Genomic DNA, 229522 nt, shown 5'->3' with positions numbered 1-229522 from the left:
GACGAGGTCGGCGGCGCCGTCATCGCCATCGCGCTGGTGCTCGCGGCGGTGTTCATCCCCACCGCCTTCATCCCGGGCATCTCGGGCCAGTTCTACAAGCAGTTCGCGCTCACCATCGCGGCCTCGACGCTGATCTCGGCCTTCAACTCGCTCACCCTCTCGCCCGCGCTGTGCAAGCTGCTGCTGAAGCCGCACCACGCGCACACCAAGCCGAAATTCTTCCTGTTCCGCTTCGTCTCCTGGCTCGCGGACCTGTTCAACCGCGGCTTCGACTGGCTCTCGAACGCCTACGCGGCCACGATCCACAGGCTCACCGACTACACGATCGGCCTGATCGTGATGCTGCTCGTCTACGCGGCGGTGATCGCGGGCACGCTCCACCTCGTGAAGACGACGCCCACGGGCTTCATCCCGGATCAGGACCAGGGCTACCTGATCGGCGTGGTGCAGCTGCCGTCGGGCGCCTCGCTCGACCGCACCACCGAGGTGGTGAACCGGGCCGCAGCCGAGGCCCGCAAGATCGACGGCGTCACCAACACCGTCATCATCGCGGGCTTCGACGGCGCGACCTTCACCAACACCACCAACTCGGGCGTGATGTTCATCACGCTGTCGGGTGCCAAGGAGCGGGCCCAGCACGGCCGCAGCGCCGCCGTGATCACCAACGACGTGATCAAGGCGACGGCCAACATCCAGGAGGCCCGGGTCATCGTGATCCCGCCCCCGCCGGTGCGCGGCCTCGGCCAGGGCGGCGGCTTCAAGATGCAGATCGAGAGCCGGCAATCCTCGGCGATCGGCCCGCTGCTCGCCAATGTCGGCGAGATGCTGGGAACGGCCAACCAGAGCAACGACGTGCAGCGGGTGTTCACCACCTTCGGCAACGACACGCCCCAGCTCTACCTCGACATCGACCGCACCGTGGCGCGGATGCTGAACGTGCCGCTCGGCAACGTGTTCTCGACGGTGCAGGCGGCGCTCGGCGGCGCCTACGTCAACGACTTCAACACGCTGGGCCGCATCTACCAGGTCCGCGTGCAGGGCGACGCGCGCTTCCGCGTCTCCAAGCAGGACATCGAGCAGCTCAAGGTCCGTTCCTCGACGGGCGCGCTGGTGCCGATGGGCACGCTGGCCACGATCCGCGAGATCTCGGGCCCGCAGATCGTGCAGCGCTTCAACCTGTACTACTCGGTCCCGGTCCAGGGCACGGCCAAGCCCGGCATCTCCACCGGCCAAGCCCTCGACGCCATGGAGGCGATCGCCAAGAAGAGCCTGCCGGACGGCTTCGCCTACGACTGGACCGAGATCGCCTTCCAGCAGAAGGCGGCGGGCAACACGGCGATCTACGTCTTCGCGCTCGGCGTGCTGCTCGTCTTCCTGGTGCTCGCGGCGCAGTACGAATCCTGGGCGCTGCCGCTGGCGATCCTGCTCGTGGTGCCGACCGGCGTGCTGGCCGCGCTGTTCGGGGTTCAGCTCAGGGGACAGGACAACAACATCCTGACCCAGATCGGCCTGATCGTGCTGATCGGCCTGGCGGCCAAGAACGCCATCCTGATCGTCGAGTTCGCGCACGACATCGAGAACAACGAGCGCAAGGGGCCGGTGGAGGCCGCGGTCCAGGCCTGCCGCCTGCGCCTGCGCCCGATCCTGATGACGGCCTTCGCCTTCATCCTCGGCACCCTGCCGCTGGTGGTCGCCACCGGCCCGGGCGCCGAGATGCGCCAGGCGCTCGGCACCGCGGTGTTCTTCGGCATGATCGGCGCGACCTTCTTCGGCCTGTTCCTGACGCCGGTCTTCTACGTGGTGATCCGCAAGATCGTGCTCTGGATCGAGCGCAAGCGCGGCAAGCGGCCCCACGGCGACGCCGCCGATCCCGGGGGCCATGGCCAGCCGACCCCGGCTCATTGACGCGCGCGCCGGGACGTCTCGGGGCCCGCCGGTCTTCGGATCGGCGGGCCTCGTCGTTGAGGCACCCGCGACGGCGGCACGGGCTGCGTCCGCGTGGACGGGCTGCATCCGCGCGCGCGGCCTGATAGGAAGCGGCCCCGTCCCCGAACCGCGAGCGTCCCTCAGTGCCCGGCTACCTGCCCTTCGCGGGCGCCCTGAAGCTCCCCGCCTATACCTGCGACAATTGCGGGTTCTGGCAGCGCCACTTCGAGGCGCCCGCCGCCTGCCCGATGTGCCTCGACGCGCGCCACGTGGTGCCGCAGGACGGCTGGCGCTTCCGGAGCGAGCGGGAGGCGCAGGATGCGTTCCCGTGCCACTGGGAGGAGCTCGAGCCGGGAATCTGGCGCTTCTGGAACGAACCGGTCTCCGGGATAGGGCCGTCCGCCTACCTGATCCGGACGGAGGCGGGGAATATGGGCTTCGAGGGCTGCCCGGTCTTCAGCGAGGCCGCCCTCGACCAGATCGCCAGCCTCGGCGGCATGCAGGTGCTCTCGGCCTCGCACCCCCATGCCTACGGCGCCCTGGTGCAGCTGCAGGACCGATTCGACCCGGAGCTGTGCCTGCCGGCCGCCGACTTCACCTGGAGCGCGGCGCTCCAAGTCTCCTGGCCCTACGACGATTTCCTCGAGCCGCTGCCGGGCCTCGAGCTGCACCGCACCGCCGGCCATTTCGACGGGCACGCGGTGCTGCTCGACCGGCGCCGCCGGATCTGCTTCTGCGGCGACGCCCTGAAGTTCGAGCTGGATCCCCAGAATGTCCGCCGGGCGCTCACGATCTCGGCCCACAAGGCCTTCGTGCGCGGGGTGCCGCTGACGGTGGGCGAGCTGCGCCGCTACCGCGACGTGTTCGAGCGGCTCGATTTCACCCAGACCTGGACGCCGTTCGAGCCGGCGGCCAATTGCGGGCGGGCCGAGGTGCTGGCCCTGATCGACACGATGCTCGCCTCGCGCCCGCACGCGGCGCCGGTGAAGCTGGGCGAGTTGCAACAGTAGCGCGCCCTCCCTCCCCCCCTCTGCGGGGGAGGGTGGCCCGCGAAGCGGGTCGGGTGAGGGGTGCGACGCTTCCGGGAACGGACTCAGCGTCGATGCCGTGCACTTACCTGAACCGTTGCTCCCTCTCCCGCCTCGCATCCGCGAGGCACCCTCCCCCGCAAAGGGGGGAGGGTTGGCGATCAGCGCTTCGTATTCGCGGCGTTCTGGCCGAACATCACCTTCTTGGCCTCCTCGCTCATGGTCTTGCCGTGGTCGGGATTGACCTCCGGCGCCCGGGCGTAGGCCGCCTGCGTGCCGGGGCGCTCGCGGATCGCCTCGAACCAGCGCTTCAGGTTCGGGTGGTCGTCGAGATTCTGGCCCTGCTTCTCCCACGGCACGATCCACGGATAGGCCGCCATGTCGGCGATGGTGTAGTCGGCGCCCGCCACGAAGGCCCGATCCGCCAGCCGCCGGTCGAGCACGCCGTAGAGGCGGTTGGTCTCGTTGACGTAGCGGCTGATCGCGTAGGGGATCTTCTCGGGAGCGTATTGGGAGAAATGGTGGTTCTGGCCGAGCATCGGCCCGAGGCCGCCCATCTGCCAGAACAGCCATTGCAGGGTCTCGGCCCGGCCGCGCAGGTCGGCGGGGAGGAACCGGCCGGTCTTCTCGGCGAGGTAGAGCAGGATCGCGCCCGATTCGAAGAGCGAGACCGGCGCGCCGCCGCCCTGCGGCTCGTCGTCGACGATGGCCGGCATGCGGTTGTTCGGGGCGATCTTCAGGAAATCGGGCTTGAACTGCTCGCCCGCGCCGATGTTGACGCCGTGGATCCGGTAGGGGAGGCCCGCCTCCTCCAGGAACATCGTCACCTTGTGGCCGTTCGGGGTCGGCCAATAATAGAGCTCGATCATCGCGTCCTTCCGGGTTCGCCCCTCATGCGCCGAGGTGGGTCGCGCGGCCGGACCGGTCAAGCGAATGCGGCGCGCGAATAAGGAATGGAGACGCCGCGACCCGGACGCGCCTTGCCGCTCAGGTCCGGACCTCCTAGAACCGTGGGCGTGTCGGGGTGTAGCGCAGTCTGGTAGCGCACCTGGTTTGGGACCAGGGGGTCGTAGGTTCGAATCCTATCGCCCCGACCATCGTTCGAGCCCGCGTTCCGGAGCCCTCTGAGACCACCATGTCGAGCGCCCGCATCTACCAGCCCACCAAGGACGCCTCGCAGTCGGGTCTCGCCCGCACCAAGACCTGGATGCTGGAATTCGACGCGACCAGCCCGCGCGAGACCGACCCGCTGATGGGCTGGGTCGGCTCCTCCGACATGCTCCAGCAGGTCCGCCTCGAGTTCGACACGCGCGAGGAGGCCGTGGCCTACGCCGAGCGCGCCGGGATCAGCTACCGGGTCGAGGAGCCGCAGAAGCCGGTGCTGCGCAAGGGCTTGTCCTACTCGGACAATTTCAAGTTCAACCGCACGGCGCCCTGGACCCATTGAGGCCGGGCGCGCACCGCACTCAGCCGCGCTTGCGCGCCGCCCAGGCGGCGTAGGGGCTCTCGCCCGCCGGCCGCATCTGCCGGAGCCGCATCGGCTGCTCGGCGAGCGGGCGGCACAATTCGGCGTAGAGGCCGGCATTGGCCGCCCCGTGCTCGGCCGCCTCCTCTGCGGTGTAGGCGAAATAGCCCTCCTGAACGCCCGAGAGCCGCATCGCCGCGTGGCACATCGGGCAGGGCTGGCCGCTGGCGTAGACGATGCAGTCGGAGAGGTCGCGGCGCCCCAGCGCCCGGCTCGCCGCGCGCAGAGCCACCATCTCCGCATGGTCGGTCGGGTCGTTCGTCGCGTGGACGGTGTTGGCGGCTCTCGCCACCACCGTTCCGTCCCGGACGATCACCGCGCCGTAGGCCGTGCCGCCGGCCTCCACGTTCTCGCGGGCGATCGCCACCGCCTCGCCCAGATAGGTCTCGTGATCGGCCACCCGCATCCTCCCGTTCCGGTCCCGGCGCCAACGCGGCGGGAGCGAGCCGGTTCAGCGAGGCCCGTGCCAGACAGGCATCAGAACGCGTACCGCACGGTGCAATCCGGCAGGGTCTCGGCGAGCAAACCCTTGAAGCGGGCAAGCCAGCGGCCCTTCCAGCCCGCGCGGTAGCGCACGTTCGCGCCGCCGCCCTCCGAGACCTTGGCCTCCTGGATATCGGGGCGCCAGAGCAGGTCCTCGGCCTTGGGGTGCCAGCCGAGATTGACCGCGTGCAGCCCCGCATTGTGGGTCAGCATGATGATCTCGCACTTGAGCTGCGCCCGGGCGCGGGGCGACAGCGTGTCGGCGATCTCCTCGAACAGGGCGCGCCAATCCGCCTCCCACCCCTCGTAGAGGATGACGGGCGAGAAATTGGCGTGGACCTCGTAGCCGGCGGCCACGAAGTCGTCGATCGCGGCGATCCGCTCTGGGATCGGGGCGGTGCGCACGTCGACGATCCGGGCGATCCGCGCCGGCATCAGCGAGAAGCGGATGCGCGTGCGCCCCTGCGGCTCGTAGCCGAGTAGGTCGCGGTTGACCGCCTTGGTGGCGAAGGAGGCCTTGGCATTCGGCAAGTCGCGGAACAGCGCGACGAGGTCCCGCACGGTCTCGCTGACGGCCGCGTCGACCGAGAGGTCGCCGTTCTCGCCGATGTCGTAGACCCAGGCGGCCGGATCGATCTGGTCGGGCTCGGGCAGCGGGCCCTGCCGCTCGGCGTGGCGCCGGATCGCCGTGCAGGCGGCCTCGACGTTCACGAAGAGCGAGATCGGGTTGGAGAAGCCCTTGCGGCGCGGCACGTAGCAATAGGCGCAGGCCATGGCGCAGCCGTTCGAGGTCGAGGGCGCGATGAAATGGGCGCTGCGCCCGTTCGGCCGCATGGTCAGGCCCTTCTTGACGCCGAGCACGAGGGTCGAGCGCTTGATCCGCACCCAATCCTCCACTGAGCCGGCATTGCCGTGCAGGTCCGGGATGTTCCAGTGCGAGGGGACGAGGATGCGCTCGGCGTCCGGGAAACGGTCGAGGATCTCGCGCCCCCGCGTGAAATCCGGCACCGCGGCCTCGTGATAGATCCGGGTGATGTCGAGGAGGTCTCGGGTGAGCGCCATGCGGTGTCCCGCGACCCGATCGCGGCCGCAGGTCCGATATGGCGCTTCCCCTCAGAGGCGGGAGAGCAACTCGGCCTTCTTGGCTGTGAATTCCTGCTCGGTCAGAACGCCGCGGGCACGGAGGTCGGCGAGGCGCTCGATCGTGCCCAGGATGTCGCCCGCGGGCCGTGACGGCGGTGTGCCGGATCCGGCCGGCTCCGACGCGGACGGCATCTGCGGGACTTCGGGTCTCTCGGGCGGCTCGGGATGGCGCATCGCGGCCTCGGCCTCGGCGCCGACCCGCCGCAGCCGGTCGAGGGCGATCGTCCCCTGCGCGCCGGAGAAGACCAGCGTCCCGTTCGATTGCGAGACGCCGGAGATGTGGTGGTCGCCGGTGTCGTAGAGGGTCGTGCCGGAACCCGAATCGATCGCGAGACGCCGCGTCTCCGGGAAATAGGCGTAGCGCAGGCCGTTCTGCGAGCCGACGCTCGACGGCGCGCCGAGGCCCGAGGGCCACCACGTTCCGCCGCCGGAATCCTGCCGCCCCTCAGCCCCGGACCAGCCGCCCGCGGGCCGCGTCGCGACGAGTTCGTTGAACAGGCCGGCGACCCGGGCCCGCAACTCGTCGTCGAACATCCGCCCGACCATGATCATGCCGCCCGCCGACCACTGGCCCATGCCGCCGAGATCGGGGTGATCGAACTGGGCCATGTTGCCCTGTCCGCGCTCCAGCGCGCCGAGGAGGTGGCGCACCGCGTCGAGGCCGACGCCGTAGCGGTCGGCGATCGCCTGCAGGCCTGGGGTGGAATCGCTTCCCTGGTCGCTCATCGGTGTCTCGCTCGGCTGCCCGTCGCGGGGACGCGGCGGATCGGTCCCGGGCCGGCCTCAATCCCGGTTCGGGAAGCCGCCCGCGAAGGTGAAGTCGGTGATCGGGCGGCGGCCGTTCGGGGCCTCGCGCGGGCGCTGCTCCTCGCTCAGCGCCTCCGGGGCGATGGCGCGGCCGACCGCGTAGGCCGCCTCGATGCGGTGGTCGGCGGGTACGTTGAGCACCGTCGGCGCGCGCTCGTGGTCGAACCCGGTCATGCCGTGGGCGTGCCAGCCCTGCCGGATCGCCTGCAACTGGAAGGCGAGCGAGGCCGCGCCCGCGTCGAGGGAGTGGCTCCACGACGGCTTCAGCGCGTCGCCGGCCTTCATCAGGCTGTTCGAGACCAGGAACAGGATCGCGCCGGTGTCCTTCACCCATTTCTGGTTGCCGGGCACGATCAGGCCGAAGAACGTCTCCCAGTACGCGTCGCCGCGCAGCGCGTAGAGGAAGCGCCAGGGCTGCGAATTGTAGGCCGAGGGCGCCCAGCGCGCCGCTTCGATCATCCGCATCAGCTCGGATTCGGGCACCGCCTCGCCGGTGAAGGCGCGCGGCGAGCGGCGGGCGAGGAAAAGCGGGTCGATCTCATGATCGGGCCGGCGCGCGGTATCGGTCAAGGCGTCACGTCTCCAGGATGGGCGGGGCTGTACGCATGCGCCGGGCCAGTCGGCGAGCCGGGCCGCGGCCGTCGCGGGCCTCCGGTCAGGGGGCCTTCAGCACGGCCCGGCAGGCGGCGGGCAGCGCGGCCATCGTCATCGGGGGCCGGGGCTTCGGCTTCACCTTCGGTGGCTTCGGGTTCAGGATCGCGTCGCTGAACCAATAGGCCAGTTCGTCGCCGCAGCCGTCGCCGGGCGGCGGCGGGGCTTGGTCGTCGCAGGCCCCCTGCCCGTCCGGGCAGGAGAGCCGGATATGGAAATGGTAATTGTGCCCGTACATCGGGCGCACCTTGGTCAACCAGGAGCGGTTGCCCCCGGCCTCGCGGCAGAGCGCCTTCTTGATCGCCGGGTTCACGAAGATGCGGGCGACCTCGGGCTGCTCGGCGGCGAGACGGATGATGCGCAGGTGCTCGGGCCGCCAGACCTGCGGGTCGATGTCGAGCCGGTCGTCGCGCACGACATTGGTGGCCGAGGTCTCCTCGCGCTCCAGGCGCGAGAAGCGCCGGTCCGGCATCGGGGTGAGCCAGACGTCGGCGTCGAGGCCGAGCTGGTGCGAGGCGTGCCCCGTCAGCATCGGGCCGCCGCGGGGCTGGGACATGTCGCCGACGAGGAGCCCCGGCCAGCCGACGCGGGGGGCCTGACTCGACAGGCGCTCGAGGAAATCGACGAGATGGGGCGTGCCCCACATCCGGTTGCGCGAGAGCCGCATCACCTGCCACGTCGCCCCGTCGACCGGCAGCGCCTCGCCGCCCGCGAAGCAGCCCTTGGCGTAGGAGCCGTAGGCGCGGGCGGGCCCCGACGCTGGCCCGGCGACCCGGCCGAACAGGGCCTTGGCCGGCGTCGATGGGGCGTCCGGATTCTCCAGCGGCGGCAGCGGCTTCGGAGTCAGCGTGCCGCGGTCCTGCGCCTGGGCGGCTCCGAGGAGGCACCCCGCGCCGAGAAGCGTCGCGAGGGCGGTGAGGAGGGCGTGGCGCGGAGCGATCATGCGCAGCCTGTCTAGCCGGTCCGGCGGGCTCGCGTCGAGGGCAGAACCACGCGACGGGCGCCCGCGGAATCCCGTCGCGGGCCGAACCACGCGACGCGCGCCAGCCGCGCCCCGGCCGGACGCCGGGTGCCCCGGGCGAGCCCTCAGCCCCGCACCGGACCGCACCAGCCCGGCAGGTAACCGGCTTCCTCGGATTTCGCGAGGCTCAGAGCCTCCTCCAGCGCCGCGTCGAAATCGTTCTCCACGCGCTTGGCCTTGAGGTTGCGCCGCAGGAAATCGGCCCAGAGGAACTCGCTGAACGGGGTGGTGTCCTTGGCGAACCCGCCCGCGCGGCGCAGCTCGCCCGCGAGGCTGCGGAAGGGATCGTCGGCGAGGTCCACGATCGCCTTCGGGATGTCCTTGAACCCGGCACGGACGCCCTCGGCATCGTAGGGATGGGCCCAGGACTTGTGGTCGCACACCGTCCAGAAGGCGTCCTTGTCGAGCTTGTGCAGATCGGCGACGACGGTGACCAGGACCTTCTCGACGCCCTCCTCGTGCAGGGCACGGGACAGGTGGTGGTGATCGATGACGTAGTGGCGCTTCTTCGGCCCGAGCAGGGTCGGGATCATGTGCGAGCCCAGGAATTCCTGCTTCTTCTCCGGGTCGTGCGCGCGCCAGCGGCGGCGCTTCTCCGCGACCTCGCGATAGCCCACCGTCATCTGCGTCGGGCGCAGCTCCGCAATGGGGACGAGCGTGAGGATGGGTTCGCGCGGTGCCATGATGAGGGGCTTCCTGTCCGGTTCGTCGCACCCAGGCCTGTCACGCTTGGGCAAGCGGGGAAAGCGGGGGCCGTTCACATCCTGCGGAGCACTGGGATCGTTGCGGCGGCGAAGGATTCGGATCCCGAACGGCGAGCCGGCTCAGTACCGGGTGGTCAGGGCGGTGAGCCAGTCGGGCGCGGCGGCGACGGCCCAGCTCTCGGCCCGCTTGTCGAGCCCGCCGAGGACGAGGAGGCCGAGGACGACCAGCACCGCCCCCATGGCAATCTTGGCGCGCTGCCCGACCGCCGCGAGGCCGCCGCGCCAGCGCATCAGCGCCTCGCGGGAGAGAAGGCCGAGCAGCAGCAGCGGCAGCGCCGCGCCGATCCCGAAGGCCAGCATGGTCAGCGCCACGCCGCCGAGGTGCTGCCCTCGCGCGGCGAGCAGCGAGGCGGCGCCGAGCGTCGGCCCGACGCAGGGGCTCCAGGCCGCTCCGAGGAGGAGCCCGACGCCGAACTGGCCGCCGAGCCCGCTGCCCGAGACCCGGCCGAGGCGCTGACCCGCCCAGGCGCCGGCCGGCCCCGCCGCGGTGGCGACCCGCGCCTGCAGCCCCGGCAGCATCAGCACGAGGCCCAGAGCGACCATCAGAACCGCGCCGGCCGTGCGGAAGACGTCGCCGTCGAGGCCGATGGCGAAGCCGATCGTGGCCACGAACAGGCCGATCCCCGTGAAGGCCAGCGCCAGACCGGCCGCGAGCGCCGCCGGTCCGAGCCGGTGCTCCGAGGCCGCGGCGGCGAGCACGATCGGGATCAGCGGCAGCACGCAGGGGGAGAGTGTCGAGAGCAGGCCGGCGAGGAGGGCAAAGCCGATGGTGCCGAGCATGTGGAGATCCGTGACGGGAGGCGGCGCCCCTGGTTCGCTGGCCGCGCGGCGGCGGTCACCGCCGGGCGGAGGTGCACCCTCCGCCGGCCGATCGCAACCGCGGGAACGCTCGGCCGGAGACGGCCAGGGTTGAACCGGGCGGCCATCCGGGGCACCCGGCGGGGATGAGCCAGATTCCCAGACCGAATCGCCCCCTCTCCGCGATCCGCACGGCGCTGACCAGCGAGGCGGGCGGCGGCCTCGTCCTGATGGCGGCCGCCGCGCTCGCCCTCGTCGTCGCGAATTCGGGCCTCGGCGCGGCCTATGCCCACGCGCTCCACGTCCCCCTCGGGCCCCTGAGCGTGCAGCACTGGGTCAATGACGGCCTGATGGTGGTGTTCTTCCTGCTCGTCGGGCTGGAGATCAAGCGCGAGGCCCTCGACGGGCGGCTGCGCACCTGGCCGGACCGGGCGCTGCCGGGGATCGCCGCGCTCGGCGGCATGGCGGTGCCCGCCCTCGCCTACCTCGCCCTCAACGCCGGCACCGGGACGGCACGGGGCTGGGCGATCCCGGCGGCGACCGACATCGCCTTCGCGCTCGGCGTGCTGGCGCTGCTGGGCTCGCGCGTGCCGGTCTCCCTCAAGGTGTTCCTGAGCGCGGTGGCGATCGTCGACGACCTCGGCGCGGTGATCATCATCGCGCTGTTCTACACGAGCGGCCTCGACCCGCTGATGCTGGGCGGCGCCGCGGTCGCCCTGGCGCTGCTCGTCGGGCTGAACCGCCTCGGGGTGATGCGGCTCTGGCCCTACCTCGCGATCGGGCTGGTTCTCTGGGTGCTGGTGCTGCGCTCCGGCATCCACGCCACGGTGGCGGGGGTGCTCCTCGCCCTGACGATCCCGATCCGCCCAAGCCCCGGACGGACGGAGGACCCGACCTCGCCCCTGCACCGGCTGGAGCACGCGCTGACGCCCGTCGTCACCTTCGCGATCGTGCCGATCTTCGGCTTCGCCAATGCGGGGGTGGACCTGCGGGGCCTGAGCGGCGAGGCGCTGCTGCATCCCCTCACCCTCGGCATCGTGCTCGGCCTGTTCCTCGGCAAGCAGGTCGGCGTGTTCGCCTGCGTGCGCCTCGCCACCGCGCTCGGCCTCGCCCAGCGGCCGGCGGGGGCGACCTGGACCCAGGTCTACGGCGTCGCGGTGCTCTGCGGCATCGGCTTCACCATGAGCCTGTTCATCGGCGGGCTCGCCTTCACGGATGCCGGCCACGAGACCGAGACCAAGCTCGGCGTGCTCGGCGGATCGCTGCTCTCGGGCCTCGTCGGGGCTCTCGTGCTGGCCCTCGCCCCGGCGCGGACGCGCGTTGCGGCCCGCGCCGGGGCGGACTAACCCGGGGCCCATGCGCTACTATCTCGGTCTCGCCACCACCTTCCACGACCCCGCCCTCGCCCTCGTCGGCCCGGACGGGAGCGTCCTGTTCGCCGAAGGGGCGGAGCGCTACCTGCAGTACAAGCGGGCGCCCAATTGCGAGCCGGATCCGGCCGGCCGCATGATCGGCCTGCTCGAGCGGCACGTGCCGCGCGGCTCCGAGATCGTGGTGGCGTCGAGCTGGGGCGAGCCGTTCACCGAGTTCCTACGGGGGCAGGCCGGCAGCGGCGCCTTCGACCTGATGGCGCTGGCGCGCCACCCCACAACGCTCAACCGCTCCTTCGTGCCGGAGCGGGCCGAGCGCATCTTCATCGCCGATCTCGCCCAGGCCCAGGCGCGGGCCGGCTACGGCACCCTGCTCGCCCTCAACCAGGAGACCCGCGGCACCGGCGCCCCCCCGCGCGCCGAGATCGTGGCGCAGCACCGCTTCCCCCACCATCTCGCGCACGCCGCCTACGCGCTCTGGGGCAGCCCGTTCCGGGACGCCACGGCGGTGGTCGTCGACGGGATGGGCGAGACCGGCGCCGCGGCGATCTACAGCCTGCGCGCGGGCCGGATCGCGGAGGTCCGGCGCCAGCGCGGGCGCGGCTCGGTGGGCTTCCTCTACGGCCTCGTCACGGATCTCGCGGGCTTCGACCAGATCAAGGGCGAGGAATGGAAGATCATGGGGCTCGCGCCCTACGGCCGGCCCGACCCGGAGCTGATGGGGCAGCTGCGCCGGCTCTACAGCGTGGAGGGCGGGCGCCTCAAATTCTCGGACGCCGCCACGGTGCAGGCGGTCGCCGCCGAGATCCTGGCCAGCCGGCCGGTCGACACCGCGGAGACCGGCTGGGCCGACCTCGCGCGCAGCGGGCAGGAGATCTTCTGCGAGCTGATGGACGTGCTGGTGGCCGAGGCCTGGGCGCTGGCGCCCCACGAGAACCTCGTCATCGCGGGGGGCTGCGGCCTCAACTCCTCCTATAACGGCCGCGTGCTCGGGCGCTCGTCCTTCGCGCGCCTGCACGTGCCCTCGGCGCCGGGCGACGACGGCAACGCGGTCGGCGCGGCCTGGCTCGCCTTTGCGGCCGATCACCCGGACTGGACCGGGCCGGCACCGGACTCACGGCCGCTCACCCCCTATCTCGGCTCGCGCGTCTCGACCGAGCCGATGGAGCGGCTGGCCGAGCAGGAGCCTCGCGCCCGGCGCGTCGGCCGCGCGGCGGCGACGCGGGAGGCCGCACGCATCCTTAGCGCGGGAGGGCTCGTCGGCTGGGTGCAGGGCCGCGCCGAGTTCGGGCCGCGGGCGCTCGGCAACCGCTCGATCCTGGCCGATCCGCGGCCCGAGGGCGCCAAGGACGCGATCAACGCCAAGGTGAAGTACCGCGAGGCCTTCCGCCCCTTCGCGCCCTCGATCCTGGCCGAGGCCGGCCCGGACTGGTTCGAGGATTACGCCGACAGCCCCTACATGGAGCGGACCCTGGTCTGGCGCGAGGCGGTGCGGGCGCGGGTGCCGGCGGTCGTCCACGCGGACGGCACCGGGCGGCTGCAGAGCGTGACGGCCGCGCGCAATCCGGACTACGCCGCGCTGATCGCGGAATTCGCCGCGCTCACCGGCGTGCCGATCCTGCTCAACACCAGCTTCAACGTGATGGGCAAACCGATCCTGCACAGCGCGGAGGACGCCATCCTGATGTTCTACACCACGGGCCTCGACGCCCTCGTGGTGGAGGATTGGCTGGTGGTGAAGTGAGGTCGGCTCAGCCGACATCGACCCGGCTCCGCTCCACGCCCTGAGAGAACCTCGAGGGGACTCACGCTCCGTCGGCGGCGCGCCTCTCCTCACCCGTGTCGGGGTCGCACGTCGCGGATGAGACCCGCGTGGCTCCCGCTTCCCTCTGCGGGAGAAGGTGGCCCGGGACGCGGCGGGTCGCCAGGGGCGGCCTGCGCGGGAGAGGACGATGCGCGACCATCGAGGCGCATCGACCGGGAGGCGGCCACCGGACGGCTCGTCCCGTGGAAGGGGCTCGGGCCGCTTACTCGCAGACCTCGACGCGCTTGTAGGTGAAGTCCTCGTCGCTCAGCCAGACCTTGCGGCGCTCGTAGTGGCAGACCGGGCCGCGGCGAGGGCGCACGACGACCTCCTCGGGCTCCTCCACCACCACGCGGCGGGGGCGGTATTCCGGTGGCGGCGGCGGCTCGGCGCCGTTGAGAAGGGCGCCCGCCGCGACGCCGCCGACCACGCCCGCGGCGAGGCCGCCGAGCAGGGCGGCGTTCCGGCCGTCGCGGGCGGAACCCGGCGCCACGGCCGCGAGCAGAAGGGCCCCGGCCAGGGCGGCACGCGCCCCCTGACGGATCGGCCCGGAAAACGAAATGGCACGCACGCTGACGATCTCCCGCTGATGCTGGAGAACTGAACGGTCGGACGCTTAACAATCCGCCAACAGGCTGCGCGCAATCGAGACGTGCGCGTCAGGGTTTCGTTCCGGATCGGAACAGCCCGTCGAGCCCCGACATCACCGCGGCCGGCGGCAGATCGGCGTACTCGTCCGGCAGACCCTTGCGGTTGATCCAGGCGCAGCGCAGGCCGAAGGCAGCGGCCCCCGCGACGTCCCAGCGGTTCGAGGAGCAGAACAGGACCGCGTCCTTGGCGGTGCCCATCTGCTCCAGGGCCCTCGCGTAGGAGCGGGGATCCGTCTTGAAGGTCCTTGCCGCCTCGACCGAGAGCACCGCGTCGAGGCGGGCTTCCAGCCGGGCCGAGGCGACGGCGCGGGCGAGCATCGCGGGGTCTCCGTTGGAGAAGATCCCGGTCCGAAGGCCCCGCGCCCGCAGGGCATCGAGCGCGCCCGGGACATCCGGATAGGCATCGAGATCCCGGTAGGCGTCGAGAAGTTGTCCGCGGAGCGCCCGGTCAACACCCGGATGCTGCGCGAGGGCGTAGTCGAGGGCCTCCTCGGTGAGCGACCAGAAGCTGCGGTAGCGCCCCGCCAGCCCGCGGATCCAGCTGTATTCGAGCTGCTTGTTGCGCCAGACCTCGGAGAGCCGGGCCGCGTCGGGCCCGACCGCGTCGGCGTGGCGCTGCACGGCGGAGTGCACGTCGAACAGGGTGCCGTAGGCGTCGAACAGGACGGCCTCGACATCGGCGAGGAGAGGCTGGGACATCGGCGGGTTCCGGGCGTCGCGGACAGCGGATCTGGGGCGGAGGCTCGGCGCCGTCCAGGCGGTCAGCGCCGCCGCAGGCGCAGGCCGAACAGGTGCAGCAGCCCGAGGAGCAGCCCACCGTAGACCGCGGCGCCCGCCAGCCCGAGCACGGCGAGCACGGCGATCTCGCGCCCGCGCGGCAGGGCCGGGACGATCCGGTCGGCGAGCGGCAGGCCGTAGAGCGCCACCAGGGCGAGGCCCGCGCAAGCGACGGCGACGCCGAGCACCGTCAGGCCGAGCGTGCGGCCGGGCGCCATCCAGCCGCGGCGGCGGGCGAGGACGATGAGGAGCGCGAGATTCACCCACTGGCTCACGGCGGTGGCGAGCGCCAGCCCGGTGACGCCGTAGGGCCCGGTAAGGACGAGCTTCAGGGCGACGTTGACCAGGATCGCGCTGAGCGAGGCCCAGAGCGGCGTCTTCGTGTCCTGCCGCGCGTAGAAGCTCGCCACCGCGCTGCGCACCAGCACCACGGCAGGCAAAGCGAGCCCGTAGGCCGCGAGCACGGAGGCGGCGCGCGCCGCGTCCTCCGCCGAGAAGGCGCCGCGCTGGAACAGCGCCGCCATGACGAGCCCCGGCAGCGTCAGGAAGGCCACGGTGAAGGGTGCCGACAGGGCGAGCGAGAAGCCCGCCGCCCGGTTCTGCGCCGCGTGGGCCCCGGCGGCGTCGCCGGCTGCGATCCGCCGACTCATCTCGGGCAGCAGCACCGTGCCGGCCGCGATCGCGATGACCCCGAAGGGCAGCTGGTAGAGGCGGTCGGCGTAGTAGAGCGCCGAGACGGCCCCGGTCGGCAGCAGGCTCGCGATGATGGTGTCGGCGAAGGCCGCGATCTGGAAGCCGGCCGAGCCGATCACCGCGGGGCCGAGCACGGCGAAGAAGCGGCGCATCGCCGGATCGGCGAAGGTCGGGCGGGCGAGGCGCGGGGCGACGCCCGCCCGGCGCGCGTCCCACCAGACCAGCCCGAATTGCAGCACGCCCGAGACGGCGACGCCCCAGGCGGCGGCGTAGGCCGCGTTCGGGAACAGGAAGGCCAGGGCGAGGGCCGCCAGCATCGCGAGGTTGAGCAGCACCGGCGCACCGGCGGCGGCGGCGAAGCGCCTGTGCGCGTTGAGGACGCCCGAGAGCAGCGTCACCAGCGTCATGAACAGCAGGTACGGGAAGGTGATGCGGGTGAGCGAGACCGCGAGGGTGAAGCGCTCCGGATCCTCGGAGAAGCCCGGCGCCAGGGCCCGGACGACCAGGGGCATCGTCGGAAGCGCGACGGCGAGCAGCGCCACTTGCACCGCCAGCATCAGGCTGAAGGCCCGGTCGGCGAAGGCGCGGGCCGCACCCGGCGTTCCGGCCTCCGCGAGCCCCGCATAGGCCGGCACGAAGGCGGTGTTGAAGGCGCCCTCGCCGAAGATCGCCCGGAAGTGGTTCGGCAGCCGAAAGGCCACCACGAAGGCGTCGGCCACCGGCCCCGCGCCCATCACGGCCGCCATCACCACGTCGCGGGCGAAGCCCGTGACCCGCGAGACCAGCGTCCAGCCGCCGACGGAGAGGATGGATCGGATCATCGCGCGCCGCCCCGTGGGCCGCGCGCCGGGCGATGGCTCGGAGCGGTCATGCCCGAGCCCTAGCAGATTGCCGGGCGTGGCGGTGGCTGCGCCCGGCCACACTCGACCGAATGTGCAGGCGCCGGACGGCGTCTCGGCCGCCCGAAGCGGCGTCCGTTCAGGCGGTCGGCTGCTCGGCGCGCTCCATGCCGAGGGCGTCGGCGAGCCAGGAGCGGGCGCGGCTGACCCGGCTCTTCACGGTGCCGATCTGGCAACCGATCACCTCGGCGGCGGCTTCGTAGGTCAGGCCGTGCGCCCCGACGAGGAGCAAGGCCTCGCGCTGGGAGGCCGGCAGCTTCGCCATCGTCGACCAGACGTTCTGCAGGGCGATGCGCTCGACCTGATCGGGCAGGCTGATCAGCGTCGAGGCGGCGGCGCCGTCGACGTCCTCCACCTCGCGGCGATGCTTGCGGATCTCGCTGTAGAACTGGTTGCGCAGGATGGTGAACAGCCACGCGGTGAAGTTCGTGCCGGGCCGGAACTTCTCGCGGTTGGCCCAGGCCTTGAGCAGGGTCTCCTGCACGAGGTCGTCGGCCCGGGCCGGGCTGACGGCGAGGGAGAGTGCGAAGGCGCGAAGTCCGGGCAGCGCCCCGATCAGATCCTGGCCGAAGGCCTTCTCGGCGGCGGCGTCCTGGCCGTCGAGCTGCCCGGTCAGCCGCTCGATCAGCGTGACGAACGCGTCCGGCGCTTCCGTCAGCAGCAGGGCGTAGGTCTCGCGCAGCTGGGCACCGAGATGGTCGCGGATCCCCGGCGGCAGCGTCGCCGCCCGCTCGACGCTTCGGGCGTCGGAAGGCCGCGCTTCGGCGGGCGTATCGTGGCAATCGGCCATGGTCCGGCCCTCTCTGGCATCACGGTCCAGCCCGGCTGGCGGGCTGTCTCAGAAGGATTCCAGGGAGCTTCTGGCAATTGAATTATGAACACGGGGTGACGGCTACACGGCCAAGTTGTGAAACCCCGGCTGCAAAAACGAGGACGGGGCCGTCCCCGTTGGCGGAGACGGCCCCTCGGCGGTGACCGGCGCACCCCGGGCTCCCGCGACGGGGGAGCCCGGAGATCACGATCCGATGAGCGCTGCCCGCCCGATCAGGCGGTGGCCTCGCCGTACATCTTCTCCACGTGCTCCCAGTTCACGAGGTTCTCGATGAAGGCCTTGAGGTAGTCGGGACGGCGGTTGCGGTAATCGATGTAGTAGGAATGCTCCCAGACATCGACGCCGAGGATCGGCTTGGCACCGTGCACCAGCGGGTTCTCGCCGTTCGGGGTCTTCATGATGGCGAGCTTGCCGTCCTTGACCGCGAGCCAGGCCCAGCCGGAGCCGAACTGGCCCACGCCCGCCTGGATGAAATCGGCCTTGAACTTCTCGAGGCCGCCGAGATCCTCGTCGATCTTCTTGGCGAGCGCGCCCGGGACGGCGCCGCCGCCGTTGGGCTTCATCCAGTTCCAGAAGTGGATGTGGTTGTAGTGCTGACCCGCATTGTTGAAGAGCGCCTGATTGGTGTTGTAGGCGGCCTTCACGACCTCCTCGACGCTCTTGCCCTGGAGATCGGTGCCTTCGAGCAGCTTGTTGCCCGTATCGACATAGGCCTTGTGGTGCTTGTCGTGGTGGAACTCGAGCGTCTCCTTGGACATGTACGGGGCCAGCGCATCGTAGGCGTAGGGCAGTTCCGGCAGGGTGAAGGTCATGCGTCCGTCTCCGTTCTCGGGGCTCGTCGGCTGGGCATCGTGGGCGGCCCGGGGAAAACGCGCCGGCCCGTTCCGGGCACGTTCATCCAAGACCTGTTCCAAGGCCTCTCCCAAGGCCTGTCCGGCGACGATGGCCCGGTAGGTAAGTCGCAGGGTCGGCCGCGGCAACGCCGGGGCGGGCCTTTATCCCCGTATGGCTCAGCTTGCCGTTTTGCAAAACCAGTCCAGGGGCTTACTGTGGAGTGCGCCCGACGTCCGGGCGCGAGCCGAGCTGTTTTTCAGAGAGTCGCATGATCGTTGCGCTGTTCGCGCTCGCCGCAATCATGGTGATCGGCGGAAGCGCCGCCGTGGTTCAGGGCTTTCCCTTCGTCCGTCTCGAGAGCGGCCTCGCCATGGTGATCGCCGGCGCGGGGACGGCCTCGGCCGGCGCGGTGCTGTTCGGGCTCGCCGTCGTGGCGACTTGGCTCCGCCGCGTGGAAGGGGCGCTCGCCGCGCGGCCGGCGGTCGGCCCGGCGGCCGAGGCGGCCTTCGCGCCGCTCGTCCCGGCCCGGACCGAGCCGGCCGCGGCCGGCCTGCGTCCGACCCTGCCCGGATCCCCTCCGCCGGCGGGCCCCTCCCCGTTGCCGGGCGTGCTCGGCGGGGCGGCGGCCGGCGCGCTCGGGGCGGGCCTCGCCGGGTCCTTCGGTGGCCGGCGCCAGGCCGAGCCGACCTTCGAGGACACCCTGTTCGAGCCGCAGCCGCCGGACGCGGCCCCGGAGCCCGAGCTGCCGATGCCGGGGCTGACGCCGCCCCTCCCCGCCGAGTCCGAGATCCGGGTGGACGCCGGACCGGAGCCCGAGCCGGTCCCCGATTCGCTCCCGGAGCCCGACCACGGCATCTCCACCGACGACGACCTGTTCGCCGCGACGGAGGCTGAGGCGGAGCCGCCGCTGCTTCGACCGAGCCTGGAGGAGGCCCACGCGGCAAGCACGCCGGAGCCGGTGGCCGCCACCGATCCGGCGCTCGAGCTGCCGTCCCAAGATCTGCCGTCCGAGGACCTGCCGTCCGGGGGCCTGCAGTCCGAGAATTTGCCGGCTCAGCACCCGCCGGCCCCTGAGGCGGCCGCCGATGCCGTCCCGGTCGAGGAAGCGCCGCGCAAGGAGATCGTCGGCAAGCACGCCTCGGGCGGCAACACCTACGTGATGTTCGCGGACGGCTCGATCGAGGCGGAGACCCCGCAGGGCCGCTACACCTTCGCCTCCCTCGACGAGTTGAAGGCCTTCGTGGACGCGGGCGGCGAGACGGGTGCCCGCGGCGCGGCCTGACCGGCGCCGGCGGCACGGTCCCGGACCGGCGATCAGCCGGCGGCGAGCGGATTGAGCGCCGCGTTCCGATGCGGCATCGGGGCCAGCATGGTGAGCGAGAAGCCGTCCGGCGCGTAATCGGTCGTCACCTCGGCCTGGACCTGCGTGGTGAGCACCCGCTGCAGCAGGCGCGAGCCGAAGCCCTGGCGCCGGGGCGGCTGCACCACCGGCCCGCCGCTCTCCCGCCACGCGAAGCGCAGGATCCCGGCCGAGCCTCCGGGGATGAGGTCCCAGCGCACCGCGACCCGGCCGCGCCGGTTCGAGAGGGCGCCGTACTTCGCCGCGTTGGTGGTGAGCTCGTGGATCGCCATGCCGATCGGCACCGCCATCTCGCTGGGCAGGTCGATCGCGGGTCCGTCGAGGGCGATGCGCCCGTCCGCGCCGCCGTCGGCGCCCGGCTCGGCATAGGGTTTCAGCTCGTTGACCAAGAGGTTGCGCAGGTCGGCCGTCTGCCAGGTATCCTCGGTCAGCACCGAGTGGGTATGGGCGAGCGATTTGATGCGCCCGACGAAGGCCTCGTAGAAGTTCTCGATGCTCGAGGCGGTGCGGGCCGTCGAGCCGACGATGGCCTGCACGGTGGCGAGCGTGTTCTTCACCCGGTGATGGAGTTCCCGGATCAGCAGGATCTGGCGCTCCTCGGCGAGCCGCCGGTCGGTGACGTCGGCGACGACGCCGATCAACCGGCGCGGCAGCCGGTTCGGCGCGTCGCGCTCGAAACGCCCGGCCATGTCGATGGTCCGCCAAGCCCCGTCGCTCTTGCGCCGGATCCGGCCGCTGACGTGCAGGATCTCGTCCTCCCGCAGCGCGCGCGAGATGGCGTTGCGCACCGCCTCGCGGTCGTCGGGATGAAGGATGCCGGCCAGGAACTCGGGCTTTCCGATGGTGCCGTCCTCGGGCGTGCGCCCGAAGATCTCGAACATCCGCTCGTTCTCCCAGATCGCGTGGTCGTCGAGCATGTGCCACTCGAAGATGCCGAGCCGGGCGAGCGAGGTCGCGACCCGCAGCCGCTGGTCGCGCGCGATCAGGTCGTCGCGCGCCCGGACGCGGGTGGTAATGTCCTGCAGCACGCCGGCCATGCCGGACACCGCGCCGTCCGGTCCGCGGATCGGCTGGCCGCGGCTGGCGATCACCACGGTCTCGCCGTCCCGGGCCCGCACGAGACGGCCCTCGAAGGCGTAGGGCCGGCCCTCGGCCAGCGCCTCGCGCACGGTCGCGACGAGGCGCTCGGCCTCCGGCTCGGCGAGGGAGGCGCGCAGGTCCGGCCAGCTCAGCGCCGCACCGGCCGAATGCCCGACGATCTGGGCCGCCCGCCGCGAGAGGATGACGCGGCCGCTCGCCCGGTCCCAGCGCCACTCGCCGAGGCCGGCGGTCACCAGGGCCTCGCGATTCTCCTCGGAGCGGGCGGCCTCGTCGGCATCGACGGCCTCGACCACGCGGACGCGCCCCTCGCCGCGCACCCGCACGTCGAGATCGCCGCCATCGGCCCGGCGCCAGCGCCGGATTCCGGGATCCGCGGTCTCGGATCCCGCGAGGACCAGACCGATCGGCCGGTTCCGCAACGCTCCCGGCGGATGGCCGAGCAGGCGACAGAGGGCCGGGTTCGCGTCGCCGATCGTCAGGCCGTCCGCCGAGAGCACGGCAAGGCCGACGGCGGCCTCCGCAAAGGCAGCCCGGTACAGGTCGCCGGCCCCCGGAGCCGGATTCTCCTCAACCCCGTCGCTCAATTCGCTTCCCCGAACGTGCGGCGCCCCCGCCCCCGATCCAGGCCGCGCCGAGCTCCCAGCGCCGCGCCAAGATGGCTGCCCAGCGATCCTGCGACAAGGCCGCGCTGGCGGCGGCGGATCGTAGCAACAGCTAAGTTCGCGCCCGCCGCGCGAATTCGAGGTAGGTGGGCCGCCGCCCGGCGGCGAGCGCCTTGGCCTCGTAGCGGGTGCCGGGCCAGCCCGGGAAGGGAGTGCGCCAATCGTCGGCGCGGGCCGCCGTCCAGCGCAGGTCGGGGCAGCGGGCGGCGCGGGCGAGCGTCCAGCCGGCATAATCGTCGATATCGCTGGCGAAGCGGAACAGGCCGCCATCGGCGAGCACGCGGGCGATCTCGGCGAGCGCGGCGTCGGAGACGAAGCGGCGCTTGCGCTGGCGGCGCTTGGGCCAGGGATCGGGATAGAGCAGGTAGACCCGCTCGAGGCAGGCGTCGGGCAGCCGGGCGATCAGCGCGGTGACGTCCTCGTCGCGGATGCGGACGTTGCGCAGGCCGCGCTCGTCCACCGCGCGCAGCAGCTTGACCACGCCGTTGACGAAGGGCTCGGCCCCGACGATCCCGACATCCGGGTGGGCCTCGGCCTGGGCGGCGAGGTGCTCGCCGCCGCCGAAGCCGATCTCCAGCCAGACCGCCCGCGGCGCGAGGCCCGGGAACAGGGTCCGCGGGTCGAGGCGCTCGTGGCCGGGCGGCAGGGCGACGCGCAGGCGTGGCAACAGCTCGGAGAGCCGATGCTCCTGGCCGCCCCGCAGGCGCTTGCCCTTGCGCCGGCCGAAGAAGGCGCGCTCGGGCGCCTCCTCGGGGCCGGCCCCGCCCTCCGCGGCGGGAGGGATCTGCTCCCTCCCGCTCACGAGAGGCTCAGGCGAGGGCCGACTTGAGACGGTCGGCGAGGTCGGTGCGCTCCCACGAGAAGCCGCCATCGGCCTCCGGCGCGCGGCCGAAATGGCCGTAGGCGGAGGTGCGGGCGTAGATCGGCTTGTTGAGGCCGAGCGCGGTGCGGATGCCCCGGGGCGAGAGGTCGAGGGCGTCCATCAGGACGGCTTCGAGCCGGGCCTCGTCCACCGTGCCGGTGCCGTGCAGGTCGACGTAGATCGAGAGCGGCTTCGACACGCCGATCGCGTAGGCGAGCTGGATCGTGGCGCGGCTCGCCAGGCCGGCGGCGACGACGTTCTTGGCGAGGTAGCGCGCCGCGTAGGCCGCCGAGCGGTCGACCTTCGTCGGGTCCTTGCCCGAGAAGGCGCCGCCGCCATGCGGGGCCGCGCCGCCGTAGGTGTCCACGATGATCTTGCGGCCCGTGAGGCCGCAATCGCCGTCGGGGCCGCCGATCACGAACTTGCCGGTCGGGTTGACGTGCCAGGCGGTGCTCTCGTTCACCCAGCCCTCCGGCAGGGCCTTGCGGATGTAGGGCTCGACGATGGCGCGCACGTCGGCCGAATCGAGCGATTCGTCGAGATGCTGGGTCGAGAGCACGATCTGCGTCACCTCGACCGGGCGGCCGTTGGCGTAGCGGACGGTGACTTGGCTCTTGGCGTCGGGGCCGAGCTTGGCGGCGTCGCCCTGCTTCGCCTTGCGGGCGTCGGCGAGGTCCTTGAGGATCTTGTGGGCGTAGTAGAGCGGGGCCGGCATCAGCTCGGGCGTCTCGTCGGCGGCGTAACCGAACATGATGCCCTGGTCGCCCGCGCCCTCGTCCTTGTTGCCGGCGGCGTCGACGCCCTGCGCGATGTCGGCCGACTGGGCGTGCAGGTGGATCGCGACGTCGTTGTGCTTCCAGTGGAAGCCGTCCTGCTCGTAGCCGATATCCTTCACGGCTTCGCGGGTCAGGGCCTCGAGGTCCTTGAAGGTGACCGAATCGGGGCCGCGCACCTCGCCCGCGATGACGATGCGATTCGTGGTGGCGAGCGTCTCGACGCCCAGGCGGGCCTCGGGCATCGCCGTCAGGTAGGCGTCGACCACCGTGTCGGAGATCCGGTCGCACACCTTGTCGGGGTGGCCCTCGGACACGGATTCGCTGGTGAACAGGTAGTCGGAACGCGGCATCGTGGAGCACCCCAGAGCTAGCGGGCGCGTCCTCGTCGCGAGACGTCTGGCCCGAGTGAGGTGCGTATGTCGCATCCGTCACACCGGACGGTCAACCCGAAATAGCGAACGCTTCCGCTATTCCATACGCAGCGGCCGGACGATCAGTCGCTGAGCTTGCGGCTGAGGGTCTGGGCGGCGGCGGCGATGTTGCGGCGCACGGTGTCCGGAAAGTTCTCGCTCACGTGCTTGGCCACCACCTCGGCCAGACCCTGGAGATCGCCGTCGGCGCGGTAGGGTTGCTGGCGGGCCTCGCCGAAGCCGCTCGCCGGGACGTCGTCGAGCCGGGGAGCGCCCTGGAAGAAGTATTCCAGCGGGACGCCGGTCATCCGGGAGAAGATGTCGAGATGCACGGCGCTGATGCGGTTGGTGCCCTTCTCGTACTTCTGCAACTGGGCGGCCGACATGCCGAAGCTCTCGGCCACGCGCCGCTGCGTCAGCGACGCCTTGCGGCGCTGCTCCGCGATGCGCTGACCGACATAGACGTCGCGCTGATCGGTTTTCTGGCCTGCCATAGATGCCCTCGCACTGCCCCCGACTGCGATACGAGCGCGCCCGACCGGAGCCACGGCCAAGCTTACGGCCTCCGGAGCGGTTTGTCACTGCGCAAGCACCGCCACCCTCTCGGGTACGGCTACAATACCAGGTTGTTCGTACCAGACACCACGGAAATTATGGCGTCCCCGGCAGGGCTCGAACCTGCGACCCCAGGTTTCGTACCACCTCGGCTTTCGCCGCCGCCCCGGAGGCCGGGGCGTTCGTGGTCTGGACTATCCCTTCGCCCTGGGCCCGGCTCGAAGCCCGGCCTTTAGGCGCCGCCCGTCTAGTCTCTACACCTTCCCGGACAGGTCGTCCGGGCTTGGCTCGGGATCGGCAGGGCGCGGCGCGCCGTGAGCTTTCCCCGACTTTGAGCGGATCCGCCGCGCGGTTTCCCGGCGCGGCGCCCAATTGCTACGATTTAGGAAACCTGTGCTCTGTCCAGCTGAGCTACGGAGACGTACGCAGGGCTTTTAGCATCGATGGCCGCTGCGGCCAACCGAGCGGCCTCGCTTCTCTTGGTTCGGCGTCGGGATCCGGCGCGGACGCGCGCGGGACGGGACACGGGATGAGCGCAGGACGACGCCGGCGGATTTCCGCCCTCGCGCTGCTCGCCTGCGGTGCGCCGATCCTCGGGCCGGTCCGTCCGGCGGGGGCTGCAGGCCCCTGCGAGGCGGCGCCCGCCCGCGAGGACAGGATCGCGGAGGTCGGACCGCGCGGCGAGATTCGGTTCGCGTCGGGTGCCGACGCCCGGCTCGGCTCCCTGCGCTGGCCCGACGAGCCGGAGGCGGAACGGGCGGCGCGCGACTGGATCGCCGCGTGGCGCGGGCGCCCCCTGCTCGTGATCGCCCGCGGCGAGCCCGACCGCTGGGGCCGGCTGCGGGTCGATGCGAGTCTCGACGAGACCGACCTCGCGGGTGGCCTCGTCGCCGCCGGCCTCGCCGCCGTCGATGCGGGCGAGGGCGACGGCCTGTGCCGCCCGGCCCTCCTCCGGATCGAGGCCGGCGCCCGGGCGCGCGGCCTGGGGCTCTGGGCTCGACCCGTCCTCGACGGCGCGGACGGCGCAGCCCTGCGGGCGCGGGCCGGCCGGTTCGCCATGGTCGAGGGTGTCGTGCGCCATGTCGGCGTGCGCGCGGCGCGCACCTATCTCGATTTCGTCGGCCGGGGGGAGGACGGCCTCACGGTTACCGTGTCGAAACGCACTTGGCGCAGGATGCTCGAACATGGTTTGAGTGCCACCGGGCTCACGGGCAAGCGCGTGCGGGTGCGCGGCGTGATCGAGGTCCGGCGCGGACCGGAGATGGAGATCGCGGCGCCCGAGCTGGTCGAACCGGCCGACGACGCGCCCGCCTCCGTCCGGGCGGCCGAGCCGGACGGGGAACGCGCGCCGCGGCGCTGATTCGACAGGGACGGGCTGTGGGCAGGGCTGTGGATAGGGCTGTGGACAGGAGAGCCGGGCGCGGCGCCGCGCCCCGCCGCGGCCTGCCGATCCTGCGTCGGGCCGCCCTGCTCGCGGCGCTCGCGGGCGCGCTCGCCGGCTGCGCGGGCGAGCAGACCGGCACGGTGCTGGCCCCGGCCGCCGTGAGCGTGCCGCCGGAGGCGCCGCGCACCACCGGCCGCCAGCGCCCGGCCGACGGCGATCACCTCAAGCTCGTCGCGTCCTTCGGCGGCGAGTACCGGGCGCCCGCGGCCCAGCAGCTCCTCACCGAGATCACCGACCGCCTCGTGCGCGCGAGCGAGCGGCCGGACCAGACCTACGTCGTCACCCTCCTCGATTCCTCGGTGATCAACGCCTTCGCCCTGCCCACGGGACGGCTCTACGTCACCCGCGGCCTGCTGGCGCTCGCCTCCGATACCTCCGAGATCGCGGCGGTGCTCGCCCACGAGATCGCGCATGTCACCCTCAGCCACGCCACCGCCCGCACCGAGCTGGAGCTGCGCTCGCAGCTGGTGAGCCGGGTGGTCGCGGACGTGCTGAACGACCCGACCACGGGCGCGCAGCTGCAGAGCCAGTCGCGCTTCGCGCTGGCCCGGTTCTCGCGCGAGCAGGAGCTCGAAGCCGACGCCGTCGGCGTCCGGACGCTGGCGCGGGCCGGCTACGATCCCTACGGCGCGAGCCGCTTCCTCGGCAGCCTCAACCGCACCCTGGCGCTCAAGACCGGGGCCGGCGCGCCGGGCGAGCCCGACATGCTGGCGACCCACCCGGGCACGGCCGAGCGCATCACCCTCGTCACCCGCGCCGCCCGACGGACCGGCGCGCCCGGCATCGGCATCGACGACCGTGCCCGCTACCTCGCGGCGATCGACGGCATCGCCTACGGGGACAATCCGGGCGAGGGCGTGGTGCGGGCCCACCGCTTCATCCATCCGAGCCTCGGCATCGCCTTCGACGTGCCGGAGGGCTTCTCCATCGAGAACACCCGCAACGCGGTGCTCGGCACCACCGGCGAGGGCAGCCGGCGCCTGCTGTTCGATCAGGTCGAGGCCGAGCCCGACCAGAGCCTCGAGGCGGTGCTGAAGGCGACCTGGAACGAGCCGATCGAGCCGAACTCCCTGGAGACCCGCGCCATCGGCGCGAACCCGGCCGCCACCGCGCTGTCGCGGGGCAAGGACTGGACCTTCCGGCTCGCGGCGATCCGTGTGGGCGACACCACCTACCGCATGATCATGGCGGCCAAGGGCGCGACCGATCCGGAGCCGGCCTTCCGGCGCTGGACCGCCAGCCTGCAGCCCGTCTCCCCGGCCGAGACGCAATCCCTGAAGCCGCTGCGCCTGCAGGTGGTGAGCGCCGCCACGGGCGACCCGGAGGACCTCGCCCGCCGCATGGCGGTGCCGGACCGCGCGCTCGACCGGTTCCTCGTGCTGAACGGGCTGGAGCGCGGCGCGGTGCTGAAGCCCGGCCAGGGCTACAAGGTGGTGACGGAGTAACGGGCCGCGCGCCGCGGCCGAACATGCCGGGCCGAGACGTCCGGACGGGAGGACCGATGATCCGTTTCTACTACAATCTCTCGCCGAATCCGATGAAGGTCGCCCTCTGCCTGGAGGAGACGGGCCTGCCCTACGAGCCGGTGCCGGTCGATACCCGCCGGGGCGAGCAATTCGCCGACGACTACCTCGCGGTCAACCCGAACGGGAAGGTGCCGGCGATCGTCGACGGGGCGGTGACGGTGTTCGACTCGAACGCCATCCTGCTGCACCTCGCCGAGAAAACGAGCTGCTTCCTGCCCCAGGGCGAGGCCGAGCGCGGCACCATGCTGTCCTGGCTGATGTTCGTCGCCACCGGCATCGGCCCGTTCTCCGGGCAATGCGTGCATTTCCGCCACTTCGCGCCCCCGGGCCAGGACTACGCGGTGGAGCGCTACAGCTTCGAGGCGCGCCGGCACTGGGGCATCCTCGACGCGCATCTGGCCGACCGGCCCTACATGCTCGGCGCGGAGTACGGGATCGTCGACATGGCCGTGTGGGGCTGGGCCCGGATGGTGCCCTTCGTGCTGGGCGAGGGCGCGTTCTCCGACCTGCCGAACGTGAAGCGCCACCTCGACGCGATCAACGCGCGGCCGGCCGCGCAGCGCGCCGAGGCCCTGAAGGGCCGCCACGCCTTCAAGGCGGAGATGGACGCCGAGGCCCGCGGCCACATGTTTCGGGCGATCAAGGCGGCGCGCTGAGCGCGGCGATCCGGAAGCCGTCGAGCGGGAGGCGGGAATGGCGGGCGGGATCTCCCAGACCGAGTACTGGAACGGCGCGGTCGGCGAGCGCTGGGCCCGCCATCAGGCGGTGCTGGACGCGCTGTTCGCGCCGCTGACGGCGGCGCTGCTGGAGGCCGCGGCCCCGGCGCCCGGCGCCCGCCTCCTCGACATCGGCTGCGGGGCGGGCGAGACCACCCTGCGCGCCGCCCGCGTCATCGGTCCGGCGGGCCAGGCCGTGGGCGTCGACGTGTCGGAGCCGCTCCTCGCCGTCGCCCGCGCCCGGCCCGTGCCGGACGGCGCAGCACCCGTGAGCTGGCTTCTCGGCGACGCCCAGAGCCACGGGTTCGAGCCCGGCTTCTTCGACGCGGCGCTCTCGCGCTTCGGCGTGATGTTCTTCGCCGACAGCCGGGCGGCCTTCGAAAACCTCCGGGCGGCCCTGGTGCCGGGCGGGCGGCTGACCTTCCTCTGCTGGCAGGGCTTGGCCGAGAATCCCTGGGTCTCCGTCCCGCGCGAGGCCGTGCTGGCGCTGGTGCCCGATCCGGGACCGCCGCCCGCCCCCGACACTCCTGGCCCCTTCCGGTTCGCCGATCCGCAATTCGTCCGGGATCTCCTGGCCGGGGCGGGGTTCGGTACGGTCGCCTGCACGCCGGTGCGGCGGCGCGTCCCGCTCGGGCGATCGGAGGACGGGTCCGCCGCGGGCGCGGCGCGGGCGGCGGCCCGGACCGCCTGCGAGCTCGGGCCGGTCTCGCACCTGCTGCGCGAGGCCGAGCCGGAGCTGCGCGAGGCCGCGCTCGCGGCCGTCGCGGAGCGGCTCATCCCGTATGCCGAGGGCGGCACACTGCATCTCGACGCGGCCTGCTGGCTCGTCTCGGCGGCCTGAGCACGCGGCTTTCGTGTGGCGACAGGGACCGCGCGCCTCGCCACGCGGGGCGAACGGCGCTACCATCGCGCCGGACGCGGCCCTGACGAATCGGGACCGCCGGACGCCGGCACGCCCTGGCCAAAAGTCCATCTTGCTTCGACCGCCCAAGTGCCGTTGGCTGGGATGCGCGCCGAACAGAAGCTGACGAGCCCAACGGGCCAGCGAGCCCGAGGCCGCACGGAGGAGACGCCAGACCATGAACAAGCCCGAATTCCTGGCCGAGGCCAAGACCAAGGCGCCGTTCTCGGCGCGCTACGACAATTTCATCGGCGGGCAATGGGTCGCCCCGACGGCCGGCCGCTACTTCGAGAACACCTCGCCGATCACCGGCCGCGTGGTGTGCGAGATCGCCCGCTCGGATGCGCAGGACGTTGAGAAGGCGCTGGACGCCGCCCACGCCGCCAAGGAGGCCTGGGGCCGCACCGCGCCGGCCGAGCGCGCCCGCATCCTCAACAAGATCGCCGACCGGATGGAGGAGAACCTCGATCTGATCGCGCTGGCCGAGACCTGGGACAACGGTAAGCCGATCCGCGAGACCATGAACGCGGACATCCCCCTCGCCATCGACCATTTCCGCTACTTCGCCGGCTGCGTGCGGGCGCAGGAGGGCGCGATCTCCGAGATCGACCACGACACGGTCGCCTACCACTTCCACGAGCCGCTCGGCGTCGTCGGGCAGATCATCCCGTGGAACTTCCCCATCCTGATGGCGGTGTGGAAGGTCGCCCCGGCGCTCGCCGCCGGCAATTGCGTGGTGCTCAAGCCCGCCGAGCAGACCCCGGCCTCGATCCTCGTGCTGATGGAGCTGATCGGCGACCTGTTGCCGCCCGGCACCCTCAACGTGATCAACGGCTTCGGCCTCGAGTGCGGCAAGCCGCTGGCCTCCTCCCCCCGCATCGCCAAGATCGCCTTCACGGGCGAGACGACGACGGGCCGGCTGATCATGCAGTACGCCTCCCAGAACCTGATCCCGGTGACGCTGGAGCTCGGCGGCAAGTCGCCGAACATCTTCTTCGCCGACGTCGCCAACGAGGACGACGACTTCCTCGACAAGGCGCTCGAGGGCTTCACCATGTTCGCCCTCAACCAGGGTGAGGTCTGCACCTGCCCCAGCCGCGCGCTGGTGCACGAGTCGATCTACGACCGCTTCATGGAGCGCGCCGTCAAGCGCGTGGAGGCGATCACGCAAGGGTCGCCGCTCGACCCGGCGACCATGATCGGCGCGCAGGCCTCCTCGGAGCAGATGGAGAAGATCCTCTCCTACATCGACATCGGCCGGCAGGAGGGCGCCGAGCTGCTCACCGGCGGCGAGCGCAACGTGAAGGACGGCGAGCTGGCCGGCGGCTTCTACGTGAAGCCGACCGTGTTCAAGGGCCACAACCGGATGCGGATCTTCCAGGAGGAGATCTTCGGGCCGGTGCTCTCGGTCACGACCTTCAAGGACGACGCCGACGCGCTCTCGATCGCCAACGATACCTTGTACGGCCTCGGCGCCGGCGTCTGGACCCGCGACGGGACCCGCGCCTACCGCTTCGGCCGGGCGATCCAGGCCGGCCGGGTCTGGACGAACTGCTACCACGCCTACCCGGCTCACGCGGCCTTCGGCGGCTACAAGCAGTCCGGCATCGGCCGCGAGACGCACAAGATGATGCTCGACCATTACCAGCAGACCAAGAACATGCTGGTCAGCTACTCCGCGAAGAAGCTCGGCTTCTTCTGAGAGCCACGCTCCCGAGAGACCTTGCCCCGGCCCTGTGCCGGGGCTTTTTCGTCTCGGGAGGCCGCACGGACCGGGCGCGGCCGGATCAGGGACGGCTCGGCCCGCCGGCCGGAAGCCCGGTCTGGGCCGGAGGCGCGCCGGCCGGCGGCAGGCCGGCGCCGCCCGTGATGTTGGCCGGCCCGCCCGGAGGCCCGTCGAAGCCGACGACGCCGGAGGGCGTCCCGGGCGCCGGGCCGGCACCCACGCGCGCGTCGGCCCCGCTCGTCACGGCGCCCGTGCCGGCCCCCGAGGTCGCGCCGGGGATCGGCTCGGCCGAGGCCGGCAGGGCAAGGCCGATCAGCAGGGCTGCGGCCGGGATGCGGGCGCGGGACGGGCTGCGCCGGCGCGGGACGGGATGGGGCATGATTTCTCGCAGGTGCTGACGGGATACGGCGGCCCAACGCCCGGCGGCCCGGAAGGATCGCGCCGGATCGCGCCCGCGAGCGCCATCCACCTTCCGGGAGGCGGCACGCGACCCAGATAAGGCCCCACAGACGCAGAGGAGACGACGCGATGACCCAGGCATCCATCGAGGCCACCACCGCCGAGCAGGCCGACGATGCCGGCACGCCCCTGCGCGTCACCGCCACCCCGGCGGCCCTGGCGCTCATCGACGAATTGCGGGCCGAGTACGGGCCGGTGATGTTCCACCAGTCGGGCGGCTGCTGCGACGGCTCTTCGCCGATGTGCTACCCGCTCGGCGACTTCATCACGGGCGACAGCGACGTGCATCTCGGGCAGGTCGGCGGCGCGGACTTCTACATCAGCCGCACGCAATTCGCGGTCTGGAAGCACACCCACATCATCCTCGACGTGGTGCCGGGCCGCGGGGGCATGTTCTCCCTGGAGAACGGCCGCGAGAAGCGCTTCCACATCCGCTCGCGCCTGTTCAGCGAGGCGGAGAACCGGGCGCTGGAAGGCGCCTGCAAGTTGTAGGCCGGGCACCCGGCCCGAAATACGCGCCGGGCGCTCGACGCGGTCCGGCCGCACGACCCTCTCGCCCGGCGCAGCACGGCGGACGTCTCGCGCGGGCGGCCCGAAGCCGCCGACCGTGCCCCGACCGACGGCGCGTGCCGGATCAGCGCGCCTCGGCGCGCTCGCTGGCCTGACGCTCGGCCCGGGTCTTCTCGTCGGCCGTGAGGCCGGCGAGGGTCTGGTCGAGCCACGCGTCGCTCAGGCCCTGGGACGCGGCCATCAGGTTCCAGGTGGCGGCCTCGATCGGGTTCTTCGGCAGGCCGCGGCCGACCGCGTAGATCCGGGCGATGCGGTTCTGGGCGATGGCGTTGCCGCGCTGGGCCGCGTGCAGGAAATAGCGGGCGGCGCGCGCCTCGTCCTTCGGCACGCCGGTGCCGTTGAACAGCAGGATCGCGAACTCGACCTCGCCCGCGAGATCGCCGTTGTCGGCCGCGCGACGGAACCACTCGGCGGCCTGGGCCGGATCCTTGGGCACCCCGCGCCCCTGGAGGTAGAGCACGCCGAGATCGTGCTGGGCCGGGCCGACCTCGCTCTCGGCGGCCTTGCGGAACAGGGTGGCGGCACGGGCCTCGTCCGGCGCCGTGCCGGTGCCGATCAGCAGCAGCGCGAGGTTGTAGGCGGCCGTCGGCGAGCCGCGCTCGGCGGCAAGTTCCAGCCAGTGCCGGCCGGCCTTGGGATCCTTGGGCACGCCGCGCCCGTCCATCGCCATCAGGCCGAGGGAGGACATCGCGGCCGGGTCGTTCTGCGCGGCGGCGAGCTTGTACCACTCGGCGGCCTTGACGGGATCCTGCCGGACGCCGAGGCCCTGGTTGTAGAGCTCGCCGAGCAGCGTCATCGCGGCGGCATCCTTGCGGTCGGCCTCGATCCGCTTCGTCGCCTCGCGGAAGGCGGTGACGTACTGCCCGCGCTGATAGGCGCCGTAGGCGAAATCCGGCTTCTGCCCCGGCACCGCCGCGGGCAGCGCCCCGCCCACGTAGTTCGCCGTGTAGGGCGTCGGCAGGTCGCGCATCCCCGGCTTCTTCTGCCCGTCGGGCGCGGGCTTGCCCGCGGCGGGCGCGCCGATCTCCGCGGGCGGGCGGGCGGCGTTCTGCGCGGCATGGGCGCCGTGGACGGAGGCGGCGAGGCCCGCGGCCAGCAGCCTCGTCAGGAGCCGCGGCCTCATCGCGCCGTCCCGGCCGCGAGCGCGGCCTGGGCGCGGGCCACGGACTCGGGGCCGGGCAGCCACAACCCGCTCTCGAGGCCGAGGAACTCGGCGCCGGTCGCGACGAGCGCCGGGATCTGCGCCTCCTCGGTCGCCACCGCGATGCAGGGCGTCTCGAAGATCTCCGCCCACCACCCGGCCCGCGCCAGCACGGCGTCCGCCTCGGGCGCCGCGCCGTCGGGGTAGAGGCCGCCGAACATCAGGTAGTCGGCGCCCGCCTCCCCGGCATCCATCGCGGCGTGGCGCGTCTCGAAGCCGCCGGTGCCGAGAATGCGCCCATCGCGCAGGCGCCCGCGCAGATCCGGCAGGTCGTCCGGGCGGTCGACATGCACCCCGTCCGCGCCGCCGCGGGCCGCGAGGCTGACGAGATCGCCCGCATAGCCCGGGCAGGCGACGACCAGGGCTGCCTCCCGCTCCTGGACGACGGGCGCGAGCTGCTTGACGAGGCCGATCAGGCCGCGCTCGTCTCCGGGCGCCAGCCGCAGGATCACGGCGGCGACGTCACCCGCCGCGAAGGCGGCCTCGAGGGCCCCGACCAGGGCTTCGAGGTCGCCGGCCTGGACCCCGTGCGGGGTGAGCAGGGCGAGCCGTGTCGCGGGAGCCGCCATGCCGGTTCTCGTGTCCGTCCTCGTCTCGCGCCGCGTCAGTGTGCGGCCTCGATCTTCGGGTCGAGGGAGCCGCTGGCGTAGCGCTTGGCCATCTCGGCCACGGAGATCGGGCGGATCTTCGAGCCCTGGCCCGCGGTGCCGAACTCCTCGAAGCGCTGGCGGCAGAGCTTCGTCATCGCCTCCATCGCGGGCTTCAGGTACTTGCGCGGATCGAACTCGGAGGGGCTCTCGGTCAGCACCTTCCGGATCTGGCCGGTCATCGCCATCCGGTTGTCAGTGTCGATGTTGATCTTGCGCACCCCGTGCTTGATCCCGCGCTGGATCTCGGCGACCGGCACGCCCCAGGTCGGCTTCATCTGGCCGCCGTACTGGTTGATGATGTCCTGCAGATCCTGCGGCACCGAGGAGGAGCCGTGCATCACGAGATGGGTCGTGGGCAGGCGGCGGTGGATCTCCTCGATCACGTTCATCGCGAGCACATCGCCGTCGGGCTGGCGCGTGAACTTGTAGGCGCCGTGGCTGGTGCCCATGGCGACCGCGAGCGCGTCGACCTTGGTGGCGGCCACGAACTTCACCGCCTCGTCCGGATCGGTGAGGAGCTGGTCGTGCGAGAGCGTGCCCTCGGCGCCGTGGCCGTCCTCGGCCTCGCCCTGCCCGCTTTCCAGCGAGCCCAGCACGCCGAGCTCGCCCTCGACCGAGACGCCGGCCCAATGGGCCATCTTGGAGACGTTGCGGGTGATCTCGACGTTGTAGGCGTAATCGGCGGGCGTCTTGCCGTCGGCCTTGAGCGAGCCGTCCATCATCACCGAGGTGAAGCCGTACTGGATCGCGGTGGCGCAGGTGGCCTCGTCGCTGCCGTGGTCGAGATGCATGCAGACCGGGATGTGGGGGTAGATCTCCACGAGGCCGTCGATCAGCTTGGCCAGCACGATGTCGTTGGCGTAGGCGCGCGCGCCCTTGCTGGCCTGGAGGATCACCGGGGAATCGGTGGCCGCCGCCGCCGCCATGATCGCGAGCCCCTGCTCCATGTTGTTCAGGTTGAACGCGGGCACGCCGTACTCGTGCTCGGCCGCATGGTCGAGAAGCTGTCTCAAGGTAATCCGCGCCATCGTCCCAGCTCCGTCAGAAAATGCTTGTCGCGTACAGGTACAGGCAAGATAGGGGCGCCGCCGCGGCGGCGAACCCCCGAAGGGATCAGGCGCGCGCCCGCAGCGCCTCGACGCCAGGCAGTTCCTTGCCCTCAAGCCATTCGAGGAAGGCGCCGCCCGCGGTGGAGACGTACGAGAAGGTCTCGCCCACGCCCGCGTGGTTGAGCGCCGCCACCGTGTCGCCGCCGCCCGCCACCGAGACGAGCCGGCCCGCGCTCGTGCGCTCCGCCGCGTGCCGGGCCGCCGCCACCGTCGCGGCGTCGAAGGGGGTCAGCTCGAAGGCGCCGAGGGGACCGTTCCAGACCAGCGTCGCCGCCTCGTCGATCGCCGCGTCGATCTCCGCGACCGAGGCCGGGCCCGCGTCGAGGATCATGCCGGACTCGGGCACCGCGTCCACCGGCACGGTCTCGTGCTGGGCGTTCGCCTTGAACTCCGCGGCCACCACGGCGTCCACCGGCAGGATGACCCGGCACTTGGCGGCCTCGGCGGCCTTGAGGATGCGCTGCGCGGTCTCCGCGAGGTCCTTCTCGCAGAGCGATTTGCCGACCGGCAGCCCCTGCGCGTGCAGGAAGGTGTTGGCCATGCCGCCGCCGATCACCAGCATGTCGACCTTGGCGACGAGGTTCTGCAGCAGGTCGATCTTCGAGGAGACCTTGGCGCCGCCGACGATCGCGATCACCGGGCGGCTCGGCGCCTCCAGGCCCTTGGTCAGGGCGTCGAGCTCGGCCTGCATCAGCCGGCCCGCATAGGCCGGCAGGCGGTGGGCGAGGCCCTCCGTCGAGGCGTGGGCCCGGTGGGCGGCCGAGAAGGCCTCGTTGACGTAGACGTCGCCGTTCCGGGCGAGCGCGTCGATGAAGGCCGGGTCGTTCTTCTCCTCGCCCGCGTGGTAGCGGGTGTTCTCGAGGAGCAGCACGTCGCCGTCCTTGAGGGCCGCCACAGCGGCCGCGGCGGCCTCGCCCACGCAATCCTCCGCGAAGGCGACGGGGCGGCCGAGCGCCTGCGCGAGCGCGCCCACCACGGGACGCAGGGAATCCTTCGGCTCGCGCTTGCCCTTCGGCCGGCCGAAATGGGCGAGCAGCACGACCTTGCCGCCCTGGTCGGCGATCTCCCGGATGGTCGGCACCACCCGCTCGATCCGGGTCGCGTCGGTGACGCGCTCTCCCTCCATCGGCACGTTGAGATCGACGCGCAGGAGCACGCGCTTGCCGGCGAGGGACCCGGCGTCGTCGAGGGTGCGGAAGGCGGTCATGCGGGCTCAGCGTCCGGTCAGGAGGTCAGCGCGGGGCGGCGGCCGGATTGGCGCGCGGCGGCAGCAGGGAATCGAGGTTGAGGCGCTGCACCGCGACGGTCAGCACCACGGTGAGCACCGCGGTGATGATGGCGGTGAGCACCAGGGCGCCGGTGCCCGGCAGGCGCCGGGTGCGGTCGGTGAGGCCCCGAACCTCGTTGCGCAGGGCGGCAAGGTCGGATTGCCGGGCGGCCTCGTTCATGCGCGTCGAGGCGTTCTCGACCTTGTCCTCGACGCGGGAGAGCAGCGCCTCGGAGCGGGCGTACTTGTCCTCGATGCGCGAGCACTTGTCCTCGATCCGGGCGAGCTGGTCGAGGAACGGGGTCGAAAGGGTTCCGGCCTGCGGCGCGGCGGGCCCGGGCGCCGCGACAAGAGGAGCGGCCTGCGGGGCGGCAGAAATCGCCGGCGACGCCGGCGGGGCCGCGGTCGGCGGGATGAATCCCGGTTCGGACGGCTTGCTCGGCGCGGCATCGATCATCGGGACATCCTCGTTCGGGCTGGATCCGGCTCGCGACGGGGCTGCGTCGGGCCGGCGGCACCGGGCCTCACGGTATTCGGGCGGGACAGGCACGCCACGGAGCGCGCCCGCGGCCTGATGCGTCCTCGGGATGGCGGCTCCCCGACGCCTGGCGTCCGGCGAGCCGCCCGGGGGCGGTCGGGGCGTAGCGCCGCGACCCGTCCGGAGGCCGCCCGCACCGGCGGACGGCCCGTCGTCCGGCCGATCAGATCAGCTTGGCCATCGCCACGGCCGTGTCGGCCATGCGGTTCGAGAAGCCCCACTCGTTGTCGTACCACGACAGGATGCGCACGAAGGTGCCGTCCATGACCTTGGTCTGGTCGAGGTGGAAGGTCGAGGAATGGGGATCGTGGTTGAAGTCGATCGAGACGTTCGGCCGGTCGGTGACGCCGAGCACGCCCTTGAGCGGGCCTTCCGCCGCAGCCTTGATCGCGTCGTTGATCTCCTGAACGGAGGTCTGGCGCTTGGCCGTGAATACGAGGTCGACCGCCGAGACGTTCGGGGTGGGCACCCGGATCGCGGTGCCGTCGAGCTTGCCCTTCAGCTCCGGAAGCACGAGGCCCACGGCCTTGGCCGCGCCCGTCGAGGTCGGGATCATCGAGAGGGCGGCGGCGCGGCCCCGGTAGAGATCCTTGTGCATCTGGTCGAGGGAGGGCTGGTCGTTCGTGTAGGAGTGGATCGTGGTCATGAAGCCGCGCTCGATGCCCACGGCCGCGTTGAGCACCTGGGCGACCGGCGCGAGGCAGTTCGTGGTGCAGGAGGCGTTCGAGACCACGAGATGGTCGGCCGTCAGCTTGTCGTGGTTGACGCCGTAGACCACCGTGAGGTCGGCCCCGTCGGCCGGGGCCGAGACGAGGACGCGCTTGGCGCCCGCGTCGAGATGGGCCTTGGCCTTGTCGCGGGCGGTGAAGATGCCGGTGCACTCGAGGGCGATGTCGACGCCCAGATCCCGGTGCGGCAGCTCGGCCGGGTTGCGCACGGCGGTGACCTTGATCCGCCGGCCGTCGACGATGATGAAATCGCCCTCGACGGCAACCTCGCCCGGGTAGCGCCCGTGCACGGAATCGTAGCGCAGCAGGTGCGCGTTGGTCTCGACCGGGCCGAGATCGTTGATGGCGACCACCTCGATGTCCTGGCGGCCGGCCTCGTGGATGGCGCGCAGGACGTTGCGGCCGATCCGCCCGAACCCGTTGATGGCTACCTTCACGGTCACGGCGTGACTCCTTCCTGATGAGGGGCGCCACGCAGCGGGCGTCCGGAACGAAAAGCGGCGGGACCGGCCGGGAGACAGGCAGGGCGCGGTCCAGCCGGGGACCGGACCGCTCTGTGCCGGTGCGGGCTGAACTGGCGATGAACCGGGGCCGACGCTGCGTGCCCCGGTCCCGGCCGCCCGCGCCGGACCGTCCGGTCCGCGGGCGTGGCGCGCGAGAACGGCGCGCGCAGGGGCCAAGGTGTTGTCACGGGTCGGTTTCCGGCTGCTCCCGCAGGCCCGGCGGGGCCGCGGCGGCTGTCTAACATGGGTCCCCCACCTGTCAAACGACAGGCCGTGACAATCGGGATCGATCGGCGTGTCGGTCGAACGCGAAGTCGAGCGCTGTGGGTCCGGCTGTAGACCCGATGGTCCGCGCGGTCCGCGAGCCTAATCCCCAAGATGAGGCTGGCGTTCGATCGAGCGGGCCTGCGGGGATTTCGCGGACGGCGCCGCGCGCCTGGCGATTTCGGCTGGCGTTCCGGTGCCGATTGGGGAACACCGGTGGCTTGCGCCGACGGGGCCGGGCCGCAGGCCCCCTTCCGCTGCGGATTTCCCCTCCCATGACGACGGTCGACGAAGCCCTGGTCCGCCTCGACGCCGCCCTGACCCGGCTGGAGGCACGGGTCGCGCGGCGCGTCGAGGCGGACGCCGCCCCGGACGACCGCGACACCGAACTCGCGCTCCTGGAGGCCGATCGGGCGCGGCTCGCCGCGGCCCTGGACGAGGCCGGCGCCCGGCTCGCCGCCGTCGAATCCACCGCGAGCGATGTCGGGCAGCGGCTCGACCGGGCGATCGCCGCGGTCGAGGACGTGCTGGCCCACGGCTCAGACGTCCCGTCGCCGGACTCCTGAGCGCGCGCCTCCCGCTCCCGCTTGACGCCGCCGCCCGCCGCGCGGCAGCCTGCCGCCCCTTCCGGTTCCCGAGGCCGATGCCCCAGATCCAGGTCACCATCGACGGCAAGAGCTACCGCATGGCCTGCGGCGAGGGCGAGGAGGCGCATCTGGCCGCGCTCGCCGCCGGGTTCGGCACGCGGATCGGCGAGATGCGCAAGGCCTTCGGCGAGATCGGCGACATGCGCCTCCACGTGATGGCGGCGCTGACCCTCTCGGACGAGCTGGCGGAAGCGCGCCGCCGCATGGCCGCCGCGGAGGCGGAAGCCGCCTCCCTGCGCGAGGCGGCGGGACGCGCCGCCGAGGCGCGCGCGGCCGAGGAGGCGGACCTCGTCCGGGGCCTCCTCGGCGCCGCCGCCCGGATCGACCGGATGGCGAGCGCGCTGGGCGCCGCGGAGCCGCGCGAGGGCTGACCGGACGGGGCGGCCCCGGCGCGATGAAGCTTGGCCGCCCTCCGCTGCGTTGAGAGGCCGACATTCCTCGACGCGAGCCTCCCATGACAATCCCGACGATCCGCGCCCGCCGCGCATCCCGTCCGATGGCCCTTCTGGCCGGCGGCCTTCTGACCACGACGATGCCGGCCGGCCCCGGCCAGGCCCAGGAGGCCGGACCGAAGCCGGGCGGAGCCGAGCTCACCCAGGTCGCGCGCTTCGAGCATCAGGTGACCGGCGTCACCGTGGCGAAGGATGGCCGCATCTTCGTGAATTTCCCGCGCTGGACCGAGGACAGCCCGGTCTCGGTGGCCGAGTTGAAGGACGGCAAGCCCGTGCCCTTCCCGGATTCGGAGTGGAACGCGTGGCGCAACGCCCGCAAGGACGCGGTCTCGGCCAAGGATCACTGGGTCTGCGTGCAGAGCGTGGTCGCCGGTCCGAACGGCAACCTCTGGGTGCTCGATCCGGCGGCGCCCGCCATGGCGCAGGTGGTGAAGGACGGGCCCAAGCTCGTGGAGATCGATCTCGCCACGAACAAGCCGGCCCGGACCATCGCCTTCGACGAGAGCGTGGCGCCCCAGGGCTCCTACCTCAACGACGTGCGCTTCTCCCCGGACGGCAAGACCGCCTACCTCACGGATTCGGGCGCGCGGGGCGCACTGGTGGTGGTCGATCTCGACAGCGGCCGGGCCCGGCGCGTCCTCGACGGCGATCCCTCGACGCAGCCCGACACGAGCGTGACGGTCACCTACGACGGCAAGCCCCTGCGCCGGCCCGACGGGCGCGGCGTCGAATTCGCGGCCGACGGCATCGCCCTCTCGCCGGACGGCAAGACGCTCTACTGGCAGGCGATCAAGGGCAAGACACTTTACAAGATCGGCACCGACGCGCTCACCGGCTGGCTCACCTCCGCGATCGTGCCGAGCACGCTCACGGACAAGAGCCTGTCGGGCAAGGTCGAGACGGTGGGCGAGAACGGCCCGGCCGACGGGCTGATCATCCGGCGCCACGACGGGCGGATGTACGTGACGGCGCCCGAGGAGAACGCCGTGAAGGTGCGCGATCTCGGGCAGGCCGGCGGAACGCCGACGATCGTGGTCCAAGACCCGCGCCTGCGCTGGCCCGACACCTTCGCGGAGGGGCCGGACGGCACGCTCTACGTCACCACCTCGCATATCCAGGACTCGGCCTTCTACAAGCCCGACGCACCGGCGGCCCTGCCGACGGAGCTGTGGAGCTTCAAGCCCGCCGCCGCTGAGGCGACCGGCTCGACGCGCTGACGCGCCTCACCGGATCCTGATCGGGCCGAGCCGGATCCGCGAGGCGGATGCCGGCTTGACCTGCGGAACCGCGACCCGGGCCCCCGATCCTCCACCCGTGGGGCTCGCCCCCTCCCGACAGGACACCACGATGACCGAGATCTCGCGCCGGAGCCTGATCGCCGCGGCGGGCGCGCTGGCGGCCGGCCCGGCAGGGGCCGCAGCCGAGGGCCGCGAGCCGATCCGGGGCGGCGCGGGCGCCGACATCCTGGGGCCGCGCAATTCCGCCCGGCAGGCGCAGGAGCCCTTCACCACGGCGCCGCCCGCGACCGACCACGGCACCATGCCGAACCTGAAATGGTCGTTCAGCGACAGCCACATGCGCCTCGAGGAGGGCGGCTGGGCCCGGCAGACCACGATCCGCGAGCTGCCCGTCTCCAAGGCGATGGCCGGCGTCAACATGCGGCTCAAGGCGGGCGTCGCCCGCGAGATGCATTGGCACAAGGAAGCCGAGTGGTCCTACATGCTGAAGGGCCGCGCCCGCATCACCGCCGTCGATGCGGGCGGCCGCACCTTCGTGGACGATGTCGGCGAGGGCGACCTCTGGTACTTCCCCTCCGGCATTCCCCACTCGATCCAGGGTCTGCAGAGCGACGTCGACGGTTGCGAGTTCCTGCTCGTCTTCGACGACGGCGGCTTCTCGGAGGATTCGACCTTCTTGGTCACCGACTGGCTGGCGCACACGCCCCGGGACATCCTGGCCAAGAACCTCGGCGTCTCCGAGGACGCGCTCGCCAAGCTGCCGACGAAGGAGCGCTACATCTTCCCGGCGCCGATGCCCGGCCCGATCGCCGCGGACCGGATGGGCGGGGCCGGCCCCGTGCCGGAGAGCTTCAGCTACCGCATGCTGGCCCAGGAGCCGGTGCGCACCCGCGGCGGCACCGTGCGGATCACCGATTCCACCGTGTTCCCGGCCTCCAAGACCATCGCGGCGGCCCTCGTCGAGGTCGAGCCGGGCGCGCTGCGCGAGTTGCACTGGCACCCGAACGGCGACGAGTGGCAGTACTACATCGACGGCAGCGCGCGGATGACGGTGTTCGGCTCGGAATCGAAGGCGCGCACTTTCGATTACCAGGCGGGCGACGTGGGCTACGTGCCCTTCGCCATGGGCCACTACATCGAGAATACCGGGACGACGACGCTGCGCTTCCTAGAGCTGTTCCGGGCGCCGAGCTACGCCGACGTCTCGCTCAACCAGTGGATGGCGCTGACGCCGCACCCGCTGGTGCAGGCCCATCTCGATCTCGGCGCGGAGGTGCTGGCCGGCTTGCCGACGCGCAAGACGCCGGTGCTGCCGGGCTGATCAGGGCCGGCCGGTCTGCCGCAGGCGCTCCATCACGGCCTCGGGCGAGGCGTAGGCCTCCTGCCGCGTGGCGCTCCAGTAGCGCAGGGCGTCGAGGAGGATCGCCTCCCCGGTCACCGCGCAGCGCACGTAGCTGCCGGGCTTGACCACCCGCATGGTGCCGTCGCCGTACTCGACGACCGCCTCGCCGCTCGCGCCCCGCTCGTACCGACCCAGCATGCCCGGTATCCCCGCCCGTTCTCCGCCCGCGTCCGAGCCGTCTTAGCACCGGCGCCGGGGGAAGCCCACTCGCCTCGCCCGGCTCAGCCGAGCATCGAGGCTGTGCCGTCCGCCGCGAGCGCCGCCCGCGCCTCGGCGGCGTCGATATCCATGCGGGCGATCAGAGCCTCGGCGCTGGCGAAGCGCTCCTCGCCGCGCAGGTAGGCCGCGAGTTCCACGGCGAGGCTCTGGCCGTAGAGATCCCCCGCGAAATCGAACAGGTTGACCTCGAGCAGCGGCGCGCCGTCGTCGAAGGTCGGCCGGCGTCCGTAGCTCGCCACGCCGTCGCGCAGCGACCCGTCCGGCAGGCGCGCCCGCACCGCGTAGATCCCGTGCGCGAGGTCGCAATCGGCGAGTGCGAGGTTGGCGGTGGGGTAGCCGAGGATCCGGCCGCGCTTGTCCCCGTGACGGACCTCGCCCAGCACGAACCAGCGGTAGCCGAGGAGCGCGTTGGCCCGCGCGAGATCGCCCGCGGCCAGAGCCCGGCGGATCGCGCTCGAGGAGATCGGTTCGTCCTCCCCCTCCAGCACCACCGGCGGCACGATGCGGCAGCCGAGCCCCATCTCGCGGCAGAGTTCGGCCAGCACCGGCGGCGTGCCCTCGCGGCGGCGCCCGAAATGGAAATCGTGGCCGACGACGACGCCCGCGAGCCCGAGTTCGGCCTTCAGCAGGTCGGCCACGAAGGCGCGGGCGCCGGTGGCCGCGAGGCTCGCATCGAAGCGGCGCAGGATCAGCCCGTCGAGCCCGAGGCGGGCGAAGACGATCTCCTTGGCCTCCGGACCGGTCAGGCGGAACATCGGCGCATCGGGGGCGAAGAACGCCCGCGGGTGCGGCTCGAAGGTGAGGACGACGGCGGGACGGCCAGCCGCCTCCCGCAGCACCGCCTCCACCAGCACCCGGTGCCCCCGATGCACGCCGTCGAAATTGCCGATCGCCGCGATCGCGCCGGCGAGGCCAGGCGGGACCGGCTCGTCCGGGCGGCAGATCGTGAAGGGCCGTGCGGCCGTCTCGTCGCCTGACGCCATCGGGTTCTGCGGGATTCGCTCGGAGGGTCCGGAAACGGGGCGGACCCTGTCGAAAAGCGGTCCTGGGGTCAAGCGATGCGGGTTAACCGCTTCGCAATCCGAACGCGTCTATTTTCCCTGGCACGAGGCGTCCAGAGATTGCGCTTCACCCCGATGAGACTTGCGGGAGCTTCGGCCGCTCCCCTCGGAACACTACGGAGTCCCCGTCCATGGCCCTCGACCTCAGCATGCCGATCCTCGTCGTCGACGATTACCAGACGATGGTCCGCATCATCCGCAACCTCCTGAAGCAGCTCGGCTTCGAGGAGGTCGACGACGCCTCCGACGGCACCGCCGCCCTGGCGCGTCTGAAGAACCGCAAGTACGGCCTCGTGATCTCCGACTGGAACATGGAGCCGATGACGGGCTACGAGCTGCTGCGCCACGTCCGCGCCGACGAGGCCCTGCGCACCACGCCGTTCATCATGGTCACGGCCGAGTCCAAGACCGAGAACGTCATCGCGGCCAAGAAGGCCGGCGTGAACAACTACATCGTCAAGCCCTTCAACGCCGCCACCTTGAAGTCGAAGATCGAGGCCGTCTGCGGCGCCTGAGCGCCGCCCGCCCCGATCCATCCGCCCGGTTCGGGCGCGCATGATCACGCCACGGCCACGCGACCGGTCGGGATCACGAGTTCGAGGACAGACGATGGGTTACGCAGCTAAATCGGCCCCGGGCAAAGCCCCGGGGCGCAATCCCCACTCGATGGTCAGCGAACTCATCGAGATCGCCGACTACATCAGTCACGTGCGCGGCGAGATCGCGGCCCTGCGGGCCAACGAGATCACGCGCGACCGCATCCCGATGGCGCATGAGGAGCTCGGGAACGTGCTTGCGGCGACGGCGGGCGCCACCAACTCCATCATGGAGGCGGCCGAGACGGTGCTCTCCCTGCCCGACGATGCCGGGTACCGCGACGCCGTCGAGGTCCAGATCAACACGATCTTCGAGGCCTGCGCCTTCCAGGACATCACCGGCCAGCGCATCTCCAAGGTGGTCGAGGCCCTGCGCCACCTCGAATTGCGGCTGGCCCGCTTCGCCAGCGCGGTCCGGGCCCGCGACGAGGCCGGCGTCGACGCCGCCGAGGCCGAGCGCCGGGCGCGGGCCGAGCGCCTCCTGCTCAACGGTCCCCAGAAGGACGGCCCGGAGACCGACCAGGATTCGATCGACGCCCTCTTCGCCTGAGGCCTCGCCGCCGCCGACGTGGTAGGCTCCCCCGGCCGCCGAGCCGCGGCGGGGAGCCTGACCTGAGACGATGCCGCTGCGCGCCTGGGCCGACCTGACGACCGCCGAGATCGGCGCCCGCGACATGGGCCGGACGATCGCGATCTTGCCGGTGGCGGCCACCGAGCAGCACGGCCCGCACCTGCCGCTCGCCACCGACACGATCATCGCCGAGGGCTATCTCGGCCGGCTCGGGCCCCTCGTGCCGCCCGAGATCGACGCCCTCGTCCTGCCGGTCCAGACCATCGGCAAGTCGGACGAGCACGACGCCTTCCCGGGCACCCTCACGCTCACCGCCGAGACGGCGTTGCGCGCCTGGACCGAGATCGGTGCGGGGATCCATCGGGCCGGGTGCCGCAAGATCGTGCTCGTCACCTCGCACGGCGGCAACAGCGCCCTGATCGACCTCGTCGCGGGCGCCCTGCGCGATCGCGGATTGGTGGCGGTGACGACCGCCTGGGCCCGGTTCGGATACCCCGACGGCGTGTTTCCCGAGGACGAGGTCCGGCACGGCATTCACGCGGGCGGCATCGAGACCGCCCTGATGCTGGCCTTGCGCCCGGACCTCGTGCGGACCGACCGGATCGCCGATTTCCCGTCGCGGACCCTGCGGATGCGCGGGGATTTCACCCATCTGAGCGCCGGCCGGCCCGCCGCCTTCGCCTGGAAGGCGGGCGACCTCAACCCGGCGGGCGCCATCGGCGATGCCCGTCTCGGCACCGCTGCGGCGGGCATCGCCGCGCTGGAGCACGGCGCCCGGGCCTTCGCGGCGCTGCTCCGCGACATCGACCGGTTCCGGCTCGAGGGCTGACAGGCCATTCGGTCGATCGGGGCGGGAGCCGCGGCCGTCGATCCCATCGGTCCGACGGGATCAGGGGGACCCGGTGTGACGCGGGCGCGGGCCGGGACCCTGAACGCAGGAAGCCCCGGCCTCGCGGCCGGGGCTTCCCCATCTTTCATCGCCGCGGGCGCCGGATCAGGCGCGGCCGGCCTGCTGGGCGACCTCGGTGGCGAAGTCCGGGCCCTCTTCCTTCTCGATGCCCTCGCCGAGCGCGTAGCGCACGAAGGCGGTGAGGGCGACGGGGGCGCCGACCTTGCCGGCGGCCTCCTTCAGCACCTGGCTGACCGTCTTCGAGCCGTCGTGCACGAAGGGCTGCTCCAGGAGGGTGACCTCCTTGTAGTAGGTCTTCAGCCCGCTCTCGACGATCTTCTGCAGGACATGGTCCGGCTTGCCGGCGTTCTTCTCGCGCAGGATGTTCGACTCGCGCTCCAGCGTCGCGGCATCGACGCCCGAGGCGTCCAGGGCCACCGGATTGGTCGCGGCGACGTGCATGGCGATCTGGCGGCCGAGGGTCGAGAGCGCATCGACATCGCCCTCGGATTCGAGCGCGACGAGCACGCCGATCTTGCCGAGGCCCTCGGTGATCTGGTTGTGCACGTAGCTCGCGATCACGCCCTTGGTCACGTCGAGCTTGGCGACGCGGCGCAGCGTCATGTTCTCGCCGATGGTGGCGATGAGGCTCTGCAGCTTGTCGGCGACCGTCTCGGCATCACCCGGGAAATGGGCGGCCTGGAGACCCTCCAGCGTGCCGTCGGTGTCGAGGGCGGTCTTGGCGGCCTCGCGCACGAAGGCCTGGAAGGCGTCGTTGCGGGCGACGAAGTCCGTCTCGGAATTCACCTCGACGATGGCGGCGTGGTGGCCCGACGATTCGACGGCGACGAGACCCTCGGCGGCGACGCGGCCGGCCTTCTTCGCGGCCTTGGCGAGGCCCTTCTTGCGCAGCCAGTCCACGGCGGCCTCAAGGTCGCCCTGCGTCTCGTTGAGGGCGCCCTTGCAATCCATCATGCCCGCGCCGGTCTTCTCGCGGAGTTCCTTCACCATCGCGGCGGTGATGTTGGCCATGGCCGGTCCTTTCGTCATCGAAGGCAGTCCGGCGCGCAGTCGGTGGGGATTCGCGCGACGGGAATGCGACAGCGGAAAATCGGTTGGCCCCGCGCAGCCGCGCCGCGTCCGGGACCGATCGAGATAAGAGGGCCCGGCGCTCTGGGAGCGCCGGGCCCGCGATCGTTCAGGATCCGCGCCGTCCGAACGGGACGGCGCGAGACGCCGGAAGCGGTCAGGCGGCGGCGGCCGCCTCGACGAAGCCGCGGGCCTGATCGACCCAGCCGTCGCGGGCGATGCGGCCGTTGAGCTTCAGGTCGCCATCGACCTTGGCGACGTCGTCGGCGCCCATCGCGGCGATCTGCCAGTAATGGTAGATGCCCGCGTCGTTGAGCTTCTGCACGATCTGCGGGCCGGCGCCGTTGAGCTTGGTCAGGTCGTCGGGCGCGCCGCGCGGGGCGGCGAGCAGCTCGAAATGCTCGGTCGATTCGGCGAGCATCGCCACGTCGGCCGGATCGAGGGCGCCCGACTCGACGGAGACCGCCGCATCGTCGTTGGCCGGCAGCTCCTCGGCCGCCGGCTCCTCGGAGGCGCCGAGATCGACGCCCGACGAGCCCTGGGCCCGGGAGATGCCGTCGATCGCCGCGCGGGCGACGAGGTCGCAGTAGAGCGAGATGGCGCGGCCCGCGTCATCGTTGGCCGGCACGATGTGGGTGATGCCGTCCGGGTTGCAATTGGTGTCGACGATGGCGGCGACCGGGATCCCGAGGCGGTTGGCCTCCTTGATCGCGAGCTGCTCCTTGTTGGTGTCGATCACGAACAGCAGGTCGGGCACGCCGCCCATGTCCTTGATGCCGCCGAGCGCCTTCTCGAGCTTGTCCTTCTCGCGGGACAGCATCAGGCGCTCCTTCTTGGTGAGGCCGGGGCCGCCGGTCTCGAGCGTCTCGGTGACCTTGCGCAGGCGCGAGATCGAGCCCGAGATGGTCTTCCAGTTGGTCAGCATGCCGCCGAGCCAGCGGGAGTTGACGTAGTACTGGGCCGAGCGCTTGGCGGCCTCCGCGATGGTGTCGGCGGCTTGGCGCTTGGTGCCCACGAACAGCACGCGACCGCCCTTGGCGACGGTGTCGCTCACGGCCTGGAGCGCCTGGTGCATCGCCGGCACGGTCTGGGCGAGGTCGATGATGTGGATGTTGTTGCGGGTGCCGAAGATGTAGGGCTGCATCTTCGGGTTCCAGCGGTGGGACTGGTGACCGAAATGGGCGCCCGCCTCGAGGAGCTGACGCATAGAGAAATCGACGGCCATGACTTGTGTGCTCTCCGGTTGATACCGCCGCGGAGGAGCGACCGGCCCGTAAAGGCCAGCCACCGGAAACGCCTCATTCAGGCATGAGGCCGGCTCCGCGTGTGGGATGGCGGGCGCCATAGCAGAGCGGCGCCGGCGAGGCAAGCCGATGCGGCGCCGCCGCGGTCGCCGGCGGGATCCACAGGCCGCCCCCCCGGGACGACGGATCGGTCTTGCACGGCGAAAGACTTTGGCGTTAATCTCAAGTTAACAGTCTCGGCCAGATTCGGCCCGCGAAGCCTGACTTGCCGCGTGGTCGCCCAGTCGAGACGGTTGGCGAAGACAGACATAACCCGTCGCGCGCCGCATTCGGGAGGGGGCTTCCATGCGCATCGTGTCCGCGTGCCTTCTGGCATGCCTGCTCTCGGCCTGCGACTCGCCGAGCGCGAAGGTCACCCAGCTCCAGTTCGGCGGCGCGACGACGCTCGCGACGACGGGCAACCTGCGCCTCGTCACGGAGCGCTTGCGCCCCGGAGCGGACGGCTCGCTCCTGCCCATCGTCTGCACGGAGCCGAGCCCCGACTACGCCATCGCCTTCGGGCAGAAGAACAGCGGGACCGTGAAGGTCACGCTGCCTCAGGGCTCGGGCGAGGGGGGTTTCACCGCCGACAGGACCGAAGCCGTCACGCCGCTGGAAGGCCGCAGTGAGGGCGTGCTCGCCCTGCGCGACGGGCTCTACGCCGCCTGCCAAGCCTACGCCAACGGCGTCATCGGCCACGACGCCTACGCGATGATCCTGAGCCAGTACGGCACGCTGCTGGTGGCGCTGGTCGGCGGGAAGGAGGCGTCCGCGGCGACCGCGGCAGCCGATCCCGGCAAGCGCGCCGCCCTGTCGACCATGCTCGTCGCCTGTATCAGCCAGCACGACCATACGCGGATTCCGCAGGGTGGGAATGCCCTGCTGAGCCAACCCTTCTGCCGCCGGGTGCTGGCCGAGAGCCTGCGCTTCGCGCTGCGGCGCGGCTGAGAGAGGCGATGATGAGCGAAGTCCCCCCATCGCCGCGCACGTCGGAAACGATCGTCGATTGGACGACGGCTTGTGCAGAAGAACGGGCGGTCCTCTCCCTCGCACCGGACGAGCAGCCCACGGCGCTCTGCCTCTCGGGCGGCGGTGTCCGCAGCGCAGCGCTCTGCCTCGGGGTCATTCGCGCGCTGGCGGATCAGCGTCACTCGCTTCTCGGCCAGTTCCATTATCTCTCCACCGTCTCGGGAGGCGGCTACACCGGAGCTTGGCTGACCCGCGTCATCGCAGATCAGACCCCCGGGTCCGACGGTCGCTCGATCGCTGACGTCGAGAAGGTCGTAGGGGCGCGTGCCTCGCAGGGCGAGGCGGAGCCGCTGCGGCGCCTGCGCGGCTACGCTAATTTCCTCACCCCGCAGGCCGGCCTGCTGTCGCTGGACACGGTCGCGGGCCTTCTGCTCTGGGCGCGCAACACGCTGGTCAACTGGTTCATCTTCCTTCCGGTCTTCGGCGCGATCGCCGCGGCACCGCTGCTCCATTTCGCGGGCATCGCCGCCCTTCTCGAAGCGCCACCGCCGTGGCCTGTCGAGGCCGCGATCGTTATCGCGGCGTGTCTCTGCCTCCTAGTCGGCGTCTACGCCGTGATCATCAACCTACCGACCCATACACATCAGGACGGCGAGGATGCGGGCAAGCCGGCGGCCTGCTCAGGGAAGACCTCGCAGCAACTCTGCGCCGTCACGGTGCTGCCGGTCCTGGCGTGGTGCGTGCTCGTACCGGCAGCGGCCGTGAAGTACACCGTATCGCCGGCCCAGATCCGACATGCCCACGCCGTCTTTTACCCGGCAGCGCTGTCGCCCTGTCACCCCGCGGCCACGCCGACCTGTCCGGTCACGGCGTCCTGCATCGCACCGTGCTGCGCGGCTCCAGAGCCGCCCGTCACCGCGCGCTGCGTCCAGCCTCCGCGCCCTGGATATCCGAGCGCCTTCGACACGCGCCTCCTGCTCCTGCCAACCCTCAGCTTCGCGGTCTGCCTGCTCGCCTACGGTCTGGCTTGGCGAAACATCGGGCAGCGCCTGCAGGCGTCCGATGCCCGGAAAGATCATCTCATCATCTTCCGCGCAGGGCTCTACCCGTGGCTCACGAGCGCCCTCGTCTCAAGCCTCCTGCTGTGGTGGGGGCTCTGCCTCGCACGCGATGCCGGCTTGTACTGGGTCGCGATCGCCGGTCCGCTCTGGGTCGCCCTCGCAGAGTCCCTGCGAACGACGGTCTACGTCGCATTGCGGCACAAGAGCCTGCGCGGCGACCTCGATCGCGAATGGTTGGCGCGGTTGAACGGGATCAAGCTCGTCGTCGTGCTGGCCGGCGCAGCCGGCGGTGCTGTCATCGTGGTCGGCGGCTCGATCCTGGCAACTCTGGGCCCGGGCGCCCTCAAGGCGGCCGCCGGCGGCGGCCTCGCCTCGGGGGGGCTCGTGGCCTGGATAGGACGGAGCGCGCGGACGGCTTTTGCCGCGCGCGACACGGCCTCCAAACTCACGGACGGCGCCCTCGCGATCCTGACCAATGTCGGCATCGTCGCGTTCGCCGCAGCCCTGTTCGCGCTGATCGGCCAGGGTGTCGCGCAGGGCATCGGCTGGATCACGGCCACCCTGATCGGATCCGGTCTCTGGCGCGTCTTCGCCGTCTGCCTCCTTTCTGCGGCCGGGCTCGTCGCCCTGGCGCTCACGCTCGGGGCGCTGATCAACCTCAACCGGTTCTCGATGCATGCCGTCTACCGGAACCGGTTGATGCGCGCGTTTCTCGGCTCCGCCCGCAATCCCTCAAGCCGCAGGCCGGATTGCTTCACGGGCTTCGATCCGCAGGACAACATCCGAATGGCCGACGCCTTCACCGACCGGTCGCCGGCACGTCTCTTCCCGGTCATCAACACCGCGCTGAACCGAACGAGCGGCATCGGCACCGCCAGCGCCGAACGCAAGGCGGATTCTTTCACCATCACGCCCCTGCGCTGCGGCTCGGCCTCGCTCGGCCGGGTGCCGCTGTCCGGCAGCCGGCCTCCGGGCGCCTACGCCCTGACCAGCGCCTACGCCGGCAGCGAGCGGGAGACAGGCCGGGAGGACAAGCGAAAGGGCATCAGCCTGGGGACAGCCGTCGCGATCTCCGGCGCTGCTGCGAGCCCGAACATGGGCTACCACTCCTCACCACTGACAGCCTTCGTGATGACGCTTCTCAACGTCCGCCTCGGTGCGTGGCTTCCCAATCCCGGCATGGACTTCGTTCAGACGGTGAAGCGTCCGAAGGACTGGCGTGGGTGGCTCTCGGCGCAGCTGTCATCCGTCGTCGGAAAATCCCAGATGACGGCGAAGGAGTTGCGCCGTTCGGGACCGCGCAACGCCGTCCGCGCTCTCCTATCGGATCTCACGGGCCGTTCCGACGACCGGCAGGATTACATCTACCTCTCGGATGGCGGGCATTTCGACAATCTGGGCCTGTACGAGATGCTGCGTCGCGACTGCGGACTCATGCTCGTCGTGGATGCCGGCCAAGACCAGACCTACGCCTATGACGATCTCGCCCGAGCCCTGAACTACGCGCGCATCGATTGCGGCGCGGAAGTGACGTTCCTGCAGCCGATCCGCGTCGGCGACAGAATGCTCAATGTGCAGGGTGCGTTCGCAACCGTCACCTACAGATCCAAGAAGACCGGACGGATCGCCTACCTGAAATCATGGCTTCCGGACGCCGCACCGGTCGAGTTGCTGGCCATGCGAGCCAGACGAAAAAATTTTCCCCATGAGCCAACCCTCAATCAGTTCTTCACGGAGAGCGATTTCGAAGCTTATCGGAGGCTGGGCGACTATCTGATGGACGCGGTGATTACCGCGAAATCCAAAGCTGACGATAAAACAATCGATCCAATTCAGGGCAACACCCCGCTCCACGAGCTATTCAACCGTCTCGAAGGTATCGCTCGCCGCGAAACTTGAGCCCTCGGCGGAATCACGAAGCACCGAAGATTCGGGCCACGTCCTCCGCGCCCATCACCCGGTAGGCCCCCGGCGCCAGATCCGCCGGCAGGTCGAGGCCGCCGATCTGGTCGCGGTGGAGCGCAGTGACGTGGTTGCCGAGCGCGGCGAACATGCGGCGGACCTGGTGGTAGCGGCCCTCCGTCAGCGTCACGGCGCAGGCGGTGGCGGCGTGGGCCTCGAAGGCGACCGGCAGGAGGGGCGTGTCCTCGCCCTCCAGCATCAGGGTTCCGGCGGCGAGCGCGGCGCCCTCGTCGCCCCGGAGCGGCCGGTCGAGGCCGACCTGGTAGCGCTTGGCGACGTTGGCCTTCGGGGCGATGATCCGGTGCAGCAGCGCGCCGTCGTCGGTCAGGAGCAGCAGACCCGAGGTGTCCTTGTCGAGCCGCCCCACCGTCGAGAGCGGCGGGTCGCGGCGGCGCCAGCGCTCGGGCAGCAGCCCGTACACGAGGGGGCCCGCCTCCTTGTGCGAGCAGGTGACGCCCAGCGGCTTGTGCAGCATCAGGCAGAGGCCCGGCAGCGGATCGAGCGCCCCGCCGTCGACCGTGAGGCGGTCGGGCAGGTCCGGAGCGAGGGGGATGCGCGCCGCCGCGTCCCGCAGGGCCGCGCCGTCGAGCCGGATCGCGCCGGCACGGGCGAGGCCCTGGATCTCGCGCCGCGAGCCGTAGCCGAGATTGGCCAGAAGCTTGTCGAGGCGCGTCGCCTTCACCGCCGGGCCTCGTAGACCTTGTAGCCGTTGGCCGAGGCCTTCAGCGTCACGCTGGCGAAGAGGTCGGCGAGGCCGCGCTCGTAGGGCAGATGGGCGTTGGCCGTGAGCCAGAGCGTCCCGCCCGCCCGCAGCGCCTCGGCGGCGCGGGCGATGAAGCCCTGACCGAGCGCCCGATCCTCGGCGCCGCCGTCGTGGAAGGGCGGGTTCATCACCACGAAGTCGAGCTTCGCCAGGGCCGGATCCCGCGCCCGGATGTCGGCCCAGACGATCTCGGCCCGGGAATCCGAGACGTTGCGTCGGGCCATCTCGACGGCGCGCCGATCGATATCGACGAGGCGCAACGCCGTCACCGCCTCCGAATCGAGGACGGCGCGGGCCAGCACGCCGAGGCCGCAGCCGAGATCGGCGCCGCGCCCGCGCAGCGTGGGGAGCGTCGCGAGCAGCAGCGCGCTGCCGGGATCGAGCCGATCCCAGGAGAAGATGCCGGGCTGCGTGCAGAGCGCGAGGTTGTCGATGTGGCGCGGGGCGCCCTCCCGGATCGCCGCCTCGATGCCGGCGGGCGCCTCGGGCCGGGCCAGGGTGCAGATGCGGTGATGGCGCCGCGCCTCCTCCGCGACGGTACAGCCGAGGGCGCCGAGTTCCTTGGCGAGGCGCGCGCCGCCGCGCTCCTTCGGCGCCATCGCCGTCAAGGCGCCCCCCGGGCGCAGGGCGGCGAGCGCCAGGGCCAGCACGTAGCGGCGCTCCAGCGTGCCGGGCGGCGTCAGCACGATCGCCCGCTCCAGGCTGCCCGGCGCGCAATCCTCGAGCCGGGCGGAGCCCGGGATCAGCGGCGAGACCTGAAGGGCATCGTGGGGCACGTCGACCAGTTCGGCCGGGGGAAGGCCGTAGACGACACCGGTGGGAGAAATCGGCATGCGGGAGGAGTCGGAGGTCCGGGAGCGGGATGGCGGGAGGCGGAGCAGGTGCCGGCGCAGGACGGCGGCCGGCTCCGGACGCGCTATAGCACGGGCTCCGGCAAGTTCAGCCGCCCGGCTCCGGTGTCGGTCGAACCGCGCCATGCGCTCTCCTCAAGCCGCGCCCGGCGCGACGGCGCCGATGCGCCCGGACCGGGCGGTCGGCCACGCCGATCGCCCTGCCCCCGCGGCCCGGGACGGCCAGCCCTCGGCCGCGGCGAGCGCCGCCCGGACCCTGCCGGTCCCGAGCAGGCCCGGAGGCCGGGCCTGGACGGCGAGGAGCGAGATGAGCATGGCCGGGATGCCGGGCGGGGGTCGCCCGGGACAACCGCCCGCGTCGATTCGGTATCCCGCCAAGATGGATCCGGACGGTCGCGATAGCCGCGCCCCGCCGGATCCCGCTCAGCTGCGCGGCAGGCGGCCCTCGATCGGGTAGGCCGGGTCGTTGTAGCCCGGCGTCGAGGGATGACCGACGGCGACGAGCCCGTCCACGAGGGCCTCGTCCTCCGGCGTGAAGCGGTAATCGAGGGCGCCGAGGTAATCGGCCCATTGCGCCTCCGTCCGCGGGCCGGCGATCACCGCGGTGATCAGGCGGTTGTTCAGCACCCAGGCGCTGGCGAACTGGCCGGGCGTGATGCCGCGGGCCTCGGCATGCTCCTTGAGCGTGCGGGCGATGCGCAGGGATTCGGGCCGCCACTCGGTCTGCATCATGCGGCTGTCCTGGCGCCCGGCGCGCGTGTCGGCCGGCGGCGGCGCGTCGGGATCGTACTTGGCGGTGAGCACGCCGCGGGCGAGGGGCGAGTAGGGCACCACGCCGAGGCCGTAATGGGCGCAGGCCGGCAGGTGCTCGGTCTCGGGCATCCGGTTCAGGGCGTTGTAGTAGGGCTGGCTCACCACCGGCCGGTCGATGCCGAATTCGTCGCAGAGGCGGCAGATCTCGGCGACGCGCCAGGCCCGGTGGTTCGAGACACCGAAATGCCGGATCTTGCCCTGGCGCACCAGGTCACCCATGGCCCGCACGGTCTCGGCGAGGGGCGTGTCGTGGTCCTCCTTGTGCAGGTAGTAGATGTCGATCCACTCGGTGCCGAGGCGGCGCAGGCTCGCCTCGACGGCGCGCATCACGTGGACCCGCGACAGGCCGCGGTCGTTCGGGCCCGGGCCCATCGGGTTGGCGACCTTGGTGGCGAGCACCCAGGCGGGGCGATCCGTGGCGATCGCCCGCCCGACCACCTCCTCGGAGCGGCCCTCGTTGTAGACGTCGGCCGTGTCGAGGAAGTTGATGCCGGCGTCCCGCGCGCTGCCGATGATCCGGTCCGCGGTCGGCCCGTCGGTGGCGCCGCCGAACATCATCGTGCCGAGGCAGATCGGCGAGACCTTCAGGCCGGAGCGGCCGAGGGGGCGGTACTGCATCGCGTGTCTCCCGGAATGGACCGGCGGCGTATGCGGACCGCCGCCACCGCGGTCAAGCCGGGATGCAGCCTGCGGTTGCCGAACGGCGCAGAGCGCGGCGTAACCCGCGGCCTCCGCGCGGCGAAGCGTCCCGGACCGCAGCGATCCCGCGGTTCGGCCGTTCCACCTCGCCGGCCCGCGCCGGCAGCCGATCGTCGCCGGACGCTTCCGGCGGCGATCCTGCAGTCCTCCCACCTCGATCGCGATCCGTCCCCGCATGCCCGCTGCCTCGATGCCCGCCCGCCGAACCCTGCCGCTGCCCTGGCTCGACCGCGCCGGGCGCCTGTCCCTGCTGAAGCTCTGCGCCTTCCTGCTGGTGTTGGCGCCGGGCCTCGACATGCTCTGGGCCTACGCGCATGACGGGCTCGGGCCGAAGCCGATCACCAGCCTGATCCACGCCACCGGCGAGTGGTCGATCCGCCTGCTGCTGGCCTCGCTCGCGGTCACGCCTCTGCGGCGGGTGGCGAATTGGCCGAAGCTGATCAACCTGCGGCGGATGCTCGGGCTCGCGGCCCTGTCCTACGCGGCGGCGCATCTCGCGCTGTACGTGGTCGATCAGAACTTCGTGCTCACGAAGGTCGTCTCCGAGATCGCGCTGCGCTTCTACCTGACGATCGGCTTCGTGGCCCTGCTCGGTCTCGCCGTGCTCGGCGCCACCTCGACGGACGGCGCGATCCGCCGGATGGGGCAGGCCTGGAACCGCCTGCACCGGATCGTCTACGCCATCACGGCGCTCGCCCTGCTGCACTACTTCCTGCAGGCCAAGATCGACGTGACCGACCCGGTGTTCTGGAGCGGGCTGTTCCTGGTGTTGATGGGCTGGCGCCTGATGCAGCGGGTGCGCGCGCCGATGCGGCCGTGGTCCCTGCTGCTGCTCGCGGCGGGCGCCGCCCTCTCGACCGCGCTCCTCGAGGCGGCGTGGTACGGGATCAAGAGCGGCGTGCCGGCCGACCTCGTGCTCGGGGCGAACCTCGATTTCTCCGGCGTGATCCGGCCGGCCTGGTGGGTGCTCGGCGTCGGGCTGCTGCTGCCGGCCGTCAACCTCGTGCGCGGCTCGCCCGAGACGCGCGGAGCGCCCGCGCGTCGGCCCGCGCCCGGCCTTGTTCCCGCCCGGCCGATGCCGCAGAAGCCCTGACCGCGGACCCTACCGGTCCGCGTCAAGGAGCGCCCATGCGTCACCCGGTTCTGTGGCCGACGGTCCTGGCCCTCGCCCTCCTCGCGGCCGGCCCCGCGGCCGCTGCAGGCCCGGCTGCAGCGCCCGGCCCGACGCCCGCACCGCCCCCGGCCCCGGCCGCGAAAGTCTGCGCCGCCCCCGCTCCGCCTCCGGCGGCGGAGCGGCCGGAGAAGCCCGCGCTGCCCCAGAAGCCGGGCTGCCTCGATGCCAAGGGCGGCTGCCCCGGCTGGGAGGCCTACACCTACAGCGACCAGATCAAGGCCTACAACGGGCAGCTCCAGGCCTTCCGGCCGCTCGCCGAGGCGTATCTGAAGAAGCTCAACGCTTACGTGAAGGCGAGTTCGGATTACGCGCAGTGCGAGGTGGGGGCGATGCAGTGACACGGAGCCCGGCGGACGGCCTCCTCTAACCCTCGAACCGCCCGGGCCGGGCGTTCCGGCCCCGGCGCTCCGAGGACCTCTGAGTCGCGTCCGCGGCGCGGCAGCCCCCTCCGTGCCTTGACCCCCGCGGAGACCGGTGCGAGAGCCCGGCGACACCGAACCAGGATTGCTGGATGACCGCTCCCCTCGACCTCCTCGTGATCGGCAACGCCATCGTCGATCTGATCGCGCGCACCGACGACGGATTCCTGGCCGCGCAGGACGTCACCAAGGGGGCGATGCAGCTCATCGACGAGCCGCGCGCCGAATCATTGTTCTCCGCGATGGGGCCGGTGACCGTGGTCTCGGGCGGCTCGGGCGCCAACACGGCGGTGGGCGCGGCGATGCTGGGCGCCCGGACCGGTTTCGTCGGCAAGGTCCGGGACGACGAGCTCGGCGGCCTCTACGCGCACGAGCTGAAGGCCGCGGGCGTCACCTTCCCGGTGGCCGCGGCGACCGAGGGACCCGCCACCGCCCGCTGCTTCGTGCTGGTGACGCCGGACGGCGAGCGCACGATGAACACGTATCTCGGCGCCTGCCAGGGGCTCTCGCCCGCCGACGTCGACCCGGCGGTGGTCGAGAGCGCCCGCGTCACCTACCTCGAGGGCTATCTCTGGGATCCGCCGGCCGCCAAGGAGGCCTTCCGCAAGGCGGTGCAGATCGCCCACGGCGCCGGCAAGGCCGTGGCCCTGACGCTGTCGGACGCGTTCTGCGTCGGCCGCTACCGCGACGAGTTCCTGGGCCTGATCCGCGACGGCAGCATCGACATCCTGTTCGCCAATATCGGCGAGCTGAAGAGCCTGTACGAGACCGAGGACGCCGACGCCGCGGTCAAGGCGCTGAGCGCCGAGCGCAACGGCCGCGGTCTGCACCTCCTGGGCCTCGTCACCCGCTCCGAGGAGGGCGCGCTCGTGGTCAAGGGCGGCGAGGTCCGGTCCGTGCCGGCGGTGCCGGTCGCCTCGGTGGTGGACACGACGGGCGCGGGCGACCTCTTCGCCGCCGGCTTCCTGGCCGGCCACGCCCGCGGCCTCGACAACGTGGCCGCCGCCCGGCTCGGCACGCTGGCGGCGGGCCAGGTGATCCAGCACATCGGTGCCCGCCCGCAGGTCGATCTGGTGGCCCTCGCCAAGGAGAAGGGGCTGCTCTGATCGGAGCCGGCGACAAGCCCGGCTCATCATCGTCCTAGTTCCCGCGCCTGCGGGCCGGCAGACGCCCGACCGATGGGTCGATCGGGCGACCATCGGTCGGAATACGACGCCGCGCGACAGGATCTTGGTCAGGGCCGCAGCAGCACCTTTCCGACCGCCTCGCGCCGCGTGAGGAGCCCCAGAGCCGCCTCGTAATCGGCGAGCGGGTAGGTTCCGTGCACCTTGGCGGTGAGCCGGCCCTCGGCCACCCAGGCGAGGAGCTGGCGCTGGTTCTCCTGGTGGGCGGCGGGCTCGCGGTCCAGGAAGGCGCCCCAATGGACGCCCTGGACGTCGAGTTCCTTGAGCAGCATCAGGTTGAGCGGCAGCCGCGGGATCTCGCCCGCGGCGAATCCCACCACGAGGTAGCGCCCGCGCCAGCCGAGCGCCCGCAGGGCCGGCTCCGCGAAAGCGTCGCCCACCGCGTCGTAGACCACGTCGATCCCGCCGCCGCCGGCCTCGCGCAGGGCGTCCTTCAGAGTCGCCGGGTCGTACACGATCCCGACCTCGGCCCCGTGGGCGCGAGCCGCCGCGAGCTTGTCCTCCGAGGAGGCGCAGGCGATCACCCGGGCCCCGAGCAGGGCCCCGAGTTCCACCGCCGCCAGCCCGACGCCGCCGGACGCGCCGAGCACCGCGAGCCACTCGCCCGGCTGGATCCGGGCGCGGTTGCGCAGGGCGTGCAGCGAGGTACCGTAGGTGATGGTGAGCCCTGCCGCCTGCTCGTCCGAGACGCCGTCCGGCACCCGCGTCATCTGCTCGGGGCGCACCAGGATCCGCTCGCGGCAGGTGCCGTACTTGGCATGCACCACCACGCGGTCGCCGACCCCGAACCCCTCCGTGTCCGCGCCCAGCGCCTCGACCACGCCGCAGGCCTCGCCGCCGGGCGAGAACGGCAGGGTCGGCTTCACCTGGTAGCGGCCTGCGATGATCAGCGTGTCGAAGAAATTGAGCGCCGCCACGCTCACCCGCACCAGGGCCTCGCCGGGGCCGGGCTCGGGATCGGGCAGCGTCGCGATCCCGAGATCCTCCGGCTTGCCCAGCCGCGTGCAGAGAAGCGCCCGCATCGATGTCCTCCCGTCCTGATAGCCCGTCCGGCGCATGCCCCGCTCCGGGCCGTGCCGCAAGGGGCTCGCCCCGGACGGCTTCAGGCGGGGGCGGTCAGGTGCGCGCGTAGGTGCCGATCAGGAGCCCCTTGGCGAGCACGTGGCCCCGCAACGCGTCGAGAAGCGCGGTCCGGCCCGGCACCTCGGTGAAGACGGCCGCGGCATCGAGGGCGTAGATCTGGAACGCGTAACGGTGCCGGCCGTGGCCGGTCGGCGGATCCGGCGGCAGCCAAGCCTGTTTCAGGAAACTGTTGCGGCCGAGATCCTGTCCGGCCAGCGCCCCCTCGGCAATCCCGCCGGATGCGGGGTCGAGGTCCGGGGCGATCAGATGGACCAGGGGCAGCGGCGTCGGGCTGTCGGCATCCTCGACGAGGAGCGCGAGCCGTATCGTGCCTGCCGGAACAGCCTCCCAGGCCAGCGGCGGCGCCGTGCCGTCCCCGTCGGCGCTGAAACGGGCCGGCATCGGCGCCCCGTCCGCGAAGGCGGGACTCGTCAGGCGGATGCCCTCCGGCACGTCGGCGAAATCGTAATAGGCGGTCTTCTCAAGGCCGGCGCGCAGACCCGATAGGGCCGCGCCCACGGCATGCGGCAGCTTTTCCAGCACGGTCCTCTCCCTGGCTCCCATGCGCCGCCTCGCGGCCCGGAGCCCGAGCGGCGGCACCCGGTCTCTCGACGACCCGGGCGTGAATCAACGGCAGTCGCCCGCCACGGTTCAATCACTCCGTGCATCAAGCACGCACAAGTTGCCAGAGCCCCGCGCGGCGGATACGCGTCCGATCCGCCGGCTCAGCCCTGTCGCTCGGCGGCCACCATGTAGTTCACTCCCGTATCCCGGCTCCGGCGCCAGCCGCCGTCGAGCGGGTTGTAGACCACGCCCGCGGTGTCGGTCGGCTGGAGGCCGCCGGCCCGGATCATCCGCTTCAGTTCGTCCGGCGTCAGGAACCTGTCCCAGTCGTGCGTGCCCTTCGGCAGCCAGCCGAGCACGTACTCGGCTCCCACGATGGCGAGCGCGAAGGACCGCAGCGTCCGGTTGATGGTGGCGGCGAACAGCAGGCCGCCGGGTCGCACCGCCGCGCAGGCCGCGCGTAGGAAGGCCGCCGGATCGGGCACATGCTCGATCACCTCCATGGCGAGCACCACGTCGAAGCGCTCGCCCGCCGCCGCCACGGCCTCGATCGTCTCCGCGCGGTATGTCACCGGCACGCCCTCCGCCTCCGCGTGCGCGCGGGCGGCGGCGAGGTTCCGGGTCGCGGGGTCGAGCCCCGTCACGCTGGCGCCGAGGCGCGCCAGGGGCTCCGACAGGATGCCGCCGCCGCAGCCGATATCGATCACGGAGAGGCCCTCGAGCGGGAAGGGCCGCTCCGGGTCGCGCCCGAAATGCCGGCAGGCGGCGTCGCGGATATAGGCGAGTCGCACCGGATTGAAGCGGTGCAGCACCCGCATCGGCCCGGTCTCGTCCCACCACGTCGCCGCGAGCGCGTCGAAGCGCGCCACCTCGGCGGGATCGACCCGGCCGGTCCCCGTATCCGTCTGCGCCTCGATGCCCGCCATGCTCGCCTTCGTGATCTGAACCGCCGGCCCGCGGCGCCCCGGTATCTAGGCCGCGCCGGCCGGTCTGTCCCGGGTGTCGGACCGGGCGCGCCGGAGGGGCCGGGGTTCGGTTGACAGCCCCTGCCCCCGCTTGTACCCGCCGGGACCCGACCCGGTACAGCCGGCGGCCCGAGCGACAGCGCGGCCGTCACCGCCGCGGGATGTTCTGAAAAGACGCGGACGCGACATGCCCCGTTTGGTGATGAAGTTCGGCGGCACGTCGGTCGCCACCATGGACCGGATCCGCAACGTGGCCGCGCACGTGGCGCGCGAGGTCGCGGCCGGCTACGCGGTCGCCGTGGTGGTCTCGGCCATGTCGGGCAAGACCAACGAACTCGTCGGTTGGGTCAAGGACGCCGACCCCCTCTACGACGCGGCCGAGTACGACGCCGTCGTGGCCTCTGGCGAGCAGGTCACCTCGGGCCTGCTGGCGATCAGCCTGCGCAAGATGGGCATCCCGGCCCGCTCCTGGCAGGGCTGGCAGATCCCGATCCTCACCTCGGACGCGCACGGCTCGGCCCGCATCGCGGAGATCGACGGCGCGCGGCTCGATGCGGGCTTCGGGCGGGGCGAGGTCGCGGTGATCGCGGGCTTCCAGGGCATCCATGCCGAGACGGGGCGGCTCACCACCCTCGGGCGCGGCGGCTCGGACACCAGCGCGGTGGCGGTGGCCGCGGCGATCGGGGCCGAGCGCTGCGACATCTACACGGACGTGGACGGCGTCTACACCACCGACCCGCGCGTGGTGCCCAAGGCCCGGCGCATGGAGCGCGTCACCTTCGAGGAGATGCTGGAGATGGCCTCCCTCGGGGCCAAGGTGCTGCAGGTCCGCTCCGTCGAGCTCGCCATGGTGCACCGGGTGCCGACCACCGTGCGCTCCTCCTTCGATCCGCCGGACGCGGCCCGTCCCGGCACTCTCATCTGCGACGAGGACGACATCGTGGAACAGCAGATCATCACCGGGATCGCCTTCTCGCGGGACGAGGCGCAGATCACTCTGCGGCGGGTCAAGGACAGCCCCGGCGTCGCCGCGGCGATCTTCGGGCCGCTGGCGGACGCCAACATCAACGTCGACATGATCATCCAGACGGTCTCGACCGACCAGTCGACCACGGACATGACCTTCACGGTCCCGGCCGCCGACTACCAGCGCGCCCGCACCGTGCTCGACCAGCAGGCCGAGACCATCGGCTTCGCCCAGATCGAGGGCGCCACCGACGTGGTGAAGGTCTCGGCCATCGGCGTCGGCATGCGCTCCCACGCGGGCGTCGCCGCCAAGGCGTTCCGGGCGCTGGCCGGCAAGGGCATCAACATCCGGGCGATCACGACGTCGGAGATCAAGTTCTCCGTCCTGATCGACGCGGCCTATACGGAGCTTGCCGTTCGCACGCTCCACTCGCTATACGGCCTCGATCAGGCCTGACCGAGGGAGGGCGCCGGGCGGGCAGACCGCTTGGCGTCAAGGTTGCAGGGCTGAGACCGCCGAACCGGCCCCTGACGCTGGAATGACGAGACCATGCCCGCTGCGCCCGGAGGCCCGCGCCTGCTGCTGCGCCGCCTCCGCGAAGCGATGGCGGAGCCGGTCAGCGCCCAGGCGCGCCTCGACCGCATCGTCGTCCTGATCGCCGCCAACGTCGTGGCCGAGGTCTGCTCGGTCTACGTGCTGCGCGACGACAACACCCTCGAGCTGTTCGCCACCGAAGGCCTCAACCGCGAGGCCGTTCACCTCACCCGGATGCGCGCCGACGAGGGCCTCGTCGGTCTGATCGCGCAGACGGCCGAGCCGCTCTCGCTCTCGGACGCGCAGCAGCATCCGGCCTTCTCCTACCGGCCGGAGACCGGCGAGGAAGCCTACCACGCCTTCCTGGGCGTGCCGCTGCTCCGGGCCGGCAACACGCTGGGCGTGCTCACCGTCCAGAACAAGACCTACCGGGTCTATTCCGAGGAGGAGATCGAGGCGCTCCAGACCACCGCGATGGTGCTCTCGGAGATGATCGCCTCGGGCGAGTTGCAGGGACTCGCCCCCGATGCCGGCACCGCCGCGCGGCGCGCCGTCAGCGTGCGCGGCGTGGTCCTCGCCGAGGGGATCGGCCTCGGCCACGTGGTGCTGCACGAGCCGCGCATCGTGGTGAAGACCCTGATCGCCGAGAACAGCGAGCGCGAGGTCTCCCGCCTGGAGGCGGCGATCGAGAACGTGCGCTCGGCCATCGACGCCCTCGTGGAGCGCGGCGACAAGATCGGCACCGTCGAGTCGCGCGAGGTGCTGGAGACGGTGCGCATGTTCGCCCACGACAAGGGCTGGCTGCGCCGGATGCGCGAGGCCGTCGCCTCGGGCCTCACCGCCGAGGCCGCGGTGGAGCGGGTGCAATCCGACAACCGCGCCCGGATGCTGCGCCAGAGCGACCCCTACCTGCGCGACCGCCTGCACGATCTCGACGACCTCGCCAATCGCCTGCTGCGCGAATTGATCGGCCACCAGGCGGGCCTCGCCGGGTCGCTGCCCGAGAACGCGATCCTGGTCGCCCGCTCGATGGGCCCGGCCGCGCTCCTCGACTACGAGCCGGCGCGGCTGCGCGGCCTCGTGCTGGAGGAGGGCGGGCCGACGAGCCACATCGCGATCGTCGCCCGGGCGCTCGGCATCCCGGCCGTCGGCGAGGTCGAGAACGCGGCCGCGCTCTGTGATTCGGGCGACGCCATCATCGTCGACGCGGTGGCAGGCGAGATCCACGTCCGGCCCGGCCCGGAGATCGAGGCGGCCTATGCCGAGATGGTGCGCCTGCGCGCGCGCCGGCAGGAGCAGTACCGGGCGCTGCGCGACGTGCCGGCGATCACCCGCGACGGGGTGCGGGTCGGGCTCCATCTCAATGCCGGGCTCCTCGTCGACCTCACCCACCTCAGCGAGACCGGGGCCGAGGGCGTCGGCCTGTTCCGCACCGAGCTGCAGTTCATGGTGGCCCAGCGCATGCCCTCGGCGGCCGAGCAGCAGACGCTCTACCGCGCTGTGCTGGCGGCCTCGGGCGACAAGCCGGTCACCATCCGCACGCTGGACATCGGCGGCGACAAGATCCTCCCCTACATGCCCAAGCTCGAGGAGGAGAACCCGGCGCTCGGCTGGCGCGCGATCCGGATCGGCCTCGACAGGCCGGCCCTGCTGCGGGTGCAGCTACGCGCGCTCCTCAAGGCGTCCGACGGGCACCCGCTCAAGATCATGTTCCCGATGGTGGCCACCGTCGACGAGTTCGTGCGCGCCCGCGCCATCGTCGAGCGCGAGAAGGCGCATCTGCGCCGCCACGGCTACACCTTGCCGCGCGAGTGCCAGCTCGGCGCGATGGTCGAGGTCCCCTCGCTGCTGTTCCAGATCGACGAGATCGCCCGGGAGGCCGACTTCCTCTCGGTGGGCTCGAACGACCTGATGCAGTTCCTGTTCGCGGTGGACCGCGAGAACCGGCGCGTCGCCAACCGCTTCGATCCGCTCTCGGCCGCCGCGGTGCGGGCCTTCCGGCTGATCGCCGAGCGCGCCGCCGCCGCCGATTGCCCGGTCACGGTCTGCGGCGAGATCGGCGGGCGCCCCCTCGAGGCGATGGCGCTGATCGGGTTGGGGTTCCGCAACTTCTCGATGTCGCCCGCCGCGATCGGCCCGGTGAAGGCGATGGTGCTGAGCCTGAACGCCGGTGCCGTCGCCGCCGTGATCGACGAGGAGATGGCCCGCAAGAGCGACGGCGAGAGCCTGCGCCCGGCGCTCGCCGCCTTCGCGAAGGCGCACGGCGTGCCCATCTAGAGGGCGAGGCACGCCCGCAGGCGGCACATCCTGTCCGGCCGGTGACGCCTGCCGCTCCCGATCGGCCGACCACCCCGCCGGCGCACGGAACGCGCGTGGCGGAATTCGCCCCCTCCTCCCCTCGCCCCACGGTTTCTGAAGTACGATCCGGTCAATGATCCCCTTTCCTCCCGAACGCCTCGACGCGATCCTGACGCGCCACGACATCGTCACGGGGACGCTCGCCGCCGGCACGCTGGAGGCCGAGGCCGTGGTCCAGCTCTCCCGGGAGCTGTCGGAGCTCGATCCGGTCGTCGCAGGCATCCACGCCTACCGGGCGGCGGCGGCCAACCTCGCGGGCATCGAGGCGATGATCGACGAGCCCGGCAGCGACGCCGAGATGCGCGCGCTCGCCGCCGACGAGAAGCCGGAGGCCGAGGCGGCGCTCGCCCGGGCCCACCGCGACCTGCAATTGATGCTGCTGCCCAAGGACGCGGCGGACGAGAAGAGCGCGATCCTCGAGGTCCGCGCCGGCACCGGCGGCGACGAGGCGGCCTTGTTCGCGGGCGACCTGTTCCGGATGTACGCCAAGTACGCCGAGTCGAAGGGCTGGCGCGTCGAGGTGATCTCGGAGAGCGAGGGCACGATGGGCGGCTACCGCGAGGTGGTGGCCGAGGTGAAGGGCCGCGGCGTCTTCGCCCGGCTCAAGTTCGAGAGCGGCGCGCACCGGGTCCAGCGCGTGCCCGAGACCGAGACGCAGGGGCGGATCCACACCTCGGCGGCCACCGTCGCGGTGCTGCCCGAAGCCGAGGACGTCGATATCGTCGTCAACGAGGCCGATCTGAAGATCGACACCATGCGGGCCCAGGGCGCGGGCGGCCAGCACGTCAACAAGACGGAATCGGCCATCCGCATCACCCACCTGCCGAGCGGGATCGTGGTCTTCGTCCAGGAAGAGCGCTCGCAGCACAAGAACCGCGCCCGCGCCATGTCGCTCCTGAAGGCCAAGCTCTACGACGCCGAGCGCACCGCCAAGGATTCGGCCCGCGCCGCCGACCGCCGCGCCCAGGTCGGCTCCGGCGACCGCTCGGAGCGGATCCGCACCTACAACTTTCCGCAAGGCCGCGTGACCGACCACCGCATCAACCTGACCCTGTACCGGCTGGAGGAGGTGCTGGCCGGCCCCGCCCTCGACGACCTCGTGGACGCCCTCGTCACCGAGCATCAGGCGGAGTTGCTCGCGGCCGAGGGCATGGCCTGAGCCCCGCGATGGCGAGCCCGTCCGCGCTCGATCCCGCCCTCTCCCGCCGCGCCGCCCTCGCCCGGCTGACGGAGAGCCTGCGGGCCGGCGGCGTGGAGAACCCGGCCGGCGACGCGCGCTTCCTCGTCCTCGACCTCCTGGGCCTCGCCCCCGTCGATCTCGCGCTCGCAGGCAAGACCGCGATCGGCGAATCCGGCGCGGCCCGCCTCGCCGACGCCCTGGCGCGGCGCCTCGCCGGCGAGCCGGTGGCCCGCATCCTCGGGGCCTGGGAATTCTGGGGTCTGCCCTTCCGGCTCTCGCCCGAAACGCTGGTGCCGCGCCCCGATACCGAGACGGTGGTGGAGGCGGCCCTGAGCCTGCGGCCGGAGCGGGCCGCCCCCTTGCGCATCCTCGACCTCGGCACCGGCACGGGCTGCCTCCTCGTCGCCCTCCTGAGCGAGCGGCCGAACGCCCGCGGCATCGGCGTCGACCAGAGCCCGGGGGCCCTCGCCACGGCGCGGCGCAACGCGGAGGCGAACGGGGTCGGCGCGCGCAGCGCCTTCCTGGCGGCCGACTGGTGCGCGGCGCTCGCGAGCACCCCTTTCGATCTCGTGGTGTCGAACCCACCTTACATCGCGAGCGCGGTCATTCCCGGGCTCGCCCGCGAGGTACGGGCCCACGACCCGGCGCTCGCCCTCGACGGTGGCGCCGACGGGCTCGCGGCCTACCGGACCATCCTGGCGGGCCTGCACGGCCGCCTCGCCCCGGGCGCGCCGGTCGTCCTCGAGATCGGCTACGACCAGGCCGACGCGCTCCGGAACCTGGCGCGGGCGGCGGGCTACGGAGTGCGGCAGGTGGTGCGCGATCTCGGCGGACGCGACCGCGTCGCGGTCCTGGAGCGGGCGGCGGACGGGCCGTACTGAGACCCGGAGGACCAGATTGGAAAAAATGCTTGTTGCATCGCGCTTTCGCCAGTAGAGTCGGCTTGCAGATCGCGAACGTTTCGTTAAGACGGACAGCCGTAGGGTCGGCGACGATCATATCCGCCGAATTGTTCGCCGATCTCCTCACCACCGGACATGCACGCTCCCGTACCGATGCGGCGGCCCGGTGCCATTCGAACCTGACAATCGAGAGGCGTCACGGACGCCGGCAGGAGCCCGATTTCTCGGGACAAGCGGCCGACAGGCCGGTGGATTGCCGAGTGCATCGCGGCGCGACGGCCGCGGACGAGCCGCCGCGGGCGCCCGACCAGGGATCCGCGAGGTCCTTCCGGGCAAGCGCCACTCACCAGACGCCTTTCGCGTGAACGAGGGTCATCTGAGACCGATGAGACCAAACCAGAACCGACGGATGCGCGGCCGCAATCGGCCCAAGGGACCCAACCCCCTGACCCGTTCCTACGAATCCAACGGTCCCGACGTCAAAATCCGCGGCACGGCCCAGCACATCGCCGACAAGTACGCCCAGCTCGCGCGCGACGCGCAGGCGGCGGGCGATCCGGTGGCGGCCGAGAACTACTTCCAGCACGGCGAGCACTACTTCCGCATCATTTCCGGCGCGCAGGAGAACACCCGCGTCCAGCAGGGTGCCGGCTACGCCCGCCAGTCCTTCGACGACGACCTCGACGACGGCGAGGAGGACGGCCAGGGCGCCAACGGCCAGGGCTACGCCGCCTATTCGGACGATTACGCCGACCCGGCCCAGCAGCCGCAGCCCTACGAGAACCGGCCCGACGCCTACAACGACGGGCGCCAGAACCGCCCCCGCGACGACCGGCCCCAGCGCTTCCAGAACCGGGAGCGACCGCAGCGCTTCGACAACCAGGGGCGGCAGGACAACCGCCAGGACGGCCGGCAGGAGAACCGGCAAGAGAACCGCCAGGATTACCAGCCGCGCCAGGATTACGGCCGGCCGGAGAACCGCTCACAGGATGGCCGCCAAGAAGGCCGCCAAGAAGGCCGCCAGGACGGGCGTCAGGATGCCCGCGGCGAGAACCGCTACGAGAACGGGCGCGGCGACTATCAGCGTCCCGAGCGTCAGGACCGTCCCGAGCGCCAAGATCGTCAGGAGCGTCCCGAGCGCCAGGATCGCGGCGAGCGCCAGGAGCAGCCGCGTTCGGAGTACCGGTCCGAGCGCCAGCCCGACCGCGCCGAGCGCCAGCCGGAGCGGAGCGAGCCCCGAACGGAGCAGCCTGCCGCCCGCGAGCCCGGGTTCCGCCGGGAGCGCCGCCGCGAGGAGCCCCGCGCCGTGGAGGAGGCCGCCCCCGGGCTGCCCGCCTTCCTGATGACGCCGCCGCGCCCGGTCGCCCCGCCGCCCGAGGCTCCGGCCGCCGAGCCGACGCCCGCCGCGAGCGCGGCCGAGGACGCTCCCGCGCCGAAGGCGCGCCGCCGCCGCCGGCCCCGCTTCGAGGGAACCGAGGGCGAGGGCCCGGAGCCCAAGGCCACGGCCGACAGCACCTCGTCGGCCGAGTAGGCTCCGACGACTGGCTGGATCCGAAAGCCGCCCCCCCGCCGGGGCGGCTTTTTTCGTGTCCGGATGCGATCCGACTCTCGATCGCCGCTCGAGACGACCGGAGGACATCCATCCCGTCCGCTCACGCCCCCTGCGGTCCATGCCGGCGCTCAGGAGCCGGGCAGGCCTGTCGGGTGCCGCGCCGCCGCCCAGTCGGGGTAGGCGTGGACGCGATGGATCAGGCGGCGATGGCGCTCGGCCTCGCCGAAGGGCGCGAGTTCCCAGTCCCAGGCCCGGGCTGGCGGAGGCAGGCCCACGTCGTGCAGGAGATCGAGCCGGCCGGTGATCCGGCCCGCCCGGTCCTCCTCCCGCTGCAGCGTGTCGGTGACGAGGCAGACCCGGCCGGGCAGGCGGTCGAGGGCCTCCAGATGATCGGAGACGATCCCCGCGCCAAGGCGCTCCGGCGGATCCTGCCCGCGGGCCTCGAAGCGGTCGAAGGGCACGATCGGCAGCTGCGACAGGAGGTTGGCCGAGACCGTGAGGTCGGCCCCCGCGCAGAGATCGGCCAGAGCCGTGGCGCCGACGAGATCGGCGGTGACGCAGCGGACGTTGCGGTGGCGCCGCGCCGCGAACCGGGCCGGCCAGGGATGCACGGCGTCGACCAGGATCACCCGCTCGAAGGCCTCGGCGAGGCGGGCGAGCGGCACGTCGGCCAGGGGGCCCGACCCCAGCACGACCGCCTCGCGCCGGGCCGGGAGATCCGCGAAGGCGTCTTCCATGACGGCGCGCGCGGCGGCGCAATGCGGCGCCCAGGCCCGGCGGCAGCGGCGGGCGCGGCCGGCCAGCAGCACGCTCTCGCGGACGTAGCCGAGGCGGCGATGGCGCGGGGGCGCAGGCGTGACGAGGGAGAGGGCACGGTCGAGGAGCACCGCCTCAGTCCGCGTCGGACTCCGCGTCGGCATCGGCGTCGACGGCCGCCCGGCTCGGCGCTCCGCGATAGCCGGTGGCCAGCACGTAGAGCTCGCTCGAATCGGACCGGCTCGCGGCGGGCTTGGCGTGGCGCACGCTGGCGAAGTCCCGCTTGAGATCGGCGAGCAGCGCCCCCTCGGTGCCGCCCTGCAGCACCTTGGCGAGATAGGCGCCGCCGGGCGCCAGGATCTCGCGGGCGAACTCCGCCGCGGTCTCGGCGAGCCCGATGATGCGCAGGTGATCGGTCTTCTTGTGACCGGTGGCGTTGGCGGCCATGTCCGACATCACCAGGTCGGCGGGGCCGCCCAGCAGCTCGGTGAGCCGGCCCGGCGCCTCGGGATCGAGGAAGTCGAGGGTGATGAAGGTGACGTCGGCCATCGGCTCGATCTCCAGGAGATCGATGCCGACGACGCGGCCGGTGGGGCCCGCGGTGCGGGCCGCCACCTGGGACCAGCCGCCGGGCGCGGCGCCGAGATCGACCACGCGCTGGCCCGGCCGCAGGATCTTGAAGCGCTCGTCGATCTCGATGAGCTTGTAGGCGGCGCGCGAGCGGTAGCCCTCGCGCTTGGCCCGGGCCACGTAGGGATCGTTGAGCTGGCGCTCGAGCCAGCGCTTCTGTGACAGGGTCCGGCCGCGGCCGGTCTTCACCCGCTGCTTCAGGTCCCCCCGCACCCCGCCGGTGGAGCCCGTGCCGCCGCGCCGGTCGCTCATCGCTCGTATCCGCGGCGCCAGACGCCGTCCTCGCGCATCATGTTCATCAGGAGGCCCTCGCGCAGGCCGCGGTCGGCGATGCGCAGTCGGTCCGCGGGGAAGGCGCGCCGGATCGCCTCCAGGATGGCGCAACCGGCGAGCACGAGGTCGGCACGGTCGCGCCCGATGCAGGGATTGTCGGCCCGCTGCTCCAGCCGGGTGTCGAGCAGGTCGTCGATCGCCCCGCTCACCTCGTCGTCGCGCATCCAGAGGCCGTCGACGCGCCGCCGCTCGTAGCGGGCGAGGCGCAGGTGCATGGCGGCGATGGTCGTCACCGTGCCGGAGGTGCCGAGCAGATGGAAATACGGGGCGGTGGCGGCCGAGGCGGCGCGGAGCGCGAAGGCGGCCAGAAGGTCGACCACCTCCTCCACCATGCCCTCGAACATCAGGCGCGTCACCTCGGAGCCGCCGTGGCGCTCGGCGAGCGTCACCACGCCGACGGGCAGCGAATCCCAGGCGCGGATGCGCAGGGTCGGGTCGGTGGAGGGGTTGGCCGCCGCCCCGTCGAGCCAGGCGATCTCGGTGGAGCCGCCGCCGATATCGAAGATCACGACCGATTCGGCGCGCGGGTCGGCCAGAGCCGCGCAGCCCGTCACCGCGAGGTAGGCCTCGGTCTGGCGGTCGACGATCTCGAGGTCGAGCCCGACCTCGCGGCGCACGCGATCCACGAAGGCCGCCCCGTTCACCGCGAGGCGGCAGGCCTCGGTGGCGATCACCTTGGCGCGGCGCACGCCGCGGGCCTGCATCTTGGCGCGGCAGATCCGCAGCGCCTCGACGGTGCGCTCGATCGCCGCCTCGCTCAGCCGATCGGAGCTGCCGAGTCCCTCGCCGAGCCGCACGATCCGCGAGAACGCGTCGATCACCCGGAAGCCGCTGGAAGCGGGCTCGGCGATCAGCAGGCGGCAATTGTTGGTGCCGAGATCGAGCGCCGCGTAGGCGTTGCGCCGTCCCGCCGCCCGGTCACGCAGGGGCTCCGCACCGGCTAAGGGGCGGGCCGGCGCGGCTGCGGCGCTCTCGTCCCTCATCGGCGATGCCAGACTCTCTCGTACGCACGGCCGGCGAACGGCCGGCTCTCATCCGGCATCGACCCTACAGGCTTGCCCGGGAACTGCAATCTCCCGTTCCGGCCGGCGCGGCCGAACCGGCGCCCGCCCCGCGCATGCCGGATCCGGGCGATCGCGTCGCGGATCCGGCCGTCGCTCGAGCCCGGCGCGGGCCCGATGCGCGCCGAGCGGTCCCGATGCCCCCCAGGCGGCCCGGATGATTGCCGGGCGGCCCCTCACCCGGCCTTGGCGAGGCTCGCGGCGCGGGGCGTCGGGCGCAGCAGGCTCTTGACCTGGCCGTAGGGCCTCGGCCGGTTGATCACCTCGTCGAGGCGCGACCACAGGGTCTTGGGCGAGAACGGCTTGGCGATGATCTCGTTGACGCCGAGCGAGATCGCCCGGTCCACCACGTTGCGGCGGGGCTGGGCGAGCATCAGGATGATCGGGATCGTCGGGCAGGGCGAGGTGGTGGGCGTGCGCGCCAGCCGGATGAACTCCTCGCCGGACAGGATGGCGAGGTCCCAGTCGATGATGCTGATGTCGGGCTTGCTCTCGGCCAGCACGCCCAGTGCCTCGGCCCCGTCCGGCGCCTCCAGAACCCGCTTGATGCCGACGCGCATCAGCATGTCGCGCACGATCCGGCGGATATAGAGGCTTTCGTCGACCACGAGGGCCGAGAAATCCGGGAAGGTCGGGGTCGCGATCATCGGCCCTGGCGGCGGTCCGTATGCAGAGTTCGTCCAGCCTAGGGCCTCGGCCTTTGTAGTTTGCTAACATCCGGGCCGGCCGGGCGGATCGCTGGCGGCGCCCCGCGAGATGCGGTTGCAGTGGTGATGAAAATTTAAACTTGCCGTGCCTGCCGCACCACAAGGTCCTTGCAGTCAAGGCCCGATTGCGTCAGGACTGAGGCGTTATTCTTGGTTACCACGACCGGGAGTGATGATCGTGCGGGGTGTGGGCTATCAGGGCTGGCACACACGCGGTAATTGAGACGTGGGCGGCGGACGGTTTTTGCGAGCTTTCGATGGGACGTGGTCGTGATTTCAGGGGGCCGCAGAAGCGCGGCTTCGATGACGGTGCCGAGCCGAGATGGCCGGATCAGGCACCCCCGAGCGGCGGTTACGGTGGCGGTGGCTACGGTAGCGGCGGCGGCGGATACGGCGGTGGCGGCGGTGGGTTCGACCGTGGCCCGGCACGCGCGGCGGCAGCCCCGACGGGCCCGGAGCGCGACGCCACGGTGAAGTGGTTCAACAAGGAGAAGGGCTTCGGCTTCGTCGAGCTCGGCGACGGCTCGGGCGACGCCTTCCTCCACATCCGCGCCGTCGAGGCCGCGGGCCACACCGACCTCATGCCGGGCACCCGGCTCACGGTCCAGACCGCGCAGGGCCAGAAGGGCCCGCAGGTCACCAACGTCACCAGCGTCGACACCTCCACGGCCGAGGCCCCCGCCCCGCGCCGCGAGATGCGCCCGCCCCGCACCGGCGGCTTCGGTGATCGTGGCGGCTTCGGCGATCGCGGCGGCTTCGGCGGCGGCGGCGGTGGCGGCTACGGCGGCGACCGCTTCGGCGGCGGCGGTGGTGGCGGCGGCCGTTTCGCGTCCGGCCCGTCCACCGAGATGACCGGCACCGTGAAGTGGTACGACCCTGCCAAGGGCTTCGGCTTCGTCTCCGTCAACGACGGCGGCAAGGACGTGTTCGTGCACCGCTCCGCCCTGTCCCGCGCGGGCCTCGACTCCCTGGCCGAGGGCCAGCAGGTCACCCTCGGCGTGGTCGAGGGCCAGAAGGGCCGCGAGGCCCAGAGCATCACCGTCGAGGATTGAGCGACGGCGCCCGGAGACCGGGGCGGCGCCCGCGCCGCGCCGGACCACGGGCACCCCACACGGATCGCGGCCTCGTTTCCGCCGCGATCCTGATCCGACATCCCGCGGCGGTCCGGCTTTCCGGGCCGCCGTTTTCGTTGTGGCCCGCGAGTCCCGCATGCGCCTGCCGTCCGCGCTCCTCCTGCTCGCCCTCTCGACGGCTCCCGCCGCCGCGGAGGATTTCACCGGCTTCTACGCCGGCGTGAACGCTGGCTACGCCACCGGGCGGGACCGCAGCGCGACCGCGGCGAGCCCGGGCCCCGCCGTCACCGGTCCGGCGGCCGATTCGGGATTGCCGCCGAGCGCCGCCGACGCCGCCCGCCAGATGCAGGCCAGCCAGCGCGCCGGGGCCGCCAGACCCGCGCGCTAGAGCCGCGTGTCGGACGGGCATTCACGCGCCGAGCCGGCATCCGCTGCAGCGGACAACACGCCAGCCGGGATGCGGCGCCGAATCCAGACCGGGTGTCGCGCGCGGGCCTCACCGCCGCCGCATTGCCAGCCGAGACTCCTGACCCGTGCCCGCCCGACGCCGCGCCGGCACCGCGACCGCCGTCGCGGCCGACCCCCTTCGGGCCCCGCATGCCTCACGCCTCCCGTCCGACGCCGCCCGCCGCCGCCCTGGCAGCGCTGCTCGTCTGCGCCGCGCCGGCCTGGATCGCGCCGGCCCGGGCGCAGAACGCCAAGGCCGAGGCGCCGATACCGCCGGCCACCCTGGCCCTGATGGCGGCCAAGGGCGCGACCGCGGCGAGCCCGGTCCTGTTCCGGGCCTATAAGAAGGAATCCGAGATCGAGGTCTGGAAGAAGGGCGCCGGCGGCCGCTTCGTCCATATCAAGACCTTCCCGATCTGCCGCTGGTCCGGCCAGCTCGGCCCCAAGCGCAAGACCGGCGACCGCCAGACGCCGGAGGGGTTCTACACGGTGCCCAAGCGCCAGATGAACCCGAACTCCCACTATTACCTGTCCTTCGACGTGGGCTACCCCAACGCCTACGACCGTGCGCATGGCGGCACCGGCTCGGCGGTGATGGTGCACGGCATCTGCTCGTCGATGGGCTGCTTCGCCATGACGGACCGGATGGTCGGCGAGATCTACGCCATCGCCCGCGACGCCCTGAACGGCGGGCAGGCGGCCTTCCAGTTCCAGTCCTACCCGTTCCGGATGACGCCCGAGAACCTCGCCCGCCACAGGACGGACCCGAACTACGCCTTCTGGCGCGAGCTGAAGGAGGGATCGGACCGCTTCGAGGCCACCGGCGACGAGCTGCAGGTCGGCGTCGCGGGCGGGCGCTACGTGTTCGCGCCGACGAAGGATCCGGCCAAGGAGGCGGCCGTGGCCGCGCGCCGGGCCGCCGAGGACGCCCGCATCGCCGCCCTCGTCGAGGAGGGCGCGCCGGCGATCCGCACCACCTACGCGGATGGCGGCCAGAACGCCTTCTGGGCCGCCCTGATCGGCAAGGGCGTCCCGGTCGGCGACGTCAGCCGGCCCGAGGCGCTGGCCTATGCCGGCCAGGAGGTGATTCTCATCCCGGGCCGGCGCCGGCCGGCGCCGATCCCCGAGGCGGTCTGGGCCGCCTGGATCGGGTTCGGCAGCCCGCTGGCCGACCGGCGCGGCGCCGGCTTCGTGCCCGCCTACGCCCGGGCGCCGGACCGGTTCGAGGCGCCGCGCCGCTACGCCGACGGCCTGCCGCGCCTCGTCGCCGCCGCGCTGTCCGGCCAGGAGCACGGCCCGGCCAGCGCTGCCGGCCTCCCCGATCCGGTCGCCGGGCGGGCGCCCGGCCCCCTCGCGGTGGCCGCGGATCTCTGAGATGGGCTTCTCCGCCCCCGACCGATCGTCCCGCCGGGACGCCCTGCTGCCTCGCTCCGCCCTCCGCCGTCGGCCCGGACATGTGCGTGCGCGCACATCGCGCGCGGTGCATCACCCCCACGTTACGGATCGTCTCAGAGCGATACGGCACGCATGTTCGCTCGTCGCCGGGCGGGCGTGCGTTGACGTTCGCCCGACGAAGGCGTCCTGATCGAGGAACGACCGGGATCCATGCCTGAACACCGACCCGTGATGATCATGTCGAACAGTCCTAGCCCGGACGGCGGCCTCACGCTGCGCTTCTGGGGCGTCCGTGGCTCAACGCCGGTCTCCGGCCCCGACTACGCCGAGTTCGGCGGCAGCACGCCCTGCCTCGAGGTCCGGTGCGGGGAGCGGCTGTTCCTGATCGATGCCGGGTCCGGCCTGTTCAATTGCGGCCAGCACCACCGGTGCGATCTCCCCAAGGAGATCGACCTGCTGTTCAGCCATCTCCATCTCGACCACACCGGGGGCCTGCCCTTCTTCAAGCCGGCGGTGTTCGATGCGGAGCGGGTGATCAACACCTATTGCGGCAATCTCGACGGCGCCTCGGCGGAGGAGAGCCTCGGCCGGATCTTCAGCCCGCCGCTCTTCCCGGTGACCCTCGACATCCTGCCCTGCCAGATGCGCCATCACGGCTTCCGGGCGGGCGAGACCCTGACCTTCGCGGATGGCAGCCGGGTCGATACCCTGCTCCTCAACCACCCGCAGGGCTCGGTCGGCTACCGGTTCGACCATGCGGGCAAGCGGCTCTGCGTGATCAGCGACATCGAGCACACCGATCCGTGGCCGAGCCCGGAGCTGAAGGACTTCGTCGCGGGCGCCGACCTCCTCGTCTATGACGGGATGTTCACCGATTGCGAGTACCCGACCTGCCGCGGCTGGGGCCACTCGACCTGGCAGAAGGGCGTCGCGCTGGCCGAGGCTGCCGGCGTCAAGGCGCTCGCGGTGATCCACCTGCACCCGGCCCATACCGACGCCATGCTCCGCAAGGTCGAGGCCGAGATGCAGGCCGAGATGCCTACCGCCTTCATCGCCCGCGAGCGCAGCCTCGTCGAAGTCGGCGCCCTCAGTCTGCCGCGACCGCGCGTGGTGGCGCGGACCGCCTGACCCCTTCTGGGGACGCGGCGGTCCGGCCCGGTCTCAGGACCCGACGCTGCGGCCCGCCTCCTCGCGCCCGATCCGGCTGTGCCGGCGGCTCCAACCGAAGTAGATCGCCATGCCGATGGCGAGCCAGATCACGAGGCGCAGCCAGGTCTCGCCGTCGAGCGACACCATCATGGCCATGCAGGTGAGAATGCCGAGGATCGGCACCAGGGGCACCAGCGGCGCGCGGTAGGCCCGCGGCGCATCGGGCTGGGTCCGGCGCAGGATGATCACCCCGAGGCAGACCAGCACGAAGGCCAGCAGCGTGCCGATGCTCGTCATGTGGCCGAGCTGGGTGATCGGCAGGAAGCCGCCGAGCGCACCGGTGAACACCATGAAGAACAGGTTCGAGCGGTAGGGCGTCTTCCATGTCGGATGCACTCGCGAGAACAGGCCCGGCAAGAGCCGGTCCTGGGACATGGTGTAGAACACCCGGCTCTGGCCGAGCAGCAGCACCAGGATCACGGTCGAGAAGCCCGCGATCACGCCCAAGGTCACCAAGGATTTCAGCCAGGGGAACGGGGTCTGGCCGATCGCGGTGTTCACCGGCGCGCCGTCGCCCTTCATGGCGTCGTAGTGGACGAGGCCCGTGAGCACCCCCGCGAACAGGATGTAGATGACGGTGCAGATCGCGAGCGATCCGAGGATGCCGATCATCATGTTGCGCTGGGGATTCTTGGCCTCCTGCGCCGCCGTCGAGACCGCGTCGAAGCCGATATAGGCGAAGAACACCACGCCGGCCGCCCGCATGATGCCGCTCCAGCCGTACTCGCCGAAGGTGCCGGTGTTCTCGGGGATGAAGGGCACGTAGTTCTGGCTCTTCACGTAGAAGGCGCCGAGCCCGATCACCACCGCCACCACGGCGAGCTTCACCATCACGATGACGGCGTTGACCTTGGCCGACTCGCGGATGCCCACCATCAGCAGGGCCGAGGCCGCCACGATGATGACGATGGCCGGCAGGTTGACGAGGCCGTGCCCCATGCTGCCGTCGGCGAGCTTGTAGGTCTCGAAGGGCGAGTGGACGAGCTGGGCCGGCAGGTCGACCCCGAGCTGGTGCAGGAAGCGGGTGACGTATTGCGACCAGCTCACCGAGACGGTGGCGGCGCCGACCGCGTATTCGAGCACGAGGTCCCAGCCGATGATCCAGGCGACGAGCTCGCCCATCGTGGCATAGGCGTAGGTATAGGCCGAGCCGGCCACCGGGATCATGCCCGCGAGCTCGCTGTAGCACATGCCCGCGAAGGCACAGCCGATCGCCGCGATGGCGAAGGAGATCACCACCGCCGGCCCCGCATGCTCGGCCGCCGCGATGCCGGTGAGCGAGAACAGGCCGGCGCCGATCACGGCGCCGATGCCGAGGCCGATCAGGCTCCAGGGTCCCAGCGTACGCTGGAGGGTGTGCTCCCCGGATTCCGCGTCGGCGTTGAGCCGCTCCAGCGATTTCGTGCGCAGCAGCGCGTTCCCGACCCCGACCGCCATCCCGTCCCCGCCCGCTCCCGATCCGATCGATGGAAGCTAGTCCTATGCATCCGGCCTGCCAGGGCCGGGGCCCCGGCGGATCGCCGAGAGGCCGCGCGGGGCCGAGGCGAAGGGGAGAAGTGCCCTACTCCGCGGCGTCGGCCTTGGGCTTCTGGGCGGCGGCCCTGGCCTGCTTCGCGGCGGGCTTGGCCTGCGCCGCGGGCTTGGCCGGCTTCCCGGCCGTCTTCGTCTGCTGCTGCGCCGCCGGCTTTCTCGCCGACCGGGGCTTGCCTTTCGCGGCCGATATGACCGGGGCCTCGACCGAGGTGTAGGCCGTCGCGCTGGCCGGGACACCGGATTGGGGTTTGCGCTGCCCCGGCTTCTCGGCGACCGCAGCGGGCTTGCCGGCGGGTTTGGGCTCGGACGCCCGCGCCTCCGCGGCCTTCGCCGCGCGGGCCTCCCGGGCTTGGCGTGCCGCTTCCTTGGCCGCCTCGCGCCGCACCTTGAGGGCTTCGAGCTTGGCGGCGCGGGCCTCGGCGGCGGCGGTCTTCGCGGCGCTCTCCTGGGCGGCCAGCATCGTCTCGCCCTCGGCCGGATTGCGGCCGATCCAGACCGCGATGGGCTGGAGGGGGGCCCGGGGCGGCAGGGTCCGGTTGCGCAGGGCCGCGCTGCTGAAGGCCGCGATCGCGGCGGCCGGCGAGGAGGCGGCCGTCGTCCCCATGAACTGCGCGACGGCGTTGTCGTTGCCCGCCGCGATCGCGCCCGGCCCCTCCTCGATCGGCGGCGTCTTGCGCTTCTCGCAGATGTAGGGGCGCATGTCCGGCGGCTCCGAGGCGGCGGAGGGCGGCAGGGCGTCGAGGCTCTGGCTGGTCCAGCCGGTGGATTGCCCGAAGGCGTAGTCGAACAGGTCGGCGGCCTTGAGGTCGCGCTCGCGCGGCGTCGCCTGGCCCATCACCACCGTGATGATGCGGCGCCCGTTCCGGGTCGCGCTCGCCACCACGTTGAAGCCGCCCGAGCAGATGAAGCCGGTCTTCATCCCGTCCGCGCCCGGGTAGCGCCCGAGCAGGCCGTTGTGGTTGGCCATGACGGAGCGCCCGAACTGGATCGCCGAGATCGAGAACAGGTCGCGCGATTCGGGGAAGTCCCGCATCAGGGCGCGGGCGAGCACCGCCATGTCGCGGGCCGAGGTCCATTGGCGGGCGTCGGGAAGGCCGTTCGGATTGGTCCAGCGACTCTCGCGCATGCCGATGCGCCGGGCCGTCTCGTTCATCAGGTCGGCGAAGCCCTCGACGGTGCCGCCGAGATTCTCGCCGATCGCCCAGGCGATGTCGTTGGCCGACTTCACCATGATGATCTTCAGGGCGTTGTCGAGGGTGAGCTGCGTGCCCGGCCGGAAGCCCATCTTCGAGGGCGGCTCGGCGGCGGCGGCGGGCGAGATGGTGATCAGCGAATCGAGGGAGACCTTGCCCTGCCGCACGAGGTCGAGGGCGACGTAGGTGGTCATCAGCTTGGTGATCGAGGCGGGGTACCACGGGTCGGTGGCGGCCTGGGCGTAGATCACCTTGCCGGAATCCACGTCCACCACGAGGATCGGCGCGGTGATGGCGGCGGCCGCCCCCGCCCCGAGGATTGCGGCGAGGGCCACGACCGCACCCGTGAGGCGCCTCAGAATTCGGTTCGACATCCGGCCTGATCTCGAGAGGAAACGCCGTGGCGGCACCGGGCGCGGCACCGTTCCGTCCTGCCCGCTTCGGTCAGGCTCCAGAACGGCGTGCGCGATCCGGCGAGCCCGGTCGATCGGTTCTGCACCCCGGAACCCGTTCAACGCGGCCACCGTGGCGAGAGCATGGCGGCCGCGCGCTGGCGCCCGCCCGCGAGCACCCTTATCTGGCGGACACCGAGGCCGAGGCCGGCCTCGAGGACGGGTAGATGGCGTACGCGGTCAAGGAACTCTTTCACACGCTGCAGGGCGAGGGCGCTCAGGCGGGCCGCGCGGCGGTGTTCTGTCGCTTCAGCGGCTGCAACCTCTGGTCGGGCCGCGAGGAGGACCGGGCGGGGGCCGCCTGCCGCTTCTGCGACACCGACTTCGTGGGGATGGACGGGGCCGGCGGCGGGCGCTTCCCCGACGCGGAGGTTCTGGCGGCGGCGATCGACCGGACCTGGGAGGGCGGGCCGCACGGCCGCTACGTGGTCTTCACCGGGGGCGAGCCGCTGCTCCAGCTCGACGAGGCCCTGATCGCGGCCGTGCATGCGCGGGGCTTCGCGGTGGCGGTCGAGACCAACGGAACTCTGGCCGCGCCCGCGGGCATCGACTGGATCTGCGTCAGCCCGAAGGCCGGCAACGCGCTGGTCCAGCGCAGCGGTCACGAGCTCAAGCTCGTCTTCCCCCAGGCCGGCCTCGATCCCGAGAGCCTCGCCGATCTCGATTTCGGCCACCGGTTCCTGCAGCCGATGGACGGGGCCGAGCAGTCCGCCAATTGCCGCGCCGCCGTGGCCTATTGCCGGGCGGATGCCCGCTGGCGCCTCTCGCTCCAGACCCACAAGATCCTCGACATCCCCTAGGCCGGCGCGCCGCCCGCTCGGACTTTGGTCGCCGGAGCGGCTTCCGCTTCGGCGCTGTATGGCGCGATCGTCAGCGAGCGCGATCGCGCTGCGGTCAGGGCTTCGGCAAGGGCGGAGGCATGCGGGCGCCGCGGCCGGAACCTGCGCCCGCCATCGATCCGGCGCTACGCAATCACGGGCGTTGCCTGGAGAGCCGCCGTCCTGGCATCAAGACCTCGCGGAATACTGCTTTCGCGCCGGCCTGGACGCACAACCTCATGCTCGTATCGCGGAGCCGGGACGGCTCATACTTGCGCCGGATCGCGTCCGTCATGCGGTCGGTGTCCAGGGATTGCGCGTGGGCCGAGGATCCGGCGCGGGCCGAGGTCGCCGACGACATCTCCCGCATCCTCGAGGTCGTCGCCGCGACGGACGGGCCGATCGACGCGCGCAGGCTCGGTGCGGCTCTGGAGGCGCCCTGCAGGCCCCCGGCCCTGCGGGAGCGGCCAGCACCGGGGCGGTGGCCGTCGTGGCGAACGCTGCGCTCACGGACCGGATGACGCCGTCGGCGTCACCGGGACGAGATCGTGGATGGGTCCGAGCGCGCATTGCTGGATGAGCAGGGCGACGAGGCCGGACCAGCCCGTCTGGTGCGCGGCGCCGACGCCGCGGCCAGTATCGCCGTGGTAATATTCGTAGAGCAGCACGAGGTCGCGGAAATGCGGATCCTCCTGCTCCAGGCGGCTCGTGCCGTAGACGGGGCGCCGTCCGTCCGCCCCGCGGGTCGAGAGGCCGATCAGGCGCCGCGACAGCAGGTCGGCGATCTCCTGCAGCGACAGGAAGCGGCCCGAGCCCGTCGGTGCTTCGACCGTGAAATCCGCGCCGTAATAGCGGTGGAACCGGCGCAGGCCATCGATCAGCAGGTAGTTGATCGGCATCCAGACCGGGCCGCGCCAATTCGAGTTGCCCCCGAACAGCCGCGTGCGCGACTCGCCCGGCTCGTAGGGCAGGCTCAGCTCCTCGCCGTTCCAGCGGAAGCGGAAGGGCGTCTCCGCGTAGACCCGGGAGACGCCGCGGACGCCGTGCTCGGACAGGAACTCGGCCGGATCGAGCATCCGGCGCAGCAGCGCCTTCAGGCGGTGCCCGCGCAGAAGCGAGAGCAGCAGCGTGCCCCCCTGCCCCGGCTCCTGCCAGCGCGACACCAGGGCGGCGAGGTCCGGCCGGCTCTCCAGGAAGAAGCGCAGCCGCTCCTGCAGCCCCGGCAGGCTGCGGGTGTCGATCTCGCGCAGGATCGCCACCGCACAGATCGGGATCAGGCCCACCAGGGTGCGCGTCCGGATCGGCACGCGCTCCCCCGATTCGGTCTCGATCACGTCGTAGAAGAACTGGTCGTCCTCGTCCCAGAGCCCGCCGGCGCGGGCCGCCGCGTCGGCGATCAGCAGGAAATGCTCGAAGAACTTGCGCGCCATGTCCTCGTAGGCGCGGTCCTTGAGCGCCAGCTCGACGGCGATGCGCATCAGCTCGAGGGCGTTCATCGCCATCCAGGCGGTGGCGTCGGACTGGGTCAGGGCGCCGCCCGGCAGGGGCTTCGAGCGGTCGAACAGGCCGATATTGTCGAGGCCGAGGAAGCCGCCCTGGAACAGGTTGCGGCCGGCGGCGTCCTTGCGGTTCACCCACCAGGTGAAGTTGAGGGTCAGCTTGGCGAAGACCCGCAGCAGGAACTCGTGATCGGGCACGCCGGTGAGCGCCCGGTCGAGGACGAAGACCCGCCAGGCCGCGAAGGCGTGGAGCGGCGGGTTGGCGTCGGAGAAGCCCCATTCGTAGGCCGGCAGCGCGGCGTTCGGGTGCGTGTAGGACTCGTCGAGGAGGAGGAGCATCTGCCCCTTGGCGAAATCCGGATCGATCATCGCGAAGACGATGCTCTGGAGCGCGAGGTCCCAGGAGGCGAACCAGGGGTATTCCCAGGCATCGGGCATCGAGACGATGTCGTTGGCCCGGACGTGTCGCCAATCGGCGTTGCGGCCGGCCTTGCGCGCCTCCGGCGGGGGCGGCTGGGCCGGATCGCCGTCGAGCCATTCGCGCACGTCGTAATGGTAGAGCTGCTTCGACCAGAGCATGCCGGCGAGCGCTTGGCGCTGCACCAGCCGCTCGTCGGGATCGGCGACGTCGGCCTGAAGGGCGGCGTAGAACGCGTCGGTCTCGGCGATCCGTTCGGCAAAGGTCGCCTCGAAATCGCCGAACGGGTCGTCCGGGGGCCCGTCCGGGCGGAAGCGCAGCCGGACGGTGCGGGCCGCACCCGGCGCGAGCACGAGGCGGTGGAGCGCCGCGCATTTCGTGCCGGTTCCCGCGGGGTTCACCGCGCCGGCCTCGCCCGCGACGACGTGCCGGCCGATGCCGTCCTTGGCGTAGCCCCGATGCGGCACGCCGAAGAGGCGCTCCGTGTCGGTGTCGTTGTCGCAGAACAGCCACTCGGGCGTCCCCTCGGCGTGGAGGCGCATCGGCGGCATCCGCGGATGCGCGGCCGAGACCGTGCCGTCTTGCTCGCGGCGCAGTACCGGGCGCGGCACCTCCGCGTCCCAGGACCAGATGTTGCGCGCGAAGATCTGCGGCAGCAGCGCCAGCTCCGCCGGCTCGGGCCCGCGGTTGGTCGCGGTGACGCGCATCAGCAGATCGTCCGGCCCGGCCTTGGCGTACTCGATCGCCACATCGCAGTAGCGGCCCTCGTCGAACACGCCGGTCTCGAGGAGTTCGTATTCCGGGTCATCGAGGCCGCGGCGGGCGTTCTCGGCGACGAGCTCGGCGTAGGGATAGGCCGCGTGCGGGTACTTGTAGAGCATCCGCATGTAGGCGTGCGTCGGCAGGCCGTCGACGTAGTAGTAGAGTTCCTTGACGTCCTCGCCGTGGTTGCCCTCGGCATTGGTCAGGCCGAACAGGCGCTCCTTCAGGATCGGGTCGCGCCCGTTCCAGAGGGCGAGCGAGAGGCACCAGTTGAGGTCGCGGTCGGCGAATCCGCCGATGCCGTCCTCGCCCCAGCGATAGGCGCGGGAGCGGGCGTGGTCGTGCGGCAGGTAGGTCCAGGCCTCGCCGTCGGCGCTGTAATCCTCGCGCACCGTGCCCCATTGTCGGTCGCTGAGGTAGGGCCCCCAGCGGCGCCAGCCGGGATCGGTGCGCGCGGCGGCGAGGCGGGCCCCTTCCGCGGTCTCGAAGATGCGCGGCGCGCGGTGGGTGTAGGGCACGTCCGGGGGCGCTCCTGTGGCCACGGCCCGCGAAGCCGACCGCGGGCGGGACCATCGGGGCACCGGACCGTCCGTGCAAGCCGTGCGCCGCGCGCCCTTGGACCGGGACGCCGGAACCCGGATGCGGGCCTCGGGATGCGGCGCCGGCCCGAGAAGACCCGGCCGCCGCTCAGAACACGTGGCGCAGCAGGAAGAACAGCGTCCCGGCGATCAGGATCGCGGCGGGCAGCGTGAGGAGCCAGGCCAGCGCCATGTTGCGCACGGTGGCGGCCTGGAGGCCGGAGCCGTTGGCCGCCATCGTGCCGGCCACGCCCGACGAGAGGATGTGGGTGGTCGAGACCGGCAGGCCGTAGAGTTCGGCCAGCCCGATCGTGCCGGCGGCGACGATCTCGGCCGAGGCGCCCTGCGCGTAGGTCAGGTGGGTCTTGCCGATCTTCTCCCCCACCGTGACGACGATGCGCTTCCAGCCCACCATGGTGCCGAGGCCGAGCGCCAGCGCGACGCAGACCTTCACCCAGGCGGGGATGTAGCGGGTCCCCGCGTTGAGCAGCTCGGTATAGCTCTTGAGGGTCTTCGTCTCCGCCTCCGAGAGGGCCGCGCCGGTCTTGGGCAGCAGCCGGATCGCGTCGGCGGCGAGATACATGTCGTTGCGCACGTTCGAGGTCGCCCCCGCCGGCACCTGCTGGAGCGAGCCGTAGCTCTTCACGGACGTCGCGATGTCGGTCGACAGCGCGGCGAGCGCTCCGAACACCTCCGGCTTGTTGAGCTCCTTCGCCTTCAAGGCGTCGGCGACCCTCTTGCGGGCCTGGGCGGCATCGGGACGTTGGTCACCGCCGGCGTGGCCTGCGAACACGGCACTGGCGGCCTGCGAGGTCTGAACGAAGGCCGGGGTGGCGTCAGCGTTCATGGTGCGGTCGAGCGCGTAGGCGGTCGGCGCGGCGCCGATCAGGATGAGCATGATCAGGCCCATGCCCTTCTGGCCGTCGTTGCCGCCGTGGAAGAACGAGACCAGCGTGCAGGTCAGGATCAGCAGGCCGCGGATCCAGAGCGGCGGCGGCGCGTCGCCTTTCGGGGCCTCGTAGAGATCCTTGCGGCGCACCGCGACCTTGAGGACGAGAAGCAGCAGCGCGGCGAGCACGAAGCCGCAGATCGGGCTGAAGGCCAGCGCCTTAAACACGCCGATCGCCTGGTTCCAGTCGACGCCGGAGGTGCCGTCCTGGCCGCCCATGAGCTGGTTGGCGAGGCCGACCCCGAGCACCGAGCCGATCAGGGCGTGCGAGGAGGAGTTCGGCAGGCCGAAGGCCCAGGTGCCGAGATTCCACACGATGGCGGCGATGAGGAGCGCGAAGATCATCGCGTAGCCGGCGCCGGAGCCGACCTGAAGGATCAATTCGACGGGCAGCAGCGTGACGATGGCGTAGGCGACGGCGCCCGAGGACAGCATCACGCCCAGGAAGTTGAAGGCGCCCGACCAGATCACCGCCACGTGGGGCGGCATCGAGTGGGTGTAGATCACGGTGGCCACGGCGTTGGCCGTGTCGTGGAAGCCGTTCACGAACTCGAAGCCGAGGGCGATCAGGAGCGCCAGGCCGAGGAGCACGAAGGCCCCGACAGCCAGGGGCTCCTGGTGCACGGCGTTCATGTCGGCGACCAGGCTCACGACCGCGTAGCCGAGGCCCGCCACCAGAACGAGCAGGAAGGCGATCACGCCCCCCGGGTGCATCCCCCGGTCGAGCGTCGGGCCCGGCCGTCGCGCCGGGGCCTCCGCCGCGGGACCGGGTGGGGCGAGTGCGGCGTCGGACATGGCGTCTTACCGGTTCGGAGCTGTGCCCCGGGGTTAGCCGCGCCGCGTGACACGCCGGTGACGGTCCTGCGGGTGCCGCGTCCGCCGATCCCCGGCCGCTACTCGGCGTCCGGCAGGAGGCCCGGCCAGGCGACGATGCGGTCCGGCAATTCGTCCTCGGTGAACTCCTCCTCGTTGCCGGCGAGGCGGCCGCGCACCGAGATGCCGGCCTCGTGCACGCTGCCGGGGCGGCCCGAGACCAGGGGGTGCCAGTCGAACAGCGGCTCGCCGTCGCGGACCAGCCGGTAGGCGCAGGTCGGCGGCAGCCACGGAATGCTGCGCACCGCCTCGGGCGTCAGGCGCACGCAGTCGGGCACCCGCGTCTGGCGGTGGGCATAGTCGCGGCAGCGGCAGCCCAGGCCGTCGAGCAGGGTGCAGCCGACATCGGTGTGGTGGACCTCGCCCGTATCCTCGTCCTCCAGCTTGAGGAGGCAGCAGCGCCCGCAGCCGTCGCACAGGCTCTCCCATTCCTCGGGCGTCATCGCCTCGAGGGCCTTGGTCCGCCAGAACGGCTCGGCGGGGATGCGGGACGGCTGGCCGGCCGCGCCGGGGCGGCGCGGGGCTTTCGGGGCTCCCATCGGGAACGCCTCTCGGGAACGGGGATGGACCCGCACCCTCTGCCGCAAGGTGGCTCCGCAGGCAAGCGCGGCCGCGCCGCATCCGGGCTCCGCCACCGCGCCGCCCCATTCGACGGGCTAAGGTTAACCGAAGATTGATGCGCGATCCCGGCTCCCGGGCCGGCCTCGCGCGTTGCATCAGCGGGTCCGTCCGGCGATCAGTCGCATCGCCCGGACGCTCCGCGCCGATGTCGGGCCTCGCGGACGGGCGCGAGGCTTGGTAAGGCAGGATCCGTCAAGTCCGGTCGGCTCCCGACCCCTCCTCCTGGTGCCCGAGAAGCCGGATCAGCCGTCGTGCGTCTGCCGAAACTCTCCGCGATCCGGACCCGCCTCCAGCACGCCGCCCTGGCCTTCGACGCCTGGGTGAATGCGGGCCTCTACGACAGCGGACGCTCGACGGGCGAGGTCTACGAGCGCTTCCAGCAGCGGATGAACCGCTTCTCCGTCAGGGGCTGGAAGCGCGTGGTCCTCGACCTCACCAGCGAGGGCGTCACCCTCGGCACCGGCGGGGCCGTGCTGATGCTGGCGCTGGCCCAGCCCGCCTTCAATCTGACGAGCGAGAACTGGCTGAAGCAGCAGGATCTCGCGGTCACCTTCCTCGACCGCTACGGCGTCGAGGTCGGGCGGCGCGGCATCAAGCACGACGACTCGCTCAAGCTCGACGAGTTTCCCGACATCATGATCAAGGCGCTGGTCTCGACGGAGGACCGGCGCTTCTACGAGCATTGGGGCATCGACCCGATCGGGACGCTGCGGGCGCTCGTGAACAACTCGCGCGGGGGCGGCAACACCCAGGGCGGCTCCTCGATCACCCAGCAGCTCGCCAAGAACCTGTTCCTCACCAACGAGCGCTCCCTCGAGCGGAAGGTGAACGAGGCCTTTCTCGCCCTGTGGCTCGAGAGCCATCTGACGAAGAACGAGATTCTCAAACTCTACCTCGACCGCGCCTACATGGGCGGCGGCACCTTCGGGGCGGTGGCGGCGGCGGACTATTATTTCGGCAAGCCGCTCAAGGACATCAGCCTCGCCGAGGCCGCGATGCTGGCCGGCCTGTTCAAGGCGCCGACGAAGTACGCGCCCCACGTGAACCTGCCCGCGGCGCGCGCCCGCGCGGTGGACGTGCTGCACAACATGGTGGAGGCGGGCTTCGTCACCGAGGGCCAGATCCAGACCGCCCTGCGCAACCCCGCGACCCCGGTGACCCGCACCCGCGACATCACCGCCGACTACTACCTCGACTGGGCCTTCGGCGAGATCAAGGCGATGGCGGATGCGGGCAAGCTCCGCAACGACCGCGTGCTGACGGTGAAGACGCCTCTCGACATCGCGATCCAGAAGCGGGCCGACGAGGTGGTGGCCAACGTCCTGCGCAAGTCCGGCGACGCCTACGACGTCGACGAGGCCGCCATGGTCATCCTCGACCCGGACGGGGCGCTGCGCGCCATGGTCGGCGGTGCCGATTACGGCGAGAGCCAGTTCAACCGCGCCACCGACGCGCTGCGCCAGCCGGGCTCGTCGTTCAAGCCCTACGTCTACGCCGCCGCCCTGAACTCGGGGCTGTTCCGGCCGGACACCCCCGTCGTCGATTCGCCGGTCTGCATCGGCAATTGGTGCCCGCAGAATTACGGCCGCTCCTATTCGGGCCGGCAGCCGATGTGGCTCGCGGTGGCCAAATCCATCAACACCATCCCGATCAAGGTCTCGATCGCGCTCGGCAAGGCGATGGGCATCAACCACGACGCGAGGGCGGCGAAGGCCGGGCGGGCCAAGATCATCGAGGTCGCCCACCGCATGGGCATCACCACGCCGCTGGTCGATTCGGTCTCGCTGCCCATCGGCTCCGCCGAGGTCACGGTGATCGATCAGGCCGCGGGCTACGCGGTCTTCGCCAACGGCGGCAAGCGGGCCAAGCCCTACGCGGCGATGGAGGTGAAGAACTCGTCGGGCGAGGTGATCTACCGGCACGCCGACGAGAAGCCCGAGCAGGTGCTCTCGACCCAGGTCGTCGCCGACATGAACTACATGCTGAACAAGGTGGTCGAGGAGGGCACGGGCCGGCGCGCGCAGCTCGAGGGCACCAAGGTGGCGGGCAAGTCCGGGACCACGAACGCCTACCGCGACGCGTGGTTCGTGGGCTACACCGGCAACTATGTCGGGGCGGTCTGGTACGGCAACGACGACCACAGCTCGACCAACAAGATGACCGGCGGCTCGCTTCCGGCCCAGACTTGGCACGACGTGATGGAACCCGCCCACCAGGGCATCGAGCTGAAACCGCTGCCCGGCCTGAAATCCCCGGCGCCGGCGAATGCGCAGGTGGCCGGCCCCGCCGCGCCGACGAACCCGGCGGCGAGCACCTACGGCAAGCTCTCGCGCCGCTCCTTCGAGGTGATCAGCGGCGTGAACGGCCTGTTCCGAACCATCGAGACCCGCCCGGCCCCGACCAGGACCGGCGCGCGCGAATCCGGCAGCGCCCCCCAGGCGCTCGCGGAGGGCGGCCGCGCCCTCGGCGGCCGCATCGGGACACCGTGAGGCCCGCCGTGGCGGAGGCCCGTGACGCCGACCGGACCGCGGAGGAGCGGCCGTCCGGCGCGGCAGCGCGGGGCCGGAACCTGGGGAGCGGCATCGTCGGCGGTTTCTGGCGGCGCAGCTCGACAGCGGGGCTCGCCCTCTACGCCCTCGCGCTCGGCGGTGGCCTCGGCCTCGTCAGCGCCGACTGGGCGACCCGGGGCGGCTATCCTTTCGGCGGCGTCGCCGTCGGCGCCTGGACGATCTGGCCGCGCGCCGGCTCGACCGCGGCCGATCCCTATACCCGGGCGGTCAACGCGCGGCGGGGCGAGATCCCCCTCGCGGTCGGCGAGGGATTGCTGATGACCGCGGCCAGCGACGATGCCGGCCAGGCGCTCGACGCGGCCTGCAGCTACGCCGTCGCCGGCGCGACGCCACCGGCGCGGGCCTGGACGCTGACGGTGGCGGGCCGCGGCGCCCCCGAGCCCGGCCGGCCGGCCCTGCGCGAGGGCTTCACCTCGACGGAGATCCTGCGCGAGGCCGACGGTCGCTTCGTGATCGCCCTCTCGCCCGAGGTCGAGCCCGGCAACTGGCTGCCGAGCCCGCGCGCCTCCGGGCCCCTGCGCCTCGCGATCCGGCTCTACGACACGCCGGTGGCGGCCAGCGCCGGCTCCCTCGACCGGGATTCCGTCCCGTCGATCACCCGCCTGCGGTGCCGCCCGTGAGCCTGCGCTTTACCTACGCCACCCTCTGCGGCCTGACGCTCGCGGCGCTCGTCCACATCGCCACCGTATTGGCGATCCCGCGGCTGTCGGATTCGGACGCGCTCTCGCGGGCGCGCTCGAGCGAGAGCCTCGACCATCCCCAGCCGATCTACACCCTCGCCACCGGCGAGAACCCGTCGCCGCCCGAAGCCTGGCTGCCGATCCCCGACCCGGCGGTGGCGGTGGGCGTCTGCGCCTACGATCTCGGCGACGGGCCGATGCGCGTCTCCGCCCGCACCGGCCCGCAGATGCTCTCGCTCGCGGCCCACGGGCGGCGCGGCGCCTTCTACGCCGTGACCGATCAGGCCGCCGTGCGCGGCGCGCTCGAACTCGTCATCCTCACCCGGGCCCAGTACGACGAGGCGCTCGCCAACGACGACGAGAACGAGCCGAGCCGGGACGTGCGCATCGTCGCGCCCGACAAGCAGGGCTTCGTGGTGGTGCGGGTGGTGGCCGGCCTTCCGAGCCAGCGTCCGGCCGCCAATGCCGCGGTCCAGGCCGTCTCCTGCACCACCGACAGCAGCGGGGACGAGCCGGCCAAGCCGAACGGGTGAGCCGGGCGGGCGAGCACGACCGGCGCGGGCGGCGGGCGAACCGAAACCGGCCTGCCAACGCCGCGCCGATGCGGTAAGACGGGCGGGCGACGCGCCGTCCCCCGGCCCCGGCGCCGACTGGAGCAGCCCCGCATGACGCGCGCCCGCGCCACAGCCAGCCCCGACGTCCTCGCCGCCATCGGAAACACCCCCCTGATCCGGCTCCGCCGCGCCTCCAAGGAGACGGGCTGCACGATCCTCGGCAAGGCCGAGTTCCTCAATCCGGGCTTGTCGGTGAAGGACCGGGCTGCGCTCTCGATCGTCACGGACGCCGAGGCGCGGGGTCTGATCCGGCCGGGCGGCACCATCGTGGAGGGTACCGCCGGCAATACCGGCATCGGCCTCGCCCTCGTCGCGGCGGTGCGCGGCTACCGCACCGTGATCGTCATCCCGGAGACCCAGTCGGAGGAGAAGAAGCAGACCTTGCGGCTCGCGGGCGCCCGGCTGGTCGAAGTGCCGGCCGTGCCCTTCGCCAACCCCAACAACTACGTCCACGTGGCGCGCCGGCTGGCCGAGCGGCTGGCTGCCAGCGAGCCGGCGGGCGCCTTCTTCGCCGACCAGTTCGACAACGTCGCCAACCGGCGCGCCCATGCCGAACAGACCGGACCGGAGATCTTCGCGGCCACCGAGGGCCGGATCGACGGCTTCGTCTGCGCGGCCGGAACCGGCGGCACGCTGGCCGGCACGGCCGAGGCCCTGCGCGCCCGCAACCCCGCCGTGAAGATCGCGCTGGCCGATCCCGAGGGCTCGGCGCTGTTCGCCTACTACACCACCGGCACCCTCAGGGCGGAGGGCTCCTCGATCACCGAGGGCATCGGCCAGGGCCGGATCACCGCCAACCTCGCGGGCTTCACGCCGGACGACGCCTATCGCATCCCCGATGCGGAGGCGCTCGGGATCGTGTTCGGGCTGATGCGCGAGGAGGGCCTCTCGCTGGGCGGCTCCTCGGGGATCAACGTGGCCGGGGCGGTCCGGCTCGCCCGGCGCCTCGGCCCCGGCCACACCGTGGCGACCATCCTGTGCGACGGGGCGGCGCGCTACGCCTCGAAGCTGTTCAACCCGGCCTTCCTGGCCGAGCGCGGCCTGCCCGGACCCGACTGGCTCGGCGCTGCGGAGGCGCCGCTCCCCGACTGGCGCGCCTGATTCACCATCCTGCCGAGCCAGCACGAACAATCACCCGGACCAGTTGAACGGAATCCACGACTGCGACGTTCTCACCGTCAAGCTCACGCCCTGTGCGCCGACCGGAGTCCACCCGCATGTCTCTCGTTACCATCCTCCTCATCATTCTGATCATTCTCGCGTTCGGCGGCGGCGGTTTCCTCGGCGGCGGCGCCTATCGCGGACCCGGCTTCGGCCTCGGCGGCATCCTGCTCATCATCCTGATCGTGCTGCTGGCGACCGGGCGGCTCTGACGACGGGCCGGCTGCCCCGGTCACCCGACCGAGGCGCCGGTCCCCCTCCCCGCAATGGGGAGGGGACGCCACGACAGAGCCGCATCCGCGAGGCGCGGTCCGGCTCAACGCAGGCAGGCGATCGCCACGATGGCGGGGCGGACCGCCCCGACGACGGCGCCGAGCGTGCCGCCCGCCGTCGTGGCGGGGCCGGTCTCGATCCCGGCCTCGCGCAGGAAGCCGGACAGCGCCTCACCGGAGACGAGTTCCAGGCTGAGCGGCGGCACGATCCCGGCCACCAGACGCGGCGCGACGGGATAGCGGGCGACGAGGCCGGCGAGCCGGCCCGCCCTGTCGAAGATCGGCGCTCCGGCCGCGCCCGGCTGGAGCGGGGCGAGCAGCCCGCCCGGCCCGACTTCCCCGGAGGCGACGCTCACCCCCGCCGACCCGGCCGAGAGGGCCACCAGCCCGTCCGCGGCCCGCTCCGTCCGCAGCGCGAGCCGCACGGGCGCGGGCAGGCCGGCCCCCTCGATCAGTGCAAGCCCGCGGGCCGGATCGCTCCGCGCGACGCGACCGGGCGCACCGCCGATGCGGGGCGTGCAGCCGGTGACGACGGACGCGGCCGTGAGCACGCGCCCGGGCGCCACCACCAAACCCGTCCCCGCAGGCGCGGACGCGGCCTCCCCGCGGATCGTCGGTGCGCTCCCTCCGGACGGCGGCGCGGCGGGAATCCGGGCGGCCTCCCGCCCGGCCGCCTTCTCCGTCCCGGCCTCCTTGGTCGGCTCCTTCGCGATCTCCTTCGCGGTCTCCCTGGCCGCCGCGACCGGAACCGCATCGGGGAAGGGCACGAAGCTGTTGGCCACCGCGATCGCGATCCGGTCGAGGCTGCCGGCCAGCGCCTTGTCGTAGCCGAGGGTGAAGCCGCGCACGCCCGTCGGCCCGGCGGCGTAGCGCAGGTAGGAGCGCCCGGCCTGCGTCTCGGCCGCGACCACGAGGAAATCCGGGCGCTTGAGCTTGTAGGTCACCCGGCGCTCCGGGTTCGGCGCCGTGGCGCGCTCGAACAGGGCGTCGAGGGTGGCGGCGCCCGGCGGGAAGGCGCGGCTCTCCAGGGTGACCCGGCCGTCCGCGCTCTGCCAGCGGGTGCCGGCGGGCAGCGGACCCGGCAGCGCGCTGCGCTTGGGCAGGAGCTGATCGGGCACCCCGATGACGATGCCGCTCGCCGGATCGGGGCGGATCGCGAAGCGGACAGCCCGGCGCCCCGCCTCCCCGGCCCGCAGGATCGCCGCTCGGCCCTCGGGTGCGAGCGGATCGCCACCGGCCTGGGCCTGGGCCGCGTTCAGCGCCTCGAAGGTGCGCCGCCCGAAGCTGCCGGTGACGACGCTGTTGTAGTCGCCGATCCAGACCAGGGCGTCCTGTAGGCCCTTGCGCTCCGCCTCCGGCAGCGCCTCGAACCGCGCCCGCATCGCCTCGAAGGCGGGATCGGGTGCCGCCGCGGGCTTCGGAGCTTGGGTCGGCTGCGCGAGGCCCGGCCCCGCGCCGAGCAGGAAGGCCACGGCAGCGGCTTGAGCGGCGCGGAGCCCGATGGGGCGCGGCATGCGTCCGATTCCCGGTCGTTGAGGGAGACCGCGACACTGGCAGGCCCCGCGACCGATGGCCAGGGCCTGGGCGGCGCGGGGCTCCCCTCGGGCCGGAGGGAGGCCGCGCGACCCGGTGCCGCGAGGCGCGGACAATCCGGGCCGGCCGGCGAAGGCCATCCCGATGCGGCGATTGCGGCGCTCGCGGCAGGTGGTACGGTCCGGCCCGCGGCGCGCGCGGGAATCAGTCGAATCCCCTGCGCGCGCGAACAGGCCGCGGAGCGGGTCATGGCGGGTGCGTCGAGGGTCTTGCGCTGGGCGGTCTCGCGCTGGGCGACGGTCTCGCTCGGGGCCCTGCTGACCGGCGGGCTCGCCGCGCCAGCCCCCGCGATCGCGCAGGCGCCGCCCGAGATCCGGGCCGACGCCCGGGTCGCCAAGCCCGCACCGAAGAAGGGCTTCGTGCGCGAGGACCTCGCGAGCGCGGGCGTGCGGCTCGAGAGCGCCCTGCGGGACGAGGCGCGGGCCGGCGGCCGCAACGCCGCGCAGAGCCGGCGCGACGGCGAGGCCCTGGTCCAGTCCGGCCGCGCAGCCGAGGCGCTGCCCCTCCTCGCCGCCGCGATCGGCCTGGAGCCCGCCGACGCGGCGGGCTGGCTCGCCTACGCCAAAGCCGCCGACGCGCTGGGCAACGACGACAAGGCCGGCAGCTACAGCGACCGCTATCGGCGCCGCCAGGCCGCGCTGGCCGCGGCCTACCAGGCCTATCTGCGCGCCGCCTCATCCCAGGCCGAGGCGCGGGCGCTCGCCTTCCTAGGCGAGGCCCAGGCCCGCCAGTCGAACTGGCGCCCGGCCCTCGAAGCCTACCGGGCGAGCCTCGCGCTGGACGATCGCCCGCCCGTGCGCGAACGCTACGAGGAGGTCCGTGCCGAGCACGGCTTCCGCATCCTCGACTACAAGGTCGATGCGGACGCCGCCGCGCCGCGGGTCTGCTTCACCTTCTCCGAGACCCTCGCGCCGAAGACCGATTTCGCCCCCTTCGTGGCGGTGGCGGGCGCCAGCAACGCCGCGGTGAGCGCGGAGGGCAGCCAGGTCTGCGTCGACGGGCTGAAGCACGGCGGCCAGTACGGCTTCGTGCTGCGCCAGGGCCTGCCCTCCTCGGTCGGCGAGACCCTGCTCAAGTCGGCCGACTACGCGGTCTACGTCCGCGACCGCGCTCCCCAGGTGCGCTTCACCGGCCGCAACTACGTCCTGCCCCGGACCGGGCAGGCCGGCGTGCCCCTGCTCTCGGTCAACGCGCGCAAGCTCGACGTGGAGGTTCTGCGCGTCGGCGACCGCGGCCTGCTGCCGACGCTGCGCTCGGAGGATTTCCTGAGCCAGCTCAGCGGCGGCACCGCCCAGACCATTGCCGACCAGAAGGGCGTGCGGGTCTGGAAGGGTACCCTGGATGCCGCCCCGGCCGAGCTGAACCAAGAGGTCGTCACAGCCTTCCCGGTGCTCCAGGCCGTGGGCAAACTGGAACCCGGCATCTACATCATGCAGGCCCAGCCCGCGGGCGCCGCCTCCGACGACGGCGACTACGCCCAGAAGGCGACGCAGTGGTTCGTGGTCTCGGATCTCGGGCTCACCGCCTTCAAGGGCCGCGACGGCGTGCATGTCTTCCTGCGCTCGCTGGCCAGCGCCGAGGCGGTCGCGGGCGCCGAGATCCGGCTGGTCGCCCGCAACAACGAGGTGCTGGCCACCCGCAAGACCGACGCGCGCGGCTACGCGGCCTTCGACCCGGGCCTCGCCCGCGGCGAGGGCGGCATCGCGCCGGGCCTCGTGGTGGCCCAGAGCGGCGACGATTACGGCTTCCTCGACCTCAATCTCTCGGCCTTCGACCTGACCGACCGCGGCGTGAAGGGACGTCCGGCGGCGGGCGCGGTCGAGGCCTACGTCTTCCCCGAGCGCGGGGTCTACCGCTCGGGCGAGACGGTGCAGATCACCGCGCTGCTCCGGGACGCCGCCGGGGCGGCCCTGCCGAACCTTCCCGTCACCCTGGTGGTGAAGCGGCCGGACGGCGTCGAGTACCGCCACGTCTCCGTCGCCGACCAGGGGCTCGGCGGGCGCGCCCTCTCGCTGCCCCTGCTCTCGGGCGCGATGCACGGCACCTGGCGGGTCGCGGCCTTCACGGACCCGAAGGCGCCCGCGATCGGCGAGGCGAGCTTCCTCGTCGAGGATTACGTCCCCGAGCGGCTCGAGGTCGAGCTGAAGCCGGCCCAGCCCGCGCTGCGCCGGGACGAGCCCGCCGAGATCGCGGTCTCGGCGCGCTACCTCTACGGGGCGCCGGGCGCGGGGCTCGACATCTCCGGCAGCGTCGTGGTGCAGGCGGCCGCGGGCAGCGGCATCAAGGGCCTGGAGGGCTTCTCGGTCGGGCTCGACGACGAGAGCGTCGAGGCGACGACACAGGAGATCGAGGCGCACGGCACCACCGATTCGAAGGGCGCCGCCATGATGACGGTGCCGGTGCAGGCGCCGCAGAGCCCGCGCCCGCTCGAGGCCAAGATCACCCTGGCGGTGGGCGAGCCGGGGGGCCGCGCCCTGTCGCGTAGCCTGACCCTGCCGATCCTGCCGGAGGCACCCGTGCTGGCGATCCGCAAGGGCTTCGCCGCCGACCTCCCCGAGGGGGCGCCCGCGACCTTCGACGTGGTGATGGCCGCCCCCGACGGGCGCCGGCTCGCGGCGGATGCCGTCGCCTGGACCCTGTCGCGTGTCGAGCAGACCTACCAATGGTACCGCTCGGACGGGCGCTGGTCCTTCGAGCCGGTGAAGAGCACGCGCCGCGTCGCCGACGGCAGCCTGTCGCTCAAGCCCGACGCGCCGGGCCGGATCTCCGCCGCGGTGAGCTTCGGCAAGTACCGGCTGGAGGCGAGCGTGCCGGGCCAGCCCTCGGCCACCGCGAGCGTCACCTTCGAGGTCGGCTGGAGCGGCTCGGAGACGGCCGACGTGCCCGACCTCCTCGACCTGAGCCTCGACAAGGCGGCCTACGCCGCGGGCGACACCCTGCGGGCCCGGCTCACGCCGAAATTCGCCGGGCGGGCGACGCTCGCCGTGGTGAGCGACCGCGTCCACGACGTGCTCGACGTCGCGGTCCCGGCGGGCGGCGCCACGGTGGCGATCCCCGTGAAGGCCGAGTGGGGCGCGGGCGCCTACCTCGTCGCCACCGCCTACCGGCCCCTCGACCAGGCGGCCAAGCGCCTGCCCGGCCGGGCGCTGGGGCTGGCGTGGTTCTCCGTCGACCGCGCCGCGCGCGACCTTGCGGTCACGGTGGAAGCGCCCCAGAGGGCGCGCCCGCGCCAGGACCTCACCCTGCCGATCCGGCTCGCCGGAATGAAGGCCGGCGAGGAGGCGCGCATCTCCGTGGCCCTCGTCGATGTCGGCATCCTGAACCTCACCCGCTACGAGGCGCCGAACCCGACGCGGTTCTTCTTCGGCCAGAAGGCGCTCGGGCCCGAGATCCGCGACCTCTACGGATACCTGATCGACGGGATGCAGGGCACGGCCGGGGCGATCCGCTCGGGCGGCGACGCCGCGGGCGCCGACCTCGCCGACGCGCCGCCGACCCAGGCGCCGCTGGCGCTCTACTCGGGCGTCGTCGCGGTCGGCCCGGACGGCACCGCCCAGGTCACCCTGCCGATCCCCGCCTTCAACGGCACCGGTCGGGTGATGGTGAGCGCCTGGACCGGCACCCGCGTGGGCCAGGCCCAGGCCGACGTGATCATCCGCGATCCCGTGGTGCTCACCGGCACGCTGCCGCGCTTCCTCAACGTGGGGGACCGCTCGCGCATCTTCGTGGCGCTCGACAACGTCGAGGGCGCGGCGGGCGACTACACGGTCGATCTCGACCTCGCCGGCCCGGTCCTGGCGAGCGCGGAATCCGCCCACGCCGCCCTGCGCCTGGAGGCCGGGGGCAAGGGCCAGCTCGTCCTGCCGCTCACCGCGGCGGGACCGGGCCTCGCCCGCCTGGACCTCACCCTGTCGGGGCCCGGCCTGCCCGCCGGCATCGGCCAGAGCTTCAACCTCGCGGTCGGTCCGGGGACCGGCTCCCTCGTACGTCGCACGGTGCGGGCGCTGGAACCCGGCGCCAGCCTGCAGCTGACACCGGACCTGCTCGCCGACATCCTGCCCGGGACCGGCACGGTCTCGGTCTCGGCCTCGGCGCTGCCGGGGCTCGACGTGGCGGCGCTGCTCCAGGCGCTCGACCGCTACCCCTACGGCTGCTCGGAGCAGATCGTCAGCCGGGCGATGCCGCTCCTCTACGTCAACCACCTCGCCAGCCTCGACAGGCTCGCCCTCGACGACAAGGTGGACGAGCGGGTGCGCGAGGCGATCGACCGGGTGCTGTCGCGCCAGGATTCGAGCGGCGATTTCGGCCTGTGGTCGGCCCAGGGCTCGAACGACCTCTGGCTCGACGCCTACGTCACCGACTTCCTGACCCGGGCGCGCGAGCGCGGCTTCGCCGTGGCCCAGACCGCCTTCAACCAAGCCCTCGACCGGCTGCGCAACGCGGTGGCCAACACCACCGAGGTGCGCGACGGCGGCGCCGACCTCGCCTACGCGGCCTACGTGCTGGCCCGCAACGGACGGCCCGTGATGGGCGACCTGCGCTACCTCGCCGACACCAAGCTCGACGCCTTCGCCACGCCGCTCGGCCGGGCCCAGATCGCCGCCGCCCTGGCCCTGCTGGGCGACCGCGGGCGGGCGGCGAAAGCCCTCGACTCGGCCCTCGCCGCCCTGAAGGCGATGCGGGACGGGCAGGCCTACCGCGCCGATTACGGCTCGCGCCTGCGCGATGGCGCCGCCCTGATCACGGTGGCGGCCGAGGCCGGGCTCGCCAAGGAGGCGCTGCCACCGGTGGCCGCTGTGCTCGGCGAGGAGCGCGCCTCCGGGCGGACCACCAGCACCCAGGAGAATGCCTGGATGGTGCTCGCCGCGGAGGGCCTGACCAAGGAGGCCGAGAGCCTGTCCTTCAGCCTCGACGGAGCCCCTCAGACCGGCGCCCTCGCCCGCAGCTACCGCGCCGCCGCCCTGGAGGCCCGGCCGGTGAGCCTCGTCAATACCGGCCGGGCGCCGGTGCAGGTGGCCCTCGGCGTCACCGGCAACCCCATCGCCCCCGAGCCCGCGGAGGCGCGCGGCTACACCGTGGAGCGGAGCTACCACCGCCTCGACGGCAGCGCCGTCGATCCCGCCCGCGGGATCCGGCAGAACGACCGTCTCGTGGTGGTGCTGAAGGTGACGGAGGCCAAGGCCAGCGCCGCGCGCCTCCTCCTCGTCGACCGCCTGCCCGCCGGACTCGAGATCGACAACCCGAAACTCCTCGACGCCGACGCCCTCGACGGTCTCAGCTTCGTCAAGACCGACGTGGCCCCGATCCATACGGAGTTCCGCGACGACCGCTTCGTGGCGGCCTACGACCGCATCCCGGAGCAAGCGGCCTTCTTCACCGTGGCCTACACGGTGCGCGCCGTCTCGCCCGGCACCTACGTTCACCCGGGCGCTAGCGTCGAGGACATGTACCGCCCCGAGCGCTACGGCCGCACCGCCTTCGGCACGGTCGAGATCGCGGCGGCGAAGTAGGCCGTGTCCGGGGCGGCGCCCGCGCGAGGCGGCCCGGAGGGGCGGCGAAGGCTGTGGCGGTGGCTCGCGCCGGCCGCGCTCGTCGCCTTCGTCGGTGCCGGGCTCGCCCCGGCGCTCGGACGGCTCGCGGCCCTGCCGCCCCTCGACATGGCGCAGGCCGAGCTGCGCTCCCCGATCGTGCTCGACCGCGGCGGCGTCCTGCTGCGCCCCTTCGCCACCGCGGACGGGCGCTGGCGCCTGCCGGTGGCGGCCGGGCGCGTCGATCCGCGCTACCTCGCCATGCTGACGGCCTACGAGGACCGGCGCTTCGCCGAGCACGGCGGCGTCGACCCGTCCGCCCTGCTGCGCGCGGCCTGGCAATGGCTGCGGCACGGGCGCATCGTCTCGGGCGGCTCAACCCTGTCGATGCAGGTAGCCCGCCTGGTCGAGCCGCGGCCCGAGCGGTCGCTTACCGCCAAGTTCCGGCAGGTTCTGCGCGCGCGCGACCTCGAGCGCCGCCTCGGCAAGGCCGGGGTGCTCGATGCCTACCTCGCACTCGCGCCCTACGGCGGCCCGGTGGAGGGGGTGCGCGCCGCCGCGCTCGCCTATCTCGGGCGCGAGCCGGTGCGCCTCTCGGCCGCCGAGGCCGCGCTCCTCGTCGCCCTGCCGCAGGCGCCGGAGGCGCGCCGGCCGGACCGCCATCCCGAGCGCGCCCGCCGCGCCCGCGACCGGGTGCTCGACATCGTAGCCGCCCGCGGGGTGATCACCGAGGCGGAGGCCCGCGCCGCCAAGGCCGAACCGGTGCCGGCCGCGCGCCGCCCCTTCCCGATGCTGGCCGCCCACGCGGCCGAGGCGGCGCTCGCGGCCGATCCCGGCGCCCGGATCATCCGGCTCAGCCTGGACGGACGCCTGCAGGCGAGCCTGGAGGCGCTCGCCGCGGAGCGGGCGCAGGCGGCCGGCCCCGGGATCACCGCGGCGATCCTCGTGCTCGACAACCGCACCGGCGCGGTGCTGGCCCAGGTCGGCAGCGCCGGCTACCGCGACGCCGAGCGGCGCGGCGCCATCGACATGACGCTGGCGGTGCGCTCGCCGGGATCGGCCCTGAAGCCCTTCGTCTACGCCCTGGCCTTCGAGAGCGGGCTCGCCCATCCGGAGACCCTGCTGGAGGATCGGCCGGCGCGCTTCTCGGCGAGCTACGCGCCCGAGAATTTCGATCTGACCTACCAGGGCACCGTGACGGCGCGGCGCGCCCTCCAGCTCTCCCTCAACGTGCCGGCCGTGGAGCTGCTCGAGGCCGTCGGCCCGGCGCGCCTGATCGCCCGGCTGCGGTCGGCGGGCGCGACCATCCTGCTGCCGCGGGAGGCGCCGCCGGGCCTGCCGGTGGCGCTCGGCGGCCTCGGCATCACGCTGACCGATCTCGCCCGGCTCTATGCCGGCCTCGCCCGCGGCGGCGGCGTCCCGGCCCTGTCGCGGCGCACCGACCGCTTCGGGGCGCCCGGGGCGCCGGAGCCCGGCGGTGCCGTCGCCGAGCCGGTGGCGGCCTGGTACGTCGCCGACATCCTGCGCGGTGCGCCACCGCCCGAGAATGCCCTGCCGAACCGCATCGCCTACAAGACCGGCACCTCCTTCGGCTACCGCGACGCCTGGGCGGTGGGCTTCGACCGGCGCGTGACCGTGGCGGTCTGGGTCGGGCGCGCCGACGGCGCCGGGGTGCCGGGCCTCGTCGGGCGCGCGGTCGCCGCGCCCGTGCTGTTCGATGCCTTCGCGCGCTTCGGCGGCGAGCCGGAGCCGGTGGAGCGCCCGGCCGGCACGCTGGCTGCGACGACCGCGTCGCTGCCGCCGCCCCTGCGCCATATCCGGCGCGACCTGCCGAAGACCCTCGGTGCGGCGAATAGCCCGCCCCTGAAGATCGCCTACCCGCCCGACGGGGCCCGGATCGATCTCGGCCTCTCGGCGTCCCCCGGGCCGGGCGAGGCCGCCTCGGGGCTCGCCCTGAAGGCGCTCGGCGGCGTGCCGCCCCTGACCTGGATGGTCAACAGCGTTCCCGTCGGCGCGAGCGCGCGCCGGCAATCCGTGTGGACGCCGGACGGTGCGGGCTTCGCACGCATCTCGGTTCTCGACGCAACGGGAAGCAGCGACAGCGTCGTCGTGCGGATCGAATAATCCACGCGGGCCGCGATCCGAGTTTTCGTGACGCTTCGAAGCGGATCCGACAGGGGTTGGAAGGGCCGAATAGAGGGATTCACACATCTATAACGCTTTCGGCCGTAGGCCTGTCGGCGAGAGGGCTTCATGGCTTGGAAGGTCGGCTCCGCGGCTGCGGCGTTTCTTGCGATGTCGGGTCTGGCGCTCTGGGCGGTGCCGGGCCCTGCGCCCCAGCGCGCGGCCTGGCGCGAGACCTACCGCAAGCCCGCCGACATCCCGTTCCCCGAGAGCAACCCCTACAGCCAGGCCAAGGCCGAACTCGGCCGGCGGCTGTTCTTCGATCCGATCCTCTCCGACGACGGCACCCGCGCCTGCGCGACCTGCCACCAGCCCGACCTCGCCTGGGCCGATGCTCGTCCCCGCGCCGCCTCCCGGCACGGCAGCGACATGGACCAGCACACGCCGAGCCTGCTGGGCGTGGCGTGGCAGGAGGGGCGGCTGGGCTGGGACGGCAAGTTCCGCGACCTGGAATCCGTCGCCTTCGGGCCGATCACGGGTGCCGCCAACATGAACCTGAGCGAGGCGGAAGCCGTGCGGCGCCTCGCCGCCGCTCCGGACTACGCCGCCGCCTTCGCCGCCGCATTCCCGGATCCGGCCGTCACCCGGTCCCGCATCGAGGAGGCGCTCGCCACCTTCCAGCGGCTGATCGTCCCCGAGCCCGCCCCCTTCGACCGCTGGATCGCGGGCGACGAGACGGCCATCCCGGAGGCGGCCAAGCGCGGCTTCGACCTGTTCAACGGGCGGGCGAACTGCGCCGCCTGCCACAGCGGCTGGACCTTCACCGATGGCTCCTTCCACGATATCGGCGTCGGACGCGACGCCGATATCGGCCGGGGCCGGCTCGTGCGGAATTCCGAGGCCCTGCGCTACGCCTTCAAGACTCCGACCCTCCGGGAGGCGAGCCGCCGCGCCGCCTTCATGCATGACGGCTCGCTCCGCAGCCTCGATGCGGTGATCGATCTCTACGACCGCGGCGGCATCGACCGTCCGAGCCGTGCCCGCGAGATCCGGCCGCTGAACCTCACGGCAGGCGAGCGCGCCGACCTGCTGGCCTTCCTCGGGACCCTGACTTCGGGCGGAAGCCCGAACGCGGCCGTCGTCGAACTGTCAGCGGGGCCGCCGCGGCCGTGAGGCCGCCGCGGCTGTGAGGCCGCCCCGCCGGCTTGCGTCCGGCGGCGCGCGGCGCAGGTCCGTCCGGCCCGCTCCGCTCAGCGGAACAGCGGCAGGCCGGCGCCCAGCAGGGTCAGGCCCGAGACGAGGAGGACGCCCGCGCAGGTCTCGCAGGTCTGCGCCCGCAGCCCCGCCCGCGGGGCGAATCCGGCCAGCGCCACGCCGAGGCCGAGACTCATCAGGCTCGCCAGACCCACCATCGCCCATCCTTCCGGCCCACGGCCGTCATCCGTTCCTGTCGCGGCAGACAGCGCCGCTCGATCTCGGGTCCCAAGCCGCGCGACCGGTACCGGCTCGGCCGGAAACCGTCTGATCGCTTCCCCGGATCGAACCGGCGGCGTGCGGGACGGCCAAGTCTGGAGCTCAAGTCCTGAGCGAAGGCTTAAGTTCGAGGCCCGGCCCACACGCCTGGGGATGGCGGCCGGGACGCCAGCCACCTGAACGATAGTTCCTGTGTCGGACGCGTGCGGAGCCCGCACGGCCGGCTGCAGGCTTCGAGCCCGGACGCCACCGCCGTTCCCGCACCGCGCAACGTTCTGCACGCTACCCACAGCGTTAACCGTTCCGTTAATAACTCTTAACAAAAGCTTGTCGGTAAGGCTCAACGTTACGTAAATTCTCGTCACGAACCGATGCGGTCGGTTCATAGCGAGGCACCGATGCAGGCGCTCAAGACAAACGGGCTCAGATCCGTCCTCACGCTGGTCTCCACCATCCCCCTCGTTCTCGCCGCCACAGAGGCGAGCGCCCACGTCAAATGGTTCTGCGCCTACGATGTCGCGGGCCAGCCCCGCGGCCTGGAACAGGTGCTCTGCGCCGATTTCGAGTGGCTCGTCGGCCTCTCCATGATCTGCCTGATGTTCGGCTGTCTCGCCGAGGGCACGCCGCTCGGCACCGCCCTCCTCAACGCCCTCGACCGCGTCACCGCTCGCCTGCGCACCGACACCGAGTTGCTCGTCCGGGCGACGCTGGGCTTCTTCTTCGTCTCGCTCTGGTCGCTCGGCGGCATCATCCTGACGCCCGAGCTCAAGACCGACGCGGCCTGGATCCCGTGGTTCCAGCTCGGGCTCGCCGTGCTCCTGATCTGGCGCCGCACCATCCCGCTCACCGGCGCCGGCATCGTGGTGCTGTTCGGTTACGCGACGTGGCAGTACGGCGCCTTCCACCTCGCCGATTACCCCGTCTTCCTGGGCGTCGCCGCCTACCTGATCCTGACCGGCACCGGCCGCAGCCTCTACGGCATCCGGCCGATCGACGTGGTGCGGGCCGCCGCCGCCGTCACCCTGATGTGGGCCTCGGTCGAGAAGTGGGCCTATCCGGACTGGACCGCGCCGCTGATCGCCGCCAAGCCCGAGATGACCATGGGCGCCTCGCCGGAGCTGTTCATGAAGGCCGCGGGCGTCATCGAGTTCACCCTCGCCTTCGCGCTGATCTGGACCCCGCTGGTGCGCCGGATGAGCGCGATCATCCTCGCGGCGATCTTCATCTCGGCGGTGTTCGAGTTCGGCAAGGTCGATGCGATCGGGCATTCCGGCATCATCGTGGTGCTCCTCGGCATCGCCGCCGACGATGCCCGGGTCGCCGCCACCCGCCGCGACGCGGTTCTCGCCCCGGCCTGGTACGGCGCGGCGCTGGCGGGCTTCCTCACCCTCTACTACGCCAGCCACGCCCTGATCTTCGGGATGCAGGCCGGCCTCGGCGCCCTGCCGGTGATCTGAGGACCTGGCGAGCCGAGAACGGAAGCCTGAACCGGCCCGATGCTCAGCGCCCCGCGAGCATCGGGCCGAACACGTCGGTGATGCCGCTGATGGTGATCTGGGTGCCGACGCAGAGGAGCAGGAAGGCGAAGAGGCGCCCGAGCACCCGCGCCCCCACCGGCCCGATCAGGCTCACCACCCGGTCGGCGGAGGCGTAGATCAGGGCGACCGTGACGGCGACGCAGAGGGCAGCCGCCGAGACGCCGAGGTAGAAGCCGAGGCGGTCGGCCAGCAGGACGGGCCGGTTCGAGCCGAGGGTGATCGCCACCGCGATGGTGCCGGGCCCGGTGGTGAAGGGCAGCGTCAGGGGGAAGAAGGCGATCTCGGCGAGCGCGTCCTTGTTCCGCGGGATCGGCGGCGCGATGGGCGTCCCCTCCCCGGCGCGCATCTCACCCGAGATCTCGGCCTGCTTGCGCGCCTCCCGCGCCTCCGGCCGGTTGAGCAGGCCCCAGGCCGAGGCGGCGACCACGAGGCCGCCCGCGATCCGCAGCGCCCCGAGCGAGACGCCGAAGAAGTTGAGGATCGGGGCGCCGGCCCAGAGGGCGGCCAGCATCACCAGCGCGGCGTAGCGCCCGATCCGACGCGACAGCTCGACCCGCTCGGCGTGGCTGTTGGCCGCCGTCACCTGCGCGAAGATGAGCGAGCCGCCGACCGGGTTGACGATGGAGAACAGGCTCGAGAGCGCCAGGAGGAAGCTCTGGATGGCCGATTCGACGTTCATGGCTCCTCCTGGCCGGGAATCGTCCGCGATCCTACGGGGCCGGCGTGAAGAAACTCAGGCGACGCCAGATCCCGCCATCCCGGAGGGACCGCGCGGGATCCGGCCTCAGCCCGGCGCGGGGGCCGGAACCAGGACGCGGGCGGGAGCGAGGCGACGGGCCCGGCGCACCTGCTGCACCGCCACCGGGCGGTAGAGCTGCTTCGTCGCATCGACGACGTGGAGCCCAGCGAAGGGCAGCGACAGGCCGGTGCCGAGACGCTCCCAGGCCGGCCCGGCGCGCAGCATCAGCCGCGAGCGCACCGGCGGCATGTAGAGCGTCTCGGCCCAGCCCTCCGGCGAGAACTGAGTGTCGCGCATCAGCCGCCCGAGCTGCGAGCGGCTATAGGGCTGGCCGTGGCCGAAGGGCGTCGCCTCCCGGCGGGCCCAGACGCCGCGGCGGTTGGGCACCACCAGGATCATCCGCCCCCCCGGCGTCAGGATGCGCCAGACCTCCTGCAGCAGCTCGGTCGGGCTCTCGACCGCCTCCAGGGCGTGGACGAGGATCACCCGGTCGATCGCCGCCTCGGGCAGCGGCATCATCGTGGGGTCGGCCAGCGCCGAGCAGGAACGGCCGGTGCCCGGCCAGTTCACCACCCCTTGCGTCGCCGGCATGAAGGCGAGGGTGCGCTCGGCGATGCAGTGGACCGGGCCGAGATAGGGCGTGGCGTAGCCGATCCCGAGCACGCGCAGGCCCGAGACCGAGCCGAGGAACCCGTGCAGGGCGCGCCCGACGATGCGGTGCGTGACGCTGCCCAGGGGACTGGCGTAGAAGGCCCGCAGGTCTGTGACGTCGAGGCGCATGGTCGGTCGCGAGTTCGGCTGCGGCGGGGGCGGCCCCCGGCTCCGCGGGCTCTCCGCTGCTTCAATGGGGAACGCGGCGGGCGGCGGCAAGCGGTCCGGCCGGAACTCCCCTGTCACGGGCACGGTTCTTCGCCGGATCCTGCGTCGCGGGGCACCCGAGACCAGCCCTGACCCGACAACCCGGAGGCGCCCATGACCGGACAGACCGCGGAGATCCGCACCTTCCTCTGCCGCAGCGACAATATCGGCGTCCTCCTGCGCGATCCCGCCACGGGCGCCTGCGCGGCCATCGACGTGCCGGAGGCCGGCGCGGTCCTGCGTGCCCTCGACGAGACGGGCTGGCGCCTCACCGACATCCTGGTGACCCATCGCCACGCCGACCACATCGAGGGCATCCCGGAGGTCCGGCGCGCCACCGGCGCCCGGCTGACCGCGCCCGCCAAGGCGCGCGAGGCGGTGCCGGGGGCCGATGCCTACGTCGCGGAGGGCGACCGGGTGCGGGTCGGCGACCTCGTCGGCGCGGTTTGGGAGACGCCCGGGCATTGCGCCGACCACGTCACCTACCTGTTCTCCGAGGCAGGCCTGGTCTTTGCCGGGGACACCCTGTTCACCCTGGGCTGCGGCCGGGTGATGGAGAGCCCGCCCGAGACCCTGTGGCGCTCCCTCGAACGCTTCCTGCCCCTGCCCGACGAGACCCAGGTCTTCAGTGGGCACGACTACGTATCGGCCAACGCCCGCTTCGCCCTCGCGGCGGATCCGGACAACGCCGCCCTGCGGGCCCGCGCGGCGGAGGCGGAGCGGGCGGGCGCCGAGGGCCGCTTCCTCGTCCCCTCGACCATGGAGGCGGAGCGCGCCACCAACCCCTTCCTGCGCAGCGCCGAGCCGGCCCTCGCCCGCGCGGTCGACCTGCCGGAGGGCAGCGATGCGGCTGCGGTGTTCGTGGCCTTACGGTCGTGGAAGAACCGCTTCTGAGTGTGAGACAACAAGAAAATTTTGTTGCTTTCTCAAACAGAAGTGAACATACGACACGGAAGGGGGCCGCAATGCCCTCTTCACGAAGGGCTCCCGGAGGGAGACTCGCAGTCAACGGAAGCGTCGGGACGCTTCTTCGGTCAGATGGGGGTTTGTCTCGCCCTACCACCTTTCCACTTCCCGCCTGCCCCTTCCCTTCGTGGAACCGGAACCGGAACCGGGCCGCGTTGCGCCGAGCGGCCAGCCTCCGCAATCCGATGACGCCTTCGGATCCGGCCGCAGCGAAGGCCGCTCACAGCGTCCGGTGACGACCCCGCTTCGCAATCGCCCGACGCCCGTCTCCGCCGACGTCCGGCTCCTCGGCATCGCCACCGAGCATCTCGCCCGCCTCGGGCCGAAACGCGTCACCGTCGTCGCCGTCGCGGCCGAGGCGGGAATGACGCATGCCAACGTCTACCGCTACTTCCCCTCGAAGGACGCGCTCCTCGACGCGGTGGCCGGCCGCTGGCTGCGCGACATCGAGGCGCATCTGGCCGACATCGCCGACGCGCCGGACCCGGCCGACGACAAGATCGAGCGCCTGCTCACCGCCCTCGCCACCCTGCAGCGCGACGCGCTGGTGCAGGAGCCGAACCTGTTCGCCGTTCATCTCGACGCGACGGTGGCGGCCCGGCCGATCGCCCGGCGCCACCGGGTGCGCCTGCGCAGCCTGGTCGAGCGCGTCGTCGAGGAAGGCATGGTCGGCGGCACCTTCGCGGCGCGCGACCGCGAGCGGGCGATCGCCTACATCTTCGACGCGAGCTACCGCTTCACCCATCCGCTCGCGATCCAGCACGATGCCGACGTGCCCCGCGACCTCGTCGAGGCCCGCTTCGGCACGGTGATCCACGCGATCCAGCGCGTCCTGCGGGCCGGCGTGCTCTGAGCGAGCCGCGATCCGGTCGCAGCGGCGGCCGGGTCCGGATGAGCCCGGATCCATGATCCTGGGGCGTCGAGGTTAGGAGATCCGGTCGCGCGTGCGGCGACCGCGATCGGGACACGGCCGCGCTGGCCGATCCACCCCGCCAGAACGCCGTCTTGAACGGGCTCGACCGAGGCGGTTCGGCCCGCAGGGCACGCGCATGCAAGCCCCCTGTCGATGGGACCGAAGACCCTCGAAAACGGCAAACTGACAGGTTTTTAAATCTGTCACCAAAGCTTTGCCGCCGGGCGGATTCCCGCAGCGCAACAATAACCCGTTCCAGCCGCTCGACTTTCCGCGATACCGGATCGCCCCGGCTCGGACCGGCCCTGGCCCGCGGCATGCTTACCCGACCTTGGTCGGGTTGAAGCAGCGGTGCTTTTCGGCCACACAGCCGCCCGGACGAAACCGGCGAGGCGCGACCGCGCGCAGGTCGCCGAGGACCGCGTCGCGTCATCGATCTCCGCGTATCGCAACACCCCGTCGATCCACGGCACAGCAGAGGTTTCGAGAACTATGGCACGCAGCAAGATCGCGCTCATCGGCGCCGGCCAGATCGGCGGAACCCTGGCCCACCTCGCCGGCCTGAAGGAGCTCGGCGACGTCGTCCTGTTCGACATCGCGGACGGCGTGCCTCAGGGCAAGGGCCTCGACATCGCCGAGTCGGCGCCGGTCGACGGCTTCGACGCCAAGTTCTCGGGCGCCAGCGACTACGCGGCGATCGAGGGCGCGGACGTGGTGATCGTGACGGCGGGCGTGCCGCGCAAGCCCGGCATGAGCCGCGACGACCTGATCGGCATCAACCTGAAGGTGATGGAGGCGGTCGGCACCGGCATCAAGCAATACGCCCCGAACGCCTTCGTGATCTGCATCACCAACCCGCTCGACGCGATGGTGTGGGCGCTGCAGAAGTTCTCCGGCCTGCCGCCGCAGAAGATCGTCGGCATGGCCGGCGTGCTCGATTCCGCTCGCTTCCGCCACTTCCTGGCCGACGAGTTCAAGGTCTCGGTCGAGGACGTCACCGCCTTCGTGCTCGGCGGCCACGGCGACGACATGGTGCCGCTGGTGCGCTACTCGACGGTGGCCGGCGTGCCGCTGACCGACCTGGTCAAGCTCGGCTGGACCACCCAGGAGAAGCTCGACGCCATGGTCGAGCGCACCCGCAAGGGCGGCGGCGAGATCGTCAACCTGCTCAAGACCGGCTCGGCCTTCTACGCGCCCGCGGCGTCGGCCATCGCCATGGCCGAGAGCTACCTCCGCGACAAGAAGCGGGTCCTGCCCTGCGCGGCCTATCTCAGCGGCCAGTACGGCATCGACGGCATGTTCATCGGCGTGCCGATCGTGATCGGCGCCGAGGGCGTCGAGCGGGTGCTGGAAGTGGAGTTCAACCCCGACGAGAAGGCGATGTTCGACAAGTCGGTCGCCTCGGTGACGGGCCTGATCGAGGCCTGCAAGAGCATCAACGGCGCCCTCGCCTGACCTGATCGCGCGCGGCGCCGGCCTCTGGTATGCCAGCGCCGCGGAGGTTCTGTTCCGGCATTCGCCTTCCGATGAGGTCGTCATGAACATTCACGAATATCAAGCCAAGGCGGTGCTGAAGGAGTTCGGCCTGCCCGTCTCCCGCGGCGTCGCGATCTTCAAGCCCGAGGAGGCCGAGGCCGCCGCCAAGGAGCTCGGCGGCCCGGTCTGGGTGGTGAAGAGCCAGATCCATGCGGGCGGGCGCGGCAAGGGCACCTTCAAGGGTGCGCCGGCCGGCGCCAAGGGCGGCGTGCGCGTCACCAAGTCGATCGACGAGGTGAAGCAATATGCCGGCGAGATGCTCGGCCAGACCCTGGTGACGATCCAGACCGGCGAGGCCGGCAAGCAGGTGAACCGCCTCTATATCGAGGAAGGCGCGCAGATCGCAGCCGAGTTCTACCTGTCGATGCTCGTCGACCGCGAGACCGGGCAGGTCGCCTTCGTCGTCTCGACCGAGGGCGGCATGGACATCGAGACGGTGGCCCACGACACGCCCGAGAAGATCGTCACCTTCTCGGTCGATCCGGCCACCGGAATCATGCCCCATCACGGCCGCGCCGTGGCCAAGGCGCTCGGCCTCTCGGGCGCGCAGGCCAAGGAGGCGGGCGAGCTGACGGCGAAGCTCTACGCGGCGTTCACCGCCAAGGACATGAGCATGCTGGAGATCAACCCGCTGGTGCTCACCGGCGACGGCCATCTCAAGTGCCTCGACGCCAAGATCTCGTTCGATTCGAACGCGCTCTACCGCCATCCCGACATCGTGGCGCTCCGCGACGAGACCGAGGAGGACGCCAAGGAGATCGAGGCCTCCAAGTACGACCTCGCCTACATCGCGCTCGACGGCACCATCGGCTGCATGGTGAACGGCGCGGGCCTCGCCATGGCGACCCTCGACATCATCAAGCTCTACGGCGAGGAGCCCGCGAACTTCCTCGACGTCGGCGGCGGCGCCTCGGAGGAGAAGGTCACCGCGGCCTTCAAGATCATCACCGCCGACCCGCAGGTGAAGGGCATCCTGGTCAACATCTTCGGCGGCATCATGAAGTGCGACGTCATCGCCCGCGGCGTGATCGCGGCGGTGAAGACGGTCGGTCTCGAAGTGCCGCTGGTGGTGCGCCTGGAGGGCACCAACGTCGAGGAAGGCAAGGCGATCATCCGGAATTCCGGGCTCAACGTGATCCCGGCCGACGACCTCGACGACGCCGCGCAGAAGATCGTCGCCGCGGTCAAGGGAGCCTGATCGATGTCCATCCTGATCGACGCGAACACCAAGGTCATCTGCCAGGGCTTCACCGGCAAGAACGGGACCTTCCACTCCGAGCAGGCCATCGCCTACGGCACCAAGATGGTCGGCGGCACCAGCCCGGGTAAGGGCGGCTCGACCCATCTCGGCCTGCCCGTGTTCGACACGGTGGCCGAGGCGCGCGAGGCCACCGGCGCCGACGCCTCCGTGGTCTACGTGCCGCCGCCGGGCGCCGCCGACGCGATCTGCGAGGCGATCTCGGCCGAGATCCCCCTGATCGTCTGCATCACCGAGGGCATCCCCGTGCTCGACATGGTGCGGGTGAAGCGGGCGCTCGAGGGTTCGAAGTCCCGCCTGATCGGGCCGAACTGCCCCGGCGTCGTCACCGCGGGCCAGTCGAAGATCGGCATCATGCCGGCCAACATCTTCCGGCCGGGCTCGGTGGGCATCGTCTCGCGCTCCGGCACGCTGACCTACGAGGCGGTGTTCCAGACCTCGAATGCCGGCCTCGGACAGACCACGGCGGTCGGCATCGGCGGCGACCCGGTGAAGGGCACCGAGTTCATCGCCATGCTCGAGCTGTTCCTGGCCGACGACAAGACCGAGTCGATCGTGATGATCGGCGAGATCGGCGGCTCCGCCGAGGAGGAAGCGGCGCAGTTCCTGGCCGACGAGGCCAAGCGCGGGCGCAAGAAGCCGATGGTCGGTTTCATCGCCGGCCGCACGGCGCCTCCGGGCCGCCGCATGGGCCATGCCGGCGCGATCATCTCGGGCGGCAAGGGCGGCGCCGAGGACAAGATCGCCGCGATGGAGGCCGCGGGCATCCGCGTGTCTCCGTCGCCCGCGCGCCTCGGCTCGACGCTGGTCGAGGTGCTCAAGGGCTGAGCCGGTGCGCGGGCTGCCCTGCGGCCCGCGCAACCGAACGGTACCCATATGCGGACTTCGCGCGGGGCGTGCCTGGAGCGTGCCCCGCGATCGTCTTCCCGGGATGCGCCGCGGCCGATGAGCCCTTGAGCGCACCGGCCGGTTTGGCGGCGCTCCGCCCGTGGGGCGCCCGCGCTGATCGGCGATCGGCTCCGCTGGAGGGCCGCTCGCCCGAGCGACAGGATGAACGGACCATGGCACGCCAGGACCTGAACGAAGCGCTCCTCGAAACCTCGTTCCTCTACGGCGGCAACGCCGACTACATCGAGGCCCTGCAGGCGGCCTACGCCCGCAACCCGGCCTCGGTCGATCCCGAGTGGCAGAACTTCTTCAAGGCGCTCGGCGAGGACGAGACCCTGGTGGAGAAGAACGCCGCGGGCGCCTCGTGGCAGAAGCCGAACTGGCCGGTGCCGCTGAACGGCGAGATCGTCTCGGCGCTCGATGGCAACTGGCCGGCCCTAGAGAAGGGCCTCGGCGACAAGATCCTGGCCAAGGACCAGAAGCCCGGCAAGCCCGCCGACGGCGCGGCGGTGGTCGCCCGCACCGGCGTCTCGGTGGAACAGGCGACGAAGGACTCCGTCCGCGCGATCATGCTGATCCGCGCCTACCGCATGCGCGGCCACCTGCACGCCAAGCTCGATCCCCTCGGCCTCGCCCCCCGCGGCGACCATGAGGAGTTGCATCCGCAGCATTACGGCTTCCAGGAGAGCGACTGGGACCGCCCGATCTTCCTCGACAACGTCCTGGGCCTGGAATTCGGCACGATCCGGGAGATCGTCGACATCCTGGAGCGGACCTACTGCCAGACGCTCGGCGTCGAGTTCATGCACATCTCGGATCCGGCCGAGAAGGCCTGGATCCAGGAGCGCATCGAGGGCAAGGACAAGGAGATCTCGTTCACGCCGGAAGGGCGCCGCGCGATCCTGAACAAGCTGATCGAGGCCGAGGGCTTCGAGAAGTTCCTCGACCTCAAGTACACCGGCACCAAGCGCTTCGGCCTCGACGGCTCGGAATCGATGATCCCGGCGCTCGAGCAGATCATCAAGCGCGGCGGCGCGCTGGGCGTGCGCGAGATCGTGCTCGGCATGGCCCATCGCGGCCGGCTCAACGTGCTGACCAACGTGATGGCCAAGCCCTTCCGGGCGGTGTTCAACGAGTTCAAGGGCGGCTCGGCCTCGCCCGCCGAGGTCGAGGGCTCGGGCGACGTGAAGTACCACCTGGGCGCCTCCTCGGACCGCGCCTTCGACGGCAACAACGTCCACCTCTCGCTCACCGCCAACCCCTCCCACCTCGAGATCGTCGATCCGGTGGTGCTGGGCAAGGTGCGGGCCAAGCAGGACCAGTGGGCCAAGCCCAACGTCGAGCGCAAGAGCGTGCTGCCGCTGCTGATCCACGGCGACGCGGCCTTCGCCGGCCAGGGCGTGGTGGCCGAGTGCCTCGGCCTCTCGGGCCTGAAGGGTCACCGGACCGGCGGCTCGGTCCACTTCATCATCAACAACCAGATCGGCTTCACCACCGATCCGCGCTTCTCGCGCTCCTCGCCCTACCCGTCCGACGTCGCCAAGATGGTCGAGGCGCCGATCTTCCACTGCAACGGCGACGACCCGGAGGCGGTGACCTTCGCGGCCAAGATCGCCACCGAGTACCGGCAGAAGTTCGGCAAGCCCGTCGTGGTCGACATGCTGTGCTACCGCCGCTTCGGCCACAACGAGGGCGACGAGCCGGCCTTCACCCAGCCGAAGATGTACCAGCGCATCCGCAAGCACCCGACGGCGCTGGAGAGCTACGGCCGCAAGCTCGTCGAGAACGGCACCCTGACCCAGGAGGCCCTCGACGCCCGCAAGGCCGAGTTCCGGGCGATGCTCGACAACGAGCTCGACCTCGGGAGCAATTACAAGGCCAACAAGGCCGACTGGCTCGACGGGCGCTGGTCCGGCTTCAAGGCGGTGCACGAGGACGTGGACGATCCCCGCCGCGGCCGCACCGGCGTGCCGGCCGAGACCCTGCGCGAGATCGCCCAGAAGATCACCCAGGTGCCCCCGGGCTTCCACCTGCACCGCACGATCCAGCGCTTCCTCGACAACCGCGCCAAGGCGGTCGAGACCGGCATCGGCATCGACTGGGCGACCGCGGAGGCCCTGGCCTTCGGCTCGATCCTGCTCGACGGCAACCGCGTCCGGCTCTCGGGCCAGGACGTGGAGCGCGGCACCTTCTCGCAGCGCCACGCCGTGGTGATCGACCAGGAGAACGAGCAGCGCTTCACGCCGCTGAACGCGATCCGCGAGGGGCAGGCGCCGCTCGAGGTCATCAACTCGATGCTCTCCGAGGAGGCGGTGCTCGGCTTCGAGTACGGCTACTCGCTGGCCGAGCCGAACGCCCTGGTGCTGTGGGAGGCGCAGTTCGGCGACTTTGCCAACGGCGCGCAGGTGGTGATCGACCAGTTCATCGCGAGCGGTGAGCGCAAGTGGCTGCGCATGTCCGGCCTCGTGATGCTGCTGCCGCACGGCTACGAGGGCCAGGGCCCGGAGCACTCCTCCGCCCGCCTCGAGCGCTACCTGCAGAGCTGCGCCGAGGACAACATGCAGGTCGCCAACTGCACGACGCCGGCGAACTACTTCCACATCCTGCGGCGCCAGCTGAAGCGCGACTTCCGCAAGCCCCTCGTGCTGATGACCCCGAAATCGCTGCTGCGCCACAAGCGGGCGGTCTCGAACCTGGACATGCTGGCGGAGGGCTCGACCTTCCACCGCATCCTCTGGGACGATGCCGAGCGCGAGGACGGCGGCATCAAGCTGGTGCGCGACGACAAGGTCCGCCGCGTCGTGCTCTGCTCGGGCAAGGTCTATTACGACCTCCTGGAGGAGCGCGAGAAGCGGGGCGTCAGCGACGTCTACCTGCTGCGCGTCGAGCAGCTCTATCCGTTCCCCCTCAAGGCGCTCGCCACCGAGATGGCGCGCTTCCGCAACGCGGAGGTGATCTGGTGCCAGGAGGAGCCCAAGAACATGGGCGCGTGGTCCTTCGTCGAGCCCTACCTCGAATGGGTGCTGGGCCAGGCGAACGCGGCGGTGAAGCGGCCCCGCTACGTCGGGCGCCCGGCCTCGGCCTCCACCGCGGTCGGCCTGATGTCGAAGCATCAGGCGCAGCTCCAGGCCTTCCTCAACGAAGCGCTCGCGGTCTGACGCGGCGATGGCCTACTTCCTCCTCCGCCTGACCCCGCCGCGTCCGACCTTCCCGGCCGACGCGTCGGAGGCCGAGCGGGCGCTGTTCTCCGAGCACGCGGCCTATTGGCTGGCGCGGGCGGAGGCGGGGAAGGCCATCGCCGTCGGCCCGGTCTTCGAGCCGGACTCCACCTGGGGCCTCGCCCTGGTCGAGGCGGAGGACGCGGCGGTGGCCGAGGCTCTCGGCGCGGCCGATCCCGTCATCCGGGCGCAGGCCGGTTTCGCCTACGCCCTGTCGCCCGTTCCGTCCCTGATCCTGCGAGAGCGCTAGCGGCGCGAGCCGCCCGTGGGACCGCCACACGCACTACCAGAGGAGGCCCCGCGCGGGGCAGAGAGAGCATGGCAACCGACATCCTCGTCCCGACCCTCGGCGAATCCGTGAGCGAGGCCACGATCGGCCGCTGGTTCAAGAAGCCCGGCGACACGGTCGCCGCCGACGAGCCCCTGGTGGAGCTCGAGACCGACAAGGTGACGCTGGAGGTCAATGCCCCGGCGGCGGGCCAGCTCGGCGAGATCCTTGTGAAGGACGGCGAGACGGTGGAGCCCGGCGCCCTGCTCGGCTCGATCGTCGAGGCGGGCGCGGGCGGGGCCAAGGCTGAGTCGAAGGCCGAGACGAAGCCGGCCGCGCCCAAGCAGGCCGAGACCAAGTCGGAGAGCAGGAGCGCCGAGGCGCCGGCCCGGGAATCCTCGGCCGGCTACGGCAACCACGGCGAGGGCGCGCCGCAGGGGAACCGCCCGGCCGGCGACAACGGCCCGGCGGTGGCCAAGCTCGCCCGCGAATCCGGCGTCGATCCCTCGGGCGTGAACGGCAGCGGCAAGGACGGGCGCGTCACCAAGGGCGACATGCTGGGCGCCATCGCCAAGGGACCGGAGACGAAGGGCCCGGAGACGAAGGCACCCGCCCCCGCCGCCCCCGCCCGCGAGGCGCGCCCGACGCTGCCCCGCGCTCCGTCGGCGCCCGACGACGCCTCGCGCGAGGAGCGCGTGCGCATGACGAAGCTGCGCCAGACCATCGCGCGCCGCCTCAAGGACGCGCAGGACACCGCCGCGATGCTGACGACGTTCAACGACGTCGACATGTCGGCCGTGATGGCGATGCGCGCCCAGTACAAGGATATCTTCGAGAAGAAGCACGGCACGAAGCTCGGCTTCATGGGCTTCTTCACCAAGGCGGTGATCGGCGCCCTCAAGGACGTGCCGGCGGTCAACGCCGAGATCGACGGGCAGGACCTCGTCTACAAGAACTACTACCACATCGGCATCGCCGTCGGCACCGACAAGGGCCTCGTCGTCCCGGTGGTGCGCAACGCCGACGACCTCTCGATCGCCGGCATCGAGAAGACGATCAGCGGCTTCGGCAAGAAGGCCCGCGACGGCAAGCTCTCCATCGAGGAGATGCAGGGCGGCACCTTCACCATCACCAACGGCGGCATCTACGGCTCGCTGATGTCGACGCCGATCCTCAACGCGCCGCAATCGGGCATCCTCGGCATGCACCGCATCGAGGAGCGGCCGGTCGTGCGCGGCGGCAAGATCGAGGCGCGGCCGATGATGTACCTCGCGCTCTCCTACGATCACCGCATCGTCGACGGGAAGGAGGCGGTGACCTTCCTGGTGCGCGTGAAGGAGGCCCTGGAGGACCCGGCCCGGATCGTGCTGGATCTCTGAGGTCCCCATGCCGGAGATCGCCGACAGGGTCGCGGTCGTCACGGGCGGCGGCCGCGGCATCGGCCGCGCCGTTGCGATCCGCGCGGCGCGGGCGGGCTATCGCGTCTGCCTGAGCTACGTCTCGGACGCGGACGCCGCCCGGCGGGTCGTCGCCACGATCGAGGCCGCGGGCGGGCGGGCCGTCGCGGTGCAGGGCGATGTCGGCGTCGAGGCCGACGTGCTCGCCCTCTTCGCCGCAGCCGACCGGCTCGGCACCGTCGCGGCCCTCGTCAACAACGCGGGTGTGGTCGACGTCGCCGCGCGCGTCGAGGCGATGGGGGCGGAGCGCCTGCACCGGATGATGACCACGAACGTCGTCGGCAGCCTGCTCTGCGCCCGCGAGGCGGTGCGGCGGATGTCGACGCGGCACGGCGGACGCGGCGGGGCGATCGTCAACCTGTCCTCGGTGGCGGCCAAGCTCGGGGGCGCGGGGCAGTACGTCGACTACGCCGCCTCGAAGGGGGCGATCGACAGCTTCACCATCGGCCTCGCCCGCGAGGTCGCCGAGGAGGGCATCCGCGTCAACGCGGTGGCGCCCGGCATCATCGACACCGAGATCCACGCCAGCGGCGGCGCGCCGGACCGCGCGCGGGCGCTGGCGCACCTGATCCCCATGAAGCGGGCCGGCACCGCCGAGGAGATCGCCGGGCCCATCGTCTGGCTGCTCTCCGAGGAGGCGGCCTACATGACCGGGGCCATCGTCGACGTCACGGGCGGCCGCTGAGCACCGGGATCCGGCGCACGGATCCCGCCGGCCCCCGATCTCTGAACCTGAGGAACGGACGGACTATGAGCAGCTACGATCTCGTCGTCATCGGCACCGGCCCCGGCGGCTATGTCTGCGCCATCCGGGCGGCCCAGCTCGGCCTGCGCACCGCCGTGGTGGAGAAGCGGGCGACGCACGGGGGCACCTGCCTCAACGTCGGCTGCATCCCGTCGAAGGCCCTGCTGCACGCCTCGGAGGCCTTCGAGGAGGCCAACACGCATTTCGCCGATCTCGGCATCGAGGTCGGCGGGGTGAAGCTCGACCTGAAGAAGATGATGGGCTTCAAGGCCGAGGGTGTCGCGGGCAACACCAAGGGCGTCGAGTTCCTGCTCAAGAAGAACAAGGTCGAGACCTTCCACGGCACGGGCCGCATCGCCGGCGCGGGCCGCGTCGAGGTCATCGCCGAAGATGGCGGCAACCGGTTGCTGGAGACCAAGAACATCGTCATCGCCACGGGCTCGGACGTCACCCGGCTGCCCGGCGTCGCGATCGACGAGAAGACCGTGGTCTCCTCGACCGGCGCGCTCGAGCTCGAGCGGGTGCCGGGCAAGCTTCTCGTCATCGGCGCGGGGGTGATCGGCCTCGAGCTCGGCTCCGTCTGGCGGCGGCTCGGCGCCGAGGTGACCGTGGTGGAATATCTCGACCGGATCCTGCCCGGCATGGACGGCGAGACGGCCAAGCAGTTCCAGCGCATCCTGACCAAGCAGGGCATCGCCTTCCGGCTCTCGACCAAGGTCACGGGCGTCGCGACGGGCAAGAAGGGCGGCGCCTCCGTCACCGTCGAGCCGGCCGCGGGCGGCGCCGCCGAGACCCTCTCGGCCGACGTGGTGCTCGTGGCCATCGGCCGGGTGCCCTACACCGAGGGGCTGGGGCTGGAGACGGTCGGCGTCCAGGTCGACAACAAGGGCCGGATCCAGACGGACAGCCACTTCGCCACCAACGTCACCGGCATCTACGCCATCGGCGACGTGATCGCCGGGCCGATGCTCGCCCACAAGGCCGAGGACGAAGGCGTGGCGGTGGCCGAGATCCTGGCTGGGCAGTCCGGTCACGTGAATTACGGGGTGATCCCGAACGTCGTCTACACCTTCCCGGAGGTCGCCTCGGTCGGCAAGACCGAGGAGGAGCTGAAGAAGGACGGGGTCGCCTACAACGCCGGCAAGTTCCCCTTCACGGCCAACGGCCGCGCCAAGGCCAACGGCACCACGGACGGCTTCGTGAAGGTGCTGGCCGACGCGCAGAGCGACCGGGTGCTCGGCGTGCACATCGTGGGCGCGGATGCCGGCAACCTGATCGCCGAGGCCGCGGTGGCGATGGAGTTCGGCGCCAGCGCCGAGGACATCGCCCGCACCTGCCACGCGCACCCGACCCTGACCGAGGCCGTCAAGGAAGCCGCCCTCGCGGTGGGCAAGCGCGCCATCCACGTCTGAACCGTCCCCGCCGGAGGGGTGCGGGGCATCCGTCCGGCAGGATTTCGGCCAGCGCCCGCAACTCAGGCCGTGCGACGGGCGGGCGCGAGGTCCGCGATGCGCAGGAGTGCGGTGGGCGCGGGCGGGGCGGTCACGGCGTTCAGCAGGTAGGGCCGGCGCAGCGACAGGGCGTGGTGGAGCGCGAGGTCGATGTCGCGGGCGTAGAACGGCATCCTGAGGATCGAGTCGACGCCGAAATAGCGCGCGGCCTGGGCAAGCGGCTCCGGGTCGCCCGGGGTCATCAGGGTGATGCGCGTCGCGAGGCCGAGGGGCTGGGCCTGACAGGCGAGTTCGAGCCCGTCGAGGCCGCCGAGCTTGGCGTCGATGAAGGCGAGCCCGTACTCTTCCATCTTGAGCAGCTTCAGGGCGTGACGGCCGCAATCGGTCTCGTCCACCGCGAGGTTGAAGCCGCTGCGGGCCAGGACCCGCCCGATCGTGGCGCGGCCGGTCTCGGAGGACGAGGCGAGAAGCACGCGCGTCGGCTGGCGCCGCCGGGCGTCGGCGTGCAGCAGGCTCTCGATATGGACGGGATCGAGAGGCGTCTTCAGCACCTCGTAGGCGCCGAGATTCTGCGCGAGCTCCTGCCATTGCGGCACCACGCGGGTCGCCACCACCACGAGGCTCGCGAAGGCGCCGCCCTGCTTGCGCGCGACCGCCACGGCCTCGGGCCCGCTGAGGCCGACGAGTTGCAGGCCCACGAAGCCGAGCGTCGGCCGCTTGGCGAGGATGAGGTCGATGAGATCGGTCCCGGATTCGATCTCGCGGATCCGCGCCGCGGGATCGAAGCGGCGCACGATGCCGGCGAGCGTGGTGCGCCGACCGGCATCGCTGTCGGCGATGACGACGCTCGCTTCGCGCGCGACGACGAGGCTCTCCGGCATGCTTCGCGTCCGATCCTCACGGGAGGCCGCACGGACCGGCGCCTGCCGCTCCGTGGCCTTGCGCGACGAGTGATAACCCTCTCGCGCGTCGATCCAGTTCTTGGTCCTATTTTCTGGTCCTCAAAGGTGAGCATCACATTAACGGAACTAGATGCCCATTTGCTGATTCGGCGCAGCGTCGTCACTTGAGGTATAGGTTGCGCGGTCGCGAGCCGAGGCCGGTGCAGCCGCCTGGGCAGAGGGGCCTGGCCCCGGCGCGGCTCCCCGCCGCAGGCCCGGCGCGGCGGCGCGGCCGGCGCGGGGATGGGCCGCCTCGAAGGCGCTCATCAGGCGGGCGGCATCGACCTTGGTGTAGAGCTGCGTCGTCGAGAGCGAGGCATGGCCCAGGAGTTCCTGGATCGCCCGCAACTCGCCCTGGCGCGCGAGCAGATGGGTGGCGAAGGAGTGGCGCAGGGCGTGCGGCGTCGCGCTCTCGGGCAGGCCGAGGCCGAAGCGGGCGCGGGCGACGGCGTACTGGATGATCCGGGGGGAGAGAGGGCCGCCCTTGGCGCCCAGGAAGAGCGGGCCCTCCGGCGGCAGCGGGTGGGGGCAGGCCGCGAGGTAGGCGGCGACCGCCTCGGCCACCACCGGCAGGATCGGCACCATCCGCACCTTGCCACCCTTGCCGGCGACCGTGAGGGCATCGGTGCCGGGCAGCGGGGCGTCCCGCCGGAGGATGCCGAGCGCCTCCGAGATGCGCAGCCCCGACCCGTAGAGAAGCGCGAGCACCGCGGCGTCGCGCGCGAGGATCCAGGGCTCGCGGTCCTCGTCGGCCCGCAGGGCCGGATCGACCAGCGCCCGGGCCGCCGCGACGGGGAGCGGTCGGGGCAGCCGACGCTCCACCTTGGGCGCGCGCACGGCCGCGAGCGCCGCGACCGTGCCGTGGCCGTCGCGCTCCAGGTGCCGGGCGAAGGAGCGCAGGCCCGCGAGCGCGCGCATCAGCGAGCGGCCGGAGACCGACTCAGCCCGGCGCGCGGCCAGGAAGGCCCGGATGTCGCGGGGCTTGAGGGCGATCAGGCGCGCGATGGTCGGAGCGGCACCCCGCCCCTCCAGATGCGTCAGGAACTGACGCAGGTCGCGCGCGTAGGCCTCGACGGTGTTCCCCGCCATCCGGCGCTCTTGCGCGAGGGCGATGGTCCAGCTCCGCACCGCGTCCCGGAGCGCCGCGTCCCCGGGCAGGAGCGGCAAGACGGCCTCGGCCGGCGGATGGTTGGCGCGCATCGGGACCTCACTCGCCCTCCATCAAGCGAGCGGCGGCTGAAGGCCGGGTTAACCCGCCGCGCAGGGCACGCAACTGCCGGGCTGACACCGCGTTGGAAGCCCATCGATCGGATGATTTCACGCGAGGCGGCGGATGAGCATTTTCCAGATCAGGCAGACGAAGACCGGCGCGGTGCTCTGGACGGGCTCGGCGGACGACGAGCGCACCGCCCTCGACGCGATGGCGCGCGCGGCCGGCTACCGCGACTTCTCCGCCCTGCCGGACGCGTTCCGCGCCGACGGGATCGAGGCATCCAAGCTTGATCTGATCTCTTGACCGGCTCGCCGACGCGATTTTGACCGAGCCTGAGACCGTTTGTACTCAACGTGGATCGAGTATCCACTGGCCTCAGCCCAGGAGAGCGCGGCGATCGGCAGAAGCTAGGCATGGTGCAAGCAGAAGCGGACGAACGGCGGTGCGAACGCGAGGATGATCCCCCCACGTAGGATGGGGATGTCTTGTTAGGAAGTAGCGCCAGCCTACCCGTCACGCTCGCTTCCTCACCTCGGCCCTCTTAGAGCGTTTTAGGTTTGAGCTGGATTGGGTGGGCGGGGTTCACGTGCTGCTTCAGTGCGCGCTCCAGACGAGGAGGGAAGTATGGGCCGCCCCTACAGCCAGGACCTGCGCGAACGCGTGGTCGACGCAGCCGAGGCGACCTCGCGTCGACAGGCGGCTGTGCGCTTCGGGGTAGGTGTGGCCACGGCGATCCGCTGGATGGCCGCGCTCACGACGATCGGGACGGTGGCGGCTCGCCCTTAGGGGCGGGCACGCCGCTCCAAATTCGATCCCCATGAGGCCTTTCTGCGCGCGCTGATCGACGCGAAGGCCGACATCACCCTGGCGGAGATGCGCGCCCGCCTGCGGGACGAGCGCGTTCTCACGGTCGGGCTGGGCTCGCTGCGGAGCTTCCTCGACGCGCGCGGCCTGACCTACAAAAAAGACAGCCCACGCCGCGGAGCAGGACCGCCCGAAAGTGAAGGCGGCGCGCGAGGCTTGGTTCGAGGGCCAGCCCGACCTCGATCCTGCTCGCCTCGTGTTCTTTGACGAGACTTGGACCGCGACCAATATCGCCCGCACCCGCGGGCGGTCCCCACGCGGCGAGGGGCTACGCTCGCCTGTCCCGCACGGTCATTGGAAGACCACGACCTTCATGGTGGGCCTGCGCCTGTCCGGGATTGTGTTTGGTCCCGGCATTTGGTGGAGCGGGTTTGACCTGAAACGGCAGGGCTCAGCGGACCATGCCTTGCAAATGGCTTCGTAGGGCGTGAGGCCGCGCAGGATCTTCAGACGGCGTGCGAAGTTGTAGGCGCTGACGAATCGGCCAAATGCGCACGGAGTTGCCCGTGGCTGTCGTAATGGTAGCGCTTGACCGTCGCGTCCTTGATCGTGCGGTTCATCCGCTCGACCTGACCGTTCGTCCAGGGGTGGCGCGGTTTGGTCAGCCGATGATCGATATCGTTGCGGGCGCAGGCAAGTTCAAAGCTGTGGGCTCGGAAGGTCTCCCCGGCTGCAATCGCCTCCTTGATGATGGAAGCGGCCGAGGCGAAGGCCAGGCGTGGTGAAGTGGGTGCCGTTGTCGGTGAGCACCGTGTGCACCTTGTAAGGCACGGCCTCAATGAGATGGCGAAGGAGATCGCCTGCGACCCGCCGCGTGGCCTTCTCATGCAGCTCCACGAAGGCGAATTTGGTCGTGCGGTCGATGGCAACGAGCAGGTAGAGTCGCCCTTCGGCTGTGTGAACCTCGGCCAGATCGATGTGGAAGTAGCCGAGCGGGTAGGTCTTGAAGCGTGACCGCTTGGGCTTGTCACGGTCGACCTCCGGCAGTCTGCTGATGCCGTGGCGCTGCAGGCACCGATGTAGCGACGAACGGGTCAGGTGCGGGATCGTCGCCTGGAGCGCGTAGAGGCAGTCGTCCAAAGGCAGGAGCGTATGACGGCGGAAGGCGACGACGACTGCCTCGTCCTCCTGTGACCACACCGTCGAACGGGGATCCTTCGGACCGATGCGCTGGTCGGCGACCGAGATCCGCTTCTTCCACTTGGCGACCGTCTTCGGGTTGATCCCGTAGCGCTTCGAGAGCGCTCTCAGGCTCGCTTGACTATGCTGGATCGCTCGACGGACTGCCTCCGTCGTGGTGGCGCTGCCGTGAAGAACTTGGCCCATAGCGCGTCTCTCCACTCCAACGTGAAGAGTGCACCATCAAACCCTGGGATCAAACATCTAGCGGAGGCGATGTGCTCACACGGCATCCCGGAGCACATCCGCTGCGACAATGGCTTGGAAATGGTCTTGAAGGCGTCGCGCAAATGGGTCGCCGAGACTGGCTCGCAGATCCAGTACATCGCGCCAGGATCGCCATGGGAGAACGGGGTACTGTGAGAGCTTCAATGGCAAGCTCCAGGATGAATGCCTGCGCCAAGAGATCTTCAACTCACTGAAAGAGGCGCAGATCGTGATTGGCTTTTGGCAAAGCACCTACAACCGCGTCCGGTCGCATTCGTCCCTCGCGTACCGGCCGCCCGCGCCCGTCAGCTTCCCGGTTCTGGCCTTCCGCCTACCAATGGCTGCCACCATGCAGTGGCCTCTCATTTGGCCAGGTCCAAAATACCGGTCAGGTCACGACCGAGCCGCAGGCCCGCAACGGCCCATCGGTAGCAGGTGCAAGATCGGCCTTGCTGAGGTGGGGTCTCGTCGCCCAGATCTCGACAGACCGGCATGGATGATCGCCGAACCGCGGGTGCCCTGCTGCCTCAGCGTCAGCGCTGCCCAGTCAGAGGAACTCATGGCTTCATCTCGCGTAGGAAGGCATCGAGTGCAGGGCCTAAAAATCGCTGCAGCACGTCCAGTTCCGCTCTGCCGACCGGAACGGGGTACGGCAGATCGTCGATCACGTTGATGCGCGGCAGAGGCAATGTCGGCGACCGTTTGCGAACAAGCGGATGCGATGCTTTCGATGCGTCGGTGTCGACGCGTCTAGGTGTTGATCCTCAACAGGTTGTCCTCGGTCAGGCCGAGGCGGCTGACGGGTGTCGTGCCGTTGATGCCGCCGTGCGGGCGCTGCCAGTTGTAACGGAAGAGGAAGGCGGGCAGGTCCGCGCGGCGCTGTTCGGAGGTGTCGTAGGCGCGCGCGTAGGCCCATTCGCGCAAGGACGTCTGGACGAAGCGCTCGGCCTGGCCGTTGGTCTTGGGTGTGTAGGGCCGGGTGCGTGCGTGGCGGATGGTCAGGCGCCGCAACGCTTTGGCATCGCGTCTGGATCTGAAGGCCGGCCCGTTGTCGGTCATCACACGCTCGACCGCGATGCCGTGGCGGCGGAAGAAGCGGAGCGCGCTGAAGAGGAAGGCGAGGCAGGAGGCTCGGGTCTCGTCGGGCAGAATCTCCGAGTAGGCCAGGCGCGAGTGGTCGTCGACGGCCAGGTGCAGGTACTCCCAACCGATGCCGCGGCCTGAACTCTGCCGGGTGCGGTCGCCGGTGATGCGGTGGCCCACCCGCTCGAAGCGGCCGAGTTTCTTGATGTCGATGTGGATCAGTTCGCCCGGCTTGTCGCGCTCATAGCGGCGCACGGGTTCGGGCGGTTCGAGGTCGCGCATGCGGCTCAGGCCGCACCGGCGCAGCACCCGACTGATGGTGGCCGGCGAGACGGCGAGATCACGGGCGATCTGTGCGCCGGTCAGGCGCTGCCGACGCAAGGCCACGATAGTCGCCTGCGTCGCGACCGGGGTCGGGCGGTGCAGCGTGTGCGGCCGCGAGGAGCGATCCTGCAGCCCGGCGGCGCCTTCCGCGGCGAACCGGGCGACCCACTTGCGCACCGTCTTGGGGCACACGCCCATCGTCGCGGCCACCGCCCTCGGGTTGAGGCCGCTCCGGGCCAGCCGCTCTCGACCCGAGGGGTCAAGCGCGCATTCTGGTGGATGTTCATCCGGTCTCTCCGGGATCGTTGAAGCTTCGCAACTCCAGCGTCCTCGGTTCAGACCGGAGGGACAACCTCCTGAAAGCTCACATCTAGGCACGCGCGGCTTCTGCGCCCGCACCGGAGCGCTGGACCGGGTCACACCATCGGTTCTACTGGCGCCGGCTACCGCGCCCGTCGTCCATGACGGCTTGGGTGAGTGCGTCGCACTCGCCGCCGATGAAGCCAGAGCGTCGTCCGCCACGCATCTCGTGCAGCCCCACGCCGACCGGCGGTCTACGCATCCGGGGCTGGCCGCCGGCCAGCTCGAGAAGGTTTACCTCACCTTCCCCGGCGCGACAGGTCGAGGCGCATGGGCGCAAGATACGCCCGGCAAATCGACCTGCAGCCCCAGCATCGACGTAACGCCAAGCTCATGCAAGACCGATAGTGATGGGCCGGACGATCCAAGGGGCAGGCCGTGCCGGTTCGGTACGACGCACCGCCCAAAGCGTGGCGCTCCAGAAATTCACGCTACGGCATGGGTGCAGCAATTCGCGGGCGCTCATGCGGCCGCATCTTTCGTCACCTCGGAAGCTGAGACGCCAGTGCGCTCTTCGAATTTGTTTATCCAATTCCGATTCGTGTGAACAGTTTTTTCCATTCATCCGCAACGACTTCAACAGCGAACAACTCAGAAGCTCTTTTCCGCCCCTTCTCGCCGATTTCTCGAGCATAAGAACCATTATTTACAAGTTCACATAAAATCGTATTAGCCTCTTTGACGCTACTTACGACAAATCCATTGTCTCCCCATTGGATTAACTCAGGTATTTCAGCAAAACGACAAAGTTCGAGATCAAAGACACTCCGACAATTCAAAGCAACGACAGGGATGCCGCTCAGCCAAGCTTCTATAAAATTTAAGGTATACGGCGTGAAGGAATTATGACAATAAAAATAGGCCCTAAATCGTTTCATTAAATCTATCTGTTCATCCAACGTAATCATTCCGATACTACCTTGAATATTTTCGTTTCCGGCACCAGATATAGATACACTCAAACCTTGCGTTGCTTCACGAAAGAAATCATACTCTGCTGGAAACCGCTTTTCAAAATCGTTTGACGAAGTCAAAACTGCATTTTCGACTGCATGACATGGTCCATACTCCTCGATGAACTTTGGAAAGCGAATCACGAAATCGTGTCCAGTGTAATTGCTCATTCTAACTTCTGCAGGACTATATCGCACTACAAAGCAATCGGCTTTGGTTGCATAATGCGGAGCAATTGCTTTCGCCCGCTGTTCAACGTGAGCACCTACAGTCCTAAATACAACAGGAACGCCACAGTCTGCAAAAAGCGCTTTAACAACATCTGGATCATCCATCACAATAATTAAGTCAAATAGCCGTATAAAATCGCGCGGAATTACCTGTTTTGCCGGCGTTTCATAATAAACATATACGCCGCCCATCTTTGAAAATTCATCACGAGCCTGTCTCACCCAATCTCCAAGCTCAAGTTGGGGCCGAAAATGGTGCTGGATTGGATCATTGAAATATACGCCCAAAGGAAATACCTCGTGACCGAGCCATTTAAGCATTCTTATTTCATCGTACTCAAGAATTTGATGGACGGAATAGTACAGAATCTTCATTTGGTTCTCCTCCGTGTAGGTGTATCGATCAGGTCGTTAAGATTGTCGCCGCTTTTATTCTTTTGGCTTGCCGTTTGCATAAAATTCGATGGTGTTGAGCATCCAATTTAAAATCTGGCTTATTCCAACTCTGAGTTCTGAAAATTCAGCGAGGAAATTTCATGCAGTATTTGGGAGCTGTGCAGTGTGCTTTTCGGCAAAACAACTGTTTATACTCCTCGTCACATTTCATTCGAATGTTTTTTATAAAATCATGAATTTGTTACAAAACGCAAAATTAATGGCTCGCGGCTGCGCGGGATGGAACACCGCAACATCCGAACCTAACGGTATTCGTCCTAGCTCCTATAATCACCATCCGAAGTCATCTCTCCTCTGGAATGCGGCTTATCAAACTGCAAGTGAAATCCGCCTGAGAAATGAAAAGCAAATAATCTTACCATTAAGCTTGCTGTCATGAAACCAATCCCTCCGACATTTGTGCACTTTGCAAACTATGGCAACTTAAGGTAGCGGCGGACATGCCCGCTCCCATTTGGCACGGTCCTGCAGTCTGCCTCAAACACAAATTGCCTGACCTAACCGGTATTTTGGACCAAGCCGAGTTGAGAGGCTACTGCATGATGGCGACCATGGGTAGCCGGAAGGCCAGATCTGGGTAGGTGACGGGCGGAGGTGACCGGTAGCCCAAAGGCGAGTGCGGTTGGACGCGGTTGTAGGTGTTCTGCCAAAAAAGCCGGTCACGATCTACGCTCGCTTCAGTAAGTGAAAAAATTTCCTGCTTCACGCTCTGATCGCGAGATTTACCGTTAAAATTTTCGAAATAAACTTTATTCTACGGATATCCTGACACAATATATTGAATTTTTGGGCCGGTCTTGGCGACACACTTGCGCAGTACCTTCGTGATCATCTCCGGGCTGTTGTCACAATGGATGTGCTCCGAGATACCGTGCAGGCACATTGCGTCTGCCAGCGCTTCGATCACACATACGCTGTTGATGCGCCGGGCCGCCTTCAGCGCAAAGCACAATCAGCAGCGCGGTGACGCGGCGGTGGCCGTAGCGTCAGGACTCGGACGCCAGGGCGCTGATAGCCTTGGCCAGATCATCCTCATCAGTCGGCACGGGCGGAACGTAGCGCGCCCCGATGCTGGCCGACGATCCGGCAGGTATGACGTTCCGAGAGGCCGTACTTCTCCCGAATGCCATCGACCGCCTGCCGGCGTCGCTCGGGGGCTATAAGTTTCCCGAGGCGACGTCCGCAGCACCTACTTCTCCAGGGACAGGTCGGCCACGAGCGGCCGCAGCTGCGCGTCTCGCGCTCAAATTCCTTCATCTTCCAACCCTGATCGATCTGGAGGCCGCCGTACTTCTTGCGCCAGCGGTATCAGCTCTGCTCAGGGATCTCCGCCTCCTTGCACGCCAGCGCTAAGCTCTTGCCTTGTGCCGTCTGCACCTCGATCTGGCGTAGCTTCAGCAACACCTGCTCCGCACTCGTCTTCTGACCTCGCCGCATCTCCGAATCCTCCAGCCCTGACTGATCCTCTCAATCAGCCCGGTCCAAAGCCAGCCGGTCAGGCCCCCCGGCCGCGGTCGAGGCGATCGATGCAAGTGATAGATTATTGCTGCCGAGCATATGCAAGGACGGTGGCCAGAGTCTCGGACTACGGCACCTGTGGGGCTTAACCGGTGATTGCCCGAGCCCGGCCTACATCCCCGGCCGCCAGCGGGATCTCCGCCGTCCGTAGGCAGTCCGGATTGTTTGTTGTCCGCCATCCGAGCTCATGAGGCAGATTCAGGGCCTTCACGACCGGAGGATGTCCGGTATGTCGTAGCCCCAAGAGCGAAGAGAAAACAGACGTCCGGGCCAGCACAGAATCCGGCCGAAGCCGTGATCAAAGACATCCTTCGCACCACGCGCCGATGATTCTAGGTTCAGTGGACGACAACATATGCACCCTTTCAGACGAGCCTCGGCGGGCTCACCCCAAACGCCTCTGCAACTCGGTCCAAACAGACCAGAACCTGAACAGACTCTGGTTATGAACGAGGCAAACACGGAGCAAGGTCACATCCCGACCGCTTCTCCCTGTGATGATAGCTGTTGGTCTATTTGATTTGTGATATTGATTCGTTTACTGATGTTCGAGAATCCAGTCCGGAATCGAGTCTCCGAACCCGAGATCATGGAACCCTTCAATTACTGTTGATATGAAAAATGGATTGTTGACAAACTGGCATTCCCTGAGAAATAGCTCGCGATATTTCTCAGGGTGCTTCATGTAAAGTTTCGCGTCGTTCTTAAAAAACTTCGTTCTCGCGGCGAGCGACTCCCTTTCAATGCTCCGCGGCTGAGCGGGATGGAAGACACGGACATCAGCCGCGTAGGGGACGTTACCAAGCTTTTGAAGCCTCCAGCCAAAGTCAGTGTCTTCCCGGAAGTGCGGCTTATCGAACTGCAGGTCGAAGCCCCCAATGTACTGGAAGCAATCCGATCGCACCATGAGGTTAGCGGTCATGAACCCGATCCCCTCGAACCCGACGTTGACAACGGGACGCCAGTCCGGATCATCGAGATGATCAGAATAGATGAGCCCCTCGACACCGACTACGTCTTCGTCCGCAAACCACAGGCGTGCGTTGATCAGCCACTCGGCGTCCGGCACACAGTCATCGTCAACCAACGCGATGACCCTGCCCTGGGCCAGCATGGCACCGGTATTTCTCGCCCGCACCGCGCCTTTCACCGGGCTGTGATAGTAGGTGAAGGGAAAGCCGAATTTCATATCGGCCTTAGCCCATCTTTCGGCGGACTGGTCCACCACAATGACCTCAAAGTCGCGCTCGATCTGTCCCTGCAGCGCCGTCATCAATTCGGTGAGGCGGTCATGGCGCTGGTAACTGGGTACGACGACCGAGAAGAACGGCTTGGGTTGACCCGCCGAGCGATGGCGCATCGCACAAAACGCTCCAAGAGCATGTGAAATCCGCTCCCAGGCAAAGCCTTCCTCGACAAAGGCGCGAGCAGCACGCGACATTGCAGCAGCATTGCGATGTTGCTTCAACTCGCCTACGGCCCGCTTCATGCCGTCCGGCGTCGCTTCGACCGTGATCATGAAGTCGGCGCCCGCTGCATTAATGCCCCGTGCGCCGGTTTCGGTCGTGATGATTGGAAGACCGGCCGCCATGAAGTCGAACATCTTGATGTTCGTGCCTGAGCCCGAGGTCATCGGATTGATGGCAAAGTCGCTGGCGGCGAACCAGTCTACCTTTTCATCGTCCGAGATGTCTCCGGTGAGGCAAAGATTGGTGGTCCTCGGGGAAACGGCCTGACCCACGCCTCCCGCAATGACGTAAGTTGTCATCGGGTCGAGGGGCGCCAGGATATCGGCGATAAACAGGGCGGCGGCGACGTTGGGACCATAGGGACTGCCGATAAAAATGCCGATGAAGGCATCGGGCGGCAATCCAAGCCGCTCGCGGACTTCCTTCTTTCGCTGCGATGTAGCTGGAGTGGTCGCGAAAGCCATCACGCCGTTCGGGACGATTCGCATCCGCTCCGGCGAGATGCCGTACAGCGATTGGAAGCGGACTAGGTCCTCGTGCGAGCAGGCCAAAATCCAATCTGCGCGCTGTGCCAAGGCCAGCTCATCCGAGATAACGTTTCGCAGAGCCGCCAATTGTAGCGAATTACTGCGGTCGACCAGCTGCGCTCGCAGATAGCCTTCGACATTTTGCGAATCGTATATGACCGTTTGATTGTCGCGGATGTGAGACGCGACCAGCGGGTACACCCAGGGATGCGAGAACACTACGACCCTCGCTTCGCGTATTCGGCGGACGACCTCCCTTATATACTCCGGCGAGAGGTGCGCCTGCTGACTGAACATCAGATCGATGACATTAAGCCCGCCGGCGTTCTCTTTGTAGATGCGTGCCACATCATGGTGAGCATCACTGAGCGGAATGTCGATTTCGCGCAGCGAGGGACTGAGGGCGTGATCGCGAAACAGCTCGCCAGGCCAGTCATAGGTGCCGACGTAGGTGCACGCGATGCCGTGCCCCATTCCGTGGTAGAGTCCTAGAAGGCGAAGTCGCCCTCCCCCGATTGCCGGATGGATCGGCTGCATGTCGGTGACCGTGATCGGGATCGACCCAGCAGGCTGTTCGCCGTCGTCGAAAACTGCGGCATCGGCAATCACAAGCGCAGTGTCGCGCCAGCTCATATTCTCAATGACCGCTCGACCCGCCTTGCCCATCTTTTGCGCCCCGGCGCGATCCAGCCAGAGCTGCTCCAGAGCGCCGCGAACGCCATCGACGGTTGGCGGCACCACCAATCCGTTTTCGCCGTGGACGACGAAGCGGGCAGGTTCGCCTGAATCTTCGCAAGTGACCACAGCCTTGCCACTCGCGAACGCTTCGAGCGTCACATATCCGTAGTCTTCGCGCTTCGCGACGAACGGAACCGCGAGACAGCGCGCGTAATGATCGATGAGCTCGGAATCGCTGATACTCCCCATCAGTTCGATGCGCTCGTCTTGGCCGATCAGGGTCCTCAATTTCTCTTTTTGCTCACCGACACCAGCTATCTTCAGGCGCATATCGTGCCGCGACGATTTCACCGCCGCGACGAGCAGGTCGAGCCTCTTCCAGGGATGCAGGCGACCCGGGATGAAGAAGAACTCTTCAGACGGGCCTTCATGAAAACTGTCGATTGCCATCGGCGGGTGTAGCACAGTCGCTGACAGTCCGCGCCATCGGTAGAGCCGGTCGGCAACCTCATGCCCGATCGCGAAGATGGCTTTCGGATTCCGGAGTGCAGCCAGATCCTTCTTGTGGACCTTCGCCCGATTGGCGCGATCATGGACCGACGCGGGCACAAACTGCTCCTCAAACATGTCGTCGAAGACGCGAACTGTGTGAACGAGATAGAGCACGTGCCGCGGATGACGCACCGCGTAGGAGGGAACTTTCGTCGAAATGACGAAATCGTAGACGCTCAAGTCCTTGGCTGCAGCTTTGTCGTAGTTGGCCAGGATCGTCTCGACATCGGGTTCGCTAGCTTCCGTCGAGATCAGATCGACGATACAGCCAATCTGTCGGAAAGCATCAGCAAGTCCCGTATAGAAACGCTCTGCACCTCCGGTTTCTCCTGTACCCGGGCCGGAGATAACCACGCCAACCCTACGCCCCTTGTGTCGGAGCACATCCGATCGCTGCATCTGTCTATTCACGGAGAACGCCTTGTTTAAGCTAGCTCGAACTCAATGCGACGCAAGACCTCTTCCACCGAAGCCGTTCCTGTCCGGTCCTGCAGGTCGCGCACCGTTATCGGCCTCGTCTCTCGTTGCGCAGGACCAGAGCTTGTCGACACGGGCGTGCTATCATTCCATCCCTCATTATGACCCAAGCCGAGCAGTTCGGCGATCCGATCGACGCGGCCCTTCATGTTATTGGCACGCGCATCAAGATTGATCGAAAGTTCGAGCAAGTGTCCGATCCGAGCGTCGATCCAGTTCAGCGCTCCCTTCAATTCGCCCGATGCGATCGCCGAATTCGACCGCGCTATCTCGACGATAACGTTTTGCTCGACCCGTCGCATGGCGACCTTCGCGGACGAATCTCGCTCCGCATTGATAAAAGGAACGAAACAGATGCCTATCAGAGGGAGATTAACGAGCTGATGCCGCCTGATCGCCTGATCCACCCCAGTCACGGCTGGCTCGAGAACACGGCCTTCCGGTGATCGGCGCAACCGCTTGATGATGTTCAGCTTGTGCGTGCCGGATTGAAGCGTAGAGAGGTAGTAAGCCTCGCCATCCGGATCTGGCGCACGTCCAAGCAGCGCCCAATAGGCTGCGTGAATGAAGGTCCGACCATTGACAGTAAGCAGCTCTGCGACCGAGTTGATCGATCCATTAGAACTTAGCATTCGATCACCCTCTTTTATCAGTAGCCCTTATAGGCGATCAGGCCGGTGGTCAAGATGCGATTCTCCTGCAATTCCTTTACGGTTATCGTCGGACATATCGAAATACTCCTTCCATGCGGAGTGGCATCCTGATTCCCTACTGCAATCAGCGGTGGGGGCTCGGATGGGTCAACCAAAGGGTGTTATGCACTTGTCATGAGCTTTTCGGCTTGTTTGAGCATGAAGCAGACGAAGGCAACCATGTGTAGGGCGGCCAAGGTGGTGGCGTAGCGCTCGTAATCCTAGGTCGCGAACCCATAACGGCTGGCACGATTGAGCCGCGCCATCGTTAGCCCTCTGAGCAGGAGGGGCCTGGATGGCGCCGTTTGACCTGACGGATGCGGAGTGGGCGGTGATCGAGCCTCTGTTGCCGACGGACGTGCGCGGCAAGGAGCGGGTAGATGACCGGCGGGTGCTCAACGGCATCTTCTGGCGGCTGCGCACGGGCGCACCCTGGGCCGACATCCCGGCGCGCTACGGCCCGCATACGACCTGCGGCAACCGCTTCCGGCGCTGGCGCAAGCGCGGCATCTGGGATCGGCTTCTGGATGCGGTGTCAAAGGCTTACGACGGCGACCTGCAGATGATCGACGCCACCAGCGTGCGGGTGCACCAGCATGCCGCCTGCGCCCAAAAAAAGACGGCCGATCCGGTAGCATGGGTCGCTCGCGCGGCGGCCTGACGAGCAAGATCCACGCGCTGGTGGATGCCGAGGGCCGTCCTGTGGCCCTCAAGATCACGGAAGGCCAAGCGCATGACGGGCGCGCGGCGGCCGACATGCTGGGCGGGTTGGGTCCAGGTCAGATCCTGCTGGGTGACCGGGCCTACGATAGTGACGCGCTACGCACCCGGATGGCCGAGCAGGGTGCGTGGGCGAACGTGAGGCCGATGCCCAACCGCAAGCAGGTGCTGGCCTTCAGCCCGTTCCTGTACAAGTACCGCAACTTGGTCGAGCGCTTCTTCAGCAAGATCAAGCACTTCCGAGCCGTCGCCACCCGCTACGACAAGGCCCCCGACAACCTCCTGGCCAGCGTCAAACTCGCAGCCCTGCGTGTCTGGCTGCGAGCTTTATGAGTCCGCGACCTAGGTAGGGAACTCATACAACCATTTGCCATCGCTCGCGTTTTCTTTCGAAGTTTGGGGTTTCCAATGCAGGAGGATCGCGATGGCACAGTTGTTCTGGCTCTCGGATGAAGCCTGGGCGCAGATCGAGCCGCACCTGCCGCATGGCCAACCGGGCAAACCTCGGGTCGACGACAGGCGGGTGATCAGCGGCATCCTGCACGTCCTGAAGGTCGGCTGCCGCTGGCTGGATACGCCCTCCGCCTACGGCCCACACACGACGATCTACAATCGCTACAACAGGTGGTCGCAGCGCGGGATCTGGCAGCAGCTGTTTGCCAGGATCGCTGCCGCAGGTCCTGTCCCTGACGAACTGATGCTCGAGGCCACGCACGTGAAGGCCCACCGCTCGGCATCGGGCGGAAAAGGGGGGTCTGAAGCCAGGCCATCGGGCGCTCGCGCGGCGGCTTCACGAGCAAAATCCATTGCTTGGCCGATGGTCGTGGCCGACCGGTTGCGTTCGCCCTGATGCCCGGCAACGTGGCCGACATCACCATTAGGCTGCCTCTGGTGCGGGCCATGGTGCCTCCTAAGCGCCTGATGGCCGACAAGGCCTACGATGCGCAGAGCCTGAGGGACTGGCTGAAAAGCCACCGGGTGATCGCCACCATCCCGTCCACGGGCACCCGGACGGTGCCCTACAAGCACAGCCGGATCGCCTACCGGCGGCGCAATCGGATCGAGCGCCTGTTTGGTCATCTCAAGAACTGGCGCCGCGTGGCGACCCGCTACGACCGCTTGGCCTGCAACTATCTGGCCGCCGTCGCCCTCGTTTCCTGTGTCATCGCAGGGACCTGAATGAGGCTCCTACCGAGTGCTATCAGCATGGCTTTCCAGAAGCCCCGCCGCGACCAGCGGTTGTAGACCGTGGTGCGCGGGCCATAGGCGGCCGGGCAATCGCGCCAGCTGCAGCCTGATATGAGAACGTGCAGGACTCCGGAGATGATCGGCCGGTCGTCCTTCCGCTCCGGTCCGAGCTGGTCCCTGGGCATGAACGGCTCGATCACCACGCACTGTTTATCCGATAGCCAGAACAGGTCCACCACCGTAGCATACAAACCGCAAATGGCCACCTGGAATCACAAAACGACAAGCACCGCAACACCTTGGTCCAGTTTATATCCTAGAGCGAAATAAAAAAAGATCAATTCGCACGCTTCGAGGCGAAGAAGCTGGGGAAAATATCGTCCGCGTTGCTCGTGAAAATTCCCGGAACGAAATTGATTTCTTCAAATTTCAGCTGACTCAATGTATCGATTAGTAAATCATAGTTTATTGGCCAGTTAAATCTACAGAAATCATGCCCAGCAACCACTGCACCATCCTTCAGCTTTGGCATCCAGGCTTTAAGGATATGAGCCGCCACACCCGTATGAGCATAAGCATCAATATAAATGAAATCTAGGTGTCCATCCGGGATGAGGTCTAGCGCCTCGTCGAAAGATCTCCGGAGCACGATCGAGCGCTCCCCATGCTTTGAGAGACGCTCTTGGGCGATGAGGAACTCAGCCTCGTCGTGGTGATCGCCCCATATATCTACGGAGTAAAGAGTTTTGAAATTTTCCGACATGAGAAGTGAATCTGAGAAGACTGCATGTGCAACGCCCAGTTCAGCTCCGACAGATCCGTTCGGGATAGCGTATCCGATAGCATGACGGCCAAATGTATCAAATAAATCGGTCTTAGAATAATTTGTAAATTTTGCAATGTAGTTCCTGATCTTATAATGTATGCATTCTACAGAGTCTTGAGAGCGCACTATCTCTTGATCCGTGCTCGTCTGTTGTGCGTCGAACAGCTTCAGCAATCCAAACTTGCTCTTTACTTTCTCTTGAATCACCGTTCGTAAATCCGAAGGCGACATGAAGACTTCGTTCATAACGCAGTAAACCTCGTGCAGGTACTGAGCGACATTGTCTCGTAACTTTAGCTCACCACCGTGATTAGCTGACAACTTGTCCAACGTCTTGACGTATGAATTGCCCATCGCTCTGACACGTTTTCCGAGTAGAAATGCCGACATCGCAACGTTCGATGAGACAGTTATGACTTCGTCGACGAAAGGAAGGAATAATTCTGAAGTGTTTACGGCGAGGGCGCGCGGCAAGCGAACGAGCGCGGGGTTCGAGAGCCAGATCTCCGCAAATAGATCGTCGGATATGTGGCTACGCGGATCTGGATGAAAGGTTACGATGAGCTTGTCTGCAGATGTTTCTCTAAGCGCACGTAAGACGATATGAGCTGGACTCTGAGTATGAGTTAGAGGACCTTCCCAAGTCAACCAATCTTCCGGCTGTAGTGCCAGCATGGCAACTCTTCCATTTTGCGCCAGACTCTTGATAAAATCTTTGCACAAATCGTATTGATTGTGATTCGATACTGTCGCGTGGTACTTTTCTAGAAAATATGTGAGATGATCGGTATCATTATTCCCTGTGACGCTCCCCTTCAGCGCGTTACGAAGATGCCTGGCTGAGCCAAATGGTCCATCGGAGATATGTCCATCGAGGGACAGGAAACGATTCGATGGATACGGAATCCTCGGTAGAGGACCAAACTCGCTACTTAACAGGGGTATCGAGGCTTTGTCGCAGAGTTGGCGAACATAGCGGTTCTGCGCTGTCGTCACGACGATGTCAGGACGAAATTCGTGAAAAGCCTGAGCGATTCGTTTGAACAGCGAGCGATTTCGGATTTGTTTGCTGAATATTGTGCCAATACCTGAGTTCGGCCGATGAAACACATCAGCAGCGTAGACATCTGACCTAAATTCACAATCCGCCAGTGCGTGCGTACTGTTAATCGTGAAAATCGATACTTTATCAAAATCAGTCCCTGCTTTACGAAAAATCGACAGCACCTCTAAAGATAGTATGATGTTAGAAACGATACAAATCTGCCCAGAGCGATGCTGGTCGTAAAGAGCTTTAATTATCGGCAGAACGAGCAACTCTATATGCCATTTGAGAAATACAGATGAGCCCCGGAACCAGAGCGGCTCCAAATAAATTAGTGTTCGCATCGTCATCTCTATGGATCGGCTCAGTATCTATACAGCGGCCCACTGAGCGGACATGGCCACGGGATCTCCATACTCATTCAGTCGCACCCCCTTTATCTCATAGCCTCTCTCCCTTTTTTGGACTACTGCCCGGTAAACAGCCCCGATTTCAAGAGTCGCGCCTCGGCCCCGGCCGGAGGCAGGTTGCCGATCGGTTCGAGCAGGCGGCAATTGTTGAATCAATTGACCCATTCGAGGGTGGCGAACTCGACGGCCGCGAAGGATCGCCCGGCCCACGGCGATGGATCACTTTGGCTTTGAACAAGCCGATGATCGTCTCGGCCAGGGCATTTCGTTCCTGTCGCCGACGCTTCCGACCGAGGGCTCGATGCCCGCCTGCGCCAGCCGTTCCGTGTAGCGCAGGGCGAGGTATTGGGAGCCCCTGTTACTAGGGTGTACGAGCCCACGACCCGGAGGGGCCGGCGCTTGTGCAGGGTCTGATTCAAGGCATCGAGCACGAAGGCAGCATTAGCTGTCCTCGACGCCGGCCGGCCGACGATGCGCCAGGCATCGGCGTCGATCACGAACGCCACGTCGACAAAGGCAGCCCAAGGCACGACATAGGTGAAGTCGCTGACCCACGAGGCGTTCGGACGCGGCGCCTTGAACTGATGGTTCACCCGGTCAAGCGGACAGGCCGAGGCTGGAGCGGGAACGGTGGTACGGACCTTCCTGCCGCACACGATGCCCTGCAGCCCCATGACCCGCATCAGCCGGTCGACCGCAGCGGGCCACCACGATCCCATCTGGCCGAGCTGCTGCCAGACCTTGCCCACTCCATAGACATGGAAGTTCGCCTCGAACACCCGCCGGATCTCGATCATGAGCGCCGCATCGCGCTTGGCCCGAACCGGCAGCCGCTCTGGATCGGCCCACTGTGCGGCATGGACGTGGTAGGTCGACGGGGCTATCGGAAGCACGCTGCAGATCGGCCCCGTCCTGAGCCTGTCGAAGGACGATTGTGTAGGTCTCGCGGTGATCGTCGAGCAACCGCGATCATGACCTGAACCGGCGGTCGAGCTTTGCCATCGCGAAATACGCGGACACCTTCCTGACATCTCGTTGGCCTGCCGGAGCTCGCGGTTTTCCCAATCTAGCACCTTGATCCGCTCGCGCACGTCCGTCGTTGGTCCTACTTGTTGGCCCTGATCCCGCTTGGCTTGGCTTACCCAGTTCCACAGCGTCTCGCCCGAACAGCCGAACTTGGCTGCGATCGTACGGATTGCTGCGTACTGCGAGCCGTGTTCGCCCTGATGGTCGAACACGATCCGGACCGCACGCTCGCGGACTTCAGGAGAAAAGGGTGTTCTGCGCTTCGTCATGGCTCCAGTCTCTCAAGATTGGGAGCCTCCGAAAATTTGGGGGCGGTTCAGTCCGGTTGGCCCGGGGATATCGTGCTGCCATTTCAATGCTGACGCTTGGTAGGCGGCCATATCGGACAGGTAAGATGAACCGACCGTCCAGCGCATCAAGCGCTGACGCAGGCCGGAAACGCCGGTCAACGGATCCGGGACCAAAGCGAGGAGGTCTTGCGCTTCCGCCAGTTTTCTCGCCCGCAGGCCGAGCGTCGCCTGCAGACTTTCGATTTCATGCCGAAGTGCCGCGCTGACCTCGGCTGCCTCTTTCCTGGTTGCATCCAGCTCCTGGGCGAGACTGTCACGAGCCCCGGCCAAAGCTTGCACCTCTGTGGCGGACCTGTCGCGTTCCTCGCTCGCGATGGCCAAGCTTGTTGTTAACCCCACTGCCTGCTCGGTAAGTTGTCGTACCTGTTCGCCCGCTCGCTGCAAGGCGGCGTCGAGTTGCTCTGACGCATCGGCTGCACCAGCATGGGCCGCCGCAAGAGCGTGAGCGTGTGCCTCCGCTTCGGACGCAAGCTGACCCTCAAGCTCTCTAGCTCGCTGCAAGGCGGCGTCGAGTTGCTCTGACGCATCGGCTGCACCAGCATGGGCCGCCGCAAGAGCGTGAGCGTGCGCCTCCGCTTTTGACGCAAGCTGACCCTCAAGCTCTCTAGCTCGCTGCAAGGCGGCGTCGAGTTGCTCTGACGCATCGGCTGCACCAGCATGGGCCGCCGCAAGAGCGTGAGCGTGCGCCTCCGCTTCTGACGCAAGCTGACCCTCAAGCTCTCTAGATCGCTGCAAGGCGGCGTCGAGTTGCTCTGACGCATCAGCGGTCATCCATCCCAATTGCTCCGCATGATTCCGCGCCAGCGCCTTGGTCTCCTCGCGCAGATCAGCCACTGTCTGCTCGATCTCGGCTGCAATGTGCTGTGCCGAGAAATGTGTACGCAGAACCTGGAACCCATCGAAAATGTTCGGACTTAGCGCAAGGGCTTCGCTACGATGTCCATGGAATTCGTGGACGAAGTAACGGCTCAGTCCATCGAACAGCACTTCGCGGTAACCGCGTCCAGTAACCATCCCATGCCATGCCCCATGGGTCGGCTCCTGAGTATTCGGCTTGGTGGCTTCGATGACTAGAGCCGCCGGCCGCGCAGGGTGATCTCCCCAGCTCGCGAGCACGTCGGCCTCCATTCCCTCAACATCGATCTTCAACCAGTGGATCTGTTCTTTGTCCATGAGATTGAACAGATTCGCCAATGTGATTGTCTGAACCAATATTTCGTGAGAAGTCCAGCCGGCTTCCTCATGTAATCGTGCAATTTCCGGAACCCCCGTCGAGAGACCAGTGCCGTGGATATTAAATAGCAAGATCGGCACGGGGGAACTGCTCACCGCCGCCTCGACAACCCTCTCATCCGGACGTGCGGCACGCATAGCCGAAGCATATTCCGGTGTTGGCTCTACATTAATACCACGCCAACCACGGTCATAAAACAGCCGACTGACCGATTCAAGATTAGGATCCTGCGTTCCAATATCGATATATCGCCCTTTTTCGACATCACGAAATGCACGCCAAAGCCGAATGTCTTCATAATTTTGCGCGTAGCTAATTAGTTTCATCGCCGAAACACACCTGGGTCTTGTTTATGAAGAATATTATACTGATTTTTATATATTACTTATACCAGTCGCTAGATCACTTATATCGACCGCGTGTTGCTCTGGTCAAGTTAACGCTGCCTGCGCTCCTTTCGGGTAAGAAAATGCCACATATAAAAATATTTGGATAGCCTTTATGTGAGCTCGACTTTGGCCATTTGCGGCGTGTCGAGTGCGCGGAGGTGACGAACCGGGCGTGACGGATAGGCTGGTGGCGTCCCAGCCCAGAGGCATCGCCATGCTGAACCGTCCCGAGATTTTCGGAGGCTCCCTATCTTGAGAGACTGCAGCCATGACGAAGCGCAGCACACCCATTTCCCCCGAAGTCCGCGAGCGTGCGGTCCGGATGGTGTGACAGATGCTCTTGGCCAGATCGATGCCGGCGGTGGTGATCTCCATGGGGATGGGTCCTGCATCTGCGTGGCTGCTGTTTCGGCAGCGACCATATCTTGGCACCGAGTGCCGTCAGTCTGGACACAGCGGCGGACGCGGTAGGCCGGCTACCTTTTTCCCTAAGAGCGCCTAACAAAACCATCGTTCGATGAAGCGCCAAACGATAAGGGCGGCCGCCAGCGTGGAGAAAGCGAGATGGATGTCGGCCCGTCGCTCGTAGCGTATGGCGAGGCGACGGAACTGGGCGAACCAGGCCAAGGTGCGCTCGACGACCCACCGGCGATGTCCCAGCCGCTGGCTGCTCTCGATCCCGCGCCGGGCGATGCGGGGCTGGATGCGGCGGCGGGTCAGCGCCTGACGACAGCGGCGGTGGTCGTAGGCCTTGTCGGCGTGCAGCTTCGAGGGACGTTTGCGCGGCGGCCCCCAGCATGAGCGGATCGGCGGGACGGCATCCACGACCGCCTCCAACATCCGGCTGTCGTGCACGTTCGCACCCGTCAGCTTCAGCGCGAGGGGGATGCCCTTCGCGTCGGTGAGGACGTGGCGCTTCGTGCCCGGCTTGCCCCGGTCGGTCGGGTTCGGGCCCGTCGCCGGGCCCCCTTTTTTGCGGCGATCGAGGCGCTGTCGAGGGAAGCTCGACTGAAGTCGATCCCGTTCTGGCGGCCGAGCCGGTCGAGCAGCGCGTGCTGCAGACGGTCCCACACTCCGGCCCTCTGCCAATCCCGCAAGCGCCGCCAGCAGGTCATCCCCGAGCCACAGCCCATCTCCCGGGGCAGCAACTCCCAGGGCGTGCCTGAGCGAAGCACGAACAGGATCCCCGTCAGTGCCGCGCGGTCGGAGGTTCGAGGCCGACCGCCTTTCGGCTTGGCCCGTTCAGGCGGCAGCAGCGGTGCGATCTCGGCCCATAGGCCATCGGGAAGGAGTGGTCTCGCCATCTCCACCCAACGCACCAAACCCGTTTTGTTAGAGGCTCTTAATCCCGTTGCTTGGTCAAGCGCTACGAAACGTTTGGAACGAACGGCTCGAAAACCAGTGCTGTCAATCGCGAGTCCTTACCCACGTTCCAGGGCTCTTGATCATACCGCTCATAAGCCGCCTTCTCCACCAATACGAGCCTGAAGCCGAGTCGTTGCATCGCGAGGATGTAGTCCTCTGGGTCACGATTGAAGACCGGTGGATCGCCTGATCTTCTCCAGCGTCGGTCCATGATCTCAGCAATAACGAACCGGCGCCTACCTTTCACCGCTTCATTCAGCAGCGGCAGAAGCGCCTCTTCTGATACATGTAAGAGCACGGTATAAAGGAGGACGGCAGGTGCGGCGGGATAGGCGTATCCATCGTCGAAGATCCTCAGGTCGTGGTTGGGTTGACTGCCACGGGCCTGCTTCAGCGCACTCGGATTGACGTCAACGCCAAGGTATTCGTCTGGAGCGAAGAGCGACGCGATCCGGCCGACCCCACACCCAATTTCAAGCACAGGCCAGTGCGAACCGATCGCGCGACGTAGCATGGCGCCGACATCGAAACCCTCTGGGAAGTCGTGGCCCAGTTCCGGTTTTATATGCTCCGTACCTTGAGCAATCCAGAATGCCTCTTCGGATCGGCGCCACGGTACGTCACTCATCCTGGCGTGTAATCCGCGTTCGGTGATCGCTAGTTGCTGACGACTAGACGACCGGCCCTCGCGTTTTGGTTTTCTCGACGCCTGCCAGTGTTTAATTACTGCCCGCCCTTCTTCGGAAGCGTCGAAAATCTGCAAGTAAGAGCGTGGGAGCCTCGCCGTACGAAGGCTAGTCGTCGCCGCAACGTCGCACCAAGCTGATTGCAAATGCGTCTGGTCCCAAGTAAGCGGATCGGCTTCACACCTTAGAACCCACTGCTCTAACAGCTTGAGCGCAGCTTCCGATTTCCCAAAGTAGAGGGTGCCGCTGCCGAACATCCACCCTAGCCAACGATGGACAGCAAAATCTGCTTCGATCTCGTCAAAGAGTGTTGGATAAGCCTCCACAGTTGCGTCGGCATCGAGCCACACGATAGGCCTCGTGGACGAGTGCCAAGCTTCCAGAAGGAATCGTGCTTTTCGTGCGCAATCAACCTCCCAGACACCCTCGCTCCGAACAGGAACAAGGCGATGAGCGATTGAGAATCTTTCCAGTGAAGATTTCAGTTTTGCGGCATGTTCAAGGTACTCATTGTCTTCAGTAAAGTATGAGACCACCGCGAACTTGGCTGGTTTGCGCCGGCTGCTGCCTTGAATTTGATTGAAGAGTTTCGGTTTCATCGTCTCTCCCTCAGCGCAGTGTTCATATGAGATCGCAGGCGACCTCCGCAATAGCCTGAGAAGGCTAGCAGCCTACGGATCCGGCGCCTTTATCCGGCTGCTACAGAAATCGCTGGCAGCGTGGCTGGGGAGATAATTCCATCCGCCGACGGGGTCTGTGAAGTTTGAGCGATGCGAGAGCGCGAGGCTGGATCCAACAACCTGTTCAGCTACGTCCGGCTTGAGGAATGGCATTGCGTGAGGCTACTGGCGGACCGCGTACCTGAGCGCGCTGCAGACGGCTTCAGGCGGCCGGCCGGTTCAGCCAAGGGCCCACGTGCCGTCCCGCCTATCCGGTGACTGTCCGATGTATCGGGCCGTCGTCATGTCGCTGTCTCCAGCGGAAATGAGCGCTCTGACGCTTGCAGCCCGTGCCGCCCCCAGCAGGACCCTGTACGCAGAAGTTCCTGCCGTCTTCATTGAGTGCCAGAATAATATTTTTCTATGAAGCATCGCTATAACCTGATATTGGGTTGCAAAATAATCGTTTTCAATTTTTCATAGGCATTTCGAACAGAATTGGATAAACAAAATATGCGAATATTAATCAAGATGTATTTTGCTGAAAAATGGCTATTTCAGGCTTATGACCAATATGTCGTGTTACGGAGAATAACTATCGACCATTTTCTCAAGAACCTCGCGTTGTAATTCAGCGAAGCAACGTTGCCATTTCTGTTTAGTCTCAGCAATCATCACTCCTAATTTTACAAAAGCTGTGTTTTCCACAATTCCACGTTAGATATTTCAGGTCCAAATCGGTTCAATCCCTTAGCGCGACCGCGATCTCTCGATGCAACTGCTAATCAAATGCGCCCATGATCTAAAAGGCTTGAGAATAATTTACTCGGCGATGTGGTTGCCCGACCCATATCGGCAGACATACATAGTCCGTGAGTGGCTGAAAGTCGACCTGCGCGGCGTGGACGACCGCTGCGACAATCAACCGTTTCGTACCATTGGAAGAGGACGATGGCGTCGGTGGCCGACCAAATTCGGATCTGAACGTCTAGATCTACGCGACCGTGAAGTGATCGAGTTAAGAAGAGCCAACGGCCTCGGGATCCGATCCCGGGCGCGTCCGTCCTGCGGCGCCTCGCCCGACGGTCCCGTGACGGAGCGCCACCGGACCGCGGCCGCGATCCTCTCCGTGGCGCGGACGATGCGCTCAATCTTTCGGCGGTCCGACGGTATCGGCCGCATAGGCCTGCCGGGATCCGAGTGGCTTCGGTTCCCCCGTCGTGCTGTCGCGCGCCGTCTGCCGCTCGATCTCGGCGTTCAACTCGGCCCCGAGAAGCACGATGACGACCGAAAGCCAGATCCACGTCATGAGTCCGACGGCCGCCCCGAGCGAGCCGTAGATCCTGTTGTAGCTGTCGAAGCTCGCGACGTACCAGGAAAACGAGACCGAGGCGCAAACCCAGGAGATGGCCGCAGCGACGCCACCCCGTCGACACGTCTCGGGTCGGGCCGGCGCGTGCCGACGGAGCGCCAATCCTCGGCCTCCGCCTCTGTCTCGTCCGTGCTCTCGTTCGGGTTCACGAGGGAGCCTGCACCGCGATCCATCCGCGCGCACTATGCCCCGTATCGGCAGGACGCCAACAGCCGCGGCCATCCCAAGACTTGAGACAAAATCCATTGACTCTGCGCCCATCGCCGACGTTCCGTCCGCCGGGCGCAGTGTTCCGAAGCCGCCTCGCGGTGATCGTGGTCGCCGGATCCGACAGGGTCGCCCGCATGGGCCCGACCGCTTGGCCGGGGCCGCCAGAGCCCATCAAACGATTGGCCGACCGTGGATCGGCGTACAGGCTTATACAATCCAAAGCCGACCGGCCGTGGTGAATGTCGGTTTATTTTCCTAGATCGGCACGCCGGGCGCGCCGACTTCAGAAACTTTATTTCTCAACTATCGGCAAGACTTGAATCATATAGCCCCCGATTGAAAAATTTTTCGCTCACTGTGCGACAGCTCAACATTATTTAGCAGATTCCGCCATCAAGTTTTTGTGCGTCTGATTTTCCAAATCTGGCAAGTGGCTAGGATGAGCCATCATTCGCGAAAGTGCATTGCAAGTGGACGACCTGATATCTTCGGACAGCGTTGTTTGGCTTTATCGGTGCATACTCGGTCGGGATCCGGAATCACAGCAGGCCATCTACAGCATGATCAACGACTTTGACAATTTCAGCGAAGCCCGAAACGCTCTCCTTTTATCGGAAGATTTTCAGGAGAATCAAAACGAACGCCTGTCGGTCGCAAGCTCCGGTGCCGCTGAACTTCGCTCCGAGTAAATGCGTGATTGAGGCTGTGGGCGACCTCAAGTCAGGGCCAGAGCGTCGCTCATCCTCAGCCTTACTCCTCGGGTTCGGTCGGGCGACATCTTGTTCGCCGGCCGGAGATGCTTCTGCGCATCGTGATGGCAAAGCCGTACTGTTTCCAGGAGGGCCACGGGCGGTGACGATCTCGTTCATGCCGTAGAAACAATCCGGATCCGTGAAAACGACCGGTAGGTCACCGGCGGCATCGTCCATGTTCTCACGTCAGGCTGGCGCTGGCGCGGCTGACCGGACGTGTATGGTCCACCTCTCATGGTTTCCACCACATCAACCATAGGTCGCGGCGCGGCTTCTGGACGGCATGCTGGCTCCCCGTGGAGTATGCATGCGGCTGGCTTTGACGAGCATGATCCGACTTTAGATCTGCCACCCCTGCGGATCAACCTCGACGGCCGCGATCTCGCCGACAACGGGACCATCACATGGCAGAGCAGGCTCATCCGCCTGTGACGCTGTGTGTAGGCATGGCTCGCGGGCGAGCCGAACACGATTCCATGTCCTCGGGTGCCTCGATGAGACCGAGACCTCGACCAACCCCCGGGCACGGACCCGCGGACGCTCACCACGCGGCTCGCGGCGACGTCGGACCATGCAGCAGGGCCATGGAATGACGACGACCCTGGTGACGGACCTGTGCCCGTCCAGGATTGCCGCCCCGTCCGGTGCGAGGATTGACCAACTGGGACGCTGTCCAGGCTTATCATGAGCGCGTGCTCGTGCCTGGACTCGTTCCCGCTGACGGCACCGCAACGCAGTGCCGCCCAGCGATATTGGGATGCTCTGGTAGCCTATCAGAGCAGCAACCGGCAGCCCGGTGATCGGGCGACGTGTATAACAAATTGTCTCAAGTCTTGCGATAGCCGCGGCTGTTGGCGTCCTGCCGATACGGGGCATAGTGCGCGCGGATGGATCGCGGTGCAGGCTCCCTCGTGAACCCGAACGAGAGCACGGACGAGACAGAGGCGGAGGCCGAGGATTGGCGCTCCGTCGGCACGCGCCGGCCCGACCCGAGACGTGTCGACCGCGCGCTCCTTCGCGCGCGGGACGAGCCCGGCCGCGGGCGCAGCGCGAACGATCCTGCCGAGATCCCGGTCCTGGGGTGGAAGGACGTGCTCTGGCGAGTCGTGTCCTCGGTCCCGCGCGACCGCGTCCTCGCCACCGCCGGAGGCGTCGCCTTCTTCGCCCTGCTGGCGACCTTCCCGGCCCTGGCGATGATCGTGTCGGTCTACAGCCTGTTTGCCGATCCGCACGTCATCAACCAGCACCTGAGCCTGCTCGCGGGCGTGCTGCCGAACGGCGTCATCGACCTCCTGTCCGGCCAGCTCGTGCGCGTGGCCCAGCAGAGCACCGGCGCGCTCAGCACAGCCTCGCTCGTCAGTCTCCTGATCGCCTTCTGGAGCGCCAACTCGGGCGTGACCGCCCTCTTCGACGCGTTGAACGTGATCTACAGGGAGCGCGAGAAGCGCTCGCTGGTGCGCCTCTACGCAACCACGCTGCTGTTCACGCTCAGCGGCATCCTGTTCACGCTCACGGCCACCGGCTTGGTCGTCGTTCTGCCGTTCGTCCTCGATCACCTCGGTTTCGGCCGGCTGACGGATGTCACCCTGCGCCTGGTGCGCTGGCCGGGGCTTCTCATCCTCGTCAGCCTCAGCCTCGCCGTGACGTACCGGTACGGACCCAGCCGGCGCGAGGCCAAATGGCGCTGGGTGAGTTGGGGCGGCGTCGCTGCGGCCATCTCCTGGGTTTGCGCCTCGGTCTCGTTTTCCTGGTACGTCGCGAGCTTCGACAGCTACAACAGGATCTACGGCTCGCTCGGGGCGGCCGTCGGACTCATGACGTGGATCTGGCTCTCGGTCGTCATCGTGCTTCTCGGGGCCGAGTTGAACGCCGAGATCGAGCGGCAGACGGCGCGCGACAGCACGACGGGGGAGCCGAAGCCACTCGGATCCCGACAGGCCTATGCGGCCGATACCGTCGGACCGCCGAAAGATTGAGCGCATTGTCCGCGCCACGGAGAGGATCGCGGCCGCGGTCCGGTGGCGCTCCGTCACGGGACCGTCGGGCGAGGCGCCGCAGGACGGACGCGCCCGGGATCGGATCACGAGGCCGGGCGCGGCGCCGGGGACGAAGCGCGGGGCGACGCGGCTGCCGGATCCGCTGCACCGGCCGGGGGGCGTGAAGATGGATTACGCGATCGTCGCCGCAATAGCGGCTGTCGTCCTGGGGATGATCCTCAAGACGCTCGGGATCAACCAGGAATACGAGCGCGCCGTGCTGTTCCGCCTCGGTCGGCTCGGCGCGACCAAGGGGCCGGGCTGGTACTGGCTGATCCCCTTCGTCGACCGCGTCGTCAAGGTCGACACGCGGACCATCACCGTCCAGCTCGAGACCCAGGAGACGATCACCCGCGACGGCGTCGCCGTCAAAGTCAACGCGGTGCTCTGGTATCGGGCCGTCGACCCGGCGCGCGTGGTCACAGCCGTCGAATCGTGGCGCTCCGCCATCATCCAGGCGGCCGAGACCGGCATGCGCGACGCGATCGGGCAAAGCGATCTGGACCAGATGCTGAAGGACCGCGTCGCCATCAACCGGCGCCTGCTCGACCTGCTCTCGCAGGCGGCCGAGCGATGGGGGATCGAGATCGACGCGGTCGAGATCAAGGACGTGGACATCCCCGAGCAGATGCAGCGCGCCATCGCGCGCGAGGCGGAGGCCATCCGCGAGAAGCGGGCGCGCATCATCAAGGCCGAAGGCGAGAACGAAGCGGCCCAGAAACTGGCCGAGGCCGCGGCGGTGATCGCGACCGCGCCGGGTGCCCTGGAGCTGCGGCGGCTCCAGACCCTGACGGAGATCGGCGTCGAGCATAACAGCACGATCATCGCCATGCTTCCGGTCGAGCTTCTCCAGGCGGCCGGAAAGATCGCCGGTCTGCCGGCGGGAAGCGCCGAGTAGCCGTCGACGCGCGTCCCGGGATTCCCCGCGTGCCGTTCAGGCCGAGGCCTTCGAAGCGCGCGGCGCGAAGCGGATCGTCGGATGCGGGACGCCCGCTCATCGCTGGCTCCGGCGCGGGGCCGGTTCCATCAGCCGGCCGGAACCGGCAGCCGCGCCGAACCCGATCCTGACGAGACTGCGACACCATTGCCGTCGCGCTCCGTGGCGCCGCATTCTCGATGCGGGAGGCCCGGATTGGGGCTGTGGCGTCATTCGCCATCACGCCCGAACAGGCAAGCGGCGGCTGTCCTGCGGCAGCGATTCGGAATGCGCCCCGGTCCCCGGTTGCTCGCCGCCCGGCGCTGGAACGATCGTCGGGCCGCTCGCACCCTGTGTGGGGCACCGGACACAGGATCGTCGCGCCAGACCGGTCGAGCACCGGCCTGCATCGGTTGAGACGGCTCAGGGAAACCCGACCACGAGCTGGGCCAGCGCCAGGATCAAGAGACCGGCACTGATCAGAACGAAAGCCGACTGGTCGGAGCTGCCCCAACGCATCTCGGGGCGATCGCTCACGCCATTACCCCCGCGAGCATCGCGATCAAGCCGAACCCGAAGGACACGATGGCCGAGACGAGCAGGGCGCGGTCGATCACGCGACGCGCAGCCTCCTCTTGCTGTTCCTGCACCATGGCGTCAGCCCTCCCTGTGCGGACCTGACCGATCCCCCGGGCGATCACCCACGCGGTTCGGCGGACGAGAGCCGCCGCGCGGGCAGACCGCGATGAGGCAGACTCATCGCGGTCTGGTTGTAGGGAGCGCGTGTTTCCCGCCGATGTCCCGCGGCGGCCTTCATGGCCGGGCGATACGCCGATTCGACGACGGGACCCAGCGGGCGCACGAACGCGACGTGGGAGCCGCGGAGAAAACCGGGCGCGCGTCCTACTTCAGCAGCTGCATCAGGCTCATACCGGCCTTGGATTTGAGCTCCTTCTCGTCGAGCGTGCCGTCGTTGTCCGGATCCGCGGCCTTGAACCGGGCCTGGACGAGGGCGAGGAACTCCGTCTTGTCGAGCGTGCCGTCGCTGTCGCCGTCGGCGGCCTTCAGATCCTTGCGGCTGACGCGGCCCTGCAACTCCTTCGTGTCGACGGTGCCCTCCTTGTCCTTATCGGCCTTGTCGAACACCGCCTCGGCCGCGGCCTGAGCCTCCTTCAGATCGATGCTGCCGTCGCTGTCCGTGTCCACGGCCTTGAGCGTACGGGACACGCTGGAGGAGCGGGCCCAGGCGGATGACGCCGTGACCGCCGGGAGAACCAGCGTGAGGGCGAGACATGTCGTGGCGACGCGGGGAAGGCGGCTCATCGGGCGGGCTCCGGCTCAGAGATCCAGAACCGGCAATCCTCCCTGCCGCGGGGCGTTCCCACCCACGTCATCACAAGCCTCGGAGCAGGCGGCCTGCCGGCTGTGGCACCGCCCTCGACCGGTGCGGCGATCCGGCCCTGCGCGATCCCCCATTTCGGGGATGCACCGCAGCTACCGCAGCGCAACCGTAATCCCGGTTGATTCGAGCGGGGGCATTCATGGGACCACCTGTCGAGATGATCGAGGCGGCGACCTTCACGGCGGGATGCGCGGCGATCCATCGGCTGCGCGCGGATCCGGACCTGCTGACCGAGATCCTGATGGTCCTACTGGTCGCGGTGGCTCTCATGTTCGCGCTGATGGACGGCCTCACAAATGAGCCGGCCGAGCCCGCATCCTACGATCTGCTCGGCGCCCTCTCCTGCTCCCCCTGACTGTCGGCCGGAGGCATCGGGTGCGGTTCGACGACCGGAGCGGGCTGCGGCGATGGCTGACGCGTCGGAGCTGTGCCGCTGCGCGGACGGTCAGAGCAGGTCGCTCGCGCCCGAGACGATCAGGAGCAGGTTGAGCGTCCGCGCGAAGTACAGGTCGGACAGGCCGCGGTACCACAGCAGCCCGCAGGCGACGAATGCCGGTCAAGGCCAAGCTTGATCCGATGGAGCGCAGGGTTGAAGCGTGGCTGTTCTTATCGGATCGTGATCCGGCACGGGAAAGACCAATGTGAAGAACGTCTGAATATTTCCTTCAGACAGCATTAAATCCACACCTCGTAGCACCCCCACCACAGTGCGACGAGCCATGCGGAGAGCGGGAGCCCGTCTCCCGCCCGCTGCGCGGACACGGCCAGCAGGGCCGGCCCGGCCTCGTCGCCCGCCCGTAGGGGGCCGCCGATGAACTACGAACAGATGCCGTCCGTCACGCAGGCGGGGCCCGAACCGCACGCCCCTCCGCTCGCCCCGGCAGCGGCGCAGGGGCGGTTGAATCCGGGCGCCCGTGCCCGGATCGGCCGCGGGTTGCGCCTGCTCTATGCCGAGGTGCTGGCCGAGCCCGTGCCCGACCGTCTCGCGGCGCTCGCGGCCGAACTCGCGGCCCGGATGGAGGCGTCGCGATGAGTCCGGGCCCTTTCTGTCCATCCCCCGGCGCCGATGCGGAGATGCGGGAGCTTCTCCTCGGGGCGATTCCGGCGCTTCGCGCCTTCGCCTTCTCGCTCACCTACGACCTCGACCGCAGCGACGACCTCGTTCAGGACACGCTGATCCGCGCCTGGAGCAAGGCCGAGAGCTTCCGGCGCGGCACCAACCTGACCGCGTGGCTGTTCACCATCCTGCGCAACCAGTTCTACTCGCAGCAGCGCAAGCGCAAGCGGGAGGTGGAGGATGTCGACGGCGTCCATGCGGGCCGGCTCGCCGCCCTGCCGGAACAGGAGATCCGCCTCGAGATGGAGGCGTTCAAGAGCGCGCTCGACCGGCTGCCCTTCACGCAGCGGGAGGCCCTGATCCTCGTCGGCGCGCAGAGTTTCACCTACGAGGAGGCGGCCGAGATCTGCGGCGTCGCCGTCGGCACCGTGAAGAGCCGCGTCAGCCGGGCGCGGATGCGACTCATCGAGGCGCTGGGCATGGACGGCGCGCGCGATGTCGGCGCCGATCCTCGCACGCGCGCCGCGCTCGGCGGCTCCTGACGCGATCCGGCCGACGCTCTCGGGCCGCGTCAGCTCCGGAAATCGAAGAGCAGGGCCGACGCGTTGGTGGCGGCACGGCCCGTGCCGGCGCTGTTGCCGTAGCCCGATGCGCTCGATTGCGAGGCCTGAAGCTGCTGGATGAAGCTCGCCAGGAGATCGGTCGCGGAGCTGGTACCGGTGCTTTCGGAACCGTCATCGGCGGCATCCGCGCCGGGCGGCGGGCCGGGGGGCGGGCCGCCCGCGCCGCGGGGTCCGCCCTGGCCGCGGCCCGATCCTTCGGCGGCCTGCGGGCCGCCCTGCTGGGCGAAGAGGCCCTTGAGGGTGCTGGCCTGATCGCTGGTCAGGCTGCCGGCCGTCACCTGGTCGTCGATCAGGCTGCCGATGCGGTCCTTGGCCTGGGACGGGTCGAGCCGGGTCTTCGATCCCGACGTCCCGGAGGTGCCGCCTGCATCCGCCGACAGGCTGGTGTCGATCGAGTCGAGCGCCTTCTTCAGCGCGGTGGCGTCGGTCGCGCTGAGCGTGCCGGCGGAGACCTCGTCGTTGATCTCGGAGGTGATGCGCCCCTGGCCGGAATGGGCGCGCGGGGGCGCGTAGGCGGGCTGGGCGCTCGCGGTGGAGGAGATCGTGCTCATCGGGACGTTCGCGTGGGAAGGCCGGATTCGCCCGGCGGCGGGTCCGTGTCAAAAATGCCCACGCGAATCTTAAGAAGATCCTGCCGCCCCGTGTATCTCTCCAGAAATGCGTAACACTGCAGCGGGGCCGCTCAGGGCCGGCGATAGACCCAGACGCGGGCCGGCGGCAGGTTGAGCCAGACCCGGTTCGAGCGGTCGGCCGTGTAGCTGCCGGCCTCGCAGCGGGCCGGGATCGGCGGCACCACCGCGTAGGTGAACTGCACGAAGGGCGCGCCCGGATGCATCAGGTCGTGAGCGGAGTTGAGCAGCTCAAGGCGCTGCTCCAGCGGCTTGGTGAAGAGCGGCAGGCTCGAGATCGTGGCGGCGGCCGGCTCCCGCAGCAGGTCGCCGAGCGTCCGGCGGATGTCGTAGGCGTCGCCGCGCACCACACGGACGCCCGGGAACCGGCGGGCGAGCAGGGCGCAGAAATCCGGGTTGAACTCGACCAGGACGAGCCGTTCCGGCGCGATGCCCCGCCGGATCAGCGCCTCGGTGACCGGCCCCGTGCCGGGGCCGAGCTCGACCACCGGCCCGGTGAGACGGGGATCGACGTAGGATGCCATCGTGCGCGCCAGCATCTTGCCGGACGGGGTGACCGCACCGGTGACGAGCGGTCGCTCGAGCCACGAGCGCAGGAATCGCGCCTCGTCCTCCAGCGGCTCACGCCGCCCCCCCACCTGAAGAGCCCGGGCCTTGGCGCTGGGACGACGTAAGGACGGCAAGTCCGGTGTTCCTCAGTTCTCGTTGGTGGGCCCGAATGACGCACGTCATACAGTCAAGCCGGCAGCCCCGCTAGGGCGAGGCTGCACGCTGCCGGCCAAAAGCGATAACCGGCCCGGATCGGAATGGATCCGCCGCCGATTCGCAATGCCGCGAACCGGTCCGTTCGGCATCGAACCGCTGCCGCCCGTCGCGGGCGGCGAACGATCCTCACGCCCGCGCGGCGCCGAAGAAGTCGCGGACCTTCGAGAAGAAGCCCGCGCTCTCCGGGTGGTTCTCGTCCGAGGCTGTGGTGTCGAACTCCTGCAGCAACTCGCGCTGGCGCTTGGAGAGGTTCTGCGGCGTTTCGACGAAGACCTGGATGTAGAGGTCGCCGACCTCGCGCGCCCGCAGCACCGGCATGCCCTTGCCCTTGATCCGGAACTGCTTGGCGGTCTGCGTTCCGGCCGGGATTCGGACCTGGGTCTGCGTGCCGTCGATCACCGGCACGGTGATCTCGCCCGACAAAGCCGCCGTCACCATCGAAATCGGCACCCGGCAGAACAGGTCCGCCCCGTCGCGCTGGAAGAAGTCGTGCGGCTTGATCGAGAGGAAGACGTAGAGATCGCCCGCCGGCCCGCCGCGCAGGCCGCTCTCGCCCTCGCCCGCGAGGCGGATGCGCAGGCCGTCGTCGACGCCCGCCGGCACGTTGATCGAGAGGGTGCGCTCGCGGTTGACGCGGCCCGCCCCCGCGCAGGCGCTGCAGGGATCGTCGACGATCTCGCCGCGGCCGTGGCAGTTCGGGCAGGTGCGCTCGATGGCGAAGAAGCCCTGCGCCGCCCGCACCCGGCCGTAGCCGGCGCAGGTCGAGCAGGTGCGCGGCTTCGAGCCGGGCTTGGCGCCCGAGCCGGCGCAGGTCTCGCAGGTGATCGAGGTCGGGATCCGGATGGTCTCGGCCTTGCCCGCATAGGCCTCCTCGAGGGTGATCTCGAGATTGTAGCGCAGGTCCGCTCCGCGCTCGCGGCCCGGCGCGCCACCGCCGCGCCCGCCGCGCGCCGCGCCGCCGCCGCGCCCGTCGCCGAAGAAATTGTCGAAGATGTCCGACATGAAGTCGCCGAACTCGTTGCCGAATCCGGGGCCGCCCGCACCGCCCTGGCTGAAGGCGGCGTGGCCGAAGCGGTCGTAGGCGGCGCGCTTCTGGCCGTCCGAGAGGCACTGATAGGCCTCGTTGATCTCCTTGAACTTGATCTCGGCTTCCTTGTCGCCGGGATTGCGGTCCGGGTGGTAGCTCATGGCGAGCTTGCGGAAGGCGACCTTCATCTCGCCCTCGGTCGCCGTCTTCGAGACCCCCAGAATCTCGTAATAGTCCCGCTTCGACATCCCTGTCCTCAAGGTCCTTCGCCCGCGCGCCGCCATGGGCGGCCGGCCAGCCGATTCGTCCCGTCGATCATGCCGGATCTAGCATGCCCGTGCGCCGCCGCGTCGGCGGCGGCCGGACGTCTCCCGCGGCCACCGGACGCGGGCGACCGGCATATGGGGAGGCGGAATCCGGACTGCACCCTCCACGATGCCGAATCGGGCCGTTAGCACGGGAGCGGCGCGGACCGCCAGATGCAAGTCTGGACCGCGAGGCCGGCGATGGGGCGCGGCGCGCCCGCACCGTCCCGCCCGGCCCCCAGCCCGGCCGCCCTATCCGAACGCGCCCACCTCGTGCTGGATCATGCCGGAGATCTCCCGGACCTGGGCGAACATCCGCCGCATCGGCTGGAACAGGCCGCTATGCTCGGCCTCGTAGGTGCCGACGTCCCGCGGCCCCGCCGGCTCGCCGAAATTGAGGCCCAGGGTCGGATCGGGGGTGACGGGGAAGATCTCGTCGAGGAGCGTCAGGCAGCCGTCGATATCGAGGCGCAGGAAACGCTCCAGCAGCTGGTCGCGGCTGACGCCGGCCTGGGGCCGGAAGCCCGGGATATGGACGGCCGTGAACCAGATCCGGTGGATCAGCGCCAGGCGGATCGCGTGCAGCAGGGTCAGGCGGACCGACATCTTCTTGAGATCGGGCGCGGCGCTCTGCAGGCCGAGCCAGTCGCAGGTGAGCCGGCCGAACAGCCGGCGCAGGCCCGGGGCGAGGCCGAGCCGGTCCAGGGTTCCGGCGATGACCACCAGCTCCTCGCGCCGCCCGTCCTTCTGGGTGCGGCGCGCCCGCTCCAGCCAGACGGCCGGGTCGAGCGTGTCGATATAGGCGCGCAGCACGTCGAGATCGCCGACGCTCGCCGCGTGCTGGGCCAGCCGGAAGGCGCGCGAGAAGCGCACCGAGTCGCGGCGCATGTCGCGGAACAGGTCGGGCGCGCGCTCCGCCGCCCGGCCGAGGCCGTGGAGCGAGTTCGCGAGGTAGCCGAGCTGATGCAGGATCGCGTTGTTGGGGATCGCCCGCATCTGGCGCGGATGGGTGATCCGCGCCGGGCCGCCCGAGTCGCTCTGACGGGCCACCGGGCGGGAGCCGGTACGGTCGATCAGGCTCGGGCCGAAGGTGCCGAGCAGGGCGGCGTAGCCCGGATCGTCGACGAGCGCCTCCATGTCCTGGCGCACGCTCGTGAAGAACTCGAGGGCGAAGTCGGTCTCGGCGTAGACCGGGTCGTCGGCGGCGTCGGCCCCCTCCTCCGGCTCGCGCAGCGCGTAGTCGGAGAAGGCGTCGTCGTCGGCGATGTCGAGAGCGTAGACATGCTCGGCGACCCGCGCGACGCTCGCCTCGGCCAGCGCCTGGGTGCCGAACAGCAGGTAGCCGTCGGTGCCCTGGAAGCTCGATTCGAGGCGGACGCGGATGCCGGCCTTGCGGTTCTTCTCGCGGGCATCCTCGGGGGCGAGATAGGCGAGCCGGTCGCGCAGCGAGGTCGGGTGGGCGCCGCGCCCGATCGATTCGCCGTGGGTGTCGAAGATCGCGAGCTCGATGTCCTGCAGTCCGTTCTGCACCAGCATGTCGGTGATGCGCAGGCGCAGGCGCTCGATCCAGAAGGTGGCGGCGAGCTGGCCGACGTAGCGCCCGGAATCCGAGTAGCCGAACTGCACCGTGAGGCGGCCGATGCGCTTGAGGTAGTGGCGCCAGTGCGGGTTGCGCAGGGCGTCGTCGAGCACCCGGATGCCCTGCTCCAGGGCCTCGGCGGTCTCGAAGAGCGGCGTGATCTCGAGCTTGTCCGCGATGCCGTAATGGCGCGCCAGCCAGAGGGCGGCCAGCAGCGTGTAGCCCGTCTCGGTTTCGGCGATGAGGAAGCGCACCGGGTGGGTGCCGTCCACATGCTTGAGGATCTGGGCGATCGTCATCATCAGGCGGGCGGCCGAGGCACGCTCGGCGGCGAGCGCGCCGAAATCCACCGCGACCGGCTGCACGTCGTTGAGCAGGCTGTGGATGGCCGCCAAGTGCGAGCGGCGGTGGGCCGGGTCGGCCGGCTCGCCCTCGAGGTCGGTGACGCGGCGGACGGCGTTGTGGATCTGGCTCGCGTTCAGCCGGAAATGGGGCAGCGCGTTCGAGAGGCCGTGCGTCGCCACGCCCGCGCGCAGCACCGCGATCGCCCGCCGGTCCCCCTCGTCCTCGGCCGCGCCGATGGCGCTGGCCAGCCCGGCGAGGAGCGCGCCCGCATCGGGCTGGGCGCGCTCGCGCTCGATGATCACCGCGAGCGCGAAGCGGTGCACCGCCTCGAGCGAGGGCTTTTCGCCGAGCCGCGGCGCCACCGCGAGCTGGCGGTTGACGGCGCTGAGGGCGTTCTCGGCCAAGCTGCGCACCACCTGCGTCGCCTGGATCTTGGGCAATTGGCGCAGCACGCGGTCGAACTGCATGCGCTTCGATTCGAGGCGGTAGCGGAGGGTGTCCCACCAGCCGATATCGGTGCGTCCGTCCGTGTCGCAGCCGACCCAGCTGGCGATGGCGAGGGGGCGGGGCACCAGCTCGGTCCAGCGGTCGGGCCAGCGCTGCCGCGCCGCGTCGATCAGCGCCCCGTTGAAGCCGTCCAGCGCCTCGCGGCCGTGATTGGCCGCGACGCAGGCTTGGTCGAACTCGTCGTCGAGGCTGATCTTCGGGTCGGGCCGGGTCGAGCGCGCCGCGGCCTCGGCGATCAGGGGCTCGCGCGCCTCGGGCTCGGCGAGGCTGGCGCTGCGGGCGAGCAGCGCGGCGACCGTGCGCGGCATGCCGAAGGTCGGGTGCGCGGTGAACACCACCGCGAAGGCGGTGCGCCCGACGAGGTCGCGGAAGCTCTCGAAATCGCCCGCCCGCCGCGGGATGGCGGCCACGAGGCGCGCCGGCACGGCGGCGTCCGGATCGACCCGGGTTCCGAGACCGACGTAGCCCCGCAGGCGCTCCGCGCGCTCGGCGAGCGCCTGGGCGCGCAGGCGCACGAACAGCGCGTCGAGATCCTCCTCGGCGATCTCGACGCGGTCGAGACGCCGGGTGATCGCCAGGGTGACGGCGAGCACGGGGTTCCGGAACGGATCCTCCGCGGCCTGGGCACGAGACGTCTCGATCAGTCCGAGCAGGTGAGCCTCAAGCTCCTCGGGGGTCCGGTTCCGGGCGTCCTCGGGCATCGATCGGTCCTGGCTCCCTGGGTCGTTCCGACGGGGTGTCGCGATCCGCGCGAGCGCTCGGGCACGCCGCGGACGTCCGAAGGCGTTGGCGCGCGGCCGGGCTGGACGCAACCCCCTCCACCCGGCCGGCGCGCGCCGATCCCGTCGGGCCGGCCGCCCGCGGATCCCCTGTGCAAGGTCCGTTCCGCGGCCCGGCTGCCGCGGCACCGGGGCGGGCGCGTCCGCGCGGGGCCGGGCAAGTCCGGTGAGGCAAGTCCGGTGAGGCAAGTCCGGTGATGCAAGTCCGGTGATGCAAGTCCGGTGATGCATGTGCCGCCCGCTTGGAGTAACGGTGGGCGGGCATGGAATTGGTTCTGATCCTCTGCGCGATCCTGGCCTGCGCGATCGCGGGCGTCGTCATCGGCGCATTGACCGCCCGCAGCCGACGCCCGCCCCTGCGCCTCGACAGCGAGTTCGACATTCGCGACGAGGATCTGCTGACGACGGTCAAGCCTCCGCCGAGCCCGATCGATCGCTCGGCCGACATCTTGGAGGCGGAGGCGACGGAAGTGCCGACGCCGCAGCGTCCGCGTGCGCGGGTCTAGGCCGATGTCGGCCCGCCGCGTCCCGTTCGCCGCGCGCATCGCGCTGGCCGGCGCGCTCGGGTCCGCCCTCCTGGCCGGGCCGGCTCCGGCCCAGCAGAAGCCGGACGCCCCGATGGGCAAAGCCGCGCCGGGCAAGCCCCCGGCAGAGGCCCCGGCGCCATCCCCGCTGCCGTCCCTGTCCCCTCCCCTGCCGTCTCCTGCGCCGCCGGCCGCCGAGGCTCCGGCGCCCTACGCCGCGCAGCCCGCGACCGCCTGCGGCCCGAAGGCGGCCCGCTATGCCGGCGACAAGGCCTTCGAGGTCTTCGTCACGCGGATCGGACATGTCCGCATCGAGAACCCGCTGCGTCCCCTGACCCCGGACATCACCGAGGTGCTCCAGGTGACGATCGCCGGCCGGATGGCGACCGCCTACGGCGCCGATATCGGCGCGCTGCGGCGCGGCGGTCCGCCCAACGTCCTCGAAGCGCAGCTCGGCGGCCCGATCCGCTGGGATGCCGGTCTTCCCCTGCTGCCCGATCCCCTGACGATCGTCACGGAGGCCGGCGAGCCGCTGGCGCGCCTGAGCTTCCGCGACTGCGTCGATCCGCCCCCGGTGAAGGCGCCGCCGGCGCTGGCGAAGACGGAGGGCAAGCCCGGGCGCCCGAACCGGTCGCGGAAGGCCGGCGCCGAGGGCCCGGGCGAGGGCCAGGCGAACGGGCCGGGCAGCGGGCCAAGCGGTGCGCAAGCGGGCGGGTCAAGCGGCGCCCAAGCGGGCGGCCCACGGCGGGCCCCGGGGCGGGCTCAGCCCGCGGCCCCGAAGGCGCCCCCGGGCTTCAGCCTGCCGCAGGGCGCGATCGCGGAGTAGAGTGCTGTCCACCGACGCGGAGGCCGGCTCGGCGGCGGGCAGTCCGTCACCCCGGGGTCTCGCGCCGCTCGCCGTCGCGAGCGCGCCCGAGACCGGCCGCAGCGGTCGCGGGAAAGCCGCCGCCGGACCGGCCACCCGCCACGGTTCTTGAGGATCCTTCAGCGATGAGTTCCACGATGACGGCCGCGCAGGTGATCGCGGCGCTCGGCCTCGAACCGCACCCGGAGGGCGGCCATTACCGCGAGACGTTCCGCGATCCGCGCCTCGTGGAGGGCCGCTCGGTCGGCACGGCGATCTACTACCTGCTCGATGTGGGCGAGGTCTCCGCCTGGCACCGGGTCGATGCCGCCGAGATCTGGCACTGGTACGCGGGCGCGCCGCTGGTCCTCACGGTGAGCCCGAACGGGCACGATGCCTCCGCCCATCATCTCGGGGGCGATCTCGCCCGCGGGCAGCGGCCCCAGCACGTCGTGCCCGCGGGCCATTGGCAGACGGCGACGAGCCTCGGGGCCTGGACGCTGGTCGGCTGCACCGTGGCGCCCGGCTTCCAGTTCGAGGGGTTCGAGATGGCGCCGCCGGACTGGCGCCCGATGCCGCGGCCCTGAGGATCACGCCGCGGCCGGCTCGCGCCGCCGCGACGCCCGCACGGCCATCACGGCTCCGGCCACGATGAGCAGGCAGGCGAGGCCGAGGGCGGGGGTCGCCGGCGCGTAGCCGGCCGCCACCAGGATCAGCGTCGAGAGGACCGGTGCCGCGTAGGCGGCGACGCCGAGCAGGCGGATGTCGCCGCGCTTCACGCCGAGATCCCAGAGGTAGAAGGCCGCGCCGACCGGTCCCAGGCCGAGAGCGACGATCGCGCCCCATTGCAGCCCGTCGGCGGGCCAGACCGTCACCTCGAAGAGAAGGTGGCAGAGGGCGCTCAGCAGGGCGGTGACGAGGCAGAAGCCCGCGACCGCGTCGGTCGGCACGCCGCCGGCCCGCGACGACAGCACCGAGTAGGCCGCCCAGACGAAGGCCGCGGCCAGCGCGGCGGCGTAGCCCGGCAGCGCCCCGGCGGCGAAGCCGACCTCGCCGCGGGCGAGGAAGAGCGCCGCCACGCCCGCGAGCCCGAGCAGCGCGCCGAGGAGATGGCCCGCCCGCAACCCGCCGGCCCGCGGCAGCAGCGCCGAGAACAGCACGATCAGCAGGGGCCAGAGATAGTTGATCAGCCCGGCCTCGGCCGGCGGCGCGAGCCGCAGGGCCGCGAAGTAGAGGGCGTGGTAGCCGAACAGGCCGCCCACCCCGAGCAGCCAGACGCGCCAGGGCTGGCGCAGGGCCGCGACCCCGGCCGGGCGCAGGATCCAGGACAGGCCGCCGAGGAGACCGCCGAGCCCGAAGGTCATCGCGGCGAGCTGGAAGGGCGGCACCGCGCCGGAGGCCGCGGTGAAGAGGGCGAGCAGCGACCAGAGCAGGATCGCGCCGCAACCGAGAAGGGTGGCCGTATGGGGGGTCATGGCCCGGCGCTAGCACGCCGGGCCGGTGGTTCGCACCGTCCGATCGGATCGCGGGGTGCGATCCTCGGGATCAGACGAAGTGCTGACCGCCGTTGATGGTCAGCGTCGAGCCGTTGACGAAGCCGGCCTCGTCGCTGGCGAGGTACTCGACGGCGTGGGCGATCTCGTCGGCCTCGCCGAGGCGGCCGGTAGGAATCGTCGAGATGATCTTGTTGCGGATGTCCTCGGGCACGGCCATCACCATCTCGGTGGCGATGTAGCCCGGGGCCACCACGTTCACCGTGATGCCCTTCGAGGCGCTCTCCTGGGCGAGCGCCTTGGCGAAGCCGACCACGCCGGCCTTGGCCGCCGAGTAGTTGGTCTGGCCCGCCTGGCCCTTCTGGCCGTTGATCGACGAGATGATGATGATGCGCCCGAAGCCGCGCGAGCGCATGCCGTCGATGAGGGGGCGCGTGCAGGTGAACATCGAGTCGAGATTGGTGCGGATGACCGCCTGCCACTTCTCGAAGGTCATCTTGTGGAAGGCGCCGTCGCGGGTGATGCCGGCGTTGTTCACCAGCACGTCGATCGGGCCGAGCTCGGCCTCGATCGCCCGGATGCCCGCCTCGCAGCCCTCGTAGTCGCCCACGTCGAACTTGAAGACCGGGATGCCGGTCTCGGCCTTGAAGGCCTGGGCCGCCTCGTCGTTGCCGCCGTAATTCGCCGCGACCTTGTAGCCCTTGTCCTTCAGGCGCTTCGAGATGGCGGCGCCGATGCCGCGGGTGCCGCCGGTGACGAGGGCGACGCGTTGCTGGGCCATAATTTCCTCCGGTTCTTATCGTTGCGGGTGCCGGCGCTGCGGCTGTCCCGCGCGTTCGACGCAGTGCGGGATGGTAGAGTCATTCTGCTGCGCGCGGATGGCGTCCGCACGCGAATAAATCTGACAGCCGGGCCAAATTGTTTTTGTATACCAGTATCTTCCCAGTGCCGGCCGGCTCCGGGAGCCGGCCGGCCCGGACGATCAGGGCCGCTCGACGCAGAGGGCGACGCCCATGCCGCCGCCGATGCAGAGGGTGGCAAGACCCTTCTTGGCATCGCGGCGTTTCATCTCGTGCAGCAGGGTGACGAGGACGCGGGCGCCCGAAGCGCCGATCGGGTGGCCGATGGCGATGGCGCCGCCGTTGACGTTCACCTTCGCGTCGTCCCAGCCCATGTCCTTGTTCACCGCGAGCGCCTGGGCGGCGAAGGCCTCGTTGGCCTCGATCAGGTCGAGGTCGGAGGGCTTCCAGCCCGCCTTGTCGAGGGCCTTGCGCGAGGCCGGGATCGGGCCGGTGCCCATCACCTTCGGATCGACGCCCGCGGTCGCCCAGGACTTGATCTTGGCGAGCGGGGTGAGGCCGCGGCGCTCGGCCTCCGCGGCCGACATCAGCACGATGGCGGCGGCGCCGTCGTTGAGACCGGACGCGTTGGCGGCCGTCACGGTGCCGTCCTTGGCGAAGGCGGGCTTCAGCTTCGCCATCGCCTCGACGGTGGCGCCGTCACGGATGTACTCGTCGGCATCGACGATCGTGTCGCCCTTCTTGCCCGGCACCGTGACGGGAACGATCTCCTCCTTGAAGCGGCCCTCCTTGCGGGCGGCCTCGGCCTTGTTCTGCGAGCGGGTCGCGAACTGGTCCTGCTGCTCGCGGGTGAGTTGGAAGGCCTGGGCCACGTTCTCGGCGGTCTGGCCCATGTGGTAGCCGTTGAAGGCGTCCCAGAGGCCGTCCTTGATCATGGTGTCGATGAGCTTGAGGTCGCCCATCTTCTGGCCGCCGCGCAGGTACTGCGCATGGGGAGCGAGGGACATGGATTCCTGGCCGCCGGCCACGATCACGGTGGCGTCGCCGTTGGCGATCTGCTGCATGCCGAGCGCCACGGTCCGGAGCCCCGAGCCGCAGACCTGGTTGACGCCCCAGGCCGTGGCCTTCTCGGGAATGCCGGCGGCGATGGCGGCCTGACGGGCCGGGTTCTGACCGGCGCCGGCGGTGAGCACTTGCCCGAAGATCACCTCGTCGACGTCCGCGGCCGGGACGCCCGCGCGCTCCAGGGCAGCCTGGATCGCGATCTTGCCGAGTTCGTGCGCGGGCATGCTGCCGAATGCGCCGCCGAAGGAGCCCACCGGGGTGCGGGCCGCACCGACGATGACGATCTCTTCGCTGCCTGCCATCTGACGTTCTCCTCTCGCGGCCGGCGCGCCTTCGCGGCTCGCGCTCTGGTCCGTTGAGGGGATGAAGGGCCTGGGCTACGCGAAGTCAAGTCGGCCGAAGGTGTGGGAGCCGGCCTTCGCAGCGCGTCAAATGCCGGGATTGGCGCCCACTTATGCATTATTCCGCTGGAAAACGCGCCAGATTGCGGTTTTCCGCGGCGCATGAAAGCCTTAAGGTCATTGTGCGGGGCAAGATGCGCGGAGCGGCCCTGCATTGGGATTGGGAGAGGCCCCAGAAATGGCGGAGAGCGTCAAGGCCCAGCAGACCGTCATCAAGAAGTATGCGAACAGGCGCCTCTACCATACCGGCACCTCGACCTACGTGACGCTCGAAGACTTGGCCACCATGGTGCAGAACGGCGAGGATTTCGTCGTCTACGATGCGCGGACGAGCGACGACATCACGCGCTCCGTCCTGACGCAGATCATCTTCGAGCAGGAGAACAAGGCAGGGGCGGACAACCTCCTGCCGGTCGCCTTCCTGCGGCAGCTGATCCGCTTCTACGGCGACAGCATGCGAACCATGGTGCCGAGCTTCCTCGAATTCTCGATGACGAATTTCGCCCGCGACCAGGAGGGCCTGCGCGAGAAGTTCGGCACGAGCTTCGGACCGGCCGCGTTCCAGAACGCGATCGAGCAGCAGGTGCGGACCAACCTGAGCTTCTTCGGCGATGCGATGAAGATGTTCACGGGCTTCGGACCGCCCGGAGCGGTGGGCGCCGTGCAGTCCTCGGCCCCGTCCAAGCATACGCCGATCCAGCCCGCGACGCCCACGCCGGCGCCGAGCGAGCTCGACGAGCTGAAGCGTCAGATGCTGGCGATGCAGGAGCGTCTCGAGGCACTCGCGAAGAAGTAGCCTCCCGGTCGCGCCGACCGCGGGGGCACCCGGACAGGCGCGCCCGGAAAAAGGTTGACGAAGCGTTAACGGCGGCATCAGCGTTGCACCCACTCGCGGATCGGGCGCGTAGGGTGCAGTGGCCATGCTTCGGATCGAGGCACGTATTCCCGGACCGGCACGGATCCGGCCCGTCACGACCGGAAACGGGACTCCGCCGAACCGGGAACCGGCGCCGGCCGATGCGCGACAGGCCCGCGCCGTCGCCGTCCTGGAAAGCGCCGAGCCCGCCGCGACACTCGCCACAAGGAAGGCCGGCCCGGCTCGGCCCGCCGCCGATTTCATCGCCCAGCTGATCGTCGGCGCCGATCCCACCCTGCGGCCCTCCCGCCGGGAGCGGGCGGGCCGGGCCGTCGCCGCCTACGCGGCGGCCCAGCAGCGCGTGGCCTGAGACCGCTCCGGCACAAGTGGGCCCGACGACCGGCGGTCCGAAACGCGGACAGCCCGGGTCCCGCCCTCGCGGAAGGGCGGCACCCGGGCTGTCCAGGATCGCGCGACCGCGGCGGAGCGCGGTTCCGGCGAATCAGGCCTCGGCCGACTTCACCTTCAGCACCTGACGGCCGCGGTACATCCCGGTCTTCAGGTCGATGTGGTGCGGACGGCGCAGCTCGCCCGAATCCTTGTCCTCGACATAGGTCGGGGCCTTCAGTGCGTCGGCGGAGCGGCGCATGCCGCGCCGCGAGGGGGAGGTCTTTCGCTTCGGAACGGCCATGGGATCAATCCTCGCTCGGTCGATGTCGGCAATGCGGCGCGCGGGCGGCTCCCCGGAGAGGATCGCCTCACGCACCGCATGATACGGAGATTCGAGGGCGCGCTTATAACCGCGCGGCGGCCCGCTGGCTAGAGCGGAATCCGCGGACCGTGGACGCCCCTCCCGGCCCGCGGCTCCGGCCCGGCCCGTCGCCGGCGTTAAGGCCCGGTTCAAGCGTGGGCGCCCAGCCTGCGACCGTCGGTCCCCGCAGCGGTGACCGCACCCTTCCCGGGAGACCGTCCATGATCCCAGCCCTCCGCCCCACCCTGCGCGCCCTCGCCCTGCTCGGGGCCTTCGCCGCCGCGCCGGCGCTCGCCCAGACGCCGAGCCCCGCGACGCCGACGAAGCCCATGCCGGCCGCTCCGAGCGCGCCGACCGCCCCGACTGCGCCGAGCGCGCCCGTCGCCGGGCCGCCGAACGCCGCGAAGGGCATGCTGGTCGATCTCAACAGCGCGAGCGCGGCCGAGCTCGACGCCCTCCCGGGCATCGGCGCCGCCCGTTCGGCCGCGATCATCAAGGGCCGGCCCTATCGCGGCAAGGACGAGCTCGTCTCGAAGAAGATCATCCCGCAGAACGTCTATGACGGGATCAAGGACAAGGTGATCGCCAAACAGAAGTGACGCCCTGCGCGGCGCTGGCGCGAAGCCCGGATCCGCCATCCCGACGGGATCGTCCGGATCCGGGACGACAGGCCGGCGCCCGCCCCAGGACACGCCCTGCCGTGCCGCCGCTCCGGCCCTCCGGCGCGGCGGCTCAGGGTGCCGGAGCGGCTAGGCCCGCGCGCGCGGGCGGCGGCCCCGTGACGTCGTCCATCACGAGCTGGCTCAGCGCGCAGATGAACGAGGACAGCCGGTAGCCGTCGTGGCGCGACAGCGCGTTGTCGAACGCGCGCACGTTCCAGAACGGGTCGTTGCCCAGCGTGATCGGGGCGATGCCGGTCAGGGGCAGGCCGTGCTGGAAGCGCACCGCGGGCGTGCCCTGGCCGTCGATCCCGGCCGCCGGAGGCGCCAGATCCTGGCTGTCCCATCCGAGCCCGAATTCCGCGCTCCGTCGCTGCCGGGCCCGCGTCAGCCAGCGGGTCGTGCGCGGGCAATCGATGTCCGCGTCCGCCAGCGTCGCGTAGGCGTGGTACCGCTCCGCGCCGGTCGCCGCGAGGCCCAGCATCTCGTGCGTGGTGCCGAACGGCGCGCCCGAGGCCCGCGCGTCGGCGAGCACCCCGGCGGCCGGCCGCGGCGGGTCGAGATTGCCGATCGTGTGCGATTCCTCCGGCAGGCTGATCTGGAACGGGAAGGTCGCGGCCAGGACCGATAGGGCCCGCAGGGGCAGCGTCAGGAGGCCGTCGACGAGCCCGGGCTCGCGCGGGGCCGCGCAGCTCATGCCGTGCGGCGCCCGGTGCTCGATGCGGGCGGCCGTGCGTTCGAGGAAGCCCGCGGCCGGACGGAAGTCGAACTTGAAGGTCGGGAACAGGTCGTGGGTCGCCCAATCGTAATCGACGCCGGCGTTGAACATGGCGTCGGTGCCGGCGATGCGCTGCTTGATGCGCGCCCGCGCCTCCCGGAACCCGTCGTCGACATCGAGATCGATCCAGGCGCAGTCGCCCGGCCGCAGCCCGCCCGCCGGGAAGGCGAGGGCCGCGGTGACCGACATCACCACCGGGCGCTGGTCGATCGGGAACAGGCCGCTGTCGCGCGCCACCTCGTCGGGCGCGGCGCCCGGATCCGCCGGCAGGACGGCGCGCTCCCAGACGGCGCGCTGGACCGCCGTCCACTTGCTCGCCTCGGCGGCCGGGTTGATCAGGACGACGAGGTCGCCGAGCACCGGCGGCAGGGTCTCGCCGAAGCGATGGCGCCGCACGGCCTTCAGGAGGTCGTCCTTCAGCCCCGTCGCCAGCATGTTGCCGCCGAGGCTGTGGCCCGCCACCACGAGCTTGTTGTGCCGGTCGGCGCCGTCCGCGCCCGGCCGCCTGAGGGTCGCCTCGATGCTGCGCAGCGCCGAGACCGCCGCCGGTGCGATCGCCTCGCTCACGGGCTTGCGATCGAACAGCGTCGCCGCCGCGGAGAGGTCGCCGAAGACGCCGCCGAGCACCGCGCCGAACCGGTCGCGCAGGCCGCGCTCGTCGACCCGGGCGCCGCGCCAGCCGAGATAGACGGCCGTCACCTCGGTCTCGCAGGCGCCGGGATCGGTGCGGCACCGCTCGCGCAGGAAGCGGGCGGCGTGCGCCGCGTAGAAGCGCAGGTCCGCGACGTTGGCGTCGCCGATCCGGGCATCGTGGCGCCAGCCGTGCACGAAGGCGATGACGTAGTGGCGGCCGGTGGCGAGGTGCTGGGCCAGGGCATCGAGCTGCGTGATGACGGGCTTGAGCCCCGTCGCCGGCGCGCCGCGGGCGCGCATCTCCCCCTCCATCGCGTGGCGCAGCATGGCGCTGTCGATGGCGCGGTCGCTGCCGCCGGCGCGCGACACCAGGGCGTAGGGCTCGCCGTCCTCCTTGAACTCGACGAAGCCCAGCGTGTAGCCCAGCGGCCGCTCGCCGCGCTGCGACGGGATCACGTGCCGCTGCAGGGCGCAGCGCAGCCGCGTCCGCCAGCGCGGGTCGTCACGGAGGGCGCTCTCGTCGTTGGTCGGGTCGCGAAAGGTCTCCTGGTCGAGCATGGACGAGGTCGTGAGGCCGGGGCGGGCCTCGCTGAAGATGGTCCAGCCGGTCCGAAGGCCCTCGCGGCATTCCGGGACGGCGGGGTCGAGGTCGCGGTAGGCGCGGGCCTGCGGCGTCGAGAGCACGCCGTAGTTCAGGAACAGGATGCCGAGGGCGAGCAGCGCGACGGCGCCGAGACCGAGCCCGATGCCGCGGACGAGCCCGCGCGCCACGCGCCCGATCCCGCGCAGGATCGCGCCGGAACGCCCGGCGATCGCCGCGGCGCCGCGGTCGCGCTCCCGCCCCGCGCTCATCGGTGGCCGCACTGCAGGAGGCGGTCCTCCAGGATCGCGAGGGCCCGGCCGCAGCCGTGCCGGCCGAGGCCGAGGCGCAGGCGATCCTCGGGGACGGGCGCCAGCGACGAGCGCCACAGCCCGGAGGGCAGCACGAGGAGGCCGGCCTCGGCTGCGAGCCGCCGGGCGAACGCGGTCGCGCCCTCCCGCCCGCGGAAACGGGGACACGCGAAGGCGAGGTTCCGGGGCTCGTCCGGCTCGAACAGGCCCGGATGGCGGGCGAGCAGGGCACGCAGGCGGTCGCGGTTGCGGGCCCCGATGGCGCGGGCCCGGCCGGTGAGGCGCGCCTCGGCCCGCAGCGCGACATGCGCCAGCACCTCGCTCGGGCCGGCGAGGCAGCTCGACAGCAGGCTCTTGACGGCGAGGATCCTGTCCAGGGCGCCGCGATCGCGGCAGGCGACCCAGCCGACGCGCAGGCCCGGCAGCCCGAAGCCCTTCGACAGTCCGTTGATCGAGATCCCGCGCTCGTACAGGTCCACGACGGGCGGGGCGGCGCGCTCCGGGTCCGCGTCGGTCTGGCGATAGACCTCGTCGTTGACGAGCCAGATCCCGCGGGCGCGGCAGAGGGACTCTAGGTCGTTCAGCGCCGCGGGGTCCAGGGTCGCCCCGGTCGGGCTGTTGGGAAAGTTCACCAGCACCAGCCGCGTATTCGGGCGGATCGCGGCGGCGAGGCGGTCGAGGTCGAGGCGCCAGCCCCGGCCGGGATCGAGGGAGATGCCGCTCGCGTCGCAGAGGCCCGTCACCGCCATCTCCGAGGGTTGGTAGACCGGAACCACCACGATCGCGTGATCCTCCGGGCCGAGCAGCGCGCGCAGGACGCAGGCGACCGCTTCCTGAACGCCGGCGCTGACGAGCACGTCGTCCGGCGCGAGGCCCGCGTAGCGGGCGGCGATCGCGGCGCGCAGCCAGGGGGCGCCGCGCGGGTCGGCATAGCCGAGATCGACGTTCCGCCAGCGCAGGACATCCTCCGGGCCGGCAAGCCGCAGCAAGGCGGCGAGCGGAAGCGTCTGCGCGTCCGAGGCCGCGAGATCATGGTGCGTGCAGGCAGCCCAGCGGGTCAAGTAGGCCGCCAGCGGGAAGGACCCGGACGGCGCCTCCCCGGGCTCGTCGACGGCGCGCGCGGCCCGGACGTCCTGCGCCGGGCAGGCCGCGGCCGGTTCGGACTCGGATCCTCCCGCCCTCTCCAAGGATCCCGCTCCGGTCAATGGAAGGGCCGGACGAGTCCGACGCGGATCGTCTCGTCGGGCGGGATCTCGGTGGCGGAGCCAGGCGCGAAGGTCGGCAGGGCGCGCAGGCGCTCGGGCGTCAGGTCGATCAGGGCGACGTGCTCGCCCAGGAGCGCCACCGCATCGACCGGCACGGCCACGAGCCGAGGTCCGAGCCCGGGCCAGGCGACCTGCCGCAGGCCGAGCCAGCCCAGCCCCAGCGCCCCGTCGAGGCGCACGATCATCTCGGCGGCCCCCTCTCCGCGCCGCGCGAGCCCCGTCACGCGCCCGAGGACGGGCTGGGCCGCCTCCGGCTTGAGCAGGAGGCGGCCGGCGAGATCGCCGACGCGCACCGGCTGGGGAAAGCGCTTGGCCGCGCGATCCGCTCTCTCGGGCGCTGCCGGGCCGGGCCTCGGCATCGGGTCGGGATCGGGCGGGGACGCCGCCATCTGCGCCTGCGCCGAGGCGGAGAGGGCCAGCGCGAGGCAGCAGGCCCCGAGGCGGCCGCGGGTCGCCGAGGCCCTCATAGGCCGGCGAACCAGTTGAAGCCCCGGCTCTCCCAGTAGCCGCCGGGATAGGTATTGGTGACCTCGATGGCCGTGATCCACTTCGGGTTCTTGAAGCCGAGCTTGACCGCGGTGCGCAGGCGCAGCGGGTAGCCGTAGGGATCCGGCAGCGCCTCGCCGGCGTATTTCGTGGCGAGCAGCGTCTGCGGGTGCAGCGCGCTGGCCATGTCGATGCTGCTCGGGTAGTCGTCCGCCGTCTTGAAGGCGACGTACTTGGCGGTGAGGTCGGCACCGACCCGCTCCAGGAAGGTGCGCAGCGGCACGCCCGACCACTGCCCGATATAGTCCCAGCCCTCCACGCAGACGTGGCGGATGATGATCTCGCGCTCGGGCAATTCCGCGATCTGTCGACGCGTCCAGGGCCGCTTGTCGGAGACGAGCCCGGCGAGTTCGAGCCGCCACGCCTCGCCGTCGACCGGCTTCACCGCCTCGACGTCGTAATAGGCGTTGAAGCGCGGCGGCTTCAGCACCTCTGAGGCCGGGTATTCGGGGGCGAGCTTCCGAGGATCGAACAGGGCGGCCTGGATGCCGTCGTTCATGTCGGAGACGGCGCGGAGGGCCCGTCCCACCGCGGTGGTGTCGGTCACGTCGCAGCCCGTCAGCATCGTGAGCGCGCCGAGCGACAGGCCTCCGCGCAGGAGGCCGCGGCGCTCGATCCGCCGGAGCAGCGGGCGGTGGTCGTCGAGAATGCCGGCATCCGGCACCGTGGGGGGACGGAAGGGCGATCTCATCGGGCGGCCTCCTTCAGCGGGGCGGCAGGCGATGGCGGGCGGACGGGGCCGCCCGTCAGCATCGCCCAGAGCGTGCGCGGCACGAGCAGGGCGAGCACCACGTGGATGGCGAGGAAGCCGACCAGGACCGCCATGCCGGCGAAATGCACGAGGCGCGCGCCCTGGAACCCGCCGAGCAGGTCGACGAGGCCGGAGAACTGAACCGGCTTCCAGATGGCCAGGCCGCTGACGACCTGGCCGATCCCGGCCAGGATCGCGACGATGTAGAGGATCTTCTGCACGGCGTTGTAGGTCGTCAGGTCCTCGTGCGCGAGCTTGAGGCGCAGCGTGTCGCGCACCGTCCGCACCACGTCGCCGGGGCGGATCGGCAGGAGGCGCTCGCGCAGGCGGCCGGTCGCGAGGCCGTAGAGCAGGTAGGCGGCGCCGTTGGCGGCCAGCACCCACATCGCGGCGAAGTGCCAGAGCAGGCTCTCGGCCGCCCAGGAGCCGATCCGGATCGCCTGGGGGAAGAAGAGGCCGTGGATGATGACGGAATCGTCGTAGATGCCCCAGCCGGAGCCGATCAGCACCACCATCGCCACGGCGTTCGTCCAGTGCATGATCCGCACCGGCCAGGGATGCAGCCGGCGCGGCGTGGCCGTCGGCTGCCGCGCCGCGGGGCCCGCAGCAGATGCCGACCCGGACATCAGCGCCGACCGGACAGGGGACGGTCGAGCGGCCGGCCGCGGTTCGCGGGGCGGTCGGAGGGTTCGGATTCAGACCGCGGCATGATGAAACCCCCTGATCGATCCCGGCGGGAACGTGGTGGCCGGATTGGTTCGGGCCTCGATCCCGGACCGTTGGAGCGCGTGGACACTCTCGACGGCTGTGTAGGCGGACGTCCCGAGCCGGATCCCCGTCTCCGCCGCGAGAAATCCAGTCTCTCCGGCAATCGCGGGCCGCGAAGCCTGGATGAAGCCTTGTGCAGCCCCGATATCCTGTCGATCGCCCGCCCGATCAGGGGCCGGCGACCGAATTCCATTCGCTTCCGGGCTGTCGCGCGGCGGAATCACTGCCCGATCGCCCTCACGCACTGGTTTCGCCGGGGCTCGTCACGCGGTTACAGCCGAAGACGCCCTCGGGGCCGGCCCGATGGCGTCTTCGCGCCCACGGCCGGTCATGGGGACCCGCGGAGAGCGCGGCCTGCCTCCGAGGGAGGTCGCCCCCCCATCGTCGTCACCCGCACGGAGCCCGTGCGGGGTCGCTCCCGGCCGGTCGGCCGTGCCGAGAGGCCGGCCACTCCGAGCGGGCCGGCGCTCCGGCCGTTCGGCCCGGATCAAGCCTCGATCCCCGGACGGGACATCGGAATCCGTCACCGCCGTCGCTGGCCTTCCGCTTGCACCGGACCGATAACCTGGGCTCCTCGCCGGCCGCCCGGGATCGCGCCCGGACCGGCGGGGTTTGGGAGCGTGCCCCGGCGGACCGACGGTTCGGTGCGGACGTGTCCCGAGGCGGAGGCCCCATGACGGAACCCGGAGCGGACACGGCGCCACGGCCCCGCTTCCTCGACGCGGGCGAGGCGGCCCTGGTGGTGGAATTCGGCCGGCGGGTCGATCCGGCGATCAACGACCGGGTGCTCGCCCTCGACGCCGCCCTGGCCGCCGACCCGCCACGGGGCCTCGCCGAATCGGTGCCGACCTACCGCTCGCTGATGATCCACTACGACCCGCTCGTGCTGTCCCGCGAGGCCCTGGTCGCCGCGGTGGAGGCCCGCCTCGCGGATCGCGGCGCGCCACGCCCCGCCGGCCGGGGCTGGACCATCCCGTGCTGCTACGACCCGGCGCTGGGTGAGGACATCGCCGAGGCGGCAGGCCGTGCCGGGCGCGATGCGGCCTCCGTCGCCGCCCTGCACGCGGGCGCCGCCTACCGGGTCTACATGTACGGGTTCGCGCCGGGCTTCGCCTATCTCGGCGGCCTGCCCGACGCGCTCGCCCTGCCGCGCCGCCCGACCCCGCGCCCGCCCCACCCGCCCGGCGCCGTGATGATCGGCGGCGGGCTCGCGGCCATCGGCACCTTCCCGATGCCGACCGGCTGGTACGTCCTCGGCCGCACGCCGGAACGCCTGTTCGCCGAGGGGCGCGACCCGGCCTTCCTGATCGAGAGCGGCGACACGCTGCGCTTCGAGCCGGTGGACGCGGAGACCTTCGCGGCCCTCGAGGCGCGCGCCGCCCGGGGCGAGATCGTGGCCCGGAGGGCGCAATGAGCCTTTTGCCGACCCTGCGCATCCTCGCGACCCGCGGCGGCGCGACGCTTCAGGACGCGGGGCGCCGCGGCGCCATGCGCTACGGCATCACCCCGGCCGGGCCGATGGATCCCCTGGCCTACGCCACCGCCAACCGGGCGCTGGGCAACCCGCCGGGCGCCACCGCCATCGAGGTCGGGCTGGGCGGCCTCAGCCTCACTGTTGAGGACGCCCCCCTCGATCTCGCACTGGCGGGCGGACGCTTCCGGATCGATTGCGACGGCCGGCCGCTGCCGCCCGCCGCCGCGCTGACCCTGCGCCCCGGCATGACGCTGACCCTGCGGGCGGGGCGGGCGGGGGCGTGGTGCTACCTCGCGGTGGCCGGCCGGATCGCGGTGGCGCCGGTGCTCGGCTCCACCGCGACCCACACCCGCTCCGGCTTCGGCGGGCTCGACGGCCGCGCCCTCGCGGCGGGCGACGGGCTCGCGGTGGCCGAGGCCCGCGCCGGCCTCGGCGAGCCCGGCGCCCTCGTCGTCCCCTGGCTCGAGCGCCCGCCGGAGACGATCCGCGTCGTGCTCGGGCCGCAGGACGACGCCTTCGCGAGCCCCGAGATCGCGGCCTTCCTCGCGCGCGACTGGACGGTCACGCCGAAGGGCGACCGCATGGCCTGCTTCCTCGACGGCACGCCGCTCCGGCACGCGGCCGGCCACGACATCGTCTCGGACGGCATCGCCATGGGGGCGATCCAGGTTCCGGGCGAGGGCCTGCCGATCGTCCTGATGGCCGACCGCCAGCCGACCGGCGGCTACCCGAAGATCGCAACCGTGATCGGGGCCGATCTCGGCCGGCTCGCCCAGGCGCAGGCGAGAACGCGCCTGCGCTTCCGCGCCGTCCCGGTCGCCGAGGCGGTGGCGGCCCGTCGCGCCGAAGCCGCGGCGCTGGAGCCGCCCGTCGCCCTGGAGCCGGTGGTCCGCACCGAGTTCAGCTCCGAGTTCCTGCTCGGCCGCAACCTCATCGACGGCGTCGTCGGATGAGGCGCCGCCCCCGCCGGGTGCGCAGGCCGGCAGGGGGTCTGCTACAGTGCCGGCCAGAGCCGACCGAGGCGCGCGGAGGAGGGACATGCCTGAGATCGATCTCAACGCCGATCTCGGCGAGGGCTACGGCGCCTATGCCTGCGGCGACGACGCGGCCATGCTCGGCCTCGTCACCTCGGCCAACGTCGCCTGCGGCCTGCACGCGGGCGATCCGGAGATCATGGCGGCGACCTTCCGGCTCGCCCGGGAGCGGGGCGTCGCGGTGGGCGCCCATCCGGGCTTCCCGGACCTCTGGGGCTTCGGCCGGCGCCGGATCCCGTTCACGCCCGCCGAGATCGAGCGGCTCGTGGCCTATCAGGTCGGCGCCGCGCAGGCGCTCGCGACCTATGCGGGCCACCGCATCACCTACGTGAAGGCGCACGGGGCGCTCGCCAACGTCGCCGCGGCCGAGCGGGACGTCGCCGACGCCGTGGCGCGGGCGGTGCGGGCGGTCGACCCGCGCCTCGCGCTGCTCGCCATCGCGCTCACCGCCCAGGTGCCGGCGGGGCAGGCGCAGGGGCTCGCCGTGCATCAGGAGATCTTCGCCGACCGCGGCTATACCGAGGACGGCCAGCTCATCCCGCGGGGCAGCCCCGGCGCCCTGATCACTGATGCCGAGGCGGCGGCCGACCGGGTGCTCGCCATGGTGGAGGCCGGGGCGATCGTCACCGCCGCGGGCACGCGCCTGCCGACCCCGATCCGCTCGATCTGCGTCCACGGCGATTCCGCCCATGCCGTGGCCACCGCCCGCACGGTGCGGGCCCGCCTCGAGGCGGCGGGCGTGGGCCTCGCGCCCTTCGCGCCGGCCTGACGCGGCCGAGCCGCCGTTTGCCCCGGTGCCTCGGGCGCGCTAGTCCCGGCCGGAGGGCGCGTCCGCGGCGCGCGGCCATCCGTGGGGATAGGAGAGCTCATGACGGCATCCCGACGCGATCTGCTGGCCCTGGCCGCCGCCTCCGCGGCCATCGGCACCCCCGCCGCGGCGGAATCCGGGAGCGAGACGCTCTTCGCGCTGCCGGTCGTCACCGTCCCGATCGCGGGCGAGCGCGCGGTGTTCCCGGTGCGGCGCATCTACTGCATCGGGCGCAACTACGCCGCCCACGCGATCGAGCGCGGTTCCGACCCGACCCGCGAGCCGCCGTTCTTCTTCCAGAAGCCGACCGACGCGATCCAGGTCGTGCCCGCGGGCGCGGTCGCCGACCATCCCTACCCGACGCTGACGCAGAACTACCACCACGAGGTCGAGCTGGTGGCGGCGCTCAGATCGGGCGGCGTGAACATCCCGCCGGAGCGGGCCCTCGACCACGTCTACGGCTACGCGCTCGGCCTCGACATGACCCGGCGCGACCTCCAGAACGCGATGGCCGCGCAGAAGAAACCCTGGGAGATCGGCAAGAGCTTCGATCAGGCCGCCGTGATCGGGCCGATCCACCCGGTCTCGCAGGTGGGGCACCTGAGCCGGGGGGCGATCTCGCTCGCGGTGAACGGGACGCTGCGCCAGAACGCCGACCTCGACAAGATGATCTGGAGCGTGGCGGAGCAGATCGCCAAGCTCTCCGAAGCCTTCGCGCTCAAGGCCGGCGACCTCATCTACTCGGGCACGCCCGAGAACGTCGGGCCGGTGGTGCGCGGCGACGTGCTGCACGCCCGGCTCGAAGGCCTGCCGGACCTGTCGATCCGCATCGTCTGAGCGCGGCTCGAGACCGGCCAGGCCCGGGTCGCCGGCCCGGTCGCGGCGGCGGGGCCCCACTCCCCACCGCGCGAAGCGGGCCCCGGAACGGTGCGGCCAGGATCCGAGTTCCTGGGGCCGTTTCGCAGCCCGAGCCGTCATGCACGTCCTGATCCGCGCGTTCCTGGTCCTCGTCCTCGTCTCGGGCCCGCTCGCGGCCCAGGCCCAGCCCGTCGTCGAGGAGGTGCCGGCCACGGAGGAGGACGGCGCGCGGCCGGGGCCGCCGCCGCCCCTGCCGGATCTGTCGGATCCGAACGCGCGGGCGGGCGAGCCGCTGAACGAGCCGGACACCCGGTCGAGCATCCCGAAGGCCCTGCGCGGATCCGCGTCCAAGGCGGGCGGACCGGCCAACGACCTCAATCCGGGCGGTCGCGCCGAGGCGCCTGTGCCGCGGGCGGGCGACCTCGGCAACGTCCTGGCCGGCACGGAGCTGTTCCACGGCAATTACTGCGGCGCGGGCCAGCGGGGCGACGGGCTGGCGCCGACCGACGCGCTCGACACCGCCTGCATGCACCACGACGCCTGCTACGACGCGGCCGGCTACCGCTCCTGCGCCTGCGACGCGACGCTGAAGCGCGAGGCGGCGTCCGTGTCGGAGCGGCCGGATGTGCCCCTCGAGATCCGGCGGCGCGCGCTCAGCGTGGTCGAGGCCGCCGATGCCCTGCGGTGCCGGGTGCCCTGAGCGGTCGCGGGCCGACGCGACGCCCGGAACGCCTGGGATGTCCGGAACGCCGTCGGGCGCGCTACGCCGCGGGCGCCTCGCCGAACAGGATCTCGTGGGTCATCGGATCGTAGAACCGCATCAGGTTCCGGACGAGGTCCCGGGCATCGACGCCGAGCGCCTCCGCCCAGGCCCGGTAGCGGTCGGGCGGGATGCGGCCGCGGCCGGTCTCGAGCTGCGAGATGAAGGTGTAGTAGTCGGCGCCGACCAGCGCGGCGAGCTGCCGCTGCGAGAGGCCGCGCGCCTCGCGGAGTTCCTTGAGGTACCGGCCGCCCTCCCGGCGCAGTTCCAGCACCCCTTCGGAATCCAGGCGTTGGTGATGAGCATACACGGGAGTCGGTCCCTCCTGCCCGCGCGCCCCGTCGCGGCGACACGCTTGTACAGTGAAAACTATATACCCGGAACCGGCGCGCCGTGTCCAGACGGGAGCCGGGGCGGCGTCGCCGCGACCGCCCGCGGGACGTTTGGAGGAAGGCCTGACGGGATGCTTGGCGGGATGCTTGGCGGGATGCTTGGAACACGCTGCGCGCGCGCTATTATCCCGACCCTGGCAGGATGATCGTCGAGGGCGGCAGAGATGATCCGTGCGTGCGCAACGTCCCGTGCCGACCTGAACGGGGAAGCGGCCAAGCATCGCCCGGCTCTCGACTTGCCGGCCCCGGCGTCCGTCTTCCCGATTTCGGATCCCTTCGGCGCGAAATCGGCTCCGTGCCGGGGCTCCGATCGGTCCGGAGCTCCGTAGAACCCGATCCGGGCGAGGCGCATCATGGCTGATCCCGCATTGCGACCGGCGCTGGATACGGGCCTGCGCGCGCTGCGGCCGGTCCTGGCCACGGCCGTGATCTTCGGATGCTTCATCAACCTGCTGCTCTTCGTCAGCCCGCTCTACATGCTCCAGATCTACGACCGGGTCCTGCCCAGCCGTAGCGAGACGACCCTCGTCGGCATCACCCTGATCGCGGCCTTCGCGCTGGCCGTCTACGCGGCTCTGGACATGCTCCGGGCGCGCCTCCTGGTGCGGGGCGGCCTGATCTTCGACCGCGCCATCGCCGATCCGGTCTTCGATGCGGCGCATCGCGGGACGCTGCTGCGGCCCGGCGCGCAGCACGAGACCGCCCTGCGCGACGTGGACGTCCTGCGCGAGTTCCTGACCGGCGGCGGCATCCTGGCCTTCTGCGACCTGCCCTGGACCCCGATCTTCCTGCTCGCCTGCTTCGTGCTCCATCCCTGGTTCGGCTGGATGGCGCTGCTGGGCGGGGGCATCATCCTGGGACTGACGCTGCTCAACGAATGGGCCACGCGGCGCCTCCTCGACGCCGCCAACCGGGCCTCCCGGGAGGCCGGCCAGCAGGCCGCGTCGACCCTCCGGAACGGGGAGGTCCTCCAGGCCATGGGCATGCTCGCGGCCATGCGGGGCCTCTGGCGCGATCGCCACGACGGCGTGCTGGGTCTCCAGGCCCGGGCCAGCGACCGGGCCGGCCTCATCGTGGCCACGACCAAGTTCGTGCGCATGCTCCTGCAGACTCTGGTCCTCGGCGCCGGCGCCTACCTCGCGATCCACCGGGAGATCTCCGCCGGGTCGCTGATCGCCGCCTCGATCGTGATCGGCCGGACGCTGGCGCCGATCGAATCGGTGGTCGGCAACTGGAAGGGCTTCATCGCGGCCCGGGCGAGCTACCGCCGCCTGAGGGAACTCGTGGCGGTGGCAGGCCCCCCGCCGCGCCGGCTGGCGCTGCCGCGACCCCGGGGCCTGATCGAGGCCGAGGGCGTCTGCGTCGCGGCGCCCGGCTCCGGCCGGCCGATCCTGCACGACGTCGGCTTCCGCCTCGAGCCGGGCAGCGTCGTGGGGATCATCGGCCCGAGCGGCGCGGGCAAGTCGACCCTCGTCCGGGCCGTCACGGGGATCTGGCCCCTCGCGAGCGGCAGCCTGCGCATCGACGGGTCGGACCTCCGGCACTGGGACCAGCAGGCGCTCGGTCACCATGTCGGCTACCTGCCCCAGGACGTGGAGCTGTTCGACGGCACGGTGGCGCAGAACATCGCGCGGTTCGCCGACGCCGACGACGCGGACGTCCTCGCGGCGGCCCGGCGGGCGGGCTGCCACGCACTGGTCCAATCCCTGCCCGACGGGTACGACACGCTCGTCGGCCGGGGCGGGCACGGCCTGTCCGGCGGGCAGCGCCAGCGCATCGCCCTGGCCCGCGCGCTCTACGGCGATCCCAGCCTCGTCGTGCTCGACGAGCCCAATGCCAGCCTCGACCAGGCGGGCGAGGCCGCCCTGATGCGGGCCGTGGCGGATCTGCGGCAGGCGGGCGCGACGATCCTGATCGTGACCCACAAGGTCGCCCTGCTGACCGAGGCCGACTGGATCCTGGTGATGAGCGGCGGCGGGGTGCAGAGCTTCGGCGCGGCCGAGCAGGTGCTCGCGCAGGTCGCCGGCCCCCGGCCGGTCCCGACCCTCGTCGGCGGCTCCGGGACGGCCGAGCCCCGGCACGCCGCCGACGCGCAACGGAACGCGGGGTGAGCGATGGCCACGCCGCCGACCGAGACGCTGGCCCTGCCCGTCGCCGAACCCTTCGCGAAAGCCGGCGCCGAACCCCGGACCCGGCCCTTCGCCCGATTCGGCGCCGCAGCCGGGTCGTCCCACATCCCGGGGCTGATGGACTGGCGCTGGTACGCGGCGGCCGGCTACGCGCTCATCGTCGCGACCTTCGGCGTCTGCGGCACCTGGGCCGCCGTCGCGCGCCTCGACCGGGCGGTGATCAGCCCCGGGGTGATCGTCGCCGAGGGCAGCCGCAAGGTCGTCCAGCACCTCGAGGGCGGCATCGTCGAGGCGGTCTTGGTCCGCGACGGGCAGGCCGTCCAGGCCGGCGAGGTCCTGATGCGCGTCGATCCCGTGCAGTCCCGCGCCAGCGCGGACCTGTTCCGCGGTCAGCTCGACGCGGCCCTGATCCTGGAAGCGCGGCTGCGCGCCGAGCAGGACCAGACCGCCGACCTCGCGCTGCCGCCCGAGATCGCGGCGCGGCGCGGGGAGCCCGGCCTCGCCCGCCTGATCGCCGACCAAGCGAGCCAGCTGTCGGAGCGGCGCGCCTCGTTCGGGGCGCAGCTCGCGCTCATCGAGGCCCGGGTGACCCAGCTCCGGACCGAGATCTCGGGCCTCGCGGTCGAGAAGGCCTCGGTCGAGCAGCAGGTGGCCCTGATCCGGCAGGAGCTGGAGGGTCTGCGCAGCCTGCGCGAGAAGGACCTCATCCCGCTCTCGCGGATCCTGACGATGGAGCGCGAGCGCAGCCGCCTCGACGGCGTGATCGGGCGCTCCGTGGCCGAGACGGCCAAGGCGCAGAACGGCATCAACGAGGCCGGCATGCAGGCGGCGCAGCTGCGCCAGAAGCTCCAGGAGACGCTCACCGCACAGCTTCTGGAGACCCGCCAGAGGATCACCGAGCTGCGCGAGAAGCTCGTCGTCGCCCAGGACGTGCTCCGGCGCCACGAGATCCGCGCCCCCCACCAGGGCGTGGTCCAGGGCCTCAAGGTCTACACGATCGGGCAGGTGATCCGCTCGGGCGAGCCGCTGATGGAGATCGTGCCGACGAACGACAGGCTGGTGATCAGCGTCCAGTTCGCGCCCAACGACCTTGAGGCCGTCCATGCGGGAATGCGGGCCGAGATCCGGTTCCCGGCCTTCCAGACCCGCCGGATGCCGGCGATCTTCGGGACGCTGAGCACGGTCTCGCGCGATCGCCTGATCGACGACGGGACGAAGCAGGCCTATTTCGCCGGCACCGTGGAGATCGACGAGCGCGCGCTGCCCGGGGACGTGCGGCCCCGCCTGATCGCCGGGCTGCCAGCCGAGATCGTCGTCTCCGCCGGCGAGCGGACGGCCCTCGACTATCTCGTCGCCCCCTTCTTCGAGGCCCTGGGACGCGGCTTCCATGAGCGGTAGATCCCCCTTGCCGTCGCGTGGCCCGCGGCGGACTTTCGTCCGAGAACGGACGGGAATCCGGCAGCGGACGCGCGTCCTCCGGCGGCCTCCGGTCCGCGGGCAGTGGCCGATGCGCCGGGGCGGCCGGTCCCCGCGTCGGCGCGTCGCGGCGGGCGCGATCGTGGGGTCCAGACGGGTGAGGTCCAGATGAGTGCGGTGATCTCGTTCTTCCGGCCCGCGGCGACGACCCGGGGCGGCTGGTCGCAGCAGGAACTCGCGGAGTTCTATCGGGTCGAGGCCGCCCTGATCCGGGCCGGGCTGCAGATCGCCAGCGAACAGGGCCTGAGCGACGAGGCCGAGCCCTGGTTCGTCTTCTGCCGGCCTGACGGCGACGCGATCATGCATTTCGCGCGGATCGACGGCAGCTATCTCGTCGCCTCCGACGTCCTCGACGGGCCCGTGCGCGGCGACGATTTCCGCGCCCTCATCGATCAGGTCGCGCAGCGCCACCCCGAGCTCCTGCCCATTCCCCGGGGCGCCGACGGCACCCGGCTCACGGTCCATCCGGCCGCCCTGCTGGCGGCGCTCGTCGCGGCCGCGGCGCTCAGCCTGTCGCCGGACGACGCCGTCGCGGCGGAGGCGGCGCGCCCGGAGGGCGGCCCGGCATCGGCCGCCCGGCCGGACACGACGCCCGCCGCGCGTGCGGCCGAGCCCGGCGGCCCGGGCGCGCCGGATGCGGATGACGGCCACCGCAAGCGGATCGACGCCCTCGTGTTCTCGGCCATGATCTTCGCCGCGAACGCCTTCGCCGCCGACCCGGTCGCGGCGGATGCCGCCTCCGGCCGGGGCTTCGGGCCGCAGGGGGGCGGCGAGGCGACGGCCTCGATCCAGGCGGAGCCCGCGGCCTCGGCCGACGGCGCGGCGCGCGCCGTGACGTCGGGCGCGTCCCTCGGACCCGATCCGAATCCGCATCCGGGCCCCGGCGCGGTGGGATCCGCGGCCGCCGCGACGGGGGGACCCGGCCCGAGCCAGCCCGTCCGCCCCGATCCCGGGCACGACGGCCCCGACCACGCGGGCCTGGGGCTCGGTCAGCCGCACGCCCAGACCGGGCCCGAGGGCCGGGGTCCCGGCGCGGCCGAGGCCGGGACGGCGCGGGCCGCGGGCTCTCCGGCCTCGGCGGAATCCGGCGCGGCGGTCGACGGCGCCGGATCGACGGGCGCGGCCGCCTCCGGTTCGGCGGACGCCGCGGCGCCGGGCCGATCGCAGACCGCTTCGGAGGCCGCTTCGGAGGCGGCGCACGCGTCCGGGGCGGGGACCGGCGCGCAGGCCGCGTCCCAGGCCAGCACGCAGGCCAGTTCACAAGCCAGTTCACAAGCCTCCTGGATCCACGCGACCGTGCATGGCGATGCCGAGACGGCCGCGAGCGCGTCCGAGGCGGACCGGTCCGGCAAGGCCGAGCACGGCTCGGGATCGGCCCAGGCCGTGACGCCGTCGACCGATTCGGATTCCGCCGGGAAGGGCAAGGGCGGAGCCGGCGATCCGGGGCATCACGACCACGCGGCCGACGCATCGCTGGCGACCGGACCCGAGCGGCACGGGGCGGACGGCCACCACGCTGGCGAGGGCCCGGGCAAAGGCTCGCTCGAGAGCTCGGGCAAAGGCTCGGTCGAGAGTTCGGGCGAAGGCTCGGGCAAAGGCCCGGGCGAGGCTTCGGACGCGGCTCATGCGGGGACGGCCGTGCGCCCTGCGGACGGCGAGACCCACGACGCCGCCGGCCCGCCGGCGCCGGGCAAGGAATCCGAGGGTCACGGCCACCCGGCGCAGGCCGACGGGGGCCGGGGTGCTTCCCTCCCGGCGGCCGAGACGGCGCCCGCGGCCCACGCCGCGACCGGCGCCGACGGGGGCCGTTCCGCGGGCGATGCAGCGACCGGTGGCGACGGCCACGCCCGGCCCGACGCGGCGGGCTCGCCCGCGCCCGAGCCGGCCGCGCCGGCCGCCGATGCGGGCGGCGGCTCCCACGGCCCGGCCAAGGCCGCCGATGCGGGCCACCCGGTGCCCGACAACCCGGGATCAGGTCCGGCAGCCGGGCCGACGGCCCAGGGCGGACCGGGTCCGGCAAAGCCGCCCGCGGCGAGCGTCGATGCGACCGGGACGCTGGTCTTCGCCTCGGACAAGCCGCACCCGAGCGCGCCGGCCCAGAGCCACGCGCCGGCCGACGGGGGCGGGCACGGCGATGCGGGCGTGCACGCCGATGTCGGGCTCGTCGGCTTGGCCGATCACGCCGGCGCCCCCCATCACCTCGACGGGCATCATCTCTGACCCGCCGGGCAGGGCGGGCTCAGGGCAGGCCGAGGATGTCGGGAAAGCTCCTGCGCGCCCGGCTGACCCGGCTCTTCACCGTGCCGACCTGGCAGCCGAGGACCGCCGAGGCCTCCTCGTAGGTCATGCCCTGGGCGGCGACGAGCAGGAGCGCCTCCTGTTGCGGCGCGGGCAGCGCCTGGATGCGCGACCAGACATCCGCGAGGGCGACCTTGTGGACCTGATCGGCGAGGGCGACGAGCTGGCCGGCGGCGGCCCCGTCGACGTCGGGGACCTCCCGCTTCGTCCGGCGCTTCTCCGAATAGTACTGGTTGCGCAGGATGGTGAAGGCCCAGGCCTTCAGGTTGCTGCCCGGCCGGTAGCGGTCCTGGTTCTGCCACGCCTTCAGCAGCGTCTCCTGGACGAGGTCGTCGGCCTGGTCCGATCCCGGCGCGATCGAGCGGGCGAACCGGCGCAGGTCGGGCAGCAGGGTCAGGAGGTCGTCGCGGAACCGGTCCGGATCGAGGGTGTCGAGCGCGTCCGACGCGGCCTCGAGCCGGGAGACGAGCGCCTGGAGATGCGCCGGCACCTTCGCGCGCAGGCTCGACGCGTAGAGCCGGCGCAGGCGGGGGCCGAGCCCGAGCGTCAGCGCCGCCGAGATCGGGGTGCGCGGATGCGGATCGAGCCGCATCGACGGCGCGCCCGCCCCGGCGCCGCGGCCGGGCAAGATCCCCACGTGAGTCGGCATGCTCCGCTCGATCTCCATCGCCCGCCCCAAGCCATACAGCAAGTATCTAATAGGCACTTGCTGTATGGCGATCAAGGCCCCGGTCCCACCCGGACTCCGCCCGGTGCCGGAGGCCGGGTCTCAGGCGTCGGCCGCGGTGAGGCGCGCGCCGACGCGCCCGCCGTGCTCCCGGGCGAGGAAGAGGCGATGCGGCAGGCCCTCCGCCTCGGCCGGGTCGGCCGCCACCGCGATCAGGCTGGTCTCGGTGAGGTCCGGCTCGAGCGCCGCGACCAAGCGTCCGACGCCGCCCTCGAGGGCGGAGGCCGCGCCGTCCACGATCAGGATCTCGGGCCGCCGCAGCAGCCCGCGCACCAGATCGACGGCGACCTGCTGCCGGGTGCTGAGGAGGCGGCCGCGATTGCCCACCGCGAAGTCGAGCCCGCGCCGCCGGATCCCCGCCTCGAGGTCGAATTCCTGCACGACGGCCCGGACCTGCTTCTGGATCTCGGCCTCGCCGTGCATGCGCGCCATGTCGATGCGCCCGAACAGCAGGTTGTCGAGCACGGAGCTGCGCGGGTTGATCCGGGTCGGGTCGTAGGGCTCGATGCCGTGGCCGTCCGGCCCCTCGAGGGCGTCCTGCACGAAGGCGCGGGCGCCGACGATGCGGTGGCGCAGCTCCGGCGTGAGCAGGCCCAGGCGCTGGCGCGGCTCGATATAGGGCAGGGCGAGCGCCAGGAAGGTCTCGCTGTCGCTCGGGCCGAGCCGGCCGCCGCGGCCGATGCCGGAGAGGCGGCGGGCGAGGTCGGGCAGGTCGTCGGGGTCGATCAGCGAGAAGCGCCGGTAGAGCGCGTGGCCGGGCGGCAGGTCGCCGAAGATCTCGATCAGGGTGCGGGCGATGCGCACGCCCATCCAGGCGAGGTCGTCGAGGATGTCGGCCCGGGCCAGCGCCGCGCGCACGCTCCGGTCGGCCGCGAGGGCGGCCCCGCGCAGGGCCGGGTCGCGCGGCACCCCGAAGAGCAGGTTCTCGGCGACCGTCGCCTGGTCGTTGTAGCTGCCCCGCGCGAAGGGGATGACGAGGCCGCCGGTCCCGGCCTCCGCGAAATGGTCGCGCAGGCGCTGCCGCGCCGCGATCAGGCGGGCGCCCACGGGCGTGTCGTGCGTCACCGAGCTGAGGGCCTGCAGGCCGAAGCGGTAGAGGTCGTCCGCGAGGCCGAGGCGCCCGAGCAGGTCCAGCATGCGCGCGTCGAGGGCCGCCGCGTCGTCCACGCCGAGGGCCGCGTAGTCGATCCAGGGTTCGTCGACCGTCTCCTCGGGATTGCCGGTCCGGAGCGCCTCCGCCCGCCGCCTGTCCTCGGCCCGCGCCTCGTCCCCGGGCGCCCAGTGCAGGCCGTACAGGAGGTTGTCGCGCAGGGTACCGGGAAACAGCACCGGCGTCGCGCTCGCGTAGGCGATGTGCCGGGCGCGGACCGCCTCGGGGAGGCCGGCGACGTCGTGCGCGCCGATCCGGATGCGGCCGCCCAGCGGTCGCTGCAGGCCCGCGGCGACCGCCGCGACCTGATGGGCGACGCCGCTGCCGGGCGAGAGCAGGGCCAGCCGGACGGGCAGCGCCACGCTGAAATCCTCGACCTCGATCGCCGAGCCGCCCTGCGGATCCCGGAGGCTCAGGCCCTCGGCCCGCAGCGGCGTGCCGAGCCGGGCGGGCGGCGGCTCGGTGGCATGCTCCTCCGGGCGCAGGCGCTGGGGCGCGAAATGGGCCGCCACGGTCTCGTACTTCACCTCGACGTCGAGGCGCTGCTGGTCCCAGTCGATGAGCTCCTTCAGGGGCGGCGGCAGGTCGCGATAGGCGGCGAGCACGGCCACGAGCTGGCCGATGTCCAGCTCGCCCCTGAGGGCGAACATGCCGCCGATGGCGTAGAACAGGAACGGCGTGACCTGGGCCAGCAGGTTGTTGAGGTACTTCACCGCGAACTTGCGCCGGTAGATGCGCAGGCGCAGGTCGTACAGGCTGTGCAGGCGTCCCGCGATCTCGGCCCGCTCCCAGCGCCCCGCCCCGTTGGCCACGACGGTGTCGAGCCCCTCCAGCACCTCGCCGATCCGGCCCGCGAGGTTGCGCGAGGCGAGTTGGCGGCGCCGGCTCAGCCGGATGATCTCGCGGCGCAGGCGCGGGATCACCACGATCTGGACGCCGACCATCCCGCCCGCCACGAGGCCGAGCCAGACGTTCTGCATCAGGATGAAGGCCAGGGCGGTCGCCGCCTGGGTGCCGAGGAAGACCGGCACCACGATGGCGTCGCCGATGAAGGAGCCGATCGGCTCGACCTCGTCGCGGATGATGGTCGCGGTCTCCGAGGCCTTCACCTCGGCCTGCGTCTCCGGCGAGAAGCGCAGCATCAGGGCGAAGAGCTGGAAGCGCAGGCGCCGCAGCATGCGCTCGCCCAGGATCCCCTTCTGCAGATTGATCCAGTACTTGAATCCGCCGTTGATCAGGACGAGGCAGAGGAACACGGTCGAGAGGCCGAGGAGCAGCTCCAGGCGGCCGACCGAGAAGCCGGAGAAGACCTGGCTCGTGCCGCCGCCGAGCCAGGTCGGCCAGCGCAGGGTGATGTCGAGGAAGGGGGCGGTGGCGTTGCCCTTCTCGAAGGCCTTGCCGGTGATCGCGTCGTTGACGATCCGGCGCGGCAGATCGAGGGACCCGAAGTAGAACGGCAGCGAGGCGAGGACGACGATGCAGATCGTGAGCTGGTCACGCTTCGAGTACCGCCAGATATATCCGAACAGCTTCGGCTGCAGCGCGCGCATCGCGTCCCTTCTCGCCCGGCCCGGGCATGCCGTCGCCCGGAATCGCCTCGCTCCCGGACGCGCCGCCGGGCGATTCGCCTCCCGACGGACCTCCGGGGTTCTACCCTCTGAACAGCAGGCCGTGCGCGCGCACCGTGCGATCCTGCACAGGCAAGCGCGCGGATCCGTTTGGCACGACGGCACGGGGTGTGCGAACACCCATCCACCCAACGCCGCCGGAGTGGCCCGTTGACCGTGTCGCGACAAGCCTCGGAGAGCGGTCCCGCCGTGGCCCGCATCCTCATCTACAGCCACGACACCTTCGGACTGGGCCATCTGCGCCGCTCCCGCGCCATCGCCAACGCGATCGTCGAGGCCGGACGGGCGCGGGCCGTGGTGGTGTCGGGCTCGCCGGTACTGGATCGGTTCAGCTTCGCGCCGGGCGTGCGCGCGGTGCGGGTGCCCCCGGTGACGAAGCGGCCGGACGGCGCCTATGCGAGCCTCGATCCGGGCATTCCCCTCGAGGTCACGGTGGCGCGGCGCGCCGCCCTCATCGGGCGCACGGCCGAGGCCTTCCGGCCGGACCTGATCATCGTCGACAAGGAGCCGACCGGCTTCCACGGCGAGATCCTGCCCACGCTGGAGCGGCAGGCCGCCCGGGGCTGCCGGCTGGTGCTCGGCCTGCGCGACGTGCTCGACGACGTGGATCGCCTCGGCCCCGAATGGGCGCGCAAGGGCGCGGCCGCCGCCCTGGCGCGCTATTACGACGAGGTCTGGGTCTACGGCGTGCCCGGGCTGCACCGGCCGCTCGCCGGGCTCGACCTCGACCCGGCCATCGAGGCGCGGCTGACCTATACGGGCTACCTCCGCCGCGCCCTGCCGCGGCCGGCGCCGGGGCGGAGCGAGCCGGCGCTCGCGGAGGCCCCGTTCATCCTGGTCACCCCCGGGGGCGGGGGCGACGGCGCCGCGCTGATCGACTGGGTGATCGCCGCCTACGAGGCCGATCCCGGCATCCCGCTGCCGGCGCTCGTCGCCTTCGGGCCCTTCCTCGACGCCGTGTCCCGGGCCGCGTTCCTGGCGCGGATCGCGCGGCTGCCGGGCCGGCTCGGGGCCATCACCTTCGACGCCGAGATCGAGGTGCTGATCGGCAAGGCCGCGGGCATCGTGGCGATGGGCGGCTACAACACCTTCTGCGAGATCCTGTCCTTCGACCGCCGGGCGCTGCTGGTGCCGCGCACCGAGCCGCGGCGCGAGCAGGAGATCCGCGCGCAGGCCGCCGAGGCTCTGGGGCTGGTGCGCGTCCTCGACGAGGCCGGCGGGCGGGATCCGGCCCGGATGGCCGCGGCACTCAGGGCGCTGCCCACGCAGCCCGCGCCGTCGCGCGCGATGACGCCGGGCCTCCTCGACGGACTCGCGGTGATCGTCGAGCGGGTCCGCGCGCTCACCGCCGCGGTCCCGGCCTCCCCCGCTCCCGTCGCCTCCCGCGCCAGCGCGTGCGCCCTGTGAGCGGGCCCCGCATCGCCGTGGTGCTGAAGGGCTATCCGCGCCTCTCCGAGACCTTCGTCGCGCAGGAATTGCTGGCGCTCGAGGCGCGCGGGCTGCCGCTGGCGATCTGGTCGCTGCGCCGCCCGACCGACGCCGCGCGCCACCCGATGCACGCGGCGATCCGGGCACCGGTCTCCTATCTCCCCGAGTACCTGCACGAGGCGCCGATGCGCGTGCTGCGCGGGCTCCTCGCCGGGGCGGGGCGGCCGGGCTTCGGGCACCTGCTCCGGGTGTTCCTGCGCGATCTCGCCCGCGATCCCACCGCCTCGCGCCTGCGCCGGCTCGGCCAGGCGCTGGTCCTCGCCCGCGAGTTGCCCGACCCGGTGACGCACCTGCACGTCCACTTCCTGCACACGCCCGCGAGCGTCGCCCGCTACGCCGCGCTCCTCACGGGCCGGGCCTGGAGCTTCTCGGCGCATGCCAAGGACATCTGGACGAGCCCCGACTGGGAGCTGTCCGAGAAGCTCGCCGACGCGGAATGGGGCGTGACCTGCACGCGCGACGGGCTCGCCCGGCTGCGATCCCTGGAACCGGACGCGGACCGACCCCGGGTGGCGCTGGCCTATCACGGCCTCGACCTCGCCCGCTTCCCGGAGCCTCCGCCCGCCCGGCCCCCGCGCGACGGCGGCGATCCGGCCGACCCGCTGCGGCTCGTCTCGGTCGGGCGGCTCGTCGCCAAGAAGGGGCACGACGACCTCCTCGACGCCCTGGCCGCGCTGCCGGACCTGCACTGGCGCCTCGACCTGATCGGCGGCGGCGCGTTGCGCGGCGCCCTCGAAGCCCGGGCCGCCGCCCGCGGGCTCGCCGACCGGGTCACCTTCCACGGCGCCGCGGCCCAGCCCGCGGTGATCGCGGCGATGCGCGAGGCCGACCTCTTCGTGCTGCCGACCAAGGCCGCTCCCGGCGGCGACCGCGACGGGCTGCCCAACGTGCTGATGGAGGCGGCGAGCCAGGACTTGCCGATCCTCGCCACCGCCTTCGCGGGCACGCCGGAATTCATCGCCTCCGGCCGGCACGGCATCCTGGTGGCCCCGGGCGATCCGCGGGCGCTCGCCGGGGCCCTCGCCGCGCTGGCCGCCGATCCGGACCTGCGCCTGCGCCTCGGCCGGGCGGCGCGGGCACGCCTCGTCGCGGAGTTCTCCGCGGAGGCCGGGATCGCCCTGATCGCCGGGCGCCTCGCCGCGAGCGCGGGGCTCGCGCCCGATGCCGCCGTGCCCCGTCCGCCGGAGGTGCGCGCATGCGCGTGCTGATCGCGGTGACGCATCTCCTCGGCGCCGGGCACCTCACCCGCGCGGCGGCGCTCGCGCGGGCGCTGGCGGCGGCCGGGCACGAGACGGTGCTGGCGAGCGGCGGCGCGCCCGCGCGCCTCGTCCGGCTCGACGGCGTGCGCCTGGTGCAAGTGCCGCCGCTCCACGTCCGCGGCACCGCCTTCACCGATCTGCGCGATGCAGACGGCGCCCCGGCCTCGGCCGACCTCCTCGCCCGCCGCCGCCGGATCCTCCTCGACGCGCTCGACGAGCTCGCGCCGGACGCCGTCGTGACCGAACTGTTCCCGTTCGGCCGGCGCGCCCTGGCACCCGAGTTCCTGGCACTCGTCGAGGCCGCCCACGCGCGCCGGCCGCGGCCCCTCGTCCTCGCCTCGATCCGCGACATCCTGGTGGCGCCCGAGAAGCCGGAGCGGGTGGCGCAGGCGCATGCCCGGCTGGCCGCCCTCTACGACGCCGTGCTGGTCCACGGCGACGCCCGCCTCGCGGCGCTCGGCGCCTCCTGGCCGGTCGAGGCCCCGGCGCCGGGCTCGGGCCTGACCCCGATGCTGCGCGAGACTGGCTACGTCGACGAGGACGCGGCCGACCCGGCACCGGGCCCGCGCGCGGGAATCTTGGTCTCGGCCGGTTCGAGCGCGGCCGGGCTCGGGCTGCTCGCGGCCGCCGCCGGGGCGGCGCGGGCACGGCCCGATCTCGGCTGGCGCATCCTCGCCGGCGCCGGCGTGCCGGAGGCGGATTTCGCGGCGCTCGGGGCCGGGCTCGGCGCGGGCGTGCTGGAGCGGGCCCGGCCCGATTACCGGGCGCTGCTGGCGCGCGCCGCCGTCTCGGTCAGCGCCTGCGGCTACAACACTGCGGTCGATCTCCTCGCCGCCGGCACGCGGGCGGTGCTCGTGCCCTTCGAGGGCGGGCGCGAGACCGAGCAGCGCCTGCGCGCCGAGCGGATGGCCGCGCTCGGGCTGGCGCGGGTGCTGCCGGAGGCCGACCTCTCGGCCGGGACGCTGCTCGCGGCCGTCGCGGCGGCGCTCGCCGCCCCCGCGCCGCCGCCGCACGGGATCGCCCGCGACGGCGCGGCCCGCAGCGTCCGGCTGATCGCGGACCTCGTCCGGCAGCGCCGCCGGGAGGCTCCGCACATCGCCCGCCTCCGCGCGGCGCTGGACGCCCGCCCCGCCCCGGTCGCCGTCTGGTGGCGCGACGACGACGCCGTCGCCGACGGCCCGGCCCTCGCCCGGCTGCTCGCGCTCGCCGCCGGGACGCCGCTGCTGCTCGCCGCGATCCCGGCCGGGATCGAGCCGTCGCTGGCCCGCCGCCTCGCGGGAGCGCCGAACGTCCGCGTCGCGGTCCACGGTCTCGCCCATGCCGACCATGCGCCGCCGGGCGCGAAACCCGCCGAGTTCGGCCCGCACCGGCCGCTCCCCGCGCTGGTCGCCGACGCGGCCGAGGCCCTGCGCCTCGCCCGCGCCCGCCTCGCGGACCTGCCGGGGGGGCGCCTGCTGCCCGTCTTCGTGCCGCCCTGGAACCGCCTCGCCCCCGATCTCGCCGCCGCCCTCCCCCGGCTCGGCTACCGGGGCCTGTCAGCGGTCGCGGGGCCGCCCGTGCCGGGCCTCGTCCGCGCCGACATCGACCTCGACCCGATCGACTGGCGCGGCACCCGCTCGCTGATCGACCCGGAGCGCCTCGCCGACGCCCTCGCGGCGCGGATCGCGGCGGGCGGGCCGATCGGGCTCCTCACCCACCATCGGGCGCACGACGCCGCGCTGTGGGCCTGGCTCGAGGACCTGATCGGCCTGCTGGTTGCGCATCCCGCGGTCACGGTCGCCGATCCGCGTCACCTGTTCGCGGCCGGGGCGGTGGACGGGGAGGCCGCAGCGTGGTCGACTGCCCGCGAGAGCGCGAGGGCATCGTGACGCCGCTCCTGTCGATCCGCGACCTCCGGGTCGCCTTCCGCACCGAGGCCGGCCCGTTCGAGGCGCTGCACGGCCTCTCCCTCGACGTGGCCCGCGGCCGGACGCTGGCCCTCGTCGGCGAGTCGGGCTCCGGCAAGTCGGTGACCGCGCAGGCGATCCTGCGCATCCTGCCGCGCTCCGCCGCCATCACCGGCGGCCGGATCCTGCTCGAGGGCGCGGACGTCGCCGCCCTCGACGCCGACGGGCCGGCGATGCGGGACCTGCGCGGGCGGCGCGTCGCCATGATCTTCCAGGAGCCGATGACCTGCCTGTCGCCGCTCCACACCATCGGCGACCAGATCGGCGAGGCCCTGCGCGTCCATACCGGCGCCTCCCGCCGCGAGGCCGACGCCCGCACCCGCGAGGCGCTGGCGCATGTGGGCTTCCCCGACCCCGGGCGCGCCCTCTCCACCTACCCGTTCGAGCTCTCGGGCGGCCTGCGCCAGCGCGCGATGATCGCGATGGCGCTGATCCTGCGGCCCGCCCTCCTCGTCGCCGACGAGCCGACGACGGCCCTCGACGTCACCACCCAGGCTCAGATCCTGGCGCTGCTCGCCCGGCTCCAGGACGAGACCGGCATGGGCATCCTGCTCATCACCCACGATCTCGGGGTGGTCGCCAACATGGCCCACGACGTGGCCGTGCTCTATCGCGGGCGCTTGGTGGAGGCGGGCCCGCGCGAGGTGGTGATGCGCCGGCCCGGCCACGCCTACCTGCGGGCGCTCCTCCATGCGGTGCCGCGCTTCGACATGGGGCCGGACGAGCGCCTCACCCCGATCCGCCCGGCCCGCGCCACGATCCCGCCCGCGCGGCCCGCGCCCGTCTCGGGGCCGATCCTGCGGGTCGAGGGCATCTCCAAGAGCTTCACCCTGCGCGCCGGCCGGCTCTGGGACCGCCCCCGCATCGTGCGGGCGGTCTCGGACGTCTCCCTGACGCTGCCCGCCGGGCGGACGCTCGGCCTCGTCGGGGAATCGGGTTCGGGCAAGACCACCGTCTCCAAGATGATCATGCGGGCGCTGGCGCCCGATTCCGGCCGGGTGCTGTTCGATGCCGGCGCCGGCTCGCGCGACGTGCAGGCGCTCGCCGGCGGCGACCTCTTCGCCTACCGGCGCGCCGTGCAGTTCGTGTTCCAGGATCCCTACGCCTCGCTCGACCCGCGCATGAGCGTGCGCCAGATCCTGTCCGAGCCGATGGAGATCCACGGCGTGCCGGCCCCGGCGCGGCGGGCGCGGGCCCGCGAGCTGCTGGCGATGGTGGGGCTCGAGCCCGAGGCGCTCTCGCGCTTCCCCCACGCCTTCTCGGGCGGGCAGCGCCAGCGCATCGGCATCGCCCGGGCGCTGGCGCTCGAGCCCCGCCTCCTCGTCCTCGACGAGCCGGTCTCGGCCCTCGACGTCTCGGTCCAGGCCCAGATCCTCAACCTGCTGAAGGACCTGCAGGGCGCCCTCGGCCTGTCCTACCTGATCGTCTCCCACAACCTCGCGGTGATCGACTACATGGCCGACACGATCAGCGTGATGGCGCGCGGGCGCATCGTCGAGGCGGCGCCGCGCGACGTCCTGTTCCGCAACCCCGCCCATCCCTACACCCGGGCGCTGCTCGCCGCGGTGCCGGACCCGAGCCTCGACCACCCGCTCGACTTCGCGGCAGTGACGGGGGACCACTCGGACCCGGCCCGCTGGCCGGCGCCCTACCGCCTCGGCCCCGACGAGGCCGGCGCGATGGTGGAGATCGAGCCCGACCACCACGTCCGGCAGGGCGCCGCCGACGCGCGGCGGGCCGCCTGATGGCCGTGCTGATGGAGCGCCTGCGCCGCCGCGTGCTCGGCCCGTTCTTCGACCGGCTGGGCTACGACCTCGTGCCGGCCGTGCCCGACTGGACGCACCGTCCGGTCTCGGCCCGCGAGGTCGACACCCTCGTGGGCAACGCCGCCGCCCGGCTCGAGCGGGATCTCGCCGCCGCCGGCATCCCGTGCCGGCACGACGTCCGCGCCCTGGTGGAGGCGTTCTGGGAGCTGATCCCGCGGGCGCCGGTGCGCCAGCGCCGCGGCGGCAGCGGCTTCAACGGCGCGCTCCAGCTCTTCGTGGCGATGCGGGCGCTGGAGCCGGACCACGTCATCGAGTCGGGGGTGTTCCGCGGCCTCACCACCTGGGTGATCCGGCAGGCCCGGCCGGAGGCGGAGATCGCCTGCCACGACCCCGACCTCTCCGGCCTGCAGTACCGCGACGCCCGCGCCCGCTACAGCACCCGCGACTGGTCGCAGGCCGCGTGGTCCGGCCTCGACCCGGCCAGGACGGTGGCCTTCTTCGACGACCACGTGGCGCAGGGCCGCCGGGTGATCGAGGCCCACGCGCTCGGCCTCACGCGGCTCCTGTTCGACGACGACGCGGCCGGCCACCGCATCCACGCCCATGGCGGCCCGGCGCACCCCACCATCGCGATGGTCGAGGCCCTGCGAGACGCGCGGGAGCCGATCCGCTGGCGGCGCAACGGCCGCGTCTTCGAGCAGCCGGCCGACGATCCGGTGGCCCGGCAGGCCGCCGCCCTGATCGCCCGCGCCCACGCCTTCGACGACCTGCACGGGGCGACCGGCTACTCGCCGGCCCGGCTGACCGCCGTGGAGCTGGTGCCGTGAGCCCCCGCCTCTCCCGCCGCGGCGTGCTCGCGGCCCTCGGCGCGAGCTGCCTGCCGCGGCCCGTCCGGGCACAGGCGCCGCGGTCGACCGACACCCCTCGGCCGACCGATACGCCACGGCTGCCGGACACCCCCCTGGTGGTCGATCTCGCCGCCCGCGGGCGCCGCCTGGGCCAAGCGGGCGGCGTGATCCGCACCCTGATCGCCAAGGCGCGGGACGTGCGCTACCTCTCGGTCTACGGCTACACCCGCCTCGTCGGCTACGACGCGGCTCTGAGCCTCCAGCCGGACGTGCTGGAGCGGGTCGAGACCGAGGGCGGGCGCTTCACCCTGCGCCTGCGCCCCGGCCACCGCTGGTCGGACGGCGCGCCCTTCACGGCGGAGGATTTCCGTTACTGGTGGGAGGACGTCGCCAACGAGCCCGAGCTCAGCCCCGGCGGCCCGCCGGATTTCCTCCTCGTCGAGGGCAAGCCCCCGGCGGTGACGTTCCCCGACGCGGCGACGATCGTCTACGCCTGGGACCGGCCGAACCCGCGCTTCCTGCCCGCGCTCGCCGCCCCGCGCGACCCGCTGATCTACCGCCCGGCGCATTACCTGAAGCCGTTCCACCCGCGCTATGTCGGGCGCGAGGCGGCGGAGGCTGCGGCACGCGCGCAGAAGCTCCGGAGCTGGGCCGCGCTGCACAACCGCCTCGACGACAATTTCGAGCTGAACAACCCGGATTGCCCGACCCTCCAGGCCTGGCAGCCGCGCACCCGCTCGCCGGCCACCCGCTTCGTCTTCAGCCGCAACCCGCATTACCACCGGGTCGATACGGCCGGCACGCAGCTGCCCTACCTCGACACCATCATGATGGACGTGGCCTCGACCGGGCTCCTCGTCGCCAAGACCAACGCGGGCGAGGCCGACCTGATGTTCCGGGGCCTCACGATGGCCGACATCCCGAGCCTGCGCGAGGGCGAGCGGGCGCACCATTACCGCACCCATCTCTGGCCGGTGGCGCGCGGCTCCGAGATCGCCCTCTACCCGAACCTCACCACCCTCGATCCCGGCTGGCGGGCCCTGAACCGCGACGCGCGCTACCGCCGGGCGCTCTCGCACGCCATCGACCGGCGCACCCTCAACAACACCCTGCTGTTCGGCCTCGGCACCGAGGGCAACGACACGATCGTGCCCGAGAGCCCGCTGTTCTCGGCGGACCTGCGCACCCGCAACGCCGGCTACGACCCGGGCGAGGCCGACCGCCTCCTCGACGAGGCCGGGCTCGCCCGGCGCGACGGCTCGGGCATCCGCCTGATGCCGGACGGGCGCCCCATCGAGATCGTGGTGGAGAGCGACGGCGAGGCCAGCATGATCCTCGACGCGCTCCTCCTCATCGGCGAGTTCTGGCGCGAGGTCGGGATCCGCCTCGTGGTGAAGCCGCAGGAGCGCACCAACCTGCGCCGCCGCTCGGTCGCCGGGCTGACCGTGATGGTGGCCGCCCAGGGGCTCGACCTCGCGGTACCCACCGCCGTCATGCCCCCAACCGAGCTGAGCCCGGCCCAGGCCGACCATTATTCCTGGCCGCGCTGGAGCCTGAACCTCGAGACCCACGGCGCCAGCGGCGAGGCCTGCGACGTGGCGGGCGTGCAGCGCCTGATCGCCCTCGACCAGGCGTGGCGCGAGAGCGCCGACCCGGCGGAACAGGGGCGGATCTGGCGCGAGATGCTGCTGAACCACGCCGAGAACCTCTGGGTGATCGGCACGGTGGCGGGCGCGCTTCAGCCGGTGGTCGCCGACGACCGCCTCGCCAACGTGCCCGACCGCGCGCTCTATTCCTGGGAGCCCACCGCCCTCATCGGTCTCCAGCGCCCGGACGAGTTCTTCTGGGACAAGGCGCCCGCCAAGGACGCCGCCGGGCCGGCGGGCGGGGAGCGGGGCTGATGCGGGCGATGGCGAGACAGGGTGTCGGGCGCGACAGGCCGGCACGCATCGCGCGGCACGGCGCGGGTCCTTCCCTCCCACCGCTGCGGGGGCATGATGGTCACACAACGCGGCTTGCGCGTCTCCCCTCTCCCCGCGCGCGGGGAGAGGGCCGCGTCTCCCCCGCGTCGGGGAGCGCGGCGAGGCGGCGCATCGATCCCGAGGGGATCGACCCGAGGGTGAGGGGGCGGGAACGGACGGGGCTCCTCCGGAGACGCCCCCTCACCGCCGCTCCGGCTGCGCCTGCGCTTCCGGCCTGCACGACAGGGTGCAGGCCGGCCTCTCCCCGCGCGCGGGGAGAGGGGGCGTCGCGCGGGACGCGGCACTGCGTGCATCCGATAGCCCGCAGAGACGATAGCGACGGCGCGGGCGCCGCCCGGCCCCGGAGCCCCCGCCCATGATCGGCCTCGTCCTCCGCCGCCTGCTGACGATGGCGCTGACCCTGCTGCTGATCTCCGCGCTGGTGTTCTTCGTGATCAAGCTGCCGCCCGGCGACTTCCTGTCGAACCGGATCGCGGAGTTGCGCGCGGGCGGCGAGGCGGCCTCCGTCGCCAAGGCCGAGCTGCTGATCCGGCAATACGGCCTCGACCGCTCGGTGACGCAGCAATACCTGATGTGGATCGGGCTGGTGCCGGGGCCGGCGGGCTTCTCGGGCCTGCTCCAGGGCGATTGGGGCTGGTCCTTCGAGTACGACCGGCCGGTCGCCGAGGTGGTCGGCGACGCGCTCTGGCTGACGCTCCTCGTCAATGTGGCCGCCCTCGTCTTCGTCCACGTGGTGGCGATCCCGATCGCGATCTACTCGGCGACCCACCGGCACTCGCTGGGCGACGCCGTGGTGACGGTGCTGGGCTATGTCGGCCTCGCGGTGCCGGGCTTCCTGCTGGCGCTGATCCTGCTGTTCTACGCCAATCGCTGGTTCGACCTCTCGATCGGCGGCCTCTACGACGCCCGCCTGACCGGGCGACCCTGGGACGGCGAGAAGATCCGCTCGCTGCTCGCCCATCTGGTGGTGCCGACCCTGGTGATCGGGCTCGGGGGCACGGCGGCGATGATCCGGCGGATGCGCGCCAACCTTCTGGACGAGCTCGCCAAGCCCTACACCGTCACCGCGCGGGCCAAGGGCCTCCCGCCGCTGCGGGCGCTCGTCAAGTATCCGTTCCGGATGTCGCTGAACCCGTTCGTGGCCGATATCGGCAACCTGCTGCCGCATCTCGTCTCGGGCTCGGTGCTGGTGTCGCTGGTGATGAGCCTGCCCACCGTCGGTCCCCTGCTCCTCGACGCCCTGCGCAACCAGGACCAGTTCATGGCGGGCTTCATCCTGATGTTCGTGGCGACGCTGACGCTGGCCGGCATGCTGATCTCGGATCTCGTGCTGGTCTGGCTCGACCCGCGCGTCCGCCTCGGCGCGCGCTGATGGCGCTGCCGCACTTCGTCGATCCGGCGCCCTTCGACCCGGAGGCCGGGCGCGAGGGCAGCCGCGAGGCGCTCTCGGCGCGGCGCCTGTTCGTGCGCAAGTTCCTGCGCCACCGCATGGCGGTGGCCGCGGCCCTCGTCCTGCTCGCCCTCTACGCCACGGTGCCCTTCGTGGAGTGGCTGGCGCCCTACGGCCAGTCGCGGCGCAACGGCGACTTCCTGTACGCCCCGCCGCAGAGCCTGCACCTGTTCCACGAGGGCCGCCTCGTCGGTCCCTACGTCTACCCCTACCGGGCCACGCTCGACCGCGAGACCTTCCGGCGCAACTACGTGCTCGACCGGACGCGGCCGGAGCCCCTGCGCTTCCTCTGCCGCGGCGACGGCTACCTCTATCTCGGCCTGGTGCCGGGCGACCGCCACCTCGTCTGCCCGCCCGAGGGCGGCACCCTGTTCCTGCTCGGCACCGACCGGCTCGGGCGCGACATCCTCTCGCGCATGATCTACGGGGCCCGCATCTCCCTGGTGATCGGCCTCGTCGGCGTGGCGATCTCCTTCGCGCTCGGGCTGCTGTTCGGCGGCGTCGCCGGCTATTTCGGCGGCGTGGTCGACGCCGCGGTGCAGCGCCTGATCGAGCTGGTGCGCTCCCTGCCGGAGCTGCCGCTCTGGCTCGCGCTCTCGGCCGCCCTGCCGCCGAGCTGGAGCCCGCTCTGGGTCTTCTTCGGCATCACCCTGATCCTCGGCCTGCTCGACTGGCCGGGCCTCGCGCGGGCGGTGCGCGGCAAGCTGCTGGCGCTGCGCGAGGAGGATTTCGTCGGCGCCGCCGAGCTGATGGGCGCCTCGCCCACCCGCGTGATCGCCCGGCACCTGATCCCGAACTTCATGAGCCACCTGATCGCCTCGGCGACGCTCTCGATCCCCGGCATGATCCTCGGCGAGACGGCCCTGTCCTTCCTCGGCCTCGGCCTGCGGCCGCCGGTCACGAGCTGGGGCGTGCTCCTCAACGAGGCCCAGAACCTCGCGGCCGTGCAGCTCTATCCCTGGCTGCTGGTGCCGGTGCTCCCGGTGCTGGTGACGGTGCTGGCTTTCAACTTCCTGGGCGATGGCCTGCGCGACGCCGCCGACCCCTACCATTGAGACCCGCCCCGCATGGATGACCTCGCCCGCGCCCTCGAGCGCGCCCTCACCGAGCGCAGCGCCACGGTCGGCGTGATCGGCCTCGGCTATGTCGGGCTGCCCCTGGCGCTCGCGGCCGTCCGGGCCGGCTTCCCGGTGATCGGCTTCGACATCAACGCGGAGCGCGTGCGCGGCATCAACGCGGGCGAGGCGGTGATCAGCCATCTCGACACCGAGGGCCTGCGCGCCGCGCGCGCCACCGGCCGCTTCCGCGCGACCGCTTCCCTGGGCGAGCTCGGCCGCTGCGACGCCGTCCTGATCTGCGTGCCGACGCCCCTGACGCCCCAGCGCGAGCCCGACCTCTCCTACATCCGCGCCACCGCGGCCGACATCGCGGCGACGCTCCGGCCGGGGCAGCTCGTCGTGCTCGAATCGACCACGTGGCCGGGCACCACCCGGGAGGTGCTGCGCCCGATCCTGGAGGCCGGGGGCCTGGTGAGCGGGCGGGACGTGTTCCTCGCCTTCTCGCCCGAGCGCGAGGATCCGGGCAACGCCGTCCACACCCTCGCCGCCGTGCCCAAGGTGGTGGGCGCCGACGACCCTTCCGCCCAGGCCCTCGCCGAATGCCTCTACGGAGCGATCGTCGCGCGCGTCGTGCCGGTTGCCTCCACGGCGACGGCCGAGGCGGTGAAGCTCACCGAGAACATCTTCCGCGCCGTCAACATCGCCCTCGTGAACGAGCTGAAGGTCGTCTACGACGCCATGGGCATCGACGTCTGGGCGGTGATCGAGGCGGCCGCGACCAAGCCCTTCGGCTACATGCCGTTCCAGCCCGGACCCGGGCTCGGCGGCCACTGCATCCCGATCGATCCCTATTACCTCACCTGGAAGGCGCGCGAGTTCGACGTCGCCTCCCGCTTCGTCGAGCTCGCGGGCGAGGTGAACCGGGCGATGCCGCACTACGTGGTGCAGCGCCTCGCCGAGGCCCTCGACCGCCGCCACGGCCTGCCGCTCGGGCGCGCCGAGATCCTGATGATCGGCGTCGCCTACAAGCGGGACCTCGACGACATGCGCGAAAGTCCGGCCCTCAAGCTGTTGGCGCTGCTCGAGGCCCGCGGAGCGCGGGTGCAGTACCACGATCCCCACGTCCCCGAACTCCCCCCAACCCGCGCCCACCCCGCCCTTGCCGGCCGTCGCTCGGTGGCGCTGACGCCGGACGTGCTTCGCGCCTGCAGCGCCGCCCTGATCGTCACCGACCACGCTGCCATCGACTACGCGGCGATCGCCGCCCACGCCCCGCTGGTGGCCGACACCCGCAACGCCTGCGCCCGCGCGGGTCTCACCGGGGCCCATATCCTCAAGTGCTGAAGCCCACGCCAAAAAAGGCAGCGCCCTCACGTCGGCCCACGAAACCCGATTGACGCGCAGCACGCCGCCCCCTAAACGCTTCTCCACACCGCCGGAAACGGTCGGTTGCCCAGGTGGCGGAATTGGTAGACGCGCTGGTTTCAGGTACCAGTCTCGCAAGAGGTGAAGGTTCGAGTCCTTTCCTGGGCACCATTCAACCGCTAAGCGGTTGATTCGCCGGTAAGTTCAGTCAGATCATGTGGTTAGGGTCGCCCGAGTGATGCACACGGGTGATGCACATGGTCCTCGCGATGTCCCGTCCATCCCGCCATCCTAAGACCGGCATCTTCTGGCTGCGCAAGCGCGTACCGAGCGATCTCGTCGCCCGTGTCGGCCGTGCCATCGAGTACTTCAGCCTGCAGACGCGCGAGCCTACGGAGGCCAAGCAGCGTCATGCTGAGGCGATAGCTCGCCTCGAGGCCAGATGGGCAGAGTTGCGTCGCGACGGGCAAGCCGAGTCGTCGAGCTTGGCAGCCGAAACCGGCACGGTGCGCTCAAGTCTGAACGAGCGAGAGGCGGGTGAGCGCGCGCAATGGATGTACGCGCATTGGCTTAGCCTGCACCGGGACAACCCGACCCAACAGCGCTTCTGGCCTACAGACCTCTATCGACACCTTTGGCGCCCAGGCGCCATTCGCATCGAAGCCGGTGAGGCTGGTGGCATCGTCGCGCACACCAGTGTCGATTTCGTGCAGGCCGAGAAGATCGGCGAACTGGAAGCTTGGTGCCGTGATCAAGCCGAGACCGTTCTCTCCTTGCACGACATCGAGTCGGACGAGGCAAGCACTCAGCGGGTCGCAAAAGCCATCGCCGCCCAGGTTCAGCGGGCGAGCTTGACGTTGGAAGCCCTTGCTCGCGGCGAGATTGATGCTGAGGCCAGTGCCCGCGCTGCTACGCCGCCTGCAAAGCCGTCAGCCAAGTGCGTCGGGTTGACCGAGCTTGTCGAAGCCTGGTGGCAGGAGGCCGAGCTTACAGGAAAGTCTGCATCGACTCGGGAGTCCTACACGAACACGATCCGGCAGCTCGTTGCGTTTTTGGGTCACGACGAAGCTCACCGCGTGACGGTCGACGACGTCCGCCGCTTCAAGGACCACCGTCTCGCGACTCGAAAAAGCAATGGCAAATTGCTCTCGCCTACCACCGTGAAGAATGGCGATTTGGCCGCTCTAAAGTCGGTGTTCGGTTGGGGCGTGGCCAACGGTCGCCTCGCTGGCAACCCAGCTGCGGACGTGACCATGGCCCGGGCTTCGAAGGTCAAGCTGCGGGATCGCGAGTTCACGGCTGACGAGGCGCGCATACTTCTGCAAGCTGCCTCGAGCTTGCAGCGAGGCAAGGAGCTCCCACAAACCTTTGCCGCCAAACGCTGGATCCCATGGGTGCTGGCGTTCACAGGTGCGCGGGTCGGAGAGATCGCGCAGCTACGCCGGCAGGACCTTCGCAAGGCCGAGGTTGAGGGGCATCCGGATGGAGTGTGGGTTCTGCGCATTACGCCGGACGCTGGTACGGTCAAGACGAAGCAGGCGCGCGAGGTGCCCCTTCATCCCCAGCTCGTCGAACTTGGCTTCCCGGCGTTCGTCCAGAGCGCTGCGGCCGACCGGCTGTTCATTGTGCCCGATAGCGATGGGCAGATCGCCGGACCGTTGCAGGGCGTGAAGAACCGGCTGAGCGAGTTTGCGCGCCGCTACGTCGACGATCCTGGGGTGAGCCCGAACCACAGCTGGCGGCATCGCTTCCGCACTGTTGCGACTGAGGCGGGCATCGCCGGGACCGTCATCGATGCAATCTGCGGCTGGTCGGCCCGCAGTGTCGGCGAACGCTACGGCAGCGTCTCGCTGAAGACGCGAACAGATGCCATCATGCGGCTGCCGCGGATCGAGTTAGGATGACGCAGCAATGACTACTTACAGCCGCAGATGAGGGCTGCGCATTGCGTGTCCAGGAAGCCTAACCCTGCACCCGTGGAGGCAGTAACAACACCGGGCATTATTGCGCCCCCTATCCTCTCGCCATCGTCATCATCAGGCCGGCCGCTAGATCCGTCCCAGACCGCGAATCATCAAGCCACTAGGATCCCCATGGCCGGCCTCAAGGACAAGCGTGGCTTCATTGATAAGGACCGCCTCGATCTGTCGGAGCGCAAGGCGGTCGAGTTTTGGATGAAGCGATGGGGCGTCACGCAGGACCAGCTGACGGCAGCACATCGGAAGGTCGGTCGTATGACGAAGGATATCGCCGCCGAGCTGGGCAAGAAGCGTTAGGCGCGCGCTCGCAGCGACGGGACAGCTCGTCAGGGGCCATCGTCGCAGGTGCGTGGCGGCCCGATGGATCGGTCCAGGGACGGGAAGGGGCTGCGCGGATGCCGATCAGCAGGATGGACCTCGCGGATGCGAGCTCACCGGAGGCGCTCGTCAAGCGCATCCTTCGGGCCGAGCCGGAGCTTTCCGTGCCCGTGCCGATCCAAGAGCTGTGCGCGCGCCTCGGCATCCTCAGGATCGAGGACCTCGACACCACCGAGTTCGAGGGCGGCCTCGTGACCGACGCGAAGCGGTCCGCAGGCACCATCCTCGTCAAGCGCGGGGGCGAATCGCGTCGCCGCCTCACCGTCGCGCACGAACTCGGCCATTTCCTGATGGCGCACCACGTTCCGGATCAGCCCGGCCGGTTCCTGTGCAAGAGTTCTGATCTACTGCGCCTCACAGCGAAGGCAGGCGACCAGCGGCAGCGCAGGGAGGTCGAGGCCAACCGCTTCGCCGCTCTCATGCTGATGCCCCCGCACCTGCTGCGGGCGGCCATGGCGGCCTTTCGCGAGCCCGATCTGCAGCACGTTCTCCTGCTCGCGCGCGACTTTGCGGTCGGCAAGGAGGTGGCGGCTCGGGCCTACGTGCAGTACCACCCCGAGCGGATCGCCGTCGTCGTGGCGGGCAACGGCCGGGTGCAGCGGTGCTACCGGAGCCTCTCCTTCCCGGACATCACTTGCGCTGTCGGCAGCCCGGTCCCGGCAGGGTCGCTCTATCACAGCCCTCCGCATCGGCCGAACATCGCGAGCGACACCGCCGCGTGCAGTCCCGATCTCTGGATCGATGTGAAGCGCGACCTCCGCGCGCCGGCCCTCTACGAGCAGGTGTACCTCCAGCAGAACGGTTTCGCGATGATCCTGCTGCGTCTGGACCCCATCCCGGAGGAGAGCGCTGAGGAGCGCAGGCTGGAGGAGGGCTGGCGTTACCGCTTCCACTCGGGGCGACGATAAGCAAGACCCAGCACTGACGGCCATAGCCTGACGCATCGTCAAGCGGGCCGCGCCGCCTTCGCATTGCTGATCCGGCGCATCCCTCAGGCCGACAGAGGAGCAAGGAGGACCGTAGATGGCAAAGGCGGACGAATATCTGCGCATGCTCCTCGATCAGGCTGCGGCAGGAGAAGCATTCCTCGACCGTGTCAGCCGCGCCGAGGACGCCGAGCCCAACCGTGCGGCTGCTGAGCCTGCAGCACGGCCGGCCGTGTCGTTGATGATCACGAGCCGTCAACGAGCGAAGCTGCGTGAGCTTGGCTTTTCCGACGAAGCCATTCGGGAGATGACATCCGCCGAGGCACACGAGAAGCTTGGGCTGGCCAAGCTGTTTTAAGCTCAGCCAATCGAGACCCGAGATCGGCGTCCAAAAAGGACCCACCCGCACCCGTTCCCATCGGCGTCACACAGCGGCCGGCGCGGCGAAGCCGGTCCGGGGAGCGAAGCGTCGGCCTTGTCTCCAGGCAGAGCGAAGGCGGTGAGTCGGAGCGCGCCCGCGCCGGAGGCCCGCAAGTCCCGGAAACCGAGGGCGAGACCACCGTCGAACACCACCATGGAGGAGCCACTCAATCAGCCCAGCCTAAAACACCGGTCGGGTCACCGCTCGAAGACGTTCGCTACAGCGTCACACGTAACCATACGCGCGGGCAGACCATACCTCAGCCCAGCCCTCGATGCCGTCATGACGAGCTGATTCGCATCATGCTCAAAAGTTGGAATCACGCTCAGCGCAGGACCTCGTCCTCCGGTAGGCCAGCTTTGCGCAATCCCTCCACGATATAGGCGTACTCTTCCAAAAACTTCGGATTGTCGGACCAGCCGGCATGCGCCCATTTTTTAACGGTGTAGGTGGGCATCAGTTTGAGTATTCTTTCGACCGCTTCCCCAGCATCCGCAGTTCGCCCAGTCCACGCATAGGCTGCCGCAAGATCGATATACGGCAGCCAATACGGCGTTAGCGCAACAGATTTCTCACACCAAGGGATAGCCTCTGACCATTTTTGCTGATGAATATAAGAATGACATACAAAATAGTACCAAAGATTCAGCAGTGGATCGCGCGGGCTGAGCCGAATGGCATAGAGCACATCATTCACTGCCTTAGGAGCATTGCCGCTGAGAGTAGAGATATGCCCTTTTAGAGCATGTGCGAGAGCGTAATTCTTATTGCTCGAAATAGCCGCGTCATACATGTTTAATGCAGCTTCGAATTTTCTGGACAGACGGAAAACGTCCCCCTTTACGACATAACCCGCAGCGTCATTCGGGTTCTTTGTCCTATAACGATCGATAAGGTCATCCGCCTCCCGAATGTCCCTTTCCTTATCGTTGCTCCAGCCGGACCCAGGTATTGATATGACCGCTCGAGCAAGCCCTAACAAAGCGGAAGAATTTTCGCTTTCAAGTTTTAGACTTTGGCTAAACAGATCGCGCGCCCGGCTAATCGTCTCAGGTGTGCGAGATTTGTTGATCTCAGCCCAACCTCGCATGGCCAGATCCGCGGCATCAGGATTGTTCGGTCGCTCCCGCAGCGTGCGAAGGCTCTCAGCCTGCGTCAGTTGCACGTCCAGTGAACGCGCAAGGCGGGCGACAAACTCGACCTGGAGCTCGCCCAGGCGGCTGCGCTCGCCTTCGAAGCGATCCGCCCAGATGTGTGCTCCTGTCTCTGTCGAGATCAGCTGGGCATTCAAGACAACTTGGTGGCTATTACGGCGCACGCTGCCTTCAAGGGCGTAACGCACGCCGAGATCACGTCCGACCTGTTTCACGTCGACAGCCTTGCCCTTGTAGGTGAAGGCCGTGTTGCGGGCGATCACGAAGCTGCCGGCCAGATGCGAGAGGTCGGTGGTCAGGTCTTCCGTCAACCCATCGGCGAAGAAGTCCTGCTCTGGATCGTTGCTCAGGTTGGCGAAGGGCAGCACCACCAGCGACAGGCCCGGCACCGGCTTCGGGGCGCCGGCAAGCGGCAGGCCGGCAGCGCTCGCCTGCTCGCCTGCCTTGTGGCTCGACCATGACCACAAGCCCGCCCCACCTGCCGCGATGACAACAGCCAGACCGACCGCGATGAGAGCAGGGCGTCTCGTCCGAACGCCTGCAGCGGGCTTGGCGTCAGAAATGGCCGCCACAGGAGGCGGCGCGGCGTCCTCTCCTGTGGCGTCCTCCTCCTCGTCAGGGTCCGTGCCGGCAACTGGGTTGAGCAGATTTGCCACCGCTTCAGCGGACAGCGCAAAAACCCCGATCGGCCGAGCGATGTTCTTCAGTTCCAGCTTGCCGCGATCCTCGAACCGATACGGCAGCTTATCCCGGACCTGATCATGCACCGAGCGGGAGACGCACAAGCCGCCCGGCTCGGAGAGAGGCTCCAAGCGTGCGGCAACGTTGACGCCTTCCCCGAACAAATCGCCGTCCGGCTCCGCCATGACGTCTCCGACGTTGATGCCGAAGCGCAGACGGAACCGTTTCTCGGGCGGCAAGCTCGGATCTCGGTCGAGCATCGCCTGCTGGATCTGAATGGCGCAGATGACAGCGCGGACTGGGCTGGGAAATTCCACCAGCAGTCCATCACCCATGGTCTTGACGATCCGGCCTCCGGCCCGGGCGATCTGCGGATCGAGCAACTCGCGGCGCAGCACCTTGAGGCGGCGTAACGTGCCCGTCTCGTCTGCGCCCATCATGCGGCTGTAGCCGACGATATCAGCGACGAGGATGGCAGCGAGACGGCGTTCGGTGCGTAGAGTTGGCATGCCCCTCAACAGGCGGCCTTTGCAGACCGCTCCTCCGGTTACTCGACACTGGCTTGCTTCATATCACGGACGTTACGAACTCCCACCCGCCCGTGCTTACGAGCACAGCCTGCATCTCCCGTTGGGCTCATGCTGACTAGGCTGAAAGCTAAGGAGACGACGATGGCGGACACGATCATCAGCGTTATGCAGATCCGGTGGCGAATGAGGCGCACCGGTTACGAACTGCGGGCTTTTTGTGCGCGCAGCCTGGATGATATCGGGCTGCAACCTTGCGATGTGTGTTGCAGGAGGCAGGCTCGTGCACGCCCAGAAACTGCCTGACTGCAGGCGTGCAGATTTTGGACTGTACACCTTGGATAGCCGGTTTTTTGTTTTGAATTTGTATTTACTCAGGAATAAATATTATTTTTGTCACATTCAATGCTGTTTCTGAGCAGAGAAATTTTTGTCATCGAGTGCACTTTGGGGCCGTATTCGCGTTTCCGTCGATGGTCTCCGACTGCGCAGTGATCGCCCCGAACGACCGCAACCTGTCCACCCTTGAAGTCCTGCCAAGGCCGGATGCACGGTGGTGTTACACGTGAGCGCTTGGCGTTTCTGGAGCGCCGTACCTGCTCTCAACCATCCACCAAGCGATGAGGCCCGGGCGATCGCCGAGGCGGAACTCGCGGAACTGGTGGGCATGGGCCGAGCGCGAGAGCGCGGCAACGGCCCGTTGCCGGCGCGCCGCAGCCGCCACCTTCCTTGGCCTTGAGGCTGGCTCGCCACTTCCTGATCGGCAGACACCCACCATGGCGCGGACGCGTGTCTCAGGTTCAACCGCCGTGACGACCATCGCCCGCACGGTCACCCGGCAGAAACAAGAAGTCGCTGCTATCCTGGGCACGTCGGCCCTGTTCTTCGCCCGGCTGTTCGCGGTGGCTTGGGTGATCGCCTGAACTGGACGGTCCTCGCACGCACCCGAGAGCGCGCGAGCTTCAGAGAGCTGGCTTAAGCGTTTCGACCACCGTGCGGCTCTTCCGTGCAACGGCCCTGTCATCCCGGTGTACGAGCATTGCCCCGCAGGCGGTCATCAGGGCGCGCAGATCCTCGATCCCCGCCTCTGCTTCCGCGAGGCTGAGGTAGCCGCTGCGCTTGTATACCGAACCCGTGCTGAGCGTAGCCACGACCTGAAAGCGCCCATTGGAACATTTAAGAATTTCACATGTCACGAGCTGAGCCATCTCCTCTCCCATAAATATTCGCCGGACCGAGGTAACGCCTCCCGCTCGATCAACGATCCCACAAGCTTGGCAAGTATCTGTTCACCAGGCAGTCAGACAGCTGCGCATACTCCGAGCGGCCAGAGCCCGCTGGATGGGATACGGACTGCAACTTGGCAGTTCGTGCTGTATGTACCGTGGCAGGTCAGGCTGCGATTTGCGCGTGGCCAAGGTCCTGCCTTCGCAGCGTAGGCCCGAGCACTTGTGGGAGAGGCAGTGAAGAGCCCGCACATGACTGGTACTTCCGGCCAGACCGTTGAAGCAGGCGAACCCGGACCCGTTGCCGCCAGTGGACCATCGCCGGTCGATCTGCCCGCGACGGTGCGCGCGCACCTCGGTCGTGAGCTGCAAGCCGCCTACCTCGCCCTCACCCAGGCTCAGCTGCCACAACGCTTTCTGGATTTGCTCAAGCAGCTCGACAGCACACAGACGGCTCAGAGCGATCAGCGTGCAGCCGCCTTCCGCCAGGGTCTGCTCGCTGCCCTTCCGGGCCTGCGCGGCTTTGCCCTGTCGCTCGTCGCAAACGACGCCCGTGCGGACGATCTGGTTCAGGAGACCCTGCTGAAAGCCTGGGCGAGCCAGAGCCGCTTCGAGGAGGACACGAACCTCATGGCTTGGCTGTGCACCATTCTTCGCAATCAGTTCTATACCGAGTGCCGCAAGCGTCGGCGCGAGGTGGAGGATGCGGATGGGGCCATCGCAGCCCAGCTCACGACGCCTGCATCCCAGGAGCATGGATCCGAGCTGCAAGCGGTCTTCGCCCGCATGAGCAAGCTGTCGCCGCAGCTTCGTGAAGCGCTGCTGTTGGTCGGGGCCGAGGGTTTCACCTACGAGGCGGCCGCGGCCGTGATGGGCTGTGAAGTCGGGACGGCCAAGAGTCGGGTCAGCCGCGCACGGGCTTTCCTGGCGAGCAACCTGATCCCCAAGACGAACTGACCGTGACGACTGGCGTTTGCACAGCCGCATCTTGAGATTACGGCCATGGGCCCCGCATGTGCGCCGCCTCTTCACCCTCTAAGTCCGGCCGAACCAGGATGTGTCGGGGCTCTATACTTGGACGATCCGCGATACCGGCAAACGGTTTCGGCTCTCGACCAAACCTCACCCCTCGGAGGGCGAGGCCCGGGCGATAGCAGAGGTGGAGCCTGCGGAGCTGACTGGGATGCGGGCGGGTCTCTAGCGCATCGCGGAACGGTGCTGGAAGGCTTGAACGAGTGTCGGGTCTCCGGCAGACCGATTCCGATGATAGTCCCAGGCCAACAAGAGCGGCGGCGGCAGGATAATTGCGAAGAAGATCCAGTCGAACATTTGTGGCATGGCCAAGCTCTTATGCAGATTGCGTTAGAGATACTAAGGCTGATCGGCGCAGAGAGTTCCGCAATCTCGTCTGCCAACTGCCTTCATGGGCTGACGGCGCAGCGGGGCAGCTGCCGCAGTGAGGAACGGACTCAGCGAACGATCGGCCCGGGTGTGAGGTGAGAGAGGATCAGGCGCCTGTCGGTCGCGAGGGCATGCGCCGGCAAACGCCGTGACGGCAGCTGGCATGGAAGGCCGAATTGCGAGGCGTTGGTTTGCGTTCCGGTTCAGCGGCGCGGTCACCGCCCACATCCTCAACTATACTTGTCGGACGGCCCTCTCGAACGGGGCCGCCGACCCTCCTGCGGAGGGGATGCAATCGAACCGGCAGCAGACGCGGCACGCACGCGCCATACCGGGGACGAGCCGCTTGCTCATCAGGGCCTCCGCTGCTCGCGCGATGCAGCCGGCGCTTCCGGGCTTGCCTGCCCGTCCCCGTCCATATCGTCGTCAGGCTCTTCGGTGCTGTAGGCGTCACCCGGTGGTGGCCGCACCGCCTCGCGCTGGCCGCGCGCACGGGGCTCTAGGTCATACCCTGGCGCCGCACGCGGCGGTGCGTCGCGCGGCCCAGTGCCCTGAGCGGTGGCCGGTGCCGCGGAGAGCACGCCGAGCACCAGGGCGGAGGTGATCGCGATGGCTTTCATAGGCGCCTCCGGCTCGAAAGACCCGACCCGATCGTCGTCCATCGTGCCTCCCCCTGCGGCCCATGGCGTGCTCGGCGAAGACCGCGCACGAGGCATCGGTCCGCCTCGGGTATTTCGCTCGCCCTCAACCCGAGAGACGTCAAGGATCAGCAATCCTCGCGGTTGCTGCTGGTCAGCTCGGCTGCTCCTCGACCTCTTCCAGTTCCCGTTCCGGAATGGGACCGGGCGGCTGCGGCGCTGGAGGGGCCGGCTGTGGATCGCTGTCCGGCGCCTGTGGCTCAGGTAGCGGATCGTCACTCGGCTGCGGCGTATCGGCTGAGATCATCGAACCCTCCATCGAGCTGTCGAGGGTTACGCCGGGCCTTCGGCGACGTTCCGAGTTCGCTCGTCCGATCCATGACATCTGAGCCTCGAAGCACCACCACCGTCCCGTGAGGATGCCACGACATCCCATCTCCGCCGCTTGAGAAAAGGCGGGAACGCCCTCTGTCGCTGGGCCTCCCAATGGTCACCACACGGACGCGCATCCCATCGGCCAGGATCGATACGGCGCGGGACACGACCCGGCGCCGCGGCACAGTGGATGGTGCTTCGCCGATCCGGTGCGAGCCCAAAGGCCGGTCGTTGATCTGCGGACAGCCTGCACCACTTGGCCCGCTGCTCGGCATGCGGAATCTCAAATGCGACTGGCTCTGAAGGCAGCCCTCCTGTTGGGCGCGCTCAGCCTGGGTGGATGTCAGGATCCGAAACCGGGGCCGGCAGGGCCGGCCGGACCGAAGGGCGACACGGGTGCTGCCGGTCCGGCAGGCCCTTCCGGATTGCCGGGCGCGACGGGCGCGCGAGGGGCTCCTGGTGACCGGGGCGAGAGAGGGGAACGCGGCCCCCCGGGACCTGCGCTGAACGATCAGGTGCGCATCGACGTCGCCTGTCAGCGCGATGAGATCCTGCTCAGCGCCTACTGCACCGGAACCGGGGTTCTGCCGACGATCTCGCTTGCCGATGGCGTATCGTCCGTCGGCTGCATCGATATGTCGGCAAAACCCGCGAAGGCTTCAGAACCGCATGCCGTCTGCATGAAAAAGCCCTAGCAGCGTCAGGGAAACCGGGCGCATCGTTGTGTTGTAGAGTATCATGGCTCCGCGACACGGTCGAACCGATCGGGTCGGTTTCGGTGGAACACAGGCGGCAGCCGGGCTCTTACCTCTGCATACCCCCACCATGATTGGATGCCACGCGATGTCGTTTGCCTTCTTCGGCCAGACCGTCGCGCTCTCGCCTCTGCAATCCGATGTTCCCCGCGCGGGGCCGTGTGTGCAACCCGCCGCGGAAATCGACACGCGATCGGCGATCCACCCGGGCATTCAGCGTCATGTGAGACCTGCGGGCGATCAGAGGTCGCCGCGGGTCGTCCGGCGGCACGACCGATCCTGCGAGCCCGTCAGCAGTTCGTGAGCCGACCGCAGCCTAACCCGATGATCGGATGTGCAACCTCTACAGCCTGAACAAGGGTCAGGACGCCATCCGCAAGGCGTTCGGCATCACCGAGGATCGCACCGGTAACCTGCCGCCGCTGCCGGGCATCTTCCCTGACCAGATGGCGCCGGTCGTGCGGGCACGGGAGGAAGGTCGGGAACTCAGCATGATGCGCTGGGGCTTCCCGCCGCCCAAAGCGGGCACCCGACCCGTGACCAACGTCCGCAACGTCGCCTCGCCCTACTGGCGGCCCTGGCTGAAGCCGGAGTTCCGCTGCCTCGTGCCGGTCTCGGCATTCAGCGAGTATGCCGACACGAAGCCGCGCAAGACGCCGGTGTGGTTCGCCCTCGACGACAAGCGACCGCTGTTCGCCTTCGCGGGCATCTGGCGGCCCTGGACGGGTATCCGTGGGCCGCAGCGCGACGAGCCGGTCGAGGCGGAGCATCGGCTGTATGCGTTTCTCACAACCGAGGCGAACGGGGTGGTCGGATCGGTGCATCCGAAGGCGATGCCCGTCCTGCTGACCACGGAGGACGCGTGGCGCATGTGGCTTGAGGCGCCGGCTGGCGAGGCGCTGACCCTGCAGCGGCCGCTGCCGGATGCGGAGATGCAGGAGGTCGCACGCGGCCCAAGGAAAGACGAAGGTTAATCCGCACCGGTTCGCGCTTGGCAGATGCCAAGCGCTGCGCCCGGGCGTGCGTGTCAATCAAATGCCGACGCTTGCGGCACCCGCCGCTGCCGCCTGCTGAACCGTGGCCCCGGCTCGCAGCGCCATGGCTATGGCCGTCGACGCCGCATCGATCGCTGCTGCGCGCTCTTCGCCATAGTCATAAGGTTCATTCGTTCCAGAGCTGAGCCTGGCGTGGTAGTTGTCAGGAAATTTCTTGTTCATTCGAACTTTGAGTAGATTGGTCGCCGCATTATAGTCCCGCTCGAAATCCCGAGCCTTGCCGGCAGTCGGCCCATCAAGCGTGCCGGCTTCGGCCTGAGATGCCTGGTTGCGCATTCGCCGATCGAGCTGCCTGGACGATTGCATCCGGGCGAACTTGGCTTTCAACCACCTGATCATGTCCATGAAGGCACCGGTCCTCGCAGCCGCGGAAGTGGGTCTATGACCCGCTTACCACGGTCTGGCGATGCTCCGTCTGTCACCCAATGCGCGAGCGGGCGTGATGACGTCTGGTCGCACTCCCGTTGTGGGCTCGGCGAGGCCTGCTTGCAGGAGACCGAAGGGAGTCTAGTTCCGGGACCACCCGACATGTCGGCTTGGATGGCTGAAGTTGCCGGCTTTAGGATCGGCCTCTTCGCCGAGGCGGTGCAGCACGAGATTGCAGCCTGCCCGACGCCCACGCGTAGTCGGTGGCACCGTCCCTCCCCCGGCTTCCCGAACTCGCGAGCCTGACATCCCAGCGTCGATGTGGCCGGCTCGGTCGCGCGGGAATTTTTTATCTTCGGGCAGCCACATCCGCTGCCTGCACGATCTCCTGCACGACCCCGATGGCGCCCAGCTATCCCGCCGTCAGGCTCTCGGCGAAATCCTCCGGCACCTCACCGAACTGCTCCAGGATCGTCACGCCTTCGAGCTCGCCCGTCTCGTCGTCGGCGACCACCTTCAGCGCCGCCGTCCCGGGCATCCGTGCGGCCATCGCACCCGCCTTCTTCCGCGCCCCGCTCTCCGTGCCCACCACCTCGCGATCGCCGGGCACGAGCCGCTTGCGCTTGAGCACGAAGGTCTGGACCACGAACGTCGTCCTCATCGCCATCCTCGACCTCGTCGTCTGCCGGGCGGCGTCCCGCGCGGATGTCCTCGAACGTCACCAGCATGACGCTGCGGCCATCGGGGCCGCGCACGTCAACGAACCAACGCGACCAATCGAGCCGGCCGATCCCGCGCCGCATCACCCGCTCGGCTGCCGTTCTCGCATGACCGAACAGGCTGACACGGGCTCGTAGCTCCACCCCGGTCCGATCTAGCACGACATGCTGACCGTCCAGGCAGTGAAAGCGGTAACGCTTCGCCACCATTCGCCTTTCCCGTCATCATCCACAGCCATGCACAGGCCCGGCAGATATCCCGGGCATGCCCGTCAAGGACGGCCGAACGGTGCTATTTGTTCCACTTATGTTCTGCAATGCGGAGGCGCCGGCATGCATCCTCACCCTGTCGAGCGCGAGCCGAGTGAAGCCGAGCGGATCGCCCTCGCCTACCGCAGGGCGGCGGGCGGCGATGCCTGGACGGCGCTTGTGCGAGCGATCGCCGATGCGCTGACGGATCTTCAGGCGAGCGAGGCGCGCGCTGAGCACCATGCGGCCCTGATCTCGCGGGGTTACGTCCGCGGCCGCCCCGATGCCGCCTAGATGGACCGGCTGCGCGACATCACGGCCGAGCGGCTGTCCGTCGAGTGCCGGTCCTGCCGACGATGCGGCTCCTATCGGATCACCGGTCTCATCGGCCGGTTTGGCGGCGATCTCAGCCAAGCCGATCTGCTGGCGGCGCTCACGGCCTCGTGCCGCTACCAGCGCCGGCCGGGTGCGCCGGCCGCCCGCACATACGAGGTGACGTGCCAGGCGCGGCTGATCCTGCCGCCGGCCCTGGAGCGCGAGCCCGAACCGCCACCGAGCCCCTATCCGGCCTTCTGCATCGAGATCTGGAGCGGGACGCGGATCGAGAAATGCGCGGCCGCGGTGTGGGACCTCAATCTCGCCCGCCGCGCCTTCGCCATCGCTGTGGAACTCTACCCGGACGAGAGGTCACGTTGCGCCAGCGCATCCGGGTGATCCTGAAGCATCCGCCGGACCCGTGAGAGGGCTCGGCCGCAAGTGAGCGGGCGGTTCTCCGCCCGCCAGCCAGCCCGCGCTCGACCAAGCCCGATCGCCTTTCGCCGCGACAGCCTTCAGGGAGCTGCCTGCTGCCGCGCTGCAGCGACCATCCGCTCTCCATCCTCCTGCAGAAGAAGGCGGTCCGCGACGAGTGTGTCGACCGACTTCGTGACGGCCGCAACGTAGGCGGTCGGATCCCCGTAGCGCTCCTCGAGCGATCGGCGGGGATCGCCGCTCGCCTCCCGCTCGGACCGCGTGCGGGCGAACGGAAGCTGACTGCCTTCCCGGTCGCAGAGAGCACCGGCCGGAAAGGGATCGGCGTACAGGTTCCAACCCGTGAAGGTGGCACGCGGCGCCGCGATGGCCGGCAGGCGGATGCCTGCCACGTCGTTTCCGTCCGCGTCGACACGCGGCACGAGGGGCCGGTACTGCGGCCCGCTTTCAGGATGCGGGTCCACATAGGTGCTGAACCGCATGATCGCGTTGGGCGCCGTCGGCACCGGCACGCCGACGAGGAACGGGAAGCCGGTAGCGGCGGCCTCGACCAAGGTTCCGTCCGAGAGGCGCGGTACGCGGCTGTCGGGCGGTGCCTTGCCCGACGTCACCCACTCCTCCAGCGCGACGAGAAGCGCCCGAATGGCAGGAGCCGGGTTCAGGGTGCTGCGTGGGTTCGCGCAGGGGCCCTTGGTTGAGGTCAGACCGGCTCGGCCATAGTGGAAGGCGGACGAGACCAGGAACGCCCGCGCGGTGCTGGGCAGCGGCACGTCGGTCTGGCCAGCGGGATCCGTGGTGAGCAGCGATGCGCCCTTCTGCCAGTACTCGGTGCCGGTGTTCACCTCAATCAGAAGCGGATCGAAGCCGTCGCCCCGCAGGAGCGCGCCGGTCCGTCCTGTTATGGGGTCGTGCTGACCCGCAGCCGAGAACGGGAAGGCGTTCTCGGGATAGAAGTGATCCTCGTGCTGGGTGTTGGTGCGGGAGGGCTGGCCGAAGCGGGCGTTCAGGAAGACGCCGCCGATGCCTGCGATATGCGACAGCACGCCGTCGAACACCCGGCGCCCGGCCTCGTCGCGGTTGAAGCCCTGGTAGATGAAGTCGCGGAGGTAGCGACCACTCTGCGAGATGCCGATGGCGAGGGCATGCCGGATCGTGCCGCCGGCCGGGTTCGCTCCGCCGGCAGCATCGCTGCGCAGATAGGCGACGACGTCGCGCGTGGCGGCGAACCCGATGCCGAGCACCTTCGGCTCGGTGGCCTGATAGGTGAATTGATAGAGCGAGCCCGGCAGTGGCTTGGTCCCCGGCGGTAGGAGTTCCAGCTGCCGCGGTGTGGCGTAGTGCCAAGCCTCGGACGGAACGGGCCGAGCCGGATCGGCCTCGCGACGGCGCACGGTGAGCTGCGTGCCGCTCTTGTCCTGATTGGCCGCCTTGAAGGTGAGGTAGAACGGCGCCTCGGGTGGGCCGCGGGTCGCGCTCACGAGTTCGTCGCGCACTGTTTCGACGATCGGCTTGCCGTCGCGTGTCGCCACGGGAACGTCGATCGCCATGCCGCCCTGCTGGCGCAGGGCGTCCGCCTCCCAACCCGACCAGACGACGGTGTAGCCCCGGCGCAGGACGAGGCCGGTACCGGCATCGGCGGCTGTACGCGGATCGTTGACGGCTTGTACCGCCTGCGGGGGCGCATCCAGCACCCAGTTGAACAGGAATTTACGACCGCGGTTCAGCACCTCGAACAACACGGTGCCGTTGCCGCGCGCGGGATCCTTGGGGCGCAGCATGAACAGGTCGGTGGCGTACTCGACCATGCCACGCGCGTTGCGAGGAGCGAGGGCGAGGTCGACGATCCCGGCATTGGCTGGATCGGCCGGGTCGAGCTCGCCGCGCGCCGTTCCGATCACGCGCTCATAGGCGCCGGCTGCTCCGAACTCCGCACCCTCGGCAAAGGGCTCGACTGCGGTGACGGCGATGCTCGTGATGCGTGCCTGCGCAGGGGCAACGCAGAGCGCGCAGCCGAGCGCGCCAGCGATAGCCAGACGGATTGGCATGGGTCCTCCCGGATCGGCTCTTCAGCGGCCGCTACCCGCAGCAACCACAATGAAGCAGGGGCGTCGATGGCCTGGCCCTAACCCACAGTTGCGTTTCGCATGGGCTGTCAGCGCTTCGCGTTTTGCACGGACCCTTCTCGTCCGGAGACGCCGGAAGGGCCGTGGTCGGCTGGCGGCTCACACGCCCACCGCCTGCCAGGGCAACCAGAGGATGCCGCCAGCCGACCCGTCCGAGCCCGGCAGGGTGAATGCTGCGGGTTCCTCACCGCGCTTGCTTCAGCGTCCTAAACGTTTGTCCAACTGTGCTCTTCGTCTCACACCGCATTGTCGTCCCGTGTACGGCCTAGCTAAGGTCCGATTATCGATAGCACAGGGATTTCGTCGCAATGAAAGCTGTTGTCGCGCTAGCCGCCATACTCACGATGGCCTCGGGTGCAGCTCAGGCGGAGACCACTCCCACGGAGAAGGCCCTCGGCGAGCTGATGGCTGTGATGTTGATGAGCGAACGCTGTCACGTTCAGCTCAGCAGCGACATCGTTGATCAGATCGTGGTGGAAGGTCCGCGCCTGCAGAAGGCCGCAGGCATCCAGGAAGAGGACATGTCCGAGATTGCCAAGCAGATCAGCCAGGGCTTCACAGACATCGACTGCCCGACGGTCAAAGTGAGTGTCGAAAAAATCGCCCTGGGGGCTCTAAGCTCGGCGAAGAAAATCCAATAATTTACAATATCCCTGTTTGGCGAATTTTCATCCCGATATTCAATGCGCCACACGTCATGAATCCATATTCGTTCTAATCTGAAAATCCCATTTCACTATCATCCCTCACAACGACACAAGGTTTTCACACTATGAGCGATCAAGTCAATCACAGCGCGCCGTCCTATCTTGGTACGGGCGCAGCAACGATGCCAGCTGATTACGCGATGGTACCGGCTGCCACTCCGACCCGGTCGAACCTTAACCTACTGTACTGGCTCTACCTCGGTGGTTTCCTCACGGGCATAACCCCTGTGATTGCCCTGGTCATGGCTTACACGAACCGCGGCAAGGATGGCGACGCAGTCGCCGACAGCCACTACACCTTCTTGATCCGCACGTTCTGGATCGGGTCGCTCTACGGCGCCATCGGGCTCCTGACGATGCTCGTCGTCATCGGCCTTGTCATCCTGCCACTCGTGGCCGTTTGGTGGATCGTCCGGTGCGCCATCGGGATCAGCCGTGTCTCGCGCGGAGAGGCGATCGCGAAGCCCACGACGTGGTTCTGGTGAGAGGTTCTACGGCCCCCACCGCCGTGTCGGGGCTATCCTCTGAAGCCCAGCGCACTCAGGCGCCGACTCTTTCCCTCTCCATCGACCGCGCTTTGTCGCGTGCAAGCGCTTCCGACCGGAACTGAGCCGGCGTCTCCGCCGGGCGATCGAACAAGATCCGCCCTAAAGGGACACCGCACGGACCCACTCTGCGAAGAGGTCGGTCTCTGCTGGCTGAACTGCGGATGGCCCGCTGTCCGCTACGTCGCTCGGGCTGATGCCATAGGCTTGCTTGAAGGAGCGGCTGAAGGTGGGTAGGTCCGTGAAGCCGACACTGTAGGCAATTTCAGCAATGCGCCGGGAACCGGCTGCCGTCGATAGCGCCGCGCGCGCAGCACGCAACCGTCGATTCTTGATGTACCGGGCGACACCCCCGGTCCCAGCGAACAGACAGTAGAGCGCGGTGCGGGAGACACCAACCTGACGGCAGATCGTATCTGGCGACAGGTTGGCGGAGGCCAAGTGACGTTCAATGTAGCGCTTACAGCGCACCAGGGTGGCTGCCTCCAGCGCAGTTTGTGCCTCACCGAGCGCTTTTCGTGTCGGAGCGAGCGCCGCGGCCAGCAGCTGCGCCGATGCCCTCGCAAGACTTTCGGCCTGCTCAGGAGCGATCAAGTGCGCATGCCGCGTGACCGTCGTCATGTGTGTCGCGAGTATGTGACTGATCCCTTCCGTGAGGACCACGCCGTGAAAGGCTTCCGGGTCCGGTAGAACCTCGGCGACAAGCTCACGGGAAAGGCTCAGAATCGGAGAGGATTGCTCCGGTGCCGCGGTCCTGCGGAACGGCTGAGACAACGTGTTGACCGTAATCGAGCCCGTCGGCGCATGGATGTCGTCCGTCTCGGTGCGAACATCGAACGGAGCGGTCGTCAGGTGGAGCACGATGTGGTCGAGGCCATCCGAGCGGATGCGCTGACGTGAGCGTTCTACGGTCTGAGGCGAGGCCGACATCTCGCGGATGATCATCCGATCGACCGAGACGGAAGTGACGCGCGCTGAAAAGCTGGGGCTGGGCGTCGCGACGTCATGGGTGACGCCAAGTAGGGCCTTCCACGCCTCGAAACGGTGTTCGGGCGTTACCTGATCGGTATCGAAGGTAAACTGCGGGAGAGCGCTCACTGAGGGCCACCTGATTGCCGGTTGCTCGATGCTACTCGCGCAGGTCTTATTGATACATTGATGCCATTTTCGGCGCCGGCACAACAGGGGCGTTCAAGCTGCCGATTGCTGAGGTGATCCGGATGGATGGTATGAGGTGCGATGCTTCGATCGCCTCATTGCAGTGCTGTATGCCGCAAATGCCTCGGTCCAGACGTCGAAGTTGAGCCAGTGTGGATCGCAGCAATGCGCAGCAGCTCAATGCGTCCGCGCACGTTGCGCGAACCAAGATCCTCGACGATCATGTCAGCCGGCAGCGTGCCGAGCCTGTCGAGCAGGTCGCCTGAGACCAGAACCGAGACATCGAGTTCTTTGGCAACCGACTCGAGACGGCTCGTTGTGTTCAGCGTATCGCCGAAATACGCGATCTTGTGGCGTTCAAGGCCGATCTCGGCGGTCACGACGGAGCCGCAGTGAAGTGCGGCACGGAAACCCGGGACTTGGCCGAACCGCTCCACCCACCACTCGGCGTCGGCGGCGATCACCTGCGCAAACTCGAACACGCACCGCAGACAGGACGCCTCTCGTGTCCCGCGGCTCACGGTCCAGCTCACGAGAGCCATGTCGCCGACATAGTCGTCGATGGAACCGCGCGAGCGATGGACCGGCAAGGCCAGCGCGCCGAAGATCGCGCCGAGATAGCGCTGAGCCGCCAAATCGCCGTGCTGCTCGGCAAACCGGGTCGATCCCGCAACGTCGAGGAAGAGAAAGATCCGCTCTTCCTTGATCGGCCGGTGGTATCGTCCCAGCAGCAGGTTCGTGAAGACGCGTGGTCCGATCAGGTCACGGACGCGGAACACGAAGGCGGCCAGGGCGGAGATCGCAAGGGCGTAGGCGAGGCCGGCATCCGACATCAGCATCGCAGCACGGGCGCTCGGCATGTAGCCGAACGCATGGTGAAGGACAGTGCCGGCACCTGCATTCCCGGCCGCGATCATCGCCACGTACGTGGCCAGCGTTGCGGCAACAAAGATCGGGGTGGCGCTACGGCGGATCAGGTCTCGCCAAGTCCGGAGCAGCAAGCCACGCTCGTACAGGAGGATAGGCGCACCGATGAAGGCGCCGCGAATTGCGGAACCCGACAGCTTCAACTCGAAGATGAGGCCGTAGAGCAGCCCTGCCAGCATGCCTATGGCGGGCGCCACTATCCAGAAGCCGGCTCGGAACGGATGCATCGGATCATGGTATACCAAGCCGCCGCGCAGGACACGCCCGGCGCACGGACTGCTCGGCTCGATGCAAGCGTTCTCCGAGCCGGCCGCGGCGATCCAGTCTTGGACAGATCCGAGAGGACGTCGATCACGTCGTGCGCCGTCAGCTTTCGGGATACGCGGATGGTCAGGCACTCACGGCTGACCTCAGGGGCACATTCAGCGTCCAGGCCTTGCGATCGTATGCCGACACAGTCGCAGTGCGACACAGGGTACAGTTTTCGTCGTGAGCACCATGGCCGGCACCGCGGCGCATCAATGCGCTCGCCCGCCTGAATTCAGCAGATCCAGGCCCACGATAGACAAGACGCGGGGAGTTTGCTGAATGCGCCGCGCAGGCCGCATCAGAGCAGCAATGATTCGGGGGAGCGAACTCATGATCCGGTTGCTGGTGGCTGCCGCGGCCCTGTTCCTCGTTGCTGCCGGGCCACCACCAGCACGGCAAACCCCTCCAGCCCCACCGTTGAAGGCGGGCGCTCTTCCGCCCGGCGATGCACCGGGTGCTCGCGACGCAACGGTCCTGCCTCGATATGCCGGCGCCACCCTGCTGGAGAGCAAAGTGAGCGCGTTCGACGAGATCGCTTTGCCGAACGCAAAGCTGGAACGGCGCGAGGGCCAAGTGGATGCCCGTAACAACGATCTTTTCCTTCCGTCGAACTCACCGCCGAACGAGGGCCGCCTCACGAGAATGAGCTACCTTCTGCCGGAGGGGCGCTCCGCTCTGGAGGTGGTGCGCGGCTATCAGCAGGCGACCAAGGAAGCGGGCGGACGCGTTCTCTACGAGTGTAGTCGCGACGAGTGCGGCGGTTCCGCAGTCACAGCGGCACGATCAGGGGGGAGCAAGACCGGCATCATCCATAGGCTCTACCCCTACGACATGATCGGTGGACCTTGGACCGAATGCGTCCTGCAGGAGGACCGTTCGGACCAGCGTTACACCCTGCTCGATCTCCCGAAGGGTGGCGGCAAGGCGGCCGTGCTGGTCTGGAACGTGGGTGACGTTTCCGCAGGCTCAAACTGCAAAGCCTGGGTCGGTCGCTTGGTGGCACTCGTCGTCACGGTGGAGACGGCCGCGCGCCAACAGCGGATGGAGACGATGGCGGCAGGCGCGGTGGGCCAAAGTCTCGAGCGGGATGGGCGCGTTGCGCTCTACGCCATCCAGTTCGACACGGCGAAGGCAGAGATCAAGCCGGACAGTCAGCCCCAACTCGCCGAACTCGTGAACTTCCTGCGGAGCGTACCCGCCACGAAGGTGCTGGTGGTTGGCCACACCGACAACCAAGCCAGCGTGGAGTACAATCTCGACCTTTCCCGCCGCCGAGCCCAAGCCGTGGTGGCCGCCCTGACGAAAGCTGGAGTCGCAGGAACACGTCTGACGCCGCAAGGGGTCGGCATGGCGGCTCCGCTGGCGAGCAACGATACCGAGGAAGGCCGCACCAGGAATCGCCGTGTCGAGCTCGTCAGGCAGAACTGAGGGCTCCAGCATGCGCTATCACCTTCTCGTAGCCACTCTCCTGCTCATGCATAGGGCCAGTGCAGGCGCAGATCCGGTGCCTTCGTTCATCAAAGACAGTGCGGGCGAGTGGCTCATCGTCACCGACGACGGCAAACCCGGCTGCCGTGTCAACCTCGCGCGTGAGCGTTCAGGCTCGATGTGGCGTGCGACGCCAAGCCAGGACTGCGCGGCACGCTTGCCGACTGTCGCCCGCGCGACCGGTTGGGATTATCAGAGCGGGGTCAGGCTTTTTGGCCCCGATGGAAAGACCCTTCTCGAGTTCGGGGAGGACGAGACCACGATCATGAAGACGTCTTTCGAGAAACCACCCGTCCACTTCATGGTCAAGGCTAAGGCTGGTGTGGAACGGGCCCCCTTTGCTCCGGCGCTCACTGGCACTTGGACGTTGCACCGGCCAGGCGAGCCGTCGCTGTGCTCGCTCACCTTGATCAAAGGTCCGAAGGACGGGGATGCCGAGCTGTCTCTGAAGACCAATACCCCCTGCGACGCCGCCATCGCACGGTTGCGGTTGAACAGCGCTCGAGTCGAGGACTTCAAACTCATGCTCTACGGTCAGCCTGAGACGTCGCTGAGTTTCGAGCCATCGGGTCCGACAAGCTATGCCAAAGTTGACAGCGGCAAGCCTTTGGAAATGGTGCGATCGCCCTGACACGCGGCTGCTGTGGACAGATTCAACTCGGCGATTTGATCGGAACAGCGCATGAAATGGATCATCCTCGGTCTCGGTGGTGCGCTGCTGCTCTGGCTGGTTTTTACCTACAACGGCCTTGTCGCCCTGCGCGCGCGGATCTCGCAAGCGTTCGGAGATGTCGACGTGCAGCTCAAGCAGAGACGCGACCTGATCCCGAATCTCATCGAGACAGTGAAGGGTTATGCCGGCCATGAGCGCGGCACTCTCGAAGCGGTGGTGCTGGCTCGCAACCATGCGGCAGCAGCTCAAGGAACAGCCGACAAGGCGGCAAGCGAAGCGGTGTTGCAGGCGGCTCTTGGCCGAGTGTTTGCCCTGAGCGAAGCCTACCCGGACCTGAAGGCCAGTGCCAATTTTCAGGCGCTACAAGACCAGCTTGCCGACGTGGAGAACAAAGTCGCTGCGGCTCGCCGCTTCTTCAACAATACAGTTGCCGAATACAACGCCGCCATCGCCGCGATCCCAGGCATTCTGATCGCTCGCTCGCTGGGCATGCGCGCTCACGCGAGCTTCGACGTTGGCGAGGGGGAGCGTCAGGCGTTGGACGTACCGCCTCCCGTACGCTTCTGATCCCGTACGATGCTGCCCGCCTACGGTCTCTACACCCATATTCGGCGCAATGAGATCCGTTCGCGGTCGATGATCGCCGCTCTATTCGGCTTCGTTCTTGTGTTCGCCTACGCCCTGGCCCTGGTGGCTCACGCGACGAACCACCATCAAGGCGCAGCATCCAGCCTCGGCAGCAGCCTCAAGGAGGCCGGCACGGATCTGATCTGGCTCGGTCCGCTCGCTTTGCTGTCGGCCTTCCTCTGGCTCTTCGTCGCGTATCGGTACCATCAGGCCTTGATCGATCACGTCGTGGGAGCACGAGCAGTGACCTACGCGGAAGAGCCGGCGCTCTACCGCCTGTTGGAAAATCTCTGTGTCGCTCGCGGCCTTCCTATGCCGGCGCTGCGCATCGCTGAGGATCCGGCTCTAAACGCCTATGCAACCGGTCTCAATCCGCAGCAATATGCCGTGACGGTGACACGCGGGCTGATGCACGCTCTCGATCCACGCGAGATGCAGGCCGTCTTGGCGCACGAGCTGACCCACATCCGCAACGACGATGTGCGCACGATGGTGATCGCGACGGTGATCGCAGGCATCTTCGCGTTCGTAGCCGAGATGGTTGTGCGCAGTGGTGTGCAGAGCCGGGATCGTCGAGATCGCGGTGGTGCGTGGGCCGCAATCTTGATTGGGTTTGCACTGATCCTGATGGTGTGGAGCCTATCGCAATTCATCAGGTTCGGCCTGTCGCGAAGCCGCGAGTATGTCGCGGACGCGGGCGCGGTGGAATTGACCAAAGATCCTGACGCGCTGGTCAGCGCACTTCTAAAAATTTCCGGCCGCGGCGAGTTGGCGGGCGCTCCGTCCGGCTTGATGGAGATGTGTATCGACAATCCGCGCTCTGGCTTCTTCGACCTATTCGCGACTCACCCGTCGATCGATAAACGCATCGCAGCTTTGCAACGCTACGCTGGAGCTTCATCGTTACCCGCCTTGCCTTATCCGACCCAATAGGGCCGCCTATAGACCTGATCCTGCTCCACCAAACGCCTCCGCGCCGAGCGCAGGTTTTGCAGGCATCCTGAACCCTGAAGGAGGGGGGAGGCCATGCCTCGCAAGCACCGCGCAGGCTGCACCAGACGTTCAGGCCGCACCGTTCGTTCGGCGTGGGCTTGTCCGGCTTCGGATTTGCGTCCGGAATAGTGGGGATCCGCAGTCTCGACGAGCGGTACGAGGGCGATGGACATCCTGATCTGCGCGGACCCGGTCTGGCACATCGCATTGGGATCGGGGAGCAGTTGCAGCGCTGCGAACCTTGCGCAGCAACCCGAGGCGCTCGGCCGAATTGCGTGCCAACGGGTCTAGGGGCTGCTCCCGGATGAGCGGATCCTGGAGTCGATCCCTCCAGGATCCATGCGACCTTAGCTGGCCAGTTGCTGGCCTTGACGCCGTTCCACTTCGAAAGCCTGAAGATCGAGAGCCAGCCTGATGATCTGATCGGACTTGAGGCGAGACGGCTCCAGCGGACCGCCAAATCCGTGCTGCAGATAGACCTCCTGGACCTCTGGCGTGCGCATGGCGCCACCCATCGTCCAGTTCGGGAATAGCCGCGCCGGAACGTCCCGCACGTTGATGATGGTCGCGGTGGAGTGCCGGGTATCACGCGCGATCCGGGTGTAGGTCTGGGTGACCTGGGCACGCTCGCCCTCAAGGATCTGCACGAACCAGGTCTTGTCGAAGATGAGGAAGCCCGTGATCCCATCGCGGCTATTGTTGCGCTGGGAAGCGGAAAGGATCTCGCGCATATTGGTGAGCATGGCCCGCCCGTCACCCTGCACGGTGTTGCGGCTGTAGTAGACGAGCTGATGGATCATGATTGTGATGCCTGGCTGATGAAGTGTTATCGATCGAGCGTAGCGCCCATCGGGGCGCTGGTTGTCGGCGTATCTCGATCAGTCTTTCGCCAGGTGAGAGTGACCGTGCCCGCTTAAGATTTCCTGAATAATTGGGAACTCTCGCATACTTGCAAGGACTCCCCTGTGAAAAGCCGGTTAACAGGTCCTGATTTAGCCTCTCTCACGAAGGACATGCGTTTGTGGTCTTCGTGGATCGACTGACGATGCTTGCAGAGCCGCTTTACAAATCCCGGGATCGCTGGATTTGCCTCAAGCCGCTTCAGCCTGTCTTACGTCGGTCAGACAGGCCATTGGGGAGACAGCGTTGAGAGCAGGCAAACTGGCCAGGGCCGGCTTGGCGAAGTAATATCCCTGAAACAGCTCGATGCCCGCAGCCCGCAGCGCCGTCAGCTCAGTCTCGCTCTCCACCCCCTCTGCCAGAACGGTGATGCCGAGTTCACGCGCCATCATCGTCACGCCGGCGATGATGATCTGACGCGCCGGTGAGTTCGCGATGCCGCGAATCAGCTCCATGTCGAGCTTGATCAAGTCGGGCTGGAAATTCGCCAGCAGGTTGAGACCGGCATAGCCAGCCCCGAAGTCGTCAAGTGCTGTGCAGAAGCCCTGTTTGCGGTACTCGGCGATGATGCGTTGCACGTGCAGGACATCGACCATGCGTTCGTTCTCGGTGAACTCAAACATGATCTGCTGGTGCGAGAAGCCGACGCGGCGTGCCGCTTCCAAGGTCGCGCGGATGCAGGCGGCGGGCTCGTAGACGGCGTTGGGCATGAAATTGATGGACAGGCGCGTCTCAGCATCCGGAAACAGCGCACCGGCCAGCTCGATGGCCTTCACCCGGCAAGCTTGGTCGAACTTATAGCGATTTGCCTCGGTCACCTGCGCGAGGACCCATCCGGCACCCTGTCCTTCCGTACCGCGAACGAGGGCCTCGTAGCCCCACACGCGGTTGGCTCCGACATGGACGATCGGCTGGAACGCCATCGTAAAGGCGAACGGCAGAGCAGCTCCATCCTTGCACCCTTGGCAGCCGATCCGACTCATCGCACGTCCTCTCACACTCCAAGCGAGGGCTACTCATCAGCGATTTCTATAGGCTTAACACGGAAGCAAAACGGAATAATATCTGGAACGTACTCTTAGCCTATGTTTGCTCCGAACCGCGCGCTTTGCGCTCGCAACTCTCTCCGTATTGGAAACTTGCTTTGTCAGCGGACGTGCGGATCCTGCACTCTACATCGACAGTGGCGAACAACAGCCGTGCCGATGCGTTGCGGTATAACCCTTCTCGGACTCTCAGCGATTCGTCTGCTCACCCTAACCCGCAGGCGGTTTGGCGTTTTTCTCCTGGTGAGGCAGCCGTGGAGGGTGATCCGTACCAGTGCCGTTCGTCAGGTCGAGCAGATACTCGCCACGATGGATCAGGACATCTCCATACAGATCGACTTGCTCAAGGTTCTGGCCCAAGGTCGCGGCCAAGGCCCTTGCGGGCGAAGGTCACCTTGTGAAGGAGCCGAGCCCCTTGCGCAGCCGTTGGTTCTCAGTCTCCGGAGCATTCATCCGGCGAACCTGATCGCTCTTCAGGCCGCCAAACGCACGCCGCCAGCGGTCGTCCGTCATTGAACGCACGTCGATGGCGCGGATGGCGTCGGAGGCGCTCTGGCCCTGTGAGATCAGCCCATCCGCCTGCCGCAGCTTGGCAACGATCCCCTCGGGCTTCGGGGGCGTGGCCATATCACCCGCCCTTTAGCCTCAGGAGCCATAGCAAAGGGCGGTCGACGTCGTTGGGGAGAAGCAGAACCGGCGTCCACTTCGGCGGAAACCACCCTAATATTTGTAAGACAGCGAGGCCAAGACAAAATCCTTGTCGGAAATCGTATCGGACCGATACCTCTGTGTCAGACTGAATACGCCCGTGATGTTGGCTATGATATTCTCGGTCAGAGAGAAATCGATGCCAGCTCGAAGCCTCACCAAGCCTTGCGAGAACAGCCCATACGGATACGGGGCAAAACCCTTGAGATCGTGCTGAAATCCGAGCGACGGCGCGATACTCGCCATTCCGAAGACATCCTTGTACACGAGGCGCGTCAGAAGTCGGTAGCCGTATGAGAATGGCGTCGCGATGCCATTGGGAACTCCAGCTCGGGCAGAGGAGAAGGCGGCATCGAGGGGGATCGCCTTAGACGAGTCATAACCGTGGACGTAAACGCCACCGAACTCCGCACTGCCGACCCACGAAGACGATCCCAGGATGGACGGTAATCCCTGATCGACACCGATCCCGAACTGCGAGAGGTCGTAGGCTTGGGACGTTACGAGGTCGCTTCCAAAGTACCGCGTGAAGTTTGTGGCCGTAACCCCGCCCATGTTTCTGAGGATCGGGTTTCTATTCGCCAATGCGAGGGCGCCCTGACAGGCATTCGAGGTTCTACTGGCTCCGCATGCGGCTCCGACGGCCCCGAGATAATTCCCACCGAGAATCGTCAACTGATCGTCGTACTGAAGCTGCTGCCCCAGATGCGCGTTGTACTCCATTCGGAGCCGCGTTGTTTGTGAGATGTTGGCACGGAAGGCCGCTCCGAGCAGACCGATATCCCCGCCATAGTTCTTGAAAAACCGCGTTCCGCCGATGAAGTTCGCTGCTGTTTGACCGCGCAGATCGCTGACCGTTCCGGTCGTGAGCCCAATCGTACCGACGAGATCCGTGTAGTTGGCCGCGATAAAATTGAACGCGGCCTTCGCCGGGCCACCGAATTCCGGTGTCTGTATGTTGATCCCGAAATTTCGCAGCCGCCCATCGACGCGGTCCTGGCTGCGAGACACCGACGACCCGAACGGAGTTGCCGGCGTGACGAACGAGCGACCATCGTCTCGAACCAGCCCGGACAACGTCAGATAACGACCGCCCGCACACTGGTAGTCATTGTTGGAGGCAAAGAAACCGCATGGTGCAAGCTCCGTCGGCGCAAAGTCGAATTTGTAAAATGCTTCCATGCCCCAGCCACCGGGCTGCTTGCTGGAAAGCGTCAGCATCGGGAGGGCCTTGAGCGAGTCTTCGAGGCCGGCACCGGGAAGAAAAATCCGGCTCGCGACTTGCGGATTGATGACCTGCGCCCCCAGGGCGAACGACGTCACGTTCCAGCGCAGAATCTGGTTGCCGAGCCGGATGTTGACGGGTTGCTCGTCGCCGACCCGCACGCCGATCCATGCATCGTTCAGATACCCCCCGAGACCCAGTTCCTGATTGGCCTTCGACGAGAGCGCCACCGTCTTATTGGTGTTGATATAGTTTGAGAAGTATACACCGTCGATTTTGGCATCCCACGGTCCTTGTGACCAAGTGACGATGCTGCGACCGCGAAAGCCGGCCAATGCAAGCCCGGGATCGAAATTACGGCTTCCATTGTCGTTGTTCGCGCTGGTCGCTGTCCCTCCGTTGGAGATCGCCACGAGGCTTCGATCGATCGGGCTCGTGCGAAACGCCGCTCCGGTCGAGAGCGTGGTCGCCAGTATGAAGCCATCCAAGCCCAGGAAGGACGGTTGCGGCGTTCCCTTGGGCGCCACGGCCGTCGTCGGCCGGCCCGGGAGAACGGCAGACTGCTCGGGTGTGGGGTCTACCAGCAGGATGCCTTGTGCAGTCGCATCGGTCACAAGGGCGCCGAGCGCGAAGATGCTCAGCGCTTCGCGTATAAATCGCGTCATCTTTTGATACCCCGATACGGATCGCCGCACGACATCGGCATGAAGAATTTCGGAAACGCGGACTTGCTAGGTGGCAGTATATGTTTTCTGGTCGAAGGCTTTTCCTAGTATTGTTTTTTCGAACTCTTCTTGCGAGCCCGCCCTGGACGCTCGTCATGACAGGCTCGGCTGCTCAGCGTGGCAGATCTGCGCAATTCGAGGCCGCGGGCGTACCCTTCATGACCGTTTCAACGAACGCGATTGCGTCCTGCTGTGAAGCGAGGAAGGCGGCTCCGTGATCCGCGCCGCGATAGAGATGAAATGCGACTTTCGCTCCCGCGTCGCAGCTATCCTGTGCAAGTTGCCGCTGTTCGTCGGTCAAGACGTCGACATCCTGATCTCCAGCCCCAAAGAAAATGGGTATGCCTGGCTGCAATGTCGGGTAGCGCAAGACTTGCAAAACGCTCGGAACCTTGAGCGCAAGCGCCAATTTGTTGAGGGTGTTCCCTCGGGTCAGACCTGCCGACACGACGTCCGCTCGGGCGCTGGCAACGCAACTCTGGCCCACGGATGCGAGGACGGGCTGCGCCTGCTCCGTGAAGACGCGCCCGGCGTCACTGGGATCTCCGGCAGTCAAAGCGAAGTAGAAATAATACGCCAGGGCCGGATCGACCTTGTCGCTCGGCTTTTTCCCCCCCGACAAGAGGCGACCGAGGGTGACGTAAGGCGTGCCGGTCGCCACCGCCCCGACCAGTGCGATCTCGGGCGCATAGGTCGGCTGGTAGCCCGCGGACGCGAAGGCAGCCCCGCCCCCCTGCGATTGGCCTATCAGCACGGATTTCGACCCGATCCGCGCTTCCGCCGTCCTGGCGGCTCTAATGCTGTCGAGCACGCTATAGGCTTCCGGGCGCATCTGGTTGTAGGGATGGGTTCCGGGGGTTCCGAGACCCTGGTAGTCCGTTGCAACGATCGCGTAGCCCTTGCGCAGCCAAGCATTGAGATAGGTCGCGTCGCGATAGCTCCGGCCGGCCCACGACGGCGCACAAATATCTGCAACGCCGACCGTCCCGTGGGCCCAGGCAATGAGCGGCCATCCGCCATCAGGGGGGCTGCCCTTCGGCAGGAAAAGCGCGCCCGAGACGGTCACGATGCCTTTTCCGGTGGTGCCGTCGGTCGAGGTATACAGGATCCGTCGCTGATCGCCGGCTTCTGCCAAGCCCTGTTCTGACGCCAGGGGCTCGCTGCGCAGGAGCTCACCGGGCCGGTCGGGAAGCGGCCCGGTCCATATGTAAAACGACGAAACCCTCCCGTCACCGAACCCGGAACCGGACGCTGGCGAAACGGCAGCCTGTGCGAAGGAACTTGATGCTGCGCTCACAAGCAGGAATGGAAGAACAGCAACGTATCGAAATACTCGTTTTGCGACCCGCATCTTGCCGATCAAACTATGACGCATCCCGGAGAGCCCTCGATGACACTTCAAACCCAAGCCTATACGTAATGGATAATTCTCGGCCATCGGCCGCATCGAACACCGCACTCCCTCCGTCGAAGCTTTTTGGAAGACGCGTTTTTGGCATGAACATTTCTCGTTCTTCAGAACTTTATAATATCACAGAGCCACACCTTCCGATTGCACAGTATTATTTTAGATTGTATCCCCTCTGATCTGATGACGGTCGAATGGGCGGATAAATTTCGCAAGGGAATAACGATTTCAATCGGAAACAATCGCCCGACGATTGTAATTTCTCCGGAAACACCCATGGGGCTCCACAGGCCGTCGCGATCGCGTGAGGAAGCGGCATGATACGGCGTGCGTGCCGGGGGCGACGGCCTGGGCGATCTCTTCGGGGTGCCGGGCCATCGCCTCGCTGGTGCGGCGCGGACCGACGAGGCCGGCGGCTTTGCCGCGGGCGCGGCCTGTTCACGGGCGTCGAGGACCGCGGCTCCAGGCCTCCTCACCCGGCAAGGACATCGAAGGCGCGGATCCAGCGGGAGGCGATGAACCGCATTCGTACCGTCTACCCGGCCGCGGTGGCCCTACCGACCGGACCTGCGGCGACCCCGTGCTGCTGCACCGCCCGTCATCATCGACGCCACGACCGTGGACCACGCCGCGAGCGTTCCGTCGGGCGAAGCGGGTCGTGCCGCGGCCGTCATGGGAGCGTTCGCGAAGCGATACGTCCAATAACCCGAGACCTCGGTCCCGCCGAAGGAACTCGCTCTCGACGTCCTCATGTCGGACAAGCTCACGGAGCTGATCAAGTCGCCGTCCGCCGAGGCGAAAACCTGACGCGATGGCGCGGCCGTCGCGTCCCGGGACCCGACGGCCCTCAAGCCTTCAACGTTCGCCCCCCGGAGCACCGAGGCCGGGGATGCGTGATGCCCCGATCACGATCCAGTCTCCCTGTCACGGAGTTCATCGGCACGATCCCTTGAGGGCCATCGGTCGCGCGCCATCCTTCCCGCCTCGGCCATCGAGAGCCGAGCTCGGAGGGACATCCATGGCCGTCGCGCCGACCGATCCAGCGTCATCCCCGTCTGTGCGGCCGGTCGGCCCCGGTGCCGCGACAGCCCCCGGGACCCTGGAGCGGCTCGGCATCCGCTTCACCGCCTGGGCCGAGCGCTGGTTTCCGGATGCGTTCATCTTCGTCGCCATCGCGGTGGTCATCGTCGCCCTGGGCGCCCTGGCCAACGGAGCGCCTGCGGTCGCGGTCGCCAAGAGCTTCGGCGATGGCTTCTGGAGCCTGATCCCCTTCACGATGCAGATGGCCTTCGTCACCATCGGTGGCTACGTCGTGGCGGTCTCGCCGCCGGTGCGGGCCCTGATCGAGCGCTTGGCACAGATCCCGAAGACCGGCAGGGGTGCGGTCGGCTTCGTGGCCGGCGCGACAATGATCTCGTCCTTCATCAGCTGGGGCCTCAGCCTGATCTTCGGCGGCCTGCTCGTCCGCGCGCTCGCCCGGCGGACCGACCTCACGATGGATTACCGGGCGGCGGGCGCCGCCGCCTATCTCGGCCTCGGTGCCACCTGGGCGCTCGGCCTCTCATCCTCGGCAGCGCAGCTCCAGGCCAATCCGGCGAGCCTGACGAAGAACCTCCTCGCGATCTCCGGGGTGATCCCGTTCAGCGAGACGATCTTCCTGTGGCAGTCGATGCTGATCGCGGCCATCCTGTTCGTCGTCTCGGTGGTGATCGCCTACGCGTCGGCGCCCCGCCGCGAGACGGCCGTCACGGCCGAGGCGATGGGCGTCGATGTCGCCCGTGAGGAGACCGACCTCGCGCCGCCGCGCCAGCCCGGCGAGTGGCTGGAGCATTCCCCGATCCTGACGATCCTGCTCGTGCTGATCGCGGGCGGCTGGATCGTCCAGGAATTCGCGCGCCAGTCCTGGATCGTCGCGATCTCGAACCTCAACACCTACAACCTGCTGTTCATCACCCTCGGCCTGCTGCTGCACTGGCGGCCCAAGCGCTTCCTCGTGGCGGTGGCCAAGTCCGTGCCTGCGACGGCGGGCATCCTGATCCAGTACCCGCTCTACGCCGCGATCAGCGGCATGCTGACGGGGCCGAAGAACGCGGCCGGCGCCTCGGCCTCGGACGTGATCACCCACGCCTTCGTCAACCTCAACACCACGGGCACCTTCCCGCTGACGATGGGCGTCTACTCGGCGATCCTCGGCTTCTTCGTGCCCTCGGGCGGCGGCAAGTGGCTCCTCGAGGCGCCCTACGTGCTGCAGGCCGCCAACGAGCTGAAGGTTCATCTCGGCTGGGCGGTGATGATCTACAACGCCGCCGAGGCCCTGCCGAACCTCATCAACCCGTTCTGGATGCTGCCGCTGGTCGGCATCCTCGGGCTGAAGGCGCGGGACATCGTCGGATTCAGCTTCCTGCAGCTCATCGTGCACCTGCCTTTGGTGCTGTTCCTGCTGTGGGCCCTGGCCTTCACGCTGACCTACCACCCTCCCGTCATGCCGTAAGCGGGAGGATCCCGTCAGGAGAGCGGCGCGCTACCCGGAATCCGCTCGGGTCGCATGCCGTGAGCCTGGGTCGCGTCCGCCCAGCCAGTCCGGCGCCGCCGTCGGCCTCCGAACCTTCGCTGTGACGGTCAGACATCATGATCTCGCGTCGCTCGGAGTCCGCGGAGTTGCTCGGCAGCGAGGGCGCGAAGGCTGCCGGCCGGCATATCGGTCGCCGCTTCGAGACGCTGGCCGACCAGGCTGGCCGTGAGGGCATGGCTGAAAAGATCGAGGGCGATCGGCCCGGCTCCGATGGTCTCGGCGGGCACCGAGGCGGGCTCCCCAGCCCGATAAGCCTGCACGCTCGCACGCAGGGCCGAGAAGACCGGTTCCAGCGCATGGTCATCGCCGGTCGCCGAGAGCCAGCCGATCAGCCGTCCGCATCCGGTATCCGCGAAGGCCGCAAAGACGAGGTCGACGACGTCCGCCTCGGCGATCTCGCCGCGCCGGAGGCGCTGCACCGCCTCATTCGCCAGATGCGCGAGGTCTGCGGCCATCTGGGCGATGAGGGCCGTATGCAGCGCGGAACTGGTCCCGAAATGATGGGTGACGTTGCCGTGCGTCATGCCTGTGGCCTGGGCAACGGCCGTGAGGGTGATCGCCGGCGGTCCTCCCGACAGCAGCAAGATCCGCGCCGCATCGAGCGCGACCTGACGGGATGCCTCCGGCGTCCGCCGAATCCGACGGGAGCCCGGCGGCCTTTTATTGTCATTGTTGACAGTAGTGTGCATCCAGGCGATCCAGGGTAACGTGAGGTTCGGGAGCAGGCAGGTCATGGCTGACGCGGACGCGATCGTCATCGGGGCCGGCCTCGCGGGCCTCGTCGCCGCGACCGAACTCGCCGATGCCGGTCGCCGCGTCATCGTGCTGGATCAGGAGCCCGAGCAGAACCTGGGCGGTCAAGCCTTCTGGTCGCTGGGTGGGCTGTTCCTGGTCGACAGCCCCGAGCAGCGGCGCATGCGCATCCGCGACAGCTACGCCCTCGCGCTGCAGGACTGGCTGGGCTCGGCCGGCTTCGACCGGGACGAGGATCATTGGCCGCGCCGCTGGGCGGAAGCCTATGTGGCGTTCGCAGCCGGCGAGAAGCGGGCTTGGCTCCGTGCCATGGGCCACCGGCTCTTTCCGGTTGTCGGCTGGGCCGAGCGCGGGGGCGCCGCCGCCACGACCCACGGCAATTCTGTGCCGCGCTTCCATCTGACATGGGGCACCGGTCCCGGCGTGATCGCGCCCTTCGCGCGGCGGGCGCGAGAGGCCGAGAAGCAGGGCCGTATCATCTTCCGGTTTCGCCACAGAATCGATGGGCTGATCGTCGCCAACGGCGTGGTCGAAGGGGTGCATGGCGCGATCCTCGAACCGGACGGAGGCGCGCGGGGTGTCACAACGAGTCGGGGCGCAATCGGCGATTTCGCGCTGCGGGCCCAGGCCGTCATCGTGGCCTCGGGTGGCATCGGCGGCAATCACGATCTCGTGCGGGCGACGTGGCCGGCCCGGCTCGGCCCACCGCCGAAGCGTATGGTCTCGGGCGTGCCGGCCCATGTCGACGGCCGGATGCTCGGCATCGCGCAGGCGGCGGGTGCGCGCCTGATCAACCGGGACCGGATGTGGCACTACGTCGAGGGCCTGCAGAACTGGAACTCGATCTGGCCGAACCACGGCATTCGCATCCTGCCAGGACCGTCCTCGATGTGGTTCGATGCATTCGGGCGGCGCCTTCCGGCCCCGCTCTATCCTGGCTACGACACGCTCGGCACGCTGGAGCATCTCGCCAAGACGGGGGCGGATTATTCTTGGTTCGTCCTCAATCAGACCATCATCCGCCGCGAATTCGCGCTCTCGGGGTCCGAGCAGAACCCGGATCTCACCGGCAAGGATTGGCGCCTCACGCTCAGCCGTGCCTTCGGCAGGCGCGCGACGGCGCCGGTCGAGGCGTTCAAGGCGCACGGCGCGGATTTCGTCGTGCGGACGACGTTGCCGGACCTCGTCGCCGGCATGAATGCGCTGACGGGCAACGACCGGATCTCGACAGCGGACCTGGAGGCCGAGATCGTCGCGCGGGACCGCGAGATGGGAAATCCGTTCTGCAAGGATGCGCAGGTGATGGGCATCCACAACGCCCGCCGGGCGCTGGGAGACCGGCTGATCCGGACGGCCAAGCCGCACGCCCTGCTCGACCCGGCGCATGGTCCGCTGATCGCGGTGCGCCTCAACATCCTCACGCGCAAGACGCTTGGCGGTATCGAGACGGACTTGGACGGGCGGGTGCTCGGCCAGGAGGGATCGATTCTATCGGGGCTCTACGCGGCCGGCGAGGCCTCGGGCTTTGGAGGGGGTGGCATGCATGGCTACCGCTCGCTGGAGGGCACCTTTCTCGGAGGCTGCCTCTTCAGCGGCCGTCGGGCGGGATGTGCGGCTGCGCGAGCCGTCTGAAGGCCGTGACGGGATGCTCCGTTCAGCCCGTATCCGCCTGCTCAGACCGCAGCCCTTCAGCGCAATCGGCCAGGCGCCGATCCTGGTCCGCGATCCGCCAGCGGGCGTTTGCTCTGCCACTCAGCGAGCTTCGAGGAGGCTCTCGGAATCGGGCGACCGTCGTCCAGCGTAGCGCATCCGGATCCCCATGGCCGTCGGGATCACACTAGAGGCTGTTACGGACTGCAGCGAAGTCGGCGGCCCTGCGGAGGAGTAGGACGCTGAAAGCGACGAGGTGCAATCCGGCCAGAGTGGCGGGCAAGCGCTCGTAGTCACGAGCCAGCCGGCGGAAACGGGCCATCCAAGCACAGGCGCGTTCGACGACTTATCTGCGTGGCAGCAGCACGAAGCCGTGCTTGGCCTCGGATAGCTTTACGACCTCCAGGGCGATGCCGTGATCGGCTGCCGCCTTCGCCGTACGCTCGCCGGTATAGCCCTGATCGACGTAGGCGAGATCCACGCTGTCGCCGGTCGCCTCCTGCACAGCATCAGCCAATGTGGCCACGGCGGCGCGGTCATCGGCATTGGCAGGCGTGACGTG

The 229522-nt window shown here is 69.7% G+C and carries 188 protein-coding genes, 2 tRNA genes and 13 pseudogenes (1 of these 203 cut by a window edge); 105 read left to right on the top strand and 98 right to left on the bottom strand.

Features of this window, described 5'->3' with window-relative positions; translation table 11 throughout:
- Both ACS5RC_RS01015 and ACS5RC_RS01010 read left to right on the top strand, forming a co-directional pair.
- A protein-coding gene (locus ACS5RC_RS01015; protein ID WP_478341964.1) for an efflux RND transporter permease subunit crosses the window boundary here: on the top strand, positions 1-1905 show its 3' portion. 1308 nt of this gene lie to the left of the window's left edge; the window shows 1905 of its 3213 coding nt (coding positions 1309-3213); the start codon falls outside the window, past its left edge; the stop codon is at positions 1903-1905.
- A gap of 164 nt (positions 1906-2069) precedes the next feature.
- Positions 2070-2936 carry an MBL fold metallo-hydrolase gene (locus ACS5RC_RS01010; protein WP_478341963.1) on the top strand — a complete coding sequence of 289 codons (867 nt, stop codon included), beginning with the start codon at positions 2070-2072 and terminating at the stop codon, positions 2934-2936.
- Positions 2937-3115: 179 nt separating this feature from the next.
- Here the strand turns inward: ACS5RC_RS01010 and ACS5RC_RS01005 are convergent, their stop codons facing one another.
- Positions 3116-3823 carry a glutathione S-transferase N-terminal domain-containing protein gene (locus tag ACS5RC_RS01005; protein ID WP_478341962.1) on the bottom strand — a complete coding sequence of 236 codons (708 nt, stop codon included), beginning with the start codon at positions 3821-3823 and terminating at the stop codon, positions 3116-3118.
- Positions 3824-3974: 151 nt separating this feature from the next.
- Between ACS5RC_RS01005 and ACS5RC_RS01000 the strand changes: the two genes are divergently transcribed.
- A tRNA-Pro gene (locus tag ACS5RC_RS01000) sits at positions 3975-4051 on the top strand.
- 38 nt (positions 4052-4089) lie between these two features.
- Positions 4090-4401, top strand: coding sequence for an ETC complex I subunit (locus ACS5RC_RS00995; protein ID WP_478341961.1), 312 nt, complete (start codon positions 4090-4092; stop codon positions 4399-4401).
- A gap of 19 nt (positions 4402-4420) precedes the next feature.
- Here ACS5RC_RS00995 and ACS5RC_RS00990 read toward each other — a convergent pair whose 3' ends face one another.
- The 7 genes from ACS5RC_RS00990 to ACS5RC_RS00960 all read right to left on the bottom strand — a co-directional run bounded on the left by ACS5RC_RS00990 (position 4421) and on the right by ACS5RC_RS00960 (position 10128).
- Positions 4421-4885: a nucleoside deaminase gene (locus tag ACS5RC_RS00990; protein ID WP_478341960.1), complete on the bottom strand. Its 465-nt coding sequence runs from the start codon at positions 4883-4885 to the stop codon at positions 4421-4423.
- A 71-nt stretch (positions 4886-4956) separates the two neighbouring features.
- On the bottom strand, positions 4957-6024 hold the full coding sequence (locus tag ACS5RC_RS00985; protein WP_478341959.1) for a spore photoproduct lyase family protein: 1068 nt from the start codon (positions 6022-6024) through the stop codon (positions 4957-4959).
- Positions 6025-6075: 51 nt separating this feature from the next.
- Positions 6076-6831, bottom strand: coding sequence for an SHOCT domain-containing protein (locus ACS5RC_RS00980; protein WP_478341958.1), 756 nt, complete (start codon positions 6829-6831; stop codon positions 6076-6078).
- Positions 6832-6888: 57 nt separating this feature from the next.
- On the bottom strand, positions 6889-7482 hold the full coding sequence (locus tag ACS5RC_RS00975) for a nitroreductase family protein (protein ID WP_478341957.1): 594 nt from the start codon (positions 7480-7482) through the stop codon (positions 6889-6891).
- Positions 7483-7567: 85 nt separating this feature from the next.
- Positions 7568-8506 (bottom strand): penicillin-insensitive murein endopeptidase, encoded by a 939-nt coding sequence (gene mepA, locus ACS5RC_RS00970; protein ID WP_478341956.1) that lies wholly within the window; start codon positions 8504-8506, stop codon positions 7568-7570.
- Between the two features lie 143 nt (positions 8507-8649).
- Complete coding sequence (locus ACS5RC_RS00965) at positions 8650-9267, bottom strand: ParB-like protein (RefSeq protein WP_478341955.1); 618 nt, start codon at positions 9265-9267, stop codon at positions 8650-8652.
- Between the two features lie 141 nt (positions 9268-9408).
- A complete protein-coding gene (locus ACS5RC_RS00960) occupies positions 9409-10128 on the bottom strand; it encodes a cytochrome c biogenesis CcdA family protein (RefSeq protein WP_478341954.1) in 720 nt (239 codons plus the stop codon).
- A 164-nt stretch (positions 10129-10292) separates the two neighbouring features.
- On the opposite strand from ACS5RC_RS00960, the gene nhaA reads away from it, so the two are divergent.
- Positions 10293-11492, top strand: coding sequence for a Na+/H+ antiporter NhaA (gene nhaA / locus ACS5RC_RS00955; protein WP_478341953.1), 1200 nt, complete (start codon positions 10293-10295; stop codon positions 11490-11492).
- Between the two features lie 10 nt (positions 11493-11502).
- Complete coding sequence (locus tag ACS5RC_RS00950) at positions 11503-13260, top strand: carbamoyltransferase family protein (protein ID WP_478341952.1); 1758 nt, start codon at positions 11503-11505, stop codon at positions 13258-13260.
- Between the two features lie 283 nt (positions 13261-13543).
- Here the strand turns inward: ACS5RC_RS00950 and ACS5RC_RS00945 are convergent, their stop codons facing one another.
- The 5 genes from ACS5RC_RS00945 to ACS5RC_RS00925 form a co-directional block, all read right to left on the bottom strand.
- Positions 13544-13891 (bottom strand): hypothetical protein, encoded by a 348-nt coding sequence (locus tag ACS5RC_RS00945; RefSeq protein ID WP_478341951.1) that lies wholly within the window; start codon positions 13889-13891, stop codon positions 13544-13546.
- 88 nt (positions 13892-13979) lie between these two features.
- Positions 13980-14669 (bottom strand): haloacid dehalogenase type II, encoded by a 690-nt coding sequence (locus ACS5RC_RS00940; RefSeq protein WP_478341950.1) that lies wholly within the window; start codon positions 14667-14669, stop codon positions 13980-13982.
- A gap of 62 nt (positions 14670-14731) precedes the next feature.
- Positions 14732-16261, bottom strand: a complete 1530-nt coding sequence (murJ, locus tag ACS5RC_RS00935) for a murein biosynthesis integral membrane protein MurJ (RefSeq protein WP_478341949.1) — start codon at positions 16259-16261, stop codon at positions 14732-14734.
- A gap of 157 nt (positions 16262-16418) precedes the next feature.
- Complete coding sequence (locus ACS5RC_RS00930; protein WP_478341948.1) at positions 16419-17129, bottom strand: sigma-70 family RNA polymerase sigma factor; 711 nt, start codon at positions 17127-17129, stop codon at positions 16419-16421.
- Between the two features lie 254 nt (positions 17130-17383).
- Positions 17384-17983 (bottom strand): superoxide dismutase, encoded by a 600-nt coding sequence (locus tag ACS5RC_RS00925; RefSeq protein ID WP_478341947.1) that lies wholly within the window; start codon positions 17981-17983, stop codon positions 17384-17386.
- Positions 17984-18273: 290 nt separating this feature from the next.
- On the opposite strand from ACS5RC_RS00925, the gene ACS5RC_RS00920 reads away from it, so the two are divergent.
- Positions 18274-19287 carry a hypothetical protein gene (locus ACS5RC_RS00920; protein ID WP_478341946.1) on the top strand — a complete coding sequence of 338 codons (1014 nt, stop codon included), beginning with the start codon at positions 18274-18276 and terminating at the stop codon, positions 19285-19287.
- A gap of 32 nt (positions 19288-19319) precedes the next feature.
- On the opposite strand, the gene ACS5RC_RS00915 is transcribed toward ACS5RC_RS00920, so the two are convergent.
- The 4 genes from ACS5RC_RS00915 to ACS5RC_RS00900 form a co-directional block, all read right to left on the bottom strand.
- Positions 19320-21050: a sensor histidine kinase gene (locus tag ACS5RC_RS00915; RefSeq protein ID WP_478341945.1), complete on the bottom strand. Its 1731-nt coding sequence runs from the start codon at positions 21048-21050 to the stop codon at positions 19320-19322.
- A 130-nt stretch (positions 21051-21180) separates the two neighbouring features.
- Positions 21181-21930 carry a tRNA (guanine(46)-N(7))-methyltransferase TrmB gene (gene trmB / locus ACS5RC_RS00910; RefSeq protein ID WP_478341944.1) on the bottom strand — a complete coding sequence of 250 codons (750 nt, stop codon included), beginning with the start codon at positions 21928-21930 and terminating at the stop codon, positions 21181-21183.
- A 7-nt stretch (positions 21931-21937) separates the two neighbouring features.
- Positions 21938-23116 carry a methionine adenosyltransferase gene (metK, locus tag ACS5RC_RS00905; RefSeq protein WP_478341943.1) on the bottom strand — a complete coding sequence of 393 codons (1179 nt, stop codon included), beginning with the start codon at positions 23114-23116 and terminating at the stop codon, positions 21938-21940.
- Between the two features lie 143 nt (positions 23117-23259).
- Entirely contained in the window at positions 23260-23670 is a 411-nt protein-coding gene (locus tag ACS5RC_RS00900) for a helix-turn-helix domain-containing protein (protein ID WP_478341942.1), read from the bottom strand.
- 590 nt (positions 23671-24260) lie between these two features.
- Here ACS5RC_RS00900 and ACS5RC_RS00895 point away from each other — a divergent pair.
- From ACS5RC_RS00895 to adh, 5 genes are all read left to right on the top strand, one after another.
- Positions 24261-25091: a pentapeptide repeat-containing protein gene (locus ACS5RC_RS00895; RefSeq protein ID WP_478341941.1), complete on the top strand. Its 831-nt coding sequence runs from the start codon at positions 24261-24263 to the stop codon at positions 25089-25091.
- Positions 25092-25132: 41 nt separating this feature from the next.
- Positions 25133-26620, top strand: a complete 1488-nt coding sequence (locus ACS5RC_RS00890) for a M48 family metalloprotease (RefSeq protein ID WP_478341940.1) — start codon at positions 25133-25135, stop codon at positions 26618-26620.
- Between the two features lie 56 nt (positions 26621-26676).
- Complete coding sequence (locus tag ACS5RC_RS00885) at positions 26677-27357, top strand: glutathione S-transferase family protein (protein WP_478341939.1); 681 nt, start codon at positions 26677-26679, stop codon at positions 27355-27357.
- Positions 27358-27394: 37 nt separating this feature from the next.
- Positions 27395-28258: a class I SAM-dependent methyltransferase gene (locus ACS5RC_RS00880; protein ID WP_478341938.1), complete on the top strand. Its 864-nt coding sequence runs from the start codon at positions 27395-27397 to the stop codon at positions 28256-28258.
- A 238-nt stretch (positions 28259-28496) separates the two neighbouring features.
- Positions 28497-30020, top strand: a complete 1524-nt coding sequence (gene adh / locus ACS5RC_RS00875) for an aldehyde dehydrogenase (RefSeq protein ID WP_478341937.1) — start codon at positions 28497-28499, stop codon at positions 30018-30020.
- Positions 30021-30105: 85 nt separating this feature from the next.
- On the opposite strand, the gene ACS5RC_RS00870 is transcribed toward adh, so the two are convergent.
- Entirely contained in the window at positions 30106-30423 is a 318-nt protein-coding gene (locus ACS5RC_RS00870; RefSeq protein WP_478341936.1) for a hypothetical protein, read from the bottom strand.
- A gap of 149 nt (positions 30424-30572) precedes the next feature.
- Between ACS5RC_RS00870 and ACS5RC_RS00865 the strand changes: the two genes are divergently transcribed.
- A complete protein-coding gene (locus ACS5RC_RS00865; protein ID WP_478341935.1) occupies positions 30573-30995 on the top strand; it encodes a DUF779 domain-containing protein in 423 nt (140 codons plus the stop codon).
- A 142-nt stretch (positions 30996-31137) separates the two neighbouring features.
- Here ACS5RC_RS00865 and ACS5RC_RS00860 read toward each other — a convergent pair whose 3' ends face one another.
- The 6 genes from ACS5RC_RS00860 to gap form a co-directional block, all read right to left on the bottom strand.
- Positions 31138-32196 (bottom strand): tetratricopeptide repeat protein, encoded by a 1059-nt coding sequence (locus ACS5RC_RS00860; RefSeq protein WP_478341934.1) that lies wholly within the window; start codon positions 32194-32196, stop codon positions 31138-31140.
- Positions 32193-32843 carry a thiamine phosphate synthase gene (locus ACS5RC_RS00855; protein ID WP_478341933.1) on the bottom strand — a complete coding sequence of 217 codons (651 nt, stop codon included), beginning with the start codon at positions 32841-32843 and terminating at the stop codon, positions 32193-32195. Before ACS5RC_RS00855 ends, ACS5RC_RS00860 begins: the two co-directional genes overlap by 4 nt.
- 35 nt (positions 32844-32878) lie before the next feature.
- On the bottom strand, positions 32879-33952 hold the full coding sequence (fba, locus tag ACS5RC_RS00850; protein ID WP_478341932.1) for a class II fructose-bisphosphate aldolase: 1074 nt from the start codon (positions 33950-33952) through the stop codon (positions 32879-32881).
- A gap of 85 nt (positions 33953-34037) precedes the next feature.
- Complete coding sequence (locus ACS5RC_RS00845; protein WP_478341931.1) at positions 34038-35240, bottom strand: phosphoglycerate kinase; 1203 nt, start codon at positions 35238-35240, stop codon at positions 34038-34040.
- 25 nt (positions 35241-35265) lie between these two features.
- Positions 35266-35757, bottom strand: coding sequence for a hypothetical protein (locus tag ACS5RC_RS00840; protein WP_478341930.1), 492 nt, complete (start codon positions 35755-35757; stop codon positions 35266-35268).
- A gap of 244 nt (positions 35758-36001) precedes the next feature.
- Complete coding sequence (gene gap, locus ACS5RC_RS00835) at positions 36002-37009, bottom strand: type I glyceraldehyde-3-phosphate dehydrogenase (protein ID WP_478341929.1); 1008 nt, start codon at positions 37007-37009, stop codon at positions 36002-36004.
- 599 nt (positions 37010-37608) lie between these two features.
- Between gap and ACS5RC_RS00830 the strand changes: the two genes are divergently transcribed.
- From ACS5RC_RS00830 to ACS5RC_RS00815, 4 genes are all read left to right on the top strand, one after another.
- The gene (locus tag ACS5RC_RS00830; RefSeq protein ID WP_478341928.1) at positions 37609-37899 is read left to right on the top strand and encodes a DUF4164 family protein; all 291 of its coding nucleotides are present in this window, start codon (positions 37609-37611) and stop codon (positions 37897-37899) included.
- A 77-nt stretch (positions 37900-37976) separates the two neighbouring features.
- The gene (locus ACS5RC_RS00825) at positions 37977-38351 is read left to right on the top strand and encodes a cell division protein ZapA (protein WP_478341927.1); all 375 of its coding nucleotides are present in this window, start codon (positions 37977-37979) and stop codon (positions 38349-38351) included.
- An 83-nt stretch (positions 38352-38434) separates the two neighbouring features.
- Positions 38435-39649, top strand: coding sequence for an SMP-30/gluconolactonase/LRE family protein (locus ACS5RC_RS00820; protein WP_478341926.1), 1215 nt, complete (start codon positions 38435-38437; stop codon positions 39647-39649).
- A gap of 130 nt (positions 39650-39779) precedes the next feature.
- Positions 39780-40991: an oxalate decarboxylase family bicupin gene (locus ACS5RC_RS00815; protein ID WP_478341925.1), complete on the top strand. Its 1212-nt coding sequence runs from the start codon at positions 39780-39782 to the stop codon at positions 40989-40991.
- On the opposite strand, the gene ACS5RC_RS00810 is transcribed toward ACS5RC_RS00815, so the two are convergent.
- Positions 40992-41210 carry a DUF2093 domain-containing protein gene (locus ACS5RC_RS00810; RefSeq protein WP_478341924.1) on the bottom strand — a complete coding sequence of 73 codons (219 nt, stop codon included), beginning with the start codon at positions 41208-41210 and terminating at the stop codon, positions 40992-40994.
- Between the two features lie 83 nt (positions 41211-41293).
- The gene (locus ACS5RC_RS00805) at positions 41294-42274 is read right to left on the bottom strand and encodes a bifunctional riboflavin kinase/FAD synthetase (protein WP_478341923.1); all 981 of its coding nucleotides are present in this window, start codon (positions 42272-42274) and stop codon (positions 41294-41296) included.
- 209 nt (positions 42275-42483) lie between these two features.
- Here ACS5RC_RS00805 and ACS5RC_RS00800 point away from each other — a divergent pair, with 209 nt between their 5' ends.
- The 3 genes from ACS5RC_RS00800 to ACS5RC_RS00790 all read left to right on the top strand — a co-directional run bounded on the left by ACS5RC_RS00800 (position 42484) and on the right by ACS5RC_RS00790 (position 44348).
- Positions 42484-42867 carry a response regulator gene (locus ACS5RC_RS00800; RefSeq protein ID WP_287031636.1) on the top strand — a complete coding sequence of 128 codons (384 nt, stop codon included), beginning with the start codon at positions 42484-42486 and terminating at the stop codon, positions 42865-42867.
- 94 nt (positions 42868-42961) lie between these two features.
- Positions 42962-43498: a protein phosphatase CheZ gene (locus ACS5RC_RS00795; protein ID WP_478341922.1), complete on the top strand. Its 537-nt coding sequence runs from the start codon at positions 42962-42964 to the stop codon at positions 43496-43498.
- A gap of 70 nt (positions 43499-43568) precedes the next feature.
- Entirely contained in the window at positions 43569-44348 is a 780-nt protein-coding gene (locus ACS5RC_RS00790; RefSeq protein WP_478341921.1) for a creatininase family protein, read from the top strand.
- Between the two features lie 165 nt (positions 44349-44513).
- Here ACS5RC_RS00790 and tsf read toward each other — a convergent pair whose 3' ends face one another.
- Entirely contained in the window at positions 44514-45440 is a 927-nt protein-coding gene (tsf, locus tag ACS5RC_RS00785; RefSeq protein WP_478342634.1) for a translation elongation factor Ts, read from the bottom strand.
- A 214-nt stretch (positions 45441-45654) separates the two neighbouring features.
- A complete protein-coding gene (locus ACS5RC_RS00780; protein WP_478341920.1) occupies positions 45655-46722 on the bottom strand; it encodes a 30S ribosomal protein S2 in 1068 nt (355 codons plus the stop codon).
- Positions 46723-47086: 364 nt separating this feature from the next.
- Here ACS5RC_RS00780 and ACS5RC_RS00775 point away from each other — a divergent pair, with 364 nt between their 5' ends.
- Together ACS5RC_RS00775 and ACS5RC_RS00770 are read left to right on the top strand one after the other, a co-directional pair.
- Positions 47087-47728, top strand: coding sequence for a hypothetical protein (locus ACS5RC_RS00775; RefSeq protein WP_478341919.1), 642 nt, complete (start codon positions 47087-47089; stop codon positions 47726-47728).
- Positions 47729-47736: 8 nt separating this feature from the next.
- A complete protein-coding gene (locus ACS5RC_RS00770; RefSeq protein WP_478341918.1) occupies positions 47737-50709 on the top strand; it encodes a hypothetical protein in 2973 nt (990 codons plus the stop codon).
- Between the two features lie 13 nt (positions 50710-50722).
- Here ACS5RC_RS00770 and ACS5RC_RS00765 read toward each other — a convergent pair whose 3' ends face one another.
- The 3 genes from ACS5RC_RS00765 to ACS5RC_RS00755 all read right to left on the bottom strand — a co-directional run bounded on the left by ACS5RC_RS00765 (position 50723) and on the right by ACS5RC_RS00755 (position 53817).
- Positions 50723-51454 carry a pseudouridine synthase gene (locus ACS5RC_RS00765; protein WP_478341917.1) on the bottom strand — a complete coding sequence of 244 codons (732 nt, stop codon included), beginning with the start codon at positions 51452-51454 and terminating at the stop codon, positions 50723-50725.
- Positions 51451-52368, bottom strand: coding sequence for a class I SAM-dependent methyltransferase (locus tag ACS5RC_RS00760; RefSeq protein WP_478341916.1), 918 nt, complete (start codon positions 52366-52368; stop codon positions 51451-51453). The genes ACS5RC_RS00765 and ACS5RC_RS00760 overlap by 4 nt, the downstream gene beginning before the upstream one ends.
- Positions 52369-52809: 441 nt before the next feature.
- Positions 52810-53817, bottom strand: a complete 1008-nt coding sequence (locus tag ACS5RC_RS00755; RefSeq protein ID WP_478341915.1) for an aldo/keto reductase — start codon at positions 53815-53817, stop codon at positions 52810-52812.
- A 256-nt stretch (positions 53818-54073) separates the two neighbouring features.
- On the opposite strand from ACS5RC_RS00755, the gene ACS5RC_RS00750 reads away from it, so the two are divergent.
- From ACS5RC_RS00750 to ACS5RC_RS00740, 3 genes are all read left to right on the top strand, one after another.
- Complete coding sequence (locus ACS5RC_RS00750; protein ID WP_478341914.1) at positions 54074-54991, top strand: protein-methionine-sulfoxide reductase heme-binding subunit MsrQ; 918 nt, start codon at positions 54074-54076, stop codon at positions 54989-54991.
- Positions 54992-55026: 35 nt separating this feature from the next.
- On the top strand, positions 55027-55410 hold the full coding sequence (locus tag ACS5RC_RS00745; protein WP_478341913.1) for a hypothetical protein: 384 nt from the start codon (positions 55027-55029) through the stop codon (positions 55408-55410).
- 173 nt (positions 55411-55583) lie between these two features.
- Positions 55584-56597, top strand: coding sequence for an adenosine kinase (locus tag ACS5RC_RS00740; RefSeq protein WP_478341912.1), 1014 nt, complete (start codon positions 55584-55586; stop codon positions 56595-56597).
- A 128-nt stretch (positions 56598-56725) separates the two neighbouring features.
- On the opposite strand, the gene ACS5RC_RS00735 is transcribed toward ACS5RC_RS00740, so the two are convergent.
- From ACS5RC_RS00735 to ubiG, 3 genes are all read right to left on the bottom strand, one after another.
- Positions 56726-57697, bottom strand: coding sequence for an NADPH:quinone oxidoreductase family protein (locus ACS5RC_RS00735; protein WP_478341911.1), 972 nt, complete (start codon positions 57695-57697; stop codon positions 56726-56728).
- 94 nt (positions 57698-57791) lie between these two features.
- Positions 57792-58340 (bottom strand): YbhB/YbcL family Raf kinase inhibitor-like protein, encoded by a 549-nt coding sequence (locus ACS5RC_RS00730; RefSeq protein ID WP_478341910.1) that lies wholly within the window; start codon positions 58338-58340, stop codon positions 57792-57794.
- 182 nt (positions 58341-58522) lie between these two features.
- Positions 58523-59287: a bifunctional 2-polyprenyl-6-hydroxyphenol methylase/3-demethylubiquinol 3-O-methyltransferase UbiG gene (gene ubiG, locus ACS5RC_RS00725; protein ID WP_478341909.1), complete on the bottom strand. Its 765-nt coding sequence runs from the start codon at positions 59285-59287 to the stop codon at positions 58523-58525.
- Between the two features lie 226 nt (positions 59288-59513).
- Here ubiG and ACS5RC_RS00720 point away from each other — a divergent pair, with 226 nt between their 5' ends.
- The 5 genes from ACS5RC_RS00720 (at position 59514) to ACS5RC_RS00700 (ending at position 66798) form a co-directional block, all read left to right on the top strand.
- A complete protein-coding gene (locus ACS5RC_RS00720) occupies positions 59514-60749 on the top strand; it encodes an aspartate kinase (RefSeq protein ID WP_478341908.1) in 1236 nt (411 codons plus the stop codon).
- A gap of 93 nt (positions 60750-60842) precedes the next feature.
- Positions 60843-63104, top strand: coding sequence for a phosphoenolpyruvate--protein phosphotransferase (gene ptsP, locus ACS5RC_RS00715; RefSeq protein WP_478341907.1), 2262 nt, complete (start codon positions 60843-60845; stop codon positions 63102-63104).
- A 154-nt stretch (positions 63105-63258) separates the two neighbouring features.
- On the top strand, positions 63259-64344 hold the full coding sequence (gene prfA / locus ACS5RC_RS00710) for a peptide chain release factor 1 (RefSeq protein ID WP_478341906.1): 1086 nt from the start codon (positions 63259-63261) through the stop codon (positions 64342-64344).
- A gap of 8 nt (positions 64345-64352) precedes the next feature.
- The gene (gene prmC / locus ACS5RC_RS00705) at positions 64353-65246 is read left to right on the top strand and encodes a peptide chain release factor N(5)-glutamine methyltransferase (RefSeq protein ID WP_478341905.1); all 894 of its coding nucleotides are present in this window, start codon (positions 64353-64355) and stop codon (positions 65244-65246) included.
- Positions 65247-65676: 430 nt separating this feature from the next.
- On the top strand, positions 65677-66798 hold the full coding sequence (locus ACS5RC_RS00700) for a DUF4167 domain-containing protein (protein ID WP_478341904.1): 1122 nt from the start codon (positions 65677-65679) through the stop codon (positions 66796-66798).
- 149 nt (positions 66799-66947) lie between these two features.
- On the opposite strand, the gene ACS5RC_RS00695 is transcribed toward ACS5RC_RS00700, so the two are convergent.
- The 4 genes from ACS5RC_RS00695 to ACS5RC_RS00680 form a co-directional block, all read right to left on the bottom strand.
- A complete protein-coding gene (locus tag ACS5RC_RS00695) occupies positions 66948-67706 on the bottom strand; it encodes a hypothetical protein (protein WP_478341903.1) in 759 nt (252 codons plus the stop codon).
- Positions 67707-67710: 4 nt separating this feature from the next.
- On the bottom strand, positions 67711-68457 hold the full coding sequence (locus tag ACS5RC_RS00690) for an RlmE family RNA methyltransferase (protein WP_478341902.1): 747 nt from the start codon (positions 68455-68457) through the stop codon (positions 67711-67713).
- Positions 68454-69521, bottom strand: a complete 1068-nt coding sequence (locus ACS5RC_RS00685; protein ID WP_478341901.1) for a Ppx/GppA phosphatase family protein — start codon at positions 69519-69521, stop codon at positions 68454-68456. Before ACS5RC_RS00685 ends, ACS5RC_RS00690 begins: the two co-directional genes overlap by 4 nt.
- Before the next feature lie 254 nt (positions 69522-69775).
- Positions 69776-70246, bottom strand: coding sequence for a response regulator (locus ACS5RC_RS00680; RefSeq protein ID WP_478341900.1), 471 nt, complete (start codon positions 70244-70246; stop codon positions 69776-69778).
- A gap of 317 nt (positions 70247-70563) precedes the next feature.
- Here ACS5RC_RS00680 and ACS5RC_RS00675 point away from each other — a divergent pair, with 317 nt between their 5' ends.
- The 4 genes from ACS5RC_RS00675 (at position 70564) to ACS5RC_RS00660 (ending at position 74349) form a co-directional block, all read left to right on the top strand.
- Positions 70564-71358, top strand: coding sequence for a cold-shock protein (locus ACS5RC_RS00675; protein WP_478341899.1), 795 nt, complete (start codon positions 70564-70566; stop codon positions 71356-71358).
- A 157-nt stretch (positions 71359-71515) separates the two neighbouring features.
- A complete protein-coding gene (locus ACS5RC_RS00670; RefSeq protein ID WP_478341898.1) occupies positions 71516-71767 on the top strand; it encodes a hypothetical protein in 252 nt (83 codons plus the stop codon).
- Positions 71768-71976: 209 nt separating this feature from the next.
- The gene (locus tag ACS5RC_RS00665; RefSeq protein ID WP_478341897.1) at positions 71977-73200 is read left to right on the top strand and encodes a L,D-transpeptidase family protein; all 1224 of its coding nucleotides are present in this window, start codon (positions 71977-71979) and stop codon (positions 73198-73200) included.
- Positions 73201-73458: 258 nt separating this feature from the next.
- On the top strand, positions 73459-74349 hold the full coding sequence (locus tag ACS5RC_RS00660; protein ID WP_478341896.1) for an MBL fold metallo-hydrolase: 891 nt from the start codon (positions 73459-73461) through the stop codon (positions 74347-74349).
- Positions 74350-74382: 33 nt separating this feature from the next.
- Here the strand turns inward: ACS5RC_RS00660 and ACS5RC_RS00655 are convergent, their stop codons facing one another.
- Positions 74383-75867 (bottom strand): amino acid permease, encoded by a 1485-nt coding sequence (locus ACS5RC_RS00655; protein WP_478341895.1) that lies wholly within the window; start codon positions 75865-75867, stop codon positions 74383-74385.
- A gap of 124 nt (positions 75868-75991) precedes the next feature.
- Positions 75992-77530 carry a D-alanyl-D-alanine carboxypeptidase family protein gene (locus ACS5RC_RS00650; protein ID WP_478341894.1) on the bottom strand — a complete coding sequence of 513 codons (1539 nt, stop codon included), beginning with the start codon at positions 77528-77530 and terminating at the stop codon, positions 75992-75994.
- Between the two features lie 245 nt (positions 77531-77775).
- Here ACS5RC_RS00650 and queE point away from each other — a divergent pair, with 245 nt between their 5' ends.
- Complete coding sequence (gene queE / locus ACS5RC_RS00645; RefSeq protein WP_478341893.1) at positions 77776-78408, top strand: 7-carboxy-7-deazaguanine synthase; 633 nt, start codon at positions 77776-77778, stop codon at positions 78406-78408.
- Between the two features lie 524 nt (positions 78409-78932).
- Here queE and ACS5RC_RS00640 read toward each other — a convergent pair.
- From ACS5RC_RS00640 to ACS5RC_RS00630, 3 genes are all read right to left on the bottom strand, one after another.
- The gene (locus tag ACS5RC_RS00640; protein ID WP_478341892.1) at positions 78933-81623 is read right to left on the bottom strand and encodes an MGH1-like glycoside hydrolase domain-containing protein; all 2691 of its coding nucleotides are present in this window, start codon (positions 81621-81623) and stop codon (positions 78933-78935) included.
- 169 nt (positions 81624-81792) lie between these two features.
- Positions 81793-83427, bottom strand: a complete 1635-nt coding sequence (locus tag ACS5RC_RS00635) for an inorganic phosphate transporter (protein WP_478341891.1) — start codon at positions 83425-83427, stop codon at positions 81793-81795.
- A 98-nt stretch (positions 83428-83525) separates the two neighbouring features.
- The gene (locus ACS5RC_RS00630; RefSeq protein ID WP_478341890.1) at positions 83526-84044 is read right to left on the bottom strand and encodes a YcgN family cysteine cluster protein; all 519 of its coding nucleotides are present in this window, start codon (positions 84042-84044) and stop codon (positions 83526-83528) included.
- A gap of 333 nt (positions 84045-84377) precedes the next feature.
- Between ACS5RC_RS00630 and ACS5RC_RS00625 the strand changes: the two genes are divergently transcribed.
- The 5 genes from ACS5RC_RS00625 (at position 84378) to ACS5RC_RS00605 (ending at position 89363) form a co-directional block, all read left to right on the top strand.
- Positions 84378-86615: a transglycosylase domain-containing protein gene (locus ACS5RC_RS00625; RefSeq protein WP_478341889.1), complete on the top strand. Its 2238-nt coding sequence runs from the start codon at positions 84378-84380 to the stop codon at positions 86613-86615.
- 8 nt (positions 86616-86623) lie between these two features.
- A complete protein-coding gene (locus ACS5RC_RS00620; protein ID WP_478341888.1) occupies positions 86624-87316 on the top strand; it encodes a DUF1214 domain-containing protein in 693 nt (230 codons plus the stop codon).
- The gene (locus ACS5RC_RS00615; RefSeq protein ID WP_478341887.1) at positions 87313-87909 is read left to right on the top strand and encodes a DUF1254 domain-containing protein; all 597 of its coding nucleotides are present in this window, start codon (positions 87313-87315) and stop codon (positions 87907-87909) included. Before ACS5RC_RS00620 ends, ACS5RC_RS00615 begins: the two co-directional genes overlap by 4 nt.
- Before the next feature lie 132 nt (positions 87910-88041).
- Entirely contained in the window at positions 88042-89091 is a 1050-nt protein-coding gene (locus ACS5RC_RS00610) for a cysteine synthase A (RefSeq protein WP_478341886.1), read from the top strand.
- 116 nt (positions 89092-89207) lie between these two features.
- Positions 89208-89363 (top strand): DUF3309 domain-containing protein, encoded by a 156-nt coding sequence (locus tag ACS5RC_RS00605; RefSeq protein WP_109950448.1) that lies wholly within the window; start codon positions 89208-89210, stop codon positions 89361-89363.
- 104 nt (positions 89364-89467) lie between these two features.
- On the opposite strand, the gene ACS5RC_RS00600 is transcribed toward ACS5RC_RS00605, so the two are convergent.
- Complete coding sequence (locus tag ACS5RC_RS00600; RefSeq protein ID WP_478341885.1) at positions 89468-90937, bottom strand: S1 family peptidase; 1470 nt, start codon at positions 90935-90937, stop codon at positions 89468-89470.
- 267 nt (positions 90938-91204) lie between these two features.
- On the opposite strand from ACS5RC_RS00600, the gene ACS5RC_RS00595 reads away from it, so the two are divergent.
- The 3 genes from ACS5RC_RS00595 to ACS5RC_RS00585 all read left to right on the top strand — a co-directional run bounded on the left by ACS5RC_RS00595 (position 91205) and on the right by ACS5RC_RS00585 (position 99841).
- On the top strand, positions 91205-96526 hold the full coding sequence (locus ACS5RC_RS00595; protein WP_478341884.1) for an alpha-2-macroglobulin family protein: 5322 nt from the start codon (positions 91205-91207) through the stop codon (positions 96524-96526).
- Positions 96527-96529: 3 nt separating this feature from the next.
- Positions 96530-98668: a penicillin-binding protein 1C gene (gene pbpC / locus ACS5RC_RS00590; protein ID WP_478341883.1), complete on the top strand. Its 2139-nt coding sequence runs from the start codon at positions 96530-96532 to the stop codon at positions 98666-98668.
- Positions 98669-98797: 129 nt separating this feature from the next.
- Positions 98798-99841, top strand: coding sequence for a cytochrome-c peroxidase (locus ACS5RC_RS00585; protein ID WP_478341882.1), 1044 nt, complete (start codon positions 98798-98800; stop codon positions 99839-99841).
- A gap of 77 nt (positions 99842-99918) precedes the next feature.
- On the opposite strand, the gene ACS5RC_RS00580 is transcribed toward ACS5RC_RS00585, so the two are convergent.
- On the bottom strand, positions 99919-100080 hold the full coding sequence (locus tag ACS5RC_RS00580) for a hypothetical protein (RefSeq protein ID WP_478341881.1): 162 nt from the start codon (positions 100078-100080) through the stop codon (positions 99919-99921).
- 459 nt (positions 100081-100539) lie between these two features.
- On the opposite strand from ACS5RC_RS00580, the gene ACS5RC_RS00575 reads away from it, so the two are divergent.
- Positions 100540-101598 carry a hypothetical protein gene (locus ACS5RC_RS00575; protein ID WP_478341880.1) on the top strand — a complete coding sequence of 353 codons (1059 nt, stop codon included), beginning with the start codon at positions 100540-100542 and terminating at the stop codon, positions 101596-101598.
- A 43-nt stretch (positions 101599-101641) separates the two neighbouring features.
- Here ACS5RC_RS00575 and ACS5RC_RS00570 read toward each other — a convergent pair whose 3' ends face one another.
- Positions 101642-102358: a MarC family protein gene (locus ACS5RC_RS00570; protein ID WP_478341879.1), complete on the bottom strand. Its 717-nt coding sequence runs from the start codon at positions 102356-102358 to the stop codon at positions 101642-101644.
- A gap of 105 nt (positions 102359-102463) precedes the next feature.
- A complete protein-coding gene (locus tag ACS5RC_RS00565) occupies positions 102464-103198 on the bottom strand; it encodes a methyltransferase domain-containing protein (protein ID WP_478341878.1) in 735 nt (244 codons plus the stop codon).
- Between the two features lie 192 nt (positions 103199-103390).
- Between ACS5RC_RS00565 and gloB the strand changes: the two genes are divergently transcribed.
- The 10 genes from gloB to lpdA all read left to right on the top strand — a co-directional run bounded on the left by gloB (position 103391) and on the right by lpdA (position 115937).
- Positions 103391-104170 (top strand): hydroxyacylglutathione hydrolase, encoded by a 780-nt coding sequence (gene gloB / locus ACS5RC_RS00560; RefSeq protein ID WP_478341877.1) that lies wholly within the window; start codon positions 103391-103393, stop codon positions 104168-104170.
- A gap of 304 nt (positions 104171-104474) precedes the next feature.
- Positions 104475-105095 carry a TetR family transcriptional regulator gene (locus ACS5RC_RS00555; RefSeq protein WP_478341876.1) on the top strand — a complete coding sequence of 207 codons (621 nt, stop codon included), beginning with the start codon at positions 104475-104477 and terminating at the stop codon, positions 105093-105095.
- Between the two features lie 552 nt (positions 105096-105647).
- Positions 105648-106610 carry a malate dehydrogenase gene (gene mdh / locus ACS5RC_RS00550; protein WP_478341875.1) on the top strand — a complete coding sequence of 321 codons (963 nt, stop codon included), beginning with the start codon at positions 105648-105650 and terminating at the stop codon, positions 106608-106610.
- Positions 106611-106692: 82 nt separating this feature from the next.
- Positions 106693-107889, top strand: a complete 1197-nt coding sequence (gene sucC / locus ACS5RC_RS00545) for an ADP-forming succinate--CoA ligase subunit beta (protein ID WP_478341874.1) — start codon at positions 106693-106695, stop codon at positions 107887-107889.
- A gap of 3 nt (positions 107890-107892) precedes the next feature.
- Positions 107893-108777, top strand: coding sequence for a succinate--CoA ligase subunit alpha (gene sucD / locus ACS5RC_RS00540; protein ID WP_478341873.1), 885 nt, complete (start codon positions 107893-107895; stop codon positions 108775-108777).
- Between the two features lie 233 nt (positions 108778-109010).
- On the top strand, positions 109011-111995 hold the full coding sequence (locus tag ACS5RC_RS00535; protein ID WP_478341872.1) for a 2-oxoglutarate dehydrogenase E1 component: 2985 nt from the start codon (positions 109011-109013) through the stop codon (positions 111993-111995).
- A 7-nt stretch (positions 111996-112002) separates the two neighbouring features.
- Positions 112003-112305 (top strand): YciI family protein, encoded by a 303-nt coding sequence (locus ACS5RC_RS00530; protein ID WP_478341871.1) that lies wholly within the window; start codon positions 112003-112005, stop codon positions 112303-112305.
- 68 nt (positions 112306-112373) lie between these two features.
- Positions 112374-113702 carry a 2-oxoglutarate dehydrogenase complex dihydrolipoyllysine-residue succinyltransferase gene (odhB, locus tag ACS5RC_RS00525; protein ID WP_478341870.1) on the top strand — a complete coding sequence of 443 codons (1329 nt, stop codon included), beginning with the start codon at positions 112374-112376 and terminating at the stop codon, positions 113700-113702.
- 16 nt (positions 113703-113718) lie between these two features.
- Positions 113719-114465 carry an SDR family oxidoreductase gene (locus ACS5RC_RS00520; protein WP_478342633.1) on the top strand — a complete coding sequence of 249 codons (747 nt, stop codon included), beginning with the start codon at positions 113719-113721 and terminating at the stop codon, positions 114463-114465.
- Positions 114466-114530: 65 nt separating this feature from the next.
- The gene (gene lpdA, locus ACS5RC_RS00515; RefSeq protein WP_478341869.1) at positions 114531-115937 is read left to right on the top strand and encodes a dihydrolipoyl dehydrogenase; all 1407 of its coding nucleotides are present in this window, start codon (positions 114531-114533) and stop codon (positions 115935-115937) included.
- A 62-nt stretch (positions 115938-115999) separates the two neighbouring features.
- Here lpdA and ACS5RC_RS00510 read toward each other — a convergent pair whose 3' ends face one another.
- Together ACS5RC_RS00510 and ACS5RC_RS00505 are read right to left on the bottom strand one after the other, a co-directional pair.
- A complete protein-coding gene (locus ACS5RC_RS00510; RefSeq protein WP_478341868.1) occupies positions 116000-116857 on the bottom strand; it encodes a response regulator in 858 nt (285 codons plus the stop codon).
- 147 nt (positions 116858-117004) lie between these two features.
- Positions 117005-118117, bottom strand: coding sequence for a tyrosine recombinase XerC (locus ACS5RC_RS00505; protein WP_478341867.1), 1113 nt, complete (start codon positions 118115-118117; stop codon positions 117005-117007).
- A 133-nt stretch (positions 118118-118250) separates the two neighbouring features.
- On the opposite strand from ACS5RC_RS00505, the gene ACS5RC_RS00500 reads away from it, so the two are divergent.
- Together ACS5RC_RS00500 and ACS5RC_RS00495 are read left to right on the top strand one after the other, a co-directional pair.
- Positions 118251-118433: a hypothetical protein gene (locus tag ACS5RC_RS00500; RefSeq protein WP_478341866.1), complete on the top strand. Its 183-nt coding sequence runs from the start codon at positions 118251-118253 to the stop codon at positions 118431-118433.
- Positions 118434-118754: 321 nt separating this feature from the next.
- Positions 118755-119334: pseudogene (locus ACS5RC_RS00495) on the top strand (transposase); the annotation flags it as partial.
- Here the strand turns inward: ACS5RC_RS00495 and ACS5RC_RS00490 are convergent.
- Positions 119286-120320, bottom strand: a pseudogene (locus ACS5RC_RS00490) (IS481 family transposase). The pseudogenes ACS5RC_RS00495 and ACS5RC_RS00490 overlap by 49 nt on opposite strands.
- 48 nt (positions 120321-120368) lie before the next feature.
- Between ACS5RC_RS00490 and ACS5RC_RS00485 the strand changes: the two are divergent.
- Positions 120369-120735, top strand: a pseudogene (locus tag ACS5RC_RS00485) (integrase core domain-containing protein); the annotation flags it as partial.
- A gap of 395 nt (positions 120736-121130) precedes the next feature.
- Here the strand turns inward: ACS5RC_RS00485 and ACS5RC_RS00480 are convergent.
- The 6 genes and pseudogenes from ACS5RC_RS00480 to ACS5RC_RS00455 all read right to left on the bottom strand — a co-directional run.
- Positions 121131-122074, bottom strand: a pseudogene (locus tag ACS5RC_RS00480) (IS481 family transposase).
- A 597-nt stretch (positions 122075-122671) separates the two neighbouring features.
- Complete coding sequence (locus tag ACS5RC_RS00475; protein WP_478341865.1) at positions 122672-123706, bottom strand: glycosyltransferase; 1035 nt, start codon at positions 123704-123706, stop codon at positions 122672-122674.
- A gap of 613 nt (positions 123707-124319) precedes the next feature.
- A pseudogene (locus tag ACS5RC_RS00470) lies at positions 124320-125224 on the bottom strand (integrase core domain-containing protein).
- Between the two features lie 619 nt (positions 125225-125843).
- A complete protein-coding gene (locus tag ACS5RC_RS00465) occupies positions 125844-128930 on the bottom strand; it encodes a glycosyltransferase (protein ID WP_478341864.1) in 3087 nt (1028 codons plus the stop codon).
- A gap of 26 nt (positions 128931-128956) precedes the next feature.
- Positions 128957-129640, bottom strand: a complete 684-nt coding sequence (locus ACS5RC_RS00460) for a DUF4214 domain-containing protein (RefSeq protein ID WP_478341863.1) — start codon at positions 129638-129640, stop codon at positions 128957-128959.
- Positions 129641-129822: 182 nt separating this feature from the next.
- Positions 129823-129921 (bottom strand): annotated as a pseudogene (locus ACS5RC_RS00455) (IS5/IS1182 family transposase); the annotation flags it as partial.
- Positions 129922-129995: 74 nt separating this feature from the next.
- On the opposite strand from ACS5RC_RS00455, the gene ACS5RC_RS00450 reads away from it, so the two are divergent.
- Positions 129996-130753 (top strand): IS5 family transposase gene (locus ACS5RC_RS00450; protein WP_478341862.1). Its coding sequence is split into 2 segments (ribosomal slippage): positions 129996-130320 and positions 130320-130753, totalling 759 coding nucleotides; the frame shifts between segments, so codons are not numbered across the junction.
- A gap of 91 nt (positions 130754-130844) precedes the next feature.
- Positions 130845-131599, top strand: a protein-coding gene (locus ACS5RC_RS00445; protein WP_478341861.1) for an IS5 family transposase whose coding sequence is annotated in 2 segments (ribosomal slippage) — positions 130845-131178 and positions 131178-131599 — 756 coding nt in all. Because the reading frame shifts where the segments join, the coding sequence is not laid out codon by codon here.
- A 5-nt stretch (positions 131600-131604) separates the two neighbouring features.
- Here ACS5RC_RS00445 and ACS5RC_RS00440 read toward each other — a convergent pair.
- The 8 genes and pseudogenes from ACS5RC_RS00440 to ACS5RC_RS00405 all read right to left on the bottom strand — a co-directional run.
- Positions 131605-131847, bottom strand: a pseudogene (locus tag ACS5RC_RS00440) (transposase); the annotation flags it as partial.
- A 98-nt stretch (positions 131848-131945) separates the two neighbouring features.
- Positions 131946-133829 carry a class I SAM-dependent methyltransferase gene (locus ACS5RC_RS00435; protein ID WP_478341860.1) on the bottom strand — a complete coding sequence of 628 codons (1884 nt, stop codon included), beginning with the start codon at positions 133827-133829 and terminating at the stop codon, positions 131946-131948.
- Positions 133830-133945: 116 nt separating this feature from the next.
- Positions 133946-135184 (bottom strand): annotated as a pseudogene (locus ACS5RC_RS00430) (IS3 family transposase).
- A 12-nt stretch (positions 135185-135196) separates the two neighbouring features.
- A complete protein-coding gene (locus tag ACS5RC_RS00425) occupies positions 135197-136825 on the bottom strand; it encodes an FkbM family methyltransferase (RefSeq protein WP_478341859.1) in 1629 nt (542 codons plus the stop codon).
- A gap of 105 nt (positions 136826-136930) precedes the next feature.
- The gene (locus tag ACS5RC_RS00420; RefSeq protein WP_478341858.1) at positions 136931-137263 is read right to left on the bottom strand and encodes a hypothetical protein; all 333 of its coding nucleotides are present in this window, start codon (positions 137261-137263) and stop codon (positions 136931-136933) included.
- Between the two features lie 123 nt (positions 137264-137386).
- Positions 137387-138192 (bottom strand): IS5 family transposase gene (locus tag ACS5RC_RS00415; RefSeq protein ID WP_478341857.1). Its coding sequence is split into 2 segments (ribosomal slippage): positions 137387-137865 and positions 137865-138192, totalling 807 coding nucleotides; the frame shifts between segments, so codons are not numbered across the junction.
- A gap of 62 nt (positions 138193-138254) precedes the next feature.
- Entirely contained in the window at positions 138255-139538 is a 1284-nt protein-coding gene (locus tag ACS5RC_RS00410; protein WP_478341856.1) for a class I SAM-dependent methyltransferase, read from the bottom strand.
- Between the two features lie 1207 nt (positions 139539-140745).
- Positions 140746-141060: pseudogene (locus ACS5RC_RS00405) on the bottom strand (YihY/virulence factor BrkB family protein); the annotation flags it as partial.
- Between the two features lie 1759 nt (positions 141061-142819).
- Between ACS5RC_RS00405 and ACS5RC_RS00400 the strand changes: the two are divergent.
- Both ACS5RC_RS00400 and ACS5RC_RS00395 read left to right on the top strand, forming a co-directional pair.
- On the top strand, positions 142820-143908 hold the full coding sequence (locus ACS5RC_RS00400) for a YihY/virulence factor BrkB family protein (RefSeq protein WP_478341855.1): 1089 nt from the start codon (positions 142820-142822) through the stop codon (positions 143906-143908).
- A gap of 187 nt (positions 143909-144095) precedes the next feature.
- Complete coding sequence (locus tag ACS5RC_RS00395; RefSeq protein WP_478341854.1) at positions 144096-144866, top strand: SPFH domain-containing protein; 771 nt, start codon at positions 144096-144098, stop codon at positions 144864-144866.
- Between the two features lie 921 nt (positions 144867-145787).
- On the opposite strand, the gene ACS5RC_RS00390 is transcribed toward ACS5RC_RS00395, so the two are convergent.
- On the bottom strand, positions 145788-146207 hold the full coding sequence (locus ACS5RC_RS00390) for an EF-hand domain-containing protein (protein WP_478341853.1): 420 nt from the start codon (positions 146205-146207) through the stop codon (positions 145788-145790).
- Between the two features lie 218 nt (positions 146208-146425).
- On the opposite strand from ACS5RC_RS00390, the gene ACS5RC_RS00385 reads away from it, so the two are divergent.
- The 3 genes from ACS5RC_RS00385 to ACS5RC_RS00375 all read left to right on the top strand — a co-directional run bounded on the left by ACS5RC_RS00385 (position 146426) and on the right by ACS5RC_RS00375 (position 147885).
- The gene (locus ACS5RC_RS00385) at positions 146426-146641 is read left to right on the top strand and encodes a hypothetical protein (protein WP_478341852.1); all 216 of its coding nucleotides are present in this window, start codon (positions 146426-146428) and stop codon (positions 146639-146641) included.
- Between the two features lie 456 nt (positions 146642-147097).
- The gene (locus ACS5RC_RS00380; RefSeq protein ID WP_478341851.1) at positions 147098-147319 is read left to right on the top strand and encodes a NepR family anti-sigma factor; all 222 of its coding nucleotides are present in this window, start codon (positions 147098-147100) and stop codon (positions 147317-147319) included.
- Positions 147316-147885, top strand: coding sequence for a sigma-70 family RNA polymerase sigma factor (locus tag ACS5RC_RS00375; RefSeq protein WP_478341850.1), 570 nt, complete (start codon positions 147316-147318; stop codon positions 147883-147885). Before ACS5RC_RS00380 ends, ACS5RC_RS00375 begins: the two co-directional genes overlap by 4 nt.
- Before the next feature lie 29 nt (positions 147886-147914).
- Here ACS5RC_RS00375 and ACS5RC_RS00370 read toward each other — a convergent pair whose 3' ends face one another.
- From ACS5RC_RS00370 to ACS5RC_RS00355, 4 genes are all read right to left on the bottom strand, one after another.
- The gene (locus ACS5RC_RS00370) at positions 147915-148517 is read right to left on the bottom strand and encodes a hypothetical protein (RefSeq protein WP_478341849.1); all 603 of its coding nucleotides are present in this window, start codon (positions 148515-148517) and stop codon (positions 147915-147917) included.
- Positions 148518-148648: 131 nt separating this feature from the next.
- Positions 148649-149278: a class I SAM-dependent methyltransferase gene (locus ACS5RC_RS00365; protein WP_478341848.1), complete on the bottom strand. Its 630-nt coding sequence runs from the start codon at positions 149276-149278 to the stop codon at positions 148649-148651.
- 208 nt (positions 149279-149486) lie between these two features.
- A complete protein-coding gene (gene dnaJ, locus ACS5RC_RS00360; RefSeq protein ID WP_478341847.1) occupies positions 149487-150635 on the bottom strand; it encodes a molecular chaperone DnaJ in 1149 nt (382 codons plus the stop codon).
- A 309-nt stretch (positions 150636-150944) separates the two neighbouring features.
- Positions 150945-153824, bottom strand: a complete 2880-nt coding sequence (locus ACS5RC_RS00355) for a phosphoenolpyruvate carboxylase (RefSeq protein WP_478341846.1) — start codon at positions 153822-153824, stop codon at positions 150945-150947.
- Positions 153825-154165: 341 nt separating this feature from the next.
- Here ACS5RC_RS00355 and ACS5RC_RS00350 point away from each other — a divergent pair, with 341 nt between their 5' ends.
- The 3 genes from ACS5RC_RS00350 to ACS5RC_RS00340 all read left to right on the top strand — a co-directional run bounded on the left by ACS5RC_RS00350 (position 154166) and on the right by ACS5RC_RS00340 (position 155857).
- On the top strand, positions 154166-154408 hold the full coding sequence (locus ACS5RC_RS00350) for a hypothetical protein (RefSeq protein WP_478341845.1): 243 nt from the start codon (positions 154166-154168) through the stop codon (positions 154406-154408).
- Positions 154409-154412: 4 nt separating this feature from the next.
- Positions 154413-155252, top strand: a complete 840-nt coding sequence (locus ACS5RC_RS00345) for a hypothetical protein (protein WP_478341844.1) — start codon at positions 154413-154415, stop codon at positions 155250-155252.
- Between the two features lie 164 nt (positions 155253-155416).
- A complete protein-coding gene (locus ACS5RC_RS00340) occupies positions 155417-155857 on the top strand; it encodes a cupin domain-containing protein (RefSeq protein WP_478341843.1) in 441 nt (146 codons plus the stop codon).
- A 3-nt stretch (positions 155858-155860) separates the two neighbouring features.
- Here the strand turns inward: ACS5RC_RS00340 and yddG are convergent, their stop codons facing one another.
- The 3 genes from yddG to ACS5RC_RS00325 form a co-directional block, all read right to left on the bottom strand.
- Positions 155861-156745 carry an aromatic amino acid exporter YddG gene (yddG, locus tag ACS5RC_RS00335; protein ID WP_478341842.1) on the bottom strand — a complete coding sequence of 295 codons (885 nt, stop codon included), beginning with the start codon at positions 156743-156745 and terminating at the stop codon, positions 155861-155863.
- Between the two features lie 70 nt (positions 156746-156815).
- Positions 156816-157544 carry an acetoacetyl-CoA reductase gene (gene phbB, locus ACS5RC_RS00330; protein WP_478341841.1) on the bottom strand — a complete coding sequence of 243 codons (729 nt, stop codon included), beginning with the start codon at positions 157542-157544 and terminating at the stop codon, positions 156816-156818.
- A gap of 201 nt (positions 157545-157745) precedes the next feature.
- Entirely contained in the window at positions 157746-158930 is a 1185-nt protein-coding gene (locus ACS5RC_RS00325) for an acetyl-CoA C-acetyltransferase (RefSeq protein WP_478341840.1), read from the bottom strand.
- A 277-nt stretch (positions 158931-159207) separates the two neighbouring features.
- On the opposite strand from ACS5RC_RS00325, the gene phaR reads away from it, so the two are divergent.
- Both phaR and ACS5RC_RS00315 read left to right on the top strand, forming a co-directional pair.
- The gene (gene phaR / locus ACS5RC_RS00320; protein ID WP_478341839.1) at positions 159208-159825 is read left to right on the top strand and encodes a polyhydroxyalkanoate synthesis repressor PhaR; all 618 of its coding nucleotides are present in this window, start codon (positions 159208-159210) and stop codon (positions 159823-159825) included.
- 124 nt (positions 159826-159949) lie between these two features.
- Positions 159950-160255 (top strand): hypothetical protein, encoded by a 306-nt coding sequence (locus ACS5RC_RS00315; RefSeq protein WP_478341838.1) that lies wholly within the window; start codon positions 159950-159952, stop codon positions 160253-160255.
- 132 nt (positions 160256-160387) lie between these two features.
- Here the strand turns inward: ACS5RC_RS00315 and rpmF are convergent, their stop codons facing one another.
- Positions 160388-160576 carry a 50S ribosomal protein L32 gene (rpmF, locus tag ACS5RC_RS00310; RefSeq protein ID WP_003601373.1) on the bottom strand — a complete coding sequence of 63 codons (189 nt, stop codon included), beginning with the start codon at positions 160574-160576 and terminating at the stop codon, positions 160388-160390.
- Between the two features lie 281 nt (positions 160577-160857).
- On the opposite strand from rpmF, the gene ACS5RC_RS00305 reads away from it, so the two are divergent.
- On the top strand, positions 160858-161235 hold the full coding sequence (locus tag ACS5RC_RS00305) for a ComEA family DNA-binding protein (RefSeq protein WP_478341837.1): 378 nt from the start codon (positions 160858-160860) through the stop codon (positions 161233-161235).
- Positions 161236-161368: 133 nt separating this feature from the next.
- Here ACS5RC_RS00305 and ACS5RC_RS00300 read toward each other — a convergent pair whose 3' ends face one another.
- Genes ACS5RC_RS00300 through ACS5RC_RS00280 form a run of 5 tightly spaced genes read right to left on the bottom strand, consistent with a single transcriptional unit; the run spans position 161369 to position 166785 of the window.
- Positions 161369-163558, bottom strand: coding sequence for a hypothetical protein (locus ACS5RC_RS00300; protein ID WP_478341836.1), 2190 nt, complete (start codon positions 163556-163558; stop codon positions 161369-161371).
- On the bottom strand, positions 163555-164784 hold the full coding sequence (locus ACS5RC_RS00295) for a pyridoxal phosphate-dependent aminotransferase (protein WP_478341835.1): 1230 nt from the start codon (positions 164782-164784) through the stop codon (positions 163555-163557). Before ACS5RC_RS00295 ends, ACS5RC_RS00300 begins: the two co-directional genes overlap by 4 nt.
- Before the next feature lie 14 nt (positions 164785-164798).
- Positions 164799-165329 carry a hypothetical protein gene (locus ACS5RC_RS00290; protein WP_478341834.1) on the bottom strand — a complete coding sequence of 177 codons (531 nt, stop codon included), beginning with the start codon at positions 165327-165329 and terminating at the stop codon, positions 164799-164801.
- On the bottom strand, positions 165326-166099 hold the full coding sequence (locus ACS5RC_RS00285) for a molybdopterin-dependent oxidoreductase (RefSeq protein ID WP_478341833.1): 774 nt from the start codon (positions 166097-166099) through the stop codon (positions 165326-165328). The genes ACS5RC_RS00290 and ACS5RC_RS00285 overlap by 4 nt, the downstream gene beginning before the upstream one ends.
- The gene (locus tag ACS5RC_RS00280) at positions 166096-166785 is read right to left on the bottom strand and encodes a cytochrome b/b6 domain-containing protein (RefSeq protein WP_478341832.1); all 690 of its coding nucleotides are present in this window, start codon (positions 166783-166785) and stop codon (positions 166096-166098) included. The genes ACS5RC_RS00285 and ACS5RC_RS00280 overlap by 4 nt, the downstream gene beginning before the upstream one ends.
- 815 nt (positions 166786-167600) lie before the next feature.
- Here ACS5RC_RS00280 and ACS5RC_RS00275 point away from each other — a divergent pair.
- The 5 genes from ACS5RC_RS00275 to ACS5RC_RS00255 all read left to right on the top strand — a co-directional run bounded on the left by ACS5RC_RS00275 (position 167601) and on the right by ACS5RC_RS00255 (position 171801).
- The gene (locus ACS5RC_RS00275) at positions 167601-168341 is read left to right on the top strand and encodes a 5-oxoprolinase subunit B family protein (protein ID WP_478341831.1); all 741 of its coding nucleotides are present in this window, start codon (positions 167601-167603) and stop codon (positions 168339-168341) included.
- Positions 168338-169354, top strand: a complete 1017-nt coding sequence (locus ACS5RC_RS00270; RefSeq protein ID WP_478341830.1) for a 5-oxoprolinase subunit C family protein — start codon at positions 168338-168340, stop codon at positions 169352-169354. The genes ACS5RC_RS00275 and ACS5RC_RS00270 overlap by 4 nt, the downstream gene beginning before the upstream one ends.
- 85 nt (positions 169355-169439) lie before the next feature.
- On the top strand, positions 169440-170204 hold the full coding sequence (locus ACS5RC_RS00265) for a 5-oxoprolinase subunit PxpA (protein ID WP_478341829.1): 765 nt from the start codon (positions 169440-169442) through the stop codon (positions 170202-170204).
- Between the two features lie 99 nt (positions 170205-170303).
- Positions 170304-171080: a fumarylacetoacetate hydrolase family protein gene (locus ACS5RC_RS00260; protein WP_478341828.1), complete on the top strand. Its 777-nt coding sequence runs from the start codon at positions 170304-170306 to the stop codon at positions 171078-171080.
- A 139-nt stretch (positions 171081-171219) separates the two neighbouring features.
- A complete protein-coding gene (locus ACS5RC_RS00255; RefSeq protein WP_478341827.1) occupies positions 171220-171801 on the top strand; it encodes a phospholipase A2 family protein in 582 nt (193 codons plus the stop codon).
- 61 nt (positions 171802-171862) lie between these two features.
- On the opposite strand, the gene ACS5RC_RS00250 is transcribed toward ACS5RC_RS00255, so the two are convergent.
- Positions 171863-172171: a helix-turn-helix domain-containing protein gene (locus tag ACS5RC_RS00250; protein ID WP_478341826.1), complete on the bottom strand. Its 309-nt coding sequence runs from the start codon at positions 172169-172171 to the stop codon at positions 171863-171865.
- Between the two features lie 435 nt (positions 172172-172606).
- On the opposite strand from ACS5RC_RS00250, the gene ACS5RC_RS00245 reads away from it, so the two are divergent.
- The 3 genes from ACS5RC_RS00245 to ACS5RC_RS00235 all read left to right on the top strand — a co-directional run bounded on the left by ACS5RC_RS00245 (position 172607) and on the right by ACS5RC_RS00235 (position 178078).
- Positions 172607-174364: a type I secretion system permease/ATPase gene (locus tag ACS5RC_RS00245; RefSeq protein ID WP_478341825.1), complete on the top strand. Its 1758-nt coding sequence runs from the start codon at positions 172607-172609 to the stop codon at positions 174362-174364.
- A gap of 3 nt (positions 174365-174367) precedes the next feature.
- Positions 174368-175780 carry an HlyD family type I secretion periplasmic adaptor subunit gene (locus tag ACS5RC_RS00240; RefSeq protein ID WP_478341824.1) on the top strand — a complete coding sequence of 471 codons (1413 nt, stop codon included), beginning with the start codon at positions 174368-174370 and terminating at the stop codon, positions 175778-175780.
- Between the two features lie 186 nt (positions 175781-175966).
- On the top strand, positions 175967-178078 hold the full coding sequence (locus ACS5RC_RS00235; protein ID WP_478341823.1) for a hypothetical protein: 2112 nt from the start codon (positions 175967-175969) through the stop codon (positions 178076-178078).
- A gap of 19 nt (positions 178079-178097) precedes the next feature.
- On the opposite strand, the gene ACS5RC_RS00230 is transcribed toward ACS5RC_RS00235, so the two are convergent.
- Both ACS5RC_RS00230 and ACS5RC_RS00225 read right to left on the bottom strand, forming a co-directional pair.
- On the bottom strand, positions 178098-178805 hold the full coding sequence (locus ACS5RC_RS00230; RefSeq protein ID WP_478341822.1) for a sigma-70 family RNA polymerase sigma factor: 708 nt from the start codon (positions 178803-178805) through the stop codon (positions 178098-178100).
- Positions 178806-178925: 120 nt separating this feature from the next.
- Positions 178926-181583, bottom strand: a complete 2658-nt coding sequence (locus tag ACS5RC_RS00225) for an ABC transporter transmembrane domain-containing protein (RefSeq protein ID WP_478341821.1) — start codon at positions 181581-181583, stop codon at positions 178926-178928.
- A 267-nt stretch (positions 181584-181850) separates the two neighbouring features.
- On the opposite strand from ACS5RC_RS00225, the gene ACS5RC_RS00220 reads away from it, so the two are divergent.
- The 14 genes from ACS5RC_RS00220 to ACS5RC_RS00155 all read left to right on the top strand — a co-directional run bounded on the left by ACS5RC_RS00220 (position 181851) and on the right by ACS5RC_RS00155 (position 198464).
- Positions 181851-183068: a glycosyltransferase family protein gene (locus ACS5RC_RS00220; protein WP_478341820.1), complete on the top strand. Its 1218-nt coding sequence runs from the start codon at positions 181851-181853 to the stop codon at positions 183066-183068.
- Positions 183065-184357, top strand: a complete 1293-nt coding sequence (locus tag ACS5RC_RS00215) for a glycosyltransferase (protein WP_478341819.1) — start codon at positions 183065-183067, stop codon at positions 184355-184357. The genes ACS5RC_RS00220 and ACS5RC_RS00215 overlap by 4 nt, the downstream gene beginning before the upstream one ends.
- Positions 184345-186276: a glycosyltransferase gene (locus ACS5RC_RS00210; RefSeq protein ID WP_478341818.1), complete on the top strand. Its 1932-nt coding sequence runs from the start codon at positions 184345-184347 to the stop codon at positions 186274-186276. Before ACS5RC_RS00215 ends, ACS5RC_RS00210 begins: the two co-directional genes overlap by 13 nt.
- Positions 186273-188099 (top strand): ABC transporter ATP-binding protein, encoded by a 1827-nt coding sequence (locus tag ACS5RC_RS00205; RefSeq protein WP_478342632.1) that lies wholly within the window; start codon positions 186273-186275, stop codon positions 188097-188099. Before ACS5RC_RS00210 ends, ACS5RC_RS00205 begins: the two co-directional genes overlap by 4 nt.
- On the top strand, positions 188099-188947 hold the full coding sequence (locus ACS5RC_RS00200; protein ID WP_478341817.1) for a hypothetical protein: 849 nt from the start codon (positions 188099-188101) through the stop codon (positions 188945-188947). Before ACS5RC_RS00205 ends, ACS5RC_RS00200 begins: the two co-directional genes overlap by 1 nt.
- Positions 188944-190869 (top strand): ABC transporter substrate-binding protein, encoded by a 1926-nt coding sequence (locus ACS5RC_RS00195; protein ID WP_478341816.1) that lies wholly within the window; start codon positions 188944-188946, stop codon positions 190867-190869. The genes ACS5RC_RS00200 and ACS5RC_RS00195 overlap by 4 nt, the downstream gene beginning before the upstream one ends.
- A gap of 436 nt (positions 190870-191305) precedes the next feature.
- A complete protein-coding gene (locus tag ACS5RC_RS00190) occupies positions 191306-192322 on the top strand; it encodes an ABC transporter permease (protein WP_478341815.1) in 1017 nt (338 codons plus the stop codon).
- Complete coding sequence (locus ACS5RC_RS00185) at positions 192322-193455, top strand: ABC transporter permease (protein WP_478341814.1); 1134 nt, start codon at positions 192322-192324, stop codon at positions 193453-193455. Before ACS5RC_RS00190 ends, ACS5RC_RS00185 begins: the two co-directional genes overlap by 1 nt.
- 12 nt (positions 193456-193467) lie before the next feature.
- Entirely contained in the window at positions 193468-194802 is a 1335-nt protein-coding gene (locus ACS5RC_RS00180) for a nucleotide sugar dehydrogenase (protein ID WP_478341813.1), read from the top strand.
- A gap of 107 nt (positions 194803-194909) precedes the next feature.
- Positions 194910-194994, top strand: a tRNA-Leu gene (locus ACS5RC_RS00175).
- A gap of 86 nt (positions 194995-195080) precedes the next feature.
- Positions 195081-196727: a DUF6538 domain-containing protein gene (locus ACS5RC_RS00170; RefSeq protein ID WP_478341812.1), complete on the top strand. Its 1647-nt coding sequence runs from the start codon at positions 195081-195083 to the stop codon at positions 196725-196727.
- 189 nt (positions 196728-196916) lie between these two features.
- Positions 196917-197099 (top strand): DUF3606 domain-containing protein, encoded by a 183-nt coding sequence (locus tag ACS5RC_RS00165; protein WP_003600567.1) that lies wholly within the window; start codon positions 196917-196919, stop codon positions 197097-197099.
- Between the two features lie 98 nt (positions 197100-197197).
- The gene (locus ACS5RC_RS00160) at positions 197198-198088 is read left to right on the top strand and encodes an ImmA/IrrE family metallo-endopeptidase (RefSeq protein WP_478341811.1); all 891 of its coding nucleotides are present in this window, start codon (positions 197198-197200) and stop codon (positions 198086-198088) included.
- A gap of 115 nt (positions 198089-198203) precedes the next feature.
- On the top strand, positions 198204-198464 hold the full coding sequence (locus tag ACS5RC_RS00155) for a hypothetical protein (RefSeq protein ID WP_478341810.1): 261 nt from the start codon (positions 198204-198206) through the stop codon (positions 198462-198464).
- A gap of 388 nt (positions 198465-198852) precedes the next feature.
- Here ACS5RC_RS00155 and ACS5RC_RS00150 read toward each other — a convergent pair whose 3' ends face one another.
- Positions 198853-200871 carry an adenylate/guanylate cyclase domain-containing protein gene (locus tag ACS5RC_RS00150; protein ID WP_478341809.1) on the bottom strand — a complete coding sequence of 673 codons (2019 nt, stop codon included), beginning with the start codon at positions 200869-200871 and terminating at the stop codon, positions 198853-198855.
- Positions 200872-201851: 980 nt separating this feature from the next.
- Positions 201852-202097 (bottom strand): hypothetical protein, encoded by a 246-nt coding sequence (locus ACS5RC_RS00145; protein WP_478341808.1) that lies wholly within the window; start codon positions 202095-202097, stop codon positions 201852-201854.
- Positions 202098-202367: 270 nt separating this feature from the next.
- Between ACS5RC_RS00145 and ACS5RC_RS00140 the strand changes: the two genes are divergently transcribed.
- Complete coding sequence (locus ACS5RC_RS00140; protein WP_478341807.1) at positions 202368-203072, top strand: NepR family anti-sigma factor; 705 nt, start codon at positions 202368-202370, stop codon at positions 203070-203072.
- 797 nt (positions 203073-203869) lie between these two features.
- Here ACS5RC_RS00140 and ACS5RC_RS00135 read toward each other — a convergent pair.
- On the bottom strand, positions 203870-204178 hold the full coding sequence (locus tag ACS5RC_RS00135; protein WP_478341806.1) for a hypothetical protein: 309 nt from the start codon (positions 204176-204178) through the stop codon (positions 203870-203872).
- A gap of 866 nt (positions 204179-205044) precedes the next feature.
- Here ACS5RC_RS00135 and ACS5RC_RS00130 point away from each other — a divergent pair.
- Together ACS5RC_RS00130 and ACS5RC_RS00125 are read left to right on the top strand one after the other, a co-directional pair.
- Positions 205045-205224, top strand: a complete 180-nt coding sequence (locus tag ACS5RC_RS00130) for a hypothetical protein (protein ID WP_478341805.1) — start codon at positions 205045-205047, stop codon at positions 205222-205224.
- 392 nt (positions 205225-205616) lie between these two features.
- Positions 205617-206258 (top strand): SOS response-associated peptidase, encoded by a 642-nt coding sequence (locus tag ACS5RC_RS00125; protein WP_478341804.1) that lies wholly within the window; start codon positions 205617-205619, stop codon positions 206256-206258.
- A 57-nt stretch (positions 206259-206315) separates the two neighbouring features.
- Here the strand turns inward: ACS5RC_RS00125 and ACS5RC_RS00120 are convergent, their stop codons facing one another.
- From ACS5RC_RS00120 to ACS5RC_RS00110, 3 genes and pseudogenes are all read right to left on the bottom strand, one after another.
- Positions 206316-206684, bottom strand: a complete 369-nt coding sequence (locus tag ACS5RC_RS00120; protein ID WP_478341803.1) for a hypothetical protein — start codon at positions 206682-206684, stop codon at positions 206316-206318.
- Between the two features lie 433 nt (positions 206685-207117).
- The gene (locus ACS5RC_RS00115; RefSeq protein WP_478341802.1) at positions 207118-207372 is read right to left on the bottom strand and encodes a hypothetical protein; all 255 of its coding nucleotides are present in this window, start codon (positions 207370-207372) and stop codon (positions 207118-207120) included.
- Between the two features lie 58 nt (positions 207373-207430).
- Positions 207431-207634, bottom strand: a pseudogene (locus ACS5RC_RS00110) (DUF6894 family protein); the annotation flags it as partial.
- A gap of 123 nt (positions 207635-207757) precedes the next feature.
- Between ACS5RC_RS00110 and ACS5RC_RS00105 the strand changes: the two are divergent.
- Together ACS5RC_RS00105 and ACS5RC_RS00100 are read left to right on the top strand one after the other, a co-directional pair.
- Entirely contained in the window at positions 207758-207967 is a 210-nt protein-coding gene (locus tag ACS5RC_RS00105; protein WP_478341801.1) for a hypothetical protein, read from the top strand.
- Positions 207968-208387 carry a hypothetical protein gene (locus ACS5RC_RS00100; RefSeq protein ID WP_478341800.1) on the top strand — a complete coding sequence of 140 codons (420 nt, stop codon included), beginning with the start codon at positions 207968-207970 and terminating at the stop codon, positions 208385-208387. It abuts the gene before it with no gap.
- 116 nt (positions 208388-208503) lie between these two features.
- Here ACS5RC_RS00100 and ACS5RC_RS00095 read toward each other — a convergent pair whose 3' ends face one another.
- The gene (locus ACS5RC_RS00095; protein ID WP_478341799.1) at positions 208504-210468 is read right to left on the bottom strand and encodes an alpha/beta hydrolase domain-containing protein; all 1965 of its coding nucleotides are present in this window, start codon (positions 210466-210468) and stop codon (positions 208504-208506) included.
- 386 nt (positions 210469-210854) lie between these two features.
- Between ACS5RC_RS00095 and ACS5RC_RS00090 the strand changes: the two genes are divergently transcribed.
- On the top strand, positions 210855-211187 hold the full coding sequence (locus ACS5RC_RS00090) for a hypothetical protein (protein WP_478341798.1): 333 nt from the start codon (positions 210855-210857) through the stop codon (positions 211185-211187).
- Between the two features lie 131 nt (positions 211188-211318).
- The gene (locus ACS5RC_RS00085) at positions 211319-211738 is read left to right on the top strand and encodes a DUF4870 family protein (protein WP_478341797.1); all 420 of its coding nucleotides are present in this window, start codon (positions 211319-211321) and stop codon (positions 211736-211738) included.
- A 162-nt stretch (positions 211739-211900) separates the two neighbouring features.
- Here the strand turns inward: ACS5RC_RS00085 and ACS5RC_RS00080 are convergent, their stop codons facing one another.
- The 3 genes and pseudogenes from ACS5RC_RS00080 to ACS5RC_RS00070 form a co-directional block, all read right to left on the bottom strand.
- Positions 211901-212896: a helix-turn-helix domain-containing protein gene (locus ACS5RC_RS00080; protein ID WP_478341796.1), complete on the bottom strand. Its 996-nt coding sequence runs from the start codon at positions 212894-212896 to the stop codon at positions 211901-211903.
- A 155-nt stretch (positions 212897-213051) separates the two neighbouring features.
- Entirely contained in the window at positions 213052-214110 is a 1059-nt protein-coding gene (locus ACS5RC_RS00075; protein ID WP_478342631.1) for an adenylate/guanylate cyclase domain-containing protein, read from the bottom strand.
- 45 nt (positions 214111-214155) lie between these two features.
- Positions 214156-214295: pseudogene (locus ACS5RC_RS00070) on the bottom strand (IS3 family transposase); the annotation flags it as partial.
- 227 nt (positions 214296-214522) lie between these two features.
- On the opposite strand from ACS5RC_RS00070, the gene ACS5RC_RS00065 reads away from it, so the two are divergent.
- Genes ACS5RC_RS00065 through ACS5RC_RS00050 form a run of 4 tightly spaced genes read left to right on the top strand, consistent with a single transcriptional unit; the run spans position 214523 to position 217913 of the window.
- Positions 214523-215620, top strand: a complete 1098-nt coding sequence (locus ACS5RC_RS00065; protein WP_478341795.1) for an OmpA family protein — start codon at positions 214523-214525, stop codon at positions 215618-215620.
- 10 nt (positions 215621-215630) lie between these two features.
- Positions 215631-216311, top strand: coding sequence for an AprI/Inh family metalloprotease inhibitor (locus ACS5RC_RS00060; protein ID WP_478341794.1), 681 nt, complete (start codon positions 215631-215633; stop codon positions 216309-216311).
- Positions 216312-216362: 51 nt separating this feature from the next.
- Positions 216363-216920 carry a LemA family protein gene (locus ACS5RC_RS00055; protein WP_478341793.1) on the top strand — a complete coding sequence of 186 codons (558 nt, stop codon included), beginning with the start codon at positions 216363-216365 and terminating at the stop codon, positions 216918-216920.
- A 9-nt stretch (positions 216921-216929) separates the two neighbouring features.
- Positions 216930-217913 (top strand): M48 family metallopeptidase, encoded by a 984-nt coding sequence (locus ACS5RC_RS00050; protein ID WP_478341792.1) that lies wholly within the window; start codon positions 216930-216932, stop codon positions 217911-217913.
- Positions 217914-218320: 407 nt separating this feature from the next.
- Here ACS5RC_RS00050 and ACS5RC_RS00045 read toward each other — a convergent pair whose 3' ends face one another.
- From ACS5RC_RS00045 to ACS5RC_RS00025, 5 genes and pseudogenes are all read right to left on the bottom strand, one after another.
- A complete protein-coding gene (locus ACS5RC_RS00045) occupies positions 218321-218773 on the bottom strand; it encodes a BLUF domain-containing protein (RefSeq protein ID WP_478341791.1) in 453 nt (150 codons plus the stop codon).
- Between the two features lie 291 nt (positions 218774-219064).
- A complete protein-coding gene (locus ACS5RC_RS00040; RefSeq protein WP_478341790.1) occupies positions 219065-219856 on the bottom strand; it encodes an EAL domain-containing protein in 792 nt (263 codons plus the stop codon).
- Between the two features lie 459 nt (positions 219857-220315).
- A pseudogene (locus tag ACS5RC_RS00035) lies at positions 220316-220546 on the bottom strand (IS3 family transposase); the annotation flags it as partial.
- Positions 220547-220639: 93 nt separating this feature from the next.
- Positions 220640-222517: a DUF1302 domain-containing protein gene (locus ACS5RC_RS00030; protein ID WP_478341789.1), complete on the bottom strand. Its 1878-nt coding sequence runs from the start codon at positions 222515-222517 to the stop codon at positions 220640-220642.
- Between the two features lie 172 nt (positions 222518-222689).
- Positions 222690-223940, bottom strand: a complete 1251-nt coding sequence (locus ACS5RC_RS00025) for a lipase family protein (protein WP_478341788.1) — start codon at positions 223938-223940, stop codon at positions 222690-222692.
- A gap of 1063 nt (positions 223941-225003) precedes the next feature.
- On the opposite strand from ACS5RC_RS00025, the gene ACS5RC_RS00020 reads away from it, so the two are divergent.
- Positions 225004-226476: a short-chain fatty acid transporter gene (locus tag ACS5RC_RS00020; protein WP_478341787.1), complete on the top strand. Its 1473-nt coding sequence runs from the start codon at positions 225004-225006 to the stop codon at positions 226474-226476.
- A 128-nt stretch (positions 226477-226604) separates the two neighbouring features.
- On the opposite strand, the gene ACS5RC_RS00015 is transcribed toward ACS5RC_RS00020, so the two are convergent.
- Positions 226605-227315, bottom strand: coding sequence for a TetR/AcrR family transcriptional regulator (locus ACS5RC_RS00015; RefSeq protein WP_478341786.1), 711 nt, complete (start codon positions 227313-227315; stop codon positions 226605-226607).
- Between ACS5RC_RS00015 and ACS5RC_RS00010 the strand changes: the two genes are divergently transcribed.
- Positions 227290-228942 carry an FAD-binding dehydrogenase gene (locus ACS5RC_RS00010; protein ID WP_478341785.1) on the top strand — a complete coding sequence of 551 codons (1653 nt, stop codon included), beginning with the start codon at positions 227290-227292 and terminating at the stop codon, positions 228940-228942. The two genes, ACS5RC_RS00015 and ACS5RC_RS00010, sit on opposite strands and share 26 nt — an antisense overlap.
- 205 nt (positions 228943-229147) lie before the next feature.
- Here ACS5RC_RS00010 and ACS5RC_RS00005 read toward each other — a convergent pair.
- Positions 229148-229522: pseudogene (locus ACS5RC_RS00005) on the bottom strand (transposase); the annotation flags it as partial.

It is taken from the genome of Methylobacterium sp. HJ2 (assembly GCF_056431005.1).
Note: the sequence above shows the minus strand (reverse complement) of the source record. Positions and strands in the feature narration are given on the sequence as shown.

Coding starts and splice junctions, on each gene's coding strand:
- ACS5RC_RS00610 (WP_478341886.1), top strand. CDS start 88,042: ATGACGCGCGCCCGCGCCACAGCCAGCCCCGACGTCCTCGCCGCCATC.
- ACS5RC_RS00960 (WP_478341954.1), bottom strand. CDS start 10,128: ATGCTCGGCACCATCGGCTTTGCCCTCCTCGCCGGCCTGCTCTCGACA.
- ACS5RC_RS00410 (WP_478341856.1), bottom strand. CDS start 139,538: ATGAAACCGAAACTCTTCAATCAAATTCAAGGCAGCAGCCGGCGCAAA.
- ACS5RC_RS00815 (WP_478341925.1), top strand. CDS start 39,780: ATGACCGAGATCTCGCGCCGGAGCCTGATCGCCGCGGCGGGCGCGCTG.
- ACS5RC_RS01005 (WP_478341962.1), bottom strand. CDS start 3,823: ATGATCGAGCTCTATTATTGGCCGACCCCGAACGGCCACAAGGTGACG.
- ACS5RC_RS00280 (WP_478341832.1), bottom strand. CDS start 166,785: ATGTCCGGGTCGGCATCTGCTGCGGGCCCCGCGGCGCGGCAGCCGACG.
- ACS5RC_RS00845 (WP_478341931.1), bottom strand. CDS start 35,240: ATGACCGCCTTCCGCACCCTCGACGACGCCGGGTCCCTCGCCGGCAAG.
- ACS5RC_RS00760 (WP_478341916.1), bottom strand. CDS start 52,368: ATGCCGATTTCTCCCACCGGTGTCGTCTACGGCCTTCCCCCGGCCGAA.
- ACS5RC_RS00570 (WP_478341879.1), bottom strand. CDS start 102,358: ATGAACGTCGAATCGGCCATCCAGAGCTTCCTCCTGGCGCTCTCGAGC.
- ACS5RC_RS00900 (WP_478341942.1), bottom strand. CDS start 23,670: ATGGCAGGCCAGAAAACCGATCAGCGCGACGTCTATGTCGGTCAGCGC.
- ACS5RC_RS00950 (WP_478341952.1), top strand. CDS start 11,503: ATGCGCTACTATCTCGGTCTCGCCACCACCTTCCACGACCCCGCCCTC.
- sucD (WP_478341873.1), top strand. CDS start 107,893: ATGTCCATCCTGATCGACGCGAACACCAAGGTCATCTGCCAGGGCTTC.
- ACS5RC_RS00745 (WP_478341913.1), top strand. CDS start 55,027: ATGCGTCACCCGGTTCTGTGGCCGACGGTCCTGGCCCTCGCCCTCCTC.
- ACS5RC_RS00020 (WP_478341787.1), top strand. CDS start 225,004: ATGGCCGTCGCGCCGACCGATCCAGCGTCATCCCCGTCTGTGCGGCCG.
- ACS5RC_RS00885 (WP_478341939.1), top strand. CDS start 26,677: ATGATCCGTTTCTACTACAATCTCTCGCCGAATCCGATGAAGGTCGCC.
- ACS5RC_RS00865 (WP_478341935.1), top strand. CDS start 30,573: ATGACCCAGGCATCCATCGAGGCCACCACCGCCGAGCAGGCCGACGAT.
- ACS5RC_RS00605 (WP_109950448.1), top strand. CDS start 89,208: ATGTCTCTCGTTACCATCCTCCTCATCATTCTGATCATTCTCGCGTTC.
- ACS5RC_RS00010 (WP_478341785.1), top strand. CDS start 227,290: ATGGCTGACGCGGACGCGATCGTCATCGGGGCCGGCCTCGCGGGCCTC.
- ACS5RC_RS00420 (WP_478341858.1), bottom strand. CDS start 137,263: ATGGAGATCACCACCGCCGGCATCGATCTGGCCAAGAGCATCTGTCAC.
- phbB (WP_478341841.1), bottom strand. CDS start 157,544: ATGGCCCAGCAACGCGTCGCCCTCGTCACCGGCGGCACCCGCGGCATC.
- ACS5RC_RS00125 (WP_478341804.1), top strand. CDS start 205,617: ATGTGCAACCTCTACAGCCTGAACAAGGGTCAGGACGCCATCCGCAAG.
- ACS5RC_RS00500 (WP_478341866.1), top strand. CDS start 118,251: ATGAGCATTTTCCAGATCAGGCAGACGAAGACCGGCGCGGTGCTCTGG.
- ACS5RC_RS00690 (WP_478341902.1), bottom strand. CDS start 68,457: ATGAGCGACCGGCGCGGCGGCACGGGCTCCACCGGCGGGGTGCGGGGG.
- ACS5RC_RS00930 (WP_478341948.1), bottom strand. CDS start 17,129: ATGGCCGATTGCCACGATACGCCCGCCGAAGCGCGGCCTTCCGACGCC.
- ACS5RC_RS00580 (WP_478341881.1), bottom strand. CDS start 100,080: ATGGTGGGTCTGGCGAGCCTGATGAGTCTCGGCCTCGGCGTGGCGCTG.
- ACS5RC_RS00895 (WP_478341941.1), top strand. CDS start 24,261: ATGAGCGCAGGACGACGCCGGCGGATTTCCGCCCTCGCGCTGCTCGCC.
- ACS5RC_RS00230 (WP_478341822.1), bottom strand. CDS start 178,805: ATGCCGACTCACGTGGGGATCTTGCCCGGCCGCGGCGCCGGGGCGGGC.
- ACS5RC_RS00275 (WP_478341831.1), top strand. CDS start 167,601: ATGACGGAACCCGGAGCGGACACGGCGCCACGGCCCCGCTTCCTCGAC.
- ACS5RC_RS00265 (WP_478341829.1), top strand. CDS start 169,440: ATGCCTGAGATCGATCTCAACGCCGATCTCGGCGAGGGCTACGGCGCC.
- ACS5RC_RS00245 (WP_478341825.1), top strand. CDS start 172,607: ATGGCTGATCCCGCATTGCGACCGGCGCTGGATACGGGCCTGCGCGCG.
- ACS5RC_RS00200 (WP_478341817.1), top strand. CDS start 188,099: ATGGCCGTGCTGATGGAGCGCCTGCGCCGCCGCGTGCTCGGCCCGTTC.
- ACS5RC_RS00980 (WP_478341958.1), bottom strand. CDS start 6,831: ATGAGCGACCAGGGAAGCGATTCCACCCCAGGCCTGCAGGCGATCGCC.
- ACS5RC_RS00565 (WP_478341878.1), bottom strand. CDS start 103,198: ATGCGCCTCGACGTCACAGACCTGCGGGCCTTCTACGCCAGTCCCCTG.
- ACS5RC_RS00170 (WP_478341812.1), top strand. CDS start 195,081: ATGGTCCTCGCGATGTCCCGTCCATCCCGCCATCCTAAGACCGGCATC.
- ACS5RC_RS00665 (WP_478341897.1), top strand. CDS start 71,977: ATGCCTCACGCCTCCCGTCCGACGCCGCCCGCCGCCGCCCTGGCAGCG.
- gloB (WP_478341877.1), top strand. CDS start 103,391: ATGACCGGACAGACCGCGGAGATCCGCACCTTCCTCTGCCGCAGCGAC.
- tsf (WP_478342634.1), bottom strand. CDS start 45,440: ATGGCCAACATCACCGCCGCGATGGTGAAGGAACTCCGCGAGAAGACC.
- ACS5RC_RS00185 (WP_478341814.1), top strand. CDS start 192,322: ATGGCGCTGCCGCACTTCGTCGATCCGGCGCCCTTCGACCCGGAGGCC.
- ACS5RC_RS00995 (WP_478341961.1), top strand. CDS start 4,090: ATGTCGAGCGCCCGCATCTACCAGCCCACCAAGGACGCCTCGCAGTCG.
- mdh (WP_478341875.1), top strand. CDS start 105,648: ATGGCACGCAGCAAGATCGCGCTCATCGGCGCCGGCCAGATCGGCGGA.
- ACS5RC_RS00510 (WP_478341868.1), bottom strand. CDS start 116,857: ATGCCGGAGAGCCTCGTCGTCGCGCGCGAAGCGAGCGTCGTCATCGCC.
- ACS5RC_RS00050 (WP_478341792.1), top strand. CDS start 216,930: ATGCTGCCCGCCTACGGTCTCTACACCCATATTCGGCGCAATGAGATC.
- ACS5RC_RS00315 (WP_478341838.1), top strand. CDS start 159,950: ATGCTTCGGATCGAGGCACGTATTCCCGGACCGGCACGGATCCGGCCC.
- murJ (WP_478341949.1), bottom strand. CDS start 16,261: ATGATCCGATCCATCCTCTCCGTCGGCGGCTGGACGCTGGTCTCGCGG.
- ACS5RC_RS00060 (WP_478341794.1), top strand. CDS start 215,631: ATGCGCTATCACCTTCTCGTAGCCACTCTCCTGCTCATGCATAGGGCC.
- ACS5RC_RS00770 (WP_478341918.1), top strand. CDS start 47,737: ATGATGAGCGAAGTCCCCCCATCGCCGCGCACGTCGGAAACGATCGTC.
- ACS5RC_RS00385 (WP_478341852.1), top strand. CDS start 146,426: ATGGGACCACCTGTCGAGATGATCGAGGCGGCGACCTTCACGGCGGGA.
- ACS5RC_RS00040 (WP_478341790.1), bottom strand. CDS start 219,856: ATGAGTCGGATCGGCTGCCAAGGGTGCAAGGATGGAGCTGCTCTGCCG.
- ACS5RC_RS00600 (WP_478341885.1), bottom strand. CDS start 90,937: ATGCCGCGCCCCATCGGGCTCCGCGCCGCTCAAGCCGCTGCCGTGGCC.
- ACS5RC_RS00755 (WP_478341915.1), bottom strand. CDS start 53,817: ATGCAGTACCGCCCCCTCGGCCGCTCCGGCCTGAAGGTCTCGCCGATC.
- ACS5RC_RS00780 (WP_478341920.1), bottom strand. CDS start 46,722: ATGGCCGTCGATTTCTCTATGCGTCAGCTCCTCGAGGCGGGCGCCCAT.
- ACS5RC_RS00350 (WP_478341845.1), top strand. CDS start 154,166: ATGGAATTGGTTCTGATCCTCTGCGCGATCCTGGCCTGCGCGATCGCG.
- yddG (WP_478341842.1), bottom strand. CDS start 156,745: ATGACCCCCCATACGGCCACCCTTCTCGGTTGCGGCGCGATCCTGCTC.
- ACS5RC_RS00735 (WP_478341911.1), bottom strand. CDS start 57,697: ATGCGGGCGCTTCTCTGCACGCGGCTGGGCAAGCCGGAGGATCTCGGG.
- ACS5RC_RS00390 (WP_478341853.1), bottom strand. CDS start 146,207: ATGAGCCGCCTTCCCCGCGTCGCCACGACATGTCTCGCCCTCACGCTG.
- ACS5RC_RS00095 (WP_478341799.1), bottom strand. CDS start 210,468: ATGCCAATCCGTCTGGCTATCGCTGGCGCGCTCGGCTGCGCGCTCTGC.
- ACS5RC_RS00860 (WP_478341934.1), bottom strand. CDS start 32,196: ATGAGGCCGCGGCTCCTGACGAGGCTGCTGGCCGCGGGCCTCGCCGCC.
- ACS5RC_RS00435 (WP_478341860.1), bottom strand. CDS start 133,829: ATGACGATGCGAACACTAATTTATTTGGAGCCGCTCTGGTTCCGGGGC.
- ACS5RC_RS00585 (WP_478341882.1), top strand. CDS start 98,798: ATGGCTTGGAAGGTCGGCTCCGCGGCTGCGGCGTTTCTTGCGATGTCG.
- ACS5RC_RS00155 (WP_478341810.1), top strand. CDS start 198,204: ATGGCAAAGGCGGACGAATATCTGCGCATGCTCCTCGATCAGGCTGCG.
- ACS5RC_RS00425 (WP_478341859.1), bottom strand. CDS start 136,825: ATGAAACTAATTAGCTACGCGCAAAATTATGAAGACATTCGGCTTTGG.
- ACS5RC_RS00355 (WP_478341846.1), bottom strand. CDS start 153,824: ATGCCCGAGGACGCCCGGAACCGGACCCCCGAGGAGCTTGAGGCTCAC.
- ACS5RC_RS00180 (WP_478341813.1), top strand. CDS start 193,468: ATGGATGACCTCGCCCGCGCCCTCGAGCGCGCCCTCACCGAGCGCAGC.
- metK (WP_478341943.1), bottom strand. CDS start 23,116: ATGCCGCGTTCCGACTACCTGTTCACCAGCGAATCCGTGTCCGAGGGC.
- ACS5RC_RS00240 (WP_478341824.1), top strand. CDS start 174,368: ATGGCCACGCCGCCGACCGAGACGCTGGCCCTGCCCGTCGCCGAACCC.
- prmC (WP_478341905.1), top strand. CDS start 64,353: ATGGCGAGCCCGTCCGCGCTCGATCCCGCCCTCTCCCGCCGCGCCGCC.
- ACS5RC_RS00985 (WP_478341959.1), bottom strand. CDS start 6,024: ATGGCGCTCACCCGAGACCTCCTCGACATCACCCGGATCTATCACGAG.
- ACS5RC_RS00225 (WP_478341821.1), bottom strand. CDS start 181,583: ATGCGCGCGCTGCAGCCGAAGCTGTTCGGATATATCTGGCGGTACTCG.
- ACS5RC_RS00680 (WP_478341900.1), bottom strand. CDS start 70,246: ATGATCGCGACCCCGACCTTCCCGGATTTCTCGGCCCTCGTGGTCGAC.
- ACS5RC_RS00855 (WP_478341933.1), bottom strand. CDS start 32,843: ATGGCGGCTCCCGCGACACGGCTCGCCCTGCTCACCCCGCACGGGGTC.
- ubiG (WP_478341909.1), bottom strand. CDS start 59,287: ATGGCGGGCATCGAGGCGCAGACGGATACGGGGACCGGCCGGGTCGAT.
- ACS5RC_RS00075 (WP_478342631.1), bottom strand. CDS start 214,110: ATGCATCCGTTCCGAGCCGGCTTCTGGATAGTGGCGCCCGCCATAGGC.
- dnaJ (WP_478341847.1), bottom strand. CDS start 150,635: ATGTCGAAGCGGGACTATTACGAGATTCTGGGGGTCTCGAAGACGGCG.
- ACS5RC_RS00630 (WP_478341890.1), bottom strand. CDS start 84,044: ATGGGAGCCCCGAAAGCCCCGCGCCGCCCCGGCGCGGCCGGCCAGCCG.
- ACS5RC_RS00840 (WP_478341930.1), bottom strand. CDS start 35,757: ATGATCGATGCCGCGCCGAGCAAGCCGTCCGAACCGGGATTCATCCCG.
- ACS5RC_RS00015 (WP_478341786.1), bottom strand. CDS start 227,315: ATGACGATCGCGTCCGCGTCAGCCATGACCTGCCTGCTCCCGAACCTC.
- ACS5RC_RS00750 (WP_478341914.1), top strand. CDS start 54,074: ATGCCCGCTGCCTCGATGCCCGCCCGCCGAACCCTGCCGCTGCCCTGG.
- ACS5RC_RS00135 (WP_478341806.1), bottom strand. CDS start 204,178: ATGGACGACGATCGGGTCGGGTCTTTCGAGCCGGAGGCGCCTATGAAA.
- ptsP (WP_478341907.1), top strand. CDS start 60,843: ATGCCCGCTGCGCCCGGAGGCCCGCGCCTGCTGCTGCGCCGCCTCCGC.
- ACS5RC_RS00740 (WP_478341912.1), top strand. CDS start 55,584: ATGACCGCTCCCCTCGACCTCCTCGTGATCGGCAACGCCATCGTCGAT.
- ACS5RC_RS00375 (WP_478341850.1), top strand. CDS start 147,316: ATGAGTCCGGGCCCTTTCTGTCCATCCCCCGGCGCCGATGCGGAGATG.
- ACS5RC_RS00085 (WP_478341797.1), top strand. CDS start 211,319: ATGAGCGATCAAGTCAATCACAGCGCGCCGTCCTATCTTGGTACGGGC.
- ACS5RC_RS00825 (WP_478341927.1), top strand. CDS start 37,977: ATGCCCCAGATCCAGGTCACCATCGACGGCAAGAGCTACCGCATGGCC.
- ACS5RC_RS00720 (WP_478341908.1), top strand. CDS start 59,514: ATGCCCCGTTTGGTGATGAAGTTCGGCGGCACGTCGGTCGCCACCATG.
- ACS5RC_RS00595 (WP_478341884.1), top strand. CDS start 91,205: ATGGCGGGTGCGTCGAGGGTCTTGCGCTGGGCGGTCTCGCGCTGGGCG.
- ACS5RC_RS00090 (WP_478341798.1), top strand. CDS start 210,855: ATGAAAGCTGTTGTCGCGCTAGCCGCCATACTCACGATGGCCTCGGGT.
- ACS5RC_RS00880 (WP_478341938.1), top strand. CDS start 27,395: ATGGCGGGCGGGATCTCCCAGACCGAGTACTGGAACGGCGCGGTCGGC.
- ACS5RC_RS00830 (WP_478341928.1), top strand. CDS start 37,609: ATGACGACGGTCGACGAAGCCCTGGTCCGCCTCGACGCCGCCCTGACC.
- odhB (WP_478341870.1), top strand. CDS start 112,374: ATGGCAACCGACATCCTCGTCCCGACCCTCGGCGAATCCGTGAGCGAG.
- rpmF (WP_003601373.1), bottom strand. CDS start 160,576: ATGGCCGTTCCGAAGCGAAAGACCTCCCCCTCGCGGCGCGGCATGCGC.
- ACS5RC_RS00190 (WP_478341815.1), top strand. CDS start 191,306: ATGATCGGCCTCGTCCTCCGCCGCCTGCTGACGATGGCGCTGACCCTG.
- ACS5RC_RS00030 (WP_478341789.1), bottom strand. CDS start 222,517: ATGACGCGATTTATACGCGAAGCGCTGAGCATCTTCGCGCTCGGCGCC.
- ACS5RC_RS00465 (WP_478341864.1), bottom strand. CDS start 128,930: ATGCAGCGATCGGATGTGCTCCGACACAAGGGGCGTAGGGTTGGCGTG.
- ACS5RC_RS00115 (WP_478341802.1), bottom strand. CDS start 207,372: ATGGCGATGAGGACGACGTTCGTGGTCCAGACCTTCGTGCTCAAGCGC.
- ACS5RC_RS00810 (WP_478341924.1), bottom strand. CDS start 41,210: ATGCTGGGTCGGTACGAGCGGGGCGCGAGCGGCGAGGCGGTCGTCGAG.
- ACS5RC_RS00800 (WP_287031636.1), top strand. CDS start 42,484: ATGGCCCTCGACCTCAGCATGCCGATCCTCGTCGTCGACGATTACCAG.
- ACS5RC_RS00925 (WP_478341947.1), bottom strand. CDS start 17,983: ATGACCTTCACCCTGCCGGAACTGCCCTACGCCTACGATGCGCTGGCC.
- ACS5RC_RS00340 (WP_478341843.1), top strand. CDS start 155,417: ATGAGTTCCACGATGACGGCCGCGCAGGTGATCGCGGCGCTCGGCCTC.
- phaR (WP_478341839.1), top strand. CDS start 159,208: ATGGCGGAGAGCGTCAAGGCCCAGCAGACCGTCATCAAGAAGTATGCG.
- ACS5RC_RS00325 (WP_478341840.1), bottom strand. CDS start 158,930: ATGGCAGGCAGCGAAGAGATCGTCATCGTCGGTGCGGCCCGCACCCCG.
- adh (WP_478341937.1), top strand. CDS start 28,497: ATGAACAAGCCCGAATTCCTGGCCGAGGCCAAGACCAAGGCGCCGTTC.
- ACS5RC_RS00150 (WP_478341809.1), bottom strand. CDS start 200,871: ATGCCAACTCTACGCACCGAACGCCGTCTCGCTGCCATCCTCGTCGCT.
- fba (WP_478341932.1), bottom strand. CDS start 33,952: ATGGCGCGGATTACCTTGAGACAGCTTCTCGACCATGCGGCCGAGCAC.
- ACS5RC_RS00160 (WP_478341811.1), top strand. CDS start 197,198: ATGCCGATCAGCAGGATGGACCTCGCGGATGCGAGCTCACCGGAGGCG.
- ACS5RC_RS00655 (WP_478341895.1), bottom strand. CDS start 75,867: ATGGCGGTCGGGGTCGGGAACGCGCTGCTGCGCACGAAATCGCTGGAG.
- ACS5RC_RS00790 (WP_478341921.1), top strand. CDS start 43,569: ATGCCGCTGCGCGCCTGGGCCGACCTGACGACCGCCGAGATCGGCGCC.
- ACS5RC_RS00235 (WP_478341823.1), top strand. CDS start 175,967: ATGAGTGCGGTGATCTCGTTCTTCCGGCCCGCGGCGACGACCCGGGGC.
- ACS5RC_RS00145 (WP_478341808.1), bottom strand. CDS start 202,097: ATGGCTCAGCTCGTGACATGTGAAATTCTTAAATGTTCCAATGGGCGC.
- ACS5RC_RS00345 (WP_478341844.1), top strand. CDS start 154,413: ATGTCGGCCCGCCGCGTCCCGTTCGCCGCGCGCATCGCGCTGGCCGGC.
- ACS5RC_RS00370 (WP_478341849.1), bottom strand. CDS start 148,517: ATGAGCACGATCTCCTCCACCGCGAGCGCCCAGCCCGCCTACGCGCCC.
- ACS5RC_RS00670 (WP_478341898.1), top strand. CDS start 71,516: ATGCGCCTGCCGTCCGCGCTCCTCCTGCTCGCCCTCTCGACGGCTCCC.
- ACS5RC_RS00575 (WP_478341880.1), top strand. CDS start 100,540: ATGCAGGCGCTCAAGACAAACGGGCTCAGATCCGTCCTCACGCTGGTC.
- prfA (WP_478341906.1), top strand. CDS start 63,259: ATGATCCCCTTTCCTCCCGAACGCCTCGACGCGATCCTGACGCGCCAC.
- sucC (WP_478341874.1), top strand. CDS start 106,693: ATGAACATTCACGAATATCAAGCCAAGGCGGTGCTGAAGGAGTTCGGC.
- ACS5RC_RS00650 (WP_478341894.1), bottom strand. CDS start 77,530: ATGTCGAACCGAATTCTGAGGCGCCTCACGGGTGCGGTCGTGGCCCTC.
- nhaA (WP_478341953.1), top strand. CDS start 10,293: ATGAGCCAGATTCCCAGACCGAATCGCCCCCTCTCCGCGATCCGCACG.
- ACS5RC_RS00795 (WP_478341922.1), top strand. CDS start 42,962: ATGGGTTACGCAGCTAAATCGGCCCCGGGCAAAGCCCCGGGGCGCAAT.
- ACS5RC_RS00045 (WP_478341791.1), bottom strand. CDS start 218,773: ATGATCCATCAGCTCGTCTACTACAGCCGCAACACCGTGCAGGGTGAC.
- ACS5RC_RS00660 (WP_478341896.1), top strand. CDS start 73,459: ATGTCGAACAGTCCTAGCCCGGACGGCGGCCTCACGCTGCGCTTCTGG.
- ACS5RC_RS00505 (WP_478341867.1), bottom strand. CDS start 118,117: ATGCGCGCCAACCATCCGCCGGCCGAGGCCGTCTTGCCGCTCCTGCCC.
- ACS5RC_RS00460 (WP_478341863.1), bottom strand. CDS start 129,640: ATGCTAAGTTCTAATGGATCGATCAACTCGGTCGCAGAGCTGCTTACT.
- ACS5RC_RS00965 (WP_478341955.1), bottom strand. CDS start 9,267: ATGGCACCGCGCGAACCCATCCTCACGCTCGTCCCCATTGCGGAGCTG.
- queE (WP_478341893.1), top strand. CDS start 77,776: ATGGCGTACGCGGTCAAGGAACTCTTTCACACGCTGCAGGGCGAGGGC.
- ACS5RC_RS00820 (WP_478341926.1), top strand. CDS start 38,435: ATGACAATCCCGACGATCCGCGCCCGCCGCGCATCCCGTCCGATGGCC.
- ACS5RC_RS00285 (WP_478341833.1), bottom strand. CDS start 166,099: ATGAGATCGCCCTTCCGTCCCCCCACGGTGCCGGATGCCGGCATTCTC.
- ACS5RC_RS00775 (WP_478341919.1), top strand. CDS start 47,087: ATGCGCATCGTGTCCGCGTGCCTTCTGGCATGCCTGCTCTCGGCCTGC.
- ACS5RC_RS00065 (WP_478341795.1), top strand. CDS start 214,523: ATGATCCGGTTGCTGGTGGCTGCCGCGGCCCTGTTCCTCGTTGCTGCC.
- ACS5RC_RS00700 (WP_478341904.1), top strand. CDS start 65,677: ATGCGCGGCCGCAATCGGCCCAAGGGACCCAACCCCCTGACCCGTTCC.
- ACS5RC_RS00120 (WP_478341803.1), bottom strand. CDS start 206,684: ATGGACATGATCAGGTGGTTGAAAGCCAAGTTCGCCCGGATGCAATCG.
- ACS5RC_RS00140 (WP_478341807.1), top strand. CDS start 202,368: ATGACTGGTACTTCCGGCCAGACCGTTGAAGCAGGCGAACCCGGACCC.
- ACS5RC_RS00675 (WP_478341899.1), top strand. CDS start 70,564: ATGGGACGTGGTCGTGATTTCAGGGGGCCGCAGAAGCGCGGCTTCGAT.
- ACS5RC_RS00635 (WP_478341891.1), bottom strand. CDS start 83,427: ATGTCCGACGCCGCACTCGCCCCACCCGGTCCCGCGGCGGAGGCCCCG.
- ACS5RC_RS00940 (WP_478341950.1), bottom strand. CDS start 14,669: ATGTCCCAGCCTCTCCTCGCCGATGTCGAGGCCGTCCTGTTCGACGCC.
- ACS5RC_RS00870 (WP_478341936.1), bottom strand. CDS start 30,423: ATGCCCCATCCCGTCCCGCGCCGGCGCAGCCCGTCCCGCGCCCGCATC.
- ACS5RC_RS00210 (WP_478341818.1), top strand. CDS start 184,345: ATGCGCGTGCTGATCGCGGTGACGCATCTCCTCGGCGCCGGGCACCTC.
- ACS5RC_RS00260 (WP_478341828.1), top strand. CDS start 170,304: ATGACGGCATCCCGACGCGATCTGCTGGCCCTGGCCGCCGCCTCCGCG.
- ACS5RC_RS00255 (WP_478341827.1), top strand. CDS start 171,220: ATGCACGTCCTGATCCGCGCGTTCCTGGTCCTCGTCCTCGTCTCGGGC.
- ACS5RC_RS00270 (WP_478341830.1), top strand. CDS start 168,338: ATGAGCCTTTTGCCGACCCTGCGCATCCTCGCGACCCGCGGCGGCGCG.
- ACS5RC_RS00305 (WP_478341837.1), top strand. CDS start 160,858: ATGATCCCAGCCCTCCGCCCCACCCTGCGCGCCCTCGCCCTGCTCGGG.
- ACS5RC_RS00055 (WP_478341793.1), top strand. CDS start 216,363: ATGAAATGGATCATCCTCGGTCTCGGTGGTGCGCTGCTGCTCTGGCTG.
- ACS5RC_RS00475 (WP_478341865.1), bottom strand. CDS start 123,706: ATGAAGATTCTGTACTATTCCGTCCATCAAATTCTTGAGTACGATGAA.
- ACS5RC_RS00395 (WP_478341854.1), top strand. CDS start 144,096: ATGGATTACGCGATCGTCGCCGCAATAGCGGCTGTCGTCCTGGGGATG.
- mepA (WP_478341956.1), bottom strand. CDS start 8,506: ATGATCGCTCCGCGCCACGCCCTCCTCACCGCCCTCGCGACGCTTCTC.
- ACS5RC_RS00530 (WP_478341871.1), top strand. CDS start 112,003: ATGGCCTACTTCCTCCTCCGCCTGACCCCGCCGCGTCCGACCTTCCCG.
- ACS5RC_RS00400 (WP_478341855.1), top strand. CDS start 142,820: ATGGATCGCGGTGCAGGCTCCCTCGTGAACCCGAACGAGAGCACGGAC.
- ACS5RC_RS00920 (WP_478341946.1), top strand. CDS start 18,274: ATGATCGTTGCGCTGTTCGCGCTCGCCGCAATCATGGTGATCGGCGGA.
- ACS5RC_RS00105 (WP_478341801.1), top strand. CDS start 207,758: ATGCATCCTCACCCTGTCGAGCGCGAGCCGAGTGAAGCCGAGCGGATC.
- ACS5RC_RS00100 (WP_478341800.1), top strand. CDS start 207,968: ATGGACCGGCTGCGCGACATCACGGCCGAGCGGCTGTCCGTCGAGTGC.
- ACS5RC_RS00380 (WP_478341851.1), top strand. CDS start 147,098: ATGAACTACGAACAGATGCCGTCCGTCACGCAGGCGGGGCCCGAACCG.
- lpdA (WP_478341869.1), top strand. CDS start 114,531: ATGAGCAGCTACGATCTCGTCGTCATCGGCACCGGCCCCGGCGGCTAT.
- ACS5RC_RS00990 (WP_478341960.1), bottom strand. CDS start 4,885: ATGCGGGTGGCCGATCACGAGACCTATCTGGGCGAGGCGGTGGCGATC.
- ACS5RC_RS00535 (WP_478341872.1), top strand. CDS start 109,011: ATGGCACGCCAGGACCTGAACGAAGCGCTCCTCGAAACCTCGTTCCTC.
- ACS5RC_RS00290 (WP_478341834.1), bottom strand. CDS start 165,329: ATGAGGGCCTCGGCGACCCGCGGCCGCCTCGGGGCCTGCTGCCTCGCG.
- ACS5RC_RS00165 (WP_003600567.1), top strand. CDS start 196,917: ATGGCCGGCCTCAAGGACAAGCGTGGCTTCATTGATAAGGACCGCCTC.
- ACS5RC_RS00300 (WP_478341836.1), bottom strand. CDS start 163,558: ATGAGCGCGGGGCGGGAGCGCGACCGCGGCGCCGCGGCGATCGCCGGG.
- ACS5RC_RS00685 (WP_478341901.1), bottom strand. CDS start 69,521: ATGAGGGACGAGAGCGCCGCAGCCGCGCCGGCCCGCCCCTTAGCCGGT.
- ACS5RC_RS00805 (WP_478341923.1), bottom strand. CDS start 42,274: ATGGCGTCAGGCGACGAGACGGCCGCACGGCCCTTCACGATCTGCCGC.